A 229114-nucleotide genomic window follows, 5' to 3' on the forward strand; every position below is an offset into this window, starting at 1 on the left:
GGCGCCGATGGATCGGCGGCGGACACCGGTTTCGACGCGGCGGGGGTCGCGGGCCCAGGACAGGGCGTAAAGGTGGCGGGCGGCGGCGGGGCCGAGGATGGCGCGCAAAGGGCTTTCGCCGAGATCGGCGAGCTGTCCGACTCGGGTGATGTTGTGTTCGTGCAGGGTACGGGCGGTGACTTCGCCGACGCCCCAGAGTCTTTCGATCGGCAGCGGATGCAGGAATTCGAGTTCGCCGTCGGGTGGCACGAAACGCAGGCCGTCGGGTTTGGCGACGGCGCTGGCGACCTTGGCCAGGAATTTGGTGCGGGCGATGCCGACCGAGATGGGCAGCCCGACCTCGTCGCGCACCCGGGCGCGTAACCGTTCGGCGATACCGATCGGCGCACCCGCGATCCGGCGCAGGCCGCCGACATCGAGAAACGCTTCATCGATCGAGATGCCCTCGACGACAGGGGTGGTGTCGTGAAAGACCTCGAACACCGCCTTGCTCGCCGCCGCGTAGGCCGCCATGCGCGGCGGCACCACGATCGCGTGCGGGCACAACCGCCGCGCCTGCCCGCCGTTCATCGGCGTGCGCACCCCGAACGCCTTCGCCTCATAACTCGCCGCGAGCACCACCCCACCGCCGACGATGACCGGCTTGCCGCGCAACCGCGGGTTATCGCGTTGCTCGACAGCCGCATAGAACGAATCGAGGTCGGCATGCAGAATCGACGACTCGGCCCGCGCCACGATCCGCGGGCGGGAGGCGGGTGCGTCGGACACGAACATATGTTCGCATAGCCCACCGACATCCGGAACCCGGGTGATCGAACAGAACGCGCGCAATCTACGGTTTAACTACGTAGCAATTCGGACGAACCGGTACGCTGGCCCGACGGCACGGCACGTTTTGGATGAGGGAGTCGGTACGGTGCGCGGATTTGGAGACCTGGAGGCGGTGATCATGGACCGCATCTGGGATCGGGACGCAGAGGACACCACGGTGCGCGAGATATTCGACGAGTTGTCCGCGCAGCGCGACATCGCCTACACCACCGTCATGTCCACCATGGACAACCTGCACCGCAAGGGCTGGCTGGCGCGCGAGCGCGCGGGCAAGGCTTACCGGTACTGGCCGACGCTGACCCGTGAGGAGCACAGCGCCCGGCTCATGCTCGAGGCGCTCGGCGCGGGCGGCCGCTCCGATCTGGTGCTGAGCCATTTCGTGGACCGGATCAGCGCCGAGGAATCGGCGGGCTTGCGCGCCGCGCTACGCAGGCTCACCGCCCGCAAGACGCCGGACGCACCGCCGGGCACCGCGCCATGACCCTGGCGATCGCACTGATGCTCTACGGCAGCGCCGTGGCCACGGTCGGCCCGCCGGTACTGCGCAGGCTGACCCGGCGCGGCAACGCGCCACGGCTGGGCATCATCGCCTGGGTCGTCGCGATCGTCGGCGCGCTCGGCTCGTGGGCCGCGGCGGCGACCATGCTCACCGTCGAATTCGCCACCTACTGGGGACATCCGCACGACGCGCTGCGCGCCTGCTTCGCGATCATGTGGACCCCGATCCACGAGGACGGCACCGGCGCGACCAAAGCCGCCACGTTCGCGGTCGGCGCGCTGGTCGCCACCTGCACCATCGCCGTGGTGGCCCGGGCGGTCACGGTGGTGCGCGAGATGCGCAAGCGCACCCAGGAACACGCGAAAGCGTTGCGACTGGTCGGGCGCCGGGTGCCCGGACTGGCCGCGCTGGTCCTGGATTCGCCGGAGCGCCAAGCCTATTGCGTGCCGGGCCGGCCCGACACCATCGTCGTCACCAGCGCCGCGGTCGAGGCGTTGGCGCCCGATCAGCTCGCGGCGGTCCTGGCGCACGAACGCGCCCACCTTTCCGGCAGGCACGCCCCGCTCACCGCGGTACTGCGTGCGATCGCCACCACGTTGCCGGGCCTGCGCCTGGTCACCGCGGGCGCCGCCGAGATCGCCCGGCTGCTCGAGATGTGCGCCGACGACAAAGCGGCGCGCACCCACGGCTCGGCACCGCTGCTCGGCGGACTACTGGTGATCCTCGGCGTCTCCGGCCCGGTCCCCTCGGGCGCGCTGGCCGCCGCGGGCACCGCCGTGCTGGCCAGGGCCGAGCGCCTGGTCGATCCGGTGAGCCCGATCCGGCGGGCGACCACCCGCACCGCGCTGCTCGGCGTCATCGCGACAACGGTGACCGGATTGGCGTTCGCCGCGGCCACGGTAGCCTTCTGCAGCGCCGTGTTGGGCTGAAGATCGAAGGAGTACCTGTGCGCCTCACCTGGGATCAGGTTTTCACGTGGCGGCTGCGCAGGCAGTACGTCGCGGCACCCGCTACGCAGCTGACCGAGATCGTGGCTCGGTTGTGCGGGGTGCAGGCCCAGGTCACCTCGGCCGCGGAACTGGCAGTGGCGCTACGTGGTTCGGCCCCGCAAGCGGGTGCGCTGGTCGGTGCGCTCAATGACCGAACTCTGATCAAGACGTGGGCGATGCGCGGCACGCTGCACGCGCTCACCCTGGATCTCGCCGCGGCTTACCTTTCCCTGCTCGCGTCGGCGCGCACCTGGGAGCGACCGGTGTGGGAGCGCAACTTCGGCGCCTCGCCCGCCGAGGTCGCGGCGCTGACCGAGCGGGTGCGGGAGGTGCTCGACGGCGCGGTGCTCACTCGCGAGGAACTGGTCGAGGCGATCATCGCCGACCCCCCGTTCCATCGGCTCGGTGAGCAGCTACGCTCCGGCTGGGGCGCGTTGCTCAAACCCCTTGCCTGGCAAGGGGCGATCTGCCACGGCCCGGCCCAGGGCAGCAAGATAACCTTCGCCGATCCGGCACAGCTGGTCGATGGCTGGCCGGGCTTGCCGGAGCCCGATGTCGCGGCGCCGTTGGCGATCACCGCTTACCTCGGCGCCTACGGGCCCGCGACACCAGAGGCGTTCGACGCCTGGCTCAGCCGCGGTAGCTTGCGCAAAACCGTGCTGCGCCGCTGGTTTTCGGAGCTGGGGGAGACGGTCACCGAGGTCGAGGTCGAGGGCCGATCGGGTTATCTACTGACCGAACACCTCGACGAGCTCGCCGCGACGAAGCCGACGAAGGCGGTGCACCTGCTCGGCGGCTTCGACCAGTACGTCCTAGGTCCGGGCACCGCCGACACCGTGCTGCTGCCGGGGGATCATCGTGCGAAGGTCAGCCGCACCGCGGGCTGGATCTCACCGATCGTGGTCGTCGGCGGTCGCATCGCCGGTACGTGGGAACTCGCCGACGACACGGTGACCGTGGCGATGTTCGACGGTGCGCCGCTGCCGCGGAAGGGTTTCGATGCGGCGCTCGAGCGCCTGGCCGAGGCCCTCGGCCGCGACGCGCTGACCGTGCACGCCGGTTGATCCGCAGCACGTTGACGTATTCGCACCTACTCGACTCGAATTCGGCCTGCCGGGCGATGCCGAGATCGTCTGCGTGGCGGCATTTTGCGCAAAGCCGTACCGCGCCGATGGTTTTCGAGGCTGACGGAGACGGTCACCGAGGTCGAATCAGCCAGTTCGGTTGACCGAGTAACGCAGGCGGGGTCGGCGGTGACACACCTCGATACCCCGGGACTACCGTGCCCTGTACTTCTTACGTTGCGCCACATAGTGCTCGAGCCCGTCGAGGATCCGTTGCAGACCGAAGTCGAAGTGGTCGAAGGTGCCGTCGAAGGCGTCGTCATCGAGGGAACTCATGACGGGATAGCGACCGCTGGCCATGGCCACTTCCAACCGGGGAGCCTGTGCGTCCCAGAATTCCTGGTTGGTCAGACCCGTCTTGCGCTCGGCTTCTTGCGCGAATAACTGGGTGCGCGCGGCACTCCCGACGTAGCCGTCGATCAGGATGACCACCGAGATCAGCTCCCGATCCGGCAAGCCCATCGGCCGAATCGCGGTTAGGAACAACTCCATTCCCTCGACCGCACTGGGTCCGAGCACCGGCCGGGTCTGGTTGACCTCGACCAGCCACGGATGGCGCCGGAACAGCGCGAGACCGCGATGGGCCATGGCTTCCAGCGCGCCGCGCCAGTCGCCGTCCGGGGTGGGTTCGGCGGCGGGTTGCTGCACGCGGTCGAGCATCACGTCGAGCAGTTCGGACTTGCCGGGGAGGTAGCGATACAGCGACATGGTGCCGGTGCCGAGCTGGGTGGCGACCCGGCGCATGGTGACGGCCGCGAGCCCTTCACTGTCGGCCACCTCGATGGCGGCCTCCACGATGCGATCGAGCGTGAGACCCGGTTTCGGACCGCGGCTCGGGCGCGGGCCGGAGTCCCACAGCAGATCGAGAGTGCGTGCGAGGTCACCGCTTCCGCTGGTCTCCGTGCTCGTCATGGTGGCAACAATAGCCGCTTGGCAAGAAACTGGGTACGTTGTACTCTTAATCGGGTACAACGTACCCAGTTTCGCGGGTGCGGTACGAATCGGAGGGTTTGAGTGAACGAATACGCGGTCTTCGCCGAGGGTCTGGGGAAGAGTTACGGGGACAAACGGGCCCTGGACGGTTTCGATCTCACCGTGCGCCGCGGCACGGTGCACGGGCTGCTCGGGCCGAACGGGGCGGGCAAGACCACGGCGGTGCGCATCCTGTCCACGCTGATCCGGCTCGATGAGGGCCACGCCACCGTGGCGGGGTTGAACGTGGCGCGGGAGCCGCGTGCGGTCCGCGCTCGCATCGGGCTCACCGGTCAGTACGCGGCGGTGGACGAGGTGCTCACCGGGCGGCAGAACCTGGAAATGTTCGGCAGGCTCTTCCATTTGGGCGGCAAGCGCGCGAAGCAGCGGGCTGAAGAACTGCTGGCGCAGTTCGCCCTCGTCGACGCGGCCGACAAGGGAGTCGGCGACTACAGCGGCGGCATGCGACGCCGACTCGATCTGGCGGCCTCGATGATCCTGGCACCGGAGGTGCTGTTCCTCGACGAGCCGACGACCGGGCTGGACCCGCGCAGCCGCGGCGAGGTGTGGGAGTCGGTGCGCGCGTTGGTCGCCGACGGCACCACGGTGCTGCTCACCACCCAATACCTGGAGGAGGCGGACAAACTGGCGTCCCGGATCACCGTGATCGATCAGGGTCGCGCGATTGCCGACAACACCCCGGACGGACTGAAGAACACGATCGGCGGCGACCTCATCGAGGTGATCGCGGCCGACGCCGTCGACCTACCCGCGGTGGCCAAGCTGGTGGCGCGGGTCTGTGACGGCGAACCCGACATCGACGAGGTACTGCGCCGGGTGCACGCACCAGTCGCCGACCGCGTCGGCGCGCTCACCGAGGTGGCGCGCACCTTGCAGGACGAGCGAATCACGGTCGAGGACATCGGCTTGCGCAGGCCCAGCCTCGACGATGTCTTCCTGCACCTGACCGGACATCGCACGAGCACGGAGGCGGCGGCCTGATGACAACCATGGATCTCACCCCGGCGAAGTCGCGGTCGCGGGCGTACTGGGCGGTCGCGGACAGCTGGAATGTGGTGCGGCGCGGGCTGACCCACTATCAGCGCATGCCGGTGAACATCGCCTGGCAGCTCGGCTTCCCGATCCTGTCGGTGCTGCTGTACGGGTATGTGTTCGGCAGCGCGATGACGGTGCCCGGCGGCGGTGACTACCGGGACTTCCTGATGCCGGGCATGTTCGTCATGACGATGGCGTTCGGGTTCATCAACACCGCGACGGTGATGGTGCACGACGCCACCAAGGGGGTCATCGATCGGTTCCGTTCGATGCCGATGGCACCGTCGGCGGTGGTGGCCGGCCGTGGTGTCACCGATCTGATCGTGGCGTGCGCGGAGTTGACGATCCTGATGCTCACCGCACTGGTCATCGGCTGGCGTCCCGAAGGCGGCATCCTCGGTGGGCTGGCGGCTTTCGCGCTGTTGCTGTGGTTGCGGTCCGCGCTGATCTGGGTCGGGGTGTGGCTGGGTCTGATGGTGCCGAATCCGGAGGCGGCGGGCGGGCTGTTCGCGGTCGCCTTCCCGCTGACGATGATCTCGAGCATTTTCGTTGCCCCGCAGTTGATGCCGAGCTGGCTGGGCGCGATCGCCTCGTGGAACCCGATCTCCTCGACGGCCGCGGCCACGCGTGAGCTGTTCGGTTCACCGTCGGGTAGTGGCGATTCCTGGATCGAGCAGCATGCGCTGCTGATGGGCGCGGTGTGGCCGCTGATTCTCACGGCGGTGTTCCTGCCGCTGGCGGTGCGTCGTTTCCAGCGGCTGAGCCGTTAGAAAGCGTTCGGTGCCCGGCAGTTTCGCACTGCCGGGCACCGAACATGCCAGAACTCAGGTCTGTTCAGTCCAGACAGAACTCGTTGCCTTCGATGTCCTGCATCAGCAGGCAGGACTCGTTGTCGTCATCGGCCTCCAGCAGGTGCAGGCGTACCGCGCCGAGCGGGATCAGTCGTGCGCATTCGGCCTCCAAGGCGGCCACGCGCTCCACGCCCACGAGCCCGGTGCCGACCCGCACATCGATATGCACCCGGTTCTTGACCACTTTGCCCTCGGGCACGCGCTGGAAGTACAGGCGCGGGCCCACACCCGTGGGATCGACGGCTGCCGTCCCTTGGTGCTCGTAGCCCAGCACCTCGGACCAGAAGCGGGCGACGCGCTCGGGTTCGGCGCAGTCGAAAGTGACTTGGATCTGTTTGACCGATGTCATCGGTTCACCATAGTGGCGCGCTCCCCGGGGGAGACACTGAATTTCCTTGCCCCCATGGAGTGCGCCGCCGCCCCAAGACATCGGCGCGCCTGGGGGTGCACTGCCGCAGCCCGCGTCGCTGCCGGCCGCCGCGTGCAAATCGCCGGTGTCGCTCTGAGTGCCCGGTCCGTCACTGGTTAGGGTGCGAGGGTGGACGGGCAGCTGATCGACACAGTCGCATGGGTGCGGATCGAGGGCGGGCGGATCCTGTGTGCTCGCCCGCGCGGCAAGGATGTGTTCTACATCCCCGGCGGCAAGCGCGAAGGCACCGAGACCGATCTGGAGACGCTGGTGCGCGAGATCGAGGAAGAGCTGACTGTCGCGTTGCTGCCCGAAACAGTCGCGCACGTCGGCACCTACGAAGCGGTACACGCGCCAGCGGAAAGACTGGTGGTGCGGATGAGCTGCTACACCGCCGACTACCGCGGCACCCTCGCCGCCAGTAGCGAGATCGAGGAGATGGCGTGGTTCAGTTACGCCGACCGCGCGCTGGTGCCCCCGGTGGATCAGTTGCTGTTCGACGATCTGGTGGATGCGGGCCGATTGCGCTGAGCCACCGGCACAACCCGCTACGGTCGGCTGCATGAGTGTGTTCCCGGCCTGGCTGCGCGGGGCGGCTTACGCCCTGTGGGCGCTTCCCCTCGCGGTCGGCCCGGTCGCCCCGCGACTACGCGTTCCTCGGCGACTACTCGGCGAACCCATCACTCCGCGTGACCGTTTGGCAGTGCGTGCCACTGTGCACCGAGTGCTCAGTGGCGCATTGGGATTGGTGACCTGGTTCTCGGCGTTCCTGGCCGTGCTCGCCATGGTGCGTGGTGTGCTCTACCCGCTGGTAGCCGCAGATGACTACGAGAACTCCTGGGGTGGGCCCACATTGGCCGGTGCATGGGCGGTACACGCGCTGCTGGGCCTGGGATTGCTGCCGGTGTGTCTGCTGCTGCTGACCGCGCTCGGCGCGCTACAGGTGCGACTGGCACGCGCGGTGCTCGGCCACGCGGGCTCTCGCTGGCCGATACCGGTGACGGTAGTGCTGTGCGCCTTGGGTGTGCTGCTGTTCCTGGCCTGGCTGAACCAGATGTGACCCTGGGAAAAGGCTTGCGCCCCGGCGGCTCCGACAGCCGGGGCGCAAGCTCAGGTGGTGACCGCCGACGGCTGTACCCGCTCGATGAGGTGCTCCACCAACGTCATCAGGACCAGCTTGCACGACCCGCGATCGCGGGCATCACACAGCAGTACCGGCGTGCTCGGGTCGAGGTCGAGCGCGTCGCGCACCTCGTCGATGGTGTAGACCGGTGCACCGTCGAAGCAGTTGACGCCGACGATGAACGGCAGCCTGCGCCGTTCGAAGAAGTCCACGGCGGCAAAGGAATTGCCGAGGCGGCGGGTGTCGGCCAGCACGACCGCGCCGAGAGCGCCGCGAGCCAGCTCGTCCCAGAGGAACCAGAAGCGGTCCTGTCCCGGCGTGCCGAACAGATACAGCACCAGGTCTCGGTCGATGGTGAGCCTGCCGAAGTCCAGGGCGACCGTGGTCGTTGTCTTCGATTCCACGCCGGACAGATCGTCGACGCCGGTGCTGACCTCGGTGATCAGCTCTTCGGTGCGCAGCGGCGCGACCTCGCTGATCGCCGAGACCATGGTCGTCTTGCCGACGCCGAAGCCGCCGGCGACGAGGATCTTGACCGAGGCGGCCAAATGCGGCGTGCCGCTGGGGTCAAAGTTTTCGGATTCCATCCAGTACCGCTCGCAATATGTTGAGGTCTTCGGGCCCGGCTTCCGTCGGTACGGGAGCACGGAATATGAGTTGCCCGTCGCCGATGAGGTCGCCGACGAGGATCTTCGTCACCGCGAGCGGTAAACGCAACTGTGCCGACACTTCGGCCACCGATTGCGAAACACGGCACAGCCGAAGGATATCGGCGTATTCGGGTTCCATTCGGCGCAGCGGGCTCGCCGATTCGTCGGTGACCACCGACGTGAGCATGTCCAGTTCGGGACCGGCCGCGCTGGTGCGCCCGCGGGTGACCGCGTAGGGGCGCACCAGCGGACCTGCCGCCTCGTCGAACCAGGGCTCACGCGGGTGCGTCATGGCAGATTCGACTCGCCCTGTCCGACGAGATCACGCCGTGGCGTGGTGGACAGATAGGTGCCGACACGTTGCACGGTGAGGTTCATTTCGTAGGCCACCATGCCCAGGTTCGCGGACTCGATCGCTTGCAGCGCAAGGCATGCGTTGTCACCGGCGGAGGTGACGAACAGCACGGCCCGGTCGAGTTCGATGACGGCCTGGCGGACCCCGCCGCCGTCGAATCGGTTGCCCGCGCTGCGCGCGAGCCCGTAGAGCGCCGAGGACATCGCGCCGAAGTGTTCGGCGTCTTCGCGGGTCATCGCGCTGGAGCGGCCGAGTAACAGTCCGTCGGTGGACAGCACCACCGCGTGGCGTACCCCGGCCAGCCGGTCGACGAGATCGTCGAGCAACCAATTGAGATCACCTGTAGGAGAAGCGGACACTCCTAACCTTCCTGTTCGTCCGAGACCACAGCGGAGCGTCGGCCCTGCCTGGTCCCGTTCTCGATGGCGGACATCAGATCGCGTGCTTGTTCGGCGGACCGGGCGGGCGGCGCCGGGGCGGCGGGCGGCTCGGGTGCGGGTTCGGCCAGTTGCGGGGCCAGATTGGTTTGCCTGCTCCGGCGGGGCAGAGCGGGGCGGCCGTCGCCGTCGGGGCGCGGTGCGGGGGGCTGGTGCGGGCGTGGGCCGTAGGGCGGCGGCGATTCGATTGCCAGTGTCGCGACCGCTCCTGTTGCGGGCTGGGCGGATTCGACGGGTTCGGGCGCCGCCGGTGCCGTCATGCGCCGCCGCCGGCCGGGGTCGGTGAGCTCGGCCGGGGTCTGCGCGGGCACCGAGTCGGTGACGATCAGGGCCGAGGGGATGAGCACGATCGCTTTGATGCCGCCGTAATCGGATTCGGAGAGCCGCACCGTGACACCGTGGCGCACGGCGAGCTGGGCGAGCACGAACAGCCCGAGGCGCGAGTCCGCGGACAGGGCCGCGACACCGAAATCCGGTGGGGTGCGCAACATGTCGTTGAGCCGGGTGAGCTCGGACTCGGGCATGCCCATGCCCTGGTCGCTGATCTCGGTGACCACGCCCTTGCCGACCACGTTGCCGCTGACCTCGACGCGCGACTGCGGCGGGGAGAAGGCGGTGGCGTTGTCGACGAGTTCGGCGAGCAGGTGGATGAGGTCGGCGACGACGGTGCCGACGACGTGCACCTCGGGCAGCCGCGAGACCCGAACCCTGGCGTAGTCCAGGGTTTCGCCGACCGAGCTGCGCACCAGGTCCATCAGCGGGACCGGGTTGCGCCACTGCCTGCCGGGCTGGCCGCCGCCGAGGATGGTGAGGTTCTCGGCGTTGCGGCGTTCCCGGGTGGCCAAATGATCGAGCCGGAACAATGTGTCGAGCAGCGCCGGATCCTCTTGGCGCCGTTCGGCTTCGTCGAGGATCTCGAGCTGGCGGTGCACCACGATCTGGCTGCGGTGGGCGATATTGAGGAAGACCGCCTTGACGCCCTCGCGGGTGCGGGCCTCGGCGACCGCGGCGCCGATGGCCGCGGCGTGCGCGTGCTGGAACGCCCTGGCGACCTGGCCGATCTCGTCGTGGCCGAAGTCCAGCACCGGCGTTTCGGCTGCGGGGTCGATCATTTCGCCCTCGTTGAGCCTGCGCATGGTCTCGGGCAGACGTTCGTCGGCCATGGCGAAGGTCTGCCTGCGCAGCCGCTTGAGCCTGCGGATGATGCGGTTGGCCAGCACCAGCGCGATCAGGAAGGCCGCGATGCTGACCACCAGCACGCCGCCGCCGGCGTAGAGCGAGTTCGCGGCGGAGGTGTTGGCCTTGTCCTCGGCCAGTTCCTGGGCGTGCTTGTTCTGCGAGATCCAGACGTCGATCAGGGTGCGGTTCACTTCGGCGGCGGCGTTCTGCCAGTCCGTCGTCGACATCGGCAGCGGCAGCTGTTTGGCGCTGCTCGCGGAACTACTGCTGCTCGACGAACTGCTGGACGAGCTGTTCGCGGCGTTGGCCTGCGTGACCAGATAGCGTTGCGCGAGCGCGGTTTCCATCAGCGACAGCTGCTGCCAGGCGTTGCTTCCGGTGAGCTTCTGCAACCGCTCGTGCTGGGCGCTGGCGGCGCCTTGTTCGCTGGCCAAATAACCGATTTCCGTGTGGTAGAAGCCGACCTGGCGCAGGAACTCCTCGATCGGGATGGCGGCCGGTCCGTCGTTGGTGGCGAGCATGACGCCCAGGGCGTTGCTGCGGGCCATCGCCTCGGCGGCGTTGAGGAAGCGCATGCCGTCGGCGATCGCGACGCCGATCTCGGTGTCGGGTGCGGTCTGCTCGGCGATCTCGGTGCCGACGGAGATGACGTCGAGCAGCCGGTTGTAGAACATGTAGGCGTCGGAGGGTTGCAGCTGGCCGCCGTCGGTGGCCATCCGCACCTGGGTCATCTGGCTGAGCAGGGTGTTGAAGCCCGCGACGTCGTCGCCGATCTTGGAGTCGTCGACCGCGCGCAGCCCGGCCGAGATCTCGATCAGCCCGCGCATCGCGCCGTCGAGGCGGATCCGCGCGGCGGCCAGTGCGGGCGGCACGGTGTCGTCACCGGCGAGCTGGGCCAAGGCCAGTCGGCGTTCCTGCTGAACCGCCTCCATCAACTCCCTGGTGTGCGGGATCGCCTTCTGGTTCTGCACCGCCCACTCTCGGGCCGTCGTCCCTTCGGCTACCAGGTACCCCGCTGCGCCCACGCCGACTACAAGCAGAGTCAAGCTCGGAATGAGCGCGATTGCCAGGATTCGCGTACGAACCCCGAGCCTCGCTCTGAACATCGGGTCAACCTAAACCACAAAACGGACCGTCTGTCCGTTGTGTCCCGGTGAGTGGGACTGGAATTGACTTTGCCGCGCCGACCGCGAATAAGCGACATTTCGGGCCGAATGGGCGACGATCGGGCACGATGTGCAGTGCAGTGGCTTCTGACTAGGCCGCGTCCGGCGTAGATTGTGTGTATCTCTCGGTTACACAAGATCGCATCGATATACACCTGTAGGAGGCAACGATGCCCGCGCCCGAAGCCGCAGTCTTCGACCGTCTGAGCGCGCTGGCCGCGATAGACCGCCCGGAAGACCGCTCGCGCAAGACCATTGCCGAGACCTTCACCGGTCACCCGCTGGGCAGCGTGCCGGTGGGCACCGCCGAGGACGTGACCGCGGCGTTCGAGAAGGCCAGGACCGCGCAGACCCGCTGGGCGGCACGCTCGGTCGCCGACCGCGCCGCGGTGCTGGAACGGTATCGGGCGCTGATCGTGGAGCACCGCGAGTTCCTGATGGACGTGGTGCAGGCCGAGACCGGCAAGGCACGCTGGGCGGCCCAGGAAGAGATCATGGGCCTGATCTTCGCGGCCCGCTACTTCGCCAAGAACGCCGCGAAACTGTTGAGCCCGCACAGCGTGCCCGGCGCGTTCCCGGTGCTCAACCGCACCTCGGTGCGCACCCAGCCCAAGGGCGTCGTCGGTGTGGTCGCGCCGTGGAACTATCCGATGCTGCTCTCGATCGGCGACTCCATCCCGGCGCTGATCGCGGGCAACGCGGTGCTCGTCAAGCCCGACAGCCAGACCCCGTTCTCCTCGCTGGCCAACGCCGAGTTGCTCTACCGCGCGGGCCTGCCGCGCGATCTGCTCGCGGTGGTGCCCGGGCCGGGCACCGTGGTCGGCACCGCCATCGTCGAGGGCTGCGACTACCTGATGTTCACCGGCTCCTCGGCGACCGGGCGCACCCTGGCCGAGCAGTGCGGGCGCAGGCTGATCGGGTTCTCCGCCGAGCTCGGCGGCAAGAACCCGATGATCGTGGCCAAGGGCGCGAACCTGGACAAGGTCGCCAAGGCCGCGGTGCGCGCGTGCTTCTCCAACGCCGGGCAGCTGTGCATCTCGATCGAGCGGCTCTATGTCGAGCGCGCGATCGCCGACGAGTTCACCGAGAAGTTCGTCGCCGCCGTCAACGCCGCGAAACTCGGTGCGGCCTATGACTATTCGGCCGATATCGGCTCGCTGATCTCCGAGGCGCAGCTCGAGACCGTCACCAAGCATGTCGCCGACGCCACCTCCAAGGGTGCGAAGGTGCTCGCCGGCGGCAAGGCCCGCCCGGATCTGGGTCCGCTGTTCTTCGAACCGACCGTGCTCGCCGAGGTGACCGACGAGATGGAGTGCGGGCGCAATGAGACCTTCGGCCCGCTGGTCTCGATCTATCCGGTCGACACCGTGGACGAGGCCGTGCGCCTGGCCAACGACACCGAATACGGCCTCAACGCCAGCGTGTGGGCGGCGAGCAAGTCCGAGGGCGAGCGCATCGCCGCACAACTGCACGCGGGCACCGTGTGCGTCGACGAGGGCTATGCCCCCGCATGGGGCAGCACCGCCGCGCCGATGGGTGGCATGGGGATCTCCGGGGTCGGGCGCAGGCACGGCCCCGACGGGCTGCTCAAGTTCACCGAACCGCAGACCGTGGTGGTCACCCGTTTCCTGAATCTGGATGCGCCGCCGCTGGTTTCGCAGGACAAGTGGCAGCGGTTCCTGATGACCGTCGCGCGCAGCCTGCGGTTCCTGCCCGGTCGCTGATGTCGACGTCCGCCGGGTGGTCGTGCGCCCACCCGGCAGACGCCGCCGCCGGTTCTTCTCCGAGGAGCGCCGGTCCGCCCGCGCGCGGCGAGTGCGGAGGTTGGCCCGCCCCGCGCGATCGTCCGGTTCGACAGTGCGGGCTCGGAGATCCCGGTGGTCTCTAGGTCAGCCGATCGGCGCCGGTGCGTGGCGGCGGCAACAGGGCCGCTTCCTGATCGGTGAGCAGCCGGGAGCGGATGACGAAGCGCACCCCGTCGGGGGCCTCCAGCGACAGGCCGCTGCCGCGCCCGTCCACGACGTCCACGGTCAGGTGGGTGTGCTTCCACACCTCGTATTGGTCGGCGCTCATCCAGAATTCGGTGTGCCAGGGCAGGTGACCGAGCAGCACGTCGGCGCCGCAGATCCGGAACTCGCGCACCGGGAAACACATCGGCGCGGTGTCGTCGTCGGATTGATGGAACAGCACGGCTCCGTGGTGTTGGATCAACTGCCGCAGCACCGTCCGGGCCCGTTCGGTGATGGCGATCCGATGGGTTCGATATTGCTGCATCAGAAGAACCCCAGTTTCGTCGGCGAGTAGCTGACCAGTAGGTTCTTGGTCTGCTGATAGTGGTCCAGCATCATCTTGTGGTTCTCGCGGCCGATGCCGGATTTCTTGTAGCCACCGAACGCGGCGTGCGCCGGGTGGGTGTTGTAGCAGTTGGTCCAGACCCGGCCCGCTTTGATGGCGCGGCCCATCCGGTAGGCGGTGCTGCCGTCTCGGGTCCACACGCCCGCGCTCAGACCGTAGAAGGTGTCGTTGGCGATGCGTACCGCTTCCTCGACGGTGTCGAACCGGGTCACCGCGACCACCGGTCCGAAGATCTCCTCCCGGAACACCCGCATGGTGTTGTCGCCCTCGAAGATGGTGGGCTGGATGTAGCAGCCGCCGGGCAGTCCGTCGACCTTGCGTACTTCCCCTCCGGTGCGCACGCGGGCCCCTTCCTGCCTGCCGATGTCGATGTAGGACAGGATCTTTTCGCACTGCTCGGCGGTGGTCTGGGCGCCGATCATGGTGGTGTCGTCGAGCGGATCGCCGCCGATGACGGCCTCGGTGCGGGCCACACAGCGGGCCAGGAACTCGTCGTAGATCGAGGAGTGGATCAGCGCGCGTGACGGGCAGCCATACACCTCGCCCTGATTGAACGCGAACATCGCGAAACCCTCGATCGCCTTGTCCAGCAACGCGTCGTCGGCGGCCATGATGTCGGGCAGGAAGATATTGGGGCTCTTGCCACCCAGTTCGAGGCTGACCGGGACGATGTTCTCGCTGGCGTACTGCATGATCAGCCGCCCGGTGGTGGTCTCGCCGGTGAAGGCCAGCTGCGCCACCCGCGGGCTGCACGCCAACGGCTTTCCGGCCTCGAACCCGAAACCGTTGACCACGTTGAGCACTCCCGGCGGCAACAGGTCCGCGATGAGTTCGATGACGAGCAGGATCGAGGCCGGGGTCTGCTCGGCGGGCTTGAGCACCACGCAGTTACCCGCGGCCAAGGCGGGTGCGATCTTCCACGCGGCCATCAGGATCGGGAAGTTCCACGGGATGATCTGGCCGACCACGCCGAGCGGCTCGTGGAAGTGGTAAGCGACGGTGTCGCTGTCGATCTCGGCCACCCGGCCCTGCTGGGCGCGGATGGCGCCGGCGAAGTAGCGGAAGTGATCGACGGCCAACGGTAGGTCGGCAGACAGGGATTCGCGGACCGGTTTGCCGTTGTCCCAGGTTTCGGCGACGGCGAGGGGTTCGAGGCTGCGCTCGATCCGGTCGGCGATCTTGTTGAGAATGGCTGCCCGCTGAGCGGGTGAGGTAGCGCCCCACCGGACGGCGGCGGCGTGCGCGGCCTCGAGGGCCAGGTCGATGTCGGCCGCGCTGGAACGGGCCACCGCACAGAATGTTTCGCCGTCCACCGGGGAGACGTTGTCGAAGTAACGGCCCTCGATAGGCGGGGCCCAGTCGCCGTCGATGAAGTTGTCATAGCGGGTGGCGAAGCTGACGATGCCGGAGTCGGACCCCGGTCTGGCATAGATCATGACACTCGCTCCTCACAGAATCACTCTGAGAGGGCCACTATGACCGGTGAAGGTTGGTACGAGGTTGGTGTGCGCAGGTCAACCTGGCGCACGAGGGGTTCAGCTGTGCATCGCGGTGTGCAACCGGGCAGCGACCACGGCGCGGCGCACGTCGTCCAGGGGCAGCAGCCGCAGCGCGTGCTCGTGCACCTCGATATCGCCGGGTGCGCGTTCACCGAAGGCCACCGCGTGTTCGGCGCGGTCGCTGGCCAGCACCGCATTGCGCACGCCCACATCGAGATATGCGCGCCACTGCACCACGCCGGGGGTGTCCGAGCCGGGCAGCAGCGGGCCGCGGTAGAGCCACACCGCCGAGGTGGTGTCCCCGGCGGCGACGGCGGCCAGCAAGTCCACCGCATCGCAGGCGACCGGGCCGGTCAACAGATAGCGGCGGTTGGTGATCTCGCCGCCGGTGGCACGGCGCAGGTGCGAGACATCGGCTTTGAGGGTGCTGGTGGACACCGCACGGTCGCCGTAGACGGCGGCGTGCAGTTGCTCGGGGGTGAAGCCGTCGGGTTCGAGGGCGAGCAGGGCCAGGATCTCGAGCTGGCGCGGCGGCAGCGGGACGGGGCGGCCGTCGCGGATCAGCCGTGCGGTACCCAGACATTCGAGGCGCACGCCCGGGGTCGGCGCGGGTTCGGCTACGCGCAGCATGGTTTCCACGGCGGTGACCAGGGCCCGCACCGAGGTCATCACGGCCGGGTGTGAGCGGTCCCAGGAGCTGGACAGGTCGAGCACGCCGACCTGGCTGCCGTCGGGGGCGTGGATGGGTGCGGAGTAGCAGACCCAGCCGTGCAGGGCGGCGACGAGGTGTTCGGCGGAGAACACCGAGCAGGCGCGGTCGTCGTGCAGTGCGAGGGAGAGTCCGTTGGTGCCCATGTGGGATTCGTCCCAGCAGCCGCCGGGGGCGAAGTTGACGTTCTCGGCCTGCCTGCGCAGGGTGCGGTCGCCGCAGGACCACATGATGGTGCCGTCGGCGTCGGTGACCACGGCCAGATAGCCCGCGTCCTCGGTGATGCCGCGCAGGTCACTCGACAGTTCGGTGATCGGGGTGCGCAGCGGCGAGCGCGCCCAGGTGTCGCTGATGTCGTCGAGGCCGGGCGCGACGGTGACCGACGGGTCGACGCTGTGCAGCGAACGCTGCCAGGAGCGGGCGACGTCGGTGCGTAGCAAGGTCGTTCGGGGCGGGGGCGTGGCGATACTCGGAGCCGTAGCCCAGCGCTCCCATTCCTTCTCCAGTTCGGCCCGCTGCTGGGTCAGGGTGCGGAACTGTGCCACCTTGGGAAACCCCATCGTCGTGTGAGCTCACATTCGCTCTCTCATTCTGGCGTACGCACGACCGGAACGGGAGGGATTGACGGCAAACCGAACGGTCCCCATTGGTTGGGGTCGTGTCGCCTCGGCGTGGCGGGTGCGTTTGCCGCGCACAGTATGCGCGGCTGGTATGCGCGCCGGTGCCGGGGTGCGTCGCTATGCTGCTGGGATGGCTACCGTTTCGCGGCGGGCCCGGGTCGCCGACGTGCACGAACTGGCGTCGGCCATGCCGTATGTGACACGGGTCGACGGGCCGAGTGGCAACGCCGTGTATCAGGTCGGCGGTAAGTCTTTCGTGTTCTTTCGCACGCCACGTCCGGATGCGTTCGACGCCGAGACCGGGGAACGCTACAGCGATGTGATCGTGTTCTGGGTGCCCTCGGAGTCCGATAAGCAGGCGCTGGTGCAGGATCCGGAGTCGCCGTTCTTCACCACCGCGCATTTCGACGGTCATCCGTCGGTGCTGGTGCGCGGCAGTCGAATCGGTGAGCTCACCTATCGGGAGCTGTCCGAGGTCGTTCAGGATGCGTGGTTGTCGCGGGCATCGCGCAAGCGCGCGAACGACTGGGTGGCCGCACACCCCTGATCGGCAGTCGATGCGGTGTTGCATCGACTGCCGGAATGGGTCACTTGTTGATGAAAATGCCTGCGACGTCGGCGTTCTTGATGGGGGTTTCGGCGTTGCGCTGGCCGCCGCACAGCAGGTCGACCGAGACCATGGTCGCGTCGACGACGGTGCCGGCAGGTTCGCGCTCGTCGTTGGTCTGCTGCTTGACGAATTTGGTGATCGTCATGCGCTTTTCGTCCTGGTTCTGCTTGACGTACTCGTTGCACGGGGTGTCGCCGCCGCGGTTGAGGGCGCGCTGGACGTCGGTGCAGCCGGCGAGCATCAGCGCGACCGCCGCGATCGCGAGGCCGGTCCGTCCGGTCCGTGACAGCGTGGCGTTCATGTGCTCCTCCTGGATGCTTCGTCGCGCGGCCGTCCGCGTGATCGCGTCCAGCCTAGAGCCACCAACCGTCCGCGTGTCTCGGCCTGGGTTCGGCGGGTCGCCGCCAGTCCCGCGTGACTTCAGGAACGGAAGGTGAGTAGCGGGACGTCGAGTTCGGCGGGGGTGAGGGAGCCGTGGTGTCCGAGCATGATCGATTGGATGGGTTCGGCGCCGCTGCGGATGATGCCGCCGGTGCCGCGGGCGGCGACCACGAGGTCACCGATGCGGTCGGCGATGTGCGGGGCGACGACGGGGCCGAACCAGCCGCGGTCGATGGCTTCGGCGCGCGACAGTATGGCGAAGTCGGTGCCGAGGATGTCGTGCCAGGCGGCGGCGACGTCGGGGGTGGCGCCGGGTTCGGTGTAGACGTGGCGTGCCCGGGGTTCCCCGCCCAATTGCTGTACGCCGGTGCGTAGTTCGGGGTGGTTGTCGAAGTCGATCCGTTCGTCGAGTTCGACCATGCCGTGGTCGGCGGTGACGAGCAGTGCGGCACCGGGTGGTAACCGTTCGGCGATCTCGGCGGCGAGGCGGTCGACGTGGGCGAGTTCGAGCAGCCAGGCCGCCGAGGACGGTCCGCGCACGTGGCCGGTGGTGTCGAGATCGGCGTGGTAGGCGTAGACCAGGGAGCGGCTGCCCGCGCGGATCGCGGTGCCGATGCCGTCGATCAGGTCGCCGATGGAGAAGTTGGGGCGGAACTCGCAGCCGCGCAGGGACGCCCGGGTCAGTCCGGAACCGTTCTGGTAGTTCGGGGCTACTTGGGTGACGGTGATCCCGTGGGCCGCCGCGCGTTCGAATACCGTTGCGGTGGGCTGGAATTGCTCGGGAACGAGCTCGCGGAGCAGGTCGACGCGCTGACCATCGCCGTGTAGCTGCCAGCGCAGCGCGTTGACGAGGCGCTCCTGGCCGGGCATCCGCAGCAGGTAGCCGACGATGCCGTGTTCGCCGGGTGGCACGCCGACGCCGAGTGAGCTGAGACTGGTGGCGGTGGTGCTCGGGAAGCCTGCGGTCAGCGTGGTCGAGGCCAGGCCCGACAGGAACGGTGCCGCAGCGGGGTGGGCGGCCAGTGCGTGCGCGCCGAGCCCGTCGATGAGCAGCACGCACACCCGGTCGGCGGTGATGCCCAGCCCGAGCCGATCGATCTCGCCGGGCACGCCGAAACCGGCGAGCAGCGAAGGGAACACATCGGCCAGGGAGCCCGTTCCGTAACGGGGCGCGTCGAACACGAGGCTCAGGATGTCAAGATCGGTACCGCCCGGGCAAGGCCCCTTCGCACTGTCTCTCGGGATCCGCACTGACTACGGGCGCCCCTAGGCAGTGCAGATCCCGAGACAATGTGCGCATCTCGGCGCACGATCACGCTTGGCCGGTCTCGAAGCGGGCTACTTTGCCGTCGCGGACGGTGAAGCGCCAGCTGGTGCGCATGGAGCCCCAGCGGGAGTTGGTGTAGTCGGCGACGAGTTCGGTGCCGCCGTCGCCGATGGACTCGACCTGCATGTGGCCGTTGCTGCCGAAGACTTCCGAGTCGGTCCACTGCTTGACATTGCGTTCCTTGCCGTCGTCGGACATGGTCGCGTCGTCGGTGAGCGCGGCGAAGAGGCGGTCCTGGTCGTTGGCGTTGAGTGCGTCCACGAATTCCTGCACCACGGGATCTAGCTCAGTCATCTGGTTACCCCTCTCGGATCAGGTGGCGGAGCATGAGCGGGAGAGCAGCAAATCTCTGGCGTCCACTGTAGGGCAGATCGGGGACCGCCGCCGGGATGGCCGCGCCTGCTGTGCCCCGCGCCGCCTGCTGGTAGACAGGACGGTGTGACCGCACAGCGTCCATTCCGGTTCGGTGTCAACATGGTGGCGCCGGATTCCCGGAGTTACTGGATCGAAAAGTGCCGCAGGGCCGAGGAACTGGGTTACGACGTGATCGGGGTGGCCGACCATCTGGGGTGCCCCGCGCCGTTCCCGTCGATGATCCTGGCCGCCGAGGCGACCGAACGGGTGCGGTTGAACACCTTCGTGCTCAACGCCCCGTTCTACAACCCGGTGCTACTGGCCCGCGATATCGCCGGTGCCGACCAGCTGACCGATGGGCGGGTGGAGATCGGTCTGGGCGCGGGCTATGTGCAGGCCGAATTCGAGGCCGCGGGTATCCCTTTCGAGAGCGGCGGCAAGCGCGTCGACCATCTGGCGCGCACGGTCACCACGCTGCGCACTTTGTTCTCCGACCCCGAATATCAGCCGCGCCCCGCCCAGCCGTCCGGGCCGCCGCTGCTGCTCGCAGGCTGGGGCAACCGGCTGCTGCGCCTGGCCGCCGAGCATGCCGACATCATCGCGTTCCCGGGCGCGTCGGCGACGGAGAACGGTGGCCCGCTGCACCTGGCCGGGATCGGCGAGATGGCCGAGAAGGTCGAGTATGTGCGGGGCCTGCTCGGTAAGCGCGCCGACAGCGTGGAGTTCAACATCCTGATCCAGCGGGTGGTACCGCCGGAGGAACGCGCCGCGGTGCTGGAGTTGTTCGGTCCCGCGTTGCCCGACGATGTAGCCGACCATCCCGAAGAGTTGCCGACGTTGTTGATCGGTACGCCCGAGGAGATCGCCGAGCGGGTCCGCGCGCACCGTGCTCGCTATGGCTTCAGCTATATCACCGTGCTCGAGCACAGCATGGAGCAGTTCGCGCCGGTGATCGAGCTGTTGCGCTGAACCGGACGTAGCAACGCACACTTTCGATGTGGCGCAGACCGAATCGCATGCCATTCCGTTTGCGGGAGATCAAAAGTGTGCGTGTGGAGCCGGGCGGTCAGGCGCAGTGGGTTCGGCGCGGGCGGTAGCGGCTCGGTGATTGCCGCCGAGCCGGCCGCGGGTTGCGGGGAAGGCGGTCCGTGCCCCGGTCGCAGTGGCGGGTCAGGGTAGCGGGTCGATGATGACGCGGGAGTCGAGCTGGCGCAGCTTTTTCGGGCGTGCGGTGAGACAGGGCCAGTCGCGGGCGATGGCCTCGTGGGTGGCGTGACCGGCGGGCAGCAGGGCTTCGGCGTTGGAGCTGCCCGCGAGCACGGCACCGAGGTGGTCGGCGGCGGCGCGATCGAAGGCCGGGACGATGGTGTGTGGCAGTTCGAGCAGGGCCGCGAGGATGTCGAGCCGGTCGGCGGGGATGTGGGCGCGGGCCACGCCGAGGACGGTGGCGGGCACGACGATGGTGTTGCCCGCGTTCACGGTCGCCCATACGACGGCTTGGGCGTAGTTGGCTTGGTTGGCGAACCCGATGACGGCGGCGGTGTCGAAGACGACACCGCCCAGGGCCGCGGAGATCACGCGGCGCCGGCGTGCGGACTGCCAGCCTCCTCCTCGGATAACGGCGGTAGACCCTGCACGGCGCGGGCGCGGTTGATCAGATCCAGGGGCGGGCGGCCACCGAGGACTTGTTCGAGCTTGGCCAGCGACTGCGCCCGGCTGATCCGGCCCTGGACCGCCTCGGACACGAACGCCGACACCGATTCGATCCGGCCACCCGCGCGCCAGCCCTCGAGCGTCGCGACGAGTTCTTCGGGCAGCGTGACGGTGACCTTCCGCGTTTTCGGCTCCCGAGACGATGGCATACCACGACTGTATCGCGGCGGAGTATCGCTAGCGAGGGGTCACCTGGGCGGGTTTGTGCCAGAGCAGGGTGTAGCGCAGCAGCGGGCGGCGGCGGATCCGGGCGCCGGGCAGGATTTCGGTAGCGGCGGCGCGGATCTCGCGATAGGTGTCGCCGGGGTCGCGCATCGCGGCGCCGGGGTCGGCCAGTTTCGGGCGGTGCAGGGTGTCGATGGCCACGATGGCCGGCAACAGCGCCAGGTACGGAAAGTCGGTGCGCAGAGCGAACTTCCAGAGGCCGACAACGGCGAGGGTGCCGCCGGGGGCGACGAGGCGGCGCAGTGCGGTGAGGCCGTCCTTCAGTGGCACGTGGTGCAGGCTCGCAACGGCGGTGACGAAGTCGAAAGTGCCTGGGAGGTCGAGGAAGTCGGCCTTCTCGACGGTGAGGTTCGGGGTGGCCGGCACCGCGGCGAGGATGGCGGGGTCGACGTCGACGCCGTGCACGGTGAGGCCGCGGCGGGCGATCTTGGTGGCGAGAAGGCCGTCCCCGCAACCGATGTCGAGCGCTGTGCGGGCGTCAGCGGGGATCCGCGCGAGCAGCCAGCGGTGGTAGTGGGTGTTGTGGTTCCAGTAGGGATCGTCACGCACGCCATGAGGGTAGGGGGCAGAGTAAAAATGTAGTGTGATCTGCATCACAATTCCCCGCACAAAATGTCGGTATCTGATGGCAAGGTGTCGGTATGCCTTTTGCCGAATCCGCTGTTTCCACCGATGTCATCCGGGTCGCGGGAGCCAGCGAGCACAATCTGCGCGACGTGTCGCTGGAAATCCCCAAGAACAAGATCACCGTGTTCACCGGAGTGTCCGGGTCCGGCAAGTCCTCGATCGTGTTCGACACGATCGCGGTGGAGTCCCAGCGCCAGCTCTATGCCACGTTCCCGGCGTTCATCCTGAACTTCTTGCCCCGTTACGAACGCCCGCACGCCGAGGCGATGGAGAATCTGACCGCACCGGTGATCATCGACCAGCAGCCCGTCGGTGGTGGCCCGCGCTCGACGGTGGGCACGATGACCGACATCTTCTCGATGGTGCGCGCGATGTTCGCCCGATTCGGTTCGCCCTCAGCGGGTTTCGTCTACAACTACTCGTTCAACGTGCCCCAGGGCATGTGCCCGGACTGCGACGGCCTCGGTATCACGGTGCGCGCGGATCCGGATCGGCTGCTGGATCGGACCAAGTCGCTCAACGAGGGTGCGATCCTGCTGCCCGGCTACGGGGTCGGCAGCGGAGAATGGCAGCTCTACGGCACTTCGGGCCGGTTCGATCCGGACAAGAAACTCGCCGACTACACCGCCGAGGAGTTCGAGGACCTGTTGCACGGCTCCGGCGGCAAGGTGGAACTGACCTTCGCCAAGGGCACCTGGAAGGCCAATTACGAGGGCATCGCCACCAAGTTCACCCGTACCAGGCTGCAACGCGACACCTCCACGTTGAGCGAGAAGACCCGCGAGCAGATGCGGCAGTTCCTCACCGAGGGGATCTGCCCGACCTGTCACGGCGCCCGGCTCAACGCGGCGGCGCTGGCCACGAAGATCAACGGCCGCAATATCGCCGACTGGGCCGGCTTGCAGATCACCGACCTGATGGTGGTGCTCGACGAGATCACCGATCCGGCCGCGGTCGGGCTGGCCGCCGCGATCCGGACCTCGCTGCAGCGGGTCGCCGACATCGGGCTGGGCTATCTGAGCCTGGACCGGCCGACCTCGACGTTGTCCGGTGGTGAGGGGCAGCGGCTGAAGATGATCAAGCATCTGTCGAGCACGCTGATCGGGATGACCTACATTTTCGACGAACCGAGCGTCGGGCTGCATCCGCGCGACGTCGGCCGGTTGAACGATCTGCTGAAGGCGTTGCGGGACAAGGGCAACACGGTGCTCGTGGTCGAGCACGACCCCGACGTCATCCAGATCGCCGACCACGTCGTCGATGTCGGGCCGCGCGCGGGCCTGCACGGTGGGCAGGTGGTGTTCGAGGGCAGCTTCGCCGAGCTGCGGGCCGCCGACACCCCGACCGGCGCCGGGCTGCGCAGGCCGTTCCGCGTGAAGGACACCTTCCGGGCGGCCACGGGTGAGTTGCTGATCGAGCACGCCGATCTACACAACCTCAAGGATGTGACCGTCGGGATCCCGACCGGCATCCTGACCTCGATCACCGGGGTGGCCGGCTCCGGCAAGAGCAGCCTGATCCGGGATGTGTTCGTGGTCGAACACCCCGAGGCGATCTTCGTCGACCAGTCGGCCATCGCCGCGTCCTCGCGGTCGACGCCCGCGACCTACCTGGGGCTGATGGATCCGATCCGCAAGCTGTTCGCCAAGGCGACCGGGGAGTCGCCGGGGCTGTTCAGCTTCAACTCCGCGGGAGCGTGCAAGCAGTGTGAGGGTCGCGGGGTGATCATCACCGAGATCGCCTACATGGATCCGGTGACCACCCACTGCGATGCCTGCGACGGCCGCCGCTTCTCCGACGACGTGCTCGCACTGACCTTGCGCGGCAAGTCGATCGCCGACGTGCTGGAGTTGACCGCGGAAGAGGCGCTGGTGTTCTTCTCGGAGAAAGCACTGAATGCCAAGTTGCGCACCATGAACGAGGTCGGGCTGGACTACCTGAGTCTCGGCCAGGCCATGAGCACCCTGTCCGGTGGTGAACGTCAGCGGATCAAACTCGCCACCCAGCTGCAGAACACCGGCTCGATCTACGTGCTCGACGAACCCACCACCGGCCTGCACATGTCCGACGTGGACACCTTGCTCGCCCTGCTCGATGGTCTGGTGGACCGCGGCAACACGGTGGTAGTGATCGAACACAACCTCGATGTGGTTGCGCACTCGGACTGGGTGATCGACCTGGGTCCCGACGGCGGCAAGGCGGGTGGTGAAGTCGTGTTCACCGGCACCCCCGCCGAACTCTTGGATCACCCGACCTCGCTGACGGGGCAGTACTTGCGGAAGTACAAGGAGGCGTAGCGCGTCGGCAGACCCGCCGTGGGGTCGCGCGCTCAGAGATCTCCCCGGCTGCGCTGACCCCGGTCGTTCGATGCCCGGATAGTGCTGAGCGCGTTGGGTGGGGTTCCCGGCTTTCTCTTCCGCGACCGGGGATGGGCCAGGCGAAAGTTTCTGCGGGAGGACTGCTGTGGTGCTGTCTCGGGATTCGCCTATGTACCCCGCCGGCCAGTACGCGGCCAGCAGCTGCGCCGGAGAGGAACATGATCAGCGGGACATGGTGGTGGCAAAGTGCGAGAACAGCCCGCCGTTGTGTCCCGTTGATCATGCAACCGCGCTACTGACGGGACATCGTGGCGATTTCGATTAGAGGCCTAGTTGGGCCAGGCGGGTGGTGATGCGGGGGTCGGTGGTGACGATGGGTGCTTCCTTGTCGACCCAGGGGTCGCCGCCGAAGTAGAGCTGGAACAGTTTTTCCGCGGTGCGGGTGGCGAGTGCTTGGGTGGACAGGGTGGGGTTGGGGCCGCCGAGGGAGTTGGGGAGGGCGGAGTTGTCGGCGATGAAGAGGCGTTTGACCCAGCGGGCTTCGGCGTTGGCGTCGAGGACCGAGTCCGCGGCCGAGGTGCCCATGCGCATCGAGGAGTGCACATGCAGAAGCAGTGGCGCCCAGTCCATTCGGTAGACCCGCTTGGCACCGGCGGCGCGCATGATCTCCGCGGCGCGCCACGCCATGAACTCACGGTTGGCGAGGGTTTGCGGTTTGCGTTGCCGGCGTGCGACGTCGATTTTGGCGGGTGCGCCGTTCTCGTCGGCGGGGAACAGCGACGGGGTGATCCGGTTGCCGGGTTCGACGTGGTCGTCGGTGATGACCAGGAAGTTCAGCAGGTGGTCGATGCCGCCGGCGAGCAGATCCAGGAGTTCGTTGCCGACCAGGCGGCCCGCGCGCCCGTCCCAGGGGCCGGTCGGGCCGCGGCCGTTGTCGTAGACCCCGCGAACTCCGCTGTCGGACAGGCACATCGAGAAGGCCTGGATGGCGGGGGTGAGGCCGACGTTCTCGATGCCGCCGTGGCCGGGGAATTCGATGCGGGCCGCGGAGTTGGCGCCTTTGGAGTTGCCGGTGTATTCGTCGAAGGCGCCGACGACCCAGTCGAGGAAATGGTCGGTGTGGCCGCGGCCCACCCAGTCGTTGGGGTTGGGCAGGCCGCTGTTGAACCACAGCCGTGGGCTCTCGGTCGCGCCGCCGGCCAGCACCACAGCCGTGGCGTCTTCGGTGAATTGTTCGCCGGTGGTGTTGTTGCGCCAGGTCACCCCGGTCGCCACCACTTCGTTGCCGTGTTGGTGGGAGTTGATCGCGGTGGCGAAGGAATCCGCGATCAGCTCGACCGGTTTGCCGCCGGGGCGGACCGCGTCCGCGGCGAGACCGAGCGGTATGTAGCTGTTGTCGGTGGAGCGTTTGGCGACCAGGTTGCGGGGCGCGTGGATCGGTTCGTAGCAGCCTTGGAAGCAGTGGCCGCAGAATGTGCAGCCAGTCGCGGCGGGGTAGGTGAGCAGATCGGCGCGGTCGGTGCGGCCGGCGTTGCCGCCTGGCTGGAGGATCGCGTTCTGTTGTGGCCGGAAGGCGATGCCGGTGGTGTTGCGTGAGGTTTGTACGGAGAGTCCGGCGTTTTCGCAGCCGCGGAAGGTGAGTGCTTCCTTGGTGCCCATGGCCGCGGTCTGCACCGGCAGGGTCGCCTCGACCCACTCCAGGTAGGGCACGAATTCGGCGTAGCTGAAGGGAAATTCGTGCTCGCGATCGTAGGCTGCGGCGTCCTGACCTGAATAGCCTTGGAAGACACCGGGATACGGGCGGGGGCAGTTGCCGAAATAGTGGGCGGTGGTGCCGCCGACTCCGGACAGTTGCCAGGCGTAGAGGTTCGACGCCCACTCCCGAAACCACCCCGGTTTCCGGCGATCCTGCGGGCCGAAGCGCAGGAAACCATCGTTGGGATTGTTGGCGTCGTTCTCCGCGTGCGACCACTGCGATCGGGGTGCGGCGTGGCGCGGACCGCCTTCCAGCAGCAGCACATCCAGTCCACGCCCGGCCAGCTCGGCGGCGATCACCGGGCCGCCGCCGCCCGCGCCGATCACGATGACATCACGCATCCGCCGGTACCTCCCTGCGCCCTTGGTAATAGCCGATCAGTTCGGGTTGGCCCTCGACCAGCCCGTCCGGGCGGTACCCGGTGATCTCCCACGACGGTGGCCGCGCGGTCACGGTGCGCGCGACCGGGTCGAACATCTCCATTTCGGAGTAGACGCTGAAGGCCGCGGCTTCGAGGATGAGCCCGCCCGCGAAGCGCAGGAATCCGGTGCCGGTGCCGCGCAACGGTCCGGGCAGTGCGCGGTCGACGATCGAGACCAGGGCAGGGATCGGGCGTTCGAGCAGTTCGAGGACACGGCATTTGTCGTGCAGGCTCAGCCGGGAGAACGGGGATCCCAGCGGGCCGACCAGGGTGGCGGGTGCGACAAGCAGTGCACCGAAGTTCAGCGCCAGCGTCAGCAGAACCGACAGCGGCAGCACCCGATCGGAGTAGCGGTAGCCCAGCGCCTGATCGATACGCCAACCTTGCTCTGGAGTGACACCGAGCAGTTGGGGTGCCGGTATGCCGAGCTCGTCCAAGGCTTGGGCGAAACCCAGGGCCAGCGGTCTGGTCAGCTGATCGCCTGCGGCCAAATAGTTGTCGAACAGGTCGCGCATGAACTCACCGCCCCCGGCCTCGATCGGACCCGGCCCGGGCCGCGGCGTGCCCTGCATCCGCGACCATTCGTCCGGTCCGGGGAACACCATCACGCAAACCCCACGCAGGGTATCGAGCACCACGGCGTCGACGGCGGCGAACGGGCTCGCACGCGCCACCGGGGATGCGATGGCGCCAAGCGCCAGTGCGCCCGCGCCCGTGCAGGCCATGAACCAGGCCATCCGCGTGAGGAAGTCCCGGCGATCGACACCCGCGAGAGCACGATCCTCGTTCGACATCGCGACCCCCTGTGCTCGGAGTCCGGAATGGCCTTGTTTCACGGTATCGGCGTCGCGGCGGCCGGCTGGGCGGACTGCGCGATAATCGTCGCATTGCACAACCCCGGTCGGCCTCCAATTGTGAACGGCCCCAAGGGATCTAGTATGCGCGCTGGGTATTCGGGTGGCGGGCCGCACCCGAAAACACTGGCGAAACCCCGCGCGGCACGGCAATTCACGCATGCCGCACCGACGCAGCAGTAGCCCTCCGAATGGGCGGCATACGTCTACGCCGTTTCACCGACAGGATCGCCGTGGTGACGGTGCGGCACAGGGCATCGGTGCGGTCACCGCGCTGCGGACCGGGCGGTTGATGCGGGGCGTCCTACTGTGCGCCGCCGATTGCACCGCAGTGACGATGCGCCGGGGACAACCCCACTCGCCCAAGGTGCGCGATTTCCTTACGCGGGCCGAGCGGTGATCGGTGGATGAGTGGGTACCTCGGCAGGAGTCCAGGGGTTGACCGCTGGATAACTAGGAGTACGCTCAGAAATGAGTCCACTCATTATTGGAGGTGTTGCGGTGATGACCACGCCGGAAGCGGCAGCCACCGGCCGCCGGGTGCGCAACATGCGCGACAAGCAGTCGCGCATTTTCGAGGCCGCGGCCGCGTTGTTCGCCGAGCGTGGTTTCGACAGTGTCACCACTCAGCAGATCTCCGATCGCGCGGACGTGGCGGCGGGCACGTTGTTCCGGTACGCGTCGTCCAAGGGCGAACTGCTGCTGATGGTCTACAACGAGGAGTTCCGCACAGCACTCGAGCTGGGCGAACAGGAGTCGCGCACGGAAGGCGATCCGGTGCGGGCGGTGCTGGCCATGGTGCGCCCGATTCTGGAAGCCGCGGACCGCCGCGTGGAGAACACGGTGGTGTATCAGCGCGAGTTGCTCTTCGGTGGACCCACCGAGCAGTACCGCGCCGAGGGCCTGGCCTTGGTCGCCCGGCTGGAGACGATGATCGCCGAACGGCTCACCGCGGGTGTGACAGCTCGCGAGACCGAGGCGAAAGGTCTGTTCGCCCGTGCATTGCTGGCGGGACGCAGCGTATTCGCTGTGCTGCATCTCATCCTGGCCCGGCCGTCGACCGGCGCGCATCCCGGCCGCGACGCGACCGGTGACCTGCATGACCAGATAGCCCAGATCGTGGCGGGTTACTTCGCCTCGATCGACTGAGTGGACGTCGAGGGGCGAACCTCGCCTCCGGCAGGAAGGAGAACACCATGAGCATCCGTAAGGTGACCGTTCTCGGTACCGGGGTCCTCGGTTCGCAGATCGCATTCCAGACCGCGTTCAGCGGATTCGAGGTCACGGCCTACGACATCAACGACGACGCGCTCAAGGCGGCCAACGAGCGCTTCGCCAAGCTGGTGTCGATCTACCGCGACGAGGTCGACGGCGCCGGTGACGGCAAAGCCGAAAAGGCCGCGGACTCCATCGTTCTGACCGCTGATCTGGCCGAGGCCGTCAAGGACGCCGACCTGGTCATCGAGGCGGTGCCCGAGGTGGTGAAGATCAAGCAGGAGACCTACCAGAAGCTCAGCGAATTGGCCCCGCACCGGACCATTTTCGCCACCAACTCCTCCACCTTGCTGCCCAGCGACCTCAAGGAGTCCACCGGGCGTCCTGACCGGTTCCTCGCACTGCATTTCGCCAACGACGTGTGGCGCTACAACACCGCCGAGGTGATGGGCACCAAGGACACCGATCCGGAGGTGTTCCGTGCGGTCGCCGAGTTCGCCGAGGCGATCGGCATGGTGCCGATCGAGTTGCACAAGGAGAAGGCCGGTTACGTGGTCAACTCGCTGCTGGTGCCGCTGTTGAACTCCGCGATGGCGCTGAGCGCGGGCGGCTATGCCGATCCCGAAGCAGTCGACAAGACCTGGCGTATCGCCACCGGCGCCCCGTTCGGCCCGTTCCAGATGATCGACGTCATCGGCCTCAACACCCCGTACAACATCCTGGTCAACAGCGACGACGACGGCAAGAAGCTCGCGGCGTGGCTCAAGGACAACTACATCGACAAGGGCAAGCTCGGCAAGTCCAGCGGTGAGGGCTTCTACAAGTACTCGTAAACGCTTGCGCAGCAAGTAATTCCGAACCATTTTCAGGAGAGGGGTCACATGTACTACAGCAGCGGCAACTACGAGGCCTTTGCCCGACCGCGCAAGCCCGAGGGTGTGCAGGACAAGACGGCGTGGTTCGTCGGAGCGGGGCTGGCCTCGCTGTCGGGTGCGGCGTTCCTCATCCGGGACGGTCAGATGTCGGGTGACAAGATCACCGTGTTCGAGCGGTTGAAGCTGCCCGGTGGCGCGCTCGACGGCATCAAGGAACCGAAGAAGGGTTTCGTGATCCGCGGTGGCCGCGAGATGGAGAACCATTTCGAATGCCTGTGGGATCTGTTCCGGTCGGTGCCCTCGATGGAGATCGACGGGGCCAGCGTCCTGGACGAGTTCTATTGGCTGAACAAGGACGACCCCAACTCCTCGCTGCAGCGCGCCACCGAGAAGCGCGGCCAGGACGCGCACACCGACGGCTTGTTCACGCTGAGCAACAAGGCGCAGAAGGACATGATCAAGGTGTTCCTCGCCGCGCCGGAGGAGATGGAGAACAAGCGCATCGACGAGGTCTTCGGCGAGGACTTCCTGCAGAGCAACTTCTGGCTGTACTGGCGCACGATGTTCGCCTTCGAGGAGTGGCACAGCGCGCTGGAGATGAAGTTGTATCTGCATCGCTTCATCCACCACATCGGTGGTCTGCCCGATTTCTCGGCGTTGAAGTTCACCAAATACAACCAGTACGAGTCGCTGGTGTTGCCGCTGTATCGGTGGCTGCTCGATCAGGGCGTGACGTTCCGGTTCGATACCGAGATCACCGACATCGACTTCCATCTGACCCGGGAACGCAAGCAGGCCACCAAGATCCACTGGGTCTCGGAGGGCGCCGAGGGCAGTGTCGAGCTGGGCGAGAACGATCTGCTGTTCACCACGATCGGCTCGCTCACCGAGAACTCCAACGACGGCGATCACCACACGCCGGCCAAGCTGCTCGACGGTCCGGCGCCGGCGTGGGATCTGTGGCGGCGGATCGCGGCCAAGGACCCCTCGTTCGGGCACCCCGATGTGTTCGGTGGGCATATTCCGGAGACCAAATGGGAGTCGGCGACGGTCACCACGCTCGATGAGCGCATCCCCGGGTATATCCAGAAGATCTGTAAGCGTGATCCGTTCAGCGGGAAGGTCGTCACCGGCGGCATCGTCACGGTGAAGGACTCGAGCTGGTTGATGAGCTGGACGGTGAACCGGCAGCCGCATTTCAAGCAGCAGCCCAAGGATCAGATCGTGGTCTGGGTCTACTCGCTGTTCGTTGATGTGCCCGGCGATTACGTCAAGAAGCCGATGAGCGCATGCACCGGCGAGGAAATCACCCAGGAATGGCTCTATCACATGGGTGTGCCGGAAGCCGAAATCGGTGAGCTGGCCGCGAATTCGGCCAAATGTGTGCCGGTGATGATGCCGTACGTGACGGCGTTCTTCATGCCGCGCCAGGCCGGTGACCGTCCGGACGTGGTGCCGCAGGGTTCGGTGAACTTCGCGTTCATCGGCCAGTTCGCCGAGTCGACCCGCGATTGCATCTTCACCACCGAATACTCGGTGCGCACCGCGATGGAGGCGTCCTATCAGCTGCTCGGTATCGAGCGCGGCGTGCCGGAGGTCTACAACTCGACCTACGACGTGCGCAAACTGCTGGCCGCGACGAGCCGACTACGCGACGGGGACGAGCTGCACATCCCCGGGCCGGACGTGCTGCGCAAGAAGTTGATGAAGAAGCTGGAGTCGACCGAGATCGGAGTCATGCTCGAGGAGTATGGGCTGGTCGCGGACAAGAAGTAGTTTCGGCGGTTCGGGAGGCTCGGTCCAGTGGGCCGGGCCTCCTTTTGCTTGGGCTGCACGACGGGCCGCCTGAGTCAGGGAGGTCAACGCCACCGTCACGCTGGCTGGGGCGGCCTCTCGATCGGTGCGGTTGGGATGGGCTGGCTTGCAATAGGTTCCACTCGCGCCCTGCCGTCGGGCTTGAGCAGGCCGCTGTTGAACCACAGCGATTGGCTTTCGGTCGCGCCGCGGGCCGGCACCCGATCAGCAGGCCGTACAGGGTGAAGCCGATCGTCCACGCCAGCAGCGTGCCCCGTTGCAGGCGCCACGCGATCCCGCCTGCCCCGGACAGCGCGGGGGCCGCCACCGGTGCGCCGGGACGATCGGCCGGGCGGGCGTCTTCGGTGAAATGATCGGCTCAGCGCTGGTGCTGGCGGGTCCTCATCGCCCCAGGTGTGCACCGGCCGCCCGGCGCTCAGGTGTGGTCGGTGAATTGCTGGGTGCCGGTGATGCGGAGCAGGTCCAGGGCGGAGGCGGCGGGGGTGTCGGGGGCGGCGGAGTAGACGACGACGGTTTGGTCGGCGTCGGGGACGAGCAGGGTGTCGCATTCCAGGACCAGGGTGCCGAGTTCGGGGTGGTCGATGGTTTTGGTGGCGCTGCGCCACTGGACCGAGGGGCGTTCGTGCCAGAGTTGTTCGAATTCGCTGCTGTGGGTGCGCAGTTCGGTGATCAGGCGGTCGAGGTCTGGGTCGTCGGGGTAGCGGGCCTTGGCGCTGCGCAGGGTGCCGACACCGTAGGCGCCGACCGAGTGCAGTTCCTCGGGGGTGAAGCGGACGCGTCCGGGTTCGGTGCCGAGGAAGCATTCCCGGATGATGTTGCGGCGGGCGGGCGGCACGGCGGAGAAGTCGCCCAGGAGCGCGGCGGCCATCGGATTCCAGGCCAGCACATCACCTTTGGCCGACATGACCAGTGTCGGCAGGTCCACCATCCGGTCCAGGAGGCGCAGGACGCTCGGTCGTACGACCTGGGCGATCCGGCCGGCCTGCGGTGGTGCGGATCCGGCGAGGCGGAACAGCAGGTCGCGGTCGTTGTCGTCGAGTCGCAGGGCCCGGGACAGGGCGGTGAGCACGGCGGTCGAGGGGTGTGGCCCGCGGCCTTGTTCGAGGCGGACCACGTAGTCGACGCTGACGCCGGCGAGTTGGGCGACCTCTTCGCGGCGCAGTCCGGGCACCTGGCGGCGCGTGCCCGCGGGCAGGCCGACGTCGCGCGGCTGTATCCGGGTGCGGGCCTGACGCAGCAGCGCCGCGAGTTCGGAGCGGTCCATCCCTCGATCATTCCGCAGCGGGCACAGCACGGGGTGGTACCGCTGGTCCCAGGACAATGCGGCCCTGGTGAGGTGGGGTGTGGGCGTTGAGGCTGAGTGCATGAACGCAACGACAACGGCTCTGGTGACCGGAGCGAACAAGGGGCTGGGTCGCGAGACCGTCCGCAGGCTCGGCGAATTGGGCTGGCAGGTGTTTCTGGGTGCGCGCGATGCCGAGCGCGGTAAGCGGGCGGCGGTCGAGCTCGCCGAGGCGGGGTTGAACGTCGAATTCGTGCCGCTCGATGTCACCTCGACGGCGTCGATCGCATCAGCGGTGGAGGCGGTGGGTGCGCGGACGACGGCGTTGGATGTGCTGATCAACAACGCGGGTATTTCCGGTGCGTTCCATGCTCCGGAGGACACACGGGCCGAGGATTTCCGTGCGGTCTTCGAGACCAACGTGTTCGCACCCGTCGAGGTGACCCACGCGTTCCTGCCGTTGCTGCGGGCGGCGCGGCAGCCGCGCATCGTGATGGTGTCGAGCGGGATGGGTTCGCTGACCATCACCTCCGATCCGGCCCGGCTCGAATCGACCCTGCTGAATTTGCCCTACACCTCGTCCAAGTCGGCGCTGAACATGATCACCTCGCAGTACGCGCGAGCACTACCGGGGATGCGGGTCAACGCCGCCGATCCCGGTTACACCGCAACCGATTTCAACGGACATGCCGGGCATCAGACGCTCACCGAAGGTACCGACGCCATCGTCACGCTGGCCACCCTCGAACCCGAGGGACCCACCGGCGGTTACTTCGACCGGCACGGTCCGATCCCGTGGTGAACCGCGCCCTCATGTCCCGGTCGAACCGCGCGATGCTGCCGAACGGGTCATGGGGGCGCCATTGTGCGAGTGGCGCGGCCCTCAGGTCCCGTTGGTCAGCGCGCTCCGCCGTTGACGTAGAGGGTTTGGCCGCTGACGTAGGAGGCTTCGTCGCTGGCGAGGAAGGCGATGACGGCGGCGACTTCCTCGGGCTGGCCGACGCGGCCGAGGGGGGTGCGTTCGGCGACCGATTGCTGGTGGTCTTCGGGGGTCATGCCGACCCGGTCGGCGGTGGCGGCGGTCATCGCGGTGGCGATGTAGCCGGGGGCGACGGCGTTGACGTTGATGTTGTAGGGGCCGAGTTCCAGGGCGAGGGTGGCGGTGAGGCCTTGGATGCCTGCTTTGGCGGCGGCGTAGTTGGCCTGGCCGCGGTTGCCCAGGGCCGAGCGGCTCGACAGCGACACGATCTTGCCGTAGCGCTGGGCGACCATATACTTCTGCGCGACCTGGGTGCAGTGGTAGACGCCGGTCAGGTTGACCGCGAGCACGGCGTTCCAGTCGTCCTCGGCGAGGCGGAAGAACAGGTCGTCGCGGGTGATGCCCGCGTTGTTCACCAGGATGTGCGGGTCGCCGAGGTCGGTGGCGATCCGGTCGAACACCGACTGCACGGAGTCGCGGTCGGTGACGTCGCAGACGTAGCCGCGTGCGGTGCCGCCCGCACGGGCGATCTGTTCGAGGGTGTCGTCGGGGGTGTTGCGGTCGAGTACCGCGACAGCGGCGCCCTCGACGGCCAGCCGCAGCGCGGTGGCCGCGCCGATGCCCTGTGCCGCACCCGTCACCACGGCGATCCTGTCGGTGAAACGGTCCATGGGTTCGTTGCTCCTCTCGGAATGCGCACCGGGGGTGGGCGACTGGTGTGCAGGCTAGCGACCGGGAAACCGACGGTGCAAGCGTCCGGAATACCCTGCGCGCCACGCTGCTTCGGCTAGCCCGCGTCGGCGACCGGACCGAGTTCCTCGGCGAGCCACTGCGGGAATTCGGTGAGGTCGGTGAGGATCACGTCCGCCCCCGCAGCACGCAGTTCCGCGGCGTCGCACGGGCCGGTGGGGACGCCGACAGCGAGAACGCCCGCCGCCTGCGCGCCGCGCATGTCGCCGATGTGGTCGCCGACGAAAATACTCGCGCGCTGCTGCGTCAGCACCGAGGCTTTGCCCGCAGACCACAGGTCGCCGGCGAGATGGTCGATCCGCCAGCCGAGTTCGTCGATGTGCAACTGGGCCAAGGGTTCATGCTTGCCGGTGACGACGAGCACCCGCCCGCCGCGAGCCGCGATCGCGTCCAGTGCGGCGTCGGCGCCGGGCATCGCGGGGATGCTGGACACGATGCTGGGATACAGCTCCCGGTAGCGAGTGACCAGCGCGGGAACCAGCTCCTCCGGCGCGCCCACCTCGACGAGCAGCGTGGCCAGCGGAGGTCCGAGCCGGTCGGCGAAATCGGTGCCGCGGATCGGGAGGTCGAACTCCGCCGCGAGGGTGTCGATCGCCCGGCTGACGCCCGGTCGCGAGTCGATCAGCGTCATATCCAGGTCGAAGCCCACCGTCCACGTCACTACCCGACCCTATCGGCCGGGGTGACGGGTGCGGCGGGGACCTCTCATCCTGTTCCCGCAGAGCCGCACCTCACGGCCCGGCTTTCGGGCGTGGCGGGAGACCGGATCGGCTCCGGTTCCCCGTGTCCGAGGAATACATCAACAGCCGGACGGCCTACGACATGGGCACCGTCGACCTCGAGGCGAAACGCACCGACGAGGAACCTCACTGCTGATTCGGGTGGGGGAGCAGACCTCCGGCCGGTCTGAGTGTTCGGCGCTCCCGAGCGCTCAGGCCGACCACGTTGCCCCGCCGCGCATGGGTTCGCGGCCAGGCTGATTCACGTGGAACCCCTGGTGCAGACGATGAATTATCAAGCGCGCCAAGGTGGTTCGGATCGGCGCAATGCATTGCGTGCATGTCTGCATCGCGCGCAACATGAGCGCCGAATGGACCTGCGACGGTGCGTTTTCCGGACGGACCGTCAGCGAGCAGTCCCGCGCACGCGCCTACACGGCCGCAGATGTAGTCGTGCAGGCTCCGCCGAAGCGGGTCCGCGCAACACCGACCGCGTCACGACACTGACGACGATGCCGCTGCCATGTGCCACTCGCTTCCGCATGCCGCGAGGCTGACCGTGGCGACTGACCGCAACCCACCGGCTGGGCTGCCGAGGCCCCCGCGGACAGACGGCGAGGGCAGCGCTCCCCACACCGACGAAGACAACATCGACGCCGATTCCCGTGGCGCGTTCACGCCAGCCCGATGCACCCCCGCGAACATAGTGGTACCTACGGTTTGCTTGGTAGCCTGTGGCAAGCGAACCGGCAGAAGGCGAAACGCTATGAGTGCTACGACCATCGCCCGGCAGTGCACGCTGTGCGAGGCACACTGCGGAATCCTGGTCACCGTCGAGGGCCCGCAGGTGACGCGGATCGAGGGCAATCCGGCGGACGTGCTGTCGCAGGGGTACATCTGCCCGAAGGCCACGGCGATGGGCGGGCTGCACCACGATCCGGATCGGTTGCGCACGCCGGTGCGCCGGGTCGGTGACCGGTTCGAGCCGATCGGCTGGGATGAGGCGTTCCGTGAGATCGGGCAGCGGTTGCGGGCGGTGCGCAGCACGTATGGGCCGAGCGCGATCGGCATGTACCTGGGAAATCCGGCGGCACACAGCTCATCGGTAATCTATGGGGCGTTACTGCGTACGGTGCTGCTCACCCGGAACTTCTTCTCGGCGTCGTCGATCGATCAGTTCCCGCAGGAGTTCGTGGCGTGGCGGATGTTCGGGTCGAATGTGCTGATGCCGGTCGTCGATATCGATCGCACCGACCGGCTGGTGATCCTCGGCGCGAATCCGGCGGTGTCGAACGGGTCGATCACCACCATGCCCAACGCCAAGCAGCGCATCAAGGACGTGCGGGGCCGCGGCGGGAAAGTCGTGGTCATCGATCCGCGGCGCACCGAGACCGCACGGCTGGCCGATCAGCATGTCGCCGTGAGCCCGGGCGGTGATGTGTATCTGCTGCTGGCGATGCTGCACGTGTTGATCGCCGAAACCCTCTGTGACGAAGACGCGATCCGCGCGCAGTGCACCGGCTGGGAGCACCTGCGCACCCTGGTCGCCGCTGCGGCACCGGAGCAGATGGCGCCGCACGCCGGCGTCGACGCCGACACCATCCGGAGCCTCGCCCGTGAGCATGCCGCCGCGTCGTCGGCGGTGCTGTACGCGCGGATCGGAGTGTGCCAGCAGGTGACCGGCACGCTCACCCACTGGCTGGTGAACACGATCAACGCGGTGACGGGGAACCTGGACCGGGTCGGTGGACAGATGTTCGCGACACCACCGATCGACGTGGCCCGGTTCGCGAAGTATCTGCCGATGGGTTACGGCGCGTGGACGGACCGTTCCGGCACCTACAAGTCGTTCCGCACCGAACTGCCGGTGGCGGTACTGGCGGACGAGATTCTCACCGAAGGTGACGGGCGGATCCGAGCCATGATCACCTACGCGGGCAACCCGGCACTGTCCACACCACAGCGCGGCAAGCTCGGCGAGGCCCTGGATTCGCTGGATTTCTATGTGGCCGTGGACATGTACGTGAACGAAACCACGCGACATGCCGACATCATCGTGCCGCCGATCTCCCCGCTCGAACGCGAGGACGTCAACATTCTGTTCCCGGTGTTCAGTGTGCGCAACAACCTGCGCTACGACGCCCGCGTCTTCGACCCACCCGCCGACGGACTCGAGGACTGGCAGATCCTGGCGCGACTGATCACCGAACTGGTTCCGATACCGGCTCGGCGCTTCACAACGCGCGCGCTCAACACGCTGTTCGAGCAGTTCAGTCCCGTGCGGTTGGCGACGGCCGGGGTGGCTGCCGGTCCGTACGGGGTGCTGCGACGCGGCCGCAAAGGGCTGTCGGTCGCCAAGGCGCGTGCCTCCGCCGGTGGTATCGACCTGGGGCCGTTGCGCCCCCGATTGCGTGCGCTGCTCGGGACGAAGGACCGCACGGTGCACCTGGCGCCGGAGGATTTCCTCGCCGCCGCGCGCACCGTGGTCGACGACGCCCGTACCGGGAACGCGATCACCACGCCGGCCGACGGCTACGACCTCAAGTTGATCGGCCGCAGGCACTTGCGCAGCAACAACTCCTGGCTGCACAACGTCCCGGCCATGGTGAAGGGACGGGACCGCTGCACCGCGCTCATGCATTCCACCGACGCCGCCGCCCGCGGGCTCACCGATGGTGAACCCGTCACGGTGACCTCACCGATCGGTGCGATCGTGGTGCCCCTGGAAGTGAGCGACGACATCCGCGCGGGCACCATCGCCATCCCGCACGGGTGGGGTCACCAAGAGCCCGGTGTCGGCTGGTCGGTGGCCGCGGCGTTGCCCGGCGCGAACGTCAACCTGCTGCACGACCCGTCACTCACCGACACCTTCTCCGGCAACGCCGCGGTCAACAACACCTGGGTGACGGTCACCCGCACGGTCGCCGAACCCGTGCTGGACGAGAACATTACGACAGCGGTGCCGGCTAGCTGAGGTGCCGGGTGTCGCCGAGCCGGACGACCTGACGGTTGTGGAAGTAGTCGTCCTCCCGGAGTTCGGTGATGCTGCCCGCCGGACCGTTGAATCGTGCGTAAGCGAGTGATTCGATCGGCAGCTTCGTCCACGCCGCCACCGCGAAGGTGATCGCGCCGCCGTGCGTCACAACGATCTGATGTGCGCAGTCGCTCGACAGGATCGCGTCCATCGCCGCATAGACCCGTGCACCGAACGCATACATGGTCTCCGACCCTGCAATGCCCTCATCGTGCCGCAGCCGCTCGCCGACGGCAGGCGGGGCGACGAACCGCTGCCGCAACCATTCCTGCGTTTTGCCTTCGGCCGCACCGTACGACTTCTCCCGCAACCGCGCATCGAGCACCGGCCGGACGCGCAACTGCTCGCCGATGACCTCGGCTGTCTGCGCGGCCCGTTGCAGATCCGAGGAGTACACCTCGATCGCGTCCTGCTCGGGGATGGCACTGCGCAGTGCCGCCGCGATCGTCGTCGCGGCACGCAACCCTGCCGGGGTGAGTGGTGCGTCGTACCAGCCGCCGACAAGCCCATCGACGTGATGAGTCGACTCCGGATGCGCGACGACATATAAGGTCCGCATCAAGATGTTCCTTCCATGCGCCGCAATGAGACCGGCGCATCATTCATGAGGTTGGCGGTCTTCGCAAGCGAGCAGGTCTACAGAGCGGGCATCGACTGCGCAGTAACGTGCGGTACGCGGCGACACAGGTTAGGACTGTGATCAGCGGTCACGCCGACACCACGGTAACCCGATACCCGAGGCGGATCTCGCGCCCGACGTGCGCGGCCCCACTCAGATACAACCAGCGATCGGTACCGCCACGCGGGTCCGGCAGATACGCGGCCTGAACATGCTCGACACCGAACGGGAAGTTACCCGAGGTGGAGGTGGCGATGCCGGTCATCAGGTGGGCTTCGGCCAACAGTTGCGGTTCGGTGGCGGTCACGGGCAGCGGTGTCGCGGTGGGGATGAAGAAACCGAACTGCTCGGGTGGAGCGCCGGAACCCTGCACGAGCATGCCGGTCACGAACAGACGCGCGATCCCGCTGTGCACCAAGCATTCCGGAGTCAACTGCAACGGTGGAGTCGGTCGCAATTCGAGTTGGAACGCCATGCGCCGAACTTTACGGTCACCGCTCACCGCTGTCCCCGCGACAATCGGTGACTGCCCGAACGTTGCGCGACTGCTCCCGGACCGTCGCACACCCGAGCACCACGCGTGTCCTATGCGCTGCAGCAAATACACAGCCCATCGCAGCGTGCCCCCGGCATGAACGAACCCACGGCGGTTGAGGGCCTGTGCTAATCGGTAACGCCGGGCTGCTGCCGCGCCCCGCTGATTTCCAGAAACCCGACGCCTATTCGATCGCTGCTTCCTCGAACCGCCGCAGCGCATCTCGATGTGGTCGACCTGAACCGTCTCACCCGAACGCCCGACCTCGCAGGCATCATGCCTGGTAGTGAGTGGCACATGGCAGTGTCAAACGCCGAGAGGGGTACACCGTGGTGTGCCACTCGTGGGACAGCTGGGCGAAGGGCGACTGTTCGACCGCAGGCCGCGCATCACAGGCCCGCAAACTGCCAAGCCCCAGCGACTTCGGGACTACCTTCCCAGCACCGCCAGCACGCTGCGCGCCTGATGGTCGGCGCCGAGTTGGTTGGGATGGAACGGCACCGCTGGGCCCGGCGGGTTGCTCGACCAGGGGACCAGACCTTCCACCCACCGGGTACCGGGCGGCTGGCAGCCGTCGTGGCCAGCGCTGGTGCTGTAGGTGTCGACCAGCTCCACGCCGGTTGCTCGGGCCACGCGTGCCAGCATCGCGTTCAACTCGATGAGCTTGCGACCCAACCAGTCCGCGTCGGCGTCGGCGATCGGCACGGTGGGGAAGCAGCCGGGGCCGGTGCTGACGCCCTCGAAGTAATCGAGCAGCAGGATGCGTGCCCGGGGTGCGCGCTGCCGGATCCCTTCGATCGTCGCGGTCACCTTGTGTTCTGCCGCGGCGATGTTCACAGACATCTGGTCGACGCCGCCAGTGACGAGTGTGTCCAGGCACGGCGAGACGGCCGGATCGGCGGTCACGCACTGCTGCACCGTCACCGCCAATTTCGCATCGTTGCCGCCGATTTCGAGGGTCACCAGGTCGGTCGAGGGGGTGAGCCGATCGAACTGCGGGGGATTGACTCCGAGCGGGACCTGCTGCGGCGCAGTCATATTCACCGTCATCGCCCCACCACACGTCGCATCCCGGAACACCGGGACCGCCAACGCGGCCGCCACCTGCTTGGCATAGCTACCCCGGCTCTGCGCACACCCCAGCGGCGCGAATTCACCCGTCGCCTGCGTCAGCGACGCATCGGCCGCCCACGAATCACCCAGCGCGACATACTCACCGACTCCGGGCGCCGCCGACGCCACCGGAGCACCACCCACCGGCCACACCAGACCCATTGCCGCACACGCGATCAACACTCGCGACGTCTTCCGCACCATGCCTCCACACCAGCCAGCCCGACCCAACTGGACGAGCGCCCAGTGCTGGTGAACCTAGCATCCACACTGACACCAATCTCCCGACACCCCAGCGCTATACGATGCAGCCCATGCCACACCGTCGCTCCTGCCTCGCGGCCGCACTCGGAGCGCTCCTGATCACCGTCACCACCGGCTGCATCGGCGCGGTCGACCGCGCCGACTTCGAGAAAACCATCCAGGCCCGCGGCGGCGGACTCGTCTCCGCCCTGCCCGCCGCCGCCCTCGACACCCTGCGGCAACGCCTCGGCACCCCCGACATCCACGCGACCGTCATGCTGCTCACCGCACCGGAGTCGCACAGCCTCACCCTGCAGGTCCGCTCACCACAGGTCGACCGACTCCTCACGGAGAACAAGAACCTCGCCATCAAGGACAGCGCCGTCCATCTGCGTATCCGCGTGCCGGGTCGGCCGGACCAACAGGACGACTACACCTTCGCCAACGGAACCCTGCACGGCCCCACACCGGTACACGTATCGGCCTTCGTCGACCTGGACAGCGAAACATTCGACGTCCGAGACGTTTCCGGACTGCTCAAACTCGAGGAAGTCGTCGACACCGCCCTCACCCAGACCGGTGTGGAGGACGGCTACGTCTCGTCGATCGTGATCAGCCGCGTCGACGCCGACCTTCTCATGAGCGTCCACGTCACCTCACCGCGCACCACGATGGTCGCCCAATTCGACCGTGCCGGAACATTTCTACGGATGCAGCAGCTATGAGCGAAGAGTACCGATCGGACCGGACCGACGAGCACCTCACCGACGCCGCCCCGCGACGGTCCCCGGGGATCCTGGCGACACTGGCCGCGATCCTCTGTTTCACCGGCATACTCGGCTGCCTGCTCCCGATCGCCATCTGGCCCGGCGAAGCGAAGCTGACCGCACCACTGTTCTGCGACGCACCGTACACAGAACCGATCGTCGTCTCCGACACCTACCACGACTCCGAAGGCCGCAGCACCAACTATTCGCTGTACTGCGTCGGCGAGCGCGGCCAGTACACCGAGGCCGGATTCCTGCGACCGTGGTTGGCGTTGTGGGCGCTGCATACCGTCATCGTGATCGTCTTGGTGATGATGGGGCGCGCATGGCGGAGGTGGCGTCCGGCGGGGCCTGCCGAACCAGCGAAACTCACGGAATCTACCGAACTATAGGGACCCGCCTGACATCCAGTTAACGTCACAGTGACGTTTTGCAGCAGGGTTCCCTGTCAGCAGTCAGGACGGCGGGGGAGTCCGCCATCACCTCGAGGCGCAACCCGGTACAAGATCATGGGGACATGGTGACAGCATTTCGCGGGTAGCCGACACCATCAAGTCCCCACGATCTCGAAGTTCAGGCGGGGACGATGACGGGCTCATCCGCCGGCTTCGCGTGAAAGCCGGGCAAGTACCGATTCGCTGTCGGGATCATCAGCTGGATCAGCGGACCGATACCGAACGCGTAGACGAGCGTGCCGATCCCGATGCTGCCACCGAGCAGCCAGCCGGTCGACAACACCGTCACCTCGATGACGGTCCGCACCACCCACACCGACACACCGGTCCGGCGAACCAGTCCAGTCATCAGTCCATCACGCGGTCCAGGAACCATCCCGGCACCGATATACAACACCGTCGCAATCGCATTCAGCACCACCGCGGCACCCATCGCACCCGCCTGCGCCGGAAGCGCCTCCCACGCGGGCAGCAACCACAGCCCGACATCGACCGACACCGCGATGACCACCACATTGCTCACCGTCCCCAGACCGGGCCGCTGCCGCAACGGAATCCAGGCCAGCAGCACCACAATCCCGGTCACCGCCGTCACCGCACCGAAACTGATCGGCACATGGTGCGCCACACCCTGATGGAACACATCCCACGGATCCAGCCCGAGCCCGGCCCGCACCATCACAGCCATCGAGAACCCGTACAACCACAACCCGACATACAGCGCGACCAACCGGCGAATCAACACCGGATCAGCATGACCGACCACTGGTATCTGAAAACAGAGCCAGTCAACAACATCTGGCCCCACAGGTGGCCTGCCAGGTGGACCCGAACCCTGAGATCATCACCGCGAAACGTACCCGCCGCGGCGTAGGCGGACGATCCCTGCGACCGATGCGCCACGAGGCATGGCCGAACAACACTGGCAGACAACGAAGTCAGCGAGGCAAAGGAACGTCATGAGCATCTTCCGCAAGAACAGCGACAAGCCGGACAAGGATGCCGAGACGACCAGGTCGACCATTTCCGACACCGACGTGGACGGCGAGCGGCGTCGGCGCCTGCTCGGCGGCTACTACGGCATCGGCAACGGAATTTGACCGGAGGGGCTGACCTCCAACAGGTTTCATGGTCCACCGCCCTACCTCCAAAACGTCACTGTGACGATTCATTGGTAGGGCGGTGGACCCAGGGGAGAGGTCGCAAGTACTCGATCCAGAACCCGCTCAATACATTCCGCTCAAAACGGGCACAGACAGGAATATTTACATCGGCGAGAATCTGGCCAAGGGGAGATCGCCACGAGTCAACCTGCTCAACGACCCGGCCGCACCGAGTAGGCCCCGGAGGAGTCCGGGCGGACTGGCGCAAGTGACGCCGAAACATCGCACATACCAGCGACATTGCACGGCGCGGCCCCCGATTATCCGCACCTGTTTCTGTGCCGATAATCAACATTATGTCAACTAGTCGGCATCTACCTCAGATGTGATCAACCGCAGCCCGCTCTCCCCGGGCTGCCGCGAAGCTCCGACCACACGGCCGTGGTCGAGCCCGGGCAAGCCGCAGCGATACGCTGGCCCGCCCGCCGCTCGATAACGTCGGTACCCGAACGGTACGTTCACACGGTCGATTGCTCCGGTATACCCTTCTCGATCTGCTCACGCAGTATGTCGCCATGCCCAGCATGCCTGGCGAACTCTTGGATCATCAGGAGCAGGGTCCAGCGCATGCTGACCTTCCCCTCCCGAGGATTGTCCTTGGTGTCATCGAGCTCGAACCGGGCCGTGATCTCCCGGGACCTTTGGCTAGCGCTCTCGTATTCGGCGATAACGTCCGCCAGCGTTTCGCCGTCGGCGACCGCGAACGTACCCTCGTCGCGGCCCGAGTACCCGTCGCACTCGGATTCGTCGAGCTCCGCCCAGAACCGTTGGAACCAGATCCGTTCCGCGGCCGCGGCGTGCTTGATCAACGAGATCGGCGTCGTCAGCGACGCGACGAGTCGACGGCGGGCATCCTCCTCGGACAGTCCGCGTACGGTCTCGATGAGCGCTTCACGGTTGAGATCGAGCAGGTTCTCGATGACCGCTCGCTCGCTGCCGTCGGTAATTCCGAAGGTACTCATAAGCTTTCGCTCCGTTTCATGGCATGGTTGAGCCCGGTGTCGGCGGGCTGATTGACGCAAGGCAGCATCGATCGATCTCGAAAGAGAGAGACGAAGAGTCCGGTGTCCGGGACGACCGGGAAGAGAGGCGCTCGCCGCAAAATATTTGCGAACCGAGCGTGGGCGGTGCGGGCTGCTATCAGCGCCGCAGCCCCGACCTGTCAGAAGGTCTGCTGCCTTGGTCAGTATGCCGTAGATATCGATTCCGGGCGAGCTTTCCGGAGCGATCGAGAGGCGCCGGGGACCCGTCGACTTGGACAGGTCCCCCGCTATCCCCTAGTGCCAGTTGCTGATCTGCACGTCGTGCGGGTCCGGCGCACCCGTTCCGGTTTCGACCAACTGCTTCAAACTCATCAGGTAGATCGCCCACTTGGTGCTGCAGTGATGCATGAACTCACCCGGTTCCTTCCAGCCCCGATGCTGGAAAAGGATGATCGTGAACCCTTCCTCTTCCTTCAGGTCCCACACCACTTCGGTGCCGATCCACTCCTCGGGTCCGTCGACCACCTCCCACAGCACCCGCTTGCCGGGCTGCAGGTCGACCACCTTCATATCGAATCCACCTGCGGTGAAACGGAACTGGATGACTCCCCCGGGGTTCGTATCCCCCTTCGTGTCACTCGCCCACCAGCCGGCCAGGCCCTCGATCGAGGTCAAGGCCGCATAGACGTCGTCCACCGACGCCGACCCGACCCCGACCCTGTGCAGTATATCCACCATGTCGATCCCTCTCGATTACTGCTGTTTGCTGCGTTGAATGGCCTCGGCGATGCGCTTGATGCGCTGCAGCCGTGCGTCCCAGGTAGATCCGACGGCATTGAGTTGCGCGACCGCACGGGCCAGTTGGGCGTCGTCGACCCGGTAGCGCCGCTCCCGGCCCTCGGGTGTGCCGTGTACCAACCCGACCCGGTCCAGTACACCCAGATGTCGGGCGACGGCCTGCCTGGTGACCGGTAGTCGGTCACTGAGGCTGGTGGCGGTGCCCTCACCGTCGGTGAGGAGTAGATCGAGCATGCGACGCCGGGTCGGGTCCCCTATCGCGGACCACAGCTCATCGTCGACCACACCGCTCATCGGCGCGCGACCAGCCGTTCCGCGCACTGTACGAGCCGCGGCAGGAACCAGTCCCAGCCCTTGATGTGCTCGCTGTATTCCTTTTCGAGCGCGGCGATCTCCCACCCCATCTCGCGGAAACCCGTTTCGGTCATCCGCACCGAGGTGCCGTCACCGGAGGGCGCGAGCTCGAAGGTGACGAACAGGGAATTGCCGACGCCCGCAGGTTCCTCGGCCGGATGGGTCCAGCGGAAGGAGAACAACCGGTGCGGCTGCGCGTCGACGACCGTGATCGGGACGATCTGCACGTCCGGAGTGCCGCGCTCCCCCCAGACGAGTTCGCCGACCGCACCGGGTACCGGCTCCAAGGCCACGTCGTCGGGCCACCACTCCTTGAGATGCGTAGGGCTGCTGATGACCTCGTAGACCACCTCCGGTGTGGCCTCGACGTACATCGTCCGTTCGATCTGTCCGTACTCCATGTCGACTCCTTCGATTCGCAACCTTTTGTTGCGGATGACGTTAACCGTCTATCCCGCGAAGCGCAACACTTTGTTGCGCGTGATGGCCGGTGGTCATCGATGCCCCCAAAACCTGCGGTCACGAATAATTCAGCGGCCCCGGCGCAGGTGATCGTTTATCCTCGGGTGGGGGCTCGGGAAGCCATTTGATCGGGTGGGCCACATGGAGATGGACCGAGTGGCGGCGACGCAAACCGCGTTGACGCGACTGGTTGCCGAGTTCGACAGCGCCTGGGAGGACGCCGACGAACCACCGGACCTCGCTGCGCATCTGCCGGCCGAGAGCGGGCTACGACGCTCGGCCCTCATCGAGCTGATCAAGGTAGACCTGCAGCATCGCTGGCGCGAGACCCACACCGGCAAACGCCTCGCCGAGTACCGCGCGCAGTTCCCCGAACTCGACGCCGCCCCACTACCACCGGACCTCATCTACGAGGAGATCACCGCACGCAGCCGCCGCGGCGACGACGAACTCGACCTCACCGAATACGAGCAGGACTTCGCCGCCCAGATGGCGCAGCTGGCCACCCAGCTCGACTTCGGCAGCCACTCCGCCGAGAACTTCCGCACCACGCTGCTCTCCGACGCGACGACCAGCAATGCACTCGACACCATCGCGCCCGGTGCCACCATCGACGACTTCGACCTGTTGATCGCCCTCGGCCAAGGCGCGTTCGCCCGCGTATTCCTCGCACGGCAGCGGTCCATGCAACGGCTTGTGGCAGTGAAGGTTTCGCGTGACCGCGGCAGCGAACCACAGACCCTCGCCCAACTGGACCACGAACACATCGTGCGCGTCTTCGACCAGCGTCAGATCGAGGAACAACACCTCAAGCTGATGTACATGCAGTACGTGCCGGGCGGCACCCTGCTCGGTGTGCTGCGCCTGGTCCGCAGCACACCGCCCGCGCAACGCACCGGCCAACTGCTGCTGGACGCGGTCGACGCCGCGGTCACCGCCGGCGGCGTACTGACCCCGCAACCCTCGCTCACCCGTGCCGACCTGGCCAAGCTGAGCTGGTCGGAAACCGTGGCCTGGCTGGGTAGCCGGCTCGCCACCGCCTTGGACTACGCCAACCGCGCGGGCGTCCTGCACCGCGACATCAAACCCGCCAACGTCCTGCTCACCGCCGACGGGCATCCCAAGCTCGCCGACTTCAATATCAGCTTCAGCACCCACATTCCGGGAGCGAGTCCGGTCGCCTACTTCGGCGGCTCACTGGCCTACATGTCCCCCGAACAGCTCGAAGCCTGCCATCCCACCATCCCCACCACGGCCGCCGACCTCGACACCCGCAGCGACCTGTATGCGCTCGCGGTGGTGCTGTGGGAGCTGCTCACCGGGCGGCTTCCGTTCACCGACGAGCTCGGGCTCGCCGAATCCGATACCTCGCTCACCAGGATGATCGAACTGCGTCGCCAGCCGATCGACGAGCGCCAGGCGGCCCCGGTGCCACCGGACTGCCCGCAGATCCTGCGCCACGCGCTGCTGACCTGCCTGTCCCCCGACCGCGACGATCGCTACGCCAGCGGCGCCGATCTCGCCCAACACCTCGAACTCACCCTGGACCGGACCGCCCGCGATCTCGTCGACCCACCCTCGCGCAGTCTGCGCGGACGGTTGCGAATGCGGCCGATGCCCGTGGTGACACTGTCGAGCGCGCTCGGGCAGCTGCTCGGCGTCCTCTACCTGTCGGCGCACAACACGAAACTGCTCGACATGGAGCTCGGCGTCGACGGGCAGGCGCAACTCACCGAGCTGGGGTTGATCGCGGGGGCCGTCGGCTATCCGGTGGGCGTCGCGATCCTGCTGTACTGGTGCCGGCTCGTGTTCCTGGTCCCCTACGGGCTGCGGCACGGCAAACGCTACGACGAGCAAACGTTGGCCAAGGCGCGAGCGGACACCCTTGCCTGTAGCGACCGCATCGCCGCCGTCTCGTTCACGGCGTGGGCGCTCGCGCTGCTGGTGTTCCTCGTCAAGCTGCACGACATCGCGGACCTGTCCGCCGGGCTGCTGTTCAACCTGATCGCCTCGCACTTCGTCGCGGCCGCGGTCGCGGTCGTCTACACCTATTTCCCGGTGACGTTTTTCGTACTGCGCTGGTACTACCCGGGATTGGTCGCCGCGGGGCACAGCTCCCCTTCGGAATCAAGCCAGTTGCGCCGGTTGGCACGGCGTAGCCGGATCTACCTCGGCATCGCCGCCTCGGTCCCGCTGTTCGGCGTCGCCGCGGGTGTGGCGTTCCTGCATCCCACCCAGCAGCAGGCGGTGCTCGCCTCGATCGTGGGGCTCTGCGTCGGCGGACTGTTCGCCTTCCTCGGCACACTGCGCGTGTTCTACACCCTCGATTCCGATCTGCACGCACTCGACCGCATCGTCGACCCGCACGCCCGACCGTGACAGGACAGAACCTTGCAGCCCTTCCGTATTCAGGTACCCGACCAGGAGCTCGCCGTCCTACAGGGCAGGCTGCGGGCCACCAGGTGGCCGGAACGCGAGACCGTCCAGGATTGGTCGCAAGGGGTGCCCCTGGCGTACGTGCAGGAATTGTGCGCGTACTGGGCGAACGAGTACGACTGGCGCGCCACCGAGGCACGCCTGAACGCCTGGCCGAACGTGCGCACCGAGATCGATGGGCTCGGGATCCACTTCCTGCACGTCAGATCGCCGGAGCCGGGCGCGCTTCCGCTGCTGCTCACGCACGGCTGGCCGGGCTCGATCATCGAGTTCGGCAAGGTGATCGGCCCGCTCACCGACCCGGCCGCGCACGGTGGCGATCCGGCCGACGCCTTCCACCTGGTATGCCCCTCGCTGCCCGGCTACGGGTTCAGCGACCGGCCGAGCGAACCCGGGTGGGGCGTCGATCGGATCGCGGCGGCCTGGGCCGTGCTGATGGCACTGCTCGGGTACCGGCATTACGGAGCGGCGGGCAGTGATTGGGGTACGAGCGTGTCGACGCGGCTTGCCCAGCTCGACCCCGACCATGTGGCCGGGATACACCTCCTGCCGCCGCTGGCACCGCCCGACCCGGCCACCTTCGGCGACCTCACCGAACGGGAACGGGATGCGCTGCGCACGCTCGAGGAAGCGGGTCGGTGGGAATCCGGGTACTCGCGGATGCACGCCACCCGGCCGCAGACAGCCGGGTACGGACTCGTGGACTCCCCTGCCGCACTGTGTGCCTGGATCATCGAGAAGTTCTGGGCGTGGACCGACTGCGACGGGCATCCGGAGAACGCGCTCACCAAGGACGAGCTACTCGACAATCTGATGATGTACTGGCTTCCGGGCACCGGCGCGTCGGCCGCACGGCTGTATTGGGAGAGCATCGCGCAGGTCGACGAGTGGATCTCCGGGGAAGTGACGAGCACGGTGGACGTGCCGACCGGGTGTTCGGTGTTTCCGAAGGAGTTGCAGCGGCCGTCCAGGCGTTGGGCGGCACAGCGTTTCACCGATATCCGGTACTGGAGTGAGCCCGAGCGCGGTGGGCACTTCGCGGCGTTCGAGCAGCCCGAGCTGTTCGTCGAGGATATTCGGGCGTTCTTCCGGCTCGTTCGCTGACACCTCCGGCGGGAACTTCTCCACTGCCCCGGCCCCCTCCCCTGTCTATGCCGTTGTTGTACAGGGGGTTCTTTCGGGGCGCGACACTCTAGTAGCTTTTATATGCATATATACGCACATCTAAGTAGCACAATGTTTCTAATGTCTACTATCTAGCTAGATGATGGCACCGAAGTCATCCCTTCACCTGCTCCGACACGCGGCGGCGAATCAGGGCGCGGTCGTGGAACTCTGTGACGCGACTCCCCCGTTGAATGCCAACTCGCCCTGCGTTTTCCGTCCGCTCCCCCATCATCGCCGCGACACGCACGGCGGGCACCGCCGTCGATGACGCCTGCCTCATCAGCCGACCACGCCTGCGACACAAACGATCCCGATCCCGCCGGGTTGCCCATCCCCCAATTCGCCCCCCGCACAAGATCACTGAACCGGCATTCGCTGAACGATGCTGAGGTGAACTAACCTTCACCCGGTGCTTGGACATTCTCATGCGACCAGTGGCGCTTTGGCCTGGTCGGCGGCGGCAACGGCGCTGCCGGTCGCGATCTTGACCTACCCGACAATCCAGGATGTGTCAGGGCATCTCGGCCCCGTCGACCTGTTGCTCGGTGTGTTTCTGACGGCGGGTGCCGCGCTGTTGCCGGACGCGGATCATCCGAACGGAACGATCGCGCATGTGCTCGGTCCCATCTCCTACAACCTCTGCAGGTTGATCTCCTGGATCTCCGGCGGACACCGGCACGCCACCCACTCCTTCGCCTTCGTCGCCGCGGTCTCCTATGGGACGTGGGCCGGCGAGCACTGGATCGGACGATGGTTCACGCTCGGGCTCGTCTTCTTCCTCCTTGCGCTGGCGGTGCGAGCATTACATCTGTGTCCGCCGGGTGACGGGGTCGAGGCGTGGGGCACCATCGTGGTGCTCGCGGTCGCGGGAACCTTCGCGATGGATCATTGGATCTCGGACAAGCCGGTGTGGCTGCCGTTCTCCGTCGGCCTCGGTGCGTTGGTACACCTGCTCGGCGACTGCCTGACCGACCGCGGTTGCCGGCTGTTCTGGCCGTTCAAGGTCCGCACGCGGGTGCCGATCATCGACCGCACCGGCAACAAGGTCGAGACCTGGGTGCTGTCACCGTTGTTCGTGCTCGGGACGCTCGCGGTGCTCTGGTACTCGATTACGCATCAGCCGTAGCCCTTCGTGCCGGCGGGCCGGTTCCAGCAGCTCGGTCCAGGCGCTTCTCGATGATCGACGGCGCATGACGGCGGCCCCTACTCACGAATGCCACAGCCATGTGCCGTTGATCATGGATTCTGCGGAGGACTCCCCCTCCCCTCATGCGAGATCCCCCCTGCCGTCTATGCGGTCTTTAGGACGGGAGGACGGAGGAACGTGACGTGAATAGGGTTGAGAACACATGGTTAGATGCGCATATCTACGTAACAACATGTTGTTTTCCTGCTTGCAAGCAGGCGGCCGGCTTCAAACACACTGTCGGTACTGCAAATTCATGCCGATCGTCCCCTAGCCGACATTCGAAACTCGCCCTGACCTGCTCCCCTACCCCGCCATTCCCGCAGCAAGCCCGTGACCCGGCGTTACGCTGAGACGTGCCCACCTCGACTCTCCACCCGCAACGCTGGACACCGCCGCCCGCTCCCCCGCGAGCGCGCCGAACCCGCAGTGCGCCACCGCTTCCCGAGCTCGATCGCCTCGAACTGCCAGGCCCCGGACCCGAGGACGTCGTGCTCGGGCCGGACGGACGGCTCATCGTCGGCATCGATGGCGGGTCGATTCTCAGCGTGGACCCGACCAGCGGTGACGTGCGTGAGCTCACGAACACCGGCGGTCGCCCGCTCGGTCTACACGCCGATCCCGATGGCACGCTGTTGATCTGCGACTTCGAGCGAGGACTGCTGGAGCTGACGCCGGATGGGACGCTGAAGGTGTTGGTCGACGAGATCGACGGCGCACCACTCCCCTTCGCCAGCAACGTGGTTCGCGACGCGGATGGCACCATCTTTTTCTCGTCGTCGACGAGCCGTTTCTCGCTGACCGAGTACATGGGTGACATGCTCGAGCACTCCGGGACCGGCAGGCTGTTCCGTCGCGATCCGTCCGGCAAGGTCGAGACCCTGCTCGACAACCTGTATTTCGCCAATGGGGTGGTGCTTGCCCCCGATCGCTCGTGTGTGGTCGTCGCGGAGACCGGTGGTTATCGGGTGTCGCGATACTGGCTCACAGGCCCGAAGGCGGGCACCAGGGACTTTCTCGTGGAGAACCTGCCCGGGTTTCCGGACAATATGAGCCTCGGTAGCGACGGGCTCGTCTGGATCACGCTGCCTGCCGCACGGAACCCGTTGCTGGACCGGCTGCTTCCGCTACCCGGGTTGCTGCGGCGGATCGTTTGGCTGCTGCCGGAGTGGGTGCAGCCGAAGCCTGCGAAGACGATATGGGTGATGGCAGTCGACTTCGACGGAAATGTCGTGCACGACTTGCAGACCGAGGGTACGAACTTCTCGATGGTCACCGGGGTGGTGGAGCGGGACGGTGCGTTGTATCTGGGCAGTCTCACCGAGTCGGCGGTAGGGGTCACCCGGGTACCCACTGCCTGATCACCTTTCGAACGGGTGCATGCACCAAGAACTTCCGTCGACAAGACGGTTTCAGTGAACGCTTGTACACTGAACCCATGAGTGAGCAGACCCATCAGCGGAAGGCCGAGGTCAGGGCCCTCGCTCGATTGGCGGGCGACGAGCTCGGTGGCGCGGTGGACGGCATCGCTTCGGTGCACCGAGCGATCGCCGGGCGGGTTTTCGCGGCCGTGCGGTTCGGGGTCGGTCCGGCCGCGGCGCCCGTGGAGGTGGTGCACGACGCGATCACCGACGGGGTGTATCGGATTGTCAGCGGAACAGCCGTTGCCGCGGGGCGGTTGGCCGAGCGGACCGTGGATCTGCCCGGGGCCGAGGTGCCGTCACGGACGGTGTTCGGCGCGGGCTTCCTCGGTGCGCTACAGGGTTTGATCGGCGACGATCTGGAGGAGGCGCGGCCCATCCTCGCCGGGCCGATGACGTTGCGCGTGGACGGTGATCCGGTGTCGCCCGAGCAGATCGGGGGTCATGTCGCGCGGCCCAGTTCGCGGCTGGTGGTGTTTCTGCACGGTCTGGTGGAGACCGAGCATGCGTGGCGGCTCGGTGGGCGCACGAGTTATGCCGAAGGGATCGAGCAGGATCTCGGCTACAGCACGGTGCAGATCCGGTACAACAGCGGCTTGCACATTTCTGAGAATGCGCGTCAGTTGAGTGACTTGCTGGAGCGGCTGGTGGCGCACTGGCCGGTCGAGATCGAGCAGCTGTCGTTGGTCGGGCATTCGATGGGCGGGTTGATTGCCCGTGGCGCGTGCTTCGATGCGAGCGAGTCCGGGAAGGCGTGGGTGGGTAAGGTCCGGCATCTCGTGTGTCTCGGGTCGCCGCATCTGGGGGCTCCGCTCGAGCAGTTCGTGCATTACGCGTCTGCCGCGTTGGTCCGGGTGCCCGAGACTCGGCCGTTCGGCCGGCTGCTGCGGCGTCGTAGTGCGGGTATTCGTGATCTGCGGCAGGGGTCGCTGGTGGACGAGGATTGGCGTGACGCGGATACCGATGATCTGACGCGCAGGGCGATCCGGGAGGTGCCGCTGCTCGAGGGTGCCGACCATTACTTCGTCACCGCCTGTGTCACCCGCAGTCCACGCCACCCGCTGGGGCGGGTCATCGGCGACGGGCTGGTTCTCACTCCTAGTGCCGCGGGGCGGAACCGGGCTCGTCGCATCGGTTTCGATGATGCCAATGGCCTGCACGTTCCCGCTGCCAATCACTTTTCGCTGCTGAACCACCATGCCGTGTACGAGAGGCTGCGGCGGTGGTTGAGCACCGATCCCGAAACCGCTGTCGCTCTCGGCGAAGCCGCCGAGTAGGCCGAAGGGTGTCGGCCTCTTCCAGCTGAAGGGCTAGCTGGAGGCAGGGAAACGGTTCTGTCGCGGCCGGAGCACCGGGCTGTGTCAGGCCGGCGAACTCATCCGTCGATTTCGTTGTTTGGCTGATGGTTCGTGGGCAGCGGCACCGTATACGGGTTGTTGTTTACCGACCACTGCGGCGCGGGGCCGGGTGCGGCGTGGTGGGTGAATGCCGTCGCGCCCCCGACGACCAACGCCAGTGCCGCCGCCGTACCGAGCAGTGGACGCACCAACCGCAGCTGTCCGCCCCACCGTTGCCGTTCGGCCATCGCGTAGTCCCCTCGTCGCCCTGTATAGGCTCAATCGCGCTGACGGCCAACCTGTTACGCAACGAGGATGCGGAGGGGTGTCGAACTGGGCATCGGTCGGCCATCTTCGGCGTGGAGCTGTTGTCAGAGAAGGTGTTCGGGGTCTGCGTCTGCTTCTAGGCGGACGTCGGCGGTGAAGAGGGTTTCCACGTCGGGGTCGTCGGTGTGGGCTGCGTAGAGGAGCAGGCAGCCGCGGATACCGTCGAGGAGGTCTTCGAGGAGGTCGAGGGCGGGGCGGGACGGATCGAGGCGGCTGATGCGGAAGCCGGCGAGCATGGCTTCCCTGGTGTCGGCGTCGACCTCGAATTTGCGGGCCTGCTCTTCGATTTCGGCGACGCGGCCGACGACGGCCCACGGCGCGGGCACGCGCCCTTCGTGCACGGCCATCGCTTCGGCGATGAGGTCGACGACGACTTCGGTGGGGCTCTCCCCCGCGTCGAGCCGTTCGAGCACCAGGGTGGGCGTCTCGACCTGGAGGGCCTCGATGTCGTCGGCTTCCACCACGACGTCGGTGCACGGCACCCCGGCCATCTCCCCGGCGACCTCGGCGGCGGCGAGCAGCCAGTGCGCGGCGGCGACCGAGGCGGAGGCGGGGTCGAGTTCGGTGAACAGTTCGATGGAGCCGAGTGGGTCGGCGCGTAACAGGTCGTCGGCGGCTTGCACCTGGGCCGGGGAGATGTCGGGGCGGGACAGTTCGACGGCTTGGCGGGCCCGGCCGGACAGGTCGCCGCGTTCGGCGGATTCGATGGCGGCTTGTTCGGCGCTCACCTCGGCGACGATGGTGTCGCGCAGGGTGAGGTCGTCGATCTCGTAGAGGGTGCGTCCGACGCGGTGCGCGGATTCGACGACGCCGCTGTAGGAGACGACGAGTCCCTCCGCGGAGGGCAGGTTAGGGGTGCGGATCCCCACTTCGACTTCTTTGAAGTTCCGGCGTTCCTCGGCACGGCGCCAGGCTTCGCTGTTGGGGATGTCCGGGTCGCCCGCGGCGCTGGCCGGGTGGGTGTAGGTGCGCCAGTGGAACCGCGACAGCGTGGTCAGGTTCGACGCCAGATTTGTTGCCTGATCATGGGTTACCGTCTGCGGCAGGGTGGCAACAGCTTGGGCGAGGTCACCACGGCCGGTCGCCCAGATGGCGACGATCACGTTGTGGTCGGCGTCGAATGCGTATCGGGTCACCCGGCAAGTCTGGTCTATCCGGGCGTGATTCGCGCGGTCAATCCAATCCATTGACCGTACTACGCAAGCCGATCCGGCATGGCACGCTGGAAAAAGCCCCGCACCCGTTGTCTTGCGGATCGGGCGGGCAGGAGAGGATGGACGACATGACCCTCGACCACGGTGACCCCGGCGACGCTCCCTCGATCCCGCAGCCGACGGCGCCGGTGGCGAATCCGGCCCGGCCGTCCGCCGCCGAGGAGGCGAGAACGGTTGCCGCTTCGACGAATATGGCGACGCTGGCGAGTCTGAGCGAGGACGGCACGCCGTGGGCGTCGTTCGTGACGTACGGGCTGCTGGACGGTCAGCCGGTGCTGTGTGTGTCCAAGATGGCCGAGCACGGGCGCAACCTGGCGGGTGATCCGCGGGCGAGTCTCGCGATCGTGGCGCCCGATATGCCTGCGGATCCGCTGGCGGGGACCAGGATCACGCTGGCCGGTGTGGTGGAGCGGCCGGTGGGTGCGGAGGCCGACGCGGCGCGGGCGGCGCATCTGGCGGCGGTGCCCGCGGCGAAGTATTACATCGACTACAGCGATTTCTCGGTGTGGGTGCTGCGCGTGCGACGGGTGCGGTGGGTCGGCGGGTACGGGCGGATGGACTCCGCGACCGCGGAGCAGTATGCCGCGACGACGCCGGATCCGATCGTGCCGGTTGCGGCGGGTGCTATCACGCACCTCAATGATGATCACGCGCCGGCATTGCTGGCGATGGCGCAGGCGTTGGGCGGGTATCCGGACGCGACCGAGGCCAGCTGTGAGCGGGCCGACCGGTACGGGCTGGACCTGCGGGTGGTGACGCCGCGCGGCGTGGCCCGGACCCGGGTCGGTTATGTGGCGCCGATCGATTCGATCGATGAATTGCGGGCGGCGACAGTGGAATTGGCGAAGCGGTCGCGCGGGATGAATCAGACTTCGTAGAGTTCCAGGGGCAGGTCGTCCGGGTCGAAGAAGAACGCCATCCGTTTACCGGTGACCTCGTCGACGCGCAGTTCCTCGGTGCGGACCCCTTTGGCGGCCAGCTCGTCGAGCGTCGCGGCGACGTCGCGGACTGCGAACGCCAGGTGGCGCAGTCCTGCGGCCTCCGGCCGGCTTACTCGGTCCGGGGGTTCGGGGAACGAGAACAGTTCGATCCGGCTGCCGCCCGGGATGGCCAGGTCGAGCTTGTAGGAGCGGCGGGTGGCGCGATACTGCTCGGCGATCACCGCAAGGCCGAGAGTCTCGGTGTAGAACCGTTTGGAGCGCACATAGTCGGAGGCGATGATCGCCACGTGATGAATTCCCAGTAGTTCCACTCAGCGACCGTATCCCAGGGGGTGCGCGGGTCCTGGTAACCCCTCGTGGGTGATGCTGCCGCGTCCGGGCTGCCGCGCGGTACGTCGGGAGTACCGCACGGCAGCTCCTGCTCAGTGCACGACGTCGTATACGAGCTTCGCCACACCGTTGGAGTAGGTCGCCGACTCCCGTAGGCGCAGTTGCTGCTTGTCTCGGTCCGCCCGGCTGAAGAGGCCCTTGCCCGACCCCAGCAACACCGGGAACACGAGCAGGTTGTACCGGTCGATCAGATCAGCGTCCGCCAGGCGCCGGGCCAGCTCGGCGCTTCCGTGGATGAAGACCGCACCGCCATCACCCTTCTTGAGCTCGGCGACATCCTCGGTGGACCGCAGAATCGTGATCGGGCCCCAATCCTCGACCGCAGCGTCGTCGGCGAGGCCGGTCGAGACCACGTACTTCGGAAGCTCCTTGTACGCGGCGTGGTCGGCGGAGTCGCGCCAGAACGGAGCGAACACCTCATAGCTGCGGCGACCGAACATCAATGCCGTCGTATCGGCAAGTTCTTCGCCCTTGAGCGAGTAGGCCTCGGGAACGAACTCGGTGTCCATCACCCAACCGCCACTGCGGTGCCCCTCCTCCTTGCCGCCCGGCGAGTCCACTACACCGTCGAGCGACATGAAGCCCGTGTAGACCAGTTCGCGTGTCAAAATTCCTCCTGAGATCCGAAAGCGGAGACCGCCGGTGACCGCCCGGGTACTGACCGCCCGGGCGGTTTGTACTGTCGCCGGTCTGACTGACACCGACCTGACACCGACCTGACACCGTCGGACTCATCTTCGACGTAGTCGCTTCAGATCGGATGAGCGGCATGGCTTCGGGACACATGCCCTGCCGCTGCACTGGTAGCTGAGCCGATCATGAGATCTGGGCCAGAGCCACGGTTGGCCGGGGTTGGCAGCTGCGTCAGCCGTCGATTGCCGCGTTCGGTGTCAGGTGTCAGGTGTCAGCAGAGTTCAGCGGCTGCGGGGGTGACGGCGTCAGGGGCGGCGTTTGGCGGGTTTCGTGTCGCGGGCGGGCACCGTCAGCATGGCGACGATCATGTCGGTGATTTCGCCAGCGTCGTCGGGGTGTGGTGTGCGTACGCCTGCTTCGAGGGTGCGTTCGTAGTCGGCCATCAGGGCGAACATGACGGTGGCCATGGTTTCGAGGCGTTGGCGGCGTCTGCGTGGGGTGAGTTGGGGTAGTGCGGCGGCGAGGCGGGTGGCGATGATGCGCACGGCGGCGCGGTCGGTGCCTGCGAGGCGTCGCGGGTCGGCGATCACCGGGTGGGCGCGCACTACTTCGAGGAAGCGGCCGAAGTGGGTGACCTCGTCCTGGGTGATGAGCTCGAGGATCGGGTCGGCGAGCATGGCGACCAGGGTGTCGAGTTCGTGGGCGGTGCCGTCGGCCTCGTGGGTGGCGAGCAGGTGCATGCGGCGTTCTTCGAGCCGGTTCATCCGGCGCTCGACGATGGCTTCGATCAGGCCGTGGCGGGAGTCGAAGTAATAGTGCACCGCGGAGTTGTTGCGGTGGCCCGCGGCTGCGGCGATCTCGCGCAGCGGAACCTCTACTCCGCGTTCGGCGATGAGTCGCTCCCCCGCGTCCAGCAGTGACGCGCGCGAATCGGCGATCAGCATAGTGGCACTGTACTAAACCCTCACCTTGACTGGGTTAAGCACACGTGTTTAGTTGAAGATATGGATAGAGCGCACCTGATGGCCGCCGGTTGGGTGCGAGAGGTGCGCGCGCTGTGCCGCCGAAGCCTTGCGACACAAGGCAATCCATGATCACGGCGGGACCGATCTTCCAGCTGTGCTGGGTCGTGCGCGATATCGCGGCGGCGCAACAGGAGTTCACCGAGCGGTACGGGGTGGCGCACTGGTTCACGATTCCGGATGTGCACTTCGGGCCAGAATCGTGCGAATTGCGTGGCGAGCCTGCCGATTACACGATCACGGTCGCGCTGGGGTATGCGGGTGGGCAGCAGTTGGAGCTGATCGAGCCACGGGGCGGAATCAGTTTGTATGCCGAACATCTCGAGCGGTTCGGGCCTGGTCTGCACCACACGGGGTGGGTGCCCGAGGACTACGACGGCGCGCTGCACGAGGCGCGGGCGGCCGGCATCGAGATGGTGGCGCGCGGGAAGTTCGAGGGTGTCGGGATGGAGTTCGCTTATCTCGAAGGCGGGCCGATCGGGTCGTACTTCGAGTTGATGCGGCTCTCCGATGCCATGAAGGCGATGTTCGAGACGCTGATTCCGGACGGATTCTCGAATCCATGGCAGTAGACGTGAGTACAACCTGCCTCGGAAAAGGCTCGTACTTCGGGCACCGGGCACCCACGGCGCTGCGTTCGCGGCGTCAGGAAGGCGATTGATATGCGCTTCACCTATGCCGAGACGATGACCGACCCGACGTACTACGTGCCGTTGGCCCGCGCCGCCGAGGAGGCCGGGTACTCATCGATGGCGGTCGCGGACAGCATCGCCTATCCCCGGGACTCCGACGCCAAGTATCCGTACACGCCCGACGGGAACCGGGAGTTCCTGGAGGACAAGCCGTTCGTCGAGGCGTTCGTGCTCAGCGCGGCGATGGCGGCGGTGACCACGACGCTACGGTTCACCCCGTTCGTACTCAAACTGCCGATCCGGCCGCCGGTGCTGGTCGCCAAGCAGGCCGCGTCGGTGGCGGCGTTGAGCGGCAACCGGTTCGGGCTCGGCGTCGGGATCAGTCCGTGGCCGGATGATTTCGAGATCATGGGTGTGCCGTTCGAGAAGCGTGGTGCGCGGATGGACGAGTGCATCGACATCGTGCGCGGGTTGACCGCGGGCGGGTACTTCGAGTTCCACGGCGAGTTCTACGACATACCGCCGATCAAGATCTCTCCGGTGCCGACCGAGCCGGTACCGATCCTCATCGGTGGGCACAGCAAGCCGGCGCTGCGGCGGGCCGCGCAACGCGGTGACGGGTGGATGCACGCGGGCGGCGACGGAGCCGAACTAGATAGGCTGCTGGTCGAACTGGACGCGTTGCGTGCCGAACACGGGACGCGCAAGGACTTCGAGGTGCACGTGATCTCCCTCGACGGATTCACCGTGGACGGGATCAAACGACTGGAGGACAAGGGAGTTACCGACGTCATCGTCGGCTTCCGTCTCCCCTACACCCTCGAACAGGACACCGAACCCCTCGACACCAAGATCGCCAACCTGTCCCGCTTCGCCGAAAAGGTCATCGCGCGAACCGCGAGTTGAGCTGTTCGACAACCGGACCCTAGTTCATGAGCTGGCGCACGCTGATGGGTTCGCCCACGGCCAGCCGGAACTGCACCGTGTTCGTGTCCTCGTGCCGGGACCGGGTGTTGTCGATATGAAACTGTTCCAGCGTGAAGGTGTAGATACCCATCGGTCGGCCGCCGATCAGCGTGGGCTGACGAGAACGCGGACGAGGCCTTGACCGGAGTCCAGGGCGGTCAGCGCCTTGCCGATGATGGATCCCAGGGCGCGGCTCATGTCGGACACCCGGCGCGCGTGGCCGGTGGTGGTCGAGGTGGTCAGCAGGTCGCCGGGGCGGATCGGGCTCTGTGTCGCGTCGGCGACGCACCACACCTTGCCCATCAGCGCGATGTTCACGCCGTCGTCGTGGCGGTCGAGCACGATCGCGGGCGCGACACCGCCTGCGCCCGAGACGATTCCGGCGACTGCGGTGTCGTATTCCTCGCGGCACGGATGCACCGCGCCGCTCTCGCCGACGACTACCACCGTGCCCGCGGCGATCCCCGGCTCACCACAGGTCAGTGCCTCCGCGTAATCGGCGCCGGCCAAGAACAGATCGCCCGTCACGGTGATATTGCCTTTGACGGTCACGTTCCCGTCGAAATAGCCCGCGTCGCCGCGACCCTTGTTGTAGCCGGCGATCGCCGCGTGATTCGAATGGGTTTCACCGTGCACCCCCTCACCGCCCTGCGGTCCCCCGACGCCCCAGACCCCCGGGCCATTGCTGAGGTTGTAGCCGCCGACGCCGGCATGGGCGGTACGGGAATACCCCGTCACACCTTCGCCACCGGATTCAGCACCGCGTCCCCACACGCCACTGCCTCCGCTCGGGCTCTCGTTGTAGCCGGCGACGCCCGCGGTATTGCCGTAGCTGACACCATGCACGCCCTCGCCGCCGCTCTTCGCACCCTCACCCCACACGCCGACACCGCCGTTGGGGTTGTGGTTATAGCCGCCTACGCCGGCGTATCCAGTGCGGGAATGGCCGGTGACACCCTCACCGCCGGACTCAGCCCCCCGCCCCCATACGCCGCTGCCACCGCTCGGGCTCTCGTTGTAGCCGGCGACGCCCGCGGTATTGCCGTAGCTGACACCATGCACGCCCTCGCCACCGCTCGCCGAGCCCTCACCCCACACGCCCGCTCCGCCCCCGGAATTCTTGCCCGTGACGCCGGCCTGCGCGGCATCGCCGGAAACGCCCTCCAAAGGCATCGACATGACAGCTCTCCCTCCCAGCCCGCCGCGCAGCCGCGACAGCCACCGGATCAACGACGAGAACAGTGGTCTCATACTGGGCGGCACGATCATCGGCCGGCAAGCTTTCGGTCCGCCTACCGAACCCGTTCTTCAGCTGCGCGACCTCGCACATGCCGCTGCACATGGGATCGGTGCGGCGGCCATGATGGGGGCGAGACAGTGACGAACCTGGCGCACAGAGTTGCGCCACTGAAAAGGAATCTCGATGCCCGTCCGCTACCAGTTGGTGATCGACTGCGCCGATCCCGACCGCATGGCCCGCTTCTGGGCTGCCGCCCTGGGCTATGAATTAGCACCGCCCCCAACCGGTTTCGCCACCTGGGACGACTACTACCGCGATCTGGGGCTGCCGGAAGCAGAATTGACCGGCGGCGTGGACCGGATCAGCGACCCGCACGGCGGTGGACCGGCCATCTGGTTCCAGGTAGTCCGCGACGCAAAGGCCGTGAAAAACCGGCTGCACATCGACATCCACGCCAGCGGCGACCGGACAGACCCGATCCAGACGCGGAAGAAGCGAGTCGACACCGAAGCCGACCGCCTGGCGGGCCTCGGCGCCACCATCACCTGTGTCATGTACCAGGAAGGGATCGACCATTACGCGGTCGGGATGAAGGATCCCGAAGGGAACGAGTTCGACATCAACTGAGCTCTGGCGAGGTCACCGAACGGGACTTGGCGGCGGCAAAGTCTCAGTAAGGCTCACCCTTACGTCCGGTGATCAACCTCCTGCGCGCAATGGGACATGGCGGCCCGAAAGTGCGAGTGGGCCACCCTCATGTCCCGGGGTGACCAACTCCCCGCACGCAACGGGACATGGTGGCGAAGAATTCCAAGTGAAACCGCCCTGATGTCCCGAGGTCACCCACTCCCGCACGCACGTGGGACGTGGCGGCGGGATGCGCGAGTGAGCCCGCCGTGGTGTCCCGTTCGACGGTGGTCTGCTACCGAGGGGGCGGTGAGATGCTGGACTGCTCCCCGGCGGTCGGAACCGAGTTTCTCAGTCGAACTTTCGGGGAGCAGTTCATGCGAGGAGCGGGTCGGCCGCATGCTGCTCGACGCGCCGCTGCGGGTTGGCCCTCGTGGCTTGATGGGCGGAAGTCCCTCCCGCGTGGCGGCCGACGGGCGGAGCGTATGGCGTCAACCGCGTAGGGCGGCGGTGGCGGCGGCAAGGGTTTGGGAGCGATAGCTGGCGCCGAACAGGACTACGTGGACCAGCAGGTGGTGGAGTTGGTGGAGGGGGATGCGGGTGCGCCAGCCGTCGGCGAGGGGGTGGGTTTCGTTGTAGGCGTTAATGATTCGGTCGAGGTGGGGGGGCGCCGAAGAGGGCGAGCATGGCCAGGTCGGTTTCGCGGTGGCCGCCGTGGGCGGCGGGGTCGATGAGGACGGCGCGGGCGGGGGTCCAGACGATGTTGCCGGACCAGAGGTCGCCGTGGATGCGGGCGGGTGGTTCCGGTGGGCCTGCCAGGGTGTCGATGCGGTCGATGACTTGTTCCAGCAGGTGGGTTCCGTCGGGGCCGAGATGGGTGGCGGCGCGGGGTAGGTAGGGGGCGAGGCGGCGCTCGGCGTACCACTGGGGCCAGGGGCTGGCGGAGAGAGTGTTGTCCAGTGGGAGTTCGGCGATCCAGCCCGGCCAGGGTGCGCCGAACATAGTCGGGGTATTCGCGTGCAGCGCTGCCAGATCGCGGCCGAGGCGGACTGCGGTGTCGAGGGTGGCGCCGGCGTCGTCGAGCCAGGGCAGCACGATCATCCGGTCGTCGGCGGCCAGTACGTCTGGGAGTAGCGCGCTGGTGGGCTGCCCGGCAGCGGTGTCTCCGTCGCGGGCTCCAGCCATCCCGCGGCCGGACTTCGCTTCGCCAGAGGACAATTCGTAGGCGACATCCGCCCGGACGCGGAATGACCGATCTTGTCCGGGTTGGCTCGGCTGTGTCGGTGACTGGTGAACCCGGCCGGGCTGGTCGACTGGCCCGCGCGGTTCGTCGGAATCCCGATCAGGCGGATCGGACATCCGTGTTGCGGGTTTCGGGAAATCGGCGCCACCCACCGGCCCGCATGAATCACCGGGTCGCATCGACTCGCCTGAGTCCGGTCGCGCCGACGCACCCAGGCCGTCGGCCACTCCGGTGGCGAGCCAGCGCAACCCGGCCGCTTCGGCCGCGAAAACAGTGGTCGGCTCGGCGGCCGCCTTCACGAAGACCTCGCGGCCGTCGCCGAGGGTGGCGCGGTGTGTTGTCCACTCGTGACTGGCCCCGAGATCGGTGACGGCGCGGACAGGGGTGGCGAGGAGCGCGCCGAGGCGGTCGGCGATCGTCATGAGATCTGAGCGGTGAGGCGCTTCATGGTGTCCTCGTCGGCGGGGAAGAACGATTCGATGGCCAGTTCGGCGACGGTGACGTTCATGGGTGTGCCGAAGACCGAGGTGATGCCGATGAAGGACAGTTCGTGACCATCGCGCAGCAGGCGCAGCGGCACCACGGACTGGTCGGGGTCGGGCAGCGCCGGGTCGACTTCCCCACCGGGGTAAGCACGCAGCTCGTCGCGCAGTTCCACCAGTTCGGGCGAGCCGGTGACCTCGATCTGGCGGGACAGTCGCGCGAAGAGGTGGCCGCGCCATTCCGCGAGATTGACGATCTGGCCTGCCATACCGTCGGGGTGCAGGCTCAACCGCAGAGCGTTGATCGGTGGGGTCAGCAGCGCGGGGTCGATGCCGTCGAGCAGGAGGGTGACACCGGCATTGGCGTCGATCATGGTCCAGCTCTGATCGATGGCGAGCGCGGGATATGGCTGGTGGCCGGTCAGGATTTGGCTCATCGCGCTGCGGACCGCGTCCATCGCGGGGGCATCGAGGGCGGGTTCGGCATAGACGGGTGCGTAACCGGCGGCCAGCAGCAGCCGATTGCGTTCGCGCAGTGGGATTTCCAGGTGCTCGCTCAGGTGCACCAGCATGGCGCGGCTCGGTTTGGCGCGGCCGGTCTCGATGAAGCTCAGGTGCCTCGCGGACGTGTCCGAGCGCCCGGCCAGCTCCAGCTGGCTCAGCCTGCGCTCTAGTCGCCAATGTCGCAGGAGGTCACCGGCCGTTTGTGTGTTCACTCCCCGATCCTACGAAGCGCCGGGGGTCACGACGATTACCTGACAGGTAATCGACACCGGTTCCGGAATGTCGCAACCCGTCCGCGCAGCCATCCCGTGCGATCGCTCGTCCGCGGCGGCGGCCGTGCCGCTACCGACCAGGCGCCTCGCGGTACGACCGCCATCGGGCCAACCGACTGTGGCGGATATGGCGACCGTGTGCGGCAGGCCAGCGGTGACCCGTGCGGCTATGCCAGCCTGTGAACCGTCGGCGGCGGGTTGGGCGGCCGGTATGCGCCCCACCGCATGCGGTACTGCGCACGATGATCACGCGGCTGGACCCGCTACTGGAGTCATCGGGAGTGCTGGACGCTGCGTTCGGTCAAGTGATCACCCACGGCGGCAAAGCCAGCGGTGATCACCATATTTACGCCCAGGCTGGCGGAGCGGTTGGCGTACAGGTTGCGCCCTACAGCTCGCGACAGATCAGCGCACGGTGATCACGCGGCTGTGCCAGCCGGTGGAGCCGTCGGGGAATGGTGGGGTGCGACGGTCGGTTTGGGTGATGCCGTCGCGGTCGGTGGCCCGGACACGCAGGGTGTGCGCGCCGGGGGTGGCGGCCCAGCGCCAGGTCCACAGGCGCCAGGTGTCGGTGGAGTATTCGTCGGCGAGGGCGGCCGGTTGCCACGGTTGATCGTCGACCTGGACTTCGACGGCGTCGATACCGCGGTGCTGGGCCCAGGCGACCCCGGCGACGATGACGTCGCCGGCGGGCACGGTGGCGAAGGCGGCGGGGACATCGATCCGCGCTGCGGTCTTGATGAGTGCCTGTGCCGCCCAACCTCGTTCGGTCCAGTATGCCTCGGCGCGGTCGAATCGGGTGAGCTCGAGGTCGATGACCCACTTGGTGGCGGAGACGTACCCGTACAGGCCCGGGACGATCAGTCGGGCGGGGTAGCCGTGCGCGATCGGCAGCGGTTCGCCGTTCATGCCGACCGCCAGCAGTGCGTCACGACCGTCGGTGACCGCGGAAACCGGTGTGCTCGCAGTGAATCCGTCGATACTGCGGGATAGCAGCATGTCGGCCTCGGGATGGACACCTGCCTCGGCGAGCAGATCCGCCAGCCGGTACCCCGTCCAGACAGCGGTGCCCGCCAGCTCGCCGCCGACTTCGTTGGACACGCAGGTCATGGTGATCATCCGCTCGACCGCCACTCGTTGTCGTAACTGGTCGAAGTCTAATTCCATTGGCCGATCTACCATTCCGTGGATGCGCAGCCGCCAATCACCACTCGTCAGCGCAGGCAATTGCAAGGCAGTGTCGACACGATAGAAGCGATCGTTCGGCGTCACGAAGTCGGTCAGCCCTGGAACCGCCAGCCGCGCACCGGATCCCAGTGGCGCAGCCGGAACCGCTCGCGGGACAATGAAACCGGCCCGGTCGGCCACCACATCACGCAGCCGCGCGCCTATCCACTGCCCGGCAACGGTCGCGCCCACGGCTACGGCTCCCACTCCCGCTGACAGCAGAAGAAACCGACGTCGCGAGGCCTTTGCCGGAGCCGAAGCGCCGTCCGAGCGGGTTCGGCCGTGGCGCCGCGGCGAATGCCTGCCAGCCATCGTGTTCGCGGAGTGACTCGACGGATCGACCGTTGCAGCGGTCATTCCGGTGGACCGCGCAAGAATCGGCGGGCTCGGTGGGTCGATGGGCGGTGCAGACAAAGACTGGTCGATTCCGCCGGATCCTGCCGCATGGGCGCGCGCCGCCGTGTCGCCATTCGCCGACCTATCGGCGTCCGCTATTGGACCGGCGCTCGGGGGTACAGCGGCACCGGCCACTGGTTCATCCCCTCGACCATCCGAGCCCCGGCCGATCAGCAAGCGCAGGACGATCACCCCCGCCGCGACGCCGACTACGGTCGGTAGCGCGAACCATCCTGTCGCGGTGGGGCGTTGCAGTGCGGCTCCGAGGACGACACCGCCGAGCAGAATCAGCAGCACGCTCCCGAGCGGGCGTCGTCGCTCCAGCAGCCCGAGGATCGCCGCGAAGACGACCATCACCCCGGCCATCGACAGGAACAGGGCGAGTTTGTCGTTGCTGCCGAAACGGCGGATTGCCGCGTCCTTCAACGCATGTGGCGTATGGTCGACCACCGAGGCGCCCATCGCGTAGAACGGTGAGGCGGCGGGGTCGATGAGTGCGGCGATCAGATGGCCGACACCCAAGACGGTGAGTGCGGCGAGCACCCCGGCCAGAGCTGCCGACGGTCTGTGGAGCGCGTGTCTCGGACGTGCTTGGGCCCCAAGCTTTTTCATCGCAGGCTCCTGTTGTTCGTGGGGAGCTGCGACTCGCGTAGCAGCTCGGTCAGGCGAGATTCACGCTCGCGATCGGGTCTCCGGTCGGTATCGGGGAACCGGTGGACGGCTCGACCGTGACGGCCAAGGTGTCGACCGGGTCGAAGCGGGTCACCAAAGCGGGACCGGTGGAAGGCAATTCGGTCAGCACACCGGCCGATTGCGCCTGTCCACCCAGGGGCACCAACCAGACCTGATAAGCCCGGTCCGGTGACGGTGCCGGTACGGACTCGAAAGATACTGTGGCAGCAGCGATTCGAGCCGAGGTACGGACAGTGAGCGTGCCGCCGCCCGCGACCGGGACCGACTTCACCGTGACGTCGGGTTGCTCGAGCACCATCTGCGCGGTCAACGCCGGTGCGCCCGGGTCGCCGGCACGGTTCACCAGCACGCCCACGCCAGCGCCGATCGCCACGACCACCGCGACCGCCGCCGCCAGCCAGCGCAGCCGCTGGAACCGTTTGTGGTCCGCAGCCGCTTCCTCGGCCTGGTGGAAGCCGTTGCGGCCGCCGCCCGAATCACCGGGTGCGTCATTGCCCCAGCGGAATGGATTGCGAACCTTGCCCGGCGGGTCAGTCGGGTGCAATCCATTGCCCCTAGCGCCCCGTCCAACTCTTTGCTCGTCGACCTGGGGCAATCGACTAGGCCCTTCCCCCGGCATCCCGGCTGCCCCGCCGGACCGCGGCAATCGGTCAACCCCCGGATCTGATGCACCAGTTGCCTCTGCAGAACAGTGGAAACCATCGCGGCGCTCGCCCAACGGACCAGCTGCTTCATCCAACGCCCGCAGCAACGTCGTTTCCAACTCCGGCGGCGGCGGCGTCGCATCCAGCACCGTCAACGCCGCCAACGTTTCCCGCACCCCGAAAACGATCGAGGCAAAGGCATCCACGGTAACCGGGTCGGCTTCGCGAAGCCGATGCTCGATACTGCGCCGCTCGAGCTCGGCAACCGCATCCATCGCGTACGGATAAGCCAGGTCGAGCAGGTCGCTCCCGCGCTGCCCGTTCTCGCTCATGCCCGCACCGCGCAGCCGGAAGTACCGCGCCGTGACAGGATTCGCTTCCTGCTCATGCGGTCTCGCCTCCTGTCAAACAGTCCTCGAGCCGCTTCAAACCGTCCCGAATCCGGCTCTTGATCGTCGGCAACGGAACTTCGAGATGGTCGGCGACCTCGCTGTAGGTCCGGCCGCTGTAATAGGCCAACCCGACGGCTTCGCGCTGGATCGCGGTCAACGTGTCCAGGCAGTCGAGCACCGACTGCTCGTCGAGCAGCTGTCCGACCTCCTCGGCGACGACATCGTGGTCGCGGCCCAGATTCGCTTGGCCGTAGACGATGTCGCGGCTGGCGGCGGACTGCTCGCGGCGCACCCGGTCCACCGCCCGCCGATGGGCCAGCATCATCAGCCAGCCCATCGGACTGGACAGCTTCCGGTCGTACCCCGTCGCCAGCGACCACGCCTGCAGATACACCTCCTGGGTGATCTCCTCGGCCGCGGCGTGACTGCGCAGGATCCGCAGCGCCAAGCCGAAGACGCGGTGGCTGGTCGCGCGGTAGAACTCGGTGAAGGCGTCGCGGTCGCCGGTGGCGATCGCATCGAGCAGCTCGATCAGCCGCCGCGTCCGCGCCGCCTCCTCCGGATCCTCCCGGGCCGGGCACGACGGTGTCACCGGTGGCCCGCCCGCGCCGGTGTTGCGGCGCAGGCGGATCGCGGTGAGCTTCGGTTCATTCGGCATGGTCACCTCCGCATCGATCGATGGCGGGGGCGAACAGGGAATGGATCTGCGGCAGCAACACGTCGAGCTCGACTCCTGATGGGAGGGACCATTCCGAACCAGTGCGTAGCGAGGCTACGCGGCGGGCGGCATCAGCACGGTGTCGATCATGTATACCGTCGCATTTGCCGTCTTCACGCCGCCGCAGATCACCGAGGCGTCGGCGACCTTGATGTCGTCACCGGTGCGGGTGACGGTCACGTTCGCGCCCTCGACCGTCTTGTGCGTGCCCGCGATCTTGTCCGGCGCGACCTGGCCCGGCACCACGTGATAGGTGAGAATCTTGGTCAACGTGGCCGAGTCCGTCTTCAGCGAATTCACCGTCGCCGGGTCGATTTTGGCGAACGCCGCGTCGACCGGGGCGAACACGGTGAACTGGCCACCGTTGAGGGTGTCGACCAGATTCACCTGCGGATTGAGCTGACCGGATACCGCGGCGACCAACGTCGTCAGCAACGGGTTGTGGGAAGCCGCGGTGGCGACCGGGTCCTGTGCCATGCCGCTGACCGAGCCTGCACCGGTCGGTACCTGCTGGGCGTAGGTCTTGCAGCCCGCGCCGACCAGGTCGCCGGACGCGGCGGTCGACATGGTCGGCGCGGCGGTGGTCGAGGGGGCCGCGGAGTCGTCGGACTTGTCACTCGAACAGGCCGAGGCACCCACTACCGCGGTCAGCAGCATCGCCGCCACGACCGAACGTCGCATTGCAGTCATCGTGTTTTCGCTTCCGTCGAGACGGCTGGTAGCCGTGCTGGGAGTGGACGGAACGGAATTCGCCTGGGTCGGTGGTCCGGATGGGTCGGATCTCCCGCCGATTTCTCAGCTAACGGTCGGCACGCGGGTCGAGGACCATCGAACCGTCCTGGACGAGGGTGCTACGGGCGCGCCGACGGACCCGGCAGATGTCCACCGAACAGTCCAAATGGATCTGCATCGCCCGATGAGCCCGCGCGGCCGACATCGGGCCGGGATCGATCCCGCACTCAGCGATACCCGCATCCATGGCAACTGTCTGCATCTGTTTCTCCTTTCGCCGGGGCACTCGCCGTTCGCCGGGAGCGCACATCCATCAGTCCTCACCGAGTACTTCGTACTGCTGCCAGCAAAGGACTGGCTAGTTTCTCGAGCGGGCGGTAAGGCCGCGAAGATCGCGTGCGAGCTCGCCCATGCCCCGTTCGACAGGCAGGATCGTGGGATGACTACTACGGCGGGTTTCGTATTCGACCGCGATACGACCAGCGAACCGGTTGGGGAGCACGAGTTCGGGCTGACGTTGTCGGACCGGTGGACCACCTTCATCGGCACTTCGAATGGAGGGTATCTGCTTGCCAGCTGTTTGCAGGCACTACGGCGCGAGTTGCCACAGCCTGATTTGCTGTCCGCGTCAGCACATTTCCTGCGCCCCGGCAGTCCCGGTCCCGCACGGATCACCACCGACATCGCCCGGGTCGGGCGTCGCACCGCGACCGGGCAGGCGACGCTGCTGCGCGACGATCGCGAAATCCTGCGTGTACTAGCCACTTTCACCGATCTGGCGGCCGCGGAAGGGCCGACGCTGGTCCGCGGTGAACCGCCGGTGTTGCCGCCGCCGGAGCAGTGCTTCGATCCCGCCGACAGTTATCCGAGCAAGCCGCCGACGCTCTTCGAACGGGTCGAGATCCGGATTCCGGAGGTACCCGGGTTCTGGCGCGGTGAGCCCGGCGGCACCACCGCCTCCGAGTTCTGGATGCGGCTCGCCGATGGCCGTGCGGCCGATCCGATCGCTCTCGCGTGCCTGGTCGACGCCGCCGCGCCGATCGTTTTCGACCTCGGGGTCTCCGGGTCGGCCACGATCGAACTGACCGTGCATATCCGCAAACGTCCCGCACCCGGTTGGTTGGCGTGTCGCGTGTCCACCAACTATCTGATGGACGGGTTCCACGACGAGGACTTCGAGATCTGGGACAGCACCGGGGTTTTGGTTGCCCAGTCGCGGCAGCTGGCGATCGTTTCGACGTAAGCCGGCGCGAGGGGTCGGGCAGCGCATGAGTGGCGCACCATGGAGTGTCATTCTCGGCTGTTGCCGCAGTCATGTGCCACTTTGGGTGCCCCGGGCCAGGGCGGTGATCAGGCAGCTCGATCCCCGCCCAGCAGAAGTGGCGAGCCGGTCATGTTGCTCGGGCCCGCCAGGCCGGTGCGGTGAACGGCGTGCATGTGGCGCCGCAATCGCATACGCGCTGCGCACCGCGGGCCGACAAGATTCCCGACACCGTTCCAGTTCCGGTGCGCCCCTCGCAGTGCGGCCCCGCGGCGAGGGACATGCCCGCCTAACCGCCACCACGTCCCACTTGCCGCCCACATGGGCCGGATCTGTTGCTGAGCAAGACACGATGGCGCCACCACTCACTTCGGCACCACCATGTCCCATGCGCCGCCGACCCGAGCCAGACTTGTTGCTGTGCGGGACATGACGGTCAGGTGGGTGGGGCGATTTTCGCGATGGATACCGGCCCCGGACCGGCGGTGACCGTGACGAACTGGCGGTAGGTGCGGATTGCGGAGGCGGGGCGGATTTCGGTGATGACCACGTCGAACCGGCCGTCGGCCATGGGGGTGACCAGTACGCAGTGCTGGGTGCCTGCGGGGACGGAGTTGATGCCCGCGCTGATCACGTCGATCGAGGGGACGGCCGCGTCCGGGGTGGTCACCGCTCGTGCGTCGGCACCGGATCGGGACACGTAGTAGGCGTATTGGAAGGCCAGGATGACGTCGGGTCCCGAGGCGGTCGAGCCGGTTCCGTTGCCGCGCACCAGCTGGTCGTTCCTGGTCGGCTGGCAAGACGGTGCGCCGCCGAGCACCGGATCCACGTAGGTGGCCGACTGTCGCGGCGGGCTCGCGGCCGCCGTGTAGACCAGCACGACCGCCACCGCCGCCATCGAACCGACCACCGCGGCCGAGCCGACCAGAAAGGGTCGTCCGCTGCGCTGTGCGTGCCAGCGTTGGGGTCGTGGTGGCGGAATCATGCCCGGCCACAACGGTTCTGCTGCCGTGTGCCGCCCGCGCTGCGCGGCGGCACTCCCCCCGGAGACGTTGGACGACGACATCATTGCGCCGCACCCCCTTTACCGGTGCCTACTCTGCGCCGCCGGACACCCCTCAATGCCGTTGCGCAGTAACAACATTGCACACCTTTGCACGCCGTGCCGGTCGAATGAGCTACAGACCGCTCCGCCGGTTTCCTTGGCGCGCTTCGCCGGTCGGCGTCGGGCGGAGCGCGAACCCGGAATTCGCCGCAACAGCTACCGCGCCACGGACCGGTTCCGTCGCACGCGACACCGGGCATGGCCGCGCCGACCCGCCCACTCTCCGCCGGCACGTCGATACGCTGCCGGACGGACATGGCGGTGGCAACGGTCGAGTAACTCCCTCGGTGCTGTCCCGCTCGGATTCGAGGAGGGTGGCCGGTGCGGCAAGTCGCGGTGTGTGGACCGAGGGAATGCAGTGACGTCGAGGCGCAATGGGCACGGAGGGTCGGCCAGTTGCTGGCCGAGGCCGGGGTGACCGTGCTGTGCGGAGGCGGCGGTGGGGTGATGGCCGCCGTAGCGGAGGGCGCGTCCGGCGAGGGCGGGCTGGTGATCGGGGTGCGGCCGGATACCGAGCGCGAGGCGGTGTGCGCCGGTTTGTCGGCGGTGCTGTTCACCGGTATGGGTGAGGCGCGCAACGCGATCCTGGTGGCGTCGGCGGACGCGGTGATCATCGTCGGCGGATCGTGGGGCACGTTGTCGGAACTCGCTCTTGCTCGACATCGCGGCGGTATACCGGTCGTTTCGCTCGGCGGCTGGCAGCTGCTCGATGGCGACGGAAACCCTTTGGACGCAAGCATTTCAGTGAATGATCCCGCCGATGCCGTCGCGCGTGTACTAGGGGCAGGCAGCTAGCTTTACGAGTCGCGAACACCCGCCCGGCCGTGCGCACGGCGACCCCGACCGCGGCGCGCTCCGACCGGCCGCCCGCTCCGGGCCCACCCCCCGCAATCCCCGTCGACGGTGCCATCGAGCGCGAAACCCGTGCGGCATCGCGGGAACGACAGTCCAGTGTTGGTCGACGCCTACTGATAGTTGTCGACGCACTACTGACCCGCCGGGGATGGCAGATCGGCGACGAAAGTCCCGCCCGGCACACCTGATCGAGGTGTGCGCGGCATTGTGGCAACTCGGCCACGCCGGCGTGCTCGACGGAATAGACGACCACGCCGCGGCGGCCGAAGCCGTCGCGGCGGCCGATATCGGACTCGTCCACGACGAACCCACCGTGGAACGGATAACCGAGACGGCCATCGTCGGAACGATTCTCGGCGACACCATGCTCTCCGCGCTGCGCAGGCCGGCTCAGGAACACGTCTCCGGGGTACTGCTCTCCGGTGACGAGCGGAAGGGCTGAGCCGCCCGCTCTCCGGCATCGGGTCGAAGCTCGTCGCAGCCGAACCGCATTGCGAGCCTGATTCCGGTCGGTGACGATGCGCGCGGCGTCACAGAGCTCGGCGCACGCCCCCGGCGTCAGGTCGGCACGATCTCCGCGAGAGCCGATTCAGGGAAACCGCGCTGCCGAGCGCACATTCGCCCCCGGTCAGCGAGCGGCATCCGAGCGGGACAGATTCCAGCTCTGCCAGGTATCGGCATCGAGCTGGGCGCGGACCCGTTCGCGCACTTGGGTGCGCATCGGTTCCGGCAGCCGATCGATCGCGGGCAGGATGTCGGTCGACAATTCGGACAGGTAGCTGGTGTCGAGCGGCTTCCCGTGTTCCCAGCGGTCGATGTTCTGGTCGGCGATCAGTCGCTCCGGATTCAGCACGGCCAGCGCGAGCAAGGTGGCCATGGCGGTGCCGATGACCGCACGCGGCAACCACGTCCGGCGCAGGCTGAACACCGCGGCGAGCACCAGAAGGTAGACCAGACCGAGCCACAGCTCGCAGACCTCGACGAGCAACCGGAGCAACGTGAAGCCGTACGCCTGCTGATAAGTCCACATGCGCCCGAGTGCGGAGGCGACGATCACCAGCGAGAGCACGCTCACCGCGGATAGCAGCACACGCAACCACAGGCGGTCCGCCGCCGACTCCTGCCCGGCCCAGCGCAGCACCACCAGGATCACCGCGAGGGTGAGAATGGTGACCAGCGACAGCTGCCAGAATCCGGTGCGCGCGTACTCGGCGTAGGTGAGACCTGCTGTGCGCTGCACGTAGTCGTCGCCACCGAACAGCGCCACGAACTGCGCGCCGACGAACACCGCGAACAAGACAGTGAGTGCGCTCACCGGCAGCGCCCACTCCAGGCGGCGGAGCGTTCGAACCGGCTCGTTCCCCGATTCCGTTGCGGGCTGCGGCGGTCCGGCCAGCACATACAGTGCACCGACCGCAGCGAGACCGACCACCACGAACAACACGATCTTTTGGAAGACCCGATCCGTCGCGATCTCCGGTGTCAGCGGCTCCAACAGTTTCGCGAACGTCGCATCGGCGCCACCTAGCAACGGGATGAACACCGCGAGCAACGCGACGGTCACCACCACCGACAGCACGACCCCCTGCTCCCGCCGCGACTTACTGCCACGCATCTGTTTGGCCCCGGCATATACCCATGGCACGCTGCTCAACGACGCGAGCGGCCAAGCGATCACGTCATAGAGGACGCCGTGCACCGAACGCCGCCCCACCACCGCCAGCGACCCCGCTACACACGCTGCCAGTACGCACAGGGTGAACAACCAGCCCGCCGCGCGGAAAGTGCCCACCGCCAGGAGGGCCAGCAGCATTCCGGTCCAGAAGTTTCGAGCGCCGTGTTCCCCGAGTCGGCGACGGATGGCCGACTCTTGCTGGGTGCCCTCGGGTTTCGCTGCATCGGCGGGCTCCGACTTCGCACCGTCGATGCGGGAGCTCGCCATCGCGCGCGAGGTCGAACCGACCAGGCCGTCGGGCTGGCCGGTACGCGACTCCGTCTCCGCAGATTGCACCTCCCGCGTAGTGGCGTCCTCAGCAGCGGCGGAATCGGTCGCATCCAACGATGCGACCCGTGTGTCGTCGGCGGTGGCGTCGGTGTCGATACCGGCGGCAGCCACGGGCGGGGTTGCCGCCGATAGATTCGAGGCGGCATCAGCAGTTTCGGTCACACCGGCACCAGAATCAGAGGTGGCGTCGGAGGCAGCGGCAGTCGTCGCAGCCAACGATGCGACCTGCGCATCGGTGTCATCGGCGGTACCGGCGACAGCCTCCGCGGCTGTGACGGCAGAGGTAGCGGCAGCACCCGCGGCGGCGGAGGTACTCGCATCCTTCGGCGCGACACGTGCATCCGCGGCATCGCCATCGCCGGCAACGCCGGCGGCGGAATCTGTGGCGTCGACGGCAGCGGTCGACTTCCTGAGCTCATCGGGTTGCGACTTCGCTCCGTCCGAAGCCCTGGGCGCGCCGGGTTCAGCGATCTGGTCGGGTCGCGCGTCGGACCTCTCTGCTCGCGCGCCACGCGTCGAATCCTCCCCTCCGGGATTCGAAGCAGTGGCAGGCGATGTCGCTTTCACACCCTGCGACAGACCGGCCGCATCGACTTCAGTTCCGCTTTCGCCGCTTTCGACCGAATCCAGCGCATCAGCGGAGCCCTGCCCCGACTTGCGCGCGTTGCGATCCACCATGAGCACCGCGCCGACGCCCACCGATCCGGCGAGCAACCAGCCGATTCCTGGACGGTCCAACGGAATCAACACCGCGCCGGCGAAGCCCGCGAGACAGGCCGCAGGCAGAACGCCGGGTGGGCAGACGACGCGGCGCCATTTCGCCGGCGGTTGCGCTACCTGCCGTATCTGGTACTCGGGATACGCGGGAATGGGTTGCGGGGTTGCGGGCACCGGCTGGTCGGCGGTCAGTAGCGCTCCCAGCGGTGAGTCGTGTGCCGGGGTCTGTGGTTGGGAAGCCGCGGACTTGTCCGCTTCCGACGGTATCGGCGCTGCGGGTTTATCGGGCATGATTCGCTTTCTGTGGGTGTGCGGGATCGCCCCGCGGGCCCTGATGGGTCCGGGTCGGCGGGTAGGGCTGGGGTCAGTGGCCGGGTAGGACCACGCGGATACGGGAGCCGGGGTCGGCGACGGCGATGGTGCCGCCGTGCAGGTCGACGATCCAGCGGGAGATGGCGAGACCGAGACCGGTGCCGCCGCCGTCGGTGCGGCCGCCCCGGGTGAAACGGTCGAAGACGCGGGCGCGTTCGGCCGGTGGGATACCGGGGCCGTCGTCGGCTACCTCGATCACCAACTTGCCGGACTGCCTGCGGGCCGTCACACGAACCTCACCCCCTGCCGGGCCGTGCCGGGCGGCGTTGTCGAGCAGGTTGAGTAGCACTTGATGCAAACGTGCACTGTCGGCGAATACGCGTATGGTGCTGGGCTGCACGTCGGTCGTGAATCGGACGCCACGGCCGAGTGCCGCGGCGGCGACGTCCGCCTCGGCGACGACCTCGGCCAACAGCGGTGCGACGTCGAGACTTTCGCGGTCGAGAGGGAAGGCGCCCGCCTCGATGCTGGACAGGTCGAGCAGTTCGGAGACCAGCAGGCTCAGCCGCTCGGTCTGCGCGAGCGCGGTGCGCAGCGTTTTCGGGTCCGGTTCGGAGACGCCGTCGACGACGTTCTCCAGCAGCGCGTTCAGCGCGGTGATCGGTGTGCGGAGTTCGTGTGAGACGTTCGCGATTAGGTCACGGCGTTGCTGGTCGGCGGCGGCCAGATCGGCGGCCATCTGGTTGAACGCTTCGGCCAGTTGCCCGACCTCGTCGCGGGACGTCGCCCGCACCCGCCGTGTGTAGTCGCCGTGTGCCATCGTTTTGGCCGCGGCCGTCATCTCGCGTAGTGGTCTGGTGATGCCGTGGGCGAGGAACTGTGAGGCGACCAGTGCGATCGCCACCGACGCGAGTGTCGTCTTCGGCGGCAGCCATCCGATCTTGAATCGAAAGTAACCGAACGCGATACCGCCGGCACACAGCATCAGAATCGCCAGCTTCAACTTGATCGAGCGCACCCGATCCAACGGTCGCGGGAGTACCTCGGCCACCTTGTCCGAGATGGCACGCAATTGGTCCACGAGCGTACGACGCTGGACGGGGCCGAAGTCACGTCCGCGGTTCAGGCCACTCGCGGAGGGGTGGTCGTCATCCGCTTCGCCACGCGCACGGCCCCGCCGTACAACACCTGCCGTGTGAACGTCGGCCGTCCCGTCGAGTTTCAGCGAACCGTCGTCGGTTGCGGTGCTTCTCTGCGCGCCCACGTTCTGCGCCGAGACCTTCGCCGGAGACGAGGTGTCGTTCTGCACGGCGGGCTGGTCGTGCGCGCTGTGGGTGCTGTCGTTCTGCGCAGAAAGGTTGCCCTGTGCCAACCCCTCGTCGGGTACCGCCGGGTTCGTGCTCATCGTGCGTCCAGCGCTGTGCGGGAGCACTGGCATTTCATCGGTTCGAGAGCTCGAGTACTCCCCATTGCACCTCGCGTCGCTCGCTGGTTCATGCACACCTCTTGGTTTCTCGTGTGCGGGGTCTTAAGTGTTTCGGTGCGGGCGTGCTCGATACAAACGCGTCGCGACCAACCTGCGGCGGTCAGTGGCACGTCGGTCGTTGCATAGGAGCGCTTCATCGGGCTTCCAGCGCATACCCCACGCCGTGCACGGTGCGGATCAAATCGGCGCCGAGTTTGCGGCGCAACGCTTTGACATGGCTGTCGACGGCTCGGGTGCCTGCGGCATCGGCCCAGTCCCAGACTTCCTCGAGGAGGCGTTCGCGGGCCAGGACCACGCGGGGGCGGCGGGCCAGGCGGGCGAGTAGGTCGAATTCGAGCGGGGTGAGCTGGGCTTCGACGTCCGCGCGCCAGACTCGGCGCTGGTCGACATCGATGCGGAGGTCACCGACGACGATGGTGTCGGCGTCCCGGTCGGCGGCGCGGTCCATGCGGCGCAGCAGTGCGTGCACCCGTGCGGTGAGGACACGCAGCGAGAACGGTTTGGTCAGATAGTCATCCGCGCCGACACCGAGGCCGACGAGTTGGTCGGTCTCGTCGGTGCGTGCGGTCAACATCAGCACCGGCACCGGACGTTCCGCTTGGATCCGTCGACACACCTCGAGCCCGTCGAAACCCGGCAGCATCACATCCAGCACCACCAGATCGGGCGCGAGCGCCGACGCCGCGGCCACCGCGGCAGGTCCGTCGTGCGCCAAGTCCACCGTGAACCCCTCGGCCCGCAGCCGCGCCGCGACCGACTCCGCGATGGTCACTTCATCGTCGACCACCAGAATCCGCCGCGCCACCTGCCCCCCGGCCGCTCCGCTGTGTTCCATGCTCGGAACCCTAGCCACCCCCTGTGGAGAGGTCCGGCACCAAATGTGGAGATTCCGTGTCGACGCCCCACTCGCCACTCGCCACTCGCCACTCGCCACTCGCCACTCGCCACTCGCCACTCGCCACTCGCCACTCGCCACTCGCCACTCGCCACTCGCCACTCGCCACTCGCCACTCGCCACTCGCCACTCGCCACTCGCCACGAGACGATGCCCCCTGCCGCCGCCGTGTCCGCCGCCACGCCGCGTTGCTCGCACCCACTGCTGGCACACCCTGCGACCAGCCCTGCACAGTCTCACGTTCCCGCCACCTGGTGGTTCGCATTACCTGCCAGCCATCGATCGCCCCCATATCCCGTTCGGCACCTAGCCCACTCACTGCGGGCCGCCAACGGGACATCACGACGGGTTCACTCTTCTTTCCGCGCAGCCATGCCCCGTTCGAGCTCGGATCAGGTCCCGAACGGGGCACGACGGCGGCTGACTCGTGTTCCAGCGCGCCACCGTCGGGCTCGACATTCGAGTTGCGTGCAGCAGGCGGCCAACGGGGAGTCGCGCTGGATGCAGCGTGCAGCCGGCGGACAACCCCGACCACACTCGGCCTGAACCGCCCAACGGGACATCACGACGCGCTAACTCGGCTTTCGGCACCACCGTGTCCCCGTGAGATGGCCAGACCCGCTCAGCCCCGGCTGCCAACGGGACACGAGGGCGAGCTCACTCGCCCATGGACCGAGTCCCGTCCGACGATCACGTCGGACGGGACTCGGCGTACGGGGGTCTATGTGGTGGGGCGGGGCTCGTGGGTGATGCCTTCGTGCTCGGCGCCGCGGGCGAAGCGTAGGAGGCGTAGGGCGTTGGCGACTACGAGGAGGGTGGAGCCTTCGTGGATGAAGACGGCTGGGCCGATGGGGAGTCCGAGGAGGGTGGCGGGGACGAGGGCTAGGACTATCAGGAGGGAGAAGGTCAGGTTTTGGCGGATGATGCGGGCGGTGCGGCGGCTCAGGGCTACGGCGAAGGGGAGGCGCCCGATGTCATCGACCATCAGCGCGATGTCGGCGGTCTCCAGCGCGACGGCGGAACCGCTTGCGCCCATGGCGATGCCGACCGAGGCGTTGACCATGGCGGGGGCGTCGTTGACGCCGTCACCGACCATGGCGGTGCCGTTGCGGCCGCCTAGCTTGCCGATCATGGTGACCTTGTCTTCGGGCAGCAGTCCGCCGTGTGCGGCGTTCAGACCCATGCCCGCGGCGACGGCGTCGGCGACGCGCTGGTTGTCGCCGGAGATGAGAACGATGTCGTCGATGCCGAGTTCGCGCAGTCGAGCGACCACCGGTGCTGCTTCGGCGCGGGGAATATCCATCACGCCGACGACACCCAAGTACACACCCGCGTGCCGGACGATCATCGTGGTGCGTCCGCGCTCGTGTAGCTCGTCGACGGTTCGGACGATCTCGCTCGGCACGCCCTCGGGGTCCAACTCGAAGAACATGGTGCGGTTGCCGACCTCGGTGGTGTGGCCGTCGACCAGGGCGGTGATGCCGCGTCCGGTCACCGAATTCACGGAGGTCGTGGTTCGTTCGGTGCCCGCGGGCACCAGTAGCGCGAGATCACGGGTGATGGCGCCGGCGAGCGGATGGTCACTGTAGGACTCGACCGCGAACAGCGTGCTGATCAGTTCGTCGCGCAGTTCCGGACGGGCCGGGACGATGTCGGTGACCTTCGGCTGACCCCAGGTGAGGGTGCCGGTCTTGTCGAACGCCATCGACCGCACCCGGCCGAGGGTCTCCAGGGGACCACCGCCCTTGGCGAGGACTCCGGCCTGCGCGGCGCGGGCGATTCCGGCCAGTACCGCGCTCGGCGTCGCGATCGCCAGCGCACAGGGACTGGCCGCCACCAGTACCACCATGGCGCGATAGAAGCTGTCGGCGAACGGCTCTGCCGCAGCGAACACCCCGAAGGCCAGCACGCCGAGCACTCCGGCGAGCACAACGGGCACGTAGAACAATTGGAATCGGTCGATGAACCGCTGCGTCGGCGACTTCTGGGTGTCGGCCTCACGCACCATCGTGATGACCCTGGCGAGCATGCTGTCCCCGGCGCGGCTGGTCACGAGGACGTCCATCGCCCCGGCGCCGTTCATCGTGCCTGCGAACACTCGATGCGATTCCGGCACAGCAGTGCCATTCGCCAGCGCGGCTGCGGCGTCGGCGATCGGCGCCTTCTCCACCGGAATACTCTCACCGGTCACCGACGACTCGTCGACGCTGCTCACACCGTCGACCACTACACCGTCTGCGGCGAGCCGCGAATTCGGCAGCACAACAACCACATCACCGATCGCGAGGTCGTTCACCTCGACTTCACGCACCACCCCGTCGGGAGCACGCACGAGCGCGGTCGCCGGGGCGAGTTCGGCGAGTGCCTCGATCGAACGCTGTGCGCGCCCCATCGCATACTCCTCGAGCGCGTGCCCAAGGCTGAACAGGAACAGCAGTACTGATCCTTCTGCCCACTTGCCGACCATGGCCGCACCCACCGCCGCGACCAGCATCAGGAAGTCGACCTCGAACCGGCCGCGGCGCACGGTGGATACCGCGGTGCGGATGGTGAAGTAGCCGCCGAAGAAGTAGGTCGCCGCGAACAACGCGATCGCCACCCACTCCGGCGCGGACACCAGATACTTCGCCGTCATGCCGCCGGCATAGGTCACGCCGGAGGCGATCGCGAAGATCAGTTCCGACCGCTCCCCCAACAACGCGGCGCCATGGCCGTGTTCGCTTGCTCGTCCCTCTGCGCTCATGCGTCCATCATATGCATAGATCGCTATGTGTGCATAGGTCAGACCTACCGATGATGCTTACGCTGGGCGTCGGGCGGCACACGCGAGCTGCCGCATCGCGCCGCCTGCCATGTCCCGTCCGTCTCGACATCCCTGAGCCTCCGATCAAGGCGCCCGCCGCTTCGCCACCGTCCCGACCGGTGATGTCACCGCCGCCCGCAGCGAGCCGCCACGTCCACGCGGGTAGGTCGGCACCCCACTGCGCCGGGCACTGCTCCGATGCCGAGCCGCACCCTTACGGATCGAGAAGATCCTTACTACTCCGACTCGACCGCGTCGGCATGTGTCACGACCGCGACGCAGATTGGCAGCCTCGACGTAATTGGCAGCCTTTCCGCACGTGGCAGTACATCCCCGAAATCCGAGACACGCCAACGCCTCCCCCGACCGACAACGCACCGACCTCGCACTCCCCCGATGTACACCAGGCATCACTCGAATGGATACCGCTCCGCCAGACAGCGTTCGAACGCCGTGACCTAGCATCGCGACCTGTGATCACCGTTGCTACGTGGAACGTTCTCCACCGCATCCACGCCGAGAACTGGTACGAGGACGTCTCCACTCGGTGGCCGGACGAGGCGGCGCGCATCGACGCGGTCACCGCGCACGTGACGGCGCGGACCGAGCAGGTCATCGCCTTGCAGGAGGTCAGCGGTGACCAATTGATCAGCCTGCGGGCCGCGTTGCCCGACCGGACGATCCACGCCATGCAGTATCCGCGGGTGCCCACCGCCCGCCGGCACGCCAGCGCGCTACGCGATCCGAGCGAGCACCTGGTGCTCATCGTCGAGGGGCCGAGCCGGGAGATCGCCGCCGAGTCATTCGCCGACGACGGCGGCAAAGGCCTGCTGGCGATCAGCGCGGGCGGCGCGGTGGTCATCGCGACACACGTCAGCGGCGATCGGCGACGGGTGAAGCAGCTCGCCCGGCTGGCCGAAGTGGCTTCCGCCACACCGGAATACGCGGCCGTGCTGCTCGGGGATTTCAATGTCGACCGCGAGACCGTCGCGGCGAGCCTCGGCGAGGGGTTCACTATCGCCGATCCGCCGGCGGACGCGCTGCCGACGCGGCCGCGTACCTCAGGGGCGAAGTCGCAGTTCATCGATCACGTCGTCGTGCGTGACGCGACGTTGCGTGAGGTGGTGGTCGAGGACTCCGGTGGCTTGTCCGACCACAATCTCGTGCGCGCGGCAATCGCGTTGTGACGTCACGGTATTCGTAGTCGCAGGTGGGGCACACCGGGGCCGGTGCGCCAACCCCGCGATTCTGGTGTCTGCTGTCCGTCGCGACCGGCGATTAGGGTTCTGCGGGTTGCCGATTCGGCATCTGGAGGCGGCGGGAGGGAACATGATGACGCGACTTCACGCGGCGCAGCCTTGCCCGGCCCGTCACTCCAGCGGTCGTTCCGCCGATCGGATCGGGGTACCAGGAGAAGCCATGTCCCGCACAGGACTCGCGCACTTACCCGCCCAGAAGCCCTCAGCGGCAATGTTATTCGCACTTGCGGCGATGATTCTGGTGCTCGCCGGGTGTTCGTCGGTTGACCAACCCACTGCCACGAGAACGCCTTTGCCCAGTGCCACGACGACACCGGCGCCGACCAGCGGACCGCTCACGCCCACCCGATCAGCTCCATCACCTGGACAAACAGCACCCCCGCAGGCCGCCGCTGCACCTCAGGGGCCGACCCCCGACTACGTCGAGTGCACCGACCGCGTCGACTACACCGGCGACCCACGCGCCAATGCCGAAATCAACACCATCGGCGAACAAACCGGCACCTGCCCCGAACCACAGGCCCCCGCCGACAACTACGTCGAGTGCACCGACCGCGTCGACTACACCGGTGACCCACGCGCCAATGCCGAAATCAACACCATCGGCGAACAAACCGGCACCTGCCCCGAACCACAACGTCCCACCCCGACCCCCGTCACAACCTCGGAGACACCGACCGTCACCACGTCGAGCACACCGCCCGTGACGACCTCGAATTCCCCAGAGCCCACCCCGTCGACAACCCCGGCAACGTCCACCGTCACCCCGCCGACGTCGTGATCACGGCGAGCGCCGGAGTCCGTCCGCCATGCCAACATTCGCTGCCAGAACAGGCGACGACGGCAGTTGGCGCGATTCCCCTGCCATCGATGTCCGTCGGACCGAGAATGCTCGTATGGTCGAGATCAGCCGCGGGGTAGCCACCGTCAATGGCATTCACATGCACTACCGCCGGGCGGGCTCGGGCCCCGCGCTGGTGTTGCTGCACGGCTGGCCGCAGACCGGCTACTGCTGGCGCAAGGTGCTGCCCGCGCTGGCCGAGCGCCACACCGTCATCGCCCCCGACCTGCGCGGTTACGGCTACACCGACAAACCGACCACCGGCTACGACAAACGCAGCATGGCCGCCGATGTGGCCGCGCTGATCGAATCGCTGGGATTCACCTCGGCCGCCGTCATCGGGCACGACCGCGGCGCGCGAGTGGCCCACCGCTGGGCGCTGGACCGGCCGGACCAGGTCAGCAAGCTCGTCGTGCTCGACATCATTCCCACCAGGGAGACCTGGCGCCGGATGGACGCCGCACTCGGTCGCCGGTACTTCCACTGGTTGTTCCACTTGCAGCCGGATCTGCCGGAACGTCTTGTCGGCCATGATATTCCCGGATACCTGCGCTACTTCTTCGAGACCTGGACGGTCAACCGGCACGGTCTGCCCGGCGAAGCCATCGACGAATACATCCGCGCCTTCAGCACACCCGGGGCATTGCGGGCGGGCTTCGATGATTACCGCGCCGCCGACCTCGACAACGAACACGACAACACCGATGCGGGGCATCTGCTCACCATGCCGGTGCTCGCCCTCTGGGGCGCGGCCAGTTTCCTCGAAGAGATTCCAGCCCTGGAGATTTGGCGTGACTATGCCGAGACTGTGCGGGGCGCGGCTATTCCTGAGTGCGGGCATTTCATCGCCGAGGAACGACCGGAAGCATTACTGGCGCATCTGGACGAATTCCTCTGAGGTGCTGCATTCGAGTAACGCGGCATGCCTGCCCTGTCGGCTGGGCAATCGACTGCCCAGCTGACATCGGCAGCGCTGACGACATCTGGCAGGAGAGGCATGCGCAGCACTGCCGTGGTTGCGCTTCACCCAAGATCTGATCACGGAACGATTATCAAGCCGCGTAGAGACCGACCAGTCTGAAAGGATCGGATCGACTCCACCGAAATACCTGCACGTGACCTGGTACATCCCCCGCAATGAAGGGTGCGAAATGGTCGCTCTAGGACGGTTCGGGATCCACCTGGCGCTCTTCGCGGTCACCATGACCTGCACTGTCATCGGCGTACCCGGCGTCGCCGCGGCCGTGCCTACGGCATCCCTCGGCGGCGGTTCGGGGATTCTGCTCGGACGCGCGGCATGCACGCTGACCACCATCGGCTACGACAGCACCGATCGCCTGGTCGGGCTGACCGCGGGACACTGCGCGGAAATCGGGATGTCGGTCCGGGCGGAGCGGATGCCGGACGCGGGAATTGTCGGCACCGTCGCGGCAGTCGACCACCAGGACGACTACGCGGTGCTCGAGTTCGACCGAACGAAGGTAGTGCCGGTCCGGCAGGTGGCCGCGACCGTGATCGGCGGCATCGGCGCACCGCCGCAGCAGGGCGATGTGGTGTGTAAGAACGGGCGGACCTCCGGATACAACTGCGGCATCGTATGGGACACGCATCGGTGGTGGTTCCAGAACCAATCCTGTTCCCAGCCAGGCGATTCCGGCGGACCCGTCACCATCGGCGATCGGCTGGTCGGCATGAACGTCGGACACATGGGCGTGCAACTGGTGGGTGTCACGGTGTTCGACATGGTGTGCCATCCGCCGGCGGTGCCGTTCCACGATCCGGCCGTGGCGACTCAGATCGGCATGGTGCTCGACGATATCGATCAGGCAGGCGGCGTCGGGTCGGGATTCCGGCCGCTCTGAACGCCCGGGCCGGGTGGCAGCTGACACGAATCACCGGGTTGGGACAAACCGGTGCGATCCGGACCTACGACCGGAAGTAGTATGGCGCGGTGCGAACACCGGCGGAGGCAACAGCGCGATTGCGTGGCGCGTTCGTCGGATCCGCGTCCGGTGCGGTGAGCATCGCGGCGCACGCGCTCGGTGGGGGTGTTATCGCTCCGGGGCAGTCCTCGATCGCCCTGCTGATCGCGGCGTGCACGGTTGTCGGCGTGGCAGTCGGGGCACGGCGGACTCGGTACGGTCTGATCGAAGTGATGGCGCTGCTGACGATCGGACAGGCGGTCGGGCATGCTGCCCTGACGATGTCGCCCGGTCATCACCACGGGGCCGGGACGACGGCGATCATGGGTGTGGCGCACCTGCTCGCCATTCCGGTGGGAGCGTTGCTCATTCGCGGCGCCGAAATCGCTGTCACGCGCGCGATATCCGCCGCGAACCGCACTGCTCGCGTACTCAGCACCCGCCCCGCTGCCCCTTTCACAGTCGCGTACACCGTCTCGGTCGGGCCGCTTGTCCCGGCTAGACGATTGTTGTTCAGCTCCGGGTTCGGGCTGCGCGGGCCACCGCTGATCAACTGAGCCCAACCTCCTCTCGCCAAGGTCCGACTCGACCGCAAGCTTGCTGGGCAACGCGATTCGCGCGAGTACGCGCTACGTGTACGCCTGCCAGCACTGATCACAGCTCGCCTAGCCGACGCAACTCACACTGCTGGTGGGCCACATCGCGCTGGTAGTGCCGAGGTTCGGGAAGCGTACGCTGCTGGTGCGAAAGCTCGCGCAGTTGACTCGGCAGCACGGGCCGGTTCGTGCGGTAGGTCGCGCGGTTGGTGTGTCAGCTACGCAGTCGGTGCAACAACGGCGCGGTCGGCGCGACAGCCCAGGCGGTCACCATGACAGCCCGTGCGGTCGGTTTGCGGCAGCTCACCCGTTTTGTGCGCGGCGCGCGCGGTCAATGCAACGGCTTGCGGTCAGTGCGACTGCTCGCGGTCAGTGCGTCGGCTCGCGGGTGGTGCGACTGCTCGCGTGCTGTAGTCCGTACGGCCGCTGCGAAGTCCACAGGTAGCCGCGCAGTCCGTGCGGATGCCAACGCACTTCGGACGGCAGCTCGCGCGCACCGACCGGTGCGATCGTTGTGCCGCTCGAAGTCAGCGACGACACCCGCGCGGGCACCATTGCCATCCCGCACGGGTCGGCTCATCAAGAGCCGGGCATGGGCTGGTCGGTGGCGGCGGGCGGTGCAGCGCCTCACGCGTAGGTCACACGACCGCCCGCGCAGTCCGCACAGCAGCCTTCGCAGTCCGTAAACAGCTTGCACGGTTGGGTGCGGTCGGTGCGGTCGCTGCGTAGCCCTTGCGACAGCGCGCAGTCCGCACGGCAGCTCACGTGGTCGCCGACCGCATAGGCAGGCGAGGCCGCAGCAGTGCACGGAGGACAGGTTCGGACAGCTCGCTCGCCGACACCATCAGCGTGTCGACGCACCACTGCCGCGCAGCTCGCGACAAACATCCCAAGAATTGGAGACTTCATGCTTATCCCCACAACGAACTCGACCATCCACCTCCGCCCCGCAGCGCGTGTACTGCGCACCGCAGCAGCAGCTTTGGCAGTCCCGTTGTTACTCGTCGCCTGTTCGTCCAACGACAAGCCGGACGCCAAGGCCGCCGACTCCGTCACGATCAAAGACCAGTGGGTGAAGGCGGCGGACGGCGGGATGTCGGCGGCGTTCGGCGAGCTCAGCAATGCGGGCGACAAGCCGCGCACGATCGTGTCGGCGACGAGCCCGGCGTCGAATCAGGTCGAACTGCACGAGGTGGTCGCGGATTCGACCGGGGTGAAGACGATGCGACCTAAGGCGGGCGGATTCGTGATTCCGGCGAACGGTAAGACCGAGTTGCGTCCGGGTGGCGACCACATCATGTTCATGGGTCTCAACGGTCCGCTGCGCACCGGTGCCGAAACTTCCGTCACCCTCACCTTCGACGACGGGTCTACCACTACGTTCACCGCACAAGTCCGTGATTTCTCCGGCAACCAGGAGAACTACGCCCCTGATCACGCGAACGGCGCGCAGATGCCGGCGCACGGTGGCTGACTCGCGCCCCGGACGCCTCAACCGTCGACGCCTGCTCGGTGGCGGTGCCGCCGTGGCGGGCGCGACGGGTCTCGGGTGGGGCGCGGTCGCGCTCACCGGCCGCGCCGAGGCGCCCCGGATTTCGGCGACCGAACCGTTCTACGGACCACACCAGTCCGGCATCGCGACCGATCCGCAAGCGCAGGCGGCGTTCGTCGCGTTCGACCTGAAGCCGGGCGGCACCAAGGACGACATCATCGGCATCCTCAAGATCTGGACCGCCGACGCGGCCCGCTTGACCCAGGGCAGCCCGGCTCTCGCCGACACGGAACCCGAACTGGCGCAACGACCTGCCCGTCTCACCATCACGGTCGGCCTCGGCCCCGCGGTGTTCGCCATCGCGGGTCTGGAGCACCGCCGGCCGTCCTGGCTTCGGCCGCTACCGCCGTTCGCCATCGACCGTCTCGAAACCGCCTGGAGCGACGGCGATCTACTGCTACAGGTCTGCGCGGACGAATTGATTACCGTGTCGCATGCGGTGCGTGTGCTGTGCCGGAGTGTCTCCTCGCTGGTCAGCGTGCGCTGGGTGCAGCGCGGGTTCCGCAACGCCGCACCCGGTCGCACCCCACGCAACCTGATGGGTCAAGTCGACGGCACGGTGAACATCGCGCCCGGCCCCGATTTCGATCGGCTCGTGTGGGACGACGGCACCGCCCAACCGTGGCTGGCCGGCGGCACCTCCTGCGTGCTGCGCCGCATCGCGATGACGTTGGACACGTGGGACGAAATCGACCAGGAGGGAAGGGAACTCACCGTCGGCCGCACCGTCGCCAACGGTGCCCCACTGACCGGCACCGACGAATTCGACGAACCGGATTTCGCCGCCGTCGACGCCAACGGCATCCCGGTCATCCCGCCGTCCTCCCACATCGCCCGTGCACACCACACCCACGACGGCGAGCGCTTCCTCCGCCGCGGTTACAACTACGACGACGCTCCCGCACCGGGCACGATCTCCAACTCCGGACTCCTCTTCGCCGCCTATCAACGCGACGTAGACACCCAGTTCCTGCCGGTCCAACAACGACTAGCAGAGTTCGACGCCTTGAACGTGTGGACCACACCGGTGGGTTCGGCGGTGTTCGTCATCCCGCCGGGAGTGCCGTCGCCGGGCGGGTACATCGGGCAGCCGCTATTCGAATCCTGACTGTGACCCCGGCCTGCCGCACCGAGCGGGACCGGACGGAGGTAGCCGGTGACGTCACGTGACACGAACGCGCAACGGCCGCCGCGTCGAGTAAACGCGGCGGCCGCAGGCCGAGAACGAATCTGTCAGATGCCGGTTCCCTGGAACCGCTTGGCATCCTTGCGAACCCCGAACGCCAAGATGACCTCCATGATCCCGAGCACGATCAACCACACGCCGACCACGACTGCCAAGGTGGCGACCGAGGTCAACGGCCAGGCGATCAGCACGATGCCGGCGATCACGGTGATCACGCCGAAGAAGACGGCCAGCCAGCGACCCGGCACGTCCGGCTCGGAAATCGCGATCACCACCGCGGACACACCACGGAACAGCCACCCGATGCCGATCCAGATGGCAAGCAGCAGAATCGAAGTCAGCTCGTCACGGAAGCAGAAGACGCCGATCGCGATGGAGAGCACGCCGCTGATGAAGGCGAGCACGCGGATGCCGGTACTGCTCGGTGCGCCGAACGCGGCCATCAGCTGCAGAAAGCCGCTGACCACCAGATAGATTCCGAAGAGGATGCCCGCCGCCAGCAGGGTCACACCGGGCCAGGCGAGAATGATCACACCGAGGATCACCGAAAGTAAGCCGGTGACCAGAACGGTTTGCCACGCACTGCGGGCAAGAGACTGCAAAGGACCCTCGAGCACGCTGTTTGTCGTCGTCATAGTCCGATGCTATGCCCCGGCAGCGGGTTTCCTGGATATTTGCTCACCGAACGCTGCGGTTCCCTCCCTGAACGCTGCGGTTCAGTGGGCTTGCCTGTCGAACAGCCGGTTCACCGGCCGATCCGACCCGCTAACCGCCCACCCCGTCGGTGCTCGACACGCCCGAGTCCGCTGTCGCAGGCGCCACGATGTTCACCATCCAGGCAACACCGAAACGATCTCGGCACAAACCGAACTCGTCGCCCCACATCTGCTTCTCCAGCGGCACCGACACCGTGCCCGCCTCCGATAGCCGGTCCCAATAACCGTGCAACTCGGCAACGTCCGTACCACTGAGGCTGATCGAAATGCTGCTTCCCGGTGTGTATTCCATGCCGGGCGGGGTGTCCGCGGCCATCAAGGTGAAGCCGCTCGGGGTCTCCAGGACGCCATGCATGACCAGGTCCGCACCGGGCGCGTCCTGGTCGCTGAATTCGCTGAAGGTGCTGATGGTCAGGGTGCCGCCGAACACGTCGCGGTAGAACTCCAGAGCTGCGCGGGCCGTGTCGCCGAAAGTCAGGTACGGGTTGAGCCGGGAGGTCATGACACGAGGTTAGTGCGCCGGCGGACAAGCGGCGATGAGTGACGCCTGACTCGCCGGGGTTTATGGCCTGACAGGGTCGGGTAGTAATCCCTAAGTGACTCTGGTCGTGTACGCCCATGTGGTGAAGCGGGTGGGTCGGGAATCGTGAGTCTCGGGTGGCTAGGAGAAGAGGGTGGCGGTTGTACTCGTGCTGCAGGCACGGGGCCTTGGTGATCTACTCACTGCGGTCCCGGCGCTCCGTGCGCTGCGCCGGGCAAGGCCGCACGACCACATCGCACTCGCCGCACCGCACCGGCTGAAACCGATCGTCGACCTGATCGCGTCCGTGGACACGATGGTTCCCACCGCCGAAATCGGCGGTCTGCGCTGGGACGCGCCCGGCCCGCAGCTCGCCGTCAACCTGCACGGGCCCAGCACCGAAAGCATTGTGCAGCTGGAGAAAACGGCCCCGGGCCGAATCCTCAGCTACCGCAACCCGGCGTTCCCCGAACTGACCGGCCCCGAGTGGCAGACGGACATGCATCACGTGGACCGCTGGTGCCACCTCCTCGAATCCGATGGGATCGTCGCGGACCGGCGCAATCTGGGTCTGGTGCCACCGGTGGCGACCACGAGTCACCGCGACTGCGTCGTCGTGCACGTCGGTGCGGGTGCGCCCGCGCGCCGCTGGCCGGCCGATCGGTTCGCCGCCGTCGTCCGGCATCTGCTGGTGCTCGGTCGTGAGGTGGTACTGACCGGCGATGAATACGAGCGGGAGGTCGCGCTGAACGTCGCCGCGCGGGCCGGCCTGCCGATCAGTCGAGTCCTCGCCGGCGACCAGAACCTCATCGAACTGGCCGCGACGATCGCCGAGGCCGGGCTCGTGATCAGCGGTGACACCGGGGTCGCCCACCTCGCCACCGCATTCGGTACGCGCACCGTCCTGCTGTTCGGCCCGACGCCGCCGCGCTGGGGCGGACCACCCCCGCACCTGCTGAACCGGCACGCCGTGCTCTGGGCGGGTCAGCTCGGCGACCCGCACGCCGACACCCCCGACCCCGGACTGCTGCGGATCGGTGTCACCGAGGTCATCAACGCGGTCGACAAGCAGCTCAACAACGCGTCCGCCACCCAGTCCCGCCGCACCCCTTATCGTCGCGTCGGCTGACGGCCCCACCCGCCGTCGGCAGGCCCGCACCACAACCGCATCACCGCCACCCACCGGTCGACTTCGCAAACTCGGCACTCGCGACGCACGCCGCGAATACCTGCGGCCCCCCGCGAGGAACCGCCGGCGCGTGCGAGGTGAAAATGGGTGCGGCGTGCGAGGTGACCGATCTCAGCACTCGCTGCGCCGAGAGGCAGCACGCCGCGGGCCCGGGCGTGTGCGACCTGCCGCGCGGATCAAATCACCCTCAGACTCTGCCGTCGGTCCGCGCGGTCCGCAACGCGGCCGAGTAGGCAGCGAGCGCACTCGGCCAGAACTGATCGAGATAGTCGCGGGCGTCGCCGAGACCTCGGGGGTCGAGCGAGTACAGCCTGCGGTTCCCTTCCGGACGCATCATCACCAGGCGCGCTTCGCGCAGAACCCGCAGGTGCTGCGAGACCGCCGAGCTGGTCACCCCGGTGAGTTCCGCAAGTTCGCCGACCGCGCGCGGAGCCTGCGGCAGCGCCTCGAAGATGGCACGGCGGGTCGGGTCGGACAGCGCCATGAGGGCGCGAACTCCATTAGTCGCCACTGAAATAGTGTGATCACCGAGCGACCATTTGGTCAACTCGGCGCCATACGGAATTCCTCCTGGTGAACATCAGAGGCGCGCAAGTGCGTTACACACTTGTAATACCCGAACTGGGCTTTTCCACCCTGTGACGGTAACCACAGGATTGCGGGGCTCGCATTAACCTCCCGTACGTTCGTTCTATGCCCGTGACCGTTCCGTTATCTTCTCGTCGGGGCGCGACCCGGACTCGACGCCACCGTGCCGCCACCCGCGCGGTGGCCGTGTCCGCGGTCGTCAGCGCCTCGCTCGGCGTGCTCGCCGCCGCCGATCAGCACTCGACCAGCACCTCCGGCCACCTGACCGCCGGAACCCTCGCCTCCGCCGACACCGCACAACAGGTCGCGTTCACTGCCTTCACCCCGCGTGAGGCGCAGATGCCGCAGATCGTGCCGGAGACCGTCGTGTGGGAGCAGAATCGTTTCGCCGTCGAAGCGGCCCGCCCCAAGACCGTCCGCCCGATCGCGGGCATCCTGACCTCCACCTTCGGCGAGCGCTGGGGCACGCTGCACGCGGGCCTCGACCTGGCCGACGCGATCGGCACGCCGATCGCCGCGGTCACCGACGGCGTCGTGATCGAGGCCGGACCGGCCAGCGGCTTCGGCATGTGGGTGCGGGTGCAGCAGGACGACGGCACCATCGGCGTCTACGGCCACGTCAACGACATCCTCGCCACGGTCGGCCAGCAGGTCCGCGCGGGCGACATCATCGCCACCGTCGGCAACCGCGGCTTCTCCACCGGCCCGCACCTGCACTACGAAGTCCATCTGCCCGGCGGTCAGCCGATCGACCCGCTCCCCTGGTTGGCCGGCCGCGGCGTCGACATCCTGCGCAACACGCCTTAGTCCGCCGCTCTTCGCGGGTCGATGAGGGGCTCGTGAAGGACGAACGCCCCGGCCGCGTATGTATCAACGGTGATACGTACGCGGCCGGGGCGTTCGTGTACCCGAGGGTGGGGCGTATGCCGAGTTCGAGAGAGCCGTGCCGTGTTTCGACGCCCGGCGCAACTACCTCAGACCTCCTGAAGTGCCTCGATGCGAGCCGGAACGTGCTTGTGCCACGGGGTTCCCGCGATGGCGTCGCGCCAGGTGACGTCGGTGAGTTCGTTGGCGGCGACGCCGGTGCGCTGCGTGCCGTCGCCATCGGGTAGGTCGAGGCCGAGACCGTTGGGCAGCGACACGTGACCACGCTGCATGCGGTCGTTGACCTCCACGGTCGAGATGGCGGTGCCGCGGCGGGTGGTGATGCGGGCGCGGTCACCGGTGACGAGGCCGAGGTGGGCGGCGTCGTCGGGGTTGAGCCGCAGGGAGCCGTTCGGGTCGCGATGGCGCCAGGTGCTGTCGCGGAAGATCGTGTTGGCCGTGAACGAACGCCGCTCCCCCGCGGCGAGGACGAACGGGAATTCGGCGCTGGTGTGGACGGACTCAGTGCTGGCGAGCTCGCGTAGTGTGTGCAGTAATTCCGGTATTGCCAACGGGATTCGCTTGTCGGGGTGCGGTACGTAGTCCCAGGCGTCGGCGTAGTCGTCGACGGTGAAGGTGACCCCGGAGCGGCCTGCGAGGATGGCGTCGAAGAGCGCGTCGGCGTCACGATGCCCGGCGCGACGCATGGCGGCGGGGTACACCTTCGCGACGCGCTGGGCCAACCCCCACAGCACCGCCGCGGCGCGCGCATCCTCGGGCAGGGTCGGGCCCAGAGTCTCGTACAGTACATACGGCGCCACACCCGCGAGCGACTTGTCGACCGCGAGCATCGCGGCGAACGCCCACTTGTACGGGCGGCGACCGAGTTTCGCGGCCGTCCGTAGTACGGCGAGTTTCCCTGCACCGACGGTGCCGAGCCTGCGCAGCAACCGGGCGTAGATCTCCGGCTCGGCCAGCGTGCCCGGTAGCGGGTCGAGGACCGGTGCGCGCAGGTGAAAGGTGTTGTGCGGGAACTCGAGATTGAAGAAGGTGGCTTCCCATTTCTCGAACTGACTGGCTGCGGGCAGCACGTAGTCAGCGTGACGCGCGGTTTCGGTGAGGGCGACGTCCAAGACGACGACCAGGTCGAGCGCGTCGAGCGCCTGCCGGAACTTGGCCGAATCAGCCAGGGAGTGGGCGGGATTGGCGGACTCGACGATCATCGCGCGGAAACGGTCCGGATGATCGGTGAGGATCTCCTCGGCAATGGAGTTACACGGCACCATGCCGCCCAGGATCGGCGCACCCGTCACCGGTGTGCGTTTGATGTCGCGGCTGTATCCGGCCAGCGGTGCCATCCACGAGTGTGGCTGCATGGCACCGGGTTTGGCGAAGTTCCCGGTGAGCAGCCAGAGCAGTTTGTTCAGATACGAGATGAGGGTGCTGTTGGGACTCTGCTGTACACCGAGGTCTTCATACGTGGCGACGCTGGCGGCAGTTCCGATGCGGTGCGCGGCGGCGCGTACGAGTTGTTCTGGTACGCCGCAGATTTCGGCATAGTCGGCGACATCGATGCCGGCGAATTCCCGCAGCACCGACCGGGAATCCGTGGTGTGTTCGGCGAGGAAACCATGGTCGACGAGGTCGTCCTGCACCAGAACGGCGAGGATCGCGGACAGGCACCAGGCATCGGTGCCCGGACGAAGTTGCAGGTGGATGTCGGCGAGATCGGCGGTCTCGGTGCGCACCGGGTCCAGCACGATCATGCTGCGAGCAGGGTCTTTGGCGATCTGCTGCAACACCGTTCGGGCCCGAGGCACGCCGTGCGACTGCCACGGATTCTTGCCGAGGAACACCGACACTTCGGCGTGCTCGAAATCGCCGGTGGTGTGGCCACCGGTGAGGTGCCCGTCGACCCAGCCTTCACCGGTCTTCTCCTGAGCCAAGGCGCTGGACCGGTAGCGGGCGCCGATCGCGCGGCGCAGGGCACCGCTGTACGCACCACCGAGATGGTTGCCCTGTCCCCCGCCGCCGTAGTAGAAGATCTTGTCGCCGCCGTAGCGGTTCTTGACCTCGATGAGACGCGTGGCGATCTCGGATATAGCTGTGTCCCACTCGATTTCGGTGAAACTACCGTCGGGTTCACGGCGCAGCGGTGCGGCGAGGCGGACACCACCGTTCTGATAGTGGTCCAGGCGCAGCGCCTTGTTGCAGGTGTAGCCTGCGGACGCGACATGTTCTTTGTCGCCGCGAATCTTGGCGAAGCGGCGGTCGTCGAGTTGGATCAGCAGGCCGCAGTTGTTCTCGCAGAGGATGCAGGCGGTCTTGTGCCACTCCGTGTTTGCGGCGGCACCACGAGTTGCCGTCGCGTTGGCGTCGCGAGACCGGTCCCCGTCGGCCTCGGGCCGGCCCGTTGCTGCCGCGGTCATTTGCTGACCTGATCCACGCGGGTGCCGTCCAGCCACGGTGTGAGGTCGGCGAGGAACGGTGTGTCGCCGAGGCGTTCGAGATCCTCGAGGAAGGCCGACGTGGTGCGGCCGGCCGCAGCGGTGGTGCCCGCGGAGATGAACCCGGCCTGCTCACGGTCGAGGCCGCGAGACAGCGACCTATCGGTGCCGAAGTAGATGGCGCGCTTGGCTTCCGCGACAGCGACGGGATTACGAGTAGCCAATCTCGCTGCGGTCGCCTGGGTTTCGGCCAGCAGCTGATCTTCCGGGACCAGCCGGTGCACCAGACCGAGTCGATAGCCTTCCCGCACCGACAGCGGTGCGCCTTCGAGAGTCACCTCGATTGCCTTGGCAGCACCCAGGAGTCGGGTCAGCCGCTGGGTTCCGCCACCACCGGGGATCAGGTTGGCCAAGGTCTCGATCTGTCCGAGTTCGACGTGGTCGGCGTCGGCCGCATAGCGCAGGTCACACGCCAGCGCGATCTCATGCCCACCGCCGAGCGCTGGGCCGTTGATCGCGGCCAGGTACACCACGCCGGAGCGATTCATCCGCAGCGTGGTCTTCTTCCATCGATGCCCCCACACCAGGCCGGCGCCGAGCCCGCCACCGAAACGCTCCGCCAGCCGGGCCGCTCCCGGCAACCGCATCGCCACATCACCGAACCGCAGGAACGGTGCGGCGACTCGGGCGGGGATGAACGGATGCGGCAGTTCGATCATGCCGGTCAGCGCGCGCGGGTCGGCGTGGGTGAGAAACCGGCCGGGCAGCCCGCCAGTGAGGACGACCGCACCTACCGTGTCGTCAGCATCCACCGCCGCGGTCAGCACATCCAGATCACGCACGAATTCGGGAGTGGCGAAGTTGAGCGGTGGCGCGACGACCCGCGCCGTCAGCACCCGCCCGTCTCGGGCCAGTTCGATGGTCTCCAGCTGGAGATCGGCGGCGGACATCGGCGGCTCCTTCGATGCGCATGGCAACGGCCGGACCACGAGAATGCGCCAACGCAAACCCGGTTCACCCGAACCCGTTCTGATTATGGTGTCCACCATAATAGGTGTGTCAAGGGGTACCACCCAGGGTGGAACGAGTCATCGGCGGATGCGGGACCGATAACGCTCGCTCGACCCTGCCCACGGGGAAAGGCGATTTCGCGCTCGGGATGCCGAAAACGGTGGCCTGGATGAGATCAGCGCTGCGGCCCGGACTCCGCGGGCCCGGCGGCAGTGGGGAGCAGGTCGCGCAGCTCGGCGACGACGTCGTCGAGCGGTGTGATGTCGCGCTGGGCTCGGCACAGCGCAATCGCGCCCTCGAAGGCGGCGACGGTGAGGGTGGCGAGGCGGCGGGCGCGCGCTTCCGAAACCCCTTCGCGGACAAGCACGTCGGCCAGCGAGGTTTGCCAGCGAGCGAAGATCTCCGCTGCGGCGCGGGCGAATTCCGGTGCGTCGTCATTGGTTTCGACCGCGACCGCGAAAATCGGACAGCCGGCGCGGAACTCGCTGTCGACCAGGGTGCGCCGCCACATCGCGCCGAACTGGTCGAGCGCCGCCACCGAGTCGTTGTCGTGGGTCAGCCGCTCGATGAACTCGGACATGACGGTCCCCGCCGTCACGACCGCTTCATTGACCAGCTCCGTGCGCCCGCCGGGAAAGTGGTGATACACCGAGCCGCGCGGCGCCCCGGTACTGCTGAGCACCCGATCCACACTCGTAGCGCTGGCACCGTGCACGCGCAACGACTCCACCGCGCCCTCGATCATGCGCCGCCGCGCATCACCCGGTCGCGGGCGTACGGATCCGTCACTACGCGCTCGGCGTGTCCCTGCCATACCGCCATGTTATGGGATGTGCCATAAAGGTGACGCGGCATGGGTCGAGTGATCGCAGGCAGAGCCGACCACACAGCTCCGCGATCCGCACGAATCCAGCTGATACCGGCTCTACGATGTCCCCATCCGAGGCGGTACTCATGGTCGACGGGACATCGCGGCGGCCTTACTCGCGAATGCCGCCATCTCATGTCCCGTCGAAACTCACGTCGTCCGGTGACCGACCCGGGTGGCATGGAAGTCGAGAAAGGCCGACAGGGTGTCGGCGGGGGCTTCCACCTGCGGGTAGTGCCCGACCTTCGGCAGTTCGATCACGTCAGGATTCGGGATCAGTTCGCGGTAACGGCGAGCCATGTGCGCCCCGGAGACCGGGTCGAGCAGACCGTCGATGAGGCGCAGCGGCACGACGGTGTCCCGGAGGGCACCGACCCAGCGCTCGCGATTCTTGCGGCGTTCGCCCATATAGCGAATCAGCTTGTGGCCGTTGCGTTTACCGCGCTTGCCACACCACAGCGTCCAGAACTGCTCCAGCTCTTCGCGCGTCGGCTTGGTATCGGGGCCGAAGACCGCGGACAGGCTGGCGGTGTAGGCACGCTCACTGGCCAGGAAGCTGAACACCGGTCCGAGCGGACTCGCCAGCAGGCGCTGCACCAACCGCGCCCGGTGCGTCTCGGGGAACAATCCACCGTTGAGCAGGCACACCGACTCGATCACCAGCGACTGGTCTCCCGCGGCGCGGCGCTCGGCATCGCGGGCGAGCAACTCCTGAGCGACGGTGTCCCCGTAGTCGTGAGCCAGGATGTGGACTCGGTCTACCCCCTGCTCCCGCAACAGATTCTCGTGAATGTCGGCCTGATCGGCGATCGAATACTGATAACTGCGCGGCTTCGCCGACCAGCCGAAACCGATCATGTCCGGCGCGAGCACCCGAGCAAACCGCTCGCACAGGCCCGGCCAGACGAGGTGCCAGTCCCAGGACGCGGTCGGGAAACCGTGGATGCAGAGCAGTGTGCCGTCGGCCCCACCGCCGTCGTCGCGATAGAAGATCTGATGGCCGCGGTGGGTGAACCGCCTGCCGTTCGCCCGCCAGGACGCAAACTCCTCCATGCCTACCTCCTTGTCGCCGACAAGCATGGCCCCTGAACCCCTCCGGCACAGGAAATCCGTCGACCGCGGACGTGTCATGTACCGCGGGCAGAGTTGCCGGAGATGCGCTCTGCGAGAATGCCACGGTGCATGTCGCGATCGGCCTGGTGGTTCTCGTTGCCTCGGCGGCGGCGCTGGCGGCGCTGGCCCGCCGGTTCGGTGTGTCCGAACCGCTCGTCCTGACCCTGGCCGGAGTCGCGGCGTCGTATCTGCCGTTCGTGCCGGAAATCCATCCCGATCCGGAGATCATCCTGCTCGGACTGCTGCCGCCGCTCCTCTATACAGCGGCGATCCGGACTTCGCTGGTGGACTTCCGCGCCAATTTGCGCACCATCGCGTCGCTGTCGGTGGGGTTGGTGCTGTTCACCACCTTCGCGGTCGCGGCGGTGGTGTGGTGGTTGCTGCCGGTGCCGTTCGCGGTTGCGGTCGCGCTCGGCGCGGTGGTGGCGCCGCCCGACGCGGTGGCCGCGACGGCGGTCGCCCGGCGGATCGGGATGCCACGCCAGATCGTCACCATCCTGGAAGACGAGTCGTTGTTCAACGACGCGACCGCGCTGGTGGCCTTGCGCACGGCGATCGCCGCGTCGGCCGGAACGGTGACGGTGTGGCAGGCAGGCGGCGACTTCCTGCTCGCCGCGGGCGGCGGTGCCGCGGTGGGCGTCGTCGTGGCGTATCTGCTTGCGCTGCTGCGCCGTCGGATCACCGACCCGGTGCTGGACACGACGCTGTCGTTCCTCGCGCCGTTCGCGGCATATCTCCCCGCCGAAGGGATCCACGCGTCCGGCGTGATCGCGGTGGTCACCTGCGGCATGATCCTCGGGCACGGTGCGCCGGTATGGCAGAGCGCGGCGTCGCGGATCGCGGAACGCACCAATTGGCGCACCATCCAATTCATCTTGGAGAGCTCGGTATTCGTCATCATCGGATTGCAGGTGCGCGCGATCCTCGAGGGTGCGTGGAGTAGCGGGCTCGATCACCGGACCGTGGTGGTCGCCGCCATCGGCGTGCTGCTGGCGACCATGCTGGCACGACCGTTGTGGGTCTTCCCCTGGTCCTTGCTGATTCGCCGAATCGGACCCACGGGCGGCGTTCCGTTGCCGCATTCGGCGGTGGTGTCGTGGGCGGGGATGCGCGGGGTGGTCACGCTGGCCGCGGTGCTGCTGTTGCCGGAGGACACGCCACAGTTGCCGGTGTTGAAGCTGCTCGCGTTGGTCGTTGTCGCGGGAACGCTACTGCTGCAAGGTACTTCGCTGCCGTGGTTGGTGCGGTTGCTGCACCTGCGCGGGCCCAGCCGGGCCGAGATGGCGCTACAGAAGGCGAACCTGCTTCAGCAGGCGACGACGGCGGGGCTGGCCGAACTCGACAAGTGGATCACCCCGAACACACCCGCCTCGGTCGTCGATTCGTTGCGCGACCGGGTCACCTGGAAGACCAACGCGGCGTGGGAACGGCTCGGGCGGTCCGAATCCGAGTTGGCCACTCCGACAGCGGAATACCGGCGGCTGCGGTTGGCGATGCTGCGGGCGGAACGGGAAACCGTACTGCGCGTGCGCGATTCGGGCTCCGCCGACTACGAGATCCTGCAGTACGTGCTGGCTCGGCTCGACCTCGAGGAGTCGATGATCGACCGGTACGACGAGACGGAAGAGGAGCGTCTCGAACCGCTCTCAGCGCCTGCGGTTGGCGACACGTGCGCACATCTTCGGGCCGCTCCGCTGGTGCTGGATCCGGCGAGCCCGGATGTTTGCGCCGAATGCGTCGCGGAGGGGATCAGCTGGGTTCATCTGCGAATGTGCCTGTCCTGCGGGCACATTGCTTGCTGTGATTCGTCCGTCGGCAACCACGCGACCAAGCATTACGGCAGTAGCGGGCATCCGGTGATGCGCAGCGTCGAACCCGGGGAGGCGTGGCGGTGGTGTTATGTGGATGAGCTGCTGGGTTGAGTGCTCGGCGCGATCAGACGCGCCCGCCCGGCGGAGGCACGAACTGAGCGACACTCGCGACCAGCAGGACCAGCACACCAACGGGACTCAGGCCCACAATGGGCAGGACGCACGCTCAACGGGCTACGTACTCAGCGGCGGGCGTGCGAATAGATCAAGCGCGCGTATTCGTTGAGCAACTTGTCCAGCGACAGGTCTTCACCACCGGCCGCGATCTGCTGATACCCGATCAGCATCGCCATACCGAGCCCGGTCACCACCGCCGAGGTGTCGTCGTCGCCGACAACGCCCTTGATGGCCTTATGCACTGTGCGCCTGCGAGATTCGTCGACGCGCTTGAGCGCCAGGTTCACCGATTCGTCGTTGGCGGCCCAGGCGCGGATCGCGGCTTCCGCGGCGTGGTGCAGGCCGGAGGCGAGGTCGGACATGGCGCGGATGTCGTCATCGGGATTGCCCTGGTTGAACTTCAGGGTGCGCAGGATCAGCACCTGCCGGTTCTCCCAGTGCTCGAGCAGCGCGTCGACGAAACCCTGCCAGCTGCCGAAGTGGTGATAGAACGAGCCGCTGGTGACGCCCAGCCGTCGGCACAGCACACCGATATTGAGACCCTTGAAACCGAATTCGGCGAGCACCTCCAGAGCGGTGTCGAAGTACTGCTCCTTGGTGACCACACGTGACATGCCGGGTGCCGTTCTGTTCGTTCGGGCAGGGGTGGGAGGACCGAACAGTACCCCATTGTCTCGCCGGCTCGTACGAGGATAACCAAGCCGCTACTGTGCCGTTCAAGCGACCCCAAGTACCTGTTACCGGGCGAAATACCTAGTGCGCGTGTGGAATCGAAGCCCGCAAAACATACCCGTACATCCGCGGGCCGCCCAGCCATCGCTACCGCCCCAACCCTGACAAGGAGAAGCATGCAGTGCTCGTGCATAACAGAGCAAACGCTCTGTTATAGTGACCGGCATGCCTCGCCCCCGCACCCACGACCCCGACATCGTGCTCGATGCCGCGGAGTCACTGGCCGTGCGGTCAGGCCCGGCCGCGGTCACCACCCGCGCCGTCGCGGCGGCGACCGGCGTATCCAACGGCGCGATTTACCACACCTTCGGTTCGCGCGCGGAGCTGCTCGGCCGCACCTGGTTACGCGCCGCACACCGTTTCTTGGCCTTGCAGTCCGAACTGGTCGACGCCGCGCTGGACGGACCGGATCAGCAGGACGGCATCGACGCGGTGATCGCCGCCGCCGAAGCACCCGTGGTGTTCGCCGAGAAGTTCCCGACCTCGTCACGGCTACTACTCACCATCGAGCGCGACGAACTGCTCGGTGACGTCCCCGACGCTATCGCCATCGAACTCGCGGACACCGACAAAGTGTTGGTGGAGTTACTGATTCGGCTGTCCCGGCATCTATGGGGTCGCGGCGACGGCCGCGCGGTCGACGTACTCACCGTGTGCATGGTCGACCTACCCACCGCGATCCTGCTGCGCCGCAACAGGATCGCCAATCCCCTGGCGCGCGAGCACCTTCGCGCGGCGGTGCGTGCGGTCTTGGATATAGGCCCACCACCATGACAGCAAGCAGTCTCACCAAAGTCCCGAACCGCACGACACAAGGAACCCCATGCCGACCCTCAGCTACCACGACAAGATCGCCGTCCTCGACCTCGGAGACGACGAAAACCGTTTCTCGCCAGCATTTCTCGAAGCTGTCAACGCCCAACTCGACACCGTCCTCGCTGACGGCGCACAGGGCCTCATCACCACCGCCGGCGGCAAGTTCTATTCCAACGGCCTCGACCTCGACTGGCTCGGCGCCAATGGCGACCGCACCCAGTGGTACGTCGGTGCAGTCCAAGCACTGTTCGCGCGTGTGCTCACCCTGCCGGTGCCCACCGTCGCAGCACTCCCGGGTCACGCATTCGGCGCGGGCTCCATGCTGGCGATCGCCCACGACTACCGCGTCATGCGCGCCGACCGCGGCTACTTCTGCTTCCCAGAGGTGGACATCCGTATCCCGTTCACCGAGGGCATGGCCGCGCTCATCCAAGCCAAGCTCACCCCGAAGACCGCTGTCGCCTCGATGACGACGGGCCGCCGCTTCGGCGGAACCGACGCTCTCGCAGTCGATATCGTCGACGCCACCGCCGCCGAGGGCGCGATCACCGACACCGCGCTGGCACTGCTCGCCCCGCTCGGCGGCAAAGATCCCGGCACCCTCGGCGCCATCAAGAACACCATGTTCGCCGGCGCGGTCACCGCGCTGCTGGCTGCCCGCCAGTCCGAGTGAACTACTCCGTCGCGGGCTGAACCTCGTCGTCGGACTCCGGTGGCGCGGCGGTGACCACATCGATCTGCTCCCCGATGTAGCGGACCACCACCGCGATCACCGCCACCACCGGGACGGCGAGGAACGCGCCGACGATGCCGTAGATCGACCCACCCGCGGTGACCGCGAGCAGCACCACCACCGCGTGCAACTGCATGCTCCGGCTCTGCAACACCGGTTGCAGCACATTGCCCTCCAGCTGCTGCACCGCGATGATGATGCCCAGCACGATCAACGCGGTCGTGAAACCATTGCCGACCAGCGCGACGAGCACCGCGAGCGCACCGGCCACGAACGCACCCACGATCGGGACGAAACCACCGATAAAGGTGAGCACCGCGAGCACCAGCGCCAGCGGCACCCCCAGGATCACCAGCCCCGCACCGATGAACACCGCATCGATCAAACTGACCAGCGCCTGGGTGCGGATGAAACCGCCGAGCGTGCCCCATGCCCGATTCAGCACCTCTTCGACGTGACGGCCGCTACGGCTGCCGAGCACGGCGTGCAGCCAGGGCAGCAACCGCGGCCCGTCCTTGACGAAGAAGAAGCTCAGCACGAGCACGAGGAACAGGGTGACGATCGCCGACGTCGCAGTGGACACACCGCTGAACACACCGCCCGCGATCTGCGCGGCACTGGACTGCAACCGGGACACGATCGCGTCGACCGCTGAATCGAGTTGCTCATCGCGAATCCGCAGCGGCGGTCCCTGCATCCAATCGCGCACCGTATTCACGCCCTCGGTGGACTTGTCCGCAAGGTCCGGGGCCTGGTCCACCACCGACGGCACGATCAACGCGATCACGCCGGCCAGCACGCCGACGAACGCGACCATCGTGATGGTCGCCGCCAAGGCCGGCCGCAAACCTTTTCGCGTAAGCCATCGGGTGGGCGGCCACAGCACGGTCGCGATGACAATCGCGAGCGCCACCGGCAGCAGGACCACCCACAGTTTCGCGAAGATGTACATCAGCACCCACGCGCCCGCGGCGATCGCGACAATGCACAACGCCCATTTCGCGAGCCACATGATGCCGGACCCGATCACGTCGCCGCGATCCGGTACCGCGTGGCTCCCGCTGGTCTTGTCGGTCTGGTCGCGACCCTTGCTGGTCTTGTGCTGAATGTCTTCGCTCGGCCCACTCACGGGCCAAGTCTTGCACGAGGGTGCGACGCGAGCAGATCATTACGTACCGCGCGCCGCGGTGGTCCAGAGCACGCTGGGCGGTCCCGCGGCGAACATTTGCATCGTCACCACCACACCGACACGGGTCGGTCACCGCCGCCACACCGACACGGTCCTGTCACCGCCGCCACACCGACACGGTCCTGTCACCGCCGCCCCACCGACACGGGTCGGTCCCGCCGCCACACCGACACAGCCGCACGCGCCGCCGGGCCGATCAGGTTGCACCGCCTCGTCACGCCGATGAGGCGCCAGGCCGACCTGCCGCCCACGACCTCGCCTCCACAGCACCGCCGGGCGGCGTCAACCAATCACTTGGCGGCCCGGGCCATCCCGCACATCGAACCGGCCAAGGGGTTCGACTCGGTGACACCAGAAAGTGCGTTCGATCGTCGCAAGAGTTCTGCGAACAGTTCGCTGCGGCCCACGAGGGCACCACCTCGATCGGCCGGAGCTGAGCCTGGTGCGTCCCACCGGCCGTCCGCTGACCGGGATCTCGACCCGCACCGCAGCACTGTCCCGGTAGGTTCGAGTGATCTTCTGAAGGAGGGCACTTTGACCGCCGCAGCCACGCTGGAACGCCACGGGCACATCGCCGTTATCACCCTCAATCGCCCCGAGGCGATGAACGCGGTGAATGCCGCGTTGTCGAGTGCGGTAGGTGCCGCGCTGGACGAGCTCGCCGCCGACCCGGAACTGCGAGTCGGCGTGATCACCGGAGCCGGGCGCGCTTTCTGTGCCGGAGCCGACCTCAAAGAGTTGGCGCGCGGCAACGGGATTCACGATCCGGCGCATCCGGAGTACGGATTCGCCGGGTTGGTACAGCATTTCGTGGACAAGCCGCTGATCGCGGCGGTCAACGGGTTCGCGCTCGGTGGCGGCACCGAGATCGTGCTGGCCAGTGACCTCGCGGTGATGAGCGAGGATGCCTCGCTCGGCTTGCCGGAGGTGACGCGCGGATTGGTCGCCGCGGCAGGCGGATTGCTGCGGCTGCCGCGGGCGGTGCCACCGAAGATCGCGCTGGAGATGGCGTTGACAGGCACACCGATCGATGCCGCGAGCGCGGCGCACTGGGGGTTGGTCAACCGCGTGGTGCCCGCCGATCAGGTGCTGCCCACCGCGCTGCGGCTCGCCGAAACCATCGCGGCGAACGCACCGCTGTCGGTGCGCGCCTCCAAGCGAATCATGCACCGCGTCAACGAGTTCGGCTCGGACTGGGATACGCCGATCTGGGAGATGAGTATGGCGGAAGCCGGTCCGGTGTTCGTCAGCAAGGATGCCCTCGAAGGTCCCCGCGCGTTCGCCGAGAAGCGCGCCCCACAGTGGCGCGGCGAGTAAGCGCCCCGTCTCGCGACCGGCACCCCAGAGCACGACGCGATCGGCGAGGCTTACCCGCAGCGCGATCAACAGATCACCGGCATCAGGCCTTCTCTGCCCCATTGAGGTGGGTGTCGAAAAAGCTGAAGATGCGCTGCCACGCATCGCGCGTCGCATCCTCGTTGTAGCCCAGACCGGTGACGCGCAGGACCGGGTCGGCGGGTGTGAGGTTGGCGAAGGCGTGGGTCACCTTCGGATAGACCTTGATGTCGTGCTCCACGCCGAGCTCGGTCAACGCTTCGTCCAGTTTGCGAGGCGCGCCGATCAGGATCGGGTCGCGCTGTGCGTAGCTGGCGACCACCGGGCACGAGCCCTCGAGCATGGCGCGGTAGTCGCCGTACAGGCTCGGGTAGAACGGCGCGGCGGCGTCGAAACCCTTCGGCGCGACCAGCAATGCGAAACCACCGCCCATGCAGAACCCGACCACGGCGGTGCGGCCGGTGCAGCCGGGTTCAGCGACCAACCGGTCGCGCGCGGCCAGGACATCACGCACCGGCGGGCCGTCTCCGCTGAACACCAAGGCTCGATAGATCGTCCGGATGCAGCGCACCCGACCACGGGAGAACAAGTTCGGCGCGATGACCAGATATCCGTAGTCGGCCAGCATGCGCACGGTCCGTCGCAAATCCGCACCGAATCCCACCCCATCGTGGATTACGACAACCCCGGGCCACGGCCCAGCACCGGACGGCCGCGCCAGGATTGCCTCGAGCCGTCCATCCGGTGCGGTGAGCTCAATCGTGTCCATGGCCATCGAATGTAGGTCAGTGTCTCAGACATGTACAGGGCGGGCCGGGAAAGGAGGCGGTAACTCGCGAAGGCGTGGGTGATGGCCAGCGCCGTGCATGGTCACGCGTTGCCAGTGGTCCGCCCATAGCAACTGGCGCATGCAGCCTATCGAATGCGCAGGGATGCGCCCACGACCACGGCGCTCCTGCGCGGCCGGTCAGCCTACCCCGCTGCCGCGATCGAAACGCTCACCACCGCGAGCGACAGCGGGAGCAGCCAGGCTCGCCGGATCAGATACCAATGCCGGTCGTCAGTGGAGCGCGGGGTGCTGCTCGGTGGTCTCGCGTGCGGACGCACTCGATGCTTGTCTCGGAAGGCGAAGCCGTTTGAGCGACAGCGCATTCAGAGCGACGATGATGCTGGATCCCGACATCGACATGGCGGCGATCTCGGGCCGCAGCGTGAAGCCGAACGCGGGAACGAACACGCCTGCGGCGATGGGCAGCGCGATGGTGTTGTAACCGACTGCCCAGGCCAGGTTTTGGTGCATCTTGCGCAGCGTGCCCCGTCCGATCCGCAGGGCGGTCGGTACGTCGAGCGGGTCGGAGCGCATCAGGACCAGGTCGGCGGTTTCGATGGCGACATCTGTTCCGGCGCCGATAGCGATACCGAGATCGGCACCCGCCAACGCGGGAGCATCGTTGACGCCGTCCCCGACCATCGCGACTTTCCGTCCATCACGTTGCAGCTCAGCGACTTTCGCGGCCTTGTCCTTCGGCAGGACCTCCGCGATCACGGTGTCGATACCGAGGTCGGCGGCGATGCGTTCGGCGGTCGCGCGATTGTCACCGGTCAGCATCACCACCTCGACACCCAGGTCGTGCAGCTCAGCGACCGCGGCCGCGGAGGTTTCGCGGGGTGCGTCGGCAAGGGCGATGACAGCGCTCGCCGTGCCGTCGATCGCGGCGAGGACCGCGGTATGTCCCGAGTCTGTCAGCCGATCACGTTCCGAGGCGAGCGATCCGATGTCGATACCTTCACGGTCGAACAACCGGCGGTTGCCGACCACTACCCGATGTCCGTCCACCTCGGCGACGGCGCCGTGACCCGGAACATTCTCGAACTTGCCCGCGGTCTCCATTGCGACGCTGCGGATTTCGGCGTGCCGGACGATCGCCGCGGCAAGCGGATGTTCGGATTCACGCTCGACGGCGGCGACCAGCCGCAACACCTGCTCGGCTGAATACCCTTCGGCGGTAACTACATCGGCGACTTCGGGCTCGCCCTTGGTCAGGGTGCCGGTCTTGTCCATCACCACCGTTCGGATGCGCGCCGCGGACTCCAGCGCCAGCGCATTCTTGAACAGCACACCACGTTTCGCGCCGAGGCCGGTGCCGACCATGATCGCGGTGGGAGTGGCGAGGCCCAGGGCGTCAGGGCAGGTGATCACCACGACAGTGATCGCGAACAGCATCGCCTTCGCGAAGGACGCACCGACGAGCAGCCACACCGTGAACGTCAATGCGCCGCCGAACACGGCGACCAGTACCAGCCAGAACGCCGCGCGGTCCGCGAGTTTTTGCCCCGGCGCCTTCGAATTCTGTGCCTGCTGAACCAGTTCCACGATCTGCGCCAGCGCGGTGTCGGCGCCGACCTTGGTCGCGCGGACTCGCAACGTGCCGTTCGTGTTCAACGACGCACCGATCACCGTCGAACCCGACTCCTTGTGGACCGGCATACTTTCGCCGGTCACCATCGACTCGTCGACCTCGCTGTCGCCCTCCTCGACCACGCCGTCGACGGCGATCTTCGCGCCGGGCCGCACCAGCAGCAGGTCACCGACCACCACCTCGGCGGTAGGCACCTCGACCGGCACGCCGTCGCGGATCACCTCCGCCTTGGGCGGCGCCAGATCCAGCAGTGCGCGGATGGCGTCGTTGGCCCCGCCGCGCGCCCGCATCTCGAACCAATGACCGAGCAGCACAAAGGTTGCCAGCATCGTCGAGGCCTCATAGAACACCTCACCGCCGCCGGTCAGCGTGATCGCCAGCGAATACAGCCAGCCCGCCCCGATCCCCACCGCGACCAACACCATCATGTCCAACGTCCGCGCACGCAACGCCGCCACCGCGCCGGTGAAGAAGATCGCCGACGAATAGAAGATCACCGGCAAGCTCAACACCAGCGCCCAAATATCCTGCCGCACCCCGAACGGCACCGGCAGATGCCACCCGAACATCTCGGTAGCCATCGGCGACCACAGCATCACCAGTACGGAGAACACGGCCGCGACAACGAACCGGTTTCGCATATCGGCGGCCATGTCCGCCATGGACATTCCGCCGTGTCCGCCGTGTCCGCCGTGATCGCCGTGATCGCCGTGATCAGCCTGCTCTTGACCGCCTCGGTCGCCAGTGTCGGTGTGGCCGCCAGTGTTTCCCTGGACCGCCCGCCCACGACCAGCGTGCCCATCATGGTCGGCGTGCCCATCATGGTCGGCATGGTCGGCATGGTCGGCATGGTCGGCATGGTCGGCATGGTCGGCATGCGCGAGTTGGTCAGCGCTGCCAACCAGCTCGCCGAGACCAGCCACCCTGCGCTCGCCGTGCCCATCATGGTCGGCGCCGTCGGTGCGGTCGGCGCGGTCGGCACCGTCGGTGCGGTCAACGCGGTCTGCGCGGTCTGCGCGCGCAACGCGGTCAACGGAGTCAGCGGAGTCAGCGTGGTCGCGGTCGCTCCAGTCGGCACGATCGGCATCCTCGCCGCGCTCGGTGCGGTCGGCGCTCTCGGTGCGGGCGGCACCATCGGCGCGTCCGCTGTGGTCAGCACGGCTCACGCTAGCGCCGTCGTCGACGCAGTCGGCTTGCCCAGCGCGATCGCCGCCGCCGGCAATGCCGCCGTTCTCGCCGTGTCGGCGATCGGCATCCCCTACTTGCCCGCCGAGGTCGGCACGGCCAGCGCGCTCATGCTGTTCGACGTCATGAGCGCGCCTGCCACGATCAACACGATCGCCGTGCGTATCGCCGACCTCCTGCGCGGCGTAGCCAGGCGTAGCACCGGCGGAGCTCCCCACGTCACCGCGCGCGTCCGGTTCGAGCATCGGGTCGCAGATGTGGGTGGGGACCGAGCGGCCTGCGCAGTGGTATCCGCACTCGCGGATCCAGTCGGCGAGCTCGGCGACCGAGGTGCGGGTGGGGTCGTAGGAGACGGTGGCGGTTTGGGCGGTGGGGTTGGCGGCCACGTCGAGCACGCCTGGTCTGCGGCGGAGTACGGCGGTGACGACGTTGGCCTGGCTGGCCCAGCGGACGCCGCGCACGTCGAGAACTGCGGTGCGGCGGTGCGTGTCGTGGTTCACGTAGCTCACTCCTCGTTCGCAGAGCTCGGCTCGATGGGACGAGCCGAGGCGTGCGGTTGACCCATCCGACCATATACCCCTACGGGGTAGGTGTCTAACGTGAATCGCCGTCTCCGAGGCTGGAACAAGGTCGCGGCAATGTCAGGTGAGCTCGTGGCGTGCATCTCAGCAGCAACACCACTCGCTGCATTCACCCGTCGACACGGAATTCACTCGAAACGTCCCCGTGCCAGTTCTCGCCATTTACCGTCTCAGAGAGATAGACAGCTGGATCGAACGGGGTTGCACATGACCGAGCCGAACACGTCCTGTGCCGCTTTTCAGCGGGTCGCGGCCATCGATCCCGACGCGGTCGCGGTCCGATCGATCGGCGGTGCGCAGAGTTTGACCTGGCGGGACTATGCCGCACAGGTGCGGGAAGTCGCGGCGGGATTGAGTGCGCTCGGGATCGGCCGCGGTGACACGGTGGCGCTGATGATGGCCAATCGGGTCGAGTTCTATCCGCTGGAGGTGGGCGCGCAGCATGCCGGGGCGACATCGTTTTCCGTATACAACACACTGGTGCCCGAGCAACTGAATTACGTGTTCGGCAATGCGGGCAATCGAGTGGTGATCTGCGAGGCACAGTACGTGGACCGGATCCGGTCGTGCGGGGTGTCGATCGAGACCATCGTCTGCCTGGACGGCACGCCGCCCGGAACGATCAGCGTTGACGAACTGAAGTCGTTGGGGCGCAGCAACTTCGACTTCGAAGCCAGCTGGCGCGCGGTGCAACCGGACGACATCGTGACGCTGTGCTACACCTCCGGGACCACCGGCAATCCGAAGGGCGTCGAACTCACGCACGCCAATCTGCTTTTCGACGCCCATGCCTTCGCCTCGGTCCTGCCCGTCCAGTTCGGCGACCGCCAAACCTCTTATCTACCAACCGCACACATGGCTGACCGCTTCACCGCGCTGTACTTGCAGGAGGTGTTCGGCATCCAGATCACCGTCGTGCCCGACCGCGCCCAACTGCTCGCCGCGCTGCTCGATGCCAGGCCGACAATCTGGGGCGCCGTCCCCCGCGTGTGGGAAAAGTTCAAAGCCGCACTGGAATTCGCGGTCGCCAACGAACCCGACGACGCCACCCGTGCCGGCTTGCAGTGGGCGCTCGGCGTCGCCGCACGCAAGGCCGGCGCGGGGCTCACCGGCGAACCGGTCGACGACGCGCTGGCCGCCGAGTGGGCGAAGGCCGATGCCGCCGTGCTGTCCAAGTTGCGCGCGAAACTCGGTCTCGACCAGGTGAAGTGGGCGATGTCGGGTGCTGCCCCGATCCCGCCGGAGACGTTGGGCTTCTTCTACGGACTCGGCATCCCCATCTCCGAAGTGTGGGGCATGTCCGAGGTGACCTGCATCGGCAGCGTCAGCCCGCCCGAGGAAGCCCGGCTCGGCACGGTCGGCAAGTTGCTACCGGGCCTCGAGGCCACCATCGCCGAGGACGGCGAATTCCTGGTCCGCGGTCCCTCGATCATGCGCGCCTACCGCGAAGAGCCGGTCAAAACCGCCGAAGCCCTCGACGCCGACGGCTGGCTGCACACCGGCGACATCCTCACCCAGGACCCCGACGGGTACCTACGCGTCGTCGACCGCAAGAAAGAACTCATCATCAACTCCGCCGGAAAGAACATGTCCCCGGCCAACATCGAGAACGCCATCAAAGCGGCGACCCCACTTATCGGCTCCATCGCCACCGTCGGCGACCAGCGTCCGTTCAACACCGCGCTCATCGTCATCGACGCCGAAACCGCCGAACCCTATGCGGCCCAACACGATTTACCCGATGCCTCCGCCGCCGCCCTGGCCGCAGACCCCGGAGTGATCGCCGAGATCGCCCGCGGTGTCGCAGCCGGCAACACCAAACTGTCTCGGGTAGAACAGATCAAGCGCTTCACCATCCTCCCCGCCTTCTGGGAACCCGGCGGCGACGAAATCACCCTCACCATGAAACTCCGCCGCAAACCCATCGCCGCCAAGTACGCCCCCGACATCGACCGCCTGTACACCCCCGACCTACTCCCCGGAGTCCACGAACCCACCGCCCCAGCCGAATCCACCACCTAGCCCACTTCTTCCCAAGCAGGGATACGCACGATCGGTCGCCGAACGGGACCAACCGCACTGTCGCGCCACCACGTCCCACCCAGCAGACCAGCAACCACCCAACGGGACACCACGGCGAAACCACCCGCACGTTCACGCCACCACGTCCCACCCAGCAGACCAGCAACCACCCAACGGGACACCACAGCGGAACCACCCGCACGTTCACGCCACCACGTCCCCTTCGGTGAACGGGCATGCTGAGGCGGCGGTGACCAGGCGGCCGCTGCGTGTCCATGGCGCTCTCGCATCGACCGCACCACGGCGGGACCCCCGCGCATTTTCCCGCCAGTATGTCCCGTACGGCGCACCACCCGGGTTGAGGTGCTGCCCGGGGGACATGACGGCGGCCGTATTCGATGTTCGGCGCCGCATGCCTCATACGGTGCAGATATTCACCGTTTGCCGCCGGCTACGTCCCATCCGGCTTCGGACGTCCACGTCGGGCTCGTCGACCGGGACATGACGACGTATTCGCCCAGCGTGACAGCGGACTGCTTCGGAGTTTTCGCCACCATGTCCCGTTCGGCGCATGTGGAATCGTCGAGCGGGACATGACGCAGGGCCTTCTCGACGTCTGCCGCAACCACGCCCCGTTCGGCGCACGCGAAATCGTTGAACGGGACATGACGGAGGGCCTACTCGCACTTTGCCGCAACCATGTGCCACTCACTGTCAGTCGACGGGGTGGAGGGATGCGGATACGCCCAGCGAAGGTGTTGGGGGGGCTACGTCATAGCGGGAAAGTCAGGCGTTCTGGGCGGATGTAGTCAGTCGGGTCGTAGAGGGAGCGGAGTTCGGGGCGGTGGGGGGTGGGGATTCGGGTCAGTTCGTCGCGCAGGGGTGGATCGTAGGTGGCGGCGCCTGCGGTGATGCCGGGGAGCCAGTTGTCGTGGTGGGTGGGGACGAACAGGGTGGGGGCGATAGCTTCGATGTAGCGGCGGGGGTCGCGGAGTCCGTTGGTGATTTGGTTGAAGCCTTGGACTGCGCCGATTTGGACGTCGGTCGGGGGTAGGGCGGCGAAGACGTCGAAGACGTTCGGGGCTTTCTCGGTGAGTGGGCCGGTGGAGTCGTGCCAGACCAGCGAGAAACCGGGGACGCGGAATTGGTAGAGGACGGATCCGCCTTCCGGGTCGTTCAGCCGGGGCACGTTCTGCAAGACACCGCCCAGGGTCGGTGGGTGTTGCACGAGGGCACAGAGGTCCGGCAACGGGAAGAACGGGGACGAGCCGCCGGGTCGTTCCGGGGCGGTTGGCGCGGAATGCACGTGCCGGATGGCGGTCACCTCGACGGCACCGACGGTGAAGTCGTGCCGCTCCCCGGGTGCCGAGTTCGCGTCGCCGAGTGCGACGGTCCGGAACGCCGGATCGCTCACCTGCGCACGGATACTCACCCCGTGGTCGGCGGTCCCGTAGACCACCGCGCCGGACGCCTGCGCGATCCGCCCCGCGTCACCTGCGTGATCGAAATGCCCGTGCCCGATAAAAATCGCCTCGGGTGCGAGGTCAGCCAAATCCTGCGGAGTCGCGGGCACGTACCCGGTGCTGGTCAGCCGCGGCACCCACGCGTCCAGCAGGAAGACCGACCCGCCGATGGCCATCGCATACGTCGTGCACCCCACCCACGCCAACACCACCCGATCGGCGCGCACCGCACCCGTTGCCGCGTCGACGGTGTCGGCTCCGAAGAACCGCTGCCGAGCGGCCACCGTCTGCGGGGCCGCAGGTTCAGCGGCGGCGGTCAACCGTCCTGCCGCCAGCAGAACCCCCGCTCCGAACACGCCACCCAGCACCGTCCGCCGGCCGATCAAGCCCCGCCCAGGAATGTTGCACACCGCAGTACCACATCACGGAACGCCTCCCCCGGCAACCATTTCAGGCGAACCGCTCGCTGACGCACCATGCCTCATTGCGGTAGCTCCGTGTCCGAGAATCGAATTCGATGATGACCGGACGTCGCAGTAGTCGCAGCCACTACCGGAAGCCGGGGCAGTTTCCGGCAGACGCGCCCGGGCACTCTTCGGCAACGGCGGCTCGCCAGCGACGGTGGCTCGCAGCAGCGGTGACTCGCAGCAGCGAGAAGGCGTACCGCCGCTGGCTTGCTTGCCCGAGCCTTCAGGTGCCTGGTTTCAGGCCCTCCCGTCACAACGATTCGGCTGCGGCAGCGCCATGACTCGTGAGCCGAACTCCCGCGAGCTCACTCAGCGCTGCAACGTCGTGGTGCAGACCCGGAGAGTGAATATGGCTTCGGCAGGACCGTGCTCGGGGAAGAACGGCCGGATCTCTTCGGTGAGCGCGTGCTGTAGCTCCGGGAGGTTCGCCTCGCTGGTCGCGGCGGCCGTGTTGCTTTGACTCACGAGATAGCCCGCGGCTGCCTCGCAGGTCATCGGAACTCGCCATTCATGGTCGGAACTGACGGTGGGGCCGAAGCCCGCTGCGGTGGCGGCGTCGGGATCGAAGTGCGGCCGACGGCGTACCGATGGATATCGGGACATGTACTCGCCGCGCATCCACTCCGCGAACGCGGGTCGGTCCACCAGGCGGCCGTGGAAGTAGTCGCTGTAGACGGCGAGCCCACCGCCGCGCCGCAGCACCCGGGCCAACTCGGCGAGCACCTGCGCCGGGTCGAACCAGTGGAATGCCGCAGCGACAGTGGCCAACTCGGCGACGCCGTCTTTCAACGGAAGCTGTTCGGCTGTCGCCGTGACGAATTGTGCCCGCGGATGCCGTTCAGCGGTGCGCACCATCGCCGCAGACGCATCGCAGGCGACGACCGACGCTGCCACGTCGAGCACAGCGCGAGTAGACAGTCCGGTACCGCAGGCGACATCCACCGCGACGCCTACGCGGCCGATCGTCAACTGCCGCAGGGCAATCCGCAGCGCCTGCGGATGGTAGTAGAGCCGCCCGCGCACATAACGCTCAGCGATCGCCGCACTGTCGAACGGATTGCCCATCCTGCCGCCCCTTTGCCGATCCCGATTCACCTGGCGTCACTAGCTACTGCCGCAGACCAAGCTTCGCCACACCGATCCGTAGAGCTGACACCAGCACCAGACGACCTCGTGACACGCCACCGACCAGCCGTAGGACGAACCGCGCGGCCTCGACCGAATCCGCCGCGTGGAAGAACTTCGACCACGCCAACAGCGTCTGCGCGGACTGCCCCACCCAGGGTGACAGCCGTCTGCCCCACGAAAATCATTGCCGATCAGCGTAACTCGCAGAAAGCCCATCGAGTCCCGATCAGTGACGAGCAAGACACTCCAGGCCTCGCGGCGGTATTCATGACAGGCACTGCCATTGGCTGTCAGCTCGCGGCGAGTGGCGGCGCCGACGACTGGACGCCCGACAACCCAGGGCCGCCAAGCTGACGACCGATGCCGCACGATCGGCCGGGTCGTTGCAGACCAGCTCGACCGACGTTGGCACCGCGAATGGCCATCATGTCGCGGAAATGACCGCCATTCCGCACTTCGCCGGCCACCTCGCGCATCCCACCGCGCTTTATGGGGAAATGCGCGAGGTGACTGATCCGCGAAAACTACAGGCTGATGCCGAGCAGGCCGTCGACAGCCGCTTTGATCGACGCGGGAGCATCGACATCCGTCCCACCGTAATCCAGCGCTTGACGAGCCCAATTGTCCAGCGCATCCAGCGCTTTCAGCGTATCGAGATCATCGGCCAGATGCTGACGGACACGCGCGATGGTGTCGGCGGCCGCGGGCCCTGAGGCGAGGGCGGTCGCGCGACGCCACTGGTCCAGGCGAGTCTTCGCCTGCTCGAGCACCGCGTCGGTCCACATCCGATCCTGCCGGTAGTGCCCTGCCAGCAGCCCGAGGCGGATGGCGGCCGGGTCCACCCCGCTGCGGCGCAGCGTGGAGACCAGCACGAGGTTGCCTTTAGACTTCGACATCTTCTCGCCGTCCAGCCCGATCAGGCCGGCGTGCACGTAGTGGCGGGCGAAGCGACGGCCCGCGATGAGCGACTCGGCGTGCGCGGCGGAGTACTCGTGGTGCGGGTAGATGAGGTCGCTGCCCCCACCCTGGATGTCGAACTCGGCGCCGATGCGGTTGAGCGCGATGGCCGAACATTCGATGTGCCAGCCGGGGCGGCCCGCGCCGAACGGGGCGGGCCAGGACGGCTCGCCGGGGCGCTCGGCGCGCCACAGCAGCGCGTCGATGGTGTCGCGCTTGCCGGGACGGTCCGGGTCGCCGCCGCGTTCGGCGAACAGGCGCTCCATGGTGGCGCGGTCGTAGCCGGATTCGTAGCCGAACTGCTCGGTGGCGTCGGCGCGAAAGTAGATGTCGGGGAACTCGGCGTCGTCGACGGTGTAGGCGGCGCCGGAGGCCAGCAGCTTCTGCACGAATTCGACGACCTCGTCGACGGATTCGATGGCGCCGACGTACTCGCGCGGCGGCACGATGCGCAGCGCCGACATGTCCTCGCGGAACAGTTCGATCTCGCGGGTGCCCAGATCGCGCCAGTCGATGCCGTCGCGTTCGGCCCGTTCGAACAGCGGGTCGTCGACGTCGGTCACGTTCTGCACGTAGTGCACCTCGTGGCCCGAGTCTCGCCAGAGCCGGTTGACCAGATCGAAGGTCAGGTAAGTGGCGGCGTGACCGAGATGGGTGGCGTCGTAAGGGGTGATCCCGCAGACGTACATGGTGGCGGTGGCACCGGGTGTCACCGGCCGCACCTGACGGTCGGCGGTGTCGTACAACCGCAACGGTGGCCCTGCTCCGGGGATGGTGGGTAGGGCTGTATCGGACCAGGACTGCATGATTCGAGGGTAAAGGTGTGGTCGAGAGCATCGCTCCCCGCCCCGGTCCAGCGGCCCTGGCAAGCCGCTGACCAGCCACTCCCGACCTGCGTTTTCCAGCAAATCATGGGATGTCAAGGGTTTCGCTCTCGCAGAATCTGCTGTCGGCCGAGGCGCTCCCGGCGCTGTGGGCAGATCCACTCCCGGCCTCGGTGCGGCACCGCGCGCCACCGAGTCGACCGCCGACGATATCGTCCCGGCCGCACGAGGGCAACGAGGGATTCCGAGTAGATCGACCCACGTTAGGCACATTGTGCAGTCCTGCCCGCAGTGCCGAATCGACTGCGCTCGGCACGGTGCACCATCGAGTAGCCGGCGCGTCGCCGCCGTCGACTGCCCCTTGGGTCCGTCGACCTCGATCCAGCTCGGCAGCAACACGTTACCGACCACTGTGGCGCGCGGAGTCCCCGAACGTGGTGCGCAAGTCCGTACCCAATGCGGCATCAAATGTGCCACCGCCCCAACGGCCTTCGAGACCCGACCGCTGACCGCTAGTGGCTTACGGGTTCCTCACCGGTGAGCGATGCCCGGTTCGGACTCTGGCGGGACACCAGCACGCGACCGAATCACGTTTACCCCCAAGCACAATCCCCGCCGATCCCGAACGAAACCCACCTCGTTCAGCACACAGTGCACCTTCGCACTCATTGCCATTCCCGAACCGACTCGGCACCAACCAGTTTCAGAACGCCGGCCACGGAATCGGCCGCGACGTCCGGGGTGTCGGCATCACCGGATCATCGACGAGCTCCTGAGTGCGATCGATCAGCGCCTCGATCTCGGCATCGGTGATATGCCCGGCGAGCTCGTCCGCGACCGCACCGGGCAGCTCTTTGGCGAACGCGGTGATGTCCTCGACGAGCGCGTCACTGAGCGGTTGCCCCGCCCACCCCCACAGCACCGTGCGCAATTTGTGCTCAGTGTGCAAGCAAATGCCGTGGTCGACCCCGTACACCTGCCCGTCCGTCCCCTCCAACGCGTGCCCGCCTTTGCGGTCCGCGTTGTTCAGCAGCACGTCCAGCACCGCCATCCGTTGCAACCGCGGATCATCGGCGTGGATCAGCGACACCTCGTTGCCTGCGGGGTCCTGAGCACGCAACACCTCCCGAAAGCCTTCGGGTACCGCCCCGGGCGGGCACAGGTCGACCAGGTCGAGCCGGTCACCCTGCTCGGTGTGGTTGTCCACGCCGTCGACCCACCGCTGCACCATGCCGATCCCGTACGGCCCGTCGCGCAGGATCGTCTCCGGAATCACACCCCAACCGAGCGCGGCGGAGATCCGATACGACGCCACCTCCCGGCCCGCGAGGGTGCCGTCGGGAAAGTCCCACAGCGGTCGCTCGCCACGCACCGGCTTGTAGACCACCCGGATCGGCGGCTCACCGTCATCGAGGATGTCGCAGACCACGGTCACGTTACTGGCGGTGCTGATCCGACCGATCACCGTCAGCTCGCCGCTGTGGAACCGGTCCCCGGCCCGCGTCACCGATCACTCCTCTAGCTCGGCGGCGCCGAAGATGTCGCCGCGTTTGTACCCGTTGGTGCGCACGCACATGTGCCCACGCGACGACAGCGGCTCCCCGCACAGCGGACACGGCGGACGGCCCGCCGCGATCACCCTCGTTGACCGCAGCGCGAACTCCCGCGCTTGAATCGGGGTGAGGAACACGCGCACCGCGTCCGGCCCCTCCTCGGTGTCGTCGAGCACCACCGACTCGTCGACCTCGGTCTCGGTGATCGCCAGTAACTCCACCACCACCGCGTTCGCGTCGGCGTCCCAGCCGAGCCCCATGGTGCCGACCCGGAACTCCGCATCCACCGGCGTCACCAGCGGCGCGGTATCGCCGATGTCCTCGGCCTGCGGCGGCACCTCGGCGCCGAAGCGACGGGCCACCTCGTCCAACAGCAGACCCATTCGGTCGGCGAGCACCTTTACCTGCTGCTTCTCCAGCAGCACGCTGACGACCCGCGGTTCCTGAACGGCCTGCAGATAGAACGCGCGATCGCCCGGCTCACCGACGGTCCCGGCGACGAAACGATCGGGGGTGCGAAATACATGGATTGCGCGTGACACATGCACCTCCTGATACGTGACCCTGATCGACTACCCACGGCGCTGGGATACAACGCCAACTATCCGTGTACAAGGAATCTCAGCGCTCCGCATTCCCATTATCCGCACTCCCGGTACCACCTAGCTCGCCGCCGGGAACGGGACCGGAGGTATCGACCTCGGCGTCGGGCTTGTCGGAACGGGAATCCGGAACGGGGCGTTGCTGATTCGACAGCGCGGACAAATCGGTACCGGTGTCGTTGAGCCGCCACACGTAGGGCGCGGTGGCGGTATAGCGGACAACACTGATCGACGCGGGCTCCACCACGATGCGCTGGAACCCGTCCAAGTGAATACCCAATGCGTCGGCAAGTACCGATTTGATGACGTCACCGTGGGTGCAGGCCACCCAGAGCGTGTCCTGCCCGTGCTGCTCGGCCAACGCCCGATCGTGCTCGCGCAGCGCGGCGACCGCGCGGCTCTGCACCTGCGCCAGTCCCTCACCGCCCGGAAACACCGCCCCGGACGCGTGCCGCTGCACCACTTTCCACAGCGGTTCGGCGAGCAGCTCGGCGATCGGACGCCCCGTCCATTCGCCGTAATCGACCTCGATCAGCCGATCGTCGAACACCGGTTCCAGCCCGAATTTCTCCGCGAGCGGCGCCACCGTTCGCTGACAGCGCAACAGCGGAGAGTGCACAATGCGTTCGATCGGCAGCCCGGCGAGCCGGTCGGCGACGGCCCTGGCTTGCTCCTCGCCGTGCTCGGTGAGCTCGACGCCGGTACTGCGACCGGCCAGCGTGCGGGCGGTGTTCGACGTGGAGACTCCGTGGCGGAGCAGAATCACCGTCATACGGTCAGCCTAGTCATGTCGCCGACGAGCCACCGGGCGCCGGCAGTCCCGTAAGGGTCAGACCGAGCCGTGTCGCCGACTCCACCAGAAATGATCACGTGGCCGACACGACACCTGTGGCCAGCAGACCCATGACAGTCAGACCCAGCACGATTCGATAGCCCACGAACCAGTCCAGCGAATGCTTGGCGACGAACTTCAGCAACCACGCCACCGACGCATACCCGACCACGAACGCGAGCAACGTCGCCACGATCAGCTGCGCTCCGCTCGCATTGAGCCCCTCACCAGCGGGTTTGAACGCATCCGGGATGCTGAAAAGCCCCGAGGCCGTGACCGCGGGAATCGCCAAAAGGAACGAGAACCGTACGGACGCTTCACGAGTCAGCCCGAGGAACAGACCGGCCGACGACGTGGCACCCGACCGCGAAACACCGGGAATCAGCGCGAGGCACTGGGCGAAACCCATCACCAAGCCGTCGCGAGTGGTGAGCTTCTCCAGCGGACGCGCCTTGCGCCCGTAATACTCGGCCGCCGCGATCACCAGCGCGAACGCGATGAGCATGAACGAGATCAGCCACAGATTGCGCGCCGCGGTACGGATCACATCCTTGAACAGGAATCCGAGCACGCCGATCGGGATGGTGGCGATGATCACATACCAGCCGATCCGGTAGTCCAGCTCGCGCTGCCGCTCGTCGTCGAAGTAGCGGTCGGCCTGCCCCGCCGTCACCACCGGAAGCCGCGTCGTGACCTGATCGGTGATCGGCACCGTTTCCCGCACCGTGAGCTTGCGCAGCACCGTGCTGAACCAGGCCTGCAGGATCCGCCAGATGTCCTTGGCGAAATACACCAGCACGGCGGCTTCGGTGCCGAGCTGGGTGACGGCGGTGAACGAGGCGCCCGCGTCGTCACCGAAGAACACCCCCGACACGATCCGCAGATGCGCCGACGACGAGATCGGCAAGAACTCCGTCAATCCCTGCACCAGGCCGAGCACGAGCGCCTGCACCCAGGTCATCGATTCGCCCGTCACGCACTCTCCTGGTGTCTCATGCCGCCTCCATGTGTTCTTGCCCGAAAGAACTGTTCCGCCTGGGCAATTGGTCATCAGATGGGTCGCACGCGAGTGAGCACCGGCGCAATCCCGCAGCGACAGTACAGTGTCGCGGACGCGGCGGCATGCCCGCACCGCCTCCGCGCAGCGGGTTCACAGGTATCTCTGACCTGCCACCCAGACATCGTCGACACTGCCGACCGGAAGCGAATTCGGCAGCCGAGTGGGTAACCGGCCTTCCCGCACGGTGGTTCGTCCGTCACACGACGGGTGGTGCGCCCGTCACGCGACAGGTAGTGCGCCCGTCACGCGACAGGTGGTGCGCCGCTCCCGCGACGCGCGAGCCACTGTGCGGGTAGGCGCCCGGACGCGCGCGCACGCTCTAGGCTTGGCGCCGTGACGATTGCGCGGACACGGTGATGGAACAGCGGACGGTCGGCCGCAGCGGCCTACGGGTGTCCCGGATAGGGCTTGCGACCCATACCTGGGGTTCGCATACGGATGCCGACGAGGCATCGGTGCAGTTGGTGGCATTCGTCGAAGCGGGCGGCACGCTGGTCGACACCTCCCCCGCGTACGCCGGTGGCGGCGCGCAACGGATCCTGGCCGAGTTGCTCGGCGATCTCGTCTCCCGCGACGATCTCGTGCTCAGCGGCTGCGCGGGTATCGCACCGCGGGTCACGCCCGCCCCCGCGGGACCGGCCGTGCCGGACGCGACCACCCGCACCACCATCGACAATTCCCGGCGCGCGCTGCTGCGCCAGCTCGACCGGACGCTGCTCGAATTCGGCACCGACCATCTCGACATCTGGAACGTGGCGGTGTGGGATCCACGCACCCCACTGGACGAGGTCGCGGCCACCCTGGACCAGGCGGTGCGCACCGGGAAGGTCCGCTACGCAGGCGTACGCGGATTCAACGCCTGGCAGCTGGCGAGTTTGGCCGCCATCGCCCCGATCAGCGTCGCGCAGACCCCTTACTCGCTGCTGGCCCGCGATGCGGAACCCGATTTCGTGCCCGCCGCGCTGCACCACGGAGTCGGCGTGGTGGCCTCGGCGCCGCTCGCCGGTGGCATTCTCACCGGCAAGTATCGCGACGGGGTCCCGGCGGATTCACGCGGCGCGGACGAGGCGACCGCGGCCGATATCCGCAGCAGTCTGGACGAGCGCGCGACCCGCGTAGTCGATGCCTTGGTCACGGCCGCTGACGGTTTAGGTACTTCACCGTTGGCCGTCGCGCTGGCCTGGATCCGGGACCGGCCCGGCGTCGCCAGCATGATCGTCGGTGCCCGCGATATCGGGCAGCTCACCGGTGTGCTCGCCGCCGAGACCCTCGAACTGCCGCGGGCCATCGCGGCCGCACTGGACGATGTCAGTGCGCGCACGGAGTGAGCGACTCGGCACCTGACATCGCGCTGAGCCCGGCAGACAGTAGTCCCGGCGGCCGGGCAGCGCGTCCCGCCGACACGGTGGCGCGTCCCGCGCGAGCACAATTCGCTGCCCCCGCGCACCCGCCGAGGCTCTCGCAAGTTCCCGAGGCTTCCGCGAGCAGCACAGCCGGCGGGGTGCTCGGCGCCGACCCGATGCGTGCCGCTGCACGACACGTCTTAGGCTTACCTTCATGAGTGTGACGTCCGGAAATCCGTCCGTCCGAACGCAGTGGACCGCCGGTGTCCGAGCCGGCTGGTCGCGCTGTGCGCTCGCCGTGCTCGCGCTCACGCTGGTCGCGGCCTCGGCCGCGTGTGGCAACGACAGCGCCGCGACGAGTACCGGACAGCGAGGTCCGGCCACCGCGACGCTGGACAGCCTCGACCCGGTGCCGATCGGGCCGGAACCGACGCCGACGCTGCCGGTCACCGTGCGCTCGTTCGACGGTGCCGACGTCACCGTCACCGACAGCAGTCGCATCGTCGCCGTCGATCGCAACGGCACCCTCTCGCAGATCGTTTACGCGCTCGGCATGGGATCGAAGCTGGTCGGGCGCAGCAGCGTCGCCTTTCCCGCCATCCATGACGTACCCAACATGGCGGGCGGCAATGGTTCGCTGAACATGGAAGGCCTACTGGCGCAACGTCCTTCGGTCTTCCTGACCGACACCGTCTCGGTCACGCCGCCGCTGCGCGAGCAGTTGCGTGCGGCCGGTGTCACCGTCGTCTTCTTCGATCCCGAGCGCACCATGGACGGTGTGGTCCCGCAGATCGAGGCCGTCGCCGCCGCGCTCGGCGTGCCCGACCGCGGCAAGGCGCTGGGCCAGCGCACCCGCGCCGAGATCGACGCCGCCACCGCCGCGGTGCCCAAGCAGGATCCGCCGCTGTCCATCGCGTTCCTCTACCTGCGCAGCACCGCCATCACTATGCTCGCCGGACCTGGGTCCGGCGCGGACTCGCTCATCGCCGCGCTCGGCGCCAAGGACGCGGGCGCGGCACTGGCCGAACCGTTCGTCACGATCACCAGCGAGGCGATGATCGCCGCGGCGCCCGACCTGCTGCTGGTGATGTCGGACGGGTTGAAATCCGTTGGCGGCGTGGACGGTTTGCAGAAGGTGCCCGGCATCGCGCAGACCCCCGCCGGGCGCAACAAGCGCGTGGTGGACATGTCCGACTCGGTCGTGCTGAGCTTCGGCCCCAACACCGGCCGGGTGATCGCCGCCCTCAGCGAGGCCGTCTACGGCGCTCGGCCCGCATGACCGGAACGGCCACCACCGAGACCGAACCGCAGGTGACACCCTCCGCACCGAAGTCGCGCGGACGTTCCCGTACGACGTTGGTATTCGCGGTCGCGATCGTCGGACTGATCGTCCTCGCGTTGGCCTCAGCCGCGATCGGGCAGGTGCCGACCACGCCCGCCGAGGTTGCGGGCAGCGTGTTTCACCGGATCGGGTTGGACTGGGGGCCGATGCCCGCGCATCCCGCCGGTGAGGTGACGCTGTGGGAGGTGCGATTCCCCCGGGTGCTGATGGCCATGCTGGTCGGAGCGGCGCTGGCCACCGCGGGCGGTCTGTTGCAGGGGGTGTTCGCCAATCCGCTTGCCGAGCCTGGTGTTATCGGGGTCTCCGCCGGTGCCGCGGTCGGCGCGGGCACCATGATCGTGATCGGGGGCGCGTTCGTCGCGGCGTGGTCGGTAGCCGCGGCCGCGTTCGTTGCGGGGTTGGCCACCACGCTGCTGGTGTATCTGCTGGCGCGGTCCAACGGGCGCACCGAAGTGGTCACCTTGGTGCTCACCGGTGTGGCTATCAACGCCTTCGCGGGCGGGTTGATCGCGTTCCTACTGTTCGTCGCCACGCCCGCCGCGCGCGACCAGATCGTGTTCTGGCAGTTGGGTTCCCTCAACGGCGCGACGTGGGATTCGGTTTACGTCGTCTCGACCCTCACCGCGATCGGCGTCACCGCCGCGATTCTCATCGCGCCACGGCTCGACCTGCTCGCGCTCGGTGAATCCGCCGCCCGCCACCTCGGCGTCGACGTGGAACGCTTGCGCCGCAACGTCATTCTGGTCGTCGCCATCCTCGCCACCGCGGGCGTGGCGTTCACCGGCATCGTGCTGTTCGTCGGCCTCATCGTCCCGCACCTGGTCCGCATGCTCGTCGGCCCCGCGCACCGCGTACTGATCCCGTTGAGCGCCATCCTCGGTGCCGTCGTCCTACTCGCCGCCGACGTCGCCGCCCGCTCCCTGGTCCGCAACGCCGACCTCCCGCTCGGCATGCTCACCTCGCTCATCGGCGGGCCGTTCTTCTTCTGGTTGCTGCGTCGCACGCGGGCTCGTGCCGGTGGGTGGGCATGATGCGCGTGGTCGGGCATGCGATGGTCGCGCACGCGGTGGAGTTTCGTGAACTGCGGGCCAGCGCAGAGCGGCACGAAATCGGTTGCGGCACTACGCAACTGCATGAGCGGGGCGACTATCGAGAGCAGCGCGGATCGACGTCGGTCCCGATCGCCGGCGATGGTTGCTGGGCAGGCTTGTGGCGCACCGCAGCGCTGCCACCGGTGCGGCCCGGTACAGATCAGCGCGGCGGCCGATCGGATCGGAGGTGGCGCGTGAGCAGCGAGCGGCGCCTATCGTCGGCGACAGTTCCGCACCAGGCGTGGGGCGCCGCGCATTGTGACTACCGGTGCGCCTCGATACGAATGAGTGTGGCGTCCCGGCGGTTCGGAGGTGGCGCGTGAGTGGGGTTCGGCAAGTGTTCGCGCGGACGCATGAGTTGCCTGCTGTGCCGGAGCAGGGTGCGGTGACCTTGCGGGCGCGGGGGGTGAGTGTGGATCGGCGGGGGGACAAGAGTGCGCAGCGGCGGGTGCTCGAAGCGGTGGACTTCGATGTTGTCGCAGGTGAAGTGGTCGCGCTGGTGGGGCCCAACGGGGCAGGCAAATCGACGTTGCTTGCCGCGCTGGCCGGCGAGTTGACGCCGAGCGAGGGGACGGTCGAGCTCGAGGGGCACGCGCTGACGTACTGGTCGCCGCTGGACATGGCGCGTCGGCGGGCGGTGCTCCCCCAAACCCATACCGTCGGTTTCCCGTTCACCGCGCGGGAGGTCGTCGCAATGGGCCGCGCACCGTGGCTGCGCACCGAACGACGCGAACTCGACGACGAACGGATCGCCGCCGCCATGGCCGCCGCCGACGTGGAACACCTTGCCGCCCGGTCTTTTCCGACCCTCTCCGGCGGTGAACGCGCCCGCGTCGCCCTGGCTCGCGTCCTCGCCCAAGACACCGGCACCCTGCTCCTCGACGAACCCACCGCCGCCCTCGACCTCGGCCACCAGGAAGCCGTCCTCCACCTGGCCACCAGCCGCGCCGAAACCGGCACCGCCGTCGTGGTCGTCCTGCACGACCTCGGCATCGCCGCCGCCTACGCCGACCGCGTCGCAGTCCTCGAATCCGGCTGCATCGCCGCCGACGGCCCACCCCGCCAGGTCCTCACCACCGACCTCCTCACCCGCGTCTACCAACACCCCGTCGAGGTCCTGAACCACCCCGTCACCGGCGCCCAACTGGTCCTCCCCGTCCGCCGCTGACTCTCTCTGCGGCACCCGTCCTGCCCGCCACTCACCCATCCGGCCACGCGGCCTCGCCCACTTCGCCCGCCATAACCACCCAGCCACGCCAGACCGGCCCGGCCGCGCCCGAGCAGCCGTTATCGCACCCGACGCTCGTCGTAGCGGCCGAGGCGCTAGAGATCCGGCCGTAGCGCCACAGCACGCAACTCCGCGATCGGCTCGACGCCCGCACGCTCGGCCTGACGCGTCCCCCACCCTGCCGGGGCGGGAGAGCAACGGATCGACCTGCGATCAGCCGCCCCGATTACCTGCCGGCCGCCCGGCAGACGCACGCTTCCCGACGCGGCACCAACGCCGCCACCATGTCCCACACGCACCCAACCCGAGCGTCGCGCGGAACATAGCGGCGGGTCCACTCGACATCTGCCGCCTCCATGTCCCACTCACAACCACCCGAGCATCGAGCGGGACATCGTGGCGGGTCCACTCGACGCGTACCGCCCCCATATCCCCACGCACCCCACCCGAGCGTCGTACGGGACATGACCGGCCGGTCTACTCGGCGTTGCCGCCCCCACGTCCCACACGCACCCATCCCGAACGTTGAGCGGGACATCGTGGCGGGCCTACTCGACTTTCACCGTCCCATGTCCCACACGCAACCAACCCGAGCATCGAGCGGGACATGGTGACAGGTCTATTCGGCATCCGCCTCGATGTGCCACTCGACGCTCAGGTTCGTTCCTGAGTCGGGCACCGGCCGGGCAGTGGGGAATGGCTCAGCTGCTGCGTATCAAACTGCCCTGCAAGCGAACTCGCAACCAGGCGTTGATTGCCCAGAGACCGAAGAAGATCATCCCGACGAGCGGTGTCGTCGCGCTCGCCCAGGCCAGTGCACCACCCCCGAACCAAATCAGTTCGAGGGCAAGGCGCCACCGCCCGGTGAGCGGGAAGCGGGGGTTCGTGCCCGCGCCGAACAGCGCCCACATGAGGATGAACAGGGTCGGGGCCATCAGACCGGTGACTACACGGACCAGCACGCTGCCGGGCATAGTGAAGCCCCACACTGCCGCTGCGGCAACAACTCCCAACTCCAACAGGAAGAACGCGACCTGGTTGGCACCCTTGAGCCCGGACATAACTCGACCCCTCAGCGCCAGATCAGCTTCAAAACCGCAGGAGTCAGCAACATCCGGATGACCGTGGCATCCAAAATCAGGGCAGCGATCATCCCGTAGGCGATGTACTTCATCAACACCAGATCGGAGAACCCGAACGCACCGGTGACAACGATGAGAATGGCTGCGGCGGAAGTGATCACCCCGCCGGTGTGGGCAATGCCATAGCGAATCGCCTCGGCGGGTTCGGCACCGCCGGCCCTTGCCTCCGCCACCCGCGACAGCAGGAAAACCTCATAGTCGGTGGACAACCCGAACACCACGGTCACGATCAACGCGAGTACCGCGAACATCAACGGCCCCGGCGTGAAATGGAAGAACTCCGCCCCGTGCCCCTCGACGAACACCCAGGTGAGCACCCCCAGCGTCGACACCAGACTCAACGCACTCATCGCAACAGCCTTGACCGCCAGCACAATCGACCGAAACGCCACGTACATCAGCGTCAGCGCCGCCATCGCCAGAATCGCCGCCAGCAGCGGTAACCCCTCCAGCAGCCCGTTGATACTGTCGCGTTCCAACGCGGGCACCCCGGCCACCATGACGTCCACGCCGGGCGGTTCCGGAATCGCCCGCAACGCCGAGATCACCCGATCGGAATCCTGCTTGTCCGCCAACCCCGCCTGCAGCACGTTGATGCCATCTTTGGTCGCCACCGATGGCTCGAACCGCCCGGTGAGCCCGGGAATCTGACTCGCCTGGAACCGAATATCACTGAGCTGCTGCGAATCAGCCCCCAGGACAACGAGTTTCAGCGGTTCGGTGCGAAAACTCGGAAACAGCTCGTCGAACCGCTCCTGCGCCACCCTGGCCGGATTCTCGGCACCGAGATATTTCTCACTGATCCCACCGAACTCGATGTTGCGGAACGGAATACTCAGCGCGAGCAGCGCGAGCACGATCGGTACTGCCACCGCCCACGGCCGCCGCATCGACCACTGCGCGAGCCGCGAGAAGAATCCCGCGTCGATCTGCGCCTCGGTCTTGCTGCGGGAGAACCGTTTCCAGCCCAGCAGATCGATCCGCCGCCCCGCGATGCTCAGCGCCGCGGGCAGCGCGGTCACCGAGAGCAGCGCGGCCAGCAGCACCGAGCTGATGCCGCCGTAGGGCACCGAACGCAGCACCCCGTTCGGAAAGATGAACAGCGCACCGAGACTCACCGCGATGATCGCCGCGGAGAACAGCACCGTGCGCCCCGCCGTCGCGACGGTGCGCGCGGTGGCGTCTTCCACACTGCGACCCGCGGCAAGTTCCTCCCGGAACCGCGTCACGGTGAACAACCCGTAGTCGATCGCCAACCCGAGACTCACCAAAGTCATGACGGTGCTGGCGAATACGTTCACATCGATGACCCCGGTGAGCGTCCGCATGATGCCCGCCGTGCCCATGATCGTCATGCCGCCGATCAACACCGGCAGCAACGCGCCGATCACCCCGCCGAACACGAAGTACAGCAGAATCGCCACCAACGGCAGCGCGATGATCTCCGCCCGGTGGATGTCGTTCTGCATACCGGTGTTCAGCCCCGCCAGCACCGGCTGCAAACCGGCCAGCTGCACCGTGGTGCCGCCGGGTCCGCCACCCGCCTCCCCCGCACCCAGGTGGTCCTTGATCGCGGTGTAGTTCTCGACGGTGGCCGTGCCCTCGCCGCGCAGCCCGACGCTGGCGAACGCGTGTGTGCGCGTGGCATCGGTGGCGTTGGCCGCGAACGGACTGTCCCAATAGCTGTCGATCTTCAAGATGTTGTCGGGAAACCGCGTCAGCAACCCGCTCAGCGCACCGGTCACCGCAGACCGCACGGCCGGATCGTCGACGGTGGTCCCCGCCGGCGCGGTGTACAGCAGGATGAGGTCACTGTCGGTGTCGCGCCCGAACGTCGCGTCGGCGATCTTGGAGGCCGCCACCGACTCGCTCGACTCGTCGAACCAGCCCTCCTGCGTCAACCGGTCCGTGAGGTCGCGCCCGAACCACCCGGATGCCAGCACCGCCAGAGCGAACAAACCGAGCACGAGAAACCGGTGGCGATAAACGAACCGACCCCAGCCCAGCAGCCCGGAGTGCAGCATCGAATCGTTCTGCGAGCCGCGAGTGCGCGAAGTCCGCAAATCCGACACAGTCAGCCGCAGGCCGGCGTGCGATAGTCCGCGGAACGCAGAATCCCGCACAGGTCGGTTCGCGAGATCTTCCACTTGCCGTCGAGCAGCACGAAATGCACCACTGTGGTGCGCACCGCGGTCCCGCTGCCGTCCTTGTCCAGGCGCATGGTCGCGGTGAGCGTGCCGTCGTGGTTGTCGAACACCGGATCGGTGACGCCGTAGACGGCCCGCGGGTTGTCCTGCAGCGCCTTGTACATGTCGGGGATCGCGGTCTTGAACGCGTCACCGTCCTCGATGAGGTCGGTGCGTTCGCTGTCCGGCAGTCCGGGATCGAGCGCGCGTTTGATCTGCGCGTCCAGCTGAGTGGCCGTCGGCAGCGGCGGGTGCGCGGCGATGGAGGAGGTGGTGATGGACGCGGACAGCGACGCGTTGGCCGACGAACGCGCGGCGTCGACGGCCGCCTCGTCCGGTCCGGTGCTGCATGCCGCGGCGGCGGCCACCAGGAGGAGGCCGGTCGCGGTCAGCGCGGTGCGGGCGAGATATGTGTATGGCATCACCATCTACATACCATCAATTACGGAACTGATGCGTCCCAGCAACGCCCGCACGGTGGTGACTTCGCGGTCCGGGGCCGCGTCCACGGGCACCGCGTCGGGGATCATGTCGCGGACCAGCGCGACGACACTGCGTTCGTCGTCGAGGTCGATATCGGTGACCCGGGCCTCGGCGACCGCGACGACGTCCTCCGGGCCGGGCACCGCGCTGACGAGGTCGGCCCGGTAGATCTCCAGCGTCAACGTGGACCGGACCGTGCGGAACGCGTACGGCCTACCGTCGCCGGTAGTCCCGAACCCGTGCGCGAACGGACCAACGGTTACGTCATCGATGGCAAATCCAGACGTGTGGTCGGCTATCAACCGGATCTCCCTGATTTGGACACTGTTTCAGCTCAACCGTAACCCGCATCACCGACATTCTCCCCCAGCCGCCACCCCGGTACGCCGCGATGGTGCGCCATCATGGTCAGATGGTGGAGTTGCGATGAATCGTCGGTAGAAGGAGTTCGGTGGATGCGCCCTCGCGGCTGGGTTGGATTGGCGGCGTTCGCGGACACCTCTGTGATTACGCTCCAGGACCGTAACCGCGGCGTTCGATCGGCGACACGCCCGGGAGTCTTCCGCGTCACCACCGCGTTCGTCGGCGTGGCGACACTCGCGCTGCTGGCCGGCTGCTCCTCCGGCTCGAATAGTGACAACCTCCCCACCCGGGATCCAGCCGTTGCTGCGGTCTCACCCGCCGGGACAGCTCGTCCGGCCGGTGAAGTGGTCGGACTCCCCAACCCCGTCGGCGCGCTACTCGCCGAGGCGAGCACCGGTCAGGTCGCCGCGCTGGAGGCCGGCGAAACAAATAGCACGCTCCTCCTCTTCGACCCCGCGACGCCCAACGGCACACCGCGCGCAGTGTCACTGCCCGCGCACGGCGCGAGCCTCGCCCAGGGCAAGCCAGGCGAACTACTGATCCCCGCGCCCGATCGGATCATCCGCGTCGACGTGGCCACAGCCACCCGCACCGAGCTCCCCGTGGACGGCGACGCCAGATCGGTCCAGCGCCGCGACGACGGCACCCTGCTCGTCGGCACCGCGGACGGCAAGGTCCGCACCCTCGATCCCGAAGGCAAGCTCGTTCGGACCGTCGACGGCCTGGCCTCCGCCGACGCGCTCGCCGTCACCGAGGACCACGTGGCCGTGCTGGACCGCCGCCAGACCTCGGTCACCGAGATAGAACTGGGCAAAAAGAACCTCGGCTTGGCTCTGCGCGCAGGCGACGGCGCCACCACCATGATCGCCGACCGGTTCGGCAGGATCATCGTCACCGACACCGACGGCGGCGAACTATTGGTCTTCAGCGCCGGACCTCTCCTCCTGCGCCAGCGGTTCCCGGTAAACTCTTCGCCTTACGCGCTTGCCTACGATCAGCGGTCCGACACCGTGTGGGTGACGTGCACGCAGAGCAACGAAGTCGTCGGATTCGATCTGTCGACAGGTATTCCGACCGAGGTCGGCCGCTACCCCACGGTGCGGCAACCGAATTCGGTGACCATCGATCAGCGCACCGGTGACATGTTCGTAGGGTCCGCGGCCGACGGCGGTCTGCAGCGGATTCGCGCGGACGATCGGAAGAAAGGCCAATGATGACTCGGGCAACGCGCGCAGACGACGAACCAGCTTCACCACGCGAGCAGCGAGCGCGGCGCAGCGCACTGCCCGCAGGCTGGGAAACCACCAGCGACGACTACGAATACGTGCCGCTGCGGCTGCCACCCGAGGTGACCAGGGTGACCGCGTCCATGCGGCTGGCCATCCAGGCCGAGTTCGGCGGCTGGGAACTGTCCCGCGTGCGGGCCTATACCGACGGTAGCCGCCGGGTGCTGCTGCGCCGCCGAAAAACCGCACTACCCCTGCCGGAACCGGGAATGTGAGCTGATGTACGCCCTGCTATTACGCCTGATGTTCCTGGTTCCGCCGGAACGCATCCACCACTTGGCCTTCGGCGTCTTACGCCTGGCCGGGCGCTTCGCGCCCACGCGCTGGCTGATGACCACCGTCTTCGCCACCCACGATCCGATCCTGCGCAACACCGCGTTCGGCGTCGACTTTGCGGCACCGGTCGGCCTGGCCGCCGGTTTCGACAAGAACGCCGACGGTGTAGACGCTTGGGCGCCATTGGGTTTCGGCTTCGCCGAGATCGGCACCGTCACCGCCCAGGCGCAGCCCGGCAATCCCGCGCCTCGACTGTTCCGGCTGCCCGCCGACCACGCGCTGATCAACCGTATGGGCTTCAACAACTTCGGTGCCGCGGCCGCCGCCGAGCACCTGCGCCGCCGCCGCGGTGACGTACCCATCGGCGCGAACATCGGCAAGACCAAAATCGTCGAACCCGCCGACGCCGCAGACGATTACGCGGTCAGCGCGGCACTGCTCGGCCCGCTCGCAGACTTCGTCGTCGTCAATGTCAGCTCCCCCAACACTCCTGGACTGCGCGACCTGCAGGCAGTGGAGTCGCTGCGCCCGCTGCTGCAGGCCGTGCTCGACAGCGTCCAGGTGCCGGTCCTGGTGAAGATCGCCCCCGACCTGTCCGACGAGGACATCGACGCCGTCGCCGACCTGGCCGTGGAACTCGGCCTGGCCGGCATCGTCGCCACCAACACCACCATCCGCCGCGATGGCCTGCGCACGCCCGCCGACGAGGTCGCCGCCATGGGCGCGGGCGGACTGTCCGGCGCTCCCGTCGCCGACCGCTCGCTCGACGTGCTGCGCCGTCTCTACCGCCGCGTCGGCGACCGGCTCGTGCTCATCTCCGTCGGCGGGATCGAAACCGCCGATCAGGCGTGGGAACGCATCCGCGCGGGCGCCACACTTCTGCAGGGCTACACCGGGTTCATCTACGGTGGTCCGTTCTGGACGCGCAAAATTCACCGCGGACTCGCACAACGCTTGCGCGACAACGGGTATCAGAACATCGCGGACGCGATCGGCGCGGAGTACGCGGCCAACGCCTGAGCTCGCCGCCTGCTAGCCGCGAACGAACGGCGGATCGATGGCATGCCCGTGCTGATGCGCTCGCGCCGACCGCTCGCCCGGCGCCGGTTCCGCAGGCGGCGCCAACCGCGCCGCCATCCGCCGAGCCAGCAGCACTATCGCCTCGGTCAGTGTGACGCCCAGTGCGCTGGCGTAGTTGGTCATCCGAACCATCGCCGCCGGATCGTCCACCGCCTTCGGGTCGCCGAGCAGTTCGTCGAGTTCCATGCCCGCTCGTGCCTGGTCACGGGTCAATTGCCGGTCCGGCAGCCAGCTGAGCTGCCACACCTCCATGCTCGAATCCGCTGCCCGATGGGCGGATTCGGGTGTCCTGTCACTGGTCATCGACCAGGCCGTCACGTCAATGGTCACGACGTCCTCCTGTCGTGCATCCGGTGTGCAGTCGGAAACTGGGGTGCTGCACGGTGGTCCCCCGTTGGTCGGCGCGCGACAGTCCGCGTGGTGCCGAACGGCCTCGCTCCTGGAGGTGGAGGAGACCGCGCCGGGACGTGACGACCGCTTCCGGGGTGCGTCGAATCTCGGCCGAAGGTGCTGTGTTCGAAGAATCACGCTCGTCACCAGGCCCTCCCGCGTACCTGGCGGGGCGATCGAATCGCCAATTTCAGTGTGGCACTTGCCGTTCTCAATGGTCAATTGCCGATGTCCATCGATAGTTGACGGTCCGCCGCCTCCCTAAACCTCCTATCGTGCACGGCAGGGGATGACGACCGGCTTCAAGGCTATGGAGAGTGGGTCTCGAAGATGCCTCCACTGCATTCCAGAATGGTTGCCGTACGCGGAATCTTGCGGGTCGTAAAGCCCGCGCCACCGCCCCGCGTGACTTCATCTTCGACGACTACTTCGCACGTAAGCACCGTCAGCAAGCCTGCGATCTGGCTACGATAAGTGAGCCGCGCCACTCCTGGTGCGCCGACCCGTGAGAAACTGACTGAGGCGTCATTTCATTGTGTCAGGATCGGGTCTCGAATCGCCCGCGTGTGGACGCCGCGAGGCGCGATTCATGGCATGAATATCGGGAACAGGGATATGAAGACAGACATCGGCTATGCGCACAAATCGGGCAAAACGGTCTACACGGTTCCGGAGGCGTTCCAGGAGACCCGGACGCTGCGACCCGAGCAGGTGGCGTTGCGGACGGTCGGCGGAACACAGCAGATCACCTGGCGTGAGTACGGCGAACGGGTGCAATCCATCGCGGCGGGCCTGGCCGGACTCGGTGTCGGGCCCGGCGACACCGTCGGGATCATGCTGACCAACCGGCCCGAATTCAATCTGGTCGACACCGCGGCGCTGCACCTGGGCGCCACCCCGTTCTCGATCTACAACACGAGTTCGTCCGAGCAGATCACCCATTTGTTCACCAATGCGGCGAACAAAGTGGTCGTGACCGAACAAGTTTTCCTGGACAAGGTCACCGGTGCGGGCGTCGAACTCGCGCACATCATCCTGGTCGACGGCCCGGCGGCCGACACCATCACGCTCGCCGAGGTCGAGGCGAATCCCGCCGCCGACTTCGATTTCGACGCGGCCTGGCGGGCGGTCAAACCGGATGATCTGGCCACCCTGATCTACACCTCGGGCACCACCGGCCCGTCCAAGGGCGTCGAGGTCTCCCACCGCAACGTCATCGCGCAGATCATCGCCCTGGTCAACGGCCCGCTGCCGGTCGGCCTGGATGACCGTTCGGTGTCGTATCTGCCCGCCGCGCACGTCGCCGACCGCATCTCCTGCCACGCCATCAACCTGATCACCGGTGTCCAGGTGACCACCGTGCCGGACCCGCGCGAGGTCGCCGCGGCCCTGCCCGACGCCCGCCCGACCACCTTCTTCGGTGTGCCGCGGGTGTGGCAGAAGATCAAGGTCGGTATCGAGGGCAAGCTCGCCGCCGAACCGAGCGGGGTGAAGAAGGCGCTCGCCAACTGGGCCATCGAGACCGGAAAGGCCGCGGCCCGAGCGGATCTCGCCGGTCGCAGCCGTGGCCCCGTCTTGGCCGTGCAGCACAAAGTAGCCGAGGCGCTGGTGCTGTCGAAGCTGCGGCACGCCATGGGTTTGGACGCACTGAGCGTGCCCGCCTCCGGCGCCGCGCCGATCCCGCCGGAGACGCTCGAGTACTTCATCGGCCTCGGCTTCCCGATGAGCGAGGTGTGGGGCATGTCGGAGACCACCGGCGTCGGCACCTTCACCGAGAAGGACAAGCCGCGCCCCGGCTCGGTCGGCCGCCCGGTCGACGGCTTGGAGCTGCGACTGGACACCGACGGTGAGGTGCTGGTGCGCGGGCCCATCGTGACCCGCGGCTACCGCAACATGCCGGAGCAGACGGCGGAGGCGATCGACGACGACGGCTGGCTGCACACCGGCGACGTCGGCACCCTCGACCCCGACGGCTACCTGCGCATCGTGGATCGCAAGAAAGAACTGATCATCAACGAGGCGGGCAAGAACATCGCGCCGAGCAATGTCGAGAACGCGGTGAAGGCGGTGTCCTCGCTGGTCGGCCAGGTCGTCGCGCTCGGTGACGCCAAGCCGTACATCGCCGCGCTGATCGTGCTCGACCCGGACGTCGCGGCCTTGCGCGCCAAGGAATTCGACGCCACCGACGCCGATGTGGCGACGCTGGCGACCCGCAAGGAGATCGTCGACGAGGTGCTGGCCGCGGTGCAGGCGGGCAACGTGAAGCTCTCCCGGGTGGAGCAGATCAAGCGGTTCACGATCATCGGCGGGATTTGGGAGCCGGGCGGCGACGAGCTGACCCCGAAGATGTCGCTCAAGCGCTCCCCGATCGCCACCAAGTACGCGGCCGAGATCGAGGCGCTCTACGCGAAGGAGCCCTCGGACAAGGTCGTCAACGTCAAGTAGACAACTCAGTCCCTGATAACGACTGTGGCCCTGGGCATTTCGCTCAGGGCCACAGTCGTCCAGCGATTACTTCTGCTCGTAGGTACCCACGATCGTGGCACGCGCGATAGCGTGCGAGAAGAGGTTGAATCCGAGGTAAGCGGGCGTGGCCGACTCGTCGATGCCGAGGCTCTCCACGTCCACCGCGTGCACCACGATGAAGTAGCGGTGGTAGCCGTGCCCGGGCGGCGGTCCCGCGCCGACGAATCCGGCGAACCCGCCGTCGTTGCGCAGGGTGATCGCCCCGGTCGGCAGCGCACCGCCCTCCTCGCCGCTGCCCGCGCCGGTCGGCAGCGAGGTCGCGCCGACCGGGATGTCGGCCACCGCCCAGTGCCAGAACCCCGCCGCGGTCGGCGCGTCCGGATCGTACACGGTGACCGCGAAACTCTTTGTCTCCTCGGGGAATCCGGACCAGGACAGCTGCGGCGAGATGTCCTTGCCGCCCGCGCCGAAGACGCCGCTGACCTGATCGTTGCCGAGTGGCTGACCGTCGGTGACGTCGTCGGAGGTCAGCGTGAACGACGGCAGCTGCGGCAGCGCGTCGTAGGGATTGTAGGAGTAATCGGGCACGGGTTGTCCTTTCGTCAGCTGTTCAGCAAAAAGTGTTCCAGCACCCGGGTGCCGAATTCGAGCGCCTCCACCGGAACTCGTTCGTCGACGCCGTGGAACAGCGCGGTGAAGTCCAGTTCCGGCGGCAGCTGCAGCGGCGCGAAGCCGAAGCAACGAATGCCCAAGCGGGCGAACGCCTTCGCGTCGGTGCCACCCGAGAGCATGTAGGGCACGGTACGGCCCTGCGGGTCGTGGGCGAGGATCGCGTCGTTCATCGCGTCCACCAGGTGACCATCGAAAGTTGTTTCGTAGGAGTCGAGTTTGGTGATCCACTCCCGTTCGACGTCCGGGCCGATCAGCTCGTCCACCTCCCGTTCGAACGCCGCCTGCCGGCCGGGCACCACCCGGCAGTCGACGACGGCCTCCGCGGTCTGCGGGATCACGTTGGCCTTGTACCCGGCCTGCAACATGGTCGGGTTCGCCGTATCACGCAGCGTCGCACCGATAATGCGGGAGATGGTGCCCAGTTTCGCCAGCTGTCCCTCGATGTCGGGGCTGTCCGGATCGAACTGCAGTCCGGTCTCCTCGGCGACGGCGGCCAGGAACTCGCTCACCGAATCCGACATCACCACGGGGAACGTGTGTTTGCCCAACCGCGCGACCGCGTCGGCCAGGATGGTGACCGCGTTGTCCTCGTGCAGGAACGAGCCGTGTCCCGCACGGGCCTTGGCGCGCAACCGCATCCAGCCAAGCCCCTTCTCCGCCGTCTCCACCAGATACAGCCTGCGTTCGGTGCCGTCCGGGCGCGGCACCGTCAGCGAGAACCCGCCGACCTCCCCGACGGCCTCGGTGATCCCCTCGAACAGGTCGGGCCGGTTGTCCACCAACCACTGCGAGCCCCACTTGCCGCCGTTCTCCTCGTCGGCCAGGAAGGCGAACACGATATCGCGCGGCGGCACCGTGCCGTCGAGCTTGAACTGGCGGGCGATCGCCAGCATCATCCCGACCATGTCCTTCATGTCGATCGCACCGCGGCCCCACACGTAGCCGTCGCGCACCGCACCGGAGAACGGGTGCACGCTCCAGTCGGCCGCCTCGGCGGGCACCACGTCCAGGTGCCCGTGCATCATCAGCGCACCGCGGCTGGAGTCCGCGCCGGGCAGCCGTGCGAACACATTCCCGCGCCCGGGCGCGCCCGACTCCACATACTCGGTCGTATACCCGGCCTGGTGCAGTTGCTCGGCCACCCATTCCGCGCATTCGCGCTCGCCCTTGGTGGTGGCCAGGTCGCCGGTGTTCGAGGTATCGAACCGGATCAGCGCGCTGACCAGGTCTACCACCTCATCGACCGCGCGAGAGCTGCTGTTGGGGACCGATCCTTCGACAGTTGTGGACACGTACCCTTTCCTACCACCTGCCCGGACTCCGGTTTCCCATCCCTCCCACCGCGGCGTACCCGCGCTGGGCCGGGCGACACAGCGTACGGTGCCGATCGGCCCGGCCGCAGGGTTCAGCATCACGGTGATCGCAACGCCGTAAGTCGCACGGCGGTAACGGATCAAGGCGTGTCGAGCGCCAGCTTCAGTCCGAGGACGACCAGCACCGAGCCGGTGAGGCCCTCCATCCCGCGCTTGACCGAGGGCCGATCGAACCACGACTTGGTGAACCGGACGCCGCAGATCAGCACCGTGGACCACAGCACTCCCTCGACGAAGTGGATCAGGGTGAGTGCCGTGCCCATCAGCAGATGCGGCGCGTGCGGTGGGATGAACTGCGGCAGCATCGCGATGTAGAACACGCCCACCTTGGGGTTGAGCAGGTTCGACGTCGCACCGCGCGCCCAGGCTCGCAGCACGCTGTCGCTCGCGACGGCGCGGTCGTCGACCTGGCCGGCACCGAGGTCGCCGGAGCGCAGCAGCGCGACCAGGCTGGTGAGGCCGAGCCAGATCAGATAGATCGCACCGGCGATGCGCAGCACCGTGTACGCCCATTGCGAGGTGGTCAGCAACACCGACAGCCCGCACGTCGTCGCGATGCCCCACACCAGCAGTCCACTGCCTACCCCCAGTGCGGTCGCGAACGCGGTGCGTGTGCCGCGGACGATCGCGGAGCGCAGGACGAGGGCGGTGTCCAGGCCGGGGACCAGGGTCAGGAACCCCGCGACGACGGCGAAGGACACCAGTGCGGTCCACACGCTCACTTATTCAACCTATCCGTTGATTACTTTGTGCCCGTGCGGTTTCCGTCAGCGATTGAGGTGCTTGTGCACCGCGTCGTTCATGCGGCCGAGCATATCCGCGAGGACCGGGCGGTAGGTCGCGAAGTTCAGGCGCGCGAATCCCGCACCGCCGGGGCCGAAGTCCGGGCCGGACAGGAGTTTTACCTTCGCGTGCTCGAGGAAGAAGTCCGCGGGGTCTCGGTCGAGTTCGAGCGCGCGACAGTCGAGCCAGGCCAGGTAGCCCGCGTCGGGGCGGTGGAAACGGATCTCGGGTCGCAGCGTCTCGGCGACGAGGTCGCGGTTGGCGGTCAGCAGTTCTCGCGTCGCGGCCAGCCATGCGGCACCCTCGCGCCACGCGGTGCAGGTCGCCAGCACGCTGAGCGCGCTCACCTGTCCGTACAGCTGCGGTGGTTGCGCGTCCAAGGCGGCGCGGACCCGGCTGTCGCCGACGTGGGCGACGCAGCACCGCAGTCCGGCCAGATTGAAGGCTTTGCTCGCGGAGTTGAGAGTGACTGTGCGTGCGGCGATTTCCGGTCCGAGCGAGGCGAACGGGGTGTGCCTGTGCCGCTCGTGTACGAGCTCGGAGTGGATCTCGTCGGCGATCACCAAAACGTCGTTGCGGGCGGTGATCTCCGCGATGGCCGTGAGTTCGCCGCGATCGAACACGTGCCCCGTCGGGTTGTTCGGGTTCACCAGAATCAAGGCGCGGCAGTTGTTGCTGCGGGTCTCCTCGGCCATCCGGTCGATATCGAAGGTCCAGCCGTCGGCCTGCTCGACCATCGGGATAGGTACCAGGCGTCGTCCCATGAGCTCGATGGTTTGCAGGAACGGCGGATACGCGGGGGTGTGCACGGCGATCGCGTCGCCCGGCCGGGTCATGAGTTGCAGCACGATCTGCAGCACCTGGATGAGCTCGGTGAAGACGTACACGTCGTCCGGGTCGATCCGGAAGTCGTACTGCTCACGCATGCGATCAGCGAACGCTTCCTGCAACGGATTTCGATCGGGACGCTCATCCCACGCGGGATAACCGAGGTCGCCGTCCACCGCCTGCCGCAGCGCCGCACGCACCGGATCCGGCACCGCGAAGTCCATGTCCGCGATCCACGCGGGCAGCACATCCGCTCCGGCGCGCGCCCATTTGATGCCCACCCGCTGCCGCAGCACGTCGATATCGACCAGATCTTCCATGAGCTGAACCCTAGAAGGAACGCCGCCGGACGCGATTGACAATTTTCCCACTCTCACGCAAATTTATTGCGTGAGTGCGCTGCCGTTGGACGATATCGATCACCTACTGCTCGAGCTGGTGCAGGTCGATGCGACGCGGCCGCTGCACGAGCTCGGTGAACGAGTCGGCCTCTCCCCCAGCGCCGTCCAGCGCAGGCTCACCCGGCTGCGCACCGGCGGGGTGATCACCGCGCAGGTCGCCGTGATCGATCCGCGCACCGTGGGCATGGGTTTGACCACCGTCGTGCTCGTCGAACTGGCCGAAGACGACGCCGACCACTACCTCGCGTTCTGCGAGCGCATGCTCGCCGAACCGGCCGTGCAGCAGTGCTATTCCGTTGTGGGACAGTGGGATTACGTCGTGGTCATGATCACCGAGGACCTCGCCGACTACCGCCGGATCTCGAATGAGCTGTTCGTCAGGGACAAGTCGGTGCATCGCTACGAGACGCTGCCGACCTACGAAAGGGTCAAAGCCCAACTCGCCGTGCCGTTGTCGACGTCGCGCCCAGAGACCAAACTGTAATGGGCTTCACAGGAACTGCACGGCAAACCGTTGCCGACTGCACGGATTAGCGCGCTTTACTGGAAGAGTGCCGAGCGGCACGCGGCAAGGGTGCAGTCCGAGGAGGTCAGGCATGTGCTCGGCACCTGTCACGGACGGCCCCGATCCCGAAGTCGTGCGCCTCAGCGGTACCGCATGGGAGTCGTTGAGCAGGCGCGGTTCCCGCACCCTCAACGCCGACGACGCGGCCGCCGTGATCGATCCGGTCACCGGGAAGACAGCGTTCGTGGTCGCCGACGGTGTCGGTGATCATTTGCCCGCCGCTCGGGCGGCACGCACTGCGGCGGACGTCGCCGCGCACGTCGGCGCCCGTACCGGCGCGTTCGCCGGAATCCTTGCGGCCCAACGCGAATTACTGCGGCAGTTCCCACAAAACGAAGCCGACAGTGTGCTCGTCATCGCCGTGCTGCCGTCTCCGGGACAACCGGACGGGCCGTGCGAAGTCGCCTGGGTCGGCGACTGCCGCGCCTATCGCTGGAACGGGCGGGTGCTGCACCAGATCACCACCGATCACACCGTCGGCGAATTCTGGCGCACCCGCGGTTACGGTCCGGCACCGCGACTGGATCACGTGGTCCTCACCTCGGTCCGCACCGTCCGGCCCGCCGACATCGGTCACGCGAGCACCGGCTCCAGTACCGGCAGGCTGCTGCTGAGCACCGATGGTGTGCACAAGCGCCTCGACATGGCCGCGATCAAAGCGATGCTCGCCGAAGGGGAATCACCTGCCCACGTCGCGGAAACTCTGGTGGACAACGCCCTTCGCAGCGGCGGTACCGACAACACCACCGCCCTCGTCGCCGATTGCGGACCTTTCCTCGAGCGAACCAGTGACGACACCGAGTAAGTGACGGCTGCCGGCTTCGAATGCGCGACCGCCGTAGCGGTGCGCAGCTGGTTCAGCATCGACGGGACTGGCAGCAAAGTCGAAAGGCCCGCCGTGTACTCGAGGGCAGCACCTGTCCGATATCCGGCGAGGTTGCCACCGTAGCCCGCCGGCACAGGTGTTCTCCGCCACTGCGTCCCGCCCGCCGCCCGACTCCGCGCCGAGCGGGAGATGGTGGCGCCTCCACTCGCACGTCTCCGCCACGGCGTCCCTCTCGCCGCCGGACTCCGCTCTGAGCGGGACATGGTGGCGCCTCCACTCGCACGCCTCCGCCACGGCGTCCCTCTCGCCGCCGGACTCTGCGCCGAGCGGGAGATGGTGGCGGACTTACTCCGGCGATGCGTGACCTCTGTTCCGTTGATACTGAAGTGCGCAGCCACCGCCCGTGCAAGGGCGGCGCCACCATCTCCCGCCCGGCGAGGAAGGCAGGCGACGGGCGGAACACAGTGGCGGACCGTGCGAGCGGGGGCGCCACCACGTCCCGCCCGGCGCAGGGTCGGCGGCAAGAGGGACGCAGTGGCGGAGACGTGCGAGTGGGAGCGCCGTCATGTCCCGCTCAGCGCGGACTCGGGCAGCGCGCGGGACACGATGGCGGAGGCATGCAAGTGGAGGAGCCATCACGTCCCACTCGGCGCGGAGTCGGGCGGCGGACGGGACGCAGTGGCGGAGAAGTGCAAGCGGGGGCGCCACCATCTTTCGCTCTGGGGGGAGGCAGGCGAGGTGGCGGACCGTGCAAGTGGTTGGGCGCCACCACGTCCCGCCCGGCGCAGGGTCGGGCAGCGGGAGGGACACAGTGGCGAAGAAGTATGAGTGGGAACGCCTTCATGTCCCGCTCAGCGCGGACTCGGGCAGCGCGCGGGACACGATGGCGAAGACGTGCGAGTGGAGGCGCCACCATGTCCCCCTCGGCGCGGAGCTCAGCGGCGGCAAACGTACGAATCGGAGCGCCACCAAGTCCCACCCGACGCCGAGCCGCGCGGCCAGCGGAACATGGTGGCGGAGACATACGAGAGGGGGCGCCCTCACGTCCCGCCCGGCGAGGAGCCAAGCGGGCAGCGGGACACAGCGGCGGAAACGTACGAGTCGAAGCGCCACCAAGTCCCACCCGACGCCGAGCCGCGCGGCCAGCGGAACATGGTGGCGGAGACATACGAGCGGGAGCGCCCTCACGTCCCACCCCACGCCGAGCCGCGCGGCGCGCGGAACATGGTGGCGGAGACGGACGAGCGGGAGCGCCCTCATGTCGCACCCGGCGCCGAGCCGAGCGGCGCGCAGGACCGCAGCGGCGGAGGCATACGAGTGAGAGCGCCACCACGTCCCGCCCGGCAAGGAGCCAAGCGGCCAGCGGGACACAGCGGCGGAAACGTACGAGTCGGAGCGCCACCAAGTCCCACCCGACGCCGTGCCGGGCCGTAAGCGGGACACGGGGGCGGAGAAGCGTTTGTGGGCGTGCCTTCATGTCCCTCGATCATGAACGGAACCAATGAGGGAACGGCTGCTTCGGGGTTCGGATCTGCACCGCCTGTGGATCGTCTGGAAAGCAGGTGGATCCTCGAAATGCTGCGCCGCCGAACATGCATTTGCTGTTAATTCGCTAAGCTATTAGTTCAATGATCACACTTCGGTAACTTCGCCAACTCATGGCGGTCTACCAGGGCTAATCTTCGACGGTTGCTGTTCTACTATGCCCATGCCGGGGTTGCCTCGGCCGCTCAACCATGCACTCGGAAATCTGGTGTACCGAACTTTGCCCGGGAAAGTGGAGTGGGATGGCTCAGGAATTGCTCGTCGCTCTCTGTGCCGCGATGATCGCGGTGGCGGTATTGGTTGTCGGGGATCGGATACGTCCGAAATCATGGCGACAAAACAGTGACGAGTCGTCCAGTCACCTCGCGCTCGATCTGGCGAAGACCATCTTCACCGCGGTGCTCGCCTTCGTCTTCGTGGCCTGCTGGAACCAGAATCAGAACGCGTACAACCACACGATCACCGAGTCGAAGGGCCTCGTCGATACCCACCTGGCCATCCACGCGCTGCCAGCGCCGGACCGGGAGCGGATCCACGACAAGGTCATCGCGTACACCGATCAGGTCCTCACCGAGGAGTGGCCGCTCATGGAGCGCGAGCGACGGCTCAGCCCCGACACCGAGAAGACGCTCAACTCGCTGCGCGCCGCCGTCATAGCCGTGCAGTCGGAGGATCCGACCGTCGTCGAGGCACGCACCCGGGCGCTGACCGGCATCGACCGCGTCACTCAAGCCCGCCACGATCGCGCCATCGACGTGGTCCGTAACCTCCCCCAATTCCTCTACATCGCACTGTGTTTCGGCGCGGTACTGGTACTGCTGAACCCGGTGCTGACCGGCATGCTGGTCACCCGGCGCAGCGTGGCGATGACCGCGCTGCTCGGCGTCATCATCGGCTCCGCACTGCTGGCCATCCACGACCTCGAGCGACCGTTCTCCGGCGTGCTCGGCGTGCCGACCGACGCCTTCCGCTACGCCCAGTCCCAGTACGAGCCCAGCAGCGACAGCCCGATTACCACCGCCGAATGAGTCGTCCACAGTTGCGGCCGGACGGCATCGCGCCGCGGATCACCAGAGGCGCAAGAGGTTTCGTCGTCGTGAGCGCGTTCGTACCCGCGGCACTGCTGTTCGGCGGCCGGTCCGCCGCCGACAGCGTCCCCGACCTGCCGCCCGTCGCCGAGGTGACCGCAGGATGGCTGGCGCAACAAGGCTTCTCGGCCAGCGGTGCGCCACCAGCAAGCTCCCCAGGGGCTGCGGCCCAACCAGACTTCTCGACCGGCGGTACAGCCGAGCCGCACATCTCGTCCGGTGGCGTGCCATCAGTAGGCGACCCAGGGGCCGCAGCTCAACCAGACTTCTCGACCGGTGGTTCGGCGCAGACCGACGCACCGGCTGGTGGCGCGCCGCCTGTGGGCGCGGCGCAACCAGAATTCTCGACCGGCGGCACTGCCCAGCCGGACGTCTCGCCCGGTGGCGCGCCACCAGTAGGCGACCCAGGGGCCGCAGCTCAACCAGACTTCCCGACCGGTGGCGTGGCCCACCCCGCCGGTGACGTCGCACAGCAACGCTTCGGCAGTGGCGGATCCGCTCAGCCCGACGTCCCCGTCGGCGGTGCCGGACCAGCAGATGCCCCGAACGCAAGCACGCCGTCGGCAGACGTCCCGGCGGGCGGCACAGCCCAACCAGACATCCCGACCGGAAGCTCGGCGCCGCCAGGCAACTCAACCGGAAGCTCAGCTCCGGCAGATGCCTCCAACGGAAGCTCGGCCCCGTCAGCTGCCTCAACCGGAAGCGCTGTCCTGCAAGGCGTCTCGATCGGAACCGCCGCAGATGGAGGCTCACTCGCACTCGAACCGCCACCGACACCTTCCACAGCCGGAGCACTTCGAATCAACGGTGCCGCCGACACCCCGGACGATGCGGACGCGACGACCCCTGCCGCAGCCGGAAACGCCGCGCTCGGCGTCGACACCGGCAGCATGCTCACCGCATGCGTCGGTAGCGCGGCGGGCGCCGCTTTGTTGTTCCTCGGATCCGCCGCAGGCTCCGGCCTGATCGGCCCTGGAATCCTGGCCCCGCCTTGGTGGGCGGTCGGATCGGCCGGGTCCGCACTGCTCCCGCCCGCCTCCGGCTCGAGCGGATCCGCACTCGGCAGTGGGGTCGTCGGCAGTGCGATGGCAGGCAGCGCGGTGGTGACCTGCCTCCTCACGCTGTCCACCGTCACTCCCCCGCCCACACCTTCACTGCCGCTACTCATCCCTTCCCCGATCCCGATCCCGAATCCCCCCTTTGTACTGCCTGTCTCCGCACCCGCCGCGACCCCCGAATCAGCAACCGCAGCACAACGATTGCCCGTCGCGGCGGCTACACCACCTGCCGTGACAGCGGAGGCCGCACCGACGTCGGACCTCTTCGGCTGGAACACTCTCGAGATCGTGGTGTTCATCGTCGTGCTCGTGCTCGTCGCCATCCAGGGCTCCGCCGAAGCCGCCCGGAAGCGGCAGCGCCAGTAACGTCGAACTGGTTGGGCCACAACAAGACCCAACCAATTCAGTCAGCTACTCGGTGCTACCTGCCGGCGAGCGCGTATGACGGGGAGTACCCGCACCGCCGCTCTCTGATGGCGTGTTCACGCTGGAACTGCTGCACGTATGCGGATTTTTCATCCTATCTCTGAAGGTAGTTCGAACCCCAGATACCGTTAGTTCCGTTCTTGATTATGTTGCGCCCCAATACCTTTTCCGACTGATAAAGCTGAATCGGGCTTCACGTTGTCGTTCTTCCATATGAACGCAGGCCTCCGGCCAACGATCGGAGGCTCGGGCAGTAACAGTCAGCTCGACCGATGAGTTTGCGGCTCCCGGCCGGTCAAAGCTCATGACACCCTAGGAAAGGACACCACCATGTCAGAGCTTCTCGTCGACTTCATCACCTCCCTCGACGGCTACGCCTCGGGAGCGGGATGGCCCGGGTTCTGGGGCCTCGAGGGCCCGGAGTACCTCGCATGGCTCGGCGAGCAGCCCGAGTCCACCTACCTGATGGGAGCGAACACCTACCGACTGATGTCGGGCTTCGCCGCCGGCGAGGTCCCGGATGGCCAAGACGAGTTCAGGCCAGAAGAAGAGGCGTCCGTCGACGAGCTCACGCAAGCGTCCAAGGTGGTGTTCTCCTCCTCACTCGAGGAGCCACTGACCTGGGACAACGCCACACTCGTCCGCGACGACGCCATCGAGGCGGTCCGCGCGATGAAATCGAGTGGCTCGGGCCTCCTCAGCACGATCGGCAGCCTGAGCCTGTGCCGGTCCCTGCTTCGAGCCGGACTCGTCGACCGCTTCCGGGTCGTGATGTTTCCGGTGATCACCGGTGCCACAGGCGCAGAACGCATCTACGACGGCTATCCAGACGTTGCCCTCGAGATGATCGAGCACCGCACCTTCGACGGCCGCATCCAACTGGTCGAGTACAAGCCCCGTGTCCTCGAGCACCCGCCACTCAGCGCCCCTGCGTGACGTCACCTGTCCGCCGTTCCGGAGTGGCGTCATGTCTGGCATCCGGCTCGGATTCGACAGTGGTATCGGCGGTAGCCGATACCGTTGCTGCTGGCCAGAGGAAGTGTCCAAGGGTGCGGTGCCGTTCCAGGAGGCGAACCGGTCCCGGTGTCGAAATCGTTGGATGTCACCGACATCGACCAGCAGCCGAGCCGCGCCGGCCGGTCCGATGCTGTGCAGATCAGTCAGTGTCGAACCACGCTCGACGACGAGTTGGCGAAGTTCTTTGTCGGCCGATGCCGTTGCAGCCCTCGATCGCCCATACCCGATCTGTGTATCGCTGTGCAGCGGTGAGCATTCGATCTTCAGTGAAGATCCGACTGGACCCTGGTCAGTCGATGCCTTCGACGATGCGGAAGTCGCGCTCGAAGCCGTCGGGGAGTTCGGCCAGCGCCTTCTGGTAGGCCGCGCTCGCACGTGCGGCGACCGCCTGTTCGAAGCTGTCGAACTCGATCAAGACGACGCGCTCGGCAATTCCGGCTTCGTGTGCCTCGACCCGGCTGCCGATGCCGGCGAGCACCCGCCCGCGCGCGGCCCCGACGGCTAGACCGGCCAGTTCGTTGTAGAGATCAAGCCTCTCGGGCTCCTCGATGGTCGGGTAGACGCTGACCCAGTAGCCCTTGGGCATGGAACCTCCAGTGTTGGGATGAGTACATCTGACTTACGGGTTGGTCTCGAACGAGCGCCGACAGGCGAGGATGAAGGCTTGTCGGCGTCATGACCGCCATGGAACCGATGCCGACCGCAGGCCCTCATGCGCGCGAGTAGCGCGTCGGCCTGATCGGCGTACGGCGGTTCCAGCGGGGCTATTCGCGACATCGACGCCCCCGCAGAAGCTGTTTCGGAATTAGAAACACCGGACGGATGTTAGTGTTTCGAAAAACGAAACGCAAGGAGGATCATGCCGACGCCACGCCCCGGCACACCGGTTCGTGGATCGACTACCGGCCGTCCGATCATGGCCGCGCTGGACCTCTTCGGCCGTCGGTGGGCGCTGCGAATTCTCTGGGAACTGCGCGCGGGTCCGCTCGGTGCGCGCACGCTGCTGACGCGATGCGCCGGCCTGTCCTCCAGCGTGCTCTACCAGCGGCTTCGCGAACTCACATCAAGCGGGATCATCACCCCCTCAGCCGATGGCTACGAACTCACTCAGCTGGGGGCAGCACTCAGTCATGCCCTCCGACCGCTCGACGAATGGGCGACCACGTGGGCGCAGACGCAAGAGCAGAACGATCAGAACCCTGCCGAGGCATGAAGGTCGCCGAACGTCTTTCTCAGCCGCTGGGCGCTCGGCCCGGTTGGCAGTCAGTCGATCGGGCATGTCCCGTCCACCCCGGACGGCGGGTTGATCCAGCACTGAACTAATGGCGCTCGCCGAGCCGTGACGCACCCTGGTCAGGGCAGCACGTTTCGCGTTGATCTCGCCGGATGCCCGCTCAGATGCCGCAGTTCCTTGCCGTGGTTGCCGTCTTGACTATCACCCCCGGGCCCGACATGGCCCCTGGTCCTGCGCAACGGCGCCAAGAGTGGGATCGGGGCGGCCTGGTGCACCGGGCTCGGGTGCTGTGTCGGGATCGCGGTGCACGCCGTGGCGGCGGTGGTCGGGTTGTCAGTCCTGCTGGCTGCGTCGGCGACGGCGCTGAAAGCCTTTGCTAGCCTTTTGGTTTCATGAGGAAAGAGATGATGCTCGTCCACGTCTGCCAACGTGCAGGACAGGGTGGAAGTCCGACCGTGGTGGCCGATGAGACGACATCGCTGAGCGAGGCCGAGCGCTGTGCATTACCGGGTGTGGTGGGCGCATCGCACGGCGTGTTCGTCCGGCCCGGCCGCGCGGCTGTCTCATTGCGCTTCTTCACTGCCGCCGGCGAACTGCCGGCCTGTGGGCACGGTACCGTCGCTGCACTGGCGGTGCTGGCCCACCGTGCACAGATACCGGAGTACGAGGCCGTGCTGCGGTCCGGCGGCCGCACTTTTCGCGGTCGAGCCACCGGCGACGGCACCCGATACGAGGCATTTTTCGATCCTGGGCCCGTTGAGCTGAGCACTCCGACCATGGCAGCGAGCGAGCCGGTGCTGACCGCCGTGGGCATCGATCCCGCCGAGGCGTGCGTACCATGCCGTATCGCTTCGGTCGGTCGGCCCCGAATGCTGGTGCAAGTTCCCGACCGTGCAATCCTGGGCGGTCTGGCACCGGACATGGCCCGGCTACGCGACGCGTGTGACCAGCTGGGACTGCTGGGCTGCTACGTCTACAGCACACCGACACCGGATGGGCGCGCCGCGGCTCGGATGTTCGCCCCAGGGATCGGTGTGCCGGAAGACATCGCCAACGCCAACAGCACCGCCTGCCTGGCAGCACATCTCGCCGATCACGGCTTCTCCGCACTGGAAGTCGACATGGGCGACCCGCTCGACCAACCGTCCACTATCACAGCCACTACTCGCCCCGGACCGCGCGGCCCACGGGTCTGGGTCGGCGGCACCGCAACAATTCCCAGGCTCGTCGATCCCTGCTCACCCAACTGAGTGCCCCCGCTGTAGGAGTCGTGAACACACTCGAATGCCGCCTACGGCGCGGTCGCGAACGTCCGCATCTGCCGCTGGGCGCGCAGCGCCAACTGCCGCGTCGGTCACGTTCCGGGCTGGGTGCGACCACGCGAGCATCGATGATGTCGACATGCTTTGCCTCGAGAGATGCAGCGCTTCACCTGACAGCTCCGCGCCCGGAAGTTTTCGTCCGGGGCGCGGAACGGATCCCACGTCGTCGTCAGCGTGCGGGCAATTCGGTCGACTGGTGGGGGTGAGAGGACGCCGCATCGATACGGCTGGAACGGTTTTCGAGCACGACGAGCGGGACGCTCAGCAGCGCCAGTCCCGCGCCGATCCAGGGGATGGCGGTGATCGATGCGCCCGCTCCCAACGCCGATCCGGCCAGTAGTGGGACGAGGCTGATCCCGAGTTGGAACGCCGACACCGTGGTGGCGCCCGCGAGCGTTGGGGCGTCGGCGGCGAGGGCGAAGACGCGGCCGTAGATTGCGGGGTTCAGGACGAATCCGGCGACACCGAGCAGCAGAACGAGGGGAATGACGACGAGTACGCTCTCGGCTCCGACGGCCAGAAGTATGGAGCCTGCGGCGATGCCGGCGGCTCCGATGAGCATGGCGCGGTGTGGAAGACGATCGGAGATCCGCCCACCGACCGCCAAGCCGATGTAGGAGCCCACGCCGAACACGACCAGCACCGGTGCCACCCAGATTTCACCTAGTCCGGTGACCGTGATGAGGAGCTCGGCCAGGTAGTTGAACGTGACCATGTAGGCGGCGGTGCTCAGCAAAGTGATCGCGTAGACGAGCCACAGCCGGGTGTTTCGTAGTGTGGCGAACTCGGTGCCGATGGCGATGTTCTTCGCCGCGGAGGTCGGCGGCATGGTCAGACCGACCGCGATCGCCGCACCGAGCGTGAGCGCGATCACCAGCCAGAATCCGCCCTGCCAGCCGATCCGGTAACCGATCAGCGTGCCGGCGGGGCCGCCGAGGATCATCGCCAGGCCGAGTCCGCTGACCACTACGCCCGATGCGCGCGCTGCCCGGTCCGCCGGCACTAGGCCGACGGCGGTCGACGCCGCGACCGCGAAGAACCCGGCGTAAGCGAGCCCGGCGGCGAAGCGCGTGATCAACAGTGCCGAATAGGTGCCGATGATCAGGCCGATCGCGATGCACGCCGCGAACCCCACCTGCGTCACGACCAGCGCGATGCGCCGGGGCCAGCGGAGGCTGAGAATCGCGAACGGCGGACCGCCGACGACGACGCCGATGGCGAAGCTGGTGATCAGCCCGCCCACAGCGGCCATGCTGACATCGATATCGGCGGCGACCGCGGGTAAGACGCCCGCCAGCAGGAACTCCGCGCTACCCATGGCGAAAAGGCCGAACGCCAGCAGGTACACGCTGACTGGCAGGAATCTTGTCTTCGCGGTGTTGTGGGCGTCGGATACGTTGACACTCATCGGTTTCCATTGACTTTCGCTCGAGCTGATGGGGAGATTCGAGCGTGCGTGACCCACTGGGAATGTGGCAAAAACTGTTGCTGAATCAGGAACAGGAAACGGATTTCGACTTCGCTCGGGATCGCGGAACCCGGCGGATGCGCGGAGTGGTAGCCAGCCTGCTGGCCGCGGAGACTCTCGTCCAGTCCGGAGGTCTGCGTGTCACCGATACCGCCACCGAGGAGCAGGTCTGGATCGGGTTCGACCCGGCGCAGGTTCGGTGTGCAGTGCTGCCATCGCGACCGAGTGGGCGTCGACGGCATCGGTTGAGCGGTGCATTGCCGGTGGCGAATACGCGTATTCGGGCGGAAAGGTTTCGCTAGCACGTCCAGCACGGTTTCACCGTCGTGGACCAGGCGGTGGGCGAGGTGGCGACCGATGCCGTTGCGTGCTTGCGGCACAACCACTTTCGACAAACCGCAAACGAACCTCACGATGTGAGAAGCCGTCTTAGGGCGTACCTCGCTGCACAATTTGCAGTCCATTGACAATGGTGTCGAAATCGGGTCGGTAGGTGTCCCGTTCGGCGGCGGGGACCTGGGCCCACATCATGATCAAGTAGTTCATTTCGCCGACATCATTGGAAAATGTGAGGAGCTCCTTGTAATGGTCGCCATCCGAGGCGGGGAGAATCCCGGTGGTCCTGGTGGCCTCCAGACCGCACACCGCGATGGTCTCAGATCCCGACTCTCGCCATCCGTCGCCCATGCTGACACTGATAATGGATGTGGTGTGGCTGTCGCGAGCGGGAAGTACGCGGATGGTGACAGTCGCACTGCCTTTGCCCAAGCCGACCCGTAACACCGAATCGCCGCCTTCTACTGGCGTCTGCTGCCAGGCCGGCAGCTGCGGAACCTGGATTGTGAACGGCACCTCAGGGCGCTGTTCGGCGGCGAGCACGGCCCCGGTGGGGGCGCTGGCGTTGCAGGCTGGGTGAGTCGGCGAGTCCGGCTCCGCTCCACCGCAAGCGGTCACACTCGTTGCCACGACGATGGCTAGCACCAGATGCCGAATCTCGATCACGGTTTCCCAGCCTATCCAGCCCAACCTCGAAGCCACGCCTACCTGCCACAACCAGCTGGTGTCCGCCGCGACGTGAGAAACGCTCTGAAGAAGGCCGGCTGAACTGCGGCTCGAGCCGGGGAGTTCGACAGATTGTGACACTGCATCGCTCCTGTCACCTCACCGCCAATGACGGTCGCCGAGCGCCACCGCTTCCGATCCTCCGTCGGCGAAGATGATCTGACCGGTCACGAAGCGATTGTCCGCGCTCGTCAACCAGCAGATCAGCTCGGCGACCCATTCGGGGCGACCAGGGAACCCGCCGAACGGTTGCGGCGCAGCGGTTTCCACAGCTTTGCGAACGTTTTCGTCGGTGAGGATGTAGGCGGCAGCGGGTGTGTCGACCACACCCGGGGCAACGACGTTGAGGGCGATGCCGGCGCCGGCCCACTCCGCGGTCGGGGCGACCCTGCGCACCCATCGATTCAATGCGCGTTTGGCGATCCCGTAGCCGCCGGTGGCACCACCAGCCGAGGGATCGGCGGCGAGATAGCCGACAGCGGCGGCCTCGTCGCCGTCGAGGCACGCCTGCACGATGCGTTCATCGGTCGGCGCCAGCGATGCCGTCGAGGAGACGGCTACCGCGCGGGGTGCGGGGCTCTGCGCCAGCAGCGGCCGAAGTCCCTGCAGCGTCGCGACCGCACCGAAATAATTCGTCTCCAGCAGACCAGTTTTGCCGCCTCCGGCGATAGCCAGGACCGCATCGATCCGACCGTGCTCCTGCACTTGGTCGACCAGCGCTCGCCGCCCGGCGGGGGAGGAAAGGTCGGCCTGAACCTCGGCATCGTTGAGATCACATCCGATGACCTTCGCGCCACGCTCTCGAAGCAGCGCGGCAGTCGCGGCGCCGATACCCGAAGCTGAGCCGGTGACCACATATGTCCGTCCAGCGAAACCTGCGTGCGTAGTCATCGCGCCCTCTCCTGCTTGCCGCGCCCGGATACCAGCACCATAGGCAGATGCCTCCGCCGTCCGCTCTGGACCATATCCTTTGGTGGACAGGGTGTTCCAACGCACGGTAACGGTGGAACGCGCAGAATCAGCTGATAACCCGCTCGGGAGCCGCCGCGGCCATCGCGGCGCCGGTCAGCTCGACCGAGCGCACCCGATCCTCGATCTGCGTGGCCTGGTGAGTGAGGATCAACTCGTCGGCCTCGATCGAGGCGCCGAAATCATCGAGGTACGAGCGCACTTCGTCGGGTGTGCCGACGGCGGTGTACTGAGTCATCGAGGCGAGCTGGCGACCGTTGGGCGAGGCGAGGAAAGCGTCGATCTCCTCGTCGGTGTAGCGGACGTCCGCGGCACCTCGCTTGATCATCATGCGCGCCCTGGCGCGGTAGGCGATCGTCTTCTGCGCCACCGCATCGTCGGTGTCGTTCGCGGCGAACACGTTGACGCCGGCCATCACATACGGCTCGGCCAGCTGCTCCGATGGCCGGAAGCTGTCGCGGTAGACGGCGACCGCCTGATGCAACGCATCCGGCGCGAAGTGTGACGCGAAGGCGTACGGCAGACCCAGCTGTGCGGCGAGCTGCGCACCGAACAGCGACGAACCCAGGATGTACAGCGGCACAACCCCTTCCGCGCGCGGCACCGCCTGCACGCCGGGCACCCGCGACCGGCCCGCCAGGTAACCCTGAAGTTCGAGCACGTCCTGCGGGAACGAATCCGCCGACGACGGATTGCGGCGCAGCGCGAGCATGGTCTTCTGATCACTGCCCGGCGCGCGGCCGAGCCCGAGGTCGATGCGCCCGGGGAACAGCGTCTCCAGCGTGCCGAACTGTTCGGCGATCACCAGCGGCGAGTGGTTGGGCAGCATGATGCCACCGGAGCCGAGCCGGATGGTGTCGGTGTGCGCGGCGACGTATCCGATCAGCACGCTCGTGGCGCTGGATGCGATCGAACCCATGTTGTGGTGTTCGGCGTACCAGACACGTTGATAACCGCTCCGTTCGGCTGCCCGCGCCAAGGCGACGCTGTTGTCGAAACTGTCGCGCGCGGACTGGCCGGGCGCGATCGACGCCAGGTCGAGGATGGACAGAGCAGTCGACATAGGAGGTTGCCTTTCGTAGGTCAGAGAACGCGGTGCAGTTGTTCGGTGAAGGCGCGGATGCGGGCGTCGTCGCGGCGGTAGTAGATCCACTGACCGCGCCGAGTCGCGCTGAGAAACCCGGCGCGCTGCAGGATCGCCAGGTGCGCCGACATGGTCGAGGCCGACGTTCCCGCCTTCTGCTGGATGAGACCGACGCAGACGCCCAGCTCAGCCGTCTCGTCCGCGCGCTCGGGGAAATGCACGTCCGGCTCCTTGAGCCACTCCAGCACGCGCAACCGCGTCTCGTTCGCCAGCGCCTTGCACTCGTCGAGCACACTCACCACCCTTCGGCATTTCGCTAATTAACGAACTTACGCCGCATCCAGCCACCCGGCACCATGACGCTGCTCACTCGCCACAGCCGACACACCGCCCTACCTCCGCCGCGCTTCGCCCACCCGAGCGCAACGCCCGCTCCTTGCCCCACTCCCTGCGCTACACCGAAAGTCCGTCGCGCAACCTGCTCGTCGCAGTGACGATGACACCCGCCTGAACCGCCGCCAACCGTTCCAGCGGCACCGGCTCACCCGGCACCAGGCCGCTGCTCACGTGCCCTACCTCGGGCGTCAGACCGAAAGTCCGTCGCGCAACCTGGCCGCCGCCGTGACGATGGCACCCGCCTGAATCGCGACCAACCGTTCCAGCGCCACCGGCTCACCCGGGGCATTGCGCTCGACGTCGGCGCTCCACCCATCGAATATCGCACCGACCCGAGCTTTCTCGGCGGCCAGCGACGGGTCGCGCTGCGACTCCTCGTCGAGCAACCGCAGCAGCATCCCGCCGGCCCGCAGTCGCTGCGCGGCGACCCAGAAGTATTCCTCGAGGAAGATCTCACCCAGGGTCGCGCGGCGGTCCTGGGCAGCGGCCGCGTCCCGCTCCGCGGCCAGCTCCCCGAGTGCCCAGCCCATACTCCGCAGCGACCGTTCGAACGGACTGCGCCCGGTCAACCGATCACCCAACCCATCGAGCACCCCGGTCACCAGCGCAGCGATCTCACGATACGCCGTTGCGGTGGAACGCATTACGTCGTTCCATGACCGTTCGCTCGGCGTCTGGTCGGCGATCCGCGGATCTGTCCAGAGCGGCAATTCACTCACCAGCACCGCTGTCCCGTAGGGCGCCGCATAATCCAGGCTGCCCCCGCCGCCGATCCCCGCCACCGGATCGACCCCTACCGCCAGCCAGGCATCGGCCATCTTCGCGAACGTCGGCAGCTCGTAGATCCCTTCCGCCCACCGTGCGCCACCGGGCGCATCCGGTTCCCCCTGATGCCGCGGCACCTCCGCGTCGTCCAGCAACTGGACCAGCGCCGACCAGTAGCCGGCGTCCCCGCCGGAGCAATAGTAGAAGCCACCACCGAAGTCGCCATTGTGCAGCGACGCGATCAGCGCGGGCCGAGTTCGATCGATCAGCGTCATCAGCGCCCGCGTCTCCGGCATCGGCACCCCGACTTGCTTATCCCGCCAGGTGATGGGAAAACACCACTCCGGCTGCTCGGGCCCCGCCGGACGGTAGAACTCGCGCGCCACAGCGGTCCGGGTGCGCGGTCCGGCGAACCACCCTTCGTTGAGCCGCGTCCCATCCGGGTCCACGCACGGCACGAAATGCCAAGTGGCACCGAGGGTGTCCACTTCGCCACGAGCCAACCTGCCGAGCAGATGCCGGATCGTCGCCATGCCGATCGGCTCGTTCGGATGCGGGTTGCCGAACACCAGCAGGTGCCGTTCCCCCGACCCCACCCGAACCTCGCGGATCGGATCCCCGCTGCTCGACCGCCCGATCTCCTCGACGGCGACCTTGCCGGGATGTGCGGCGACCAACTCGTCTACGAACCTGTTCAGCTCGTCCACCGTGGGAAACGCCTCGATCCGTTCGACCGGCCCGACGATCCGTGCCACGTCGTCTACAACCTGCACCGACTCCTCCGCGCCACGCCCACAACCTGCCGCCGCAGCCGCACCCAGCCCTGCCACCAGCGCAAACAGCCCGCGCCGCTCCAGTTCGACCATCATGCCTCTTTCGATAATCTGATTATTTCAATAATGAGATTATCATGGGCTCATGCGACGTGCGGAGATCCGGGAGAACAACCGAGCGGCCCTGATCACGGCGGCGATCACCGAGATCGCGGCCCACGGCTACCAGTCCGCCCGGCTCGGCGATATCGCCGACCGCGCGGGCTTGACCACGGGTGCGATCTACTCGATCTTCGGCAGCAAACAAGCGCTGCTCTTCGCCGCGATCCACCGGATAGTCGCGGAGTACCACGACACCTTCCGCCCGCTGACCGACCGCGACCTGCCCCTCGCCGACGTGCTGCGCGGCTACGCGGCCGCGGTCCTCGACGCGGCGGCGGAAAACCGGGCCCGCGAATACTTCGCGTTCGAACTGGAGGCCATGGCCGCCACCCTCCGCGACCCGCAGCTGATGTCGGACGTGGACGAGCAGGTCCCGAGCAATCTCGATCTGCTGAAGGAACTGCTCACCGATCACCCGATCGACCAGGCCGACGGTCCCAGGACAACCGCCGAGCAGGTGGCCCGGCTGGCGCCCGCGGCGCATGCGCTGATGACCGGGTTCGCGCAATACGCGATCGTCGAGCCCGCCCAGATCGACCGCGACTACGTGAACGAGTCCCTCATCGCGCTGCTGGCACTCATCCGCTGACCGGAATGCCTTCCTAGACAGGCGGTCTCATCGTCTCACTGGGTACACCGTCGTCCGAGGTGATCGCAGGCAGGATCTCTGGCACCTCGGCGACCTTGCGCCGGGGCCTGCTCGGCGACTCGTCCCGACCGGCGATCGCCACCGCGTTGCCACCGTGTCGCTTCGCCCGATACATCGCCGAATCGGAACTCCGCAGCAGCCGGCGAAAGGCACTCGCGGTGTACGGATCACCGTCGATGACCGCGACGCCGACGCTGGCCGTGATCTGCACCGGCAGATCGGGCATCGTCTCGATCGCCCGGCGCAGCCGCTCACCGAGCGCGGCCGCGTCCTCACGTAGGCACCCGACGACCACGAACTCCTCGCCACCGGTGCGCGCGAGCAGGGCATCGGCATCGACCACTTCGCGCAGCCGTTGCGCGGTCCGCGTCAGTACCTCGTCGCCGAACGGATGACCGAAGGTGTCGTTGACGGCTTTGAACCGGTCCATGTCCAGCGTCGCGACGTAGGCCGACCCGCCACGGCAGTGCACGAGGTGCGCCGAGAGGTGGGCGTCGAGCCCGCGCCGGTTCAGCAGCGCGGTGAGCGGGTCCGACAGCGCGTCGGCCCGTAGCAGCCAGTGGCAGAACTGCACGAAGGGCAGCATCACACCGACCACGACGAGCATGACCAGGATGACCGCGAGGCCGAGGGCGAGATCTTCTTTCCGATGGTCACCATCCGGATGCCCGGCGGCGGCCAGTGTCCCGTTCACCATCAGTGCCGCCAGCACGATGCTCGTCAACAACGTCCAACCGATGTGCAGCGCCAGAATTTTCGGGCCATGGAATACGGTCACATACGCACCCATCGCCGTCAGCAGCACGACACCCAATACTCCGACGACGCGATCGTGCACCAGCAAATCATTGGCGGTGGTGTCGATATCGAAAAGCACGATCCAGGCGAGCGATTCGCGCTCGCGTGGCCACGGCAGAAACCACCACCGCAAAGTCCACGCCCCCGCGACGGCCGCCTCGACGCCGCCCTGCACCTGCCCGACCCACCCGGCGACGTCACCCTGCGCCACCGACGCGAGCACCGCGATCAACAGCATGACCAGCCCGCCCGCGCCGAGCATGAACTTGAATCGACCGAGCGCACCGTGCGATTCGAACGTCTCGACCAGGGCACGGTAATCGACCGGATCCCGCCACCATGTTCGAAACATCGATCGATCGCCGGTCAATGAATACCGCCCTTGGTCGACTACGGACCCGAGCGTCAGCCCGGGATCCCCCTGGTCACCCAGCTTGGCGTGCTAATCGAGATTAAGACGGTCCAGCAAATCGTGCAATGTGAGATCGGCACACTACCGATTTCGATACGACCGGCCTATTCTGCCGGTCCGTTGTCGTGCGCCCGTAATCATTTCTTCCGCGCGCGGTACGCCGCGACGGCATTGCGGTTTCCGCAGGTGGTGCTGCAATAGCGCCGTGAGCGGTTGCGCGACAGGTCCAGCACGAGACCCTCGCACGTACTGTCCGCACAGACCGACAGCCGACTCAGCTCGTCGGAGCGGATGAGATCGATCATCGCCATCGCGGTCTCGACGGCGATCCGCACCGGCAGCGGCGCCTCCGACGGCACCGCGTGAATGTGGTAGTCGACATCGCCGTGCCGGACGAGTTGCGGCACCGCCCGATGCTCCGCCAGCGTTTCGTTCACCAGCCGGGTCGCGGTATCGCGATCGCTGGTGAGCATCCGGCGCAGCGGCGCCCGCAGTGCCCGCACCTGCGCGAGCTCCGCCGCGTCGCCGGCGTGCACACCGGTGTAGGTGTGTTTGACGAAAAACTCTGCAAGCTGGTCGGTTTCGGTCAGCGTGTCCGGCTCCTCCGCCGAGTTCACCAGCTCCACCGCGGCCACCAGCGCCGCCTCGGTGTCATGAGCAAAAGTCATATTGACATATTACACGCACCCCCATACCGTCATTACCCATGGCTACGATGACTCATGACAAGGCCGCTCAGCGGCTGAAATCCGGACTGATCCTCGCGGTGCTGTCCGCCTCGTCGTTCGGACTCTCCGGCCCGCTGGCCCGTGGTCTGATGAACGCGGGCTGGAGTGCCGCCTCCGTGGTGGCGATCCGGGTGCTGGTGGCCGCCGCCGTTCTCTTGCCGATCGCGGTGGCGCAGCTGCACGGCGAGTGGCAGCTGTTGCGCCGCAACGCATTCCTGATCACCGCGTACGGCCTGGTGGCCGTCGCCGGTACCCAGCTCGCGTATTTCAACGCCGTCGCGCACATGGAAGTCGGCGTGGCGCTGCTCATCGAATACACCGCCCCGATCGCCGTGGTCGGCTGGCTGTGGCTGCGGCACCGCCAACGCCCGGGCACCGCGACGGTCGCCGGTGCCGCGCTCGGGATCACCGGCTTGTTCCTGGTCATCGACCTGCGTTCCGGCATGACCACCAGCTGGGTCGGCCTGGCGTGGGCGCTGGCCGCCATGGTCGGCGCGGCGGGCTACTTCGTGCTCTCCGCGCAGGGCAACGGCACGCTGCCGGGCACCGTGCTGGCCGCGGGCGGACTCCTCATCGGCGGACTCGGCCTGCTGGCCGCGGGCGCGGTCGGCATCGTCCCGCTGCACGCGACCACGAATCCTGTTGTGTTCCAGAGCTTCACCATCGCCTGGTGGCCGCCGGTGCTCGCGCTCGGCACGGTGACCGCCGCGCTCGCCTACGTCTCCGGCATCGCCGCGACCCGCCTGCTCGGCTCCCGCCTCGCCTCATTCGTCGCCCTCTTCGAGGTACTCGCCGCGCTGATCTTCGCCTGGGCGTTGCTCGGCGAGGCGCCGCGGCTCATCCAATTGCTCGGCGGCGCGCTGATTCTGGTCGGTGTGGTGGTCGTCCGGCGTGGCGAGCTGACTGCCACCGCCGAACCGGTGGGCGAATTCAGCCCCGAGGGTCAGGTGCTCGACGACGCTCCGCGCAGTTGAACCCGCGCGACCAGGGCGCGATGGTCCGCACCCGGCAGCCCTATGGTCTGCACCGCGACCGCGCGACCGCCGGCGACCAGGATGTGGTCGATGCCGACCAGCGGCGGGAAGCGCTTGTCGGTCGGGTAGGTGACCAAGTGGCCGGCACCCGCCTGCTCCGCGGCGTCACCGAACCGTCCGGACAACATCGAGCGGTACTGCGCGTGGTCGAAGGTCGCGTTGAAGTCCCCGCCGACGATGGCAGGCCGGTTCGCCGGTGCCCGCTCGAGAATCTCGCGCAGCCGGGACAGCTCATCGGCCCACACCTGCGTGCCGTACACCGGTGGCACCGGATGGAAGGCGAACACCGAGACCGGGCCGACGTCCGGAATGGTTGCCGTGGCCGAGATCTGGTTCAGCACGAATCCGTCGTACTCGACGGTGTCCGTCAGCGGGTAGCTGCTCCAGATTCCGGTCCCGGTCGCGGTCCGTCCCGGTGACAGATATCGGTGCGGCAGCAACTGATCGAGCCCGACCCGGCCCAGCTCCTCGACCGCCGCAGGGGTGAGTTCGTTGACCGTGAGCACGGTGATGTTCCGTGCCCGCACCTCGTCCACCAGCGTTCGCGGATCCGCCCCGTCGAACAGCAGATTCGCCTGCATCGCCGACACGCTGTGCTCGCCGGCCTCGCCCGAGCCACCGACATAGAGCGGAGCCTGCGTCCACAACGCGCCGGCCACCACCACGACCGCGACTGCCGCGCCGATCCAGTACCGCGTGGCGGCGAACGCCAGCGCACCGAGGAGCGCGCACGCCATCAGGTAGGGCGCACCCGAAGCCGCCAGGACCAGCAACTCGAACCCCGACCGGCTGAAGTGCAATCCGATCCCGGCGACCCCGGCCAGCGTGGCACTCCAGGCGAGCAGGTGGACACCGATTCGGATCTTCTTCGACTTCACACCCGACAGCCAAACACGAGCTCATAGCCGCAGACCAATAGCCGGGGCCGCTGGCCTTGGGTCGCTGTCACACCGTGCGTTCGCCCAAGCGAGCCTGTTCGACGGGTTCGATGGGGCCCAGGCCATCGATAGAGGTACGCGGGACCGCGGCCATGGCCAGCAGACCGATCGCGGCGACCGCAGCGAAAAGGTAGAAGCCCCAAGGGTTTGCGGAACCGACGACGATGAGCCAGCCGGTGATCGTCGGCCCGAAGATCGCGCCGAGACGGCCGACACCCGAGGCGAGCCCCAGCGCGGTGGCGCGAATTTCGGCCGGATAGGCCTGAGTCACGTAGGCGTAGATGAGCACCTGTGCGGAGAAGACGAAGATGCCCGTGACCAGTACCAATCCGTTGAGCAGCACCGTGCTCGCGATCTTGATGCTGAGCAGTGCCAGGAAAACCGCCGCCGCACCGAACCACACCAGCACCGTCGGTTTGATCCCACGCCGATCAGCCAGTGTCCCGGCCGTCAGCAGACCGATCACCGCACCGATGTTCAACATCAACAACACCGTCAACGAGGTCGACATGTTGTACCCGGCATCACGCATCAACTTCGGCAGCCAAGTGTTCAACCCGTAGACAAGCAGCAGCCCCATGAACGATCCGACCCAAACCCCCAGCGTCGCACGCAGATACAACGGCTTCAGCAATACCGCGGGCCGCACCCGGACCGGTGCGTCCTTGGCCGCGAGGAACGCCTCGGACTCCGGCAGCTTGATCCAGACCACCGGCACCAGCACGAACCCGGCCACGCCACCCAAGTAGAACAGCGGCTCCCAGCGCGGAACGAGCTGGAGCGCGAGCAGCGCGGCGAACACCGCTCCGACGTGGTATCCGGTCATGGTGATCGTGCTCGCGAAGGCCCGGCGGGACGCGGGCATATGCTCGGCCATCAAGGTCAGCGCGGTCGGCATGCATGCGCCGAGCCCGATCCCGGCGATCAGCCGGAACGTCGCGAACACGCCGACCGACCCGGCCAGCGGTATCACCGCGGTGAACAGCGAGAACAACGCGATCGAGCCGAGCAGCATCCACCGGCGCCCGTAGCGATCGGTCACCGGCCCCGACCCGGTCGCCCCGATGGCCACGCCCACCAGCGACATCGTCGCGGCGAAAGTCGCACTGGCCGCGGTGAATCCGAGGTGATGTTGATCGATGAGGGTGGGAATGACGGCCCCGAGTACGACGAGGTCGTACCCCTCCAGCAGCACGGTCAGCCAGCAGAGCATGGCTGGCCACGACAGCAACTTGTTCATAGCAGTGTCCGATTCTGTTATGCAGTTGTGACTGTCATCACGCTACCTCGGAACGGCGGCGAGTACCCCCGTAAGCCGCAGAGCCGCAACATTATTCGGCGGGAGCACGCTGACCTGCCTTCTTGTGCACGGGCGCATGGCGCAGACTCTCGCTGGTTCGCCACAGGAGCCCGAGGACCTGCTGCTCGGGCGGGTGTCCGCAACCGAGCAACCGATTGCAGTGCATGTGGACGAAGCTGCGGGCGAGCTCGAGGCGCGAGCGGCTCAGTTCACCACGCTCGGCGAGTGCGTCGAAGCGTGATGCGCACTCGCGTACCAGGATTCGGCGCCGAGCCAGCACCTCGGCAATCGCGTCCCCACCCGGCTGGGTCGACAGCCACTGCGGATCACCGAGCAGCGACCTCAGAACTGGCTGCCGGCCACGGTACTCCGCTGAGGTAGCGCGGCGGTCGAGAACACCGAGTCGATAGAACTCCACCTGCTCGGCCGCGTCCAAGCCGAGCGCGGCCACCAGATCGTGCACCGTGTAGATGCCGAGCAGCGTGCGGTCCACTTCGACCGACAGCTGATCGATCAGATACAGCAGGTCCAGCACGGCAACGCTGTCCGCGGCGAATACCTCTTCGGCGACCGCCATTCCAACCGGGCCGCCGTAACGCTCCACCTCCTGGTCGTAGGTGTCCAGGCACATTCGACGGCAGAACCCTTTGGCCACCAGGCTATTTCCCCACCGCAGGAGCGCAGGCGCCAGCCGGTCGGCCAGCCGATCGGGGTCGCCGTGCCAGCGGATGCGCAGGTGTGGGTCCGGATCGGCATAGCGCAGAAAGAACCAGCTGTCGGCCGACCCATCCGCCATCGTATGGGCGCAGAACGTACGGAGCTGATCCGCGAGCAGATCCTCCTCGAAGGTCGGCACATGGTAGAGCTTGGCGAACAGCCAGTCGCTGCCCGGCGGGCGCAGGCGTTCGGTGATCGTCGGCCGAATGGTGCTGGCACGCAGCTGAACCGGCTCGACGGCCGCCTCGACGGCATCCAGCACAACAGGCACAACGATCTCGCTGACGTAATGCCCGTCGGGCCCGGGCAGCCACGCCTGACCCGGTGCGGGCAATGCTTCGTCCAAAGAGAGCCTGCCACCGGGCATTCGGCGGGCTTCGAGGCGAATCTGCTCGACCTGTTCGGGCGAGTCGAGATCGAGCAGCAGACGGTGGTCCGCCATTGCCAGAAAGACGTGGCGTGGCGGCTCCCACCGCTGCCGCCAGGCCGCGAAGGTGACAGCGAAAGCTGCCGAGTCGGTGGCCAGTTCGTCGGCGTTCACTCGCCACCGGGCCGGGGCCAATACCACGCGGCCGACCTGAACCCTCGGCAGGAAAGAAAATCCGGCCGCCGTCCCCCAGTCGAAGGTCGTCGGCATGGCGCGGCCGTTGCGGTTGATCTCGTCCAGGAACCGCACGACCGCCGGAGCCAGCTGCGCGTTGAGCATGTGCCCTGCACAGGCGACGATCTCCTGCCCGGTGCGCGGCCACCGCACCACGAATCGGTTCCCGTGCAGGCCGACCACCAGTTCGGACAGCGGAACCACCCGATCGGCCGGTGCTCCGGGCGTCGTGTCGAAGGCCAGCTCCCATTCCCGCGCCAGCGGCCGGATCGCCACATTCGCCAACCGGCCAGGTCGCGGCAGATAGGTGATCTCGGCGGACAACCTTCCGGGCCGGCAGTCCGCCTCCGCGGCGGCCGAAGAACGCAGTGCGGCGTCGGCTTCGGGTCCCAGCAAGTCGGCGAAGCGCCCCAGCACGCGGCCCGCCGCGGCCGCTCCCATGTTGGGCCCCACCACCACCTGGAAGTCGCCCGCATCCACCGCCGCGGGCGACGCGGCCACGACGAACAACGAAATATCCAGCGAAGTAGGCGCTTTCGCAGTATCGATCGGCTGCAATTCGAGCTTGCCGATGGTCTTCGCGTCGAGCTCGACCACCTGCCGACCGTCCCGGATAGCGTCGAGCGCCAGGTCGGTGAGCGTGCGCTGACGCAGTTGCCGTCGGCTGTCGTCCGCGGTGGTGTTGTCGAACTGACCGGGCGGGCCGAGCCCGATCTCCGGGTCGAGCAGCTCCAGCAGGCCCACCTCGCGCTCGGACCCGTAGCGTTCGATGAACGAGTCGCGGTAGCGATCCAGATGCGCCAGGCCGGTCGGCCAGGACGTGAGCCGGAGCATCAATTCCGCGGCATGCGCGGCTTCGGCGGCGACGGCGCTGCCGAGCCCGCCGGACAGCGGTAAGCCCAGGTCCGTCTGGAACGGACCCTTGGGTGTCGGCACGGCGTGCACCGTCTGTGCCTGCGCCACCAGCTTCGGATATCCGGCCGCTGCTTGATCGTGGTCCAGCTGGTCCCACGCCTCGAGCTGTTCGAGGAGGTCGCCGACGGCCGCGGCGTCAGCACCGGCCGCGGGGATGTCGGCCAAGCGTCGCACCACATACCGGGCCGGGTCGGCGACGGTGAGCGGTGGCCGCAGGTCGGTCAGCAACAGGGTCTGCTCGCACAGCTGATCGAGCAGCCGTGTCACCTGTTCGGTCGTCGCACCGAGTGCGACGGTCAACTCATCGACCAAGTCACTGTAGGGCAACGGAATTCGCGCACGCTCCAGCGCCCGCCGCACCGGCGCGGTGGCCCGCAACGACATCGCCCGGCCGGGTTCGGCGGCGTCGCCGATCGGTGTGCGCTCACTCAGGAACACCCGATCGGCCTGAAAGAAGGCGGCCGGATTCGTGAAAACGCCCAGCCGCGACCGGATTTCCGCCCGCTGCTCCAGCGCGTACACGAGGTCGAGCAGCCAGCCCATGTCCGGTCTGGTGCGCACGGTCGCGGGCAAGTCGGCGATCGCGAGGTCGGTGCGCTCGCCCCAGTGCGCCAGACCCACGCCCGCGAACAACCCGAACGGCGTCGGCCTGCTAGACATCCTGATCAGATATCGCTGCAGCTTGCCAGCCAGCCGCCTGCGGGCGCGGGCGTCGGCGACCGGCCGTTCCAAGGCGCGCATCAGGTCCCCGCCGGCCACCGCCAGCGCCCGCTGCACGCGGGGATCCGCGGGAACGAGCGTGCCCGGCGCGGTTTCGGCCGGCCAGTCCGCAGTCGCGTCGAGCGCCAGGTACTCCTCGATGGGCAACAGCGGCGCACGCACCACCAGCCACTCCAACGGGCGATACAGGTGCATCGCCGTCTCCTCTCCTCAGGCCAGCAGCAAGGTGCGATCCCATGACGGCGGAACGTCCGTGGCGGCGGCCAGCAGGGCCAGCGCCACCCCCGCCGCACCATCGAGCAGGCTGGGATCGTCGGTAGCCGGGCCACCTTCGGCCAGCGCCCGGTAGCCGAACCTGCGCTCCGGGTCGAACATCGCCAACAGCTGGGCGGTCAGCGCCGCGGCGGCGGTGGTGAATACGGCGTCGCCGGTGTCGTGCGCGAACCGCAGGGTGATCTGAAGCAACCCGGCCACCCCGTGGCACAGGCCGGAGGAGGCGTCGATCCGCCGTTCCGCTGCCGGGCGGCGGAACACAGCGGCCATGGTCGCCACCGCGATCTCAGTAAATTCGTTGTCCTGCAATGTGGTCCCGGCCAGCCACAGTGCCCGTGCTACTCCGGGACTGCCGTAGCACCAGGCGTTGTGGGTGGGTCCGTGCGCCGGCGGCGTGGAGCCGGTCGCATCCGGCAGCGCTACGCCGGTGGGCCAGTTCGGTCCCCACTCGTCGTCGCATCGGTGCGCGACCAGCCAGCGCGCCACCCGCGCGATCGCTTCCCGTTGTCCGGCCACCGAGACACCCGCCGCCTCGGCGAGCGCAAGCACCGCCAGCGGTCCTGGAATCCCGTGCGCGAGCCCGCAGTTGAGCACACCTGTCGGATAAGAACGCGACATCGGAGTGTTCGGAATCATGGCCTCGAACGGGGTGTGCCAGTTGGGCAGTCCGTCCTTCTCGTCGCACAGCGCGACCAGCCCGGTCAGCACTGCACGCAGCGCGGTTCCTGCTCGCGGTTCCTCCTTGCGGCACAACAGGTAAGCACCGGTTCCGGCCAAACCGGCGATGGCGTCGAACGCCGCGAACGGAAGTCCGGCCGGTGTGCGCGCCACGGTCTCACCCAGCGCGGCCGCCGACCCGGCGATCGCCTCGTCCAGGCCATCGAGCAAGCGTTGATATCGGGTCCCGTTGCGCGACAACGCATCGGCCGCGAACGCCACCTCGCACAACCCGCCGAACAGGCCGAGGTATCCATGCTCGGCCTGCTCGACGGTCCGTGCGGCAGCCGCCAGGCAAGCATGCGAGTCAGCTGCCCACTCGTGTTCCGGCAGAACCCGATCCAACTGGCCGAACAACACGGCACGCCCCGAGTTGTTCGGCCGCTGCGCCGAATCCGCAGCACGCAGCCGTTCCCCGACTTCCATCGCCACTGCGATCGCCGACAAGGCCGCGTCGGCGGGCAGCACGCTGCGCCAGGGCCGTTGGCATCGGTCGACGGTCGTCGACGCACGCTCCGCGTTCACTGACGATGGTGTCCTTTCTGAAAGTCGGTGCAGCGGCACATCAGCAATACCGGCTGCCGGTGCATACGCGATGCGTACAACAGCCGGTGGCCGCGGTAGGGCAGCCCACCTCGGTGCACGGCTCGAGCTGGGTCACCCCCGCGGCCATGCCCACCTCGATTCGCACGCGCGGTTCGCCGACCCGGATATCCAGGTCGAATTCATCTACCGGAGCGGACATCTCGTCGCCTACACCGTGCAGTACTTGGTGCATCGCGGCGGATGCTCGGTGTTACACGCCGACCCGCAGGTCGCGCAGTGCGAGTCGTTACACGTTTCGAAATCCGAAGTCCTCGCCGCCATCGCGGGATCGAGCAGCCTGCTCGCGGCGCCGATCCGGATGTCGAGGTCGAAATCATCAACAGGTGCGGACATTTCATCCTTCTTTCAGCAAGTCCGTTCGGTGGTCTTGCACATCGGGTAGCTACTGCATTCGTCGGTGGGACAGACGGACTCGTTGGTCCGCATCACCATCGGGTCGGTCAGGACCTCCGCCCGCACCGCGCCGAGACGAATATCGAGATCGAATTCGTCTACCGGAGTGGTCATCTCATCCTTTCCCCATCGGCTCGTTCGTCGCCGCGTGGATTACACGACTCCCACCGTGCGGCACGGCACGGCCCGGGAACTAGAGGAGGTTGCCGCGACCGGCCGGGACGTTTTCCCGAATCTTCGGGAACGCGGTCTCTGTCGGCCGGGCATGCCGCGCCACCAGCCTGGAGCGGTGGCACGCCCCTGTGCCGAACAGCGGAGGAACCATGAGACTCGACGAATTCGACTTGGACATCAGACGGGGCACACCGTCTCGCGCAGAACGACTTTCGACAGCGGTCGACCCGCCGACGACCGATCCGTACTGGTACTCACGCGAATACCTCTGCGGCAGCTGCCATGTCGATCAGGCAGTGGTCCACCGCAAATAATCCCGTGCATTTCCGCGGAATCGGCGCGAGCCTGTAGGGCGTACGCCGGCAGGCACAGGAGGGGACCCGATGGCCGCAGAAACCACCGCACCACCCCTCGTCGGCATCGACGAGATGACCACACCGACCTGGATGACGGTGGACAAGCAGGTCGCCGAGGCCGGAATCTGGCGGACATTACGGGCGCTACCCGCAGGCGCACGAGTGGTGACCGGCCTGGCCTGGCAGGCCTCCCGGCGCCTGACCCTCCTCACCGCACTCCTGTCCATCGCAGGCGGATTCGCGACCGCGATCGGCTTACTCGCCACCGCCGACGTGCTGACCACGCTGCTCGCGCAGGGACCGACCGCGCAGCGCGTAGTGGCGGCATTGCCCGCGGTCGGCTCGGTGGTGGCCGCCCTCGCGGCGCGCGCCCTGCTCGAAAGCGGCTCCGCCACAGCGGAAGCGCTGCTGAAACCCAGGGTCGAGCAGCAAGCGCGGGACAAGGCGCACACCGCGATCGCCCGGGTCGAGCTCATCGCCTTCGAGGACAGCGAGTACGCCGACCTGATCCGCCAGGGCTTGCAACGCGGCATGGGCAGCATCGCCCACTGCGTCGACGCGATCACCGGCGTGGCCGGTTCGCTCATCCACGTCTGCGCCGCGGTGGGCACGGCGGCGGTGCTGCATCCGTTGCTCGCGCCGCTGGTGCTGTTGGCCGTCATCCCGGACATGTGGGCGTCCGCCCGGGCCGCGAAGCTGTCCTACCAGTCCTATATCCGCATCATGACCAGCCATCTGCGGACGGCCATCGCCAGCGACCTGTTGTCGGACCGGGACACGGCGGCCGAGCTGCGCGCGTGTACCGCGGGCCCGGCGCTGCTCGCCGAGTACCGGCGGATCAGTCAGCAGATCACCGAGGAGACCAGCCGGGTCGAGTTGGCCAGGGCACGCGTGCGTTTGGTGGGGCGCACCATCGCCGGGATCGGCACCGGCATCGCCTTCGGCGCGCTTGGTCTGCTGCTCTACCTCGGCGAACTGCCCTTGGCCATGGCGGGCACCGCGGTCGTGGCGATGCGGATGGCGTCGGCCGCTTTGTCGCAGACCATGATCGGGGTCAACAGCCTTTACGAGAACACCCTCTACCTCGAGTTCTACGGCAACCTGCTCGACCAGACCGAGCGACGCACCCGCCCACCGGCGGAGCTCCACGCTCCTGCCGACCCGCACGAGATCAGTTTGCGCGCAGCGTCTTTCACCTACCCGGGCCAGCAGGACCCCGCGCTGCACAAGGTCGACCTGACCATCCGACGCGGCCAGATCATCGCGCTGGTCGGCGAGAACGGATCCGGCAAGAGCACCATGGCCAAGCTGATCACCGGCCTGTACCTGCCAACACAGGGCCAGATCTGCTGGGACGGGATCGATCTGGCCACCGTCGACGAGCAGTCGATCTACCGGCAGGTCTCGATAGTCATGCAGGATCCGGCCCGCTGGCCGATGACCGCACGGGACAACATCCGCATCGGCCGCATCGAACGCGCCGACCCGGACGGTCTCGTACTCGCCTCGGCGGCACGGGAATCCGGTGCGGACGTCGTCATCGATGAGCTGCCCTACGGCGAGCACACCGTACTGTCCCGGCAATTCAGCAAGGGCCGCGATCTCTCCGGCGGTCAGTGGCAGCGGATCAGCGTGGCCCGCGGGCTCTACCGGGACGCACCCATCCTGGTGGCCGACGAGCCGACCGCCGCCATGGACGCCCGCGCCGAGCACGCGGTCTTCCAGTCCCTGCAACACCTCAGCCGCGGCAACGGCCGCAGCGCGGCCAACCGCACCACCATCCTGATCACCCACCGGCTGGCCAACATTCGGCACGCCGACCGCATCATCGTGCTGGACCACGGCCGGATCGTGGAGGAAGGCACGCACACCGAACTCATGGCGAAGGACGGGACCTACGCTCAGCTGTTCAGCCTGCAAGCCGCCGCCTACCAGCTCGAATCGAGCAGCTGATCAGGCCTCGCGAGCGTCCCGCTCGGTGGCATCCCGGCCGGGTTCGGCCGCCCGACGGGCACGCCGACCGCGGGCGACCTCGGTGGCGAGGGCGTCGAGCGGCTGAGCGAACTGTGCCAGCGGATCCGCGAGAGCCGACAGCCACACCTGGGCCACCTCGACACCGGCGGCGTCCAGGGCATACACCCGGCGCGTACCTTCCGCGCGGACGCGCACCAGCCCGGCGTCGCGCAGCACCTTGAGATGCTGCGAGACGCCGGGCTGCGAGATCCGGGTGAACCCTTGCACGGCAGCGACAACCGTGCCCGCCGGCTGTTCGCCGGTGGCTACGAGCTCGAGGATGAAGCGGCGCACAGGGTCGCCGAGCGCCTCGAAGATCTTTTCCGGAGCAGAGGTCATCAGGACTGCGCGTTGCCCTCGGGCTCGACGGTGTAGAAGGTGATCGTCCGCTCGGCGGCCTCGCGCGCGGCGGCGGGGTCGTCGCCGGCCTCGATGGCCGCGTTCGCCCAGTCCGAACCCGCCGCCCGCACGAACGTGATCCCCTCGGGAGTCGTCGGAAAGGCCAGCCCCTCGGCCGGGTCCACCGCCGCCCCGCTCGACAGATGCAGACCCAGCGCCATCAACGCCAGATCCCAGCCGACGCCGACCGCACCCGGACCGTACTGCCCCCAGAACTCGGGATCGACCGGCGCCTCGTGCGCCAATTCCAGCACGGTGCCCTCGTCGCCGGGCGCGAGGTCGACCGTCACCCACGACACCTGCGGGCCCATCTCCCAGGTCAGGGCGAGCCGTCGCGGCGCCTCGCACTCCTCGACCACTCCCCCCGCATTGCCCTCCAGCTGGTAATGACCACCGACTTTCAGGTCACCACTGATCGGCAGGAACCAGCGCGGCAACCGTTCGGCGTTGGTCAGCGCATCCCACAGATCATTCTGATCGGTGGCGTAGGTGCGGCGGGCGACAGCGATCTTGGTCGGCGCGCCGTCCCGAGATCCGTTGCGGACCTCGCGAACCATGAGCCCGGCGATGCCGGCGGGATCGGTGAGCAGGGGCATAGCATCCTCCTTCTATAAGTTTTTACTTATATTAGCGGCACTGTCGAGCTGCCGCCACCCCACCCTGCTGTGACCGATCACAGCTACCGTTGCGCCGCGCCCGCGTGTTCTCACAAGTTCGCCGGTAACCTTCTCCGACCACCACCGCGTAGTTAGTGTGAACCAGCTACATAGCTATTGCTGACAAAGGAGTTGTCATGGCTATCGACAGTCCGCTACGGCCGAATCTGACGATCTCCGGGCAACCCATGTCCACCCCCTTACGCGACGTCAGAGCCCTGTCCCGGCAGATGGTCGGCCACTTCGTCGAGAACGTCGTGCCCTGCGGGACGCTGCCCGGCGAGGCGATCTACGGCGACATCACCACCATCACCCGCGTGTGCCTGGAACTGGCCGCCAGCATGCTGGACGGGCAGAACATCCCGGAGAAGGTGGAGAAGCTCGAGGAGGCCGCCGCCGGTTGGGCACGCGAGGGTGTCCCGATCGACGCGATCCACGACGCCATTCACGCCGGCTTCAAGATGGGCGTAGACCTGGTCGTCTCGAAGCTGACCGCCAAGGACTTCGACACCTTCGTCGACAGCTCCAAAACGAACATCGAGATCCTGCACACGCTCACCTCGGCCATCTCCCGGGCCTACTTCCGCGAACTGCGCGCCGTCGTCAGCGAGCACCACACGGCGGTGCACACGCTGACCTCCGCGCTGCTCGGCGGCCGGCCGACGTCGACCATGGCGCGCGAGTGCGGCGTCGCCATCGCCGAGTCGTATGTGGTACTGGCAGTGTCGATTCCACGCCACCGCGACGAGCACAACCCGGCCCTGGACACCCAGGTCGTCGCCCGCCGCAAGCTGCGCCGCACCCAGGCGGAGCTGGCCGCCCGCTGCGGCGGCAGCGCGCTGTCACTGCTCAGCATCGATGGCGGCACCATTCTGCTGCCCGCCGGCCAGCACAGCGACGAGGAACTCGACGAGCTCGTCGCCGGCCTGTCCCGGGCCGCGCAGGTCGGCATCACCGCCGCCCTGGTCGAGTCGGTGCCCGACCAGATTCCCGGCGCCGTCGATCAAGCCCACGAGCTGCTCGACATGGTGCACCGGCTGCACTGCGTCACCGGCCTGTACCGATTCGACGAGCTAGCGCTCGAATACCAGCTCACCCGACCGGGTCCCGGCCGCGAATACCTCGGCGCGGTGCTCACCCCCTTGGACGAGCACACCGAGTTGCTGGAGACGCTGCAGCTGCACATCGCCAACAACCTCAATCGCCAACGCACCGCCCGCGCCTTGCACGTGCACACCAACACCGTCGACTACCGGCTCAAGCGCATCGGCCAGCTGACCGGCTTCGATCCGTCGCAGCCCTCCGGCCTGTGGTACCTGCGCTCGGCGCTGATCGCGCGCTCGTACCACCCCACCGACGCCGCTAGTCGCCAAGTGGGTTGAGCAGGTCGGCCTTTCCCTCGAAGGCGAACAGCAGCAGGTCGGTCATCCGGAAGGTATTCGAGTCCGGCCCGTACTTGGGGCGCCAGGCCGGATCGCGCACGATCGAGGTGCGGCTGCCCTCGATGGCCCGGTGGAACACCTCCGCCACGATCCGGCCGCCGACCGGCCCGAGCAGGCCGTTGCCGAACTCCGCCTCGCGCAACAGGTAGAACCACAGCGGCGTGGCGGCGAGGACAGTGGTGCGTTGCTCGTCGGTGAGCGCGTCGAGTGTGGCGCCCTGATTGCCGTGCAGGATCTGCTCGGCGCTGAGCGGTTCGACGCCGAAGAACTCGGCCATCTGCTGCCCGCTGGCGAGGCGGACCATGTGCGCGCGGGTGAGATTGCGAAATGCCAGGTTGCGGTGGATGTTCGGGACCGTGCTGCCGCGGCCGCCGAACGTGCCCGCAGGCAGGTTGACCAGGGGGTCCACCAGCAGCGTGTCGACCCGCTTCGTCACGTTGCCGCCGCCGCTCTCGGCGGGCGCCGCGAGGTCGGGGCGGTTCGCCTCGGTGAAGTCGAAAAGCCTGCGGAAATCCGCGATCCAGTTGGTCGGCAGGGTATCCACGGTGCCCGAATTGGGATTGTCCAGATCGGGAATCTGCGAACCGGCCTGGAAATTACCGCTGACGCCGCTGAACGTGAACAACTGCAGCAGGGTGGCGATCTCGCCGGGACCGGTGCTGTTGAAGACCCGATTCCACTGGTAAGTGTCGCGAATCATGCTGTGGCCGATTCGGTATGCCGCGACGGAGAACTCGATCGGCATGGTCGGGCGCAGGCCGCGGCCCGCGTACCCGTCTCCCGGCGCCTCGAAGAACCGCCTGCCCTGCCGGAACACGTCGGCGACGATCGCCGGGTCCACGATGCGCGGCAGGAAGTCGTGCACCAGCATCCACTGGTAGTGCCGGACGACCAGCTCACGGGCCGCGCTGAACAACCGTCGCCTGGCCAGGCCCTTGAGCGCCAACTCCTCGACCACTCGGTTGTGAAAGCGGATGAACGCCAGGTGTGTCTGCGCGACCGCGAGGTTCTCGTCGTTGCGGTTGTCCGGGATCAGCGGGCGTCGCCGGTCCGCGGCCGTCCCACCCGCGCCGCCGAACCGCGGCAGGTCGAAGCCCGTCAGCTCGACCTTCACCCGGTCGTCGGGAAAGTCCGCCGGGGAGGTCGTGCCGACCTTCAGTGTCACGCCGTCCTCGGTGTAGCAGACGCGATCGTTCGGGTCCGTCGGCCCCCTGCCGTACACGGAGTCCAAATCCAGTGCGGGAGAACGCCCTTGCATCAACTCGTCGACGGTGACGTCCTCGCCGAGCTGGGCCGAGGTGCGGTCCATGGTGAGATCGTGGTCGACGAACTGGCCGAGATAGGTGAAGCCGGCCGGGATCGGCGGCTCGGCCGAATCCGGTTGCGGCACGCGGGCGGTGATCGCGGCCGCCAACGCCGCTCTGGTCGGCTCGTCGGTCGGCACGCCGACCGGTCCGAGCCGGGAGAAGCGGAACCGGCGCAGTTCCTCGACGGTCAACGGCTGCCGCGTGATCGGGCGTCCCTGCCAGTCGAATTCGAGCACTCCCTCGCCGACGACGAAGAAGCTGTCAGTACCGTGCTGTTTCATGCGAACCCTCCGAATGGTTCGAAAAGTGATTTTCGGACGAATGTCCGCATGACAGCCGCCCCCCGTTTTTATCTGTAGTGCTGAACTGCGCGCTCCCCCGAGCGTCGACCGGTCGTCGCGACCGATCGAGTGCGCATGCCTCCGAGCTGGTGATCAGCTAGGGCAGCCGACCGCCGCCGAAGAACCGGTGGTCAACGCCGCGACGAGTCCGGCGAGCAGGCCTGCCGCGCACTCCGCCGACCAGGTCGTCGGACTACCGCCGACCTGCGTCGCGGCCGGACCGGCGTCGGCCGAGGCCGGCATCGCGCCACCGAACAACGACGCGACGACGACCGTGCCCACCCCGATTCGATAAACCGCCCTACGCATGAATTGATCACCCCCGGAGACCGAACTAGATCGAATACCCGGAACACAGGTCCGGACTGCCCCAATATTATCCGAGCACCCATTCCGTGCTCAGCCGTCAATTGTTGGGGCAGTCCGGTAGTAAGCGCACCGATCAGTCCGGTGGTTCCTGCGTGTCGTCGGGGGTGGCCAGGTCGGGAGCGACCTCCCGGGTCGCCATCCCACCCTCGCCACCCTCGTCGCTCGGCCCCGGGCGGCCGCCCTTGGGCTCGTCGCGCTCGTCGTCGGTATCTTTCGCACGTGTCATGAGAGACCCCTTTCGTCGTCGCTGCGAACTACCCGCGACGACGTCGTTCAATCAGGCCGCCGCAGGCACGGGCTCCGGTTTCGACTCGGGCGCGGTCAACGACACCGACGGCTGATCGAAGACCTCTTGATCGAGGATGCCCTCCCGCTTCGCCACCAGCACCGGCACCACCATCTGCCCGGCCACATTCGTCGCGGTCCGGATCATGTCCAGGATCGGGTCGATCGCGAGCAGCAAGCCCGCACCGGCCAGCGGCAGACCGAGCGTGGACAGGGTCAGGGTGAGCATCACGATGGCGCCGGTGAGACCGGCCGTCGCCGCGGAACCGACCACGGAGACGAACGCGATCAGCAGATAGTCGCGCAGGTCGAGCTGTGTTCCGGTGATCTGGGCGACGAAGATGGCCGCCAGCGCCGGGTACACCGCCGCGCAGCCGTCCATTTTCGTGGTCGCGCCGAACGGCACGGCGAACGACGCGTATTCATTGGGCACACCGAGCCGTTCGGTGACCATCCGCTGGGTCAGCGGCATGGTGCCGATCGACGAACGCGAGACGAACGCCAATTCCAGTGCGGGCCAAGCCTTGGCGTAGAAACGGACGGGACTGACACCGCCCACGGTGCGCAACAGGATCGGGTACACCACGACGAGCACGATGAGGCAGCCCGCGTACACCGCGACGGTGAACGTGGCCAGCGGCCGCAGCAGGTCCCAGCCGTAGCTGGCGATCGCCTTGCCGATCAGTCCCGCGGTGCCGATCGGCGCGAGCCGGATCACCCACCACAGCGCCTTCTGCACCAGCTCCAGCACCGATTCGGCCAGTGTCAGAAAGGGTTTGGCGGCGTCGCCGAGTTTCAGCGCGGCAAAGCCGAGCACCGCGCCCAGGAATACCAGTTGCAGCACATTGCCGTTGGTGAAAGCGCCGACCACGTTCGTCGGGATGATGCCGGTGAGGAAGTCGGTCCAGCCGCCCTTCGAGGTGGGCTCCTTCGCACCGACCAGCGAAAGGTCGACGCCGCGACCGGGATTGGTGACGAGGCCGAGCACGATGCCGACCGCGACGGCGATCAGCGCGGTCCCCAGGAACCACAGCAGGGTGCGACCGGCGAGCCGGGCGGCATTGGTGACGTGCCGCAGTCCGGCCACGCTCACCAGCACCGCGGTGAACACCAGCGGCGGCACCGCGAGCTTGAGCAGCTGCACGAAGATGCTGCCGACCTGGGTCAGCGTGCTGGTGAGCCAGGCGGAGCCGGTCGCGCGGGCGAGGAAGCCCGCGGCGATACCGACCACAAGGCCGAGCAGGATCTGGACGCCGAACGACCAGCGCACCGGATTCAGGGTACGGCTGCGCGAACTAGGTGAAGACAAGGGAACCATCCAAGACAAATCAGGGGATCTGGTGAGGTGTGCGCACGCGTCAGCAACACAGCTGCGCGGCCAACCGCCCCAGATCCACATGCAACCTGGCGACCAGGTGCACGACTGTCGCGAAAAAGTTCATAACGCCCTAAACGGTAAGCGATTCGTCCGACCAATTTTCACTCCGGTCGGTGGCACGCCTTATGTCCTGCGTCACAATCGGTCGGACCAGGCCTGCTCGGACGATGCGCTGCCTTCCCCAGTCGGGTTGTCGTGGCGCCAGTTGGTCCCCGGACTTCGTTGCGCACCAACCCCGTTCGACCAGGCACGCCGACTCCGCGCGCGCCACAGCGGATCTCGGCGCACGAAGAAATCTCGTGCGCCGTGTCAATCGTCACGAAGTGGGCAATACGGGCGGTGAGAGATGAGGTAACCATGAGCTTTTTCCGAAGTGCGAACAGGTATCGGCGCCGCGATCGGGTCGGCACGGTGCGCAGCGGCCGACGGTCCGGCTGGGGCCGATCCAACTGGAACCGGCGTTCCGGCAACGGACGGCGCAGCCGGTCCACGAGTTCAGGCGGGCTGGAAACGGTGGCCCGCTTCGGGTTCATCGCGCGCGGCATCGCCTACATCACCATCGGCCTCATCGGCTTCATGCTGGCGATCGGCACGGCCGAGCACGAGCCGGACGGCGGCGGGGCACTCGCCGCCATCGCCACCAAACCGTTCGGGTATCTGCTGCTGTGGGTTCTGGTGTTCGGCTTCGCCGCCCTCGTCATCTGGCGGATAACCCAGGTCGCCGGCGCGCGGCGGACGTACTCCGGCGGCCACCGGTTCTATGCAGTGGTCTCCGGAATCGTCTACGCCCTGGCATTTCTGGGCACCTTCCGCTACGTGGTGCACGGCCGCACACCCAAGCCGAGCGACGCCATCGCCCGCGATCTCACCGCCCGCATCCTGAGCTGGGACGGCGGCACGGTGGTCGTGCTGCTGATCGGACTGGCCATCATCGCCTTCGGCATCTGGCAGACGGCCCGCGGCTTGACCCTCGAGTTCGTGGACGACCTGCGCATGGGCTGGATGACGCGCGGTTCGCGCGAGGCGGCGGTCTGGCTCGGCCGCATCGGCTACCTCGCGCGGGGCGCGATCGTCGTCAGTATCGGCCTCGCCGCCGTCGTGGCCGCGCTGAACTACGACTCGGCCGAAGCCAAGGGTATCGACGCGGTGCTGCGCGATTTCGTCGGAAAACCCTTCGGCCCATGGCTTCTCATCCTGATCTCGCTGGGCCTGATCGCGTTCGGTGTGCTGTCCTTCCTGGAGGCCAAGTACCGCAGGACCTACGGCGGTGTGCCGGTCTGATCTCCCCAGTTGCGCGTTGGTGCACGTCAGGCATTGGGGCGCAGTCGGTTTCGGGTGCTGCGGCGGCGGGGATCGTATCGTGAATCTGCCTTCGGTGGAGCGTATTCCGCCGGGGCAGCTGGATCGTCCCTGAAACACCGTGCCAACAGCACACAGTAGGAGTACGAAATGGTACGACGACGCATCCGAACCATGTCCATGCTGGCTGCGGCAGCCCCGCTCGCGGCGGCGCTCGCCGTGCTGCCCGCGGCACCCGCGCAGGCCGCCGACGGCGACCTGAGTTGTTCGGCGACTTTCAATCTCACCCTCGAGCCGCCGTTGCGGGCCGGCGGCAGCGCGAAAGTCTCGATCAGCGGCGACCTCACCAACTGCACGTCCCGCAACGGCAAGTACACCGCGCTCCGGTCCGGCAAGCTGACCGCCGCCGGCGATGCTACGGCCACTGCCGGTGGCTTCAATCCGTGCGGATTGCTGGTCACCGCCAAGGGAAATGGCACGATCGCCTGGGTATCGGGGGGCGACAGCTCCCTCGACTGGCGGATCAGCCCGGACCCGATCACCGGGATCGCGTTCAGCGCCAACGTCACCGCCGGTCAGCTGAACGGTGATGCGATCACGGTGGCGGCGCGTAGTGCGCAACCGAACCAGGGCTGCCGCACCAACGGCCTGTCGACCCTCGCCGTCACCGCTCAGGTGAGCTTCGCCTGACCTCGGAATGACCGGCGCGGCACCAGTTTCCGCGCCGGTCACCAGGCGGTGTAACCCATGGTCGACACTTGGCGCTGCGCCATGCCTCGACTCCGATGATCAATGGAAAGGGGTATCGGCTGCGGCAACTAGTCATAATGCGCAGAATCTTTTGCGCCATTACGGATTACCAGCACTTCTCATCGAATTCCCCAGTTGATCAGCAGGTGGAGATGGCCACTCCGATGTGATTCGCTGTGTAGCGAAATGCCCCGGCCGAGGACGCGGAGGGATATCGGCGTTTGCTCGAAACAATCCTCGTGCCCGACACATTGGAGTTCGCTTTATGAGACGTTATCCCTTGGTGCATACTGCCACGGCCCGAGCGGTTCCGCTGCTGGTGGTCGCAGCGCTCGCGGCCAGCATGGGGACCGCATCCGCGGCAACAGTGCCCGGCATCGGCGATCCCGTTTTCCCTAATATCGGCAGTGCCGCATACGATGTCTCCAATTACAGTATCGACCTGAAGTTCGAGCCGTCCTCGGGCCGTTTGTCCGGGACGACAACGATCACCGCGAAAGCCAAACAGGATTTGAAAGCCGGCACCGCTATCGGTTTCGACTTCCTCTTGCAGACCCAGTCGGTGCTCGTCGAGAACAAGCCCGCCAAATACAATCTCGGCAAGGACAAGCTCGCCGTGACCGTGCCGGTGAACCTGCCGACCGGCACCGAGTTCACCACCGTCGTCGCGTACAACGACATCCCGTCGCGTGTGCAGAATCAGGCGGGCGCCCGCAACTGGGTCGAGAACGCCAACGGCGCACTGATCTCCAACGAGCCGTTCTCGGCCGAGTGGTGGTATCCGAGCAACGACCACCCCACCGACAAGGCGACCTACGCGGTGTCGGTGCTCGCGCCGGCCGACATGGACGTGTTCTCCAACGGCGTGGAAACCAGTGTCACCCAGAACATTCCGGGCTGGAAGCGGCACAACTGGCTCAGCAAGCACCCGCAGATGACGTATGCCACCTTCCTGGCGGTCGGCAAGTACGAGCGCGGCGGCCAGAACAGCGGCACCCCGGCCAGGCCGAACCTCACCGCGTACTCGACCGACCTCAACCCGACGATCCGCGCCAACGCCAAGGCCAGCATCGAGCGGACACCGGAGATCACCGACTGGCTCGCCAGCGCGCTCACCCCGTACCCGTTCGAGTCCACCGGCGGCCTGGTGGACGCGAAGATGGGTGGCTTCGCCCTGGAAACCCAGACGATGCCTACCTATACGGACGGATTCTTCCGGCGCGGCAAGAATGATTCGGTTGTCGTGCACGAGATGGCCCATCAGTGGTTCGGCGACTCGATCTCCGTCGCCACCTGGAAGGACGGCTGGCTGAATGAAGGCTGGGCCAGCTACATGGAGTACCTGTGGTCGGAGAAGAACGGCACCGGCACCGCGGCGGAGATCGCCGACTATGCCTACGCCACCTCGACCAGGATCGATTGGAATGTTGTCCTGACCGATCCCGGGCCCGCCAATGTGCTGCCCGCCGAGTTGTACAGCCGCGGCGCATTGGCCATCCAGGCATTGCGCAGCGCGATCAACAACGACGAGGTCTTCTTCCGGTTGATCCGCGAGTGGCTGACCAAGTACCAGTACAGCAATGCCAAGGTCTCCGACTTCATCGACCTGGCGAACGCCGTCACCGGCCGCAGCACGAACGCGTTGTTCAAGACCTGGCTGACCGACAAGGGCAAGCCCGCGTACAAGCCGACCGACGCGACCTTCGATTCGAATTCGAAGCGCGCGCCCCGTTCGGCCACGCCGCCCCCGGCCAAGCCGAAGGTCTATGACGACCTCTTCGCTGTCGTGACCGAAAAGCAGTAACCGACCGCAACATACGAGCCGGGTCCGTGGAAACACGGGCCCGGCTCAGTCGTGCCTCGGCTAGCCCGCCGAGCCGGTTCCCACCGACGGGTCGAGCACCGCGTTGACCAGACGTCCCAGCAACTCCCCCGCGCGGCGCAGGCGAGTCTCGGCTATCGGCAGGAACTGACGGGTGTACTCGTCACCGATGGTGGACGAGGCTGGATAGACACCCGGGGTTGCCAGGACCCGGCAGCTGTCCTCCGCCCAGCGGATCGGGTCGGTATCCGGTTGCGTCGGAGGCAGATCGGGGGCGGGCAGGGCGAGTAGCCGCTGCAATTCCTCGGCGTCGCTCGCGTGCCGGGTGTCGAGCATCCGGCTGTCCCACACCGAGTGCAGATTGGTGCTGCGGCCGAGATATTGCACCTTGACCTCGTTCCCGCCGCGGTCGCGTGCGTATCCCGCGTGCATCGGCTGGTGGATATCGCCGACGAAATGGACGATGAACTTCAAAGCCTGGCCACGCTCGGCGACCGGACGACTCCGGTCGGCAAGCGTGGCGGTCTGCCTGCGCAGCGCCTCGATCACGTTCTGGCCGTTGTTGCCGTTCACCGCCGGGTCGTAGACGCAGCCGTTCTCGCCGATGTTGACGTAGTGCCACGGAGCCGAAATCTTGCCCAGCTCGGGATCATTGGCGCGTACCTCGTCGGCCCAGTTGGCCACCCCTGCGAGCGTGGGATCGGGCTCGCCCGCGAGCAGGCGGCCGACCTCGTCCCGCGCCGCCGCGGTCAACCGCAGGTCGGCGATCGCCCCGGTGGTGTTGTGGCCCTGCACGCCCCAGGCAGTGGCGGTGGGCGGAACCGATAGCAAGATCGCGGCCAGCGCACACGCGCTCGCCACCGCTGCTCTACCGAACATCACACGAATCCTTCCGAGTAGCCTCGGGCAGTTCACCCTGCCCGGCGCGCACCCGCGCCGCTGCGCACCATGAACCGAGTCATGTTGACTCTCTTGCCGATTCGAGTGTCCGCGATGGGACGTATCCGCCGCACCAACTCCGGGCCAACACTTCGCGGCCAACCGCTGTCCCTAACGGCAGAACCGGACAGCCCTAGGCGATGTCGATGGCCCGATCAGCTGCCACCACTTCGGCACGCAGCAGCTCCATCAACCCGGGGAAGCGCTGCTCCAGTTCGGCCCGGCGCAGCTGCGCCATATTGCTGTTGCCCCGGTTGACCTGCCTGATCAGTCCCGCCTGGCGCAGCGTCCGGAAATGGTGGGTGAGGGTGGCTTTGGACACCGGCAGCTCGAACGAGCTGCAATGACGTTCGGTCCCGTCCGGCTCGGCGAGCAGGGCCAGCACGACGGCGCGGCGGTGCCGGTCGGCGAGGGCGGCGAAGATCGCGCCGAGGTCCATCTCCGCCGGGCTGGGCTGGTCGTCGTGGTCGGGCACTGCTCACCTTTCGCGTCAGGTACGAATTGCATCGTACCTCGCGACACCCTATCGTCCACAGGTATGACTGAGATCGTACCTACCCCGGATGTTCCGTTCGCGCTCGTCGGGTTCGCCCGCCCCAAACCGGAGCGCGCGGCGGAATTGCGGGAGTTGCTGCTGTCGTTCGTCGCGCCGACCCGCGAGGAAGCGGGCGCGCTCGAGTATCACTTCCACGAGGACGCCGACGATCCGGGCAGCTTCGTCTTCTACGAGGCGTGGCGCTCCAAGGCGGACCTCGATCGCCACCGCGAGCTGCCCCACATGAAGGAGTTCTGGGAGCACCGCATGGACTACCTAGAGCAAGACCTCGACATCAGGTGGCTGTCGATGCGCAGCGCGTACCCCCGGCCGATCGACGCCTGACCCACCGGACTTCACCTTCGCCGCTGGGCGATTCGCGGCCCACGCGCAACACCATCTGCATACTCAGCTGCAAGTGCGGTTGAAATGACGTTCCAGCGCGATACCATCAGGGGTGGCGCGGTGAAGTTCGTCACGGGATGTACGCGGATTTCGCCGATGGGTCTTCGAGAATCGGAGTAGAGGTCATGGTCGCGGAACCGGTCCGGATCAAGGGTATCGACTCGCGGGTCGCAGAGCGCGGCCCAACGGCGCTCCGCATCGCGGTCGGTGGACAGCTGCGCAAACTACGCGAGGAATGTGGCATCACTCGCGAGGCGGCGGGCGACCACATTCGTGGCTCGCACGCCAAGATCAGCCGACTCGAACTGGGCCGGACCGGATACAAGGACCGCGACATCCTCGACCTACTGACGCTCTACGGCGTTACCGAGGAAGACCAGCGCGAGATGTTCCTCGATCTGGCGCGCAAGGCCAACGAACCCGGCTGGTGGCACCGGTACAACGACCTGCTGCCGTCCTGGTTCGAGACCTATCTCGGACTGGAGGGCGCCGCGCAGACGATCAGAACCTTCGAGGGCCAGCTGGTTCCGGGCTTGTTGCAGACCGAGGACTACACCCACGCCGTCATCGCGGTCGGCCACCAGAACGCCGAGGCCTCCCGGCGCGTGGAGCTGCGCAGGAAGCGCCAGGAAATTCTCAGCACCGAGCACGGGCCCGCACTGTGGGCGGTGCTGGACGAGGCCGTGCTGCACCGGCCGATCGGCGGCAAAGCAGTGCTGCGCAAGCAGATCGAACACCTGGTGGCGATGTCGGAAAGCCGGCGGGTGACCATCCAGGTGCTGCCCTACCACGCGGGCGGTCACCCGGCGGCGGGCAGTTCGTTCACCATGCTCCGCTTCGCCGAAGCCGAGCTGCCCGACATCGTCTACCTCGAGCAGCTGACTAGCGCGCTCTACCTGGATCGCAGGGAGGATCTGCACCTCTACCGCGAGGTGATGGATCAGCTCGCCGTCCAAGCCGAAACACCGCAGCGGTCGCGGGATCTGCTGATGGCCGCCGCGGCGGAGTTGTAGCCGACCCGTGCCCGCGCCGAACGCGGTGGGTCAGCCGGCCACCCGATCGGCCCACGCCGAGGGCAGTGCGGCGCTGGAGACATCGGCGATCTCACCGAGACGTGCGCGCGGAGTCCCCAAGCGGCTCAACTGAATCAGACCCTGCGCCACGACGATGATGTTCGCACTGTGCGCCGACAGCACGGCGTCGTCGACCTTGCCGTCGCCGAGACGCATTGCGGGAGAGAGCCGCTCGGCGACGCCCTGCTCCATCGCCGCGGTGGTCTTGGCCCCGATGGTGGCGACCTCGGGGATCCGGCCGCTGAGCTGGGCGATGCTGTTGATCATCAGGCAGCCGCGCCGGTTCGGTTGCGCGGCACAGTCTTCGATGATCGCTTGGAACAGCGCGCGCACCGCGGCCCGCGCCGAGCCTGGTGCCGATCCGACGACGTCGCGCACGAACCGGGCGCGCCGCTCGCAGTAGCGTTCGAACGCGGCGAGGAACAAGCCCTGCTTGTTGCCGTAGGCGGCGTAGACGCTGCCGTTGCCGACGCCGGTCGCGCGGGAGATGTCCTCGACGGACGTCTCATCGAAACCTTGCGACCAGAACAGCTCGGTAGCGGCGTCGAGCAGGCCCGATTCGTCGAACTGTCGTGGCCGTCCCATGGCCTCACCGTACCAACCGTTGTGCGATATCGCCCACATAGCTTGTTCTGGAGGCGTGACTCCACAACAATGGTTGACATGGCCCCCAACTTCGCTGCGCCGCCCCGCCGACGGGTCGGCATTCTGGTCTTCGACGGCGTCAAGATGCTCGACTTCGTCGGCCCGGCAGAGGTCTTCGTGGAGGCCAACCAGACCGCGCCCGGTTACGAAGTGGTCCTGCTCTCCGCCGACGGCCGGGACGTGCAGACCTCGATCGGCGCGCGCATCGAGGTCAGCGCCGCGGCCGCCGAGGCGGGTCGCTTCGACACCGTGGTGATCCCGGGCAGCGAACTGCCGCCCGCGAAGTTCGTCACGCCTGAACTGATCGCCGCCGCACGGCACCTGTCCTGGAACACACGCCGGCTGGCCTCGATTTGCAGCGGCGCGTTCGTCGTCGCCGAACTCGGCCTCTACGACGGCAGACGCGCGACCACGCACTGGAAGTTCGCCACGGATCTGGCGCGCAAGTACCCGGCCATCGCGGTCGACCCCGATGCGATCTTCGTGCGCGACGGGAATCTGTACAGCTCCGCGGGCGTCGCGGCCGGCGTCGATCTCGCGCTGGCACTGGTCGAGGAGGACTACGGCGCCGACGTCGCCCGCCGGGTCGCGCAGTTGCTCGTGGTGTACATGCAGCGCGCGGGCGGTCAATCGCAGTTCTCGGCCTCGCTGACCGGACCCGTGCCGCGTAGTCCGCTGGTGCGCAAGGTGGTCGACCTGATCTGCGCGGACCCGGCGTTTCCGCACACCGTGCAGACCCTGGCCGCGCATGCCATGGTCAGTGTCCGGCACCTGACCCGGCTGTTCCGCGCCGAGCTCGAACGCTCCCCCGCCGAGTACGTCGCCTTCATCCGCTTCGGGGTTGCCAGGGACCTGCTGCACGCCGGACACAGCGTCACCGAGGCCGCGATGAGCGCCGGATATGGCAGCAGCGAGGCCTTGCGCCGCGCGTTCGTGGCCAGGCTCGGCATCTCACCGCGCAAGTACCAGCAGCGTTTTCGCTCCACCGGCGCGACCGCCGCGTTCGAGCCGATGACGGCCGCCGTGTCCTGATCGGGGGCTTTTGCGGCCGGTGTGGAGGGGCGCCGGACAGGTTGCTCAGCGGAAACTGAGTGCGGCACAACGCCATCGATCCGAGTGATCGAGAAAGGAACTCCATGTCTTCCGCGACAACCATTGTTCTCGTGCACGGCGCTTTCGCCGATGCCGCCAGCTGGGCACCGGTCACCGAGCGGCTGCTCGCCGAGGGATACCGGGTGCTGGCGCCGCCGGTGTTCAACCGCAGCCTGTCCGAGGACGCGGCCTACATCAAATCGTTCGTCGAGCAGATCGACGGGCCGGTGCTGCTGGCGGGCCATTCCTACGGCGGCGCGGTGATCACGGTCGCCGGGGTCGCCGACAATGTCGTCGGTCTGGTGTTCGTTTCGGGCTATGTCCTCGAAGTCGGCGAGAGCCTCGGGCAATTGCAGGGTGGCTTCCCGGACTCCGATCTGGCCGCCAACCTCGTCTACGCGCCGTACCCGGTCCGCGACGGCGAGCCGGGCACCGATGTGTCGGTCGACATCGCCGCCTTCCCCGAGGTGTTCGCGGCGGGCCTCGACAAGGCGCGGGCGCAGGTGCTCGCGGTCTCCCAGCGGCCGCTCTCCGCGATCGCGTTCGGCGAGCCGGCGACCGCGGCGGCCTGGCAGACCAAGCCCAGCTGGGGCATCGTGTCGAGCGCCGACCGCACCATCAATCCCGAGGTCGAGCGGTTCGGCTACCAGCGCGCGGGGCTGCGCTCGGTGGTCGAGATCGACGCACCGCACCTGGTCATGCAGACCCATCCCGCCGAGGTCGCCGCAGTCATCACCGGCGCGCTCGCCGAGTTGGCCTGATTTCTCGAAACCGCTTGGACCCCAATCCCTATCGAAAGGAATGACGATGACCGGAAACCCGCACGGAATCCCCCTGGAGCCTGCCGCGCAAGAGTTCGTCGACGCGACCTCCCAGCCCCCGTTTCTCTACCAGTTGCCGCCGGAAGAGGGCCGCAAGGCGGTGGATTCGGTGCAGGACGCGCCGATCTACAAGCCGGAGATCGATGAAGAGTGGATCACCATCGACGGCGGACCGACCGGTTCCGTGCGGGCCAGGATCGTCCGGCCGCAGGGCGTCACCGAAACCCTGCCCGTCATCGTCTACACCCACGGCGCCGGTTGGGTCTTCGGAGACGCGCACACCCACGACCGCCTGGTCCGCGACCTCGCCGTCGGCGCGCACGCGGCGGTCGTCTTCCCCGAGTACGACCGCTCACCCGACGTCCGCTACCCGGTGGCCAACGAGCAGTCCTACCGGGTCGCCCAGTGGGTCAGCACCCAGGGCGCCGAAAAGGCGCTGGACCCGACCCGTATTGCCGTCGCCGGTGATTCGGTCGGCGGCAACATGGCCATCGCCCTCACGCTGATGGCCAAGGAGCGCGGTGACGTCTCCTTCGTGCAGCAGGTGCTGTTCTACCCGGTGACCGACGCCAACTTCGACACCGGTTCCTACGAGCGCTTCGCGGAAGGTTACTTCCTGACTCGCGAAGGCATGCAATGGTTCTGGGACCAGTACACCACCAGCGCCGAAGACCGCGCCCAGATCACCGCGTCGCCGCTGCGCGCGAGCACCGAGCAGCTGTCGGGCCTGCCGCCCGCGCTGGTCATCACGGCCGAGAACGACGTGCTGCGCGACGAAGGCGAGGCCTTCGCGGGCAAGCTGCGCACCGCGGGCGTGCCCGTCGTTCAGGCGCGCTACGGGGGCATCATCCACGACTTCGTCATGGTGAATTCGATGCACGACACCAACGCCGCCAAAGCGGCTGTTGCCCAGGCGGTTTCCGTGCTGCGGGCCGCCCTGCACACCGCGTGACCAATTCCTCCGGACCTAAGGAACATTCGTGAGTACCTCCTCGCCCACCATCGTGCTGGTGCACGGTGCGTTCGCCGACTCGTCCAGCTGGAACGGCGTCATCGAAACGCTGCGCGCACAAGGACATTCCGTTGTGGCCGCGGCCAACCCGCTGCGCGGCCTGGACAGCGACGCCGCCTATATCGGCTCGGTCCTCGATGACATCGACGGCCCCTGCGTCCTGGTCGGTCATTCCTACGGCGGCAGCGTCATCACCGTCGCAGCCGCGGGCAAGGTGAACGTGACGGCCCTCGTCTACATCGCCGCCTTCATCCCCGCCGAGGGCGAGAGCGCGCTGGAGTTGACCGACAAGTTCCCCGGCTCCACCCTCGGACCGACCACCCGCCCCGCGAACTATCCCCTCGCGGACGGCAATTCGGGCACCGAGCTCTATATCCGGCAGGACGAGTTCCCCGCCCAGTTCGCCGCAGACGTGCCCGCGAACGCCGCCCAGCTGATGGCGGCGACCCAGCGGCCGGTCGCGCTCGCCGCCCTCCAGGAGCCCGCGACCGCGGCGGCCTGGCGGAACATTCCCGCGTTCGCCCTGCTCACCACCGACGACAAGAACATCCCGGTGCAGGCGCAACGGTTCATGGCCGAGCGGGCGTCCGCGCACACCGTCGAGATCGCGGCTTCGCATGCGGTCAGCGTTTCCGCGCCGGGTGCGGTCAGCGATCTGATCGCCGCTGCGGCCAAGCAGTAGACACCGAAGATCCGGTCACGCCCAACAGCTTTCGGGCGTGACCGGATCGCGGTGGGTCAGCCGATCGCGGCCTTCAGGGCGGCTTGCCCGCCGACCACCGGGAACGAGACCTTGGTTTCGGCCAGGTTCATCCCGAAGCCGGGTCCCGGCTTGGGCCGCAGGGTGTACTCGTTGTCACTGGACAACACCACCACACCCAGCTTGTGTCCGCGCGCGAGCACGTAGTCGTGCGGTTGCATGGACAGGTTGATCGCATACTCCTTACCCGGGGTGATCGGGCTGGTCTTGTCGATCGAGTCCCGGTTCTGCGGGTCCACCCAACCCCTCGTGACAATCCTCGAACTGCCGTCGGGAGCCCGATCCACCAGCAGCGCAGTCACATTGGCCGCCGGACGCTGGAAGGACAACCGGAGGGCTACGTCGACCGTGCCGCTGATCCGCAGCGGAGCCGTGGTGGACTTGGAGAAGTACGCCAACCGGTTCGGCGAACTCGGCGCCGCGACCAGGGCCGAGGCCAGCTTCGTCGCGTCATCGTCGAGTGATTCGGTGACCCGCCCCGGTCCGGATGTCGCGAGTCCGCCGGTATTGCGGCCGCCGGGTTGGAACACCGCGGTCGCGGTCGAGGTGGCCGGGGCGGGCCACTCCGGCTCGTTCACCCAGGACTTGTCCTCGCGCTGAATGGTGGACTTGGGCTCGCGGTCGATCCCGTTGTCCCGGCCGAGCAGGTACTTGCTGAACCAGCGGTTCACGGTGCGCAACCACTCGTCCCGGCGCAGGCTGATCGGGTCGGTGTGGCCGGACTGGTGCAGCCAGATCTTGTGCGGCACACCGGCTTTCTTCAGGGCGTCGTACCACTGCGCGACATGCTTGGTCTTGACGTTGAAGTCGTTCAGACCGTGCACAGCCAGCACCGCGGCCCGCACCTTGCCGACATCGTTGAGGTAGTTGCGCTCGTTCCAGAAGCCGATGTAATCACCGGTGACCCGGTCCTGGTCCTTGTGGAGCTTGTCGATCACCGGTGTGCAGACGTTCCGGTCGGCCCTGGTGTAGACGTACTTGGCCAGCACGTCGGCGTCCTCGCCCTGGTAGGTGCCGGGCGCGACCACCGCGCCTGCCGCGCGGTAGTAGTCGTACCAGCTGCTGATCGCGGCGATGGGCACGATCGCTTCCAGCCCGGGCACGCCGGTGGCGGCGACGGCGTTGGGCAGCGTTCCGTTGTAGGACACACCCATCATGCCGACCTTGCCGCTGGCCCAATTGGCCACCACGGCTTTACCTTGCGCGTCCCGCGCCTTCGCCCGGCCGTTGAGCCAGTCGATCGGGGCCCGCGCGCCGATGGTCTCGTTGCGCGCGCCCGAGGTCGGGCAGCCGGTGGAGGTGCCGGTGCCCAGCGACTCGCCGTACATCACGGCGTAGCCGCGAGCCAGGAAGAATTCCTCGTACTGCCAGGTGATCTGGCCGTTGGCGACGGTGATGCCCGCGACCCGCAGGTCCTCGGCCACCCGCGCGCGCAGCTCGCCCGGAGCCGGGGCCATCCGCCGCCCGTCCGCGCCGTCGGGGACGTAGAGCTCGACGTCCACGTTGTGGTTGGCGACGTCGTTACCGCCGGAGAAGTACGGGCTCGCCTGGTACACCACCGGCAGCTTGCCAGTGGCGCCGGCCGGACGGACGACCTGGACGTGCACCTCGTCGTCCTTGCCGTCCCGGTCGCTGTCCACTGGGGCACGCACCCACAGGTCTTGCCGGACCGGCGCTTTCGGGTTGAAAGTCGGCTGCGCCTCGCCGCCGCTGACATCCGGGCCGTTCGTCGGGTCGGCCAGCGCGGGCGCGCCGGACAGGAGCAGTGCCGCGGCCACGACCAACAGGGCCAGCCGCGATAACCGTCGCAGGGTCAGCACGGTCCACCCGAGGGCCGCGACCACGCGGGTGCGCGGCCCGCCCCGGTCACGTCTGTGCTGATGCTGTCTGGATGCCATTGCGTTCTCCTTCACAACTCATCACGAGGTGCTCCCGTGCGAGACTCGAAATACCTGCTGGCTCAGGGGAATTACCTCGGATGCCCGGCCGGGGCGGCCGGGCATCCGGTGATGAATCAGTGCTGGGTCGGCGGGGCCTTCCGCTCGATCGCGGCCTTCATCGCGTCCAGCCCGATCAGGTTGAATTCACGACCGAGCGAGCGCATCAACGAGTTCTGCGTCGGCCGGTACACCCCGCGCTTGTGGTAGACCGCGCCCTCGTAGGTGCCGACCACGCCACCGTCCGGCGAAGCCTTGCCGAGGTACTGGTACCACTTGGCCTTGTTCTGCTGCATCTGCGCGCTGGTGTAGGTGGAGGCGTTCACCTCGCGCGGCTCGCGCCCGGTGTAGCGGTCGTTCGGGTAGTCGTACTCGTCGGCCAGCCCGGCGACCGAGTGGCCGAGCTCGTGCACCACGATCTGCCCCGACTGCGCGTTGCCGCCGGACGACGTCGCCACCTTGCCGCCTGCCCCGCCGTACTTGGTGGTGTTGGCCAGCGCGACCACCTGGTCGACCTCGGGCGCCAACCGGGCGTACTGCAAGGCCTTGGTCTCGTTCACACACAGCAGCCGCTCGGTGCCACCGCACCAGAACGTCATGTCCAGTGCGGTGTTCCGCATGGTGCCGCGTGGATCGTTGTCGACGCCGGACTGCTGGGACACCACATTGACCGCCCAGACGTTGAACGAGTTCTTGTAGGTCTTGAACGGTTCGACCTGGGCGATCTCGTTCCACCGGTTGACGGCGTGCTGCTTGTAGATGTCCAGCTGGCTCGAGGTGTATCCGTCGCCGACGAACACCAGATCGAACCGCTGACTGGACGGCCCGGTCTGCTGGATCGTCACCACATCGGCCTGCACCGCCGAGCGCGGCGCCGGGGCTTCCGGGCGGACCGGCATGACCACGCGGCCGATGGTGCCGTCCGGGGAGAACACTTCTCGTTCTTCGGTGGGCGCGGCAGATCCCGTGGCGACCGACATCGCGACGATGATCAACGCGCCGAGCATGATTGCGAACATGCGTCGTAACAAGGGCATGGCAAAGCTCCTCGAGTGGTTCGCGATTTCGACCCGGACGGCGCGGGCCGCACTTCGGTCTGTCGAATTCCTCATCAAGGAACCACATTTGGTCCGGCAACTCGACTGAGGAATAACTGGGGAATGGATTCCCCGATTGCCGATCAGCCGGGCTCGGGTCGGCACCGCACACCGGTCAGGCAGTATGGGACCGTCCGTGCAGCTGATGAGGAGGTCTCAATGGCATATGTTCCCGAACCAGCCAGGTACGACGGCGCGATGCGTTATCGCCGGTCAGGGCGCTCGGGCCTGGATCTGCCGCTGCTCTCGCTCGGCTTCTGGCACAACTTCGGGGACGACCGCCCCTACCTCGCCCAGCGCGAAATCGCTTTGCGCGCCTTCGACCTGGGTATCACGCATTTCGACCTGGCGAACAATTACGGGCCGCCGTACGGCGCGGCGGAGATCAACGCCGGACGCATTCTGCGCGAGGATCTCGCACCGTATCGCGACGAACTCGTCATCTCCAGCAAAGCCGGTTGGGACATGTGGCCCGGTCCATACGGGCAGGGCGGCGGGTCGCGCAAGTATCTGCTCGCCTCGCTCGATCAGTCGCTGACCCGGCTCGGGCTCGACTATGTCGACATCTTCTATTCGCACCGGTTCGATCCGACGACTCCGCTGGAGGAGACCGCGGCGGCGCTGAATACCGCTGTCCGTCAGGGCAAAGCGCTGTACGTAGGAATTTCGTCGTATACCGCACAGGATTCGGTCGCTATCGCCACCATGTTGCGGGAGCTCGGCACTCCCCTGCTCATCCATCAGCCGTCGTACTCGATGCTCAACCGGTGGATAGAGACCGAGGGCCTGCTCGACGCGGCCGGTGCGGAAGGGTTCGGCGTCATCGGGTTCACCGCGCTCGCACAGGGACTGCTCACCTCGAAGTACCTCGACGGCATTCCACCGGAATCTCGTGCTGCCCAAGGTAAGTCGTTTCAGAACGAATTGCTCACCCCGGCGATGATCGATCGGTTGCGCAAGCTCGCTGCCGTCGCCGACCGGCGCGGGCAGACGCTGGCGCAACTGGCGCTGTCCTGGGCGCTGCGCGACGACCGGGTCACCTCACTGGTGATCGGTGCGTCCACCACCGACCAGCTCGAGCAAAATGTCGCCGCCCTCGACGATCTCGAATTCAGCGCCGACGAGCTCGCCGAAATCGACGCGCTGCTCGATGATGACGGCGAAGTCGATCTGTGGCGATCGGCGCGCCAAGGGACTCTCTGAACGGTATTGTCGCGCCATCGAGCGTGGGAAAGCGCTGTTTTCGATTGGCTCGCCGGGGAATTCCGAGCGGGTGAGGATTTACGCCGATCGGGCTTCCGTCGCCGCCCGTCAATTGGTCACGGATCTGCTGGTGGTGGCCTGGGTCTACTTTTCGGTCATGGCCGCGCTCTGGGTGCACGATCTGGTACAGAAGCTCGGCGTGCCCGGCCAGAAGCTGGAGGGCGCGGGCGGCGGCATGGCCGACAGCCTCGGTGATGTCGGCCGAAAGGTCGGCCGGGTGCCGATGGTGGGCGACGATCTCACCTCCCCCTTCGAGCGCGCGTCCGCCGCGGCACGCGCCATGGCAGAGGCAGGCAGCGACCAGCAGGCCGTGGTCAACGATCTGGCCATGGCCCTCGCCATCGGATTACTGATCGTCCCGCTCGGGCTGGTGCTGTTCCTCTGGCTGCCACTGCGGGTGCGCTGGATACGCAGGGCCGCAACAGCAGCCCGCCTGCGCGCGGTCCCCGGCGGACGCGATCTGCTCGCCCTGCGCGCCCTCGCCAATCAGCCGCTGCGCAAACTGAACCGGATCGACCTGGACGTGGTCGATGCTTGGCGGCGCGGCGACGACGCCACGGTGCGCCGGCTGGCCGAGCTCGAACTGCGCGGCCTCGGCCTGCTCGGCGGCTGACCTGGTGCGACGTTCCGCATCACCGGATGAAATCCTTCCATCCGGATTCATAACTCAGCGCGATTCTAAAGCGTGACAACGCTTCTGACGGGCGGCACGCTTACCTCAGGTCAAGAGCGCCAGCGTCAAGTCCCCGGCTAGCTGGCCGGCAACCCTCCAACCGCGGCGGGGTGCCCCGGGTCAAGACCAGGCCGAGCCGCGTAATGCGGTCCGGGCAAGCGCGGGCTCCGTCGGTGTGCTGGAGCCCTCTCGAGAGACGGGGGTCGACTCATGTCCGAAACGCCCTCCCTTCTCATGCCCGGGCCTGTGCCCGGTCCATCGAGCGACAACCAGAGGGGAACGACATGACCACGGCCACGCCAACTCTCGGAGACCGCGTGCTGGACACCACCAGGCAGGGATTCGACCACGAATCACTGACCGCACTGCTGAACGGCGACGTGCACGCGGTGCGACTCGCCGGCTTCGTCCGGCCGGACGCGCTCGACCACCTGCGCAAGGCCTTCGTCGGCAGGCAGGACCACGGTCCGCTCGCCACCGACCCGCAGTTCCGGCGGATCGGGCACGCGTTCTCGGAGACGAGCACCGACGCCGGGCGCGGGCGGTACTTCGACGAGGCGCGCGATAATATCGATCGGCTGCGCGATATCGCCTCGCCGTATTCGTATCCCGCGGACGACCTGCGGCTGCTGCTCGACGAGATCTGGCCGGCCGGAGCGAGTTTGCTGCGGCGCAATGGACAGGCCTTCTTCGCCGGCGTTGCGCGCTACCAGCTGGCGGGGGTGGATCTGGAGCCGCACACCGACAATGTGGGCCGCAACCTGCCGTCGGACTTCGATATTCGGATCACTCGGCAACTGTCTGTGAATGTCTATTTGGACGTGCCGGAGCGGGGTGGCGAATTACAGATCTGGGACGACTATCCCGATGAGCGCGAATATCGCGACCGATCCGGCGACCGCGTCTACGGCATCGACCGCGCCGCGGTCGGCGATCCGGCGCTGGTCATCACACCGCGCGTGGGCGACGCGATCTTCATCGATCCGCGCCGGGTGCACGCGGTCGCGCCTTCCCAGGACCGCCCCCGCATCACCATCGGCCTCTTCATCGGAGTCACCGATCCGGCCGAGTCGCTGAAGGTGTGGAGCTGATGACCACGACTACGTTGCTCTCGGCGTCGCACAAGGCCGCCTACGACCTACGCTCGGACGGCATCACCACCGACGGCCGCTCCACCGTCCTGCTGGTCAGCGTCGGCGCGGACTATCACGAGGGTGAAAAGCTCGCCGCGACCATCGATTTGATCAATCGCTCGAACTTCGGGCGCTGCGCGATCGCCGTCGCGGACACCTTGCAGCGACACAACCTCAGCGGCGGCACCGATAGAGACCGGCACGCTCGTGCGCGCATCGCCGGCGACCAGTGGATCGCCCGCAACCAGAGCTATCTGGACCAGATCGACTGCCCGACAAACATTCTGCGCTGGGACTTCGCGCTATCCCATCCCCGCTACGGCGATCTCTACGACGCCATCGAGCACGCCTACGAGACCGACGAGCCGTATCGGCATGCCATCGACAGCACCATCGATAGATTCATCGAGCGGCGGCTGGCGCGCGAACCAGACGTCGACCAGGAGGCGGTCCGGACCTCCTGCCGTGCATATCTTTTGGAGGAATGCCCGATCATCATGCCGCTGTGGGCGCACGAGGGGTTCGACTTCGTGATCTACCCGCAGCGCATCTCCGCCGCGATGGGGCGCACCCGGGAACTGTTCGTCGAACCCGAGCATCCGGACCGCGTCGCTTGGCTCCCTTTGCGATTCAAGAAGCGCAAGTCGGCGCTGAACTCCGCGGCGGAGGGGCAGCTGTGACCCTCGAGATCCCGGCCCAGCGGCGCGTCATCGGGTTCGGCGGACTGGCGGTGGCGTCGTTCCTCGGGTGCATCGACCTCACCATCGTCACCACCGCGCTGCCCGCCATCGGGGCCGACTTACACGCGGGCACGTCGAACACCGAACTGACCCTCGGTGTTTTCCTGATGGCGCTGTCCATGTTCATGGTCACGGCGGGGCGCGTCGCCGATCACCTCGGACGCCGAAAGGTGTTGCTGTTCGGGCTCGCCCTGTTCGTGGTCGCGTCGGCGGGGGCGGCGGCTGCCTCGTCGATCGGCATCCTGCTCGTTGCGCGCTTCATCCAAGGCGCGGCGTGTGCTGTGCTCTACACGAGTACCTCGACGCTGGTGGAATCGCTGTTCCCGCCGGGTGATCGAGGCAAAGCCATCGGTTGGCTGTACTCGGTGAACGGTCTGGGGTTGGCCATCGGTCCGGTGCTCGGCGGTCTGCTGGTGCCCAGTCTCGGGTGGCAGTCGATCTTCTGGATCAACATTCCGCTCGGCATCGCGGCTCTTGTCGCGATTGCCTTCGCGGTCCCCCACGTGCCGCCGGACACCGCGGGCGGCACGGACTGGGCCGGGCAGGTCGTTGTCGCGTTCGCCGTGGTGTCGGCCGTCGGCATCTTCGTCCTGGGCGACCTGCGGGGATGGCTTTCACCCTGGGTCCTCATCGCCGCGGTCGTCCTGGTGGTCTCGGTCGCGGTGGGTGTCGTCGCGGAGCGGCGGGCGGCGAATCCCTTGATCGACCCGGCACTGTTCGGCAAGCGGAGATTCGTCGCCGCGATCGTCTCGGATTTCTCGCTCGGGCTGTTCTATGCCGCTGCGCTGCTGGTGATTCCGACGTACCTCACCCAGGGACGCGACTTCGACGTGCGCCAAGCGGGATTCGTGCTGCTGCTCGTCAGCGGCACGCTCGCGCTCGCGTCGCCGGTCGCAGGGCGGTTCGTTGATCGGTTCGGCGCACATGCGTTGCTGCCGTGGGGGTTCGGGCTGTTGACCCTTGCCGGAGCGGGCATCGCCTGGTCCGCGTTCGGTGATCTACTGGCGGTGCTCTTCGTCGCACTGGTGTTGTTCGGCGCAGGATGGGCCTTGGTGCTGGGACCCGCGACCGTGCTGGCTATTTCCACGGTGCCGCCGAATCGATCCGGCTTCGCCGTGGGTGCTTCGTGGACGTTCCACAACCTCGGCGGGGCTATCGGGGCGGCGGTGGCGACCGTCGTCTTCGGGCAGATCGGTGTCTCGACCGGCGACGCGACGGGACGGGTGGCTTCGATCATCGCGACAACCAGCCTGATCGCGGCGGTCCTGGTGGTGGTCCTCACCGCTGGGCGGGCCGAGAAGGTGGCGATTGACCAGCCGGTGCCCGTGGAGGCAGCCACGTAGTTTCGATGCGGCAGTTCTCGCCGACGTGCGAGAACTGCCGCAATACTCCGAAACTACGCAATACGCCAAACGTGAAAGTAATTCTGTTCACAAATAAGACCGCTAAGTTTGCGCTGGTCGGGCGCGCACGGTCGACTGGGGCGTATGCCCATCGAGCGTTCGACAATAACCAGACGCAGGAATTTCATTCCTCGCCTGCGCCGCCGCAACCTCGATGGCTACGAGATGGTTATTTCCGCGCCCGAGAAAGCGACGCGGGACGAAAAACAGAACGCCAATCGTAATGTCCTGATCGTGGCGCTGTTCGCCGCCCTCGGCGGCATGCTCTACGGCTACGACACCGGGATCATCTCCGGCGCGCTGCCCAAGATGTCCGCACAGTGGGGTATCGACCACACCCAGCAGGAAATCCTCACCGCCGCCATTCTCGCCGGGGCCGTCGTCGGCGCTCTGATCGGCGGGTCCCTGTCCAAGTCGCTGGGCCGGCGGAAAACCATCTTCATCATCGCCTGCGTGTTCGCCGTGGGCGTCGTGGCCTGTGCGCTGGCGGTCGACGCGTGGATGATGACCATCTGCCGGTTCTTCCTCGGACTCGCGGTCGGCGCCTGCTCCCAGATCGTGCCGACCTACATCGCCGAACTCGCCCCGCCCCACCGCCGCGGCGCGATGGTCACCTTCTTCAACCTCGCCATCGGTGTCGGCATCTTCCTCGCCAACCTGGTCAGCGTTGTCGCGGGCGGTACGTTCGAGGCCAGCGACGACTGGCGGTGGATGATCGGCATCGCGGTCATCCCCGCGATCGTGCTGGCCGTCGCGATGCTGCAACTACCGGAGACGCCGCGCTGGCTCATCGAGAACGGCACGGTCGGCAAGGCGAGGGTCGTGCTGCGCTGGATGCGCCCGAACCGATCCGCCGCCGTCGACGAAACCCTGAAGATCTGGGCGATCTCCCAGCAGGAGAACAAGGAATCCCGCGGCGGGTGGGCTAACCTGACCCAGAAGTGGGCCCGCCCCGCCCTCGTCGCAGGCCTCGGCATCGCCGCCTTCACCCAGCTCTCCGGGCTGGAGATGATGATCTACTACTCGCACACCATCCTCGGCAGCGCAGCAGGTTTCAGCACCGGACTCGTCATCTGGTCCGGCCTCGGCATCGCCGCCGTCTACTTGATCTTCACCGCCGTCGGCGAACGCCTCGTCGACGTCGTCGGCCGCCGCCAACTCATGCTCACCCTCATCCCCGGCGCCACCCTGTTCCTCTTCGGCTTCGGACTCCTCTTCGTCCTCACCGCCCACCCCAACCGCTACCTCACCCTCGCTCTCATGCTCGCCTACATGGCATGCAACGCCGCAGGCCTGCAAGCCGTGGGCTGGCTACTCGGCTCCGAGCTCTACCCCCTCAGCATCCGCGACCGCGCCACCAGCCTGCACGCCGTAGCCCTCTGGGGTTCCAACCTCTTCCTCACCCTCACCGCCCTGACCACCATCGACACCCTGGGTCTCGGCCCCGCCTTCATCATGTACGCCCTCTTCAACCTCCTCTCCTTGGTCTTCGTCTTCTTCTTCGTCCCCGAAACCAAGGGCCACTCCCTCGAAGACATCGAACAATCCCTCCGCCAAGGAACCTTCCTCCCCCGCCGCGGAAACATAGCCAGCCAAGTAGACCTCCCCACCTCCACCGCCCCGGCCCACCCCTAGCCTCACTCCCCTTGTCGCGCAACACCTCCGGTCACCCCTCGTAGAGTTGCCACATGACGACCGACCCCGCATCCGTCGACGCTGAGGCGTTGCCGAAAGCAGAGTTCGCCTTCCCCGGCCCGATCCGAGACCAACTCGTCACCGCCATCCTCGACGGTTCGAAGACCTCCACAACCGGCCTACTCGCCGACTATCAGCACTGCGGCGACCCACCGCCCGAGGTCGGCTCGCTTGCGGCAGTAGTCGACTCGTCCGACCGCCGAGTCGCGGTAATCGAAGTAACAGATGTCCGACTGACCCGCCTGGCCGACGTCGACCTCCGCCACGCCATCGACGAAGGCGAAGGTTTCACCACCCTCGCCGATTGGCGCACAGTGCATGAAAAATACTGGCACAGCCCCGAAATGCGCCGAGCACTGGACGACAACACCTTCACCGTCTCCGACGAGACCACCGTCGTCCTCCAACGCTTCCGCCTCATCACCGACCTACGCTAGCCACACGGACCACAAGCTCCCCTACATTCCTCGACCTCGATCGTCGCGCCGGGCTGGTTGCGACGAAATACGTAGCTGGACAAGCGATCACGAGGAATTTGTGCTGTTAGCTTCTCGGCCGATGCCACCATCAATTCCTCCTGATCATCCGACCAAGGTGCCGCGTTCCCTCAGCGGCCATCCGCGGCATGGTGAGCGTTGCGACCAGGGAGGCGGCGGCTAGGCAGGCGGCGCTGGCGGCGAAACTTGCTGCGTAGCCGGCGGCTAGGGCTATGGCGCTCAGAGCGGCTAGGCCTACTGCGCCGCTGGTTTGGCGGACGGTGTTGAGGACGCCGGCGGCTAGTCCGCTGCGGTCGGGGGGCACGTTGTCGGTGGCGGCGATGGTGAGGGGGGTGAAGGCGGCGGCGGTGCCGTAGCCGAGGATGGTGCCGGATAGTAGGACTGTCCAGGGGTAGGGGGCGTCGAGTGCGATGCAGGCGGCGGTGCAGGCCAGGCCTGCGGCGCCGATCGTGCAGCACAGGATGGTGGCGTTGCGTGGTCCGAGGCGGACGTTGAGCCAGCCTGCTGATCGTGATCCGGCGACCATAGCCGCGCCGACCGGTAGGTAGCCGACTCCGGCCAGCAAAGCTGAATAGCCTTGCACGTCTTGGAGATACAGGGACAGGAGCACCGGGCTGGCGAGGAAGCCCGCGCCCAGCAGGAACATCACGGCGTTCGCGCTGCGGACGGCGCGGAGACGGAAGATGGCGGGTGGCAGGATCGGGTCCGGGGCCCAGTACGTTTGGTGGACGGCGAAGAGGCACAGCACGGCGAATCCGGCGAGTAGCGGGCCTAGCACCGTGCGGTCGGTCCAGCCGGTTGCCGCCGTGCGCATGATGGCCAGCACCACTCCGGTGATGCCTGCGGTGACCAGCAGTGCGCCGATCACGTCCAATCGCGGTCGGGTACCTCCCGAAAGTTGCCGGGGCAGAACGAGAATCGCGCCGATCATCCCGACCACACCTAGTGGGGCGAGGACGAAGAACACCCAGCGCCACCCCGCCAGCTGGGTGAGCAGTCCACCGATCACCGGTCCACTCGCGGCCCCTGCGGCACCGACCGCGCTCCACAGCGCCAGTGCGCGGGCGCGGGCGGCCGGCTCCACGAATGTGGTGGTCAGCATGGACAAGGTCACCGGCATCAACAGCGCGCCGCCTACCCCTTGCACCGCTCGCGCGGCCAACAGGAACGCAGGCGACGCGGCGAGACCGACGGCCACGCGCGCCACCGTGAAGATCCCCATGCCGACGAGCATGATTCGGCGGCGCCCGAACACATCCGCGCAGCGTCCGCCGAACAGCAGGCCTCCCGCGAACGCGAGGGTGTAGGCGTTGACCGCCCACGGCAGCGCGGCGGGTGAGAACCCGAGGTCCGCGCGCAGGTCGGGCAGGGTTACCGACACGATCGTGGCGTCCATGATGACGGAGAACGATCCGATGCAGGCCAACGCCAGGACCCACCGCTGCGGCTCCCATCGCCGGCGGTCCCCCGCCCGAGGTGCCGCCGTCGCGTTCGCGCTCACCGGTCCCACTCCGCTATCCGCGCGTGCGCGTGAAACCGCAACGCCGGGTCGACGTATCGCGCAGCAGGCACGGCATACAGCGCATCGATGGCAGCGCGATACTCCGGGTAAGTGGCTGCGAGACCGGCCATCTCGGCCTCATTCGCGGGTAGTCCGGCCCCACCGAGCAGCACACGAACGGTGTCCAACGGCTCGCTCATGCCGCCACCGTCCGACAGGTCGGCGGCAGTTGCCGGTGCCATGCGGTGCGCTGCTGGAACGCCTCCCCGACTCGCAGAATCATCGCCTCACCGAACGCGGGTCCGGCAATCTGCAACGACAACGGCAAGTGACCCGCCCCGAACCCCATCGGCACCGCGAGCACCGGGTTGCCGAGCCCGTTCCAGTACGGGGTATGCACCTTCCCGAACAGCCGAGCGTCGTCCTGAAAGCCCGCCGCATCGACCAATTCGTCGAACAGCGGCGCACCGACAGCCGCCGTCGGACCGACCACCGCATCGACCCGATCGAACAGCTCACCGATCGCCTCCTGCGCCACCCGCCGGACCCGTTGCGCCTGAACGTAATCGGCTCCTGACACCAACGCCCCCTTGGCGAGCAATCCCCGAGAGGCCACGAAATAGTCGTCCCATCGCCGGGACAACACCGCACGGTGATACGCGAGCCCTTCGCAGGTCGCACTCACCACCGTCGCCACGATGACCTCCGCCCAATACGGCAGGACCACCTCCTCGACCTCAGCACCGCACGCCACGAGAACGTCGATAGCGCAGTCGAATACACCGGCCAACTCGGGATCGGCACCGGCCGGGAAGTGCGCGCGACGCACCACTCCGACGCGCACCCCGGTCAAATCGGCAGACAGAGCTCCGAATTCACCGATCGATAGATCAGGCACGCCCGCAGAATCAGGATCGCTCGGATGCGAACCAGCGATGACCCCCAGCAACGCGGCACAGTCCGCCGCGGTCCGAGCCAGCGGACCGACCCGATCCAAGCTGTAACCCAGTGGCACACAACCAGATTTCGGCACACGACCGAAGCTCGGCATCAATCCCGTGACCCCACAGAACGCCGCGGGCATCCGAATACTGCCCGCCGTATCCGAGCCGAGCCCGCCGAGGAACATCCCCGCCGCGACCCCACTGGCCGTACCGGAACTGGACCCACCCGCCCAACGGCTCGGATCCCACGGATTACGCGGCAGCGGAAACGGTTCCGTGGAATTCGGTACGCCACAACCGAACTCCATCGTCGTCGTCTTGCCGGTGATGATCGCCCCGGCCTGCCGCAATCTGGCGACCACCGGCGCATCCCGGCCCGCCGCCCACGCACGATCGTGCACCACGCTCTGCGCCGTCGTATCACCATCGGCCACCGCGACGGTGTCTTTCACCGCGACGGGTATGCCGTGCAGCACGCCGCGATCGACACCACGCGCCCGCTCCTGGTCCGCACGCCGGGCCTGCTGCCTGGCCTGCTCGTCGAACCGCGAAAGGTAGACACCCAGTTCGTCCCGATCGGCCCGCGCGATCGCGGACTCGACCAGCGCGACACTGCTCGTCTCCCCCGCACGTAGCGCGAGAGCAGCTTCGGTAATGGAATACGGCTCGTCCGACAAAGTCTCACCCTCCGAGTTGATCAGCAAACTTAGGCTTACCTTGCCTGTTCAACCCGGGTTGAGGTCAACTGGAAGAATGCCGCAGCTGACACCGATCGCCACCGTCGTAGACCACTTCGACATCCCCCTATCCACGCTGCACTACTGGGAGCGCCGCGGACTGCTCACCGCCCACCGCCGCGGCGGCCGCCGCTGCTACGACCAGGACCAGCTCTACCGCATCGCGTTGATCAAGCAATGGCAGACCACCGGCCTGCTCAGCCTCGACGAGATCGCCACCTTGCTCGCCGCCCGCTCCACCACCGACGATTGGCGCGCCACCGTCCACGCGCACATGTCCGCCATCGACACCCGCATGCACGAACTCGAAACCGCACGGCGGTACCTGCATTGGCTGCTCACCTGCCCGCACGACGGCGAACTGGAGCGCTGCCCGAACTACCGATCGTCAGTGGCCCTCCCGCAAGACTGACCGCTGCCGCGAAGCTGCTGGAGCGGCGGCATTGTGGTAGTTATCGGATTCATGGCATGGCGCGACAGCGATCAGCGGACAATTCCGCTGGTGGCAGACCGGCTACCGTGCCGACGACGTCACCACCGGATGCGAATAGATGGGCAGGTCATGGAGATCAGTGAGTTCTTGGCACGCAAGTTGCAGCGCCGATTCGAGACGTTCGACTTCGACGGGGACGGCCGGGTCGAGCGCAGCGATTTCGAGAACTCGGCGCGCGCGCTGGCCGCGGAGTTCGGCCATGAGCCGGATTCGCCTGCCGCACAAGAGTTGCTGCGGCTGAGCCTGCAACTGTGGGGCCGCCTGGCCTCGGCCGGCGATGTGAACATCGACGGCTCGGTCGATCTCGCCGAGTACAAGGAGGCATTCGCCGAGGGCCTGCTGGTGACCGAGGAATCATTCGAGCAGGGCTACCGCCCGTTCCTCGAGACGATCATGACGATCTCCGACGTGGACGGCGACGGCAAACTCAACGCCGAGGAGTACGCTCGCTGGACCGGCGCCCTCATGCACCTGCCTGCCGACGACGCCCGCGAATGCCACCGCAGACTCGACACCGACGGCGACGGCTTCGTCACCACCGATGATCTGCTCCAGGCGATCCACGACTACTACTTCGACGAGAACCCGGAAGGTGTCGGCAGCTGGCTGCTCGGCAAACTCCCCGGCTGACAACACGTTTCGACACAACACCACACGGGCGATAGTCGCAATCCACTGTACGACACAAGATTGCGACGCCCACGGTCGATCGGGTGGGAAATTCGGGATCGACAGACGCTTTCTACACGGGCGGCCCTGCTTCCCATAACGCGTATTACCTGGCTACCCAGCCGCCGATCGGGGCGTCGGACCCACGTCGCCCCTAACTTGCCGGAGTCGCCTGGGTAACGGCTGAGCTGCATCGATGAGAGGCACGGCGCCCAGCGAACGGGCCCGTCAACTTTCGACGTGATCAAGCATGATCAGCACGTGATATGACCGTGATCGGCTGCGATTTGCCAGTTAACGCAACCTGAACTCAATTTTAGAAAGCGACTCAGGGGTCGTCTATTGCGCCGACACGTTCTACCTTGGACCTAGATCTACTACCAGTGATACCGACCGGACCGGCCGCGATGCCGAAAACTGAATTATCGCTGCGAATTTCGTTCGGGAGAGCTTTTATAGGAGTTCGACATGGCGCTCTACTGCACCGAGTGGTCTATCACCAGTGATATCAGTCCGGAATGTGCGTCTCGCGTCGCCGAGCATGGACGGACGCCGTGGCGGCTCAGCTGGCTGCCCGATCGGGCGCTCACCCGCGAACAAGCCAGAGCCGGAATGGAACTCGACGAGTTGCTGAGCGACCCGGAAAACGTGCACGACTACGCCGCCATGGCGCGAGCAGACCAGTGCGCGGGCACGATCGGAATGTTGCGCGCTCACGTAGTGATTCTGCTGGCGCGACGCATGGCGGCTCGGCTTCCGGTGGCGGTCAGCGCGCACTGATCATCGCTGCGCCGAACAGTTGTCGTCCAGCCAGGCCAGAACGCGATCGGTGCCCGAACCGAGCTCGGGTGGCGGCGTGGTGTATCGAACCGGGTTGCGCGACAACGTGATCGGATTGGCGACCAAGGGTGGCATATCAGCGCTACCCGAGGGGATGCGCGGCTCGAGCCCGAGCCGATCGGCGAGCGCGAACGCCCCTGCCATATCGTTCACCGGCCCACACGGAACGCCGAGCGGGGTGAGCAGCGCTTCCCATTCCGCGGCGGGCCGGGTCACCAGGATTTCGCCGAGCGCCGCCGCCAGCACCTCGACGTGCTCGACACGCGCGGTGTTGTCGGTGAAGCGCGGGTCGTCGGCCAGGTGGTCGGCGCCGATCGCCCGGCACAACGTGCCGAATTGCCCGTCGCTGCCCACCGCCACGGCGAGTGGCCGGTCGGCGGTCGGAAACACCTCGTACGGCGCGATGGACGGATGCCGGTTACCCATGATGGTCGGCACCACGCCGGCCAGGGCGTAGGCCGTACTCTGGTTCACCATGCCCGCCAGCAGGCTGGACAGCAGATTCACCTCGACCAGCTGTCCTTCCCCGGTCGCGTCCCGATGCCGCAGTGCCGCAAGCACTCCCACCGTCGCATGTAGGCCCGCGAGGACGTCGACCACCGCCACACCGGTCTTCGTCGGCTCCCCTTCTCCTGGCCCCGTGATGCTCATCAGCCCGCCCGCCGCCTGCACCAGCAGGTCGTAGCCGGGCAGTTCCGCACCCTTGCCCCCGCCGAACGCGGACAGGGAACAGTAGACGGCCCGCGGATTCAACTCCCGCACATCCGTGTACGACAGGCCGAACTTCGCCATCGTCCCCGGACGGAAGTTCTCGACCACGATGTCGGCCCGCCGCACCAGCTCCCGCGCGTAGCGCTGCCCCTCATCGCTGCCCAGATCGAGCGTGACCGACGTCTTGTTCCGGTTCACCGACTGGAAATAGGTCGCCTGCCCAGCCACGAACGGCGGCCCCCACCCCCGCGTGTCGTCCCCCGCGCCCGGCCGCTCCACCTTGATGACCTCGGCACCCAGATCGGCCAACAGCATGGTCAGATAGGGCGCGGCGAGAATCCTGCCGAAGTCCGCGACCACAATTCCCGACAGCGCCCCCGGCGTCCGCTTCTCATCCGTCATACCCGTCACTCCATCACGGGGCGCGCCGGTCACCGAAGGCAGGACCGCAGGACACGGCCGGAGACGCCGATTCCGTCCAGCTGGAACATTGATCGGCGATACATTTGAAATGGTCCCAGCCGAGTGCTGTGCGGGCTCGGCGTGTTCGGAAAAGGATCTCCCGGAGCACAGACGGAAGGGCTCTGTCATGCACCACGTCAAGGCACTGCGGACCGGGCGCCGGAGCGGGTCGCTCTTCGAATTCGCGGCAGTGTGGGTGGTCCTCCTGCTGCTCCTCGCCACCGGGTGCGCGTCCACACCGAGCGACACGGCGTTCCGGTTCGAGGTGCGCGAAGGCCTGAACCAGAACTACTTCCTGCGCGAGGACAAGACCGCGGCGCATCTGCTGCTGCGCTCGGGCCGCAATCCGCGCATCGTGGCGGCGTTTCCGGCCGGGAACAGCGGCACCGGGGTCTGGTTCGGGCCGATCGCCGCCGCAGCGGACTGGGTGCTGGACGCACCGCCGAAGGCGAAGGCGTCCAACGATTCTCAGGGGCGCCCACGGCACGGGATCGAGTTCGATACCTCCATCAGCGCGCCGACGTTGATACCGAAGCAGGCCGTTCTGTCCAATGTTCGGGTCCTGCGCGACTACGACCAGTACGCGCTCGTGCCCACCGAGCTCGTGGTCGCGCCGACCATTGCCGGCAACACGGTGACGTGGGCACGGGATCGTCTCGACGGCGCGCCCGGATACCAGCTCCGTCTCGAGGTCATCGACGGGTCGGTGGCCCCGAACGGGGCGATTACCGCAGGGCCCGACGGCCGAATCGCACTGCGCGTCACCGCAATGACCGGCGACACCCCGTTGACGCCGCTGTCCGGATCCGAACTGTTCAACGGCCGTGAGCGCAAGCTCGACGGCGCGAAGAACACGCTCACCTTCCTCAGCTACCGCGAGAAGTTCCTCGCCGGATCGTGGCGCTTCAACACCTATTTCGGCCGCGACACCCTCATCTCGATGATGCTGCTGAAGCCGGTGCTGGCACCCGAGGCGATCGAAGCGGGCATTCGTTCCGTACTGACTCGGCTCGGGCCCGAGGGGCAGGTCGCGCACGAGGAGTCGCTGTCGGAGTACGCGGTGCTCATGAACAAGCGCAAGAGCGGAACTCTCAGTGGTGCGCCGATTTTCGACTACAACATGGTCGACGAGAACTATCTGCTCGCCCCGGTTGCCGCCGCCCATCTGCTCGACGACCCGGCCGGCGCCGAACGGGCGTCCGCCTATCTACGTGCGCCGCTGGACAACTCGACCGTGTTGCTCGGTCAAGCGTTGGTGCGCAACCTGCGACTCGTCACGTCGACCACGGCGGCCTTCGCCGACGAGCCTCGATACGGCAACTTGATCGCCCTGCAGCCCGGTCGCGACTCGGGCGAATGGCGGGACAGCGGAATCGGTCTCGGCGGCGGCCGGTACCCCTACGACGTCAACGCCATCCTCGCGCCCGCCGCGCTCGAAGCGACCGCGCGGCTGCTCGACCACGGGGTACTCGATCCCTTCCTGACCGCCGACGATCGGCTGGAACTGTCCTTCGCCGGCGCGGCCGCGAAAACCTGGCGAGCCGAGGCCCCGCGACTGTTCACCGTGACCCGCGACGCCGAACAGGCCAGGGCCGCCGTCGATTCCTACGCCGGAAAGATCGGTGTCACCGCACAAGACGCGCTCGCCTCGATCGACAACAACCCGATCACCTTCCCCGCCATCGCCTTGGACGCCAACGGCGCACCGATACCGATCACGCACTCCGACGACACGTTCGACCTGCTGTTCGGCGCACCGCCGCCCGAGATCCTCGACAAGCAGGTGAGCGCCATGTTCCGCCCCTTCCCACTCGGCTTGATCACCGAAGCCGGGTTGGTCGTGGCGAATCCGGTCTTCGCCGACCCCGCCCTGCAATCCCAGTTCACCAACCACGACTACCACGGCACCGTGGTCTGGTCCTGGGTGCAGGCCGCACTCGCCAGCGGTCTCGCTCGCCAACTCGACCGCACCGACCTACCCCAGCCGGTCCGAGACCGGCTGGTGAGCGCCCAGCGCACCCTGTGGGAGGCGATCAAGGCTGCCGAGTCGATGGCCAACTCCGAACTGTGGAGCTGGCGCTTCGACAACGGCCGCTATCGCGTCGCACCCTTCGGTGCCAGCGAAGCCGATGTCACCGAATCCAATGCGGCACAGCTCTGGAGCAGCGTCTACTTGGCCGTCACTCCCCCGTCGTGACCGCCGCCTCCTTGCGCAACCGGACAGGCAGGGCGGTGAGGCCACGGATGAGGAGGCTGTGCTGCCAGGTCGGCGTGGCCGCGTCGGGGGTCAAGGTGAGGTCCGGGAATCGTTGCAGCAGTGCGGTGAAGGCTATTTCGGCCTCGACGCGGGCCAAGGGGGCGCCGACGCAGAAGTGGATGCCGTGGCCGAAGGCCAGGTGCCCCCCGGCGTCGCCAGTGACGTTCAGTCGGTCGGGGTCGTGGTACCTGGCCGGGTCGTGGTTCGCGGCGGACAGGGCGACGTACACGAGTTCGCCCGCCGGGATTTCGACGTCGCCGACCTGCACAGGCTCGGAGGTGTAGCGCACGGTGGCCCAGTCGACCGGGCTGTCGAAGCGGAGGAACTCCTCCACCGCGGCGGGCACTCCGGACGGGTCCGCGCGTAGTTCCCGAAATTGGGATTCGTTGCGCAGCAATGCGTATGTGCCGTTGCCGATGAGGTTCACCGTGGTTTCGTGCCCCGCGATGAGCAGCAGGAACGCCATCGAAATCAGTTCGTTCTCGGTCAACTGGTCACCGCCGTCGCGGATCTGCACCAATCCGGAGAGCAGGTCGTCGCCCGGGTCGGTGCGCTTGGTCTGCACCAGGGCGGCGAGATATTGCGCCATCTCCGCCGAGCAACGGTTCCGTTCTTCCAGCCCGCCGACCGCCCCGACCAGCACCTTCGTCCAGTGCTGGAACGACTCCCGATCGCTGAACGGCACCCCGAGCAGCTCGCAGATCACGGTGACCGGCAGCGGCACCGCGAAGGCCTCCAGCAGGTCGACCTCGTCGTGCTCGGCCATCCGATCGAGCAGCGCAGCGGTGATCTCTTCGATGCGCGGCCGCAATGCCGCCACCCGGCGGCCGGTGAAGGCCTTGTTGACCATTTTGCGCAGCCGGGTATGGTCCGGCGGATCGGTGTTCAGCATGTGCGCGACCAGCGGCAACACGGGCGAATCCATCAGCGCCGCAGGATCTTTCTGCCGAAAAACCTCGATCACCTCGGCCAGGTTCTTGTGCATCCTGGGGTCGGCGAGCACAGCCCGCCCCTCCGCATACCCGATCACCAGCCACTGCGACACGCCGCGCTGAAACTGCACCCGCAGCACCGGCCCGCGCTCCCGCCACCGCCGGTAATACACGTGCGGATCCTCGAAGAAATCCGCCCCCAACAGCTCGACCTGATCCTGAGCCTCGATCTCGCCCATCCTGCCCTCCCTGCGTCCCGCGCCCGCTCCGACCGCGCCCACCCATGAGACCCCATCGCCGAGTCCCACCCCACCCACCGTACCCACCCCCGAAACCCCTGTATCGCTGATGGATTACTTGCCGACGCAGCGTTCGGATCCACTGCTCTGCGCCGTAGCTTTCGAGGGCGCCCGGGAGCCACACCCATCATCAATCGATCATCGATGCGGTTCCCCCGTTCGGCGACTTCACGGCGGACCGATCACGCGGTGCTGACCCGACAATTGTTCGGGGATTCGCCGGGGACCGAGGATTTCCCGCAGGTCGCGCGGTGGGTGCCACCGCGCGCAGCGTCGCCATCGCCGACGCCCACGGGTCGACCCTCCCGAATTCCCTTGCCTCCCTGCGTCATCAGAACATCATCGGGCCCTCCGGCCGCAGCGTCCGAAGTCCGGTTGCGCCATAGCATCTGCCGCGGTGTTGGTCCGAGGCGAGGAGATCCGGTGAGTGCTGCCGGTGGGACATTCCGATGCGATGTGACGGACGGGATGTGGCAGTCCTTTTCCGGGCAGGTGAGCAGTCGGCCGGGTGCTACCGCGCTCGTCGACGGTGACGGCAGCCTGACCTATGCCGAGCTCGCCGCGCTGGTCGACGACTTCGCAGATTGCTTGCGCGCGAACGGGGTTCGGGTCGGCGACCTGGTGGGGATTCGGTTGCCTCGTGGGCGGGCGGCGGTCGTCGCCATCCTCGCCGCGCTGCGGTCGGGGGCGGCGTATGTGCCGCTCGATCCGGCGTATCCGGCGGCTCGGCTGGCCGCGATGATCGAGGATGCGCGACCGCGGGCGCTGGTCACCCAGGACGGTGTGGTCGCCTTGGCCGGCGGCGTACCTCGGCCGGATGCCGCGTATGTGATCTTCACGTCGGGGACGACGGGACGGCCGAAGGGTGTGGTGGTTTCCCGGCGGGCGCTGGCGGCGTTCTGTGCGGCCGCGATCGATCGGTATGGGCTCGATGCCGATGATCGGGTGCTGCAATTCGCGTCGCTGAGCTTCGACGCAAGCGTCGAGGAGCTCTTTCTGCCGCTGAGTTGCGGCGCGGCGGTGGTGCTTCGCGACGAGGACATGATCAGCCGTCCGGACCTTTTCCTCGACCGCTGCCTGGCGGGCGGCGTGACCGTCCTCGACCTGCCGACCGCTTACTGGCATGAACTGGTGGCCGCACTCGATCGGGGTGAGGCCGTGCTGCCCGCGACGTTGCGGCTCACCATCATCGGTGGCGAGTCGGCTCGTCCCGACGCGGTGCGCCGCTGGCAGACGGTGGCGGGCGGTTCGGTGCGGCTGCTCAATACCTATGGGCCCACGGAAACCACGGTTGTCGCGACCGTCGCGGACCTCACTCGATGGGCGGGCGACGCGGTGCCGATCGGCACCCCGCTGGACGGGGTGACCTGCCGGGTGGTCGACGCCGACGGTAACCCGGCGCCGGTGGGTGAACTGGTGATCGGTGGCCGCACGGTCGCCGACGGCTATCTGAACAACCCCGACCTGACCGCTGAGCGTTTCCGGCCGGGGCCCGACGGCACGGAGTACCGCACCGGTGACCGCGTCCGCTGGCACGACGATCAGCTCGAATACCTTGGCAGACTCGATGATCAGGTCAAGATTCGCGGCTTCCGCGTCGAGCCGGGCGACATCGAGTCAGCCCTACGCGCCATCCCCGCCATCGATGATGCCGTCGTGTCGGTCGACCAGCGCGACGAGCGGGCCATCCTGATCGGCCATGTCGTGACGGCAACGGGCACCGATCTGACGGAGATCCGGGCGGCACTGCGCGAAACCTTGCCCGCATACCTCGTGCCCGCCGAACTCATTCGGCACGAGCGTCTTCCGCTGACCGCGCAAGGCAAGATCGATCACGCTGTACTCATCAGCGACGGACGCGCCCGCACTGTCGCGTGGACAGGCACGTCCGCCGAAGCGGAGATCGCCACACTGTGGGAGTCGCTGCTCGGGATCCCGATAACGGTCCCGGACAACGACTTCCTCACACTCGGCGGCGACTCGCTCACGGCTGTGCGCCTCTGCGCGGCCCTGCGCCACCACCACGGCATCGACCTCACCCTGAGCGAGTTGTATGCCGCGCCCACCATCGCGGCGATCGCGGCTCGACTGCGGCACAACATCATCCAGGACCAGCACACCACCGCCGCGGTGCCGGAGAATGTCCCGCTACGCCTGAGCCCACTCCAGCGCGACTTCTGGGTGGCCGAACAGGTGTGCACCGGACTGCCGGCGCATACCTTGCGTATCCGCTACCGGTGGAACGGCCGGGTAGACGCCGCAATGCTCGCGCACAGTCTCGCTGCGCTGGCCCGTCGTCATCCGCTGCTCAGATCTCGTTTCCTCGACGACGGTGCGGAACCGAGCATGGTCATCGATCCCGACGCGACGATTCCATTGCTCGAATCCGCAACCGACAGTATCGATCTGCGCAACGGACCGATCGCGTACGCAGCACTGGTCCGCGGCGACACTGCGGACGAGGTGGTTTTCGTCGTCCACCACCTGGCGTTCGACGGATGGTCGGCGGGCATCGTCGGCAACGAACTCGCGCAGCTGTATCGGGCCGGCGACTTGCCAACGCCCACACCACTACCCGACCTCGCTTCCCTGCCGGCAGTCGATGCAACCTTGATCGCCTACTGGAGAGCACGTTTCGACGGCGCCGATCTCGACCTGGAACTGCCCGCCGACCGTCCGCGCCCGGCGGCCCGATCGTTCGCCGCGGCGCGCGTCTGCGTCGATGTCGACCCGGTGTTGCTCGAACGCCTCCGTTCCTACGCGCAGAGCCGCCGCGCCAGCCTGTTCATGGCACTGCTGGCAAGTGTGCAGACAGTGCTGACCCGCTACACCGGCCGAACCGACATCACCGTGCTCGCTCCGGTCGCCTGCCGAGCCACTCCCGGTCTGGAATCACTGGTCGGTCCGCTGCTCAACATTCTGCCGGTCCGCGGAAACGTCTCCGGCGAACCGTCGTTCGCCGACCTGCTCGACCGGGTCCGCGACGCGGTCCTGCGCGATCTCGATCATCGAGACCTCGCACTACCTGATCTGGTCGACGCCATCGCCCGGCCGGGCGCCGGGAATCGGAACCGGATCAGCCCGGTCACGCTGACGGTCCACAACACTCCGGAGCCAGGCGATCACACCGTCAGGTACGCCGGTGAACTCGCCCCCGCCGCCACCATGGTCGACGTCGCCATCGGCCTGGATTTCCCCCTCGACGGCCCGGTCCTCAGCATCGACTACGCCACCGAATTGTTCGATGCCCCAAGGATGGCGGCCCTGCTCGATCACTTGCTGACCGTGCTCGCCGCCGCCGTCACCGATCCGCATACTCCGGTGACCCGACTCCCGATGCTCACCGACTCCGAACGCCGTCGGATCGTGCACGAATGGAACGACAGCGCCCGCCCCCAACTCACCACCACCGCCGTCCACCAACTGTTCGAGCATTGTGCCGCAACAACTCCCGACGCACCGGCACTCACCTTCCGCGGCGACACCATCAGCTACGCCGAGCTGAACCACCGGGCCAACCGGCTCGCCCGCCGGCTGCGCGCCGAGGGGGTCGCGCCGCGCGACTTCGTCGCGATCTGCCTCGACCGCGGTTTCGACCTGTTCATCGCGGTGTGGGCGGTGCTCAAAGCCGGTGCCGCGTATGTGCCGCTCGACCCGGCATACCCGCGGGATCGGCTCGACTACATGCTCGCCGACTGCGGCGCGCAGCTCGTCATCGACGCCGCGTACCTCACCGGCGCCACCCCGGACGACAGCAGCGACCTGCCGTTACGCAACACGGCGACCGACCCGGCCTACCTGATCTACACCTCCGGCTCCACCGGCAAACCCAAAGGCGTCGTGGTGAATCACGCCAACCTGGTGCACGCCGTCGGCATGTGGCGCCACGCCTACGAGCTACGGCCGGAGTGGACGTACCAGCAGGCTGCCAGCTTCTCGTTCGACATGTTCGTCGGTGAGACACTGCGCGCGCTCACCACCGGCGGCCGACTGGTGATCGTGCCACGGGAGACCCTGCTCGATGCCGCCGACCTCTACACGCTGATGCGTACCGAAGGCGTGCAGTGCACCGAACTCGTTCCGGCGGTGCTGCGCACCCTGCTTGCCCATGTCGAGGAGCTCGGACAGCGACTCGACTTCGTCCGATTGCTGATCGGCGGCGGTGAGGAATGGCGGGTCCGCGAATACGAGCTGGCACGCCGACTTGTCGGCCCGGACAATTCGGTGGTCAACGCCTACGGTGTCACCGAGGTCACCGTCGACAATGTCTGGTTCACCGGATCGGTCGACCATCTGCCCGGCAATGCCCCGCTGCCGATCGGCGTGCCGTTCCCCAACAATCGCGTCTACGTCCTCGACGCGCATCGCGCACCGGTGCCCGCCGGGATCGTGGGCGAGCTGTATCTCGGCGGCGCCGGTGTGACGCCCGGCTATCATCATCGGCCTACGCTCACCGCCGATCGGTTCGTGCCCGATCCGTTCGCACCCGAACCCGGTGCTCGCATGTACGCCACCGGTGACTCCGCCCGGTGGCGGCTCGACGGCCAGGTCGATTTCCTCGGGCGGCTCGACGGTCAGGTCAAGGTCAACGGCTACCGGATCGAGATCGGCGAGATCGAGGCCGCGCTCGGCGCCGTGCCCGAGGTGGTCGGCTGCGCGGTCACCCTGCACACGCCGTCGTCCGCACTCGCCCGGTTGATCGGTTACGTCGTCACCCGGGACGGCTCGGCCGCCGACGAGACTGCGATCCGCGAGGCGCTGGCGACCGAATTACCGACGCACATGGTGCCTGCCCGAGTGCTCACGCTGGCCGCGCTCCCGTTGACGCCGAACGGGAAACTCGACCGGAACCGGCTACCCGCACCGCCCGACGACATCGATCCGGGCACGGGACCAGGACCGCGCACGCCGACTGAACAACACATCGCGGCGGTGTGGTGCGAGGTGCTCGGCGTCGCGGACCTCGGCATCGACGACACCTTCTTCGCCCTCGGCGGCGATTCGTTCGCCGCGCTGAAGGTGATCCGGCGAATCGAGCCGACACCGGCGTTGGTCGAGCTCTACCGCTACCCCACGGTGCGGCGGCTGGCCGCGTTGCTCGATGAACGCGATCCGGGGCCGCGCACCGAACGCCGAATGTTGCACCGGCTCACCGACAACGACGCCCGACTCGACGGCATAACGGTGGTCGCGGTGCCCTACTCCGGCGGCAGCGCCGTCGCCTATCAGCCGCTCGCCGAGGCACTTCCAGCGAACTGGGCGCTGTACGCGGTGGAACTACCGGGTCACGACCGGGCGCATCCGGACGAGGAATTGCTGCCTGCCGCGGTGGTCGCCGAGCTGATCCTGGCCGAGCTGCCCACGGTCAGCGGTCCAATTCTGTTGTACGGCCATTGTTTAGGTGTTGCGGTGACGGTCGAGTTGGCTCGGCAGGCCGAGGCGGCGGGCATCGAACTGGCCGGTGTCGCACTGGGCGCGGGCTTTCCGACCGCGCGGCTGCCCGGTCGGTTCTTCGACTGGTTCTATCGGCTGATTCCGACCGACCGATTCACCTCCGACCGTGAATATTTGACCTACCTGCGCGGCCGTGGCGGCTTCGTCGATATCGATGACGCGCAGCAGCAGGCATTCGTGCTGCGCAACGTCCGCCATGACGCCCGCGACGCCGAGGAGTACTTCACTGCCGCCTACACCGACCCGCGGCCACCGCTGAAGACGCCGGTGCTTGCGGTCGTCGGCGCGAAGGATCGGGTCACCGAGCACTACGTGGAACGCCATCACGAATGGCGGCACTTCAGCGACGGACCGCTCGATCTGGCCGTACTGCCCAGAGCCGGGCACTTTTTCGTGAAGAGCCACGCCGAGCCACTGGCCGAGGCGCTGGTCGGTTTCGCCGAGCGTGCACCCGAACCCCTTGCGCCGGAGCCGATTCCCCCGGCTGGGCCGTCACCCAGCCTGTCCCGGTTCGCGCTCGTCGCCCTCGGGCAGTTCGTCTCCATGGTCGGCAGCGGGCTCAGCGCCCTCGTGCTCAGTATCTGGGTGTTCCAGCAAACCGGCTCGATCACCGACTTCGCCGTCGTCAACGCGGTCGGCTTGCTGCCGGGCATCCTCGTCAGCCCGGTCGCGGGCGCCGTCGCCGATCGCTGGGACCGCCGCCGGGTGATGCTGGCCAGCGATGCCGCCGCCGCGGCGGCGATGAGTGTGCTTGCGGTGCTGGTGTTCACCGGCGGGCTACAACTGTGGCAGATCTACCTCACCGTCACGGTCACCTCGATCGCCGGCGCCTTCCAGCGACCCGCGTATCTCGCCGCCGTCGCGCAGCTCGTGCCCAAGCGCTACCTCGGGCACGCGAACGGCATCAGCCAACTCGGCGTCGGTGTCGGGCTGGTGTTCGCGCCGATGCTCGGGGCCGGGCTGATCGGCTTGATCGGCATCGCGGGCGTCATCCTGCTCGACATGGTGACATTCACCATCGGCGTCGTCACGCTGCTGCTTGTCCGGTTTCCGAACTTGCTGTTCCATCGCCGAGACGAAACGTTCCGCAGCGAGATCGTCAACGGGTGGCGGTATATCACCCGCCGCCCCGGCATGCGCGCCGCCCTGCGGTTCTTCGTCATCGACCACGCGTTCTACACCCTCGGTTTCGCCGTCATCACCCCGATGCTGCTGCTCGAACAGTCCCCCGCGGTGCTCGGAACCGCCCTCGGCGCAGGCGGACTCGGTGGTTTGGCGGGCAGTCTCGTGATGGGTCTGTGGGGCGGCACCGCCCGGCGGACCAACGGATTGATCATCTTCATGGGCATCGGAAGCATCGGCATGACCGTCGTCGGATCGGGTAGTTCGCCGGTCTTCGTCATCGCGGGCATGTTCCTGCTGACCTTCGGTGAATCGCTGGCCGAGGGGCACTGGATCGCGGTGGTGCAGACCAAGGTCGGATTCGAACTACAGGGTCGGGTCCTGTCCATCTTCATCACCGTGATGATGCTGACCATGCCGCTGGGCTACCTGCTGGTCGGCCCGCTCGCGCAAGAGTACGTGCGCCCGCTGCTGGAACCAGGCGGCCCGCTCGCCGGGACCGTCGGCCTGCTCATCGGGGTCGGCCCCGGCCGCGGGCTCGCCATGCTCGTCGTCCTCAGCGGCCTGCTGCAACTCGCCTGGGCGGTGCGTGGCTGGCTGGATACCCGCCTGCGCCTGCTCGAAGACCACCTCCCCGACGCCCTGCCACCCGCCGAGATCAACTCACGGGACGACCTGCAACGCCTCGCCGACGCTCAACTTCTCCGCTGAAAGGCCGCCAGTGCCCGCCTCACCCCTGACCACCGCACCGACCGACGCGTACGCCACGCCGCTCATCGATGCGGGCGAACTCGTGCCGGGAACCCGAATCCTGATCAAGGACGAAACCCGTTACGCCTCAGGCAGTCACAAGGAACCGGCCGCCCGTGCGGTAGTCAGCCGGGCCATCGCCGACGGATACCGGCGAGTCGTCATCGCCACCTGCGGCAACTACGGCCGCGCCATGGCCATGGCCTGTGCGGCGGCCGAACTGGCCTGCACCGTCGTGCTGCCGACCGGGTGGAGCGATGGTGGCGCGTTCATGCGCGACGCCGGTGCCGACGTGCACCTCGTCCCGGGCAGCTATGAGGATGCCGTCGACGAATCCCGCTCTCTCGCCACCGAAGACGGCTCCATCGACGGCAACGTCGACGGGCCGTACGTGGACGCGGTCTTCGACGGGCACGGCGTCGTCGTGCACGCGCTGCGCGCCGCGCTGACGGAACCACCTGCCGCGCTGTGGATCCCGGTCGGCAACGGCACCACCATCATCGCGGTACACCGGCAGCTTCGAGCCGTCGGCTGGTCGGTACCGATCAACGGCGTCGGCTCCGCAGCCAACAACCCCGTCGTGACCAGCTGGCCCGGCGAGTACCGGATGCTGCCACCGGACGGTGTCGTCACCACAGACCACAATCAGCCGCTGGTCAATTGGCATGCGCTGCAAGGCCCCGAGGCGATGGCCGCGGTCGCCGCGACCGGCGGCGCGATCTTCGGCGCCGACGACACCGAACTGCTGGCCGCCAGGGACCTGCTCGCCGAGCACGGCGCTCGGCCGACCCCCTCCGGCGCGGTCGCCCTCGCAGGACTGCTCGGCCAGGCCCGCCGCACCCCGCTCACCGGCACCCACGTCGTCCTGCTCAGCGGCCGCTGACCCGAGTCGAGAAGATCGAATGACCCACCCTGCTGCCGGGCTGCTGTTCGCCCGCGCCCGGACCAGCGCCGCCGACGAGCGCGTTTTCCTCACCAAACTCGCCGTACTCGGCGTACTCACCGCCCTCGGCGTGGCCCTCGCGCTGCGCCCCGAGCCGTTCGCACTGATCGCCGGAGCGCTGCTGCTGGCCGCGATGTACACCCACGCCGTCGAACTCCAACATCAAGCGTTGCACCACAGCGCTTTTCGCGCCGCCTGGCCGCACCGCCTCGTCGGCGTGCCGCTCGGTCTGCCACTGCTGGTCGTCTACACCAACTACCGGGTCCGCCACCTGCAGCACCACCGCTACCTCGGCACCCCGAACGACACCGAGTTCTTCGGTTTCGACACCCGCACACCGATCACCGCCGCCCTACTGCTGCGCGGCATGTTCGACTACGCGCGGCTGCTCGTCGTTGTTCGCGATGTGCTGCGCGCGGCGACCGGACGCTGGCGGTACGAACACGGTCACCTCAGCGCCACCATGCGCCGCCGAGCCATCACCGAACACCTCGTCCTGGGCGCCCTACTGCTCGCCGCGGTAACCCTCGCCGCCACCGGCCGGCACGACCTCGTCCTCCGAATCTGGCTGCTGCCCTTACTATTCGCCGTCCCCATGCACTTCCTGGTCGAACTCCCCGAACACCTCCTCTGCGACACCGACACCACCGACGTCCTCCGCAACACCCGCTCCATCCGCGGCAGCCGTCTCACCACCTGGTTCACCAACGGCAACAACCTGCACATCGAACACCACGCCGCAATGTCAGTCCCCCTCAACCAACTCCCCGCCCGCCACCCCGAGGTCCAGCAACGCGCCGTCCACGTCGAACGCACCTACCTCGATTTCTATCGGACGCTGTGGCGCGAGCTTCGAGCCGCCCGGCGGTAGCGACCAGCCCGGCCGGCGCGGTTGACAGCCCGCTGACCGGTTCGGTCGTGCGAACAGCGGATACCGGTCACCCGGATGCGGTTGCCACGCTGAGCGGTACACGCAGGTAGCGCTGCTGTCCTGGGGCACCATCCCCGGCAGGCGGTGCGGCTCATCATCGGACGCGGTCTCATCGGCCGGGTCTGGCCTCTTGATGCGCGAGCACCGCACTGATCGGGCCGGGTCGATTCAGCCACCGTTGACCGGCCCGGTCGGCACCTTGGCGCCCGCTGATCCGGGTCGGTTGATGTACACCGTGACCGGGGCGGTGCTGTTGCCTTGCACGGTGACCACTCGCGCCCCGGTGGGCGAGGTGATGGTGCCGCCGTCGGCGCGGACCTCGTAACCGTTGGGGTAGTGCAGGTCGGAGACGTAGATTTCGGTGGGGGCGGCGAGGGGTTGGGGGGTGTAGCGGTAGGCGAAATCGCCGGTGGCGGGGTCGAAGGTGAGGCGGCCGGGGGTGCCTGCGGTGGCTCGGGGGTAGGTGCGGACCAGGTCGCGGCCGATGTCGCCGAGGAAGGGGTCGGGTTTGGGGGCGCCGGGGCCGAAGCTGGAGGCGTAGTGCCAGTATTGCCAGCCGATGAAGCGTTCGTCGGCTCGGGTGAGGGTGTTGCGCAGTACCGTTGCGTCGCCGTCGCCGAATTCCGTTACCAGCGTAGGGATTCCGGTCCGTTTGGTGAAGGAGTCGATGTTGCCCCAGGTTTTGTCCTGTTGGACCGGGCATACGCCGCGTAGTTCTTCGGGCAGGCCGAGGTAGATGGCGAGTTGGCTGGGGATGCAGTAGTCGTGCGGTGCGAAGACGATGCCGGGTGAGGTGATCGGTGGGTTCTTGCCCAGGTTGGTCGGCATGGTTTCGTTCCAGGTGACGTTCGGTTCCCAGAAGACCGGGATGTTCGCGTTGCGGGCACGTACCGCATCGGTCAGTTTCTGCATGGCCGCTTGATATTTGGTGTCGAACCGGGGGCAGCCGTTTGGGAAGCAGGTATGGAACGCCGATCCGGGCCATGGTTCGTTCATCAGCTCGATACCGAGGACGCCGGTGCGGCCCTTGACCTTCTCGGCCAGTGCCGCCAGCGCCGTGCCGAGATGGTCGAGGATGCCATTGCTGTTGTCCCACACCTCATCCCAGCCACGGTTCATGCTGGGCATCAGGTAGTAGAGCGGGAAGCCGGGGTTCGGTTCCCAGGCGGCCGGGCGCGCACGCAGCGACCATTCCGGAAATCCGTTGCCGCCCCAGATCTTCGACAGTCCGTCCTGGTGATTGTCGAGCAGCGTGTAGATGCCTTGGGCCGCAAGGGTATCGATCACTCTGACGAGACGTTCGAGGTAGGCGGTGTCGACGACGCCGCGGGTGGGCATCAGTCCGGCGAAGCTCACACCCAAGCGCACGGTGTTGAATCCGTGCCGGGCGAGCAGTGCCGCGTCCTGGTCGGTCACGGTGAAGCCGTCGCCGGGCTCGACATAAGGAGCTTGCTTGTCGACATTGTTGACTCCGTGCAGCAGCACCTTGCGGCCCTGCGCGTCGACGAGATAACTACCCTCGGCCTGAATCTGACTGAGCGCCGGCGGGGCGGCTTGCCCCGAAGTCGGGACCAGCACCGAACACCCGATTGCGGCGACGGCGGCGCCGATCGCGCACTGCCGGGCACGCGCCCGTACCGCGGCCATCGTCCTCATCATCATTGTTCGCATTGGCTTCCCCGATCCGGTGGCCGACAACAGGCTTAATGGTCACACGTCCAGTTCGAGCCAAACCAGCCATCGCACATCCGGGGATTCCCCACTTGGGCACCAGACGACATTTACCAAGTGTTTGCCCAATTCAGCTGCCCGCGATCATGGGATGTTTGTTTGCGTTGCGCACACTGTCGCTCCGGACCGTTCGGGGTGACGGCACGAATGCGCGACCACCTGCGAGTTGTGATGACTCTCAGCAGTACGAGAGGACCCGATGCCAGCCCTGAAGAAGCGGTCACGCTTGTCCGAACATACCGAGCCGGTCAGTAGCGGAGTCGAGCAGATACGCCTCGACGAAGTGTCGTGCCGGCACGTTACGCACCGCGATCCATTGTCCGCCGACGCATTGCTGGCGCGGCTGCCCGAACTGAATGCCGCCGCCGATGTGCCGCAACTCGTCACTTCGTTTCGAGAGCTGTTGTGGCGGGCCCGGGAAATAGAACTGACTGACGTCGCCGACCGCCTGGCCGCGATGCGCGATGTCGGAATGTTGCTCTCCTCCCTACAGCGCCACGGTGTCGAACCGCTCGAAGCCGCACCCGAGGGCACGGACGCATTGCTCGCGTGGGGGCTCTCGGTGGACATGGTCCCGCGCGACACCGTCCTGCATTACGGCGTGTGGAACCCGCGCGGCAAACGTCAGCGGATGTTCCTCGGAGACCGCGAGGAGAACGTCATCATCGACGCCGTCCGAGTCGGCACCATCCTCATCGACGAAATAGCCCCGACCATCGCCGGATTGGCCGAAATCCACCCCCGCGATGCCGCATTCGGCGAAATCTGCCACACCACGGCGGACCAATTGGAGACGCTGCCGGAGCTGATGAACGACGTCTATCGAAACGTCGACCCGGTCGACTTCTACGCCGCTCGACTGCGCCCCTTCATGGCGGATGTGGTCATCGCCGACCGCCAGTACTACGGTCCCGCACCCGTACACGTCCCCCTCTACCTCATCGACCGCCTCGTCTGGTCCGCCGACCACCCCGACGCCGACCTCCGCTACTTCCAGCACGACATAGTCAAATACGCTCTCCCCCATTGGCGTCGACTCTTCGAGCGCACCGAAGGCACCCCCTCCCTGATCACCCGCCTCATCCGCGAATTCGACCGCCCCACCGGCCCACCCCCCACCAAACTCGCCGACGCCATGGACGGCGCGATCCGAATCATGAACGCCCTGGTCACCTTCCGCACCCTGCACAACCGCATGGCAGGCGGCGCCTACACCGACGCCACCCGCCACCCCACCGGCATGGCCGGCGTAAGCCCCGGTCTCCTGGACCACATCCTCACCCTCACCCACGACTGCGCCACCCGCACCCGAGCCCGCCGCACCGGAATCCGCACCCACTCTCGGGATCCGCACTCGCTCTGACACCCCGGATTCGGTGCGGATCCCGAGAGCCAGTGCGGCTGTTCGAATCAGCGGGTCGGCTACTCGACCTGGAGGAGCCGAGGGGACAAGGCGAAGCCGTGGCGTGTGTAGGCGTTGATTGCGCGATCGCTGGAATGCACCGTTAGTCGCTCCAGTCCTAGGCGGCTCGCCTCGGCGACAACGGCATCGATCAGTCTGCCGCCCAGGCCGGTATCCCTCCGTTCCGGAACCACATACACACATTGAAGATCGCCCGACGCCCGTTCAGGCCTATGTGGAGTCGGTACGCGCTGGATGACTGCGAGCCATGCCATACCGAGGACGAGCCCACCGTCGACGACGACCCAGCACCGGTGCGAGTGTTCGTTGTCCTTTGCCCAAGCCACGAACCACGCCATGAACTCTTCGCGAGTGATCTCCGGCGTGCCGCGCTTCTCCGTGACCCACCGCCAGCGAAGTCCCGCCACCGCGGCCAGATCGTCCTCTTCGGCTGGGCGAACAACGATTTCACTCATCCATGGATTCTGGCGCAGCAAAGCCTCTTTCGCCGAGCAGCAGCTGCGATGTGGTAGCACTTGCCTACCTGGGGAGCGTGACGATCTGAATCGGGGTTCCCAGTGGCGCGCCGTTGCTGGTGGTGGTGAATTCGAAACTGCCGGAGCAGCCGTCGATGGTGTAGTCGCCGTTGATGTTGCGCAGCTGGCCGAGCACGTCGCTGGTTCCGGGCATACGGTTCGGGGTTGCGGCCAGGCGGATGGCTCGGGTTGCGGTGAGGGTGGCGTCGTGGACCAGGCAGGTGTAGGCGTCGGTGCCGTCGGTGCGGTAGCCCGCGTCGGCGAGGGCCTCGGTGTAGAGCTGCCAGCCCTCGGGCGGGGTGCCGCGGCCGGCGGGCCAGTCCAGATGGACCACACCGGCGTAGATCACCTGTACGCCGGCTTGGCGCAGCTGGTCGGGATTGCGGTGGATCGCGGTCAACGCGGTCACCCCGGTCATGATCGTCAACGGCCGAGACCGGCAGGCGCGTTCTTTCAGCGAGTCGATGAACTCGCCCATGTCGGAGACGCGGCCGGCGAACAGGATGGTGTTGGCGCCGGACGCGCACACGTTGCGGGTGACCCCGTCGAACATCTGCGGCCAGGTGTCGCTGGGAATGGTGACCCCGGTGAATCCCTGATCGGGGATCTGCCCGATCCAGCGACCGAGCTTGTCGCGGAACACTTTCTGTAGCGCGGCGGCGTAGAGGTCACCGCGGGTTTCGGCGTTCTGATCCCACACCACGATCGCCGGACCCAACTCTGGGTGGCTATCGAGATATCCGCTGAGATGGTCGACGAAAGTACTGGTCGCCGGGGTGACGCGCACCATGCCGGGGATATTGTCGTAACTCAACTCGTCGGCGGTGGTGATGGCGCCGATGATCGGGATCTGCTTGTCGCTCAACGCTTTCACCGCGTCCCGAGTGTCGGCCACACTGGTGCCCAGCGCGACGACGGCGGCGACCCGTTCGCGCGGATCCTCGGCGGCTGCCAGCGAGATCAGTCGGTCGACCGGTGCCCGCCACTGGTTCTGGAAGCTGCCGTTGTTGGCCAGCAACAACCGGATCGCGGGCCGGGGATCGCCGAAGGACCGCCCGCTGTTGACCCGATGCTGCGCGGCGGCGGCGCCGATGAGCATCTGCCGGATCTGGTCGCTGGAGAGCTGGCCCTCCTTGGGGCGACCATCCGGCGGACCGGTTTGGGTCGGCTGGGAGAGCGGGCCCAGCAGCGCGACGGTGAGGTAGTCGCCGCTCACCAGCCTGTTCTGCGTAGCGATCTGCTCGACCACATCCGCCGATTTCGGGTCGAAGCCGGTGAACGCCCCATCGGTCACGCCGATGCACTCCCCGTCCATCAAGGTCAGCCCCGCCTCGGCGCACGTGTTGTCCGCACGCCGGAACAACCACACCACGACCACCGCGACCACCAACACCAAAACCGACGCCAAAGCCGTAACCACGACGGCTGGGCGAGGATGGTGACGGACCCATTCCCTACCGGTGGCCAACCACGGCCCTCGGTCCCGGGACGCGACAGAGCGCTCCTCGCCTTGGGGCACCGGGATTTCCTGGGGCGGCGCGGGCGGCCTTGCAGCAGCGCTGCGCTGCTCCTCCCACCAAGCCAACTCATTCTGCAGCTGCTGCCCGGCCAACTCCGGTCGAGTGTGGTGCAGGCACGCGGTCACGATCGCCTTGGTTGTTTCCCGTTTCGGCAAGGGCTGACCGGACGTGATCGCCTGGCGCAACTCCTCCGCGCTGATGTGGGCTTCCTCGGCCAGGCGGGCCAGGCGTCTAGCGTCCGAAGCCGCTCCCGTGCGGCCGACCAATTCCCGCAGTATCTCCTTGAAGGCGGCGATCGGATCGGCATTCGGGGCGGTCACCGCGGTACCTGCGCTCGCGTAGTCTCGATCATCGGCCCCCACCAACCTTCCCTGCCATGGTTCGAAAACCAACGCGCACATACACGTTCGACGGCTGCACCAACAACGCCCCCTTACCCGTAGGAACATGATTCCCCACCCCGACGCACTCCCGCGTCGAAACAGCATCGATCGCTTCGAGCGGTGTCACCGCGCATTCACGGCGGGCGGCCAGTCGTGCGGCTCGATATTCCCGGGCTTCCCCGCGCCGTCCTGGCCCCAATCGAACTCCGGCGGTGGCGGACCCCACCGCTGCGGGTTGGTGAACTCGATTCGCTCCGAGCCGAAGTCGACCGACACGAAACTGGTCCGGGCCGCGAAAACAAGGCGTGTGAAATCGGCCGGCCCCTGGAACGTCGCCGTGTGGAACGAGGTGTCGCCGCCGAACGTCGCCTCGTCGAAGGATGCTTTGGCGCCGAACGTCGCCTCGCGGAACCCGGTACTGCCGCTGAACGTCACCTTGTTGAACCAGGCGCCGCCCCGGAACATCGCCTCGCCGAACCCGGTGTTGGCACGGAACGTCGTCCCGTCGAACCTGGCGGTGCCACTGAACGTCGCTCCGCTGAACCAGGCACCTCGGGCGAACGTTGCCGTGTGGAACCAGGCGTCGGCGCCGAATGTCGCCGTGTTGAACTGGGCGTCGCCGGTGAACGTCGCCGTGTCGAATCGGGCGGCGCCAAGGAACGTCGCCCCGATGAACCCTGCGTCGCCACCGAAACTCACCCCATCGAACATGGCGGTGCCACTGAACGTGGCCCCGTTGAACCAGGTATCGCCGGTGAACGTCGCCGCGTTGAACCCGTTGTCGGCGTTGAACTTCGCCGTGTGGAACCAGGTATCGCCACTGAACGTCGCCTCGTCGAAACGGGCGGCGCCGACGAAGACGGCGCCACTGAAATCGACGTTCTCCAGGTAAGCGGTCCGCAAATCGAAATGGCTTGCCGACCAGCTATATTCGGCTTCGGGTCGGAGGTGTTCGCCGATCACCCGGACGATGGTTTTGCGGACCTCACGGTCGTTCTGCCGGTACTCGAAGTGTTGTTCGTCCTCCGGACTCGACTCGTCGGCCGCCGGGTATTTGCGGATGTTCTTGGTCTGGTGATTGCCCCCCAGATCCGGGGTGTAAGGCAGGCGGAGGTAGCCGCACAGCACGTCGATGCATTGCTGCCGACGCAGGCCGTCGGTTTCGTCCGCGGCACCGGCCATCGCGTACACCCCCGCGATCCGGACCGCGACATCGGTCGCACCGAGTTGCGCGGCCGCGGCCCCGAATCGCTCTACGAACCGGCTCTGCTCGGCATCGCGCTGGCGTCGGTAGGCGATCACCAAGGCGACAACACCGCCGACGCCGGCGACGATCGTCAGTGCCACCTTCGTGATATCGAGCGGCGCGGCCTTCGCATCGCTGGTCGGGGTGTACCGATTCACCACCTGGTAGGCCACGTAGGCGACAGCAACTCCCGCTACGAGCGCGGCCATGATCGCCGGAAGCAACCCGAACCGCTCCGCCCGGCGCCTGATCGCCCTGTTGCTCTTGCCGATCCGCGCCAGCAGTGCGGTCCACTTATTGCGCACCCACCCGAACATCGCTCGATTGTGCTCGCAGCAGCGAGGTCTCGCACAGCACTCCGCACTTCCCGCACCCATGAATGGCGGTGTTCTCGCACCGTCGATGACGCTGCGGGGCAACAATGGTGGCGTACGTGCGTTGAGCGGGGGCGTCTTGGAGTTGGTTCCTGGTGACAGCGGCGAAGAGCAGAAGCCGCGCGGGCTGAAGATCCACATCCGTTTTCTTCGGAGTTGCGTCGGGCTGGCGTTGGCGCTGTGGGCGGCGGCTCTGACCCAGCCGCTGGCTGACTTCACCGGAAGCAGCTGGGGAGTCATCTGGACTATCCAGGTCTACCCGTTCTGGAGTGGGGAAGCTCCGGGCGCGGCCAGCTTGTTCGTCTGCGGCGCTTTCCTGGCCATTGCCGGGGCGGGAGTCGCGGTGGGCACGCTCACATCTCAGGACGAGGGCATCCGGAAGTTCGGTGGCGTGCTGGCCTTCACCGTCTTCAACTGGTGTTTCTTCGGCGCAACCTTCTTTTTCAGTGCGTTCACCGGCACGGTTCTTGCGGGCATGTGGCTGATCCTCATATCCATACTGATGCTGTTGGTGGCCGCGTTCAGCTTGGACTTCTAGACAGCTGTGTCGTGCCGAGTGACCACCTCACACGGTGAGTTCGGCACCGTCGGGCAGGACCTCCACACCTGCTTGCGCCACCAGTGCACTGGCTGTGGAGGAGGGTTCGAGGAGCGGGTTGGTGTTGTTGAGGTGGGTGTAGATTCGGCGCAATCCTGGGTGGCGGGTGAGGGCGGCGAGGGAGCCGCTGGGGCCGGCTATGGGGAGGTGGCCCATGAGGGATTGGCCGGCGTCCGGGTCCTGGGAGTGGACGGCCGCGCCGAGTTCTTGCGCGCTGAAGAAGGTGCCGTCGAGTAGTGCGCAGTCGGCGGAGGCCAGCAGGTTGTCCAGTGCAGCAGGCCAATTCGCTAGGCAGGGCGCGTACACGAATACGCCGCCGGTCACCGGGTCTTCGATGCGGAGGGCGGTCACCCAGTGGATGGAGGGCGACGGCGTCGCGATGTACTTCGGCGCCTTGGCGCTGATCGGGTGAGCGAAAACGCGGAGCCCGCCGGCGAGTTCGAAGCCGGGCACGGTGCTGTCCTGCCACTTCCATGGGCGGTAGCGAGTGAGCAGGCCGCGCAGCGGCAGGAGTGCGTCCAGCACTACGGGGCTGGCGTAGACGGTCAGATCGGCGGCTCCGCGCAGGATAGCCAGCCCCATCGTGTGGTCCACCTCGGCGTCGGTGAGGAGCACGCCGCGCACGGGCGTTTCCCGCGGTCCCGGTCCGGGGCGGAGGGCAGGTGTCGCGAGCAGTTGGGTGCGAATATCGGGAGAAGCGTTGAGCAGCCACCAATCTCGCGAGTTGCCGCTGATGGCCACGCACTCTTGGCTGCGCGACGGCAGCTCGCCGTTACGGGCACTCAGGCAGAGCTCGCAGGCACAGTCCCACTGCGGGAACCCGCCTCCGGCAGCGGTACCGAGCAGGATCACTTTCACGGCGCCTGCGCCCGCATGGTGAAAGCCGTCGCCGCCTCGCTCAGTGCGGCGTCGACGAGCGGCCGATCCGGCGACAGCCCGCACACCGGGTCGGTGGCCGCCGCGTCACCGGTGAACTGGAACGCTTGGCACCGGCAGCCGCCGAAGTCGGTGAAGCGTTCGGGACAGGAACGGCAGGGTTCGGGCATCCACGAGGTTCCGCGAAAAGCGTTGAACGCCTTCGATGAATACCAGATCTCGGCCAGCGGTCGTTCGAGCACGTTCTCCACCGGCAACGTGGAAATCACCGAAGCCCCCGGGCACGGCAGTACGTTCCCTCCGGGCGTGACGGTCAGTTGCCTTCTCCCCCACCCATCCATACACGGCTTCGGCCGGTCCGCGAAGTAGTCCGCGACCACGTACACCAAATCGGGCCCGCCCGCGTACTTCTCCCGAGCCCGCTGCATCGCCTGTCGCGCATTGTCGAGCTGAATCGCGCTGGGCAGCAAAGCGGCTCGATTACGCAGCCCCCACCCGTAGTACTGCGTGTTGGCCAACTCGATCCGATCCGCGCCGAGACCGACGGCGAGGTCGACGATCTGCTCGACCCGATCGATATTCCCCCGATGCAACACAACATTCACAGTGAGCGGCAGTCCTGCCCCTGTGATCGCCTCGGCCGCATCAAGTTTCAGCGCGTGCACCCGAGCGCCCGCGATGCGATCGGCAGACTGTGGATCCGCGTCCTGCATCGAGAGCTGAACGTGGTCGACCCCGCGCTCCGCGAGCTGCCGCGCCCGCTCAGCAGTCAGTCCGACACCGCTGGTGACCAGGTTGACGTAGGCCCCGAGTCCCCGTGCGTGCGCGACCAAGTCGGGCAGATCCCGTCGAGACAACGGCTCACCACCGGAGAAATGCATCTGCACCACTCCGAGCGCACGAGCCTGGGTGAGCACATCGCACCACTGCTCAAACGTCAATTCCCCAGCACGCGAAACGAGTTCGACGGGATTCGAGCAGTACGGGCAATGCAGCGGGCAACGATGAGTCAGCTCGACCAGCATGCCGAGCGGCGCCTCGACCGACGTCTCAGTCATCCAGGGCCACCACTCGTCGCTGCGCGAGCCGCTGCAACAGCTCGGCAATGTCCTCAGCGCGGACACCCTCGTACTCCGCGCCGAGCCGCTGCACAATGCCATCAATGCTGTGCGCACCATCGCAAAGCGCGAGCACCGCGGCGGCGGTGTCGTTGAGAACCACTACCCCTTCGGGCAGCAGCGCCAGCTCACCGCGCACCGAATCACTGGCGAGCCGGACACCCGGCCGCAGCCGCGGCAGCGTGCTATCGGACAGCCCGGCCATCACCGGCCTCCGTGTGATAGTCGAGCGCATCGAGCACGGCGCTCAGCACATCGCATTTGAAGGCGAGCGCATCGACGCAAGCCTGCTGCTGCGCACGGGTTTCGGCATGCCGGACCACCAGATCGAGCAGCGAACGCCCCTCGGCCTCCACCATGTCGATGCGCGCGGTGAAGTACGCGAACCCCTCCTCCGCGATCCACGGATAGTGCTGCCGCATCCGACCCAGCCGGTAGCTCAGCAACCCGGGCGAGAACAGCTCGGTGAGCCCCGACGCCACCGCCTCCAACCACGGCCGGCGTCGAGCGAAGTCGAGATAGGCGTCTACCGCGAACCGCACCCCGGGCAAGACGAGTCGTTCTGAGACCACCTCGGCGCGCTCGAGACCCACCGCCTCGGCCAAGTGCAGCCACTTCTCCGCGCCGCCCGGCGAGCCGTCGGCCCCGTCGTGATAGACGATCCGCGGCAACCACTCCCGCCGCACCTCCGGCAGCGGACAGTTGGCGATGATCGCGGCATCCTTCTGCGGCAGGCAGCGCTGGTAGTACCAGCGATTCGCCACCCACAACCGCAGCTCGTCCTTGTCCAGCCGCCCGTTGTGCAACCGTTCATGGAACGGATGCCGGTCCCAATACAACGCCTCGAGCGCGTGCAACGACTGTCGGAACTCGGCCTCGCTCCAGCGAGTCTCCGTGTCACAGGCCGTGGACATCCCGGTGCACCTTTGCCCTTCGCGTCAGCGCCGCGTCAGTCACGGCCGGCGTAGGCGGTAATTTCCAATGCGGTATCGAAGAAAGCGAAATCGGGACGGCGCCACACCTTCTTGCCCGTCTCGACCTTTTCGGTAGCGCGGTTCTCGACGATGGTCTGCATACGAATGCCTCCGTTTGTCAAAGGATGCGTGAATACAGCGAGCCGAACGCTCTGGTTCGCGAGCGTAACACGCCTGAGCGCAAGCAAAACGGCCGCACGGCAACTGGGGAAATGCACCCCATAAGGGGTAGTGAGGTTTCAGCAGTCGCTGCATGATTGCTTTCGGTGCCGTAACCGAACCGATAGCCGAACGCACACGCCGGTCGCCCGAAACGTCATAGCGGCGTGGGTAACATGCTTGACGCTCCTGTAATTCGTATGGCTTAGCAAACTCCTGAGTCCGGGCTAGGAGCCACCCTCATGCACAAGAGAACAAACGCAACGCCCCGCCGACGCGGTTCGTCTCTGCGCCTGCCCATCCTGGCGATCGCGGCCGTCCTGCTGATGACCGGCACCAGCTTCGGACAGTCCACCGCTGCCGAGGGTGACTGGTCGATGTGGCAATACGACCTGCAGGGTTCTCGGCACAATCCCCACGAGACCGCCATTACCCCGGCCACCGTCGGCTCGCTGCAGCTGAAGTGGGCGTTCGCATTCCCCGAAACCATTGCCGCGTCCAGTCAGCCCGCGGTCGTGGACGGCACCGTCTACGTCGGCGGCCGCAACGGCACCTTCTACGCGTTGGACGCCGATACCGGTGCGACCCGATGGTCGTTCCAAGCCGAAACGCCGCTCGGCGGCAACCTTCCGACCTTCGGTCTGCGCAATGGGCCCGCGGTCGCGGACGGCCTGGTCTACTTCGGCGACAATTCCGCCAGGATGTGGGCCCTCGACGCGGCCACCGGCCAGCAGCGCTGGGTCCGCCAGTTGGACCCCCACCCGTTCGCCATCATCACCGGCTCGCCCTTGGTGTTCGACGGTCACATCTACGTCGGCGTGTCCAGCCAGGAGCTGGGCCAGGCCACCAGCGACCACTACCCCTGCTGCACCTTCCGCGGCAGTGTCGTCTCGCTCGACGCCGCGACCGGCGACGTGCAGTGGCAGTACTACACGATCCCGCAACCACAGCCGACCGGCGGCAAACCGAACTTCGCACCCAGCGGTGCACCGGTCTGGTCCTCGCAGACTCTCGACGTGCCATCGCGCACGCTCTACTACACCTCGGGCAACCCCTACAGCGGCTATCCCGAAGGGGCGGAAGCGATCGGCGCGCTGGACCTCGACACGGGGACGGCCCGGTGGGTTCGACGCATGACGCCGGGTGACCCACCCTGGAACGGCCGCTGCGTGATACCGCCGCCCGGCGGGAACTGCCCGGATCCCGGCCACGACTTCGACTTCGGTTCGCACCCGAACCTCTTCGAGATCAACGACCGCCTGGTCGTCGGCGCCGGCCAGAAGAGCGGCGTCTACCACCTGCTCGACGCCACCACCGGTGAGATCATCTGGCAGACCCGGCTGTCCACGCCGAAACCGATTCTGCCCGCCCCTGGCTCGGAGTCGCTGCAAGGTATCCAATGGGGCGCCAGCTATGACGGCAACCGCCTGTACGTCGCCACCTACCAGGCGCAACCCGGCACGCTGTATGCGCTGAACCCGGCCACCGGCGAAATGATCTGGGCCACCCCGAATCCCACCGAGGGCTGCCTGATCAACGTGCCTCCGGTACCGATGTCCCCGTTGTGCCAGCTCGCTATGCCGAACGCCGTCACCACTACCCCCGGCCTGGTCTACGAGGGCAGCATGGACGGCAAGATGCGCGTCTTCTCGGCCGACACCGGCGCGATTCTCTGGCAATACAACACCGCGAAACCGTTCAAGACGGTGAACGGCGTGCCGGGCCTCGGCGGCGCCATCAACGGTCACGGCGCCGTCGTCGCGAACGGCATGGTGTTCACCAACTCCGGTTACGGACGCCAGATCACCACCGGCATGCCGGGCAATGTGTTGCTGGCATTCGGCCTGCCGTAACCGCGCGGATTGATATCAGCTACGGCCCGCGTAGGCGGTGATTTCGAGGGCGGTATCGAAGAAGGCGAAATCTGGTCGATGCCAAGCCTTCTTGACTACCTCGAGAATGCTGTTCTGGCCGCTGGCGTGCATGCGAATGCCTCCGATTGCCGCTCGGGAAAGGTTGGGACTTCATGAGCGTAAGACGCCGTACACCCTTTATCCTCCCCAGTCGTTCTCCAGTCGAGATGACCGCCCGAATGTGGCTCTACTTAGCTATGACTTCAACACTTCGAAGTGCGGCACATTATGCCGGCACCGCTGTGATCGCTGTAATGGCAAGTTTTTTCGTCGCGCTGCCCAGTTCCCTCGCGGGACCGGTCACCGCGGCAGGCACCCCGGACCTCAATGCCCCGCAAGAGGTGGGTCGGGACATCGACGCGCCATGGGGTCTGACCTTCCTCCCGGACGGCGCCGCCCTGGTAGCCGAGCGCGATACCGGCGTGATCAAACGCGTCGCACCCGGCACCACACCCACCCAGGTGTACCGGGTGCCCGGCGTGGTCGCGCGCGGCGAAGGCGGACTCCTCGGCCTCGCCGTGTCGCCGAAGTACGCCGAAAACGGTTACGTCTACGCCTATTTCACGGCCAGCGGCGACAACCGGATCGTGCGCTTCCGCTTGGACGGGCAACCGCAAGCGATCTTCACCGGAATCGCGAAGGCCAACATTCACAATGGCGGCCGCATCGCCTTCGGCCCCGACGGCATGCTCTATGTCGGAACCGGCGACGCCGGACAGCGGAACAGGTCGCAGGACCCGGCCAGCCCCAACGGCAAAATTCTCCGACTCGATCCCGACGGCAAACCGGCACCGGGCAACCCCACGCCGAATTCACCGGTCTACTCCCTCGGCCACCGCAATGTGCAGGGTCTGGCGTGGGACGCCACCGGGCGGCTCTATGCCACCGAATTCGGGCAGGACACCTACGACGAGGTCAATCTGATCGAGGCGAAGCGCAACTACGGCTGGCCCGTGGTGGAGGGCAAGGGCGACACCCAGAACGGCCGCTACACCAACCCGCTCGTCACCTGGTCGACCAGTGAAGCCTCCCCCTCCGGCCTCGCGATCACCGCGAACACGCTGTACGTCGCCGCACTGCGCGGCCAGCGGCTGTGGACCATCCCGCAGCGCGCCGACGGCACGCTGGACCGGCCGGTAGCGCAGCTGCGCAGCAAGTACGGCCGGCTGCGTACCCCGGTGGTGGCACCGGACGGCGCGCTGTGGCTCACCACCTCCAATACCGACGGCCGCGGCACCGTCCGGGCCGGCGACGATCGGGTCATCCGGTTCCCGGCCCGCTAGGACCTCAGCACTCCACCACCGCTACCGCCAAACCGCCTCGCGAGGTCTCTTTGTACTTGTCGAGCATGTCCGCCCCGGTCGCCCGCATGGTCTGGATGACCTGGTCCAGCGAGACATGATGCATCCCGTCACCGCGGATCGCCATGCGAGCCGCGGTGATTGCTTTGACCGCCCCGATCCCGTTGCGCTCGATGCACGGGATCTGCACCAACCCGCCGATGGGGTCGCAGGTGAGGCCGAGGTTGTGCTCCATGCCGATCTCCGCGGCGTTCTCGATCTGCCGTGGCGTGCCGCCCAGGACGGCGGCCAGTCCGGCGGCAGCCATCGCACAGGCCGAACCGACCTCACCCTGGCAGCCCACCTCGGCACCGGATATCGAGGCGTTCTCCTTCATCAACTGGCCGATCGCGCCTGCGGTGAGCAGGAATTCGACCACGCTGTCCTCGTCGGCGCCGGTGACGAAACGCTGAATGTAGTGCAGCACAGCGGGAATGATGCCCGCGGCGCCGTTGGTCGGCGCGGTGACGACTCGGCCGCCCGCCGCGTTCTCCTCGTTGACCGCCATCGCGTACAGCGTCACCCACTCCATCGCACGCAGCGGGTCGTTGTCCTCCGCTTCGGCGCCGAGCCGCTCGAACAGGTTCGCCGCACGCCGCCGCACCCGCAGCGCGCCCGGCAGCACCCCGCCCGTCGACATGCCGCGCGCCACACAGCGTTGCATGACCTCCCAGATGTCGAGCAGTTCCGAGCGCACCTGATCCGCACTGCGCGAAGACATTTCGTTGGCCAGCACCACGGCACTGATAGACAGCCCGGTGGCGTCGGTGATCGCGAGCAGCTCGTCCGCCGAGCGGAACGGGTAGGCCACGACGACCGGTGCCTCGACCGTACGCCCGTCGATCTCGTCCTCGTCGAGGACGAAACCGCCACCGACGGAGTAATACCGGCGCTCGAGCAGCACCCGCCCCGCCGCGTCGCGCGCGGCGAACAGCATGCCGTTGGTGTGGAAGGCCAACCGCGTCAGCCCGAGCAACTCGACATCCTCGTCCACGGCGAACGCGATCGAGTGCACACCGCCCAGATACAGCCGTTCGGTGGCGCGGGCCGTGGCAACGGTGGCGCGCATGGCGTCCGGATCGACGCTCTCGGGTTGCGCACCCGACAGTCCGGCCACGATCGCCTCGACACTGCCGTGACCACGCCCGGTCGCCCCGAGCGACCCGTACAGCTCCACCCGCAGTGCGGCCGTCTCGTGCAGCACGCTGAGGTCTTTCAGTCGCTCCACGAACGCGGCCGCGGCACGCATCGGCCCAACCGTGTGCGAGCTCGACGGACCCACACCGACCCGGAACAGGTCGAAAACGCTGATGGTCACGCCGGGTTCCGCATTCCGACATACAGCGGGAACTGCTGCGCCAAGGCGTCCACCCGCTTGGTGAGCGCCGCCGAGGCCTCGCCGGTACACAGCGCCGTCGCGATGATGTCGGCGACCTCGGTGAACGCCGCGATATCGAAGCCGCGCGCGGCCAGCGCCGGTGTGCCGATCCGCAGGCCCGAGCTGATCATCGGCGGCCGCGGATCGAACGGAATGGCGTTGCGGTTCACCGTGATTCCCAGCCGCTGCAACAGATCCTCGCCCTGCTTACCGTCCAACGGAGCATCACGCAGGTCGACAAGCACCAGGTGCACATCGGTACCGCCGCTGACCACGCCGATACCGGCCGCCCGGCAATCCTCGGCCAGCAGCCGCTCGGCGAGCAGCCGGGCGCCCGCGAGGGTCCGCTCCTGCCGCTCGCGGAACGCAGGCTCAGCCGCCATCTTGAAGGCGACCGCCTTGGCCGCGATCACATGCTCGAGCGGTCCGCCCTGCTGGCCGGGGAACACCGCCGAATCCAGCTTCTTGCCCAATTCCGGTGTGGCGAGGACGAATCCGCCGCGCG

General features: G+C 67.1%; 213 protein-coding genes, 4 pseudogenes and 1 riboswitch (2 of these 218 running past the window's edge). Of the genes and pseudogenes, 93 read left to right on the forward strand and 124 right to left on the reverse strand.

Annotated elements, in window-relative coordinates:
- A protein-coding gene (gene dinB, locus NN4_RS00800) for a DNA polymerase IV (protein WP_147127989.1) crosses the window boundary here: on the reverse strand, nucleotides 1-774 show its 5' portion. It extends 459 nt beyond the left edge of the window; 774 of the gene's 1233 nt are visible here — the first part of the coding sequence; its start codon is at nucleotides 772-774; its stop codon lies off the left edge, out of view.
- A gap of 142 nt (nucleotides 775-916) precedes the next feature.
- On the opposite strand from dinB, the gene NN4_RS00805 reads away from it, so the two are divergent.
- The 3 genes from NN4_RS00805 to NN4_RS00815 are packed head-to-tail and all read left to right on the forward strand — an operon-like array spanning nucleotide 917 to nucleotide 3383.
- Nucleotides 917-1312, forward strand: coding sequence for a BlaI/MecI/CopY family transcriptional regulator (locus NN4_RS00805; RefSeq protein WP_281289293.1), 396 nt, complete (start codon nucleotides 917-919; stop codon nucleotides 1310-1312).
- The gene (locus NN4_RS00810; protein WP_147127991.1) at nucleotides 1309-2259 is read left to right on the forward strand and encodes a M56 family metallopeptidase; all 951 of its coding nucleotides are present in this window, start codon (nucleotides 1309-1311) and stop codon (nucleotides 2257-2259) included. The genes NN4_RS00805 and NN4_RS00810 overlap by 4 nt, the downstream gene beginning before the upstream one ends.
- Before the next feature lie 17 nt (nucleotides 2260-2276).
- Nucleotides 2277-3383, forward strand: coding sequence for a winged helix DNA-binding domain-containing protein (locus NN4_RS00815; RefSeq protein WP_147127992.1), 1107 nt, complete (start codon nucleotides 2277-2279; stop codon nucleotides 3381-3383).
- 213 nt (nucleotides 3384-3596) lie between these two features.
- On the opposite strand, the gene NN4_RS00820 is transcribed toward NN4_RS00815, so the two are convergent.
- Nucleotides 3597-4355, reverse strand: coding sequence for a TetR/AcrR family transcriptional regulator (locus NN4_RS00820; RefSeq protein WP_147127993.1), 759 nt, complete (start codon nucleotides 4353-4355; stop codon nucleotides 3597-3599).
- Nucleotides 4356-4457: 102 nt separating this feature from the next.
- Between NN4_RS00820 and NN4_RS00825 the strand changes: the two genes are divergently transcribed.
- Both NN4_RS00825 and NN4_RS00830 read left to right on the forward strand, forming a co-directional pair.
- Nucleotides 4458-5417, forward strand: coding sequence for an ATP-binding cassette domain-containing protein (locus NN4_RS00825; RefSeq protein WP_147127994.1), 960 nt, complete (start codon nucleotides 4458-4460; stop codon nucleotides 5415-5417).
- Nucleotides 5417-6241 carry an ABC transporter permease gene (locus tag NN4_RS00830; RefSeq protein ID WP_147127995.1) on the forward strand — a complete coding sequence of 275 codons (825 nt, stop codon included), beginning with the start codon at nucleotides 5417-5419 and terminating at the stop codon, nucleotides 6239-6241. The genes NN4_RS00825 and NN4_RS00830 overlap by 1 nt, the downstream gene beginning before the upstream one ends.
- Nucleotides 6242-6305: 64 nt before the next feature.
- On the opposite strand, the gene NN4_RS00835 is transcribed toward NN4_RS00830, so the two are convergent.
- A complete protein-coding gene (locus NN4_RS00835; RefSeq protein WP_147127996.1) occupies nucleotides 6306-6671 on the reverse strand; it encodes a VOC family protein in 366 nt (121 codons plus the stop codon).
- A gap of 189 nt (nucleotides 6672-6860) precedes the next feature.
- On the opposite strand from NN4_RS00835, the gene NN4_RS00840 reads away from it, so the two are divergent.
- Both NN4_RS00840 and NN4_RS00845 read left to right on the forward strand, forming a co-directional pair.
- Complete coding sequence (locus NN4_RS00840; RefSeq protein ID WP_135231026.1) at nucleotides 6861-7262, forward strand: NUDIX hydrolase; 402 nt, start codon at nucleotides 6861-6863, stop codon at nucleotides 7260-7262.
- 31 nt (nucleotides 7263-7293) lie between these two features.
- The gene (locus NN4_RS00845; RefSeq protein WP_147127997.1) at nucleotides 7294-7791 is read left to right on the forward strand and encodes a hypothetical protein; all 498 of its coding nucleotides are present in this window, start codon (nucleotides 7294-7296) and stop codon (nucleotides 7789-7791) included.
- A 50-nt stretch (nucleotides 7792-7841) separates the two neighbouring features.
- Here the strand turns inward: NN4_RS00845 and NN4_RS00850 are convergent, their stop codons facing one another.
- The 4 genes from NN4_RS00850 to NN4_RS00865 are packed head-to-tail and all read right to left on the reverse strand — an operon-like array spanning nucleotide 7842 to nucleotide 11521.
- Nucleotides 7842-8441 (reverse strand): GTP-binding protein, encoded by a 600-nt coding sequence (locus NN4_RS00850; RefSeq protein WP_107656668.1) that lies wholly within the window; start codon nucleotides 8439-8441, stop codon nucleotides 7842-7844.
- The gene (locus NN4_RS00855; RefSeq protein WP_107656669.1) at nucleotides 8422-8796 is read right to left on the reverse strand and encodes a DUF742 domain-containing protein; all 375 of its coding nucleotides are present in this window, start codon (nucleotides 8794-8796) and stop codon (nucleotides 8422-8424) included. Before NN4_RS00855 ends, NN4_RS00850 begins: the two co-directional genes overlap by 20 nt.
- Nucleotides 8793-9218, reverse strand: a complete 426-nt coding sequence (locus NN4_RS00860) for a roadblock/LC7 domain-containing protein (protein WP_107656670.1) — start codon at nucleotides 9216-9218, stop codon at nucleotides 8793-8795. Before NN4_RS00860 ends, NN4_RS00855 begins: the two co-directional genes overlap by 4 nt.
- A 2-nt stretch (nucleotides 9219-9220) precedes the next feature.
- Nucleotides 9221-11521: a sensor histidine kinase gene (locus NN4_RS00865; RefSeq protein ID WP_246180630.1), complete on the reverse strand. Its 2301-nt coding sequence runs from the start codon at nucleotides 11519-11521 to the stop codon at nucleotides 9221-9223.
- 290 nt (nucleotides 11522-11811) lie between these two features.
- Here NN4_RS00865 and NN4_RS00870 point away from each other — a divergent pair, with 290 nt between their 5' ends.
- Nucleotides 11812-13365, forward strand: a complete 1554-nt coding sequence (locus NN4_RS00870) for a succinic semialdehyde dehydrogenase (protein ID WP_147127999.1) — start codon at nucleotides 11812-11814, stop codon at nucleotides 13363-13365.
- 160 nt (nucleotides 13366-13525) lie between these two features.
- Here NN4_RS00870 and NN4_RS00875 read toward each other — a convergent pair whose 3' ends face one another.
- From NN4_RS00875 to NN4_RS00885, 3 genes are all read right to left on the reverse strand, one after another.
- Nucleotides 13526-13915, reverse strand: coding sequence for a DUF779 domain-containing protein (locus NN4_RS00875; protein ID WP_107656672.1), 390 nt, complete (start codon nucleotides 13913-13915; stop codon nucleotides 13526-13528).
- Nucleotides 13915-15432 carry an aldehyde dehydrogenase family protein gene (locus NN4_RS00880; RefSeq protein WP_147128000.1) on the reverse strand — a complete coding sequence of 506 codons (1518 nt, stop codon included), beginning with the start codon at nucleotides 15430-15432 and terminating at the stop codon, nucleotides 13915-13917. The genes NN4_RS00875 and NN4_RS00880 overlap by 1 nt, the downstream gene beginning before the upstream one ends.
- A gap of 99 nt (nucleotides 15433-15531) precedes the next feature.
- Nucleotides 15532-16764 carry a transcriptional regulator gene (locus NN4_RS00885; protein WP_135231031.1) on the reverse strand — a complete coding sequence of 411 codons (1233 nt, stop codon included), beginning with the start codon at nucleotides 16762-16764 and terminating at the stop codon, nucleotides 15532-15534.
- Nucleotides 16765-16954: 190 nt separating this feature from the next.
- On the opposite strand from NN4_RS00885, the gene NN4_RS00890 reads away from it, so the two are divergent.
- Nucleotides 16955-17371 carry an MmcQ/YjbR family DNA-binding protein gene (locus tag NN4_RS00890; RefSeq protein WP_147128001.1) on the forward strand — a complete coding sequence of 139 codons (417 nt, stop codon included), beginning with the start codon at nucleotides 16955-16957 and terminating at the stop codon, nucleotides 17369-17371.
- Nucleotides 17372-17411: 40 nt separating this feature from the next.
- On the opposite strand, the gene NN4_RS00895 is transcribed toward NN4_RS00890, so the two are convergent.
- The 3 genes from NN4_RS00895 to NN4_RS00905 form a co-directional block, all read right to left on the reverse strand.
- A complete protein-coding gene (locus tag NN4_RS00895) occupies nucleotides 17412-17735 on the reverse strand; it encodes a hypothetical protein (RefSeq protein WP_107656676.1) in 324 nt (107 codons plus the stop codon).
- Between the two features lie 119 nt (nucleotides 17736-17854).
- Complete coding sequence (locus NN4_RS00900; protein WP_147128002.1) at nucleotides 17855-18997, reverse strand: alkaline phosphatase family protein; 1143 nt, start codon at nucleotides 18995-18997, stop codon at nucleotides 17855-17857.
- A 130-nt stretch (nucleotides 18998-19127) separates the two neighbouring features.
- Complete coding sequence (locus tag NN4_RS00905; RefSeq protein WP_147128003.1) at nucleotides 19128-19436, reverse strand: nuclear transport factor 2-like protein; 309 nt, start codon at nucleotides 19434-19436, stop codon at nucleotides 19128-19130.
- Between the two features lie 144 nt (nucleotides 19437-19580).
- Here NN4_RS00905 and NN4_RS00910 point away from each other — a divergent pair, with 144 nt between their 5' ends.
- Complete coding sequence (locus tag NN4_RS00910; protein WP_147128004.1) at nucleotides 19581-20465, forward strand: LLM class F420-dependent oxidoreductase; 885 nt, start codon at nucleotides 19581-19583, stop codon at nucleotides 20463-20465.
- A 201-nt stretch (nucleotides 20466-20666) separates the two neighbouring features.
- Here the strand turns inward: NN4_RS00910 and NN4_RS00915 are convergent, their stop codons facing one another.
- Genes NN4_RS00915 through NN4_RS00925 form a run of 3 tightly spaced genes read right to left on the reverse strand, consistent with a single transcriptional unit; the run spans nucleotide 20667 to nucleotide 21983 of the window.
- Complete coding sequence (locus NN4_RS00915) at nucleotides 20667-21074, reverse strand: type II toxin-antitoxin system VapC family toxin (RefSeq protein ID WP_147128005.1); 408 nt, start codon at nucleotides 21072-21074, stop codon at nucleotides 20667-20669.
- Complete coding sequence (locus NN4_RS00920) at nucleotides 21071-21358, reverse strand: ribbon-helix-helix domain-containing protein (RefSeq protein ID WP_135231041.1); 288 nt, start codon at nucleotides 21356-21358, stop codon at nucleotides 21071-21073. The genes NN4_RS00915 and NN4_RS00920 overlap by 4 nt, the downstream gene beginning before the upstream one ends.
- A 28-nt stretch (nucleotides 21359-21386) precedes the next feature.
- Nucleotides 21387-21983, reverse strand: coding sequence for a class I SAM-dependent methyltransferase (locus NN4_RS00925; RefSeq protein ID WP_246180631.1), 597 nt, complete (start codon nucleotides 21981-21983; stop codon nucleotides 21387-21389).
- 92 nt (nucleotides 21984-22075) lie between these two features.
- Here NN4_RS00925 and NN4_RS00930 point away from each other — a divergent pair, with 92 nt between their 5' ends.
- Nucleotides 22076-24358, forward strand: coding sequence for an ATP-binding cassette domain-containing protein (locus NN4_RS00930; protein WP_147128007.1), 2283 nt, complete (start codon nucleotides 22076-22078; stop codon nucleotides 24356-24358).
- Between the two features lie 342 nt (nucleotides 24359-24700).
- Here the strand turns inward: NN4_RS00930 and NN4_RS00935 are convergent, their stop codons facing one another.
- Both NN4_RS00935 and NN4_RS00940 read right to left on the reverse strand, forming a co-directional pair.
- On the reverse strand, nucleotides 24701-26476 hold the full coding sequence (locus NN4_RS00935; protein WP_147128008.1) for a GMC family oxidoreductase N-terminal domain-containing protein: 1776 nt from the start codon (nucleotides 26474-26476) through the stop codon (nucleotides 24701-24703).
- A complete protein-coding gene (locus tag NN4_RS00940; RefSeq protein WP_147128009.1) occupies nucleotides 26469-27350 on the reverse strand; it encodes a hypothetical protein in 882 nt (293 codons plus the stop codon). The genes NN4_RS00935 and NN4_RS00940 overlap by 8 nt, the downstream gene beginning before the upstream one ends.
- 564 nt (nucleotides 27351-27914) lie before the next feature.
- Here NN4_RS00940 and NN4_RS00945 point away from each other — a divergent pair.
- Genes NN4_RS00945 through NN4_RS00955 form a run of 3 tightly spaced genes read left to right on the forward strand, consistent with a single transcriptional unit; the run spans nucleotide 27915 to nucleotide 31276 of the window.
- A complete protein-coding gene (locus NN4_RS00945) occupies nucleotides 27915-28559 on the forward strand; it encodes a TetR/AcrR family transcriptional regulator (RefSeq protein ID WP_246180632.1) in 645 nt (214 codons plus the stop codon).
- A gap of 47 nt (nucleotides 28560-28606) precedes the next feature.
- Nucleotides 28607-29458: a 3-hydroxyacyl-CoA dehydrogenase gene (locus NN4_RS00950; RefSeq protein ID WP_135231046.1), complete on the forward strand. Its 852-nt coding sequence runs from the start codon at nucleotides 28607-28609 to the stop codon at nucleotides 29456-29458.
- 48 nt (nucleotides 29459-29506) lie between these two features.
- Complete coding sequence (locus NN4_RS00955; RefSeq protein ID WP_147128010.1) at nucleotides 29507-31276, forward strand: oleate hydratase; 1770 nt, start codon at nucleotides 29507-29509, stop codon at nucleotides 31274-31276.
- On the opposite strand, the gene NN4_RS47160 is transcribed toward NN4_RS00955, so the two are convergent.
- Complete coding sequence (locus tag NN4_RS47160) at nucleotides 31236-31622, reverse strand: efflux permease Rv1217c-related protein (RefSeq protein WP_503826336.1); 387 nt, start codon at nucleotides 31620-31622, stop codon at nucleotides 31236-31238. The two genes, NN4_RS00955 and NN4_RS47160, sit on opposite strands and share 41 nt — an antisense overlap.
- Before the next feature lie 108 nt (nucleotides 31623-31730).
- Entirely contained in the window at nucleotides 31731-32579 is an 849-nt protein-coding gene (locus tag NN4_RS00965) for a helix-turn-helix transcriptional regulator (protein WP_147128011.1), read from the reverse strand.
- Between the two features lie 100 nt (nucleotides 32580-32679).
- On the opposite strand from NN4_RS00965, the gene NN4_RS00970 reads away from it, so the two are divergent.
- Complete coding sequence (locus NN4_RS00970; RefSeq protein ID WP_147128012.1) at nucleotides 32680-33399, forward strand: SDR family oxidoreductase; 720 nt, start codon at nucleotides 32680-32682, stop codon at nucleotides 33397-33399.
- A 95-nt stretch (nucleotides 33400-33494) separates the two neighbouring features.
- Here the strand turns inward: NN4_RS00970 and fabG are convergent, their stop codons facing one another.
- Both fabG and NN4_RS00980 read right to left on the reverse strand, forming a co-directional pair.
- Nucleotides 33495-34247: a 3-oxoacyl-ACP reductase FabG gene (gene fabG, locus NN4_RS00975; RefSeq protein WP_147128013.1), complete on the reverse strand. Its 753-nt coding sequence runs from the start codon at nucleotides 34245-34247 to the stop codon at nucleotides 33495-33497.
- Nucleotides 34248-34363: 116 nt separating this feature from the next.
- Nucleotides 34364-34987, reverse strand: a complete 624-nt coding sequence (locus NN4_RS00980; protein WP_186818189.1) for an HAD family hydrolase — start codon at nucleotides 34985-34987, stop codon at nucleotides 34364-34366.
- Between the two features lie 824 nt (nucleotides 34988-35811).
- Between NN4_RS00980 and NN4_RS00985 the strand changes: the two genes are divergently transcribed.
- Nucleotides 35812-38019, forward strand: a complete 2208-nt coding sequence (locus tag NN4_RS00985; protein WP_147128014.1) for a molybdopterin oxidoreductase family protein — start codon at nucleotides 35812-35814, stop codon at nucleotides 38017-38019.
- Here NN4_RS00985 and NN4_RS00990 read toward each other — a convergent pair.
- The 3 genes from NN4_RS00990 to NN4_RS01000 all read right to left on the reverse strand — a co-directional run bounded on the left by NN4_RS00990 (nucleotide 38012) and on the right by NN4_RS01000 (nucleotide 40547).
- Nucleotides 38012-38638: a histidine phosphatase family protein gene (locus NN4_RS00990; RefSeq protein WP_147128015.1), complete on the reverse strand. Its 627-nt coding sequence runs from the start codon at nucleotides 38636-38638 to the stop codon at nucleotides 38012-38014. The genes NN4_RS00985 and NN4_RS00990 overlap by 8 nt on opposite strands.
- 148 nt (nucleotides 38639-38786) lie before the next feature.
- Nucleotides 38787-39173: a hypothetical protein gene (locus tag NN4_RS00995; protein WP_147128016.1), complete on the reverse strand. Its 387-nt coding sequence runs from the start codon at nucleotides 39171-39173 to the stop codon at nucleotides 38787-38789.
- 489 nt (nucleotides 39174-39662) lie between these two features.
- Nucleotides 39663-40547: an SGNH/GDSL hydrolase family protein gene (locus tag NN4_RS01000; RefSeq protein WP_186818190.1), complete on the reverse strand. Its 885-nt coding sequence runs from the start codon at nucleotides 40545-40547 to the stop codon at nucleotides 39663-39665.
- A gap of 113 nt (nucleotides 40548-40660) precedes the next feature.
- Between NN4_RS01000 and NN4_RS01005 the strand changes: the two genes are divergently transcribed.
- The gene (locus NN4_RS01005; protein ID WP_147128018.1) at nucleotides 40661-41314 is read left to right on the forward strand and encodes a hypothetical protein; all 654 of its coding nucleotides are present in this window, start codon (nucleotides 40661-40663) and stop codon (nucleotides 41312-41314) included.
- Nucleotides 41311-41748: a hypothetical protein gene (locus tag NN4_RS01010; RefSeq protein ID WP_147128019.1), complete on the forward strand. Its 438-nt coding sequence runs from the start codon at nucleotides 41311-41313 to the stop codon at nucleotides 41746-41748. Before NN4_RS01005 ends, NN4_RS01010 begins: the two co-directional genes overlap by 4 nt.
- A 181-nt stretch (nucleotides 41749-41929) precedes the next feature.
- Here NN4_RS01010 and yczE read toward each other — a convergent pair whose 3' ends face one another.
- A complete protein-coding gene (yczE, locus tag NN4_RS01015; RefSeq protein ID WP_147128020.1) occupies nucleotides 41930-42556 on the reverse strand; it encodes a membrane protein YczE in 627 nt (208 codons plus the stop codon).
- A 214-nt stretch (nucleotides 42557-42770) separates the two neighbouring features.
- On the opposite strand from yczE, the gene NN4_RS44695 reads away from it, so the two are divergent.
- Nucleotides 42771-42911 (forward strand): hypothetical protein, encoded by a 141-nt coding sequence (locus tag NN4_RS44695; RefSeq protein WP_186818191.1) that lies wholly within the window; start codon nucleotides 42771-42773, stop codon nucleotides 42909-42911.
- A gap of 521 nt (nucleotides 42912-43432) precedes the next feature.
- Here the strand turns inward: NN4_RS44695 and NN4_RS01020 are convergent.
- From NN4_RS01020 to NN4_RS01035, 4 genes are all read right to left on the reverse strand, one after another.
- Nucleotides 43433-43936, reverse strand: a complete 504-nt coding sequence (locus NN4_RS01020; protein ID WP_147128021.1) for a DinB family protein — start codon at nucleotides 43934-43936, stop codon at nucleotides 43433-43435.
- A 315-nt stretch (nucleotides 43937-44251) separates the two neighbouring features.
- Nucleotides 44252-44695, reverse strand: a complete 444-nt coding sequence (locus tag NN4_RS01025; RefSeq protein ID WP_147128022.1) for an SRPBCC family protein — start codon at nucleotides 44693-44695, stop codon at nucleotides 44252-44254.
- A gap of 15 nt (nucleotides 44696-44710) precedes the next feature.
- Complete coding sequence (locus tag NN4_RS01030; RefSeq protein WP_147128023.1) at nucleotides 44711-45049, reverse strand: ArsR/SmtB family transcription factor; 339 nt, start codon at nucleotides 45047-45049, stop codon at nucleotides 44711-44713.
- Nucleotides 45046-45510, reverse strand: coding sequence for an SRPBCC domain-containing protein (locus tag NN4_RS01035; RefSeq protein WP_147128024.1), 465 nt, complete (start codon nucleotides 45508-45510; stop codon nucleotides 45046-45048). The genes NN4_RS01030 and NN4_RS01035 overlap by 4 nt, the downstream gene beginning before the upstream one ends.
- 202 nt (nucleotides 45511-45712) lie before the next feature.
- On the opposite strand from NN4_RS01035, the gene NN4_RS01040 reads away from it, so the two are divergent.
- The 5 genes from NN4_RS01040 to NN4_RS01060 all read left to right on the forward strand — a co-directional run bounded on the left by NN4_RS01040 (nucleotide 45713) and on the right by NN4_RS01060 (nucleotide 53058).
- Nucleotides 45713-47950 carry a serine/threonine-protein kinase gene (locus NN4_RS01040; RefSeq protein ID WP_147128025.1) on the forward strand — a complete coding sequence of 746 codons (2238 nt, stop codon included), beginning with the start codon at nucleotides 45713-45715 and terminating at the stop codon, nucleotides 47948-47950.
- Nucleotides 47951-47962: 12 nt separating this feature from the next.
- On the forward strand, nucleotides 47963-49111 hold the full coding sequence (locus NN4_RS01045) for an epoxide hydrolase family protein (RefSeq protein WP_147128026.1): 1149 nt from the start codon (nucleotides 47963-47965) through the stop codon (nucleotides 49109-49111).
- 472 nt (nucleotides 49112-49583) lie between these two features.
- Nucleotides 49584-50300: a metal-dependent hydrolase gene (locus tag NN4_RS01050; protein ID WP_147128027.1), complete on the forward strand. Its 717-nt coding sequence runs from the start codon at nucleotides 49584-49586 to the stop codon at nucleotides 50298-50300.
- 416 nt (nucleotides 50301-50716) lie between these two features.
- Nucleotides 50717-51721, forward strand: coding sequence for an SMP-30/gluconolactonase/LRE family protein (locus NN4_RS01055; RefSeq protein WP_222594922.1), 1005 nt, complete (start codon nucleotides 50717-50719; stop codon nucleotides 51719-51721).
- Between the two features lie 77 nt (nucleotides 51722-51798).
- On the forward strand, nucleotides 51799-53058 hold the full coding sequence (locus NN4_RS01060) for a lipase family alpha/beta hydrolase (RefSeq protein WP_147128028.1): 1260 nt from the start codon (nucleotides 51799-51801) through the stop codon (nucleotides 53056-53058).
- 98 nt (nucleotides 53059-53156) lie between these two features.
- On the opposite strand, the gene NN4_RS45625 is transcribed toward NN4_RS01060, so the two are convergent.
- Nucleotides 53157-53366: a hypothetical protein gene (locus NN4_RS45625; RefSeq protein ID WP_222594923.1), complete on the reverse strand. Its 210-nt coding sequence runs from the start codon at nucleotides 53364-53366 to the stop codon at nucleotides 53157-53159.
- 123 nt (nucleotides 53367-53489) lie between these two features.
- On the reverse strand, nucleotides 53490-54581 hold the full coding sequence (locus NN4_RS01070) for a hypothetical protein (protein WP_222594924.1): 1092 nt from the start codon (nucleotides 54579-54581) through the stop codon (nucleotides 53490-53492).
- A 146-nt stretch (nucleotides 54582-54727) separates the two neighbouring features.
- Here NN4_RS01070 and NN4_RS01075 point away from each other — a divergent pair, with 146 nt between their 5' ends.
- A complete protein-coding gene (locus tag NN4_RS01075; protein ID WP_147128029.1) occupies nucleotides 54728-55537 on the forward strand; it encodes a HugZ family pyridoxamine 5'-phosphate oxidase in 810 nt (269 codons plus the stop codon).
- On the opposite strand, the gene gloA2 is transcribed toward NN4_RS01075, so the two are convergent.
- The 3 genes from gloA2 to NN4_RS01090 all read right to left on the reverse strand — a co-directional run bounded on the left by gloA2 (nucleotide 55525) and on the right by NN4_RS01090 (nucleotide 57567).
- Nucleotides 55525-55911, reverse strand: a complete 387-nt coding sequence (gloA2, locus tag NN4_RS01080) for an SMU1112c/YaeR family gloxylase I-like metalloprotein (protein WP_147128030.1) — start codon at nucleotides 55909-55911, stop codon at nucleotides 55525-55527. The genes NN4_RS01075 and gloA2 overlap by 13 nt on opposite strands.
- 111 nt (nucleotides 55912-56022) lie before the next feature.
- Nucleotides 56023-56598 carry a dihydrofolate reductase family protein gene (locus NN4_RS01085; RefSeq protein ID WP_147128031.1) on the reverse strand — a complete coding sequence of 192 codons (576 nt, stop codon included), beginning with the start codon at nucleotides 56596-56598 and terminating at the stop codon, nucleotides 56023-56025.
- Between the two features lie 330 nt (nucleotides 56599-56928).
- On the reverse strand, nucleotides 56929-57567 hold the full coding sequence (locus tag NN4_RS01090; protein ID WP_147128032.1) for a TetR/AcrR family transcriptional regulator: 639 nt from the start codon (nucleotides 57565-57567) through the stop codon (nucleotides 56929-56931).
- 146 nt (nucleotides 57568-57713) lie between these two features.
- Between NN4_RS01090 and NN4_RS01095 the strand changes: the two genes are divergently transcribed.
- Entirely contained in the window at nucleotides 57714-58217 is a 504-nt protein-coding gene (locus NN4_RS01095) for a VOC family protein (RefSeq protein ID WP_147128033.1), read from the forward strand.
- Between the two features lie 90 nt (nucleotides 58218-58307).
- On the forward strand, nucleotides 58308-59183 hold the full coding sequence (locus NN4_RS01100; RefSeq protein ID WP_147128034.1) for a TIGR03619 family F420-dependent LLM class oxidoreductase: 876 nt from the start codon (nucleotides 58308-58310) through the stop codon (nucleotides 59181-59183).
- Nucleotides 59184-59202: 19 nt separating this feature from the next.
- On the opposite strand, the gene NN4_RS46520 is transcribed toward NN4_RS01100, so the two are convergent.
- Entirely contained in the window at nucleotides 59203-59334 is a 132-nt protein-coding gene (locus NN4_RS46520; RefSeq protein ID WP_281289294.1) for a hypothetical protein, read from the reverse strand.
- A 14-nt stretch (nucleotides 59335-59348) separates the two neighbouring features.
- Nucleotides 59349-60422 (reverse strand): hypothetical protein, encoded by a 1074-nt coding sequence (locus NN4_RS01105; protein ID WP_147128035.1) that lies wholly within the window; start codon nucleotides 60420-60422, stop codon nucleotides 59349-59351.
- Here NN4_RS01105 and NN4_RS01110 point away from each other — a divergent pair.
- Both NN4_RS01110 and NN4_RS01115 read left to right on the forward strand, forming a co-directional pair.
- Nucleotides 60421-60624 carry a hypothetical protein gene (locus NN4_RS01110; protein ID WP_147128036.1) on the forward strand — a complete coding sequence of 68 codons (204 nt, stop codon included), beginning with the start codon at nucleotides 60421-60423 and terminating at the stop codon, nucleotides 60622-60624. The genes NN4_RS01105 and NN4_RS01110 overlap by 2 nt on opposite strands.
- A gap of 42 nt (nucleotides 60625-60666) precedes the next feature.
- Nucleotides 60667-61110, forward strand: a complete 444-nt coding sequence (locus NN4_RS01115; RefSeq protein WP_147128037.1) for a VOC family protein — start codon at nucleotides 60667-60669, stop codon at nucleotides 61108-61110.
- Nucleotides 61111-61601: 491 nt separating this feature from the next.
- On the opposite strand, the gene NN4_RS46820 is transcribed toward NN4_RS01115, so the two are convergent.
- The 8 genes from NN4_RS46820 to NN4_RS01155 all read right to left on the reverse strand — a co-directional run bounded on the left by NN4_RS46820 (nucleotide 61602) and on the right by NN4_RS01155 (nucleotide 68675).
- Nucleotides 61602-61760, reverse strand: a complete 159-nt coding sequence (locus NN4_RS46820) for a fructosamine kinase family protein (protein WP_371865610.1) — start codon at nucleotides 61758-61760, stop codon at nucleotides 61602-61604.
- Entirely contained in the window at nucleotides 61753-62775 is a 1023-nt protein-coding gene (locus NN4_RS46825; RefSeq protein WP_371865607.1) for a fructosamine kinase family protein, read from the reverse strand. Before NN4_RS46825 ends, NN4_RS46820 begins: the two co-directional genes overlap by 8 nt.
- Complete coding sequence (locus NN4_RS01130; protein ID WP_147128038.1) at nucleotides 62772-63551, reverse strand: helix-turn-helix domain-containing protein; 780 nt, start codon at nucleotides 63549-63551, stop codon at nucleotides 62772-62774. Before NN4_RS01130 ends, NN4_RS46825 begins: the two co-directional genes overlap by 4 nt.
- A gap of 465 nt (nucleotides 63552-64016) precedes the next feature.
- The gene (locus tag NN4_RS01135) at nucleotides 64017-65846 is read right to left on the reverse strand and encodes a molybdopterin-dependent oxidoreductase (RefSeq protein WP_147128039.1); all 1830 of its coding nucleotides are present in this window, start codon (nucleotides 65844-65846) and stop codon (nucleotides 64017-64019) included.
- Between the two features lie 49 nt (nucleotides 65847-65895).
- A complete protein-coding gene (locus tag NN4_RS01140; RefSeq protein ID WP_147128040.1) occupies nucleotides 65896-66903 on the reverse strand; it encodes an anti-sigma factor in 1008 nt (335 codons plus the stop codon).
- A gap of 52 nt (nucleotides 66904-66955) precedes the next feature.
- Nucleotides 66956-67621, reverse strand: a complete 666-nt coding sequence (gene sigK / locus NN4_RS01145) for an ECF RNA polymerase sigma factor SigK (RefSeq protein ID WP_147128041.1) — start codon at nucleotides 67619-67621, stop codon at nucleotides 66956-66958.
- A gap of 114 nt (nucleotides 67622-67735) precedes the next feature.
- Nucleotides 67736-68371, reverse strand: coding sequence for a fasciclin domain-containing protein (locus NN4_RS01150; protein WP_186818192.1), 636 nt, complete (start codon nucleotides 68369-68371; stop codon nucleotides 67736-67738).
- Between the two features lie 109 nt (nucleotides 68372-68480).
- On the reverse strand, nucleotides 68481-68675 hold the full coding sequence (locus tag NN4_RS01155) for a hypothetical protein (protein ID WP_147128043.1): 195 nt from the start codon (nucleotides 68673-68675) through the stop codon (nucleotides 68481-68483).
- Between the two features lie 177 nt (nucleotides 68676-68852).
- Here NN4_RS01155 and NN4_RS01160 point away from each other — a divergent pair, with 177 nt between their 5' ends.
- On the forward strand, nucleotides 68853-69656 hold the full coding sequence (locus NN4_RS01160) for a thioesterase family protein (protein WP_147128044.1): 804 nt from the start codon (nucleotides 68853-68855) through the stop codon (nucleotides 69654-69656).
- Nucleotides 69657-70110: 454 nt separating this feature from the next.
- Here NN4_RS01160 and NN4_RS01165 read toward each other — a convergent pair whose 3' ends face one another.
- Nucleotides 70111-70743, reverse strand: a complete 633-nt coding sequence (locus NN4_RS01165; RefSeq protein ID WP_246180633.1) for a DUF8176 domain-containing protein — start codon at nucleotides 70741-70743, stop codon at nucleotides 70111-70113.
- 357 nt (nucleotides 70744-71100) lie between these two features.
- Here NN4_RS01165 and NN4_RS01170 point away from each other — a divergent pair, with 357 nt between their 5' ends.
- Nucleotides 71101-71574 (forward strand): SLOG cluster 4 domain-containing protein, encoded by a 474-nt coding sequence (locus tag NN4_RS01170; protein ID WP_147128045.1) that lies wholly within the window; start codon nucleotides 71101-71103, stop codon nucleotides 71572-71574.
- A 208-nt stretch (nucleotides 71575-71782) separates the two neighbouring features.
- On the forward strand, nucleotides 71783-72076 hold the full coding sequence (locus NN4_RS01175; protein ID WP_147128046.1) for a hypothetical protein: 294 nt from the start codon (nucleotides 71783-71785) through the stop codon (nucleotides 72074-72076).
- 186 nt (nucleotides 72077-72262) lie between these two features.
- On the opposite strand, the gene NN4_RS45925 is transcribed toward NN4_RS01175, so the two are convergent.
- From NN4_RS45925 to NN4_RS01200, 4 genes are all read right to left on the reverse strand, one after another.
- A complete protein-coding gene (locus NN4_RS45925; RefSeq protein ID WP_246180634.1) occupies nucleotides 72263-74647 on the reverse strand; it encodes a DUF4153 domain-containing protein in 2385 nt (794 codons plus the stop codon).
- 73 nt (nucleotides 74648-74720) lie between these two features.
- Nucleotides 74721-75653: a HAMP domain-containing sensor histidine kinase gene (locus NN4_RS01185; protein ID WP_246180657.1), complete on the reverse strand. Its 933-nt coding sequence runs from the start codon at nucleotides 75651-75653 to the stop codon at nucleotides 74721-74723.
- A 634-nt stretch (nucleotides 75654-76287) separates the two neighbouring features.
- Entirely contained in the window at nucleotides 76288-76989 is a 702-nt protein-coding gene (locus NN4_RS01190) for a response regulator (RefSeq protein WP_147128047.1), read from the reverse strand.
- Between the two features lie 781 nt (nucleotides 76990-77770).
- A complete protein-coding gene (locus NN4_RS01200) occupies nucleotides 77771-79792 on the reverse strand; it encodes a heavy metal translocating P-type ATPase (RefSeq protein ID WP_147128048.1) in 2022 nt (673 codons plus the stop codon).
- Nucleotides 79793-80325: 533 nt separating this feature from the next.
- Here NN4_RS01200 and NN4_RS01205 point away from each other — a divergent pair.
- The 5 genes from NN4_RS01205 (at nucleotide 80326) to NN4_RS01225 (ending at nucleotide 84431) form a co-directional block, all read left to right on the forward strand.
- The gene (locus NN4_RS01205) at nucleotides 80326-81039 is read left to right on the forward strand and encodes an endonuclease/exonuclease/phosphatase family protein (protein ID WP_147128049.1); all 714 of its coding nucleotides are present in this window, start codon (nucleotides 80326-80328) and stop codon (nucleotides 81037-81039) included.
- 364 nt (nucleotides 81040-81403) lie between these two features.
- The gene (locus tag NN4_RS44700) at nucleotides 81404-81892 is read left to right on the forward strand and encodes a hypothetical protein (protein WP_186818193.1); all 489 of its coding nucleotides are present in this window, start codon (nucleotides 81404-81406) and stop codon (nucleotides 81890-81892) included.
- Between the two features lie 115 nt (nucleotides 81893-82007).
- The gene (locus NN4_RS01215; RefSeq protein ID WP_147128050.1) at nucleotides 82008-82850 is read left to right on the forward strand and encodes an alpha/beta fold hydrolase; all 843 of its coding nucleotides are present in this window, start codon (nucleotides 82008-82010) and stop codon (nucleotides 82848-82850) included.
- A 253-nt stretch (nucleotides 82851-83103) separates the two neighbouring features.
- Nucleotides 83104-83814 (forward strand): chymotrypsin family serine protease, encoded by a 711-nt coding sequence (locus NN4_RS01220; RefSeq protein ID WP_246180635.1) that lies wholly within the window; start codon nucleotides 83104-83106, stop codon nucleotides 83812-83814.
- An 89-nt stretch (nucleotides 83815-83903) separates the two neighbouring features.
- Complete coding sequence (locus NN4_RS01225) at nucleotides 83904-84431, forward strand: hypothetical protein (RefSeq protein WP_147128051.1); 528 nt, start codon at nucleotides 83904-83906, stop codon at nucleotides 84429-84431.
- 408 nt (nucleotides 84432-84839) lie between these two features.
- Here the strand turns inward: NN4_RS01225 and NN4_RS01230 are convergent, their stop codons facing one another.
- Entirely contained in the window at nucleotides 84840-85031 is a 192-nt protein-coding gene (locus tag NN4_RS01230; RefSeq protein ID WP_147128052.1) for a hypothetical protein, read from the reverse strand.
- Nucleotides 85032-85377: 346 nt separating this feature from the next.
- Between NN4_RS01230 and NN4_RS01235 the strand changes: the two genes are divergently transcribed.
- Nucleotides 85378-85944 (forward strand): copper chaperone PCu(A)C, encoded by a 567-nt coding sequence (locus NN4_RS01235; protein ID WP_147128053.1) that lies wholly within the window; start codon nucleotides 85378-85380, stop codon nucleotides 85942-85944.
- Nucleotides 85937-87130, forward strand: a complete 1194-nt coding sequence (locus NN4_RS01240; RefSeq protein ID WP_147128054.1) for a Dyp-type peroxidase — start codon at nucleotides 85937-85939, stop codon at nucleotides 87128-87130. Before NN4_RS01235 ends, NN4_RS01240 begins: the two co-directional genes overlap by 8 nt.
- A gap of 125 nt (nucleotides 87131-87255) precedes the next feature.
- Here NN4_RS01240 and NN4_RS01245 read toward each other — a convergent pair whose 3' ends face one another.
- Together NN4_RS01245 and NN4_RS01250 are read right to left on the reverse strand one after the other, a co-directional pair.
- A complete protein-coding gene (locus tag NN4_RS01245; protein ID WP_147128055.1) occupies nucleotides 87256-87843 on the reverse strand; it encodes an HdeD family acid-resistance protein in 588 nt (195 codons plus the stop codon).
- A 130-nt stretch (nucleotides 87844-87973) separates the two neighbouring features.
- Nucleotides 87974-88426, reverse strand: a complete 453-nt coding sequence (locus tag NN4_RS01250; RefSeq protein ID WP_147128056.1) for a VOC family protein — start codon at nucleotides 88424-88426, stop codon at nucleotides 87974-87976.
- Nucleotides 88427-88598: 172 nt separating this feature from the next.
- Here NN4_RS01250 and NN4_RS01255 point away from each other — a divergent pair, with 172 nt between their 5' ends.
- Nucleotides 88599-89573 (forward strand): glycosyltransferase family 9 protein, encoded by a 975-nt coding sequence (locus tag NN4_RS01255; RefSeq protein WP_147128057.1) that lies wholly within the window; start codon nucleotides 88599-88601, stop codon nucleotides 89571-89573.
- A gap of 247 nt (nucleotides 89574-89820) precedes the next feature.
- Here NN4_RS01255 and NN4_RS01260 read toward each other — a convergent pair whose 3' ends face one another.
- On the reverse strand, nucleotides 89821-90117 hold the full coding sequence (locus tag NN4_RS01260) for an ArsR/SmtB family transcription factor (RefSeq protein WP_246180658.1): 297 nt from the start codon (nucleotides 90115-90117) through the stop codon (nucleotides 89821-89823).
- 209 nt (nucleotides 90118-90326) lie between these two features.
- Between NN4_RS01260 and NN4_RS01265 the strand changes: the two genes are divergently transcribed.
- On the forward strand, nucleotides 90327-91028 hold the full coding sequence (locus NN4_RS01265; RefSeq protein ID WP_186818194.1) for a M23 family metallopeptidase: 702 nt from the start codon (nucleotides 90327-90329) through the stop codon (nucleotides 91026-91028).
- Nucleotides 91029-91195: 167 nt separating this feature from the next.
- Here NN4_RS01265 and NN4_RS01270 read toward each other — a convergent pair whose 3' ends face one another.
- From NN4_RS01270 to NN4_RS01285, 4 genes are all read right to left on the reverse strand, one after another.
- A complete protein-coding gene (locus NN4_RS01270) occupies nucleotides 91196-93514 on the reverse strand; it encodes a molybdopterin-dependent oxidoreductase (protein WP_147128059.1) in 2319 nt (772 codons plus the stop codon).
- A complete protein-coding gene (locus tag NN4_RS46525; RefSeq protein WP_186818195.1) occupies nucleotides 93511-94482 on the reverse strand; it encodes an enoyl-CoA hydratase/isomerase family protein in 972 nt (323 codons plus the stop codon). Before NN4_RS46525 ends, NN4_RS01270 begins: the two co-directional genes overlap by 4 nt.
- 236 nt (nucleotides 94483-94718) lie before the next feature.
- On the reverse strand, nucleotides 94719-95357 hold the full coding sequence (locus tag NN4_RS01280) for a TetR/AcrR family transcriptional regulator (RefSeq protein ID WP_246180636.1): 639 nt from the start codon (nucleotides 95355-95357) through the stop codon (nucleotides 94719-94721).
- 204 nt (nucleotides 95358-95561) lie between these two features.
- Complete coding sequence (locus NN4_RS01285; RefSeq protein WP_147128061.1) at nucleotides 95562-96464, reverse strand: alpha/beta fold hydrolase; 903 nt, start codon at nucleotides 96462-96464, stop codon at nucleotides 95562-95564.
- A 125-nt stretch (nucleotides 96465-96589) separates the two neighbouring features.
- Here NN4_RS01285 and NN4_RS01290 point away from each other — a divergent pair, with 125 nt between their 5' ends.
- Complete coding sequence (locus NN4_RS01290; protein WP_147128062.1) at nucleotides 96590-98446, forward strand: Na+/H+ antiporter; 1857 nt, start codon at nucleotides 96590-96592, stop codon at nucleotides 98444-98446.
- A gap of 131 nt (nucleotides 98447-98577) precedes the next feature.
- On the opposite strand, the gene NN4_RS01295 is transcribed toward NN4_RS01290, so the two are convergent.
- Complete coding sequence (locus tag NN4_RS01295; protein ID WP_107656752.1) at nucleotides 98578-99126, reverse strand: TetR/AcrR family transcriptional regulator; 549 nt, start codon at nucleotides 99124-99126, stop codon at nucleotides 98578-98580.
- A 283-nt stretch (nucleotides 99127-99409) separates the two neighbouring features.
- Here NN4_RS01295 and NN4_RS01300 point away from each other — a divergent pair, with 283 nt between their 5' ends.
- Both NN4_RS01300 and NN4_RS01305 read left to right on the forward strand, forming a co-directional pair.
- Nucleotides 99410-100018, forward strand: coding sequence for a TetR family transcriptional regulator (locus NN4_RS01300; protein WP_147128063.1), 609 nt, complete (start codon nucleotides 99410-99412; stop codon nucleotides 100016-100018).
- A 49-nt stretch (nucleotides 100019-100067) separates the two neighbouring features.
- Nucleotides 100068-100733, forward strand: a complete 666-nt coding sequence (locus tag NN4_RS01305; RefSeq protein WP_147128064.1) for an enoyl-CoA hydratase-related protein — start codon at nucleotides 100068-100070, stop codon at nucleotides 100731-100733.
- Between the two features lies 1 nt (nucleotide 100734).
- Here the strand turns inward: NN4_RS01305 and NN4_RS01310 are convergent, their stop codons facing one another.
- Nucleotides 100735-101922 (reverse strand): AI-2E family transporter, encoded by a 1188-nt coding sequence (locus NN4_RS01310; RefSeq protein WP_371865608.1) that lies wholly within the window; start codon nucleotides 101920-101922, stop codon nucleotides 100735-100737.
- A gap of 594 nt (nucleotides 101923-102516) precedes the next feature.
- Between NN4_RS01310 and NN4_RS01315 the strand changes: the two genes are divergently transcribed.
- Nucleotides 102517-103299 carry a crotonase/enoyl-CoA hydratase family protein gene (locus NN4_RS01315; protein ID WP_147128065.1) on the forward strand — a complete coding sequence of 261 codons (783 nt, stop codon included), beginning with the start codon at nucleotides 102517-102519 and terminating at the stop codon, nucleotides 103297-103299.
- Nucleotides 103300-103381: 82 nt separating this feature from the next.
- On the opposite strand, the gene NN4_RS01320 is transcribed toward NN4_RS01315, so the two are convergent.
- The 3 genes and pseudogenes from NN4_RS01320 to NN4_RS46745 all read right to left on the reverse strand — a co-directional run.
- Nucleotides 103382-104086 carry a dienelactone hydrolase family protein gene (locus NN4_RS01320; RefSeq protein WP_147128066.1) on the reverse strand — a complete coding sequence of 235 codons (705 nt, stop codon included), beginning with the start codon at nucleotides 104084-104086 and terminating at the stop codon, nucleotides 103382-103384.
- A 291-nt stretch (nucleotides 104087-104377) separates the two neighbouring features.
- Nucleotides 104378-106615 (reverse strand): annotated as a pseudogene (locus tag NN4_RS01325) (heavy metal translocating P-type ATPase); the annotation flags it as partial.
- A 651-nt stretch (nucleotides 106616-107266) separates the two neighbouring features.
- A pseudogene (locus NN4_RS46745) lies at nucleotides 107267-107431 on the reverse strand (heavy-metal-associated domain-containing protein); the annotation flags it as partial.
- 279 nt (nucleotides 107432-107710) lie between these two features.
- Here NN4_RS46745 and fadD11 point away from each other — a divergent pair.
- Nucleotides 107711-109525 carry a fatty acid--CoA ligase FadD11 gene (gene fadD11, locus NN4_RS01335; RefSeq protein WP_147128067.1) on the forward strand — a complete coding sequence of 605 codons (1815 nt, stop codon included), beginning with the start codon at nucleotides 107711-107713 and terminating at the stop codon, nucleotides 109523-109525.
- A gap of 772 nt (nucleotides 109526-110297) precedes the next feature.
- Here the strand turns inward: fadD11 and NN4_RS01340 are convergent.
- The 7 genes from NN4_RS01340 to NN4_RS01370 form a co-directional block, all read right to left on the reverse strand.
- Nucleotides 110298-111398: an MBL fold metallo-hydrolase gene (locus tag NN4_RS01340; protein WP_246180637.1), complete on the reverse strand. Its 1101-nt coding sequence runs from the start codon at nucleotides 111396-111398 to the stop codon at nucleotides 110298-110300.
- A gap of 366 nt (nucleotides 111399-111764) precedes the next feature.
- Complete coding sequence (locus tag NN4_RS01345) at nucleotides 111765-112520, reverse strand: class I SAM-dependent methyltransferase (RefSeq protein WP_147128068.1); 756 nt, start codon at nucleotides 112518-112520, stop codon at nucleotides 111765-111767.
- A 587-nt stretch (nucleotides 112521-113107) separates the two neighbouring features.
- Nucleotides 113108-114346 (reverse strand): cysteine--1-D-myo-inosityl 2-amino-2-deoxy-alpha-D-glucopyranoside ligase, encoded by a 1239-nt coding sequence (gene mshC / locus NN4_RS01350; RefSeq protein WP_147128069.1) that lies wholly within the window; start codon nucleotides 114344-114346, stop codon nucleotides 113108-113110.
- A gap of 721 nt (nucleotides 114347-115067) precedes the next feature.
- Nucleotides 115068-115871, reverse strand: a complete 804-nt coding sequence (locus NN4_RS01355; RefSeq protein WP_147128070.1) for an SCO1664 family protein — start codon at nucleotides 115869-115871, stop codon at nucleotides 115068-115070.
- 3 nt (nucleotides 115872-115874) lie between these two features.
- Nucleotides 115875-116459, reverse strand: coding sequence for a DUF3090 domain-containing protein (locus tag NN4_RS01360; RefSeq protein WP_107656761.1), 585 nt, complete (start codon nucleotides 116457-116459; stop codon nucleotides 115875-115877).
- 79 nt (nucleotides 116460-116538) lie between these two features.
- The gene (locus NN4_RS01365) at nucleotides 116539-117291 is read right to left on the reverse strand and encodes a histidine phosphatase family protein (protein ID WP_147128071.1); all 753 of its coding nucleotides are present in this window, start codon (nucleotides 117289-117291) and stop codon (nucleotides 116539-116541) included.
- Between the two features lie 94 nt (nucleotides 117292-117385).
- On the reverse strand, nucleotides 117386-118312 hold the full coding sequence (locus NN4_RS01370; protein WP_107656763.1) for an undecaprenyl-diphosphate phosphatase: 927 nt from the start codon (nucleotides 118310-118312) through the stop codon (nucleotides 117386-117388).
- 455 nt (nucleotides 118313-118767) lie between these two features.
- Here NN4_RS01370 and NN4_RS01375 point away from each other — a divergent pair, with 455 nt between their 5' ends.
- The 4 genes from NN4_RS01375 (at nucleotide 118768) to NN4_RS01390 (ending at nucleotide 123355) form a co-directional block, all read left to right on the forward strand.
- Nucleotides 118768-119739 (forward strand): aldo/keto reductase, encoded by a 972-nt coding sequence (locus NN4_RS01375; protein WP_147128072.1) that lies wholly within the window; start codon nucleotides 118768-118770, stop codon nucleotides 119737-119739.
- 229 nt (nucleotides 119740-119968) lie between these two features.
- A complete protein-coding gene (locus NN4_RS01380) occupies nucleotides 119969-121033 on the forward strand; it encodes a heme/hemin ABC transporter substrate-binding protein (RefSeq protein ID WP_147128073.1) in 1065 nt (354 codons plus the stop codon).
- Nucleotides 121030-122127 (forward strand): FecCD family ABC transporter permease, encoded by a 1098-nt coding sequence (locus NN4_RS01385; RefSeq protein WP_246180638.1) that lies wholly within the window; start codon nucleotides 121030-121032, stop codon nucleotides 122125-122127. Before NN4_RS01380 ends, NN4_RS01385 begins: the two co-directional genes overlap by 4 nt.
- 379 nt (nucleotides 122128-122506) lie before the next feature.
- Nucleotides 122507-123355 carry a heme ABC transporter ATP-binding protein gene (locus NN4_RS01390; RefSeq protein WP_147128074.1) on the forward strand — a complete coding sequence of 283 codons (849 nt, stop codon included), beginning with the start codon at nucleotides 122507-122509 and terminating at the stop codon, nucleotides 123353-123355.
- Between the two features lie 761 nt (nucleotides 123356-124116).
- Here the strand turns inward: NN4_RS01390 and NN4_RS01400 are convergent.
- Genes NN4_RS01400 through NN4_RS01415 form a run of 4 tightly spaced genes read right to left on the reverse strand, consistent with a single transcriptional unit; the run spans nucleotide 124117 to nucleotide 127528 of the window.
- Complete coding sequence (locus tag NN4_RS01400) at nucleotides 124117-124476, reverse strand: YrdB family protein (protein WP_147128076.1); 360 nt, start codon at nucleotides 124474-124476, stop codon at nucleotides 124117-124119.
- An 11-nt stretch (nucleotides 124477-124487) separates the two neighbouring features.
- Nucleotides 124488-126581 carry an MMPL family transporter gene (locus NN4_RS01405; protein ID WP_147128077.1) on the reverse strand — a complete coding sequence of 698 codons (2094 nt, stop codon included), beginning with the start codon at nucleotides 126579-126581 and terminating at the stop codon, nucleotides 124488-124490.
- 50 nt (nucleotides 126582-126631) lie between these two features.
- On the reverse strand, nucleotides 126632-127171 hold the full coding sequence (locus NN4_RS01410; RefSeq protein ID WP_107656768.1) for a WKL family lipoprotein: 540 nt from the start codon (nucleotides 127169-127171) through the stop codon (nucleotides 126632-126634).
- Nucleotides 127172-127528: a hypothetical protein gene (locus tag NN4_RS01415; protein WP_147128078.1), complete on the reverse strand. Its 357-nt coding sequence runs from the start codon at nucleotides 127526-127528 to the stop codon at nucleotides 127172-127174.
- A 204-nt stretch (nucleotides 127529-127732) separates the two neighbouring features.
- On the opposite strand from NN4_RS01415, the gene NN4_RS01420 reads away from it, so the two are divergent.
- The 3 genes from NN4_RS01420 to NN4_RS01430 are packed head-to-tail and all read left to right on the forward strand — an operon-like array spanning nucleotide 127733 to nucleotide 130171.
- A complete protein-coding gene (locus tag NN4_RS01420; RefSeq protein ID WP_371865611.1) occupies nucleotides 127733-128803 on the forward strand; it encodes a YncE family protein in 1071 nt (356 codons plus the stop codon).
- Entirely contained in the window at nucleotides 128803-129090 is a 288-nt protein-coding gene (locus tag NN4_RS01425; protein ID WP_147128079.1) for a DUF5703 family protein, read from the forward strand. Before NN4_RS01420 ends, NN4_RS01425 begins: the two co-directional genes overlap by 1 nt.
- Before the next feature lie 4 nt (nucleotides 129091-129094).
- Complete coding sequence (locus NN4_RS01430; RefSeq protein WP_147128080.1) at nucleotides 129095-130171, forward strand: quinone-dependent dihydroorotate dehydrogenase; 1077 nt, start codon at nucleotides 129095-129097, stop codon at nucleotides 130169-130171.
- Between the two features lie 12 nt (nucleotides 130172-130183).
- Here NN4_RS01430 and NN4_RS01435 read toward each other — a convergent pair whose 3' ends face one another.
- Nucleotides 130184-130561, reverse strand: a complete 378-nt coding sequence (locus NN4_RS01435; RefSeq protein ID WP_147128081.1) for a hypothetical protein — start codon at nucleotides 130559-130561, stop codon at nucleotides 130184-130186.
- 675 nt (nucleotides 130562-131236) lie between these two features.
- Here NN4_RS01435 and NN4_RS01440 point away from each other — a divergent pair.
- Entirely contained in the window at nucleotides 131237-133066 is a 1830-nt protein-coding gene (locus tag NN4_RS01440; RefSeq protein ID WP_147128082.1) for an AMP-dependent synthetase/ligase, read from the forward strand.
- A gap of 66 nt (nucleotides 133067-133132) precedes the next feature.
- On the opposite strand, the gene NN4_RS01445 is transcribed toward NN4_RS01440, so the two are convergent.
- The 4 genes from NN4_RS01445 to NN4_RS01460 all read right to left on the reverse strand — a co-directional run bounded on the left by NN4_RS01445 (nucleotide 133133) and on the right by NN4_RS01460 (nucleotide 137063).
- Nucleotides 133133-133675 (reverse strand): YbhB/YbcL family Raf kinase inhibitor-like protein, encoded by a 543-nt coding sequence (locus tag NN4_RS01445; RefSeq protein ID WP_147128083.1) that lies wholly within the window; start codon nucleotides 133673-133675, stop codon nucleotides 133133-133135.
- A 14-nt stretch (nucleotides 133676-133689) separates the two neighbouring features.
- Nucleotides 133690-135051, reverse strand: a complete 1362-nt coding sequence (locus tag NN4_RS01450) for a M20/M25/M40 family metallo-hydrolase (protein ID WP_147128084.1) — start codon at nucleotides 135049-135051, stop codon at nucleotides 133690-133692.
- 161 nt (nucleotides 135052-135212) lie between these two features.
- On the reverse strand, nucleotides 135213-135854 hold the full coding sequence (locus NN4_RS01455; RefSeq protein WP_147128085.1) for a LysE family translocator: 642 nt from the start codon (nucleotides 135852-135854) through the stop codon (nucleotides 135213-135215).
- A 45-nt stretch (nucleotides 135855-135899) separates the two neighbouring features.
- Nucleotides 135900-137063: a MalY/PatB family protein gene (locus NN4_RS01460; protein ID WP_147128086.1), complete on the reverse strand. Its 1164-nt coding sequence runs from the start codon at nucleotides 137061-137063 to the stop codon at nucleotides 135900-135902.
- 70 nt (nucleotides 137064-137133) lie between these two features.
- Between NN4_RS01460 and NN4_RS01465 the strand changes: the two genes are divergently transcribed.
- From NN4_RS01465 to NN4_RS01485, 5 genes are all read left to right on the forward strand, one after another.
- Nucleotides 137134-137628: an Lrp/AsnC family transcriptional regulator gene (locus NN4_RS01465; RefSeq protein WP_246180640.1), complete on the forward strand. Its 495-nt coding sequence runs from the start codon at nucleotides 137134-137136 to the stop codon at nucleotides 137626-137628.
- A 112-nt stretch (nucleotides 137629-137740) separates the two neighbouring features.
- On the forward strand, nucleotides 137741-138514 hold the full coding sequence (locus tag NN4_RS01470; protein WP_147128087.1) for a PP2C family protein-serine/threonine phosphatase: 774 nt from the start codon (nucleotides 137741-137743) through the stop codon (nucleotides 138512-138514).
- A 1808-nt stretch (nucleotides 138515-140322) separates the two neighbouring features.
- Nucleotides 140323-141108, forward strand: a complete 786-nt coding sequence (locus tag NN4_RS01475) for a bestrophin-like domain (protein ID WP_147128088.1) — start codon at nucleotides 140323-140325, stop codon at nucleotides 141106-141108.
- The gene (locus tag NN4_RS01480) at nucleotides 141105-142592 is read left to right on the forward strand and encodes a hypothetical protein (protein WP_147128089.1); all 1488 of its coding nucleotides are present in this window, start codon (nucleotides 141105-141107) and stop codon (nucleotides 142590-142592) included. Before NN4_RS01475 ends, NN4_RS01480 begins: the two co-directional genes overlap by 4 nt.
- Before the next feature lie 390 nt (nucleotides 142593-142982).
- Nucleotides 142983-143588 (forward strand): dihydrofolate reductase family protein, encoded by a 606-nt coding sequence (locus NN4_RS01485; protein WP_147128090.1) that lies wholly within the window; start codon nucleotides 142983-142985, stop codon nucleotides 143586-143588.
- Between the two features lie 93 nt (nucleotides 143589-143681).
- Here NN4_RS01485 and NN4_RS46830 read toward each other — a convergent pair.
- Nucleotides 143682-144044 (reverse strand): annotated as a pseudogene (locus NN4_RS46830) (transposase); the annotation flags it as partial.
- Nucleotides 143959-144255: a DUF1330 domain-containing protein gene (locus NN4_RS01495; protein WP_147128091.1), complete on the reverse strand. Its 297-nt coding sequence runs from the start codon at nucleotides 144253-144255 to the stop codon at nucleotides 143959-143961. The pseudogene NN4_RS46830 and the gene NN4_RS01495, both read right to left, overlap by 86 nt.
- A gap of 273 nt (nucleotides 144256-144528) precedes the next feature.
- On the opposite strand from NN4_RS01495, the gene NN4_RS01500 reads away from it, so the two are divergent.
- The 3 genes and pseudogenes from NN4_RS01500 to NN4_RS01510 all read left to right on the forward strand — a co-directional run bounded on the left by NN4_RS01500 (nucleotide 144529) and on the right by NN4_RS01510 (nucleotide 146153).
- Complete coding sequence (locus NN4_RS01500; RefSeq protein ID WP_222594925.1) at nucleotides 144529-144882, forward strand: winged helix-turn-helix transcriptional regulator; 354 nt, start codon at nucleotides 144529-144531, stop codon at nucleotides 144880-144882.
- A 237-nt stretch (nucleotides 144883-145119) separates the two neighbouring features.
- Nucleotides 145120-145299 (forward strand): annotated as a pseudogene (locus tag NN4_RS46835) (LysE family transporter); the annotation flags it as partial.
- Nucleotides 145296-146153 (forward strand): PhzF family phenazine biosynthesis protein, encoded by an 858-nt coding sequence (locus tag NN4_RS01510; RefSeq protein ID WP_147128092.1) that lies wholly within the window; start codon nucleotides 145296-145298, stop codon nucleotides 146151-146153. The pseudogene NN4_RS46835 and the gene NN4_RS01510, both read left to right, overlap by 4 nt.
- 241 nt (nucleotides 146154-146394) lie before the next feature.
- On the opposite strand, the gene NN4_RS01515 is transcribed toward NN4_RS01510, so the two are convergent.
- The 6 genes from NN4_RS01515 to NN4_RS01540 form a co-directional block, all read right to left on the reverse strand.
- Nucleotides 146395-147633: an MFS transporter gene (locus NN4_RS01515; protein ID WP_147128093.1), complete on the reverse strand. Its 1239-nt coding sequence runs from the start codon at nucleotides 147631-147633 to the stop codon at nucleotides 146395-146397.
- A gap of 489 nt (nucleotides 147634-148122) precedes the next feature.
- Nucleotides 148123-148695 carry a hypothetical protein gene (locus NN4_RS01520; RefSeq protein ID WP_147128094.1) on the reverse strand — a complete coding sequence of 191 codons (573 nt, stop codon included), beginning with the start codon at nucleotides 148693-148695 and terminating at the stop codon, nucleotides 148123-148125.
- 159 nt (nucleotides 148696-148854) lie between these two features.
- Complete coding sequence (locus NN4_RS01525) at nucleotides 148855-149646, reverse strand: SDR family oxidoreductase (RefSeq protein WP_246180641.1); 792 nt, start codon at nucleotides 149644-149646, stop codon at nucleotides 148855-148857.
- 127 nt (nucleotides 149647-149773) lie between these two features.
- Nucleotides 149774-150787, reverse strand: a complete 1014-nt coding sequence (locus NN4_RS01530; protein ID WP_147128095.1) for an LLM class flavin-dependent oxidoreductase — start codon at nucleotides 150785-150787, stop codon at nucleotides 149774-149776.
- Between the two features lie 20 nt (nucleotides 150788-150807).
- Nucleotides 150808-151101: an ArsR/SmtB family transcription factor gene (locus NN4_RS01535; protein WP_246180642.1), complete on the reverse strand. Its 294-nt coding sequence runs from the start codon at nucleotides 151099-151101 to the stop codon at nucleotides 150808-150810.
- Between the two features lie 291 nt (nucleotides 151102-151392).
- On the reverse strand, nucleotides 151393-152838 hold the full coding sequence (locus tag NN4_RS01540) for a M14 family zinc carboxypeptidase (protein ID WP_147128096.1): 1446 nt from the start codon (nucleotides 152836-152838) through the stop codon (nucleotides 151393-151395).
- 49 nt (nucleotides 152839-152887) lie between these two features.
- Between NN4_RS01540 and NN4_RS01545 the strand changes: the two genes are divergently transcribed.
- Nucleotides 152888-153493: a TetR/AcrR family transcriptional regulator gene (locus NN4_RS01545; protein WP_147128097.1), complete on the forward strand. Its 606-nt coding sequence runs from the start codon at nucleotides 152888-152890 to the stop codon at nucleotides 153491-153493.
- A gap of 13 nt (nucleotides 153494-153506) precedes the next feature.
- On the opposite strand, the gene NN4_RS01550 is transcribed toward NN4_RS01545, so the two are convergent.
- Nucleotides 153507-154703: a GGDEF domain-containing protein gene (locus NN4_RS01550; RefSeq protein WP_246180643.1), complete on the reverse strand. Its 1197-nt coding sequence runs from the start codon at nucleotides 154701-154703 to the stop codon at nucleotides 153507-153509.
- Between the two features lie 197 nt (nucleotides 154704-154900).
- The gene (locus NN4_RS01555) at nucleotides 154901-155431 is read right to left on the reverse strand and encodes a CGNR zinc finger domain-containing protein (RefSeq protein ID WP_147128099.1); all 531 of its coding nucleotides are present in this window, start codon (nucleotides 155429-155431) and stop codon (nucleotides 154901-154903) included.
- Between the two features lie 38 nt (nucleotides 155432-155469).
- On the opposite strand from NN4_RS01555, the gene NN4_RS01560 reads away from it, so the two are divergent.
- Entirely contained in the window at nucleotides 155470-156465 is a 996-nt protein-coding gene (locus tag NN4_RS01560; protein ID WP_147128100.1) for an EamA family transporter, read from the forward strand.
- Here the strand turns inward: NN4_RS01560 and NN4_RS01565 are convergent.
- From NN4_RS01565 to NN4_RS44705, 7 genes are all read right to left on the reverse strand, one after another.
- Entirely contained in the window at nucleotides 156435-157403 is a 969-nt protein-coding gene (locus NN4_RS01565; RefSeq protein WP_246180644.1) for an endonuclease/exonuclease/phosphatase family protein, read from the reverse strand. The genes NN4_RS01560 and NN4_RS01565 overlap by 31 nt on opposite strands.
- 67 nt (nucleotides 157404-157470) lie before the next feature.
- Nucleotides 157471-158703, reverse strand: a complete 1233-nt coding sequence (locus NN4_RS01570; RefSeq protein WP_147128101.1) for an MFS transporter — start codon at nucleotides 158701-158703, stop codon at nucleotides 157471-157473.
- A 91-nt stretch (nucleotides 158704-158794) separates the two neighbouring features.
- Entirely contained in the window at nucleotides 158795-161911 is a 3117-nt protein-coding gene (locus NN4_RS01575) for a lantibiotic dehydratase (RefSeq protein WP_147128102.1), read from the reverse strand.
- Between the two features lie 15 nt (nucleotides 161912-161926).
- A complete protein-coding gene (locus NN4_RS01580) occupies nucleotides 161927-163231 on the reverse strand; it encodes a lanthionine synthetase C family protein (RefSeq protein ID WP_147128103.1) in 1305 nt (434 codons plus the stop codon).
- Nucleotides 163232-163271: 40 nt separating this feature from the next.
- Nucleotides 163272-163451 carry a hypothetical protein gene (locus tag NN4_RS01585; RefSeq protein ID WP_147128104.1) on the reverse strand — a complete coding sequence of 60 codons (180 nt, stop codon included), beginning with the start codon at nucleotides 163449-163451 and terminating at the stop codon, nucleotides 163272-163274.
- Between the two features lie 8 nt (nucleotides 163452-163459).
- Nucleotides 163460-163645 (reverse strand): hypothetical protein, encoded by a 186-nt coding sequence (locus tag NN4_RS01590; RefSeq protein ID WP_107656795.1) that lies wholly within the window; start codon nucleotides 163643-163645, stop codon nucleotides 163460-163462.
- 12 nt (nucleotides 163646-163657) lie between these two features.
- Nucleotides 163658-163819 carry a hypothetical protein gene (locus NN4_RS44705; protein ID WP_186818196.1) on the reverse strand — a complete coding sequence of 54 codons (162 nt, stop codon included), beginning with the start codon at nucleotides 163817-163819 and terminating at the stop codon, nucleotides 163658-163660.
- Nucleotides 163820-164262: 443 nt separating this feature from the next.
- Here NN4_RS44705 and NN4_RS01595 point away from each other — a divergent pair, with 443 nt between their 5' ends.
- Entirely contained in the window at nucleotides 164263-166188 is a 1926-nt protein-coding gene (locus tag NN4_RS01595; protein WP_147128105.1) for an ABC transporter ATP-binding protein, read from the forward strand.
- Here NN4_RS01595 and NN4_RS01600 read toward each other — a convergent pair whose 3' ends face one another.
- The gene (locus NN4_RS01600; RefSeq protein ID WP_147128106.1) at nucleotides 166189-166587 is read right to left on the reverse strand and encodes an ArsR/SmtB family transcription factor; all 399 of its coding nucleotides are present in this window, start codon (nucleotides 166585-166587) and stop codon (nucleotides 166189-166191) included.
- Entirely contained in the window at nucleotides 166587-167243 is a 657-nt protein-coding gene (locus NN4_RS01605; RefSeq protein WP_147128107.1) for an SRPBCC family protein, read from the reverse strand. The genes NN4_RS01600 and NN4_RS01605 overlap by 1 nt, the downstream gene beginning before the upstream one ends.
- A gap of 197 nt (nucleotides 167244-167440) precedes the next feature.
- Between NN4_RS01605 and NN4_RS01610 the strand changes: the two genes are divergently transcribed.
- Entirely contained in the window at nucleotides 167441-168685 is a 1245-nt protein-coding gene (locus NN4_RS01610) for a PucR family transcriptional regulator (RefSeq protein ID WP_107656799.1), read from the forward strand.
- Here the strand turns inward: NN4_RS01610 and NN4_RS01615 are convergent.
- The 4 genes from NN4_RS01615 to NN4_RS01625 form a co-directional block, all read right to left on the reverse strand.
- The gene (locus tag NN4_RS01615) at nucleotides 168666-170333 is read right to left on the reverse strand and encodes a peroxidase family protein (RefSeq protein WP_147128108.1); all 1668 of its coding nucleotides are present in this window, start codon (nucleotides 170331-170333) and stop codon (nucleotides 168666-168668) included. The two genes, NN4_RS01610 and NN4_RS01615, sit on opposite strands and share 20 nt — an antisense overlap.
- A gap of 153 nt (nucleotides 170334-170486) precedes the next feature.
- Nucleotides 170487-170702 carry a hypothetical protein gene (locus NN4_RS01620; RefSeq protein WP_147128109.1) on the reverse strand — a complete coding sequence of 72 codons (216 nt, stop codon included), beginning with the start codon at nucleotides 170700-170702 and terminating at the stop codon, nucleotides 170487-170489.
- Between the two features lie 133 nt (nucleotides 170703-170835).
- The gene (locus NN4_RS44710; RefSeq protein ID WP_186818197.1) at nucleotides 170836-170988 is read right to left on the reverse strand and encodes a hypothetical protein; all 153 of its coding nucleotides are present in this window, start codon (nucleotides 170986-170988) and stop codon (nucleotides 170836-170838) included.
- 51 nt (nucleotides 170989-171039) lie between these two features.
- On the reverse strand, nucleotides 171040-172365 hold the full coding sequence (locus NN4_RS01625; RefSeq protein ID WP_147128110.1) for a dicarboxylate/amino acid:cation symporter: 1326 nt from the start codon (nucleotides 172363-172365) through the stop codon (nucleotides 171040-171042).
- Between the two features lie 417 nt (nucleotides 172366-172782).
- On the opposite strand from NN4_RS01625, the gene NN4_RS01630 reads away from it, so the two are divergent.
- The 3 genes from NN4_RS01630 to NN4_RS01640 all read left to right on the forward strand — a co-directional run bounded on the left by NN4_RS01630 (nucleotide 172783) and on the right by NN4_RS01640 (nucleotide 176278).
- Nucleotides 172783-173706 carry a DUF1206 domain-containing protein gene (locus NN4_RS01630; protein ID WP_246180645.1) on the forward strand — a complete coding sequence of 308 codons (924 nt, stop codon included), beginning with the start codon at nucleotides 172783-172785 and terminating at the stop codon, nucleotides 173704-173706.
- 168 nt (nucleotides 173707-173874) lie between these two features.
- Nucleotides 173875-174414 (forward strand): hypothetical protein, encoded by a 540-nt coding sequence (locus NN4_RS01635; protein ID WP_147128111.1) that lies wholly within the window; start codon nucleotides 173875-173877, stop codon nucleotides 174412-174414.
- A gap of 325 nt (nucleotides 174415-174739) precedes the next feature.
- Nucleotides 174740-176278 (forward strand): M1 family metallopeptidase, encoded by a 1539-nt coding sequence (locus NN4_RS01640; protein WP_147128112.1) that lies wholly within the window; start codon nucleotides 174740-174742, stop codon nucleotides 176276-176278.
- Between the two features lie 60 nt (nucleotides 176279-176338).
- On the opposite strand, the gene NN4_RS01645 is transcribed toward NN4_RS01640, so the two are convergent.
- Together NN4_RS01645 and NN4_RS01650 are read right to left on the reverse strand one after the other, a co-directional pair.
- A complete protein-coding gene (locus NN4_RS01645; RefSeq protein WP_147128113.1) occupies nucleotides 176339-177175 on the reverse strand; it encodes a S1/P1 nuclease in 837 nt (278 codons plus the stop codon).
- Nucleotides 177176-177368: 193 nt separating this feature from the next.
- Nucleotides 177369-177710: an ArsR/SmtB family transcription factor gene (locus tag NN4_RS01650; protein ID WP_147128114.1), complete on the reverse strand. Its 342-nt coding sequence runs from the start codon at nucleotides 177708-177710 to the stop codon at nucleotides 177369-177371.
- 63 nt (nucleotides 177711-177773) lie between these two features.
- Here NN4_RS01650 and NN4_RS01655 point away from each other — a divergent pair, with 63 nt between their 5' ends.
- Both NN4_RS01655 and NN4_RS01660 read left to right on the forward strand, forming a co-directional pair.
- Complete coding sequence (locus tag NN4_RS01655; protein ID WP_147128115.1) at nucleotides 177774-178115, forward strand: putative quinol monooxygenase; 342 nt, start codon at nucleotides 177774-177776, stop codon at nucleotides 178113-178115.
- 185 nt (nucleotides 178116-178300) lie between these two features.
- Nucleotides 178301-179188 carry a Sco1979 family transcriptional regulator gene (locus NN4_RS01660; RefSeq protein WP_147128116.1) on the forward strand — a complete coding sequence of 296 codons (888 nt, stop codon included), beginning with the start codon at nucleotides 178301-178303 and terminating at the stop codon, nucleotides 179186-179188.
- Nucleotides 179189-179218: 30 nt separating this feature from the next.
- Here the strand turns inward: NN4_RS01660 and NN4_RS01665 are convergent, their stop codons facing one another.
- Complete coding sequence (locus tag NN4_RS01665; protein WP_186818198.1) at nucleotides 179219-179833, reverse strand: TetR/AcrR family transcriptional regulator; 615 nt, start codon at nucleotides 179831-179833, stop codon at nucleotides 179219-179221.
- 78 nt (nucleotides 179834-179911) lie between these two features.
- On the opposite strand from NN4_RS01665, the gene NN4_RS01670 reads away from it, so the two are divergent.
- The 4 genes from NN4_RS01670 to NN4_RS01685 all read left to right on the forward strand — a co-directional run bounded on the left by NN4_RS01670 (nucleotide 179912) and on the right by NN4_RS01685 (nucleotide 183500).
- On the forward strand, nucleotides 179912-180925 hold the full coding sequence (locus NN4_RS01670; RefSeq protein WP_147128118.1) for a GlxA family transcriptional regulator: 1014 nt from the start codon (nucleotides 179912-179914) through the stop codon (nucleotides 180923-180925).
- Between the two features lie 104 nt (nucleotides 180926-181029).
- Nucleotides 181030-181746 (forward strand): alpha/beta fold hydrolase, encoded by a 717-nt coding sequence (locus tag NN4_RS01675; protein WP_147128119.1) that lies wholly within the window; start codon nucleotides 181030-181032, stop codon nucleotides 181744-181746.
- A gap of 46 nt (nucleotides 181747-181792) precedes the next feature.
- On the forward strand, nucleotides 181793-182758 hold the full coding sequence (locus NN4_RS01680; RefSeq protein ID WP_147128120.1) for an alpha/beta hydrolase: 966 nt from the start codon (nucleotides 181793-181795) through the stop codon (nucleotides 182756-182758).
- Between the two features lie 28 nt (nucleotides 182759-182786).
- Nucleotides 182787-183500 carry an alpha/beta fold hydrolase gene (locus tag NN4_RS01685; RefSeq protein ID WP_147128121.1) on the forward strand — a complete coding sequence of 238 codons (714 nt, stop codon included), beginning with the start codon at nucleotides 182787-182789 and terminating at the stop codon, nucleotides 183498-183500.
- Between the two features lie 56 nt (nucleotides 183501-183556).
- Here the strand turns inward: NN4_RS01685 and NN4_RS01690 are convergent, their stop codons facing one another.
- Both NN4_RS01690 and NN4_RS01695 read right to left on the reverse strand, forming a co-directional pair.
- Nucleotides 183557-185476, reverse strand: coding sequence for a Xaa-Pro dipeptidyl-peptidase (locus NN4_RS01690; RefSeq protein WP_222594926.1), 1920 nt, complete (start codon nucleotides 185474-185476; stop codon nucleotides 183557-183559).
- Nucleotides 185477-185592: 116 nt separating this feature from the next.
- Complete coding sequence (locus NN4_RS01695; RefSeq protein ID WP_147128122.1) at nucleotides 185593-186552, reverse strand: M64 family metallopeptidase; 960 nt, start codon at nucleotides 186550-186552, stop codon at nucleotides 185593-185595.
- 219 nt (nucleotides 186553-186771) lie between these two features.
- Between NN4_RS01695 and mgrA the strand changes: the two genes are divergently transcribed.
- The 7 genes from mgrA (at nucleotide 186772) to NN4_RS01730 (ending at nucleotide 193956) form a co-directional block, all read left to right on the forward strand.
- Nucleotides 186772-187815 carry an L-glyceraldehyde 3-phosphate reductase gene (gene mgrA / locus NN4_RS01700; RefSeq protein ID WP_147128123.1) on the forward strand — a complete coding sequence of 348 codons (1044 nt, stop codon included), beginning with the start codon at nucleotides 186772-186774 and terminating at the stop codon, nucleotides 187813-187815.
- A 70-nt stretch (nucleotides 187816-187885) separates the two neighbouring features.
- Entirely contained in the window at nucleotides 187886-188488 is a 603-nt protein-coding gene (locus tag NN4_RS01705) for a hypothetical protein (protein ID WP_147128124.1), read from the forward strand.
- 108 nt (nucleotides 188489-188596) lie between these two features.
- A riboswitch (SAM riboswitch) is annotated at nucleotides 188597-188715 on the forward strand.
- A gap of 117 nt (nucleotides 188716-188832) precedes the next feature.
- Entirely contained in the window at nucleotides 188833-189639 is an 807-nt protein-coding gene (locus NN4_RS01710) for a 2OG-Fe(II) oxygenase (protein WP_186818199.1), read from the forward strand.
- Nucleotides 189639-190361 carry a tRNA-dependent cyclodipeptide synthase gene (locus NN4_RS01715; RefSeq protein WP_147128125.1) on the forward strand — a complete coding sequence of 241 codons (723 nt, stop codon included), beginning with the start codon at nucleotides 189639-189641 and terminating at the stop codon, nucleotides 190359-190361. The genes NN4_RS01710 and NN4_RS01715 overlap by 1 nt, the downstream gene beginning before the upstream one ends.
- Nucleotides 190358-191764: an MFS transporter gene (locus NN4_RS01720; RefSeq protein WP_147128126.1), complete on the forward strand. Its 1407-nt coding sequence runs from the start codon at nucleotides 190358-190360 to the stop codon at nucleotides 191762-191764. The genes NN4_RS01715 and NN4_RS01720 overlap by 4 nt, the downstream gene beginning before the upstream one ends.
- Before the next feature lie 225 nt (nucleotides 191765-191989).
- Nucleotides 191990-193459: a sugar porter family MFS transporter gene (locus NN4_RS01725; protein ID WP_246180646.1), complete on the forward strand. Its 1470-nt coding sequence runs from the start codon at nucleotides 191990-191992 to the stop codon at nucleotides 193457-193459.
- Nucleotides 193460-193512: 53 nt separating this feature from the next.
- Nucleotides 193513-193956, forward strand: coding sequence for an ASCH domain-containing protein (locus NN4_RS01730; RefSeq protein ID WP_147128128.1), 444 nt, complete (start codon nucleotides 193513-193515; stop codon nucleotides 193954-193956).
- A 130-nt stretch (nucleotides 193957-194086) separates the two neighbouring features.
- On the opposite strand, the gene NN4_RS01735 is transcribed toward NN4_RS01730, so the two are convergent.
- Genes NN4_RS01735 through NN4_RS01745 form a run of 3 tightly spaced genes read right to left on the reverse strand, consistent with a single transcriptional unit; the run spans nucleotide 194087 to nucleotide 197165 of the window.
- Nucleotides 194087-195517 (reverse strand): DHA2 family efflux MFS transporter permease subunit, encoded by a 1431-nt coding sequence (locus NN4_RS01735; RefSeq protein ID WP_246180647.1) that lies wholly within the window; start codon nucleotides 195515-195517, stop codon nucleotides 194087-194089.
- Nucleotides 195514-195717 carry a hypothetical protein gene (locus NN4_RS01740; protein WP_147128129.1) on the reverse strand — a complete coding sequence of 68 codons (204 nt, stop codon included), beginning with the start codon at nucleotides 195715-195717 and terminating at the stop codon, nucleotides 195514-195516. The genes NN4_RS01735 and NN4_RS01740 overlap by 4 nt, the downstream gene beginning before the upstream one ends.
- Nucleotides 195714-197165, reverse strand: a complete 1452-nt coding sequence (locus NN4_RS01745) for an amidase (RefSeq protein WP_246180648.1) — start codon at nucleotides 197163-197165, stop codon at nucleotides 195714-195716. The genes NN4_RS01740 and NN4_RS01745 overlap by 4 nt, the downstream gene beginning before the upstream one ends.
- A gap of 49 nt (nucleotides 197166-197214) precedes the next feature.
- Between NN4_RS01745 and NN4_RS01750 the strand changes: the two genes are divergently transcribed.
- The 3 genes from NN4_RS01750 (at nucleotide 197215) to NN4_RS01760 (ending at nucleotide 199140) form a co-directional block, all read left to right on the forward strand.
- Entirely contained in the window at nucleotides 197215-197610 is a 396-nt protein-coding gene (locus tag NN4_RS01750; protein ID WP_147128130.1) for a MerR family transcriptional regulator, read from the forward strand.
- Nucleotides 197611-197760: 150 nt separating this feature from the next.
- Nucleotides 197761-198321 (forward strand): EF-hand domain-containing protein, encoded by a 561-nt coding sequence (locus NN4_RS01755; RefSeq protein ID WP_147128131.1) that lies wholly within the window; start codon nucleotides 197761-197763, stop codon nucleotides 198319-198321.
- A gap of 507 nt (nucleotides 198322-198828) precedes the next feature.
- On the forward strand, nucleotides 198829-199140 hold the full coding sequence (locus tag NN4_RS01760) for a hypothetical protein (RefSeq protein WP_107656825.1): 312 nt from the start codon (nucleotides 198829-198831) through the stop codon (nucleotides 199138-199140).
- On the opposite strand, the gene NN4_RS01765 is transcribed toward NN4_RS01760, so the two are convergent.
- Nucleotides 199141-200313 carry a CaiB/BaiF CoA transferase family protein gene (locus NN4_RS01765; protein WP_147128132.1) on the reverse strand — a complete coding sequence of 391 codons (1173 nt, stop codon included), beginning with the start codon at nucleotides 200311-200313 and terminating at the stop codon, nucleotides 199141-199143.
- A 187-nt stretch (nucleotides 200314-200500) separates the two neighbouring features.
- On the opposite strand from NN4_RS01765, the gene NN4_RS01770 reads away from it, so the two are divergent.
- Complete coding sequence (locus NN4_RS01770) at nucleotides 200501-202570, forward strand: hypothetical protein (RefSeq protein ID WP_147128133.1); 2070 nt, start codon at nucleotides 200501-200503, stop codon at nucleotides 202568-202570.
- On the opposite strand, the gene NN4_RS01775 is transcribed toward NN4_RS01770, so the two are convergent.
- Entirely contained in the window at nucleotides 202554-203801 is a 1248-nt protein-coding gene (locus tag NN4_RS01775) for a cytochrome P450 family protein (protein ID WP_147128134.1), read from the reverse strand. The genes NN4_RS01770 and NN4_RS01775 overlap by 17 nt on opposite strands.
- Before the next feature lie 483 nt (nucleotides 203802-204284).
- Here NN4_RS01775 and NN4_RS01780 point away from each other — a divergent pair, with 483 nt between their 5' ends.
- The 3 genes from NN4_RS01780 to NN4_RS01790 are packed head-to-tail and all read left to right on the forward strand — an operon-like array spanning nucleotide 204285 to nucleotide 213001.
- Nucleotides 204285-211148, forward strand: coding sequence for a non-ribosomal peptide synthetase/MFS transporter (locus tag NN4_RS01780; RefSeq protein ID WP_222594927.1), 6864 nt, complete (start codon nucleotides 204285-204287; stop codon nucleotides 211146-211148).
- A gap of 10 nt (nucleotides 211149-211158) precedes the next feature.
- Nucleotides 211159-212070, forward strand: coding sequence for a pyridoxal-phosphate dependent enzyme (locus tag NN4_RS01785; protein WP_147128135.1), 912 nt, complete (start codon nucleotides 211159-211161; stop codon nucleotides 212068-212070).
- A gap of 19 nt (nucleotides 212071-212089) precedes the next feature.
- Nucleotides 212090-213001, forward strand: a complete 912-nt coding sequence (locus tag NN4_RS01790; RefSeq protein ID WP_147128136.1) for a fatty acid desaturase family protein — start codon at nucleotides 212090-212092, stop codon at nucleotides 212999-213001.
- 228 nt (nucleotides 213002-213229) lie between these two features.
- On the opposite strand, the gene NN4_RS01795 is transcribed toward NN4_RS01790, so the two are convergent.
- Nucleotides 213230-214708, reverse strand: coding sequence for an endoglycoceramidase I (locus tag NN4_RS01795; protein WP_246180649.1), 1479 nt, complete (start codon nucleotides 214706-214708; stop codon nucleotides 213230-213232).
- A gap of 310 nt (nucleotides 214709-215018) precedes the next feature.
- On the opposite strand from NN4_RS01795, the gene NN4_RS01800 reads away from it, so the two are divergent.
- Complete coding sequence (locus NN4_RS01800) at nucleotides 215019-216155, forward strand: monodechloroaminopyrrolnitrin synthase PrnB family protein (RefSeq protein ID WP_186818200.1); 1137 nt, start codon at nucleotides 215019-215021, stop codon at nucleotides 216153-216155.
- Nucleotides 216156-216214: 59 nt separating this feature from the next.
- Here NN4_RS01800 and NN4_RS01805 read toward each other — a convergent pair whose 3' ends face one another.
- The 3 genes from NN4_RS01805 to NN4_RS01815 all read right to left on the reverse strand — a co-directional run bounded on the left by NN4_RS01805 (nucleotide 216215) and on the right by NN4_RS01815 (nucleotide 220196).
- Entirely contained in the window at nucleotides 216215-216670 is a 456-nt protein-coding gene (locus NN4_RS01805; protein ID WP_147128139.1) for a GNAT family N-acetyltransferase, read from the reverse strand.
- Between the two features lie 64 nt (nucleotides 216671-216734).
- Entirely contained in the window at nucleotides 216735-218570 is a 1836-nt protein-coding gene (locus NN4_RS01810) for a type 1 periplasmic-binding domain-containing protein (protein WP_147128140.1), read from the reverse strand.
- Between the two features lie 186 nt (nucleotides 218571-218756).
- Nucleotides 218757-220196, reverse strand: coding sequence for a pentapeptide repeat-containing protein (locus NN4_RS01815; protein ID WP_186818201.1), 1440 nt, complete (start codon nucleotides 220194-220196; stop codon nucleotides 218757-218759).
- Between the two features lie 58 nt (nucleotides 220197-220254).
- On the opposite strand from NN4_RS01815, the gene NN4_RS44715 reads away from it, so the two are divergent.
- Nucleotides 220255-220791, forward strand: a complete 537-nt coding sequence (locus tag NN4_RS44715) for a hypothetical protein (protein ID WP_186818202.1) — start codon at nucleotides 220255-220257, stop codon at nucleotides 220789-220791.
- A gap of 27 nt (nucleotides 220792-220818) precedes the next feature.
- Here NN4_RS44715 and pqqB read toward each other — a convergent pair whose 3' ends face one another.
- The 5 genes from pqqB to NN4_RS46530 are packed head-to-tail and all read right to left on the reverse strand — an operon-like array spanning nucleotide 220819 to nucleotide 223920.
- The gene (gene pqqB, locus NN4_RS01825) at nucleotides 220819-221709 is read right to left on the reverse strand and encodes a pyrroloquinoline quinone biosynthesis protein PqqB (RefSeq protein ID WP_147128143.1); all 891 of its coding nucleotides are present in this window, start codon (nucleotides 221707-221709) and stop codon (nucleotides 220819-220821) included.
- Nucleotides 221706-222785, reverse strand: a complete 1080-nt coding sequence (gene pqqE / locus NN4_RS01830) for a pyrroloquinoline quinone biosynthesis protein PqqE (RefSeq protein ID WP_147128144.1) — start codon at nucleotides 222783-222785, stop codon at nucleotides 221706-221708. Before pqqE ends, pqqB begins: the two co-directional genes overlap by 4 nt.
- Nucleotides 222778-223050 (reverse strand): pyrroloquinoline quinone biosynthesis peptide chaperone PqqD, encoded by a 273-nt coding sequence (gene pqqD / locus NN4_RS01835; protein ID WP_147128145.1) that lies wholly within the window; start codon nucleotides 223048-223050, stop codon nucleotides 222778-222780. The genes pqqE and pqqD overlap by 8 nt, the downstream gene beginning before the upstream one ends.
- Nucleotides 223031-223759, reverse strand: a complete 729-nt coding sequence (pqqC, locus tag NN4_RS01840; protein WP_147128146.1) for a pyrroloquinoline-quinone synthase PqqC — start codon at nucleotides 223757-223759, stop codon at nucleotides 223031-223033. Before pqqC ends, pqqD begins: the two co-directional genes overlap by 20 nt.
- 35 nt (nucleotides 223760-223794) lie before the next feature.
- Nucleotides 223795-223920 (reverse strand): hypothetical protein, encoded by a 126-nt coding sequence (locus NN4_RS46530; protein ID WP_281289297.1) that lies wholly within the window; start codon nucleotides 223918-223920, stop codon nucleotides 223795-223797.
- A 300-nt stretch (nucleotides 223921-224220) separates the two neighbouring features.
- On the opposite strand from NN4_RS46530, the gene NN4_RS01845 reads away from it, so the two are divergent.
- Nucleotides 224221-225831, forward strand: coding sequence for an outer membrane protein assembly factor BamB family protein (locus tag NN4_RS01845; protein ID WP_147128147.1), 1611 nt, complete (start codon nucleotides 224221-224223; stop codon nucleotides 225829-225831).
- A gap of 15 nt (nucleotides 225832-225846) precedes the next feature.
- Here NN4_RS01845 and pqqA read toward each other — a convergent pair whose 3' ends face one another.
- A complete protein-coding gene (gene pqqA, locus NN4_RS01850; protein WP_147128148.1) occupies nucleotides 225847-225963 on the reverse strand; it encodes a pyrroloquinoline quinone precursor peptide PqqA in 117 nt (38 codons plus the stop codon).
- 182 nt (nucleotides 225964-226145) lie between these two features.
- On the opposite strand from pqqA, the gene NN4_RS01855 reads away from it, so the two are divergent.
- Nucleotides 226146-227174 (forward strand): PQQ-dependent sugar dehydrogenase, encoded by a 1029-nt coding sequence (locus tag NN4_RS01855; protein ID WP_228540602.1) that lies wholly within the window; start codon nucleotides 226146-226148, stop codon nucleotides 227172-227174.
- 4 nt (nucleotides 227175-227178) lie between these two features.
- Here NN4_RS01855 and NN4_RS01860 read toward each other — a convergent pair whose 3' ends face one another.
- Together NN4_RS01860 and glyA are read right to left on the reverse strand one after the other, a co-directional pair.
- Nucleotides 227179-228549 (reverse strand): L-serine ammonia-lyase, encoded by a 1371-nt coding sequence (locus tag NN4_RS01860; protein WP_147128149.1) that lies wholly within the window; start codon nucleotides 228547-228549, stop codon nucleotides 227179-227181.
- On the reverse strand, nucleotides 228546-229114 hold the 3' portion of the coding sequence (glyA, locus tag NN4_RS01865) for a serine hydroxymethyltransferase (RefSeq protein WP_147128150.1). 727 nt of this gene lie beyond the right edge of the window; the window shows 569 of its 1296 coding nt (coding positions 728-1296); its start codon lies beyond the right edge, outside the window; it ends in the stop codon at nucleotides 228546-228548. The genes NN4_RS01860 and glyA overlap by 4 nt, the downstream gene beginning before the upstream one ends.

This window comes from Nocardia ninae NBRC 108245 (assembly GCF_007990755.1).
GTDB lineage: Bacteria > Actinomycetota > Actinomycetes > Mycobacteriales > Mycobacteriaceae > Nocardia > Nocardia ninae.

Excerpts from the sequence above, each read along its gene's own strand:
- NN4_RS01750 (WP_147128130.1), top strand. The coding sequence starts at position 197,215 with ATGCCGCAGCTGACACCGATCGCCACCGTCGTAGACCACTTCGACATC.
- NN4_RS46525 (WP_186818195.1), bottom strand. The coding sequence starts at position 94,482 with ATGTCCGCCGCCGATCTCCAGCTGGAGACCATCGAACTGGCCCGAGAC.
- NN4_RS01215 (WP_147128050.1), top strand. The coding sequence starts at position 82,008 with ATGGTCGAGATCAGCCGCGGGGTAGCCACCGTCAATGGCATTCACATG.
- NN4_RS01460 (WP_147128086.1), bottom strand. The coding sequence starts at position 137,063 with ATGGAAGATCTGGTCGATATCGACGTGCTGCGGCAGCGGGTGGGCATC.
- NN4_RS01775 (WP_147128134.1), bottom strand. The coding sequence starts at position 203,801 with ATGGGCGAGATCGAGGCTCAGGATCAGGTCGAGCTGTTGGGGGCGGAT.
- NN4_RS01305 (WP_147128064.1), top strand. The coding sequence starts at position 100,068 with ATGCCGACCCTCAGCTACCACGACAAGATCGCCGTCCTCGACCTCGGA.
- NN4_RS01760 (WP_107656825.1), top strand. The coding sequence starts at position 198,829 with ATGGCGCTCTACTGCACCGAGTGGTCTATCACCAGTGATATCAGTCCG.
- fadD11 (WP_147128067.1), top strand. The coding sequence starts at position 107,711 with ATGACCGAGCCGAACACGTCCTGTGCCGCTTTTCAGCGGGTCGCGGCC.
- NN4_RS01845 (WP_147128147.1), top strand. The coding sequence starts at position 224,221 with ATGCACAAGAGAACAAACGCAACGCCCCGCCGACGCGGTTCGTCTCTG.
- NN4_RS01345 (WP_147128068.1), bottom strand. The coding sequence starts at position 112,520 with ATGGGCAATCCGTTCGACAGTGCGGCGATCGCTGAGCGTTATGTGCGC.
- NN4_RS01410 (WP_107656768.1), bottom strand. The coding sequence starts at position 127,171 with ATGGTGATGCCATACACATATCTCGCCCGCACCGCGCTGACCGCGACC.
- NN4_RS01440 (WP_147128082.1), top strand. The coding sequence starts at position 131,237 with ATGAAGACAGACATCGGCTATGCGCACAAATCGGGCAAAACGGTCTAC.
- NN4_RS00945 (WP_246180632.1), top strand. The coding sequence starts at position 27,915 with ATGACCACGCCGGAAGCGGCAGCCACCGGCCGCCGGGTGCGCAACATG.
- fabG (WP_147128013.1), bottom strand. The coding sequence starts at position 34,247 with ATGGACCGTTTCACCGACAGGATCGCCGTGGTGACGGGTGCGGCACAG.
- NN4_RS01635 (WP_147128111.1), top strand. The coding sequence starts at position 173,875 with ATGGTACGACGACGCATCCGAACCATGTCCATGCTGGCTGCGGCAGCC.
- NN4_RS01595 (WP_147128105.1), top strand. The coding sequence starts at position 164,263 with ATGGCCGCAGAAACCACCGCACCACCCCTCGTCGGCATCGACGAGATG.
- NN4_RS01075 (WP_147128029.1), top strand. The coding sequence starts at position 54,728 with ATGACCCTCGACCACGGTGACCCCGGCGACGCTCCCTCGATCCCGCAG.
- NN4_RS01815 (WP_186818201.1), bottom strand. The coding sequence starts at position 220,196 with ATGTTCGGGTGGGTGCGCAATAAGTGGACCGCACTGCTGGCGCGGATC.
- NN4_RS01485 (WP_147128090.1), top strand. The coding sequence starts at position 142,983 with ATGTCAGAGCTTCTCGTCGACTTCATCACCTCCCTCGACGGCTACGCC.
- NN4_RS01655 (WP_147128115.1), top strand. The coding sequence starts at position 177,774 with ATGACTGAGATCGTACCTACCCCGGATGTTCCGTTCGCGCTCGTCGGG.
- NN4_RS01480 (WP_147128089.1), top strand. The coding sequence starts at position 141,105 with ATGAGTCGTCCACAGTTGCGGCCGGACGGCATCGCGCCGCGGATCACC.
- NN4_RS44710 (WP_186818197.1), bottom strand. The coding sequence starts at position 170,988 with ATGACACGTGCGAAAGATACCGACGACGAGCGCGACGAGCCCAAGGGC.
- NN4_RS00835 (WP_147127996.1), bottom strand. The coding sequence starts at position 6,671 with ATGACATCGGTCAAACAGATCCAAGTCACTTTCGACTGCGCCGAACCC.
- NN4_RS01280 (WP_246180636.1), bottom strand. The coding sequence starts at position 95,357 with ATGGCAGGGACACGCCGAGCGCGTAGTGACGGATCCGTACGCCCGCGA.
- NN4_RS45925 (WP_246180634.1), bottom strand. The coding sequence starts at position 74,647 with ATGCCCGATAAACCCGCAGCGCCGATACCGTCGGAAGCGGACAAGTCC.
- NN4_RS00970 (WP_147128012.1), top strand. The coding sequence starts at position 32,680 with ATGAACGCAACGACAACGGCTCTGGTGACCGGAGCGAACAAGGGGCTG.
- NN4_RS44695 (WP_186818191.1), top strand. The coding sequence starts at position 42,771 with ATGAGCATCTTCCGCAAGAACAGCGACAAGCCGGACAAGGATGCCGAG.
- NN4_RS01715 (WP_147128125.1), top strand. The coding sequence starts at position 189,639 with ATGACCACGACTACGTTGCTCTCGGCGTCGCACAAGGCCGCCTACGAC.
- NN4_RS00830 (WP_147127995.1), top strand. The coding sequence starts at position 5,417 with ATGACAACCATGGATCTCACCCCGGCGAAGTCGCGGTCGCGGGCGTAC.
- NN4_RS01540 (WP_147128096.1), bottom strand. The coding sequence starts at position 152,838 with ATGATGGTCGAACTGGAGCGGCGCGGGCTGTTTGCGCTGGTGGCAGGG.
- NN4_RS01375 (WP_147128072.1), top strand. The coding sequence starts at position 118,768 with ATGGAACAGCGGACGGTCGGCCGCAGCGGCCTACGGGTGTCCCGGATA.
- NN4_RS01100 (WP_147128034.1), top strand. The coding sequence starts at position 58,308 with ATGCGCTTCACCTATGCCGAGACGATGACCGACCCGACGTACTACGTG.
- NN4_RS01665 (WP_186818198.1), bottom strand. The coding sequence starts at position 179,833 with ATGGGACGGCCACGACAGTTCGACGAATCGGGCCTGCTCGACGCCGCT.
- NN4_RS01270 (WP_147128059.1), bottom strand. The coding sequence starts at position 93,514 with ATGACCGCGGCAGCAACGGGCCGGCCCGAGGCCGACGGGGACCGGTCT.
- NN4_RS00880 (WP_147128000.1), bottom strand. The coding sequence starts at position 15,432 with ATGATCTATGCCAGACCGGGGTCCGACTCCGGCATCGTCAGCTTCGCC.
- NN4_RS00845 (WP_147127997.1), top strand. The coding sequence starts at position 7,294 with ATGAGTGTGTTCCCGGCCTGGCTGCGCGGGGCGGCTTACGCCCTGTGG.
- NN4_RS01110 (WP_147128036.1), top strand. The coding sequence starts at position 60,421 with ATGACAGCTCTCCCTCCCAGCCCGCCGCGCAGCCGCGACAGCCACCGG.
- NN4_RS01560 (WP_147128100.1), top strand. The coding sequence starts at position 155,470 with ATGGCTACGATGACTCATGACAAGGCCGCTCAGCGGCTGAAATCCGGA.
- NN4_RS01285 (WP_147128061.1), bottom strand. The coding sequence starts at position 96,464 with ATGGAGGAGTTTGCGTCCTGGCGGGCGAACGGCAGGCGGTTCACCCAC.
- NN4_RS01185 (WP_246180657.1), bottom strand. The coding sequence starts at position 75,653 with ATGCTGTGTGCCGGCGGTATCGCGTTCGGTTACTTTCGATTCAAGATC.
- NN4_RS01175 (WP_147128046.1), top strand. The coding sequence starts at position 71,783 with ATGGCAGATCGGCGACGAAAGTCCCGCCCGGCACACCTGATCGAGGTG.
- NN4_RS01320 (WP_147128066.1), bottom strand. The coding sequence starts at position 104,086 with ATGGACACGATTGAGCTCACCGCACCGGATGGACGGCTCGAGGCAATC.
- NN4_RS01370 (WP_107656763.1), bottom strand. The coding sequence starts at position 118,312 with ATGACCTGGGTGCAGGCGCTCGTGCTCGGCCTGGTGCAGGGATTGACG.
- NN4_RS01585 (WP_147128104.1), bottom strand. The coding sequence starts at position 163,451 with ATGTCCGCTCCGGTAGATGAATTCGACCTGGATATCCGGGTCGGCGAA.
- NN4_RS01770 (WP_147128133.1), top strand. The coding sequence starts at position 200,501 with ATGCACCACGTCAAGGCACTGCGGACCGGGCGCCGGAGCGGGTCGCTC.
- NN4_RS01570 (WP_147128101.1), bottom strand. The coding sequence starts at position 158,703 with ATGAACAAGTTGCTGTCGTGGCCAGCCATGCTCTGCTGGCTGACCGTG.
- NN4_RS01550 (WP_246180643.1), bottom strand. The coding sequence starts at position 154,703 with ATGTTTCGAACATGGTGGCGGGATCCGGTCGATTACCGTGCCCTGGTC.
- NN4_RS00995 (WP_147128016.1), bottom strand. The coding sequence starts at position 39,173 with ATGGCGTTCCAACTCGAATTGCGACCGACTCCACCGTTGCAGTTGACT.
- pqqA (WP_147128148.1), bottom strand. The coding sequence starts at position 225,963 with ATGCACGCCAGCGGCCAGAACAGCATTCTCGAGGTAGTCAAGAAGGCT.
- NN4_RS01475 (WP_147128088.1), top strand. The coding sequence starts at position 140,323 with ATGGCTCAGGAATTGCTCGTCGCTCTCTGTGCCGCGATGATCGCGGTG.
- NN4_RS00870 (WP_147127999.1), top strand. The coding sequence starts at position 11,812 with ATGCCCGCGCCCGAAGCCGCAGTCTTCGACCGTCTGAGCGCGCTGGCC.
- NN4_RS01470 (WP_147128087.1), top strand. The coding sequence starts at position 137,741 with ATGTGCTCGGCACCTGTCACGGACGGCCCCGATCCCGAAGTCGTGCGC.
- NN4_RS01220 (WP_246180635.1), top strand. The coding sequence starts at position 83,104 with ATGGTCGCTCTAGGACGGTTCGGGATCCACCTGGCGCTCTTCGCGGTC.
- NN4_RS01200 (WP_147128048.1), bottom strand. The coding sequence starts at position 79,792 with ATGAGCGCAGAGGGACGAGCAAGCGAACACGGCCATGGCGCCGCGTTG.
- NN4_RS01530 (WP_147128095.1), bottom strand. The coding sequence starts at position 150,787 with ATGTCGACTGCTCTGTCCATCCTCGACCTGGCGTCGATCGCGCCCGGC.
- NN4_RS01135 (WP_147128039.1), bottom strand. The coding sequence starts at position 65,846 with ATGAAAAAGCTTGGGGCCCAAGCACGTCCGAGACACGCGCTCCACAGA.
- sigK (WP_147128041.1), bottom strand. The coding sequence starts at position 67,621 with ATGCCGAATGAACCGAAGCTCACCGCGATCCGCCTGCGCCGCAACACC.
- mshC (WP_147128069.1), bottom strand. The coding sequence starts at position 114,346 with ATGCAGTCCTGGTCCGATACAGCCCTACCCACCATCCCCGGAGCAGGG.
- NN4_RS01380 (WP_147128073.1), top strand. The coding sequence starts at position 119,969 with ATGAGTGTGACGTCCGGAAATCCGTCCGTCCGAACGCAGTGGACCGCC.
- NN4_RS01020 (WP_147128021.1), bottom strand. The coding sequence starts at position 43,936 with ATGAGTACCTTCGGAATTACCGACGGCAGCGAGCGAGCGGTCATCGAG.
- NN4_RS01295 (WP_107656752.1), bottom strand. The coding sequence starts at position 99,126 with ATGTCACGTGTGGTCACCAAGGAGCAGTACTTCGACACCGCTCTGGAG.
- NN4_RS01260 (WP_246180658.1), bottom strand. The coding sequence starts at position 90,117 with ATGGCGCTGTCCGACCCGACCCGCCGTGCCATCTTCGAGGCGCTGCCG.
- NN4_RS01510 (WP_147128092.1), top strand. The coding sequence starts at position 145,296 with ATGAGGAAAGAGATGATGCTCGTCCACGTCTGCCAACGTGCAGGACAG.
- NN4_RS01630 (WP_246180645.1), top strand. The coding sequence starts at position 172,783 with ATGAGCTTTTTCCGAAGTGCGAACAGGTATCGGCGCCGCGATCGGGTC.
- NN4_RS01400 (WP_147128076.1), bottom strand. The coding sequence starts at position 124,476 with ATGTCCGGGCTCAAGGGTGCCAACCAGGTCGCGTTCTTCCTGTTGGAG.
- NN4_RS01035 (WP_147128024.1), bottom strand. The coding sequence starts at position 45,510 with ATGGAGTACGGACAGATCGAACGGACGATGTACGTCGAGGCCACACCG.
- NN4_RS01690 (WP_222594926.1), bottom strand. The coding sequence starts at position 185,476 with ATGGCATCCAGACAGCATCAGCACAGACGTGACCGGGGCGGGCCGCGC.
- NN4_RS00935 (WP_147128008.1), bottom strand. The coding sequence starts at position 26,476 with ATGCGTGATGTCATCGTGATCGGCGCGGGCGGCGGCGGCCCGGTGATC.
- NN4_RS01590 (WP_107656795.1), bottom strand. The coding sequence starts at position 163,645 with ATGTCCGCACCTGTTGATGATTTCGACCTCGACATCCGGATCGGCGCC.
- NN4_RS01115 (WP_147128037.1), top strand. The coding sequence starts at position 60,667 with ATGCCCGTCCGCTACCAGTTGGTGATCGACTGCGCCGATCCCGACCGC.
- pqqD (WP_147128145.1), bottom strand. The coding sequence starts at position 223,050 with ATGGCCGGGCTGTCCGATAGCACGCTGCCGCGGCTGCGGCCGGGTGTC.
- NN4_RS01030 (WP_147128023.1), bottom strand. The coding sequence starts at position 45,049 with ATGAGCGGTGTGGTCGACGATGAGCTGTGGTCCGCGATAGGGGACCCG.
- NN4_RS01095 (WP_147128033.1), top strand. The coding sequence starts at position 57,714 with ATGATCACGGCGGGACCGATCTTCCAGCTGTGCTGGGTCGTGCGCGAT.
- NN4_RS01250 (WP_147128056.1), bottom strand. The coding sequence starts at position 88,426 with ATGACCTCCCGGCTCAACCCGTACCTGACTTTCGGCGACACGGCCCGC.
- pqqC (WP_147128146.1), bottom strand. The coding sequence starts at position 223,759 with ATGTCCACGGCCTGTGACACGGAGACTCGCTGGAGCGAGGCCGAGTTC.
- NN4_RS46825 (WP_371865607.1), bottom strand. The coding sequence starts at position 62,775 with ATGACGATCGCCGACCGCCTCGGCGCGCTCCTCGCCACCCCTGTCCGC.
- NN4_RS01730 (WP_147128128.1), top strand. The coding sequence starts at position 193,513 with ATGACGACCGACCCCGCATCCGTCGACGCTGAGGCGTTGCCGAAAGCA.
- NN4_RS01610 (WP_107656799.1), top strand. The coding sequence starts at position 167,441 with ATGGCTATCGACAGTCCGCTACGGCCGAATCTGACGATCTCCGGGCAA.
- NN4_RS00965 (WP_147128011.1), bottom strand. The coding sequence starts at position 32,579 with ATGGACCGCTCCGAACTCGCGGCGCTGCTGCGTCAGGCCCGCACCCGG.
- NN4_RS01105 (WP_147128035.1), bottom strand. The coding sequence starts at position 60,422 with ATGTCGATGCCTTTGGAGGGCGTTTCCGGCGATGCCGCGCAGGCCGGC.
- NN4_RS01500 (WP_222594925.1), top strand. The coding sequence starts at position 144,529 with ATGCCGACGCCACGCCCCGGCACACCGGTTCGTGGATCGACTACCGGC.
- NN4_RS00850 (WP_107656668.1), bottom strand. The coding sequence starts at position 8,441 with ATGGAATCCGAAAACTTTGACCCCAGCGGCACGCCGCATTTGGCCGCC.
- NN4_RS01235 (WP_147128053.1), top strand. The coding sequence starts at position 85,378 with ATGCTTATCCCCACAACGAACTCGACCATCCACCTCCGCCCCGCAGCG.
- NN4_RS01005 (WP_147128018.1), top strand. The coding sequence starts at position 40,661 with ATGCCACACCGTCGCTCCTGCCTCGCGGCCGCACTCGGAGCGCTCCTG.
- NN4_RS01645 (WP_147128113.1), bottom strand. The coding sequence starts at position 177,175 with ATGTTCGGTAGAGCAGCGGTGGCGAGCGCGTGTGCGCTGGCCGCGATC.
- NN4_RS01425 (WP_147128079.1), top strand. The coding sequence starts at position 128,803 with ATGACTCGGGCAACGCGCGCAGACGACGAACCAGCTTCACCACGCGAG.
- NN4_RS46520 (WP_281289294.1), bottom strand. The coding sequence starts at position 59,334 with ATGGGTATCTACACCTTCACGCTGGAACAGTTTCATATCGACAACACC.
- NN4_RS01165 (WP_246180633.1), bottom strand. The coding sequence starts at position 70,743 with ATGATGTCGTCGTCCAACGTCTCCGGGGGGAGTGCCGCCGCGCAGCGC.
- mgrA (WP_147128123.1), top strand. The coding sequence starts at position 186,772 with ATGGCATATGTTCCCGAACCAGCCAGGTACGACGGCGCGATGCGTTAT.
- NN4_RS00820 (WP_147127993.1), bottom strand. The coding sequence starts at position 4,355 with ATGACGAGCACGGAGACCAGCGGAAGCGGTGACCTCGCACGCACTCTC.
- NN4_RS01190 (WP_147128047.1), bottom strand. The coding sequence starts at position 76,989 with ATGGAACACAGCGGAGCGGCCGGGGGGCAGGTGGCGCGGCGGATTCTG.
- NN4_RS01795 (WP_246180649.1), bottom strand. The coding sequence starts at position 214,708 with ATGGCCGCGGTACGGGCGCGTGCCCGGCAGTGCGCGATCGGCGCCGCC.
- NN4_RS00940 (WP_147128009.1), bottom strand. The coding sequence starts at position 27,350 with ATGTCGAACGAGGATCGTGCTCTCGCGGGTGTCGATCGCCGGGACTTC.
- NN4_RS01620 (WP_147128109.1), bottom strand. The coding sequence starts at position 170,702 with ATGCGTAGGGCGGTTTATCGAATCGGGGTGGGCACGGTCGTCGTCGCG.
- NN4_RS01150 (WP_186818192.1), bottom strand. The coding sequence starts at position 68,371 with ATGACTGCAATGCGACGTTCGGTCGTGGCGGCGATGCTGCTGACCGCG.
- NN4_RS01640 (WP_147128112.1), top strand. The coding sequence starts at position 174,740 with ATGAGACGTTATCCCTTGGTGCATACTGCCACGGCCCGAGCGGTTCCG.
- NN4_RS01385 (WP_246180638.1), top strand. The coding sequence starts at position 121,030 with ATGACCGGAACGGCCACCACCGAGACCGAACCGCAGGTGACACCCTCC.
- NN4_RS01755 (WP_147128131.1), top strand. The coding sequence starts at position 197,761 with ATGGAGATCAGTGAGTTCTTGGCACGCAAGTTGCAGCGCCGATTCGAG.
- NN4_RS01300 (WP_147128063.1), top strand. The coding sequence starts at position 99,410 with ATGCCTCGCCCCCGCACCCACGACCCCGACATCGTGCTCGATGCCGCG.
- NN4_RS01675 (WP_147128119.1), top strand. The coding sequence starts at position 181,030 with ATGTCTTCCGCGACAACCATTGTTCTCGTGCACGGCGCTTTCGCCGAT.
- NN4_RS01790 (WP_147128136.1), top strand. The coding sequence starts at position 212,090 with ATGACCCACCCTGCTGCCGGGCTGCTGTTCGCCCGCGCCCGGACCAGC.
- NN4_RS01515 (WP_147128093.1), bottom strand. The coding sequence starts at position 147,633 with ATGAGTGTCAACGTATCCGACGCCCACAACACCGCGAAGACAAGATTC.
- NN4_RS01605 (WP_147128107.1), bottom strand. The coding sequence starts at position 167,243 with ATGCCCCTGCTCACCGATCCCGCCGGCATCGCCGGGCTCATGGTTCGC.
- NN4_RS01090 (WP_147128032.1), bottom strand. The coding sequence starts at position 57,567 with ATGCTGATCGCCGATTCGCGCGCGTCACTGCTGGACGCGGGGGAGCGA.
- pqqE (WP_147128144.1), bottom strand. The coding sequence starts at position 222,785 with ATGACTGAGACGTCGGTCGAGGCGCCGCTCGGCATGCTGGTCGAGCTG.
- NN4_RS00855 (WP_107656669.1), bottom strand. The coding sequence starts at position 8,796 with ATGACGCACCCGCGTGAGCCCTGGTTCGACGAGGCGGCAGGTCCGCTG.
- NN4_RS01265 (WP_186818194.1), top strand. The coding sequence starts at position 90,327 with ATGCCCGTGACCGTTCCGTTATCTTCTCGTCGGGGCGCGACCCGGACT.
- NN4_RS01725 (WP_246180646.1), top strand. The coding sequence starts at position 191,990 with ATGGTTATTTCCGCGCCCGAGAAAGCGACGCGGGACGAAAAACAGAAC.
- NN4_RS01545 (WP_147128097.1), top strand. The coding sequence starts at position 152,888 with ATGCGACGTGCGGAGATCCGGGAGAACAACCGAGCGGCCCTGATCACG.
- NN4_RS00810 (WP_147127991.1), top strand. The coding sequence starts at position 1,309 with ATGACCCTGGCGATCGCACTGATGCTCTACGGCAGCGCCGTGGCCACG.
- NN4_RS01230 (WP_147128052.1), bottom strand. The coding sequence starts at position 85,031 with ATGGCAATGGTGCCCGCGCGGGTGTCGTCGCTGACTTCGAGCGGCACA.
- NN4_RS01160 (WP_147128044.1), top strand. The coding sequence starts at position 68,853 with ATGACTACTACGGCGGGTTTCGTATTCGACCGCGATACGACCAGCGAA.
- NN4_RS01805 (WP_147128139.1), bottom strand. The coding sequence starts at position 216,670 with ATGAGTGAAATCGTTGTTCGCCCAGCCGAAGAGGACGATCTGGCCGCG.
- NN4_RS01680 (WP_147128120.1), top strand. The coding sequence starts at position 181,793 with ATGACCGGAAACCCGCACGGAATCCCCCTGGAGCCTGCCGCGCAAGAG.
- NN4_RS00885 (WP_135231031.1), bottom strand. The coding sequence starts at position 16,764 with ATGGGGTTTCCCAAGGTGGCACAGTTCCGCACCCTGACCCAGCAGCGG.
- NN4_RS00895 (WP_107656676.1), bottom strand. The coding sequence starts at position 17,735 with ATGAACGCCACGCTGTCACGGACCGGACGGACCGGCCTCGCGATCGCG.
- NN4_RS46530 (WP_281289297.1), bottom strand. The coding sequence starts at position 223,920 with ATGCAGACCATCGTCGAGAACCGCGCTACCGAAAAGGTCGAGACGGGC.
- NN4_RS01155 (WP_147128043.1), bottom strand. The coding sequence starts at position 68,675 with ATGCAGACAGTTGCCATGGATGCGGGTATCGCTGAGTGCGGGATCGAT.
- NN4_RS44715 (WP_186818202.1), top strand. The coding sequence starts at position 220,255 with ATGAATGGCGGTGTTCTCGCACCGTCGATGACGCTGCGGGGCAACAAT.
- NN4_RS01660 (WP_147128116.1), top strand. The coding sequence starts at position 178,301 with ATGGTCGCGGAACCGGTCCGGATCAAGGGTATCGACTCGCGGGTCGCA.
- NN4_RS01710 (WP_186818199.1), top strand. The coding sequence starts at position 188,833 with ATGACCACGGCCACGCCAACTCTCGGAGACCGCGTGCTGGACACCACC.
- NN4_RS00920 (WP_135231041.1), bottom strand. The coding sequence starts at position 21,358 with ATGCCATCGTCTCGGGAGCCGAAAACGCGGAAGGTCACCGTCACGCTG.
- NN4_RS01625 (WP_147128110.1), bottom strand. The coding sequence starts at position 172,365 with ATGGTTCCCTTGTCTTCACCTAGTTCGCGCAGCCGTACCCTGAATCCG.
- NN4_RS01525 (WP_246180641.1), bottom strand. The coding sequence starts at position 149,646 with ATGACTACGCACGCAGGTTTCGCTGGACGGACATATGTGGTCACCGGC.
- NN4_RS01555 (WP_147128099.1), bottom strand. The coding sequence starts at position 155,431 with ATGACTTTTGCTCATGACACCGAGGCGGCGCTGGTGGCCGCGGTGGAG.
- NN4_RS01140 (WP_147128040.1), bottom strand. The coding sequence starts at position 66,903 with ATGAGCGAGAACGGGCAGCGCGGGAGCGACCTGCTCGACCTGGCTTAT.
- NN4_RS01025 (WP_147128022.1), bottom strand. The coding sequence starts at position 44,695 with ATGGTGGATATACTGCACAGGGTCGGGGTCGGGTCGGCGTCGGTGGAC.
- NN4_RS00905 (WP_147128003.1), bottom strand. The coding sequence starts at position 19,436 with ATGACTGAGCTAGATCCCGTGGTGCAGGAATTCGTGGACGCACTCAAC.
- NN4_RS45625 (WP_222594923.1), bottom strand. The coding sequence starts at position 53,366 with ATGGCCGAACGGCAACGGTGGGGCGGACAGCTGCGGTTGGTGCGTCCA.
- NN4_RS00985 (WP_147128014.1), top strand. The coding sequence starts at position 35,812 with ATGAGTGCTACGACCATCGCCCGGCAGTGCACGCTGTGCGAGGCACAC.
- NN4_RS00930 (WP_147128007.1), top strand. The coding sequence starts at position 22,076 with ATGCCTTTTGCCGAATCCGCTGTTTCCACCGATGTCATCCGGGTCGCG.
- NN4_RS00955 (WP_147128010.1), top strand. The coding sequence starts at position 29,507 with ATGTACTACAGCAGCGGCAACTACGAGGCCTTTGCCCGACCGCGCAAG.
- NN4_RS01405 (WP_147128077.1), bottom strand. The coding sequence starts at position 126,581 with ATGCTGCACTCCGGGCTGCTGGGCTGGGGTCGGTTCGTTTATCGCCAC.
- NN4_RS01670 (WP_147128118.1), top strand. The coding sequence starts at position 179,912 with ATGGCCCCCAACTTCGCTGCGCCGCCCCGCCGACGGGTCGGCATTCTG.
- NN4_RS01740 (WP_147128129.1), bottom strand. The coding sequence starts at position 195,717 with ATGAGCGAGCCGTTGGACACCGTTCGTGTGCTGCTCGGTGGGGCCGGA.
- NN4_RS01060 (WP_147128028.1), top strand. The coding sequence starts at position 51,799 with ATGAGTGAGCAGACCCATCAGCGGAAGGCCGAGGTCAGGGCCCTCGCT.
- NN4_RS01765 (WP_147128132.1), bottom strand. The coding sequence starts at position 200,313 with ATGACGGATGAGAAGCGGACGCCGGGGGCGCTGTCGGGAATTGTGGTC.
- NN4_RS01615 (WP_147128108.1), bottom strand. The coding sequence starts at position 170,333 with ATGAAACAGCACGGTACTGACAGCTTCTTCGTCGTCGGCGAGGGAGTG.
- NN4_RS01855 (WP_228540602.1), top strand. The coding sequence starts at position 226,146 with ATGGCAAGTTTTTTCGTCGCGCTGCCCAGTTCCCTCGCGGGACCGGTC.
- NN4_RS00950 (WP_135231046.1), top strand. The coding sequence starts at position 28,607 with ATGAGCATCCGTAAGGTGACCGTTCTCGGTACCGGGGTCCTCGGTTCG.
- NN4_RS01245 (WP_147128055.1), bottom strand. The coding sequence starts at position 87,843 with ATGACGACGACAAACAGCGTGCTCGAGGGTCCTTTGCAGTCTCTTGCC.
- NN4_RS01695 (WP_147128122.1), bottom strand. The coding sequence starts at position 186,552 with ATGCCCTTGTTACGACGCATGTTCGCAATCATGCTCGGCGCGTTGATC.
- NN4_RS01010 (WP_147128019.1), top strand. The coding sequence starts at position 41,311 with ATGAGCGAAGAGTACCGATCGGACCGGACCGACGAGCACCTCACCGAC.
- NN4_RS01040 (WP_147128025.1), top strand. The coding sequence starts at position 45,713 with ATGGAGATGGACCGAGTGGCGGCGACGCAAACCGCGTTGACGCGACTG.
- NN4_RS00875 (WP_107656672.1), bottom strand. The coding sequence starts at position 13,915 with ATGCAGCAATATCGAACCCATCGGATCGCCATCACCGAACGGGCCCGG.
- NN4_RS01495 (WP_147128091.1), bottom strand. The coding sequence starts at position 144,255 with ATGCCCAAGGGCTACTGGGTCAGCGTCTACCCGACCATCGAGGAGCCC.
- NN4_RS01365 (WP_147128071.1), bottom strand. The coding sequence starts at position 117,291 with ATGACGGTGATTCTGCTCCGCCACGGAGTCTCCACGTCGAACACCGCC.
- NN4_RS01600 (WP_147128106.1), bottom strand. The coding sequence starts at position 166,587 with ATGACCTCTGCTCCGGAAAAGATCTTCGAGGCGCTCGGCGACCCTGTG.
- NN4_RS01430 (WP_147128080.1), top strand. The coding sequence starts at position 129,095 with ATGTACGCCCTGCTATTACGCCTGATGTTCCTGGTTCCGCCGGAACGC.
- NN4_RS00890 (WP_147128001.1), top strand. The coding sequence starts at position 16,955 with ATGGCTACCGTTTCGCGGCGGGCCCGGGTCGCCGACGTGCACGAACTG.
- NN4_RS44705 (WP_186818196.1), bottom strand. The coding sequence starts at position 163,819 with ATGACCACTCCGGTAGACGAATTCGATCTCGATATTCGTCTCGGCGCG.
- NN4_RS01575 (WP_147128102.1), bottom strand. The coding sequence starts at position 161,911 with ATGCACCTGTATCGCCCGTTGGAGTGGCTGGTGGTGCGTGCGCCGCTG.
- NN4_RS00990 (WP_147128015.1), bottom strand. The coding sequence starts at position 38,638 with ATGCGGACCTTATATGTCGTCGCGCATCCGGAGTCGACTCATCACGTC.